This window comes from Bradyrhizobium sp. 613_E4_N2_2 (assembly GCF_052075995.1).
In the GTDB taxonomy this organism is placed as follows: domain Bacteria; phylum Pseudomonadota; class Alphaproteobacteria; order Rhizobiales; family Xanthobacteraceae; genus Bradyrhizobium; species Bradyrhizobium barranii.
This window is the reverse complement of record NZ_CP197234.1, coordinates 2,775,866-3,006,551: the sequence shown is the minus strand read 5'-3', so window position 1 is coordinate 3,006,551 and position 230,686 is coordinate 2,775,866. Positions and strand designations below refer to the sequence as shown.

Here is a 230,686-nt window from a genome sequence, read left to right as displayed (position 1 = left end):
TCGGCCCCTCCGTCGCGATGTGGATGCTGTCGGGGCGCGCCTCTTCGATCAGCTTCGCGATTCGCGCCGGGCGCGGCATGGCGAGCCGCACGTCGCGATAGCTCGGCATCGCGAAGGTGCGGAACGATTGCGGCGTCAGGAACGTGAACTCGACGCCGAGCCCCTTGGCGGCGTCTGCGAGCTTGGTCAGCGTCCGAACCACACCGTTGACTTGCGGGTGCCAGGCGTCGGTCGCGACCAGGATGCGCATCAAGGGGCCCTTGTTATGCAGCTCTGGCTGCGACCTGCGGGACCTGTGCCGGCTTCCGCGCCTGGTCCGCCCAGGTGATGATCTCGAAATGACCGTCGTCATGCTCGACCAGCGCCGTGCAGCTCTCGACCCAATCGCCGCAGTTCATGTAGCGGATGCCGCCCTCGTCGCGGATCACAGCGTAGTGGATGTGGCCGCAGATCACGCCGTCGGCGTCGTGGCGCCGCGCCTCGGCGGCGAGCGCCTGCTCGAACGCGCCGATATAGTTGACGGCGTTCTTGACCTTCTGCTTGGCCCATTGCGACAGCGACCAATAGGGCACTTTGAACATGCGCCGGAAGAAGTTGACGAAGCGGTTCATCTGGATCGCGAAGTCGTAGGCCTTGTCGCCGAGATGAGCGAGCCAGCGCGCGTTCTGCACCACGAGATCGAAGATGTCGCCGTGGATGACGAGATAGCGCTTGCCGTCCACGCCGGTGTGGACGGTGTTCTCGACGACGTCGATGCCGCCGAAATGCGTGCCGTAATAGTTGCGCAGGAATTCGTCGTGATTGCCGGGGATGTAGATGACCTTGGCACCCTTGCGCGCCTTGCGCAGCAGCTTCTGGACCAGATCGTTATGCGATTGCGGCCAGTGCCAGCTCGATTTCAGCGCCCAGCCGTCGACGATGTCTCCGACGAGATAGATCGTGTCGGCATCGTGGTATCGCAGGAAGTCGAGCAGCAGGTCGGCTTGAGAACCGCGGGCTCCGAGATGAACGTCGGAGATGAACAACGTGCGAAAGCGCCTTTCAGGGCTCTCGTCACTCACATCGTAACTTCCCATGCGACAGCCTGTAACAATATCCCGTGACAGGGGGATGACCAATGAACCTTTGAGGCACCCTCGGATACGAATCAAACCTCGCCTCGCCCGTCCCGCGAATATCAGTCGCATGCGACAATCAGGCGACATGACGCCGCAACGGCCTCCGCAAGACCCCGGAACCGATGGCTGATCAGGTTAACGGCAGCGGTCCCGCGCGCCGCTGGCGGCGCGGATCAGTAAAATTTGTGGAAATGATGGATCGGCCCGTGGCCGTGGCCGACGCTGAAGCGGTCGGCGGCCGCGATCGCTGCGCTGATCCAGGCCTTGGCGCTCCGCACGGCCCGCTCGAGATCCTCGCCCCTGGCAAGCCCCGCCGCGACGGCCGAGGACAGCGAGCACCCCGTGCCGTGGGTGTTGCGGGTGGCGACGCGCGGCGCCGCAAGCGCGATCGTGCTGTCGGCATCGACGAGATAGTCGATGCTTTCGGCGCCCTCGCCGTGCCCGCCCTTGATCAGGACCGCACGGCAGCCCAGCGCCAGCAGCCGGCGCCCCTGGCTCTCGATCTCGGCCTCGCGCGTGGCGACGGGCTCGTCGAGCAGAGCCGCGGCCTCGGGCATATTCGGCGTGATCACCGACGCCAGCGGCATCAGTTTCTTGCGCAGGGCTTCCACCGCCTCCGCGGCGAGCAGGCGATCGCCGGAGGTTGCGACCATCACGGGATCGAGCACGATATGGCGAGGCTTCCAGCGCGACAGCGCCGCTGCGATCGCATCGATGCTGGCGGCCTGCGCCACCATGCCGATCTTCACCGCGCCGACCTCGAGATCGGAAAACACGGCGTCGATCTGCGCGGTGACGAATTCAGCGGGCACCGCGTGGATGCCGGTGACGCCGCGCGTGTTCTGCGCGGTCAGGGCCGTGATCGCGGAGGCGCCATAGACGCCGAGCGCGGCAAAGGTCTTCAGGTCGGCCTGGATGCCGGCGCCGCCGCTCGAATCGGAGCCGGCGATGGTGAGCGCCACGGGCGTCGTCATGGGGCGATTTTCCGCGTTTTTGAGACCATCACCCGTCCTAGCGCGCACCCCGGTGGCCCGCAAGTTCGCTTGCTAAATCCGGCCGATTTTGGCCTATTAGCCGCCAGATATGCTTCGGAGTGACTGCAATGGTTCCTTTTTTCGTCCAGATCAAATGCAAGCTCGGCCAGTCCTACACGGTCGCCAACGCGCTTGCCGAAGCCGAGATCGCCTCCGAGATCTACTCCACGGCCGGCCATTACGATTTGCTGGTGAAGTTCTACGTCGACAAGGACACCGACATCGGCCACTTCATCAACGAGAAGGTGCAGGTGCTGCCGGGCATCCAGGACACCCTCACCATCATCACCTTCAAGGCGTTTGGCGCAAGCTAGGGTTTGCACTCACAGAGGGCCGGATGGGAAGTCCGCTTCCGAGACAGCGCAGCGGACCAATTGTGCTCAAAGTGAGTTCTTCGGATTTTAGCCATCGCACACATCATCCAGCGCTCGACACCCTATCGCGCTGGCAAGGCTCAACGCGCTTCATCGATGACGGCCGCGTCGACATCGCGCCAATATCCGGTCAAAAAACGGATAGTCTCCAAGTGGTTGGGGCCTTTGCATCGTAGCCCACGCGCTTAGGTCCGCGGAGGAACAATTCGGCGGCCCGATCGCGTGCACCTATGCCGCGCGCAAAGTGTGAAATATTTCATTGAACATACAACCCTGGAATGCTCTTTTCGCACGGATCGTGAGCGCCGGGGGCCGGCAATGCCCAAAGGACCGCTTGTTTCGATGGCAGTTGCTGTCTGGGTGCTTTGCACAGGCGGCTTAGCCTGGGCGGTTCGCCCAGCGGCGATAGACCCCGCTGCCATCCTCCGTAACCAAGTCGACAAGATTGGTCCGGGTTCAGTTGTCTTTAATCCTCCGACGGAAATGACGGTCGGCTATCACGAGCCAATAACCGTCCAGCCGCTCCAACGTCATGGCGTGGCTCAAACTGAACAGATCGAGGTTGGCAGCTTCATGCGGGCTCGCCTATTCGGTGAAGGATTCACGGCAACAACGAGTAGCGATGACGCGCAAGCCGAGCGGCTTTATGCTGAGCTTCCAGCGAAGTCGGGCGACCAGACCGGTGCACCGCGCGACAAAATGTATCTCTTCGTTTCGCGAGTTCTGGGCAGCACGGAGGAGGTCTGGCAGGCAATCTTCGCATCCGATCGCCTAACTTATCGGCCACCCCGTCTCGTCCTGTACACAAGCGCCACCTACGCAGCCTGCGGATTAGCCGAGAAAATCATGGGACCGTTCTATTGTCCTGATGATCAGAAAGTCTACCTCGACCTTTCGTTCTTCCAAGAGATGCAGACTGAACTTCACGCCTGCGATTCGAGCGGTGCCGACTGTCAACTTCCTCAGGCCTATGTGATAGCCCACGAAATCGGACACCACGTTCAGAACTTGCTGGGAATCATGCCAAAAGTGCGCGAGCTTCAAGGGAGCTTGGAAACGGAGGCGGAGAGAAACCGGTTACAAGTTCTTCTCGAGTTGCAGGCCGATTGTCTCGCCGGCATTTGGGCGCGTAAAATTAAAGAGAAAGCGAAGATCAACGCGAGCGACATAGCAGCGGCAATTCGAACGACAGAAGCACTAGGCAACGACACCCTGCAGAAAAGTGCCTTGGGGTACGTAGTGCCTGACTCGTTCACTCATGGCAGCGCTGCGCAGCGCCATCATTGGTTCGATGTCGGTTACGCAACTGGATTGGTGAAGAGCTGCAACACCTTTGCTGGAGCGCGGCAATGAGACCCGACCTTCCCGACTCTCAACAGCCGATGTCCGACGACGACTGCATACTTCCGAGCGGGACCGCTGGCGGTACGGGAGCCCCCACCGAACGAAGAGAAACTCTGCGACGAACGCCTGCCCGGTCTCTTGCATTTTCATTTTGAGGGGAGTGCCGTGCCCCAGCATTGGTTAAAATACTTGGCTGTTTGGTCAATTGCTTTCGCAACGGGCTTCGGGAGCAGCTACGCGCAACCGATCGTCGCCGAGCGAGACGTCCTTCAGATCTGCGAAGCGTTTTCGCGGAAGGCCCCAGAGCGAATGCCGGCAATTGTTCAGCCGGAAGCTGCCAAAAATTTCGTTGGGAGATACGCTCGCTTTTCGGACCGGCTACGAGGCTGCCTATCGGCATCGGAGCGCGAGCGCGAGCCAAATAGCGTGACTTTTTTGATTCAGAACACACAGTATGAGAGTTACTGGAAGTTCCTCACTGATTCCAACTCAGTTCAATGGATTTCTATCGAGAGGTTTAGGCCCGTCACGCTGGCAGATGATGAGCCATGGCGCGCGCCTTTTGATGTGACAGCAGCCCCGATCAGGCCAACGATTAAACCCGGCGGCACCAAAATAGACCCGGATATCCAAGGCGGCGCGATTCAAGACTCCAGCGTCGACACACGTATCGTTGAGTTTTTCTATGCAACGAACCGCAAACAGTCGGACACTCCCCCCGATGTCGAAGGCCATCCCCAGCCCGCATTCACAAGCGATGGACCTCCTGTCTACAGCTTAAACGGCTGGACTGCTGTCAGCGGCTACACAGGCGAGCGCAACCCTGATCTGAGTGTCGGGATCGTTCGCGTCCGGGTGCCTGAAGGACACCACATCGGAAACATAGAATTGCCCTCGAGCCTTAAGCTCTTCGGATTTAGGTTGAGAAGAGACACACTTGACCCGACGAAGCATTTTACTATTCGCAGCATCGAGAAAACAGACGAAGCGAAATGGATAAAAACGCTAGCGTCAACGAAGAAGAAAAAGGCTCTCGTGTTTGTCCATGGTTTCAATACCAAATTCCGCGACGCCGTCTTCCGGGCAGCGCAGATAACTTGGGATCTTCAGTTCAGAGGCACCACAATCTTATTCTCATGGCCGTCTCGCGGGGATATCGCGGACTATCTCTATGACAAAGAAAGCGCGTTGGGTTCGCGCACGGCCTTTCTTCGCGTGATCGACGATCTTTACAAAGCCGGATATGACAACATCGATGTGATAGCTCACAGTATGGGGAACTTGATCGCAGTTGAGGCCCTATCAAATAGCGCCGCGACACGATCGCCCACGGCTATCGCGCAGTTGATTATGGTCGCCCCCGATGTGGACCGAGACATGTTTGTTCAAGACATTTCCGGCGTTGCAAAGGTCACTAAGGGGCTTACACTTTACGCATCCAGGAACGATAAGGCCTTGCAGCTATCGAAGCGTATTGCCGGAGGTATCCCGCGCGCAGGAGATGTACCTGATGCCGGGCCAGTTGTTTTGCCTGGACTTTGGACGATTGATGTCAGTCTAATTGGAGATGAACTGTTCGGACTAAATCACAACACGTTCGCCACAACACGAAATGTGCTTAACGATCTTGCGATACTACTTATGGAAGGCAGGCCTCCACCACGGCTAATTGAAATCCGGGGCTTCCCTGAGCCTCCCCAAAAAGCCGCGTACTTCCGCTACATACCCTAGACTAGGGCGCGTTTTCATAAATCGCGACGCGTAGATCAGTCCCCTTCGATGTCCGCTATGGCTCGGCAGCGGCGCAAAGGCGGATTCACTTATGGTCCGAGTTGGGGCCATTTAGCTGACATCGGTCCGAACCGCGGCCGAGCCCGTTAGCGGCCATGAGCACTCGCTTGCTATCGTTGCAGGATGTCTCCCAAAATTCCGACAGCTACTGACGCGCGGCCGACAGCGGTGACGAATGGTGGTGCGCGATCATCCATCGACCGTCGCGCTTCACAAGCACGAAAGTAAAGCGTGATGGCCGGGGTGTATCGTTCTCTGCAGCTCGAGCAAAATTGTAAAATCCGATTCCCAAGACGGATGTCTCGCTGAGGACGAGCGTTCGTATCTCGACAATCGAGTTCTTGCGACCGCTTCCCGGCAATTCCTGAAAATATTTCCGTATCCCCTCTGCTCCTTCGGAAATTACCGGGCTTGTCGTTCCAAGCAAAACCGCGTCGGGGGCGTATAGACCGACGAGCGCGTCGCGGTCGTTTGCACTATACGTCGCTGACCATTGATCGATCACAGCGTTGGCCTCGTCTGCAGGCCCCGCAAACGCAACCGTTCCAGAAGCGCCAAACAAGAAACAAAACGCCAGCGCCAGAAATTTCATCATAGCCTCCAGGTTTCATCGAGTTCTGTAACATACTTGAACAACGTTCGCCTTGCACACAGGTATGGAGGGTCAGTAGCGGTCGTAAGCCGTTGCCCTGTCCGACGACAGCTTTGGGTCGTCAGATTCGGAAGTGCGTTAGCGTTTGAAGCTGGTCAGCCTGTTCTCCAATAGCGGACATGATTACGGCACTCGGCGGTTGCGGCCAAATGGGCGATATTTATCGCCTTATGAATACCCCCCTAGCTGCCTTCCTTGCGTTTCGGCCGCGGCGGCCCGTCCACCGGCGGCAGCGATTTGATGTAATCCGCCATCGCCGCGAGATCCTCGTCCGGCAATTGCGAGGTGTTCTTGATCACGCGCGTCATCGCGCTGCCGACACTGTCGCCGTCGGGCAATTCGCCGGTCTTGAGGAAATAGGCAATATCCTTCGCGCTCCACTCGCCGAGACGCTTCTGTGTGATGTTGGGCACCCAGCCCTCGCCTTCCGGATTGGGGCCGCCGGCAAAGCGTTCTCCGGAGATAATGCCGCCAAGCGCATTGCGCGGGCTGTGGCATTCGGCGCAATGGCCGAAACTGTTGACGAGATAGGCGCCGCGATTCCATTGCGGCGACTTCGTGCCGTCGGCGACGAAGGGCTTTCCGTCCATAAACAAGAATTTCCAGATCCCGATGTTACGCCGGATGTCGAACGGAAAGCGCACGTCGTGGTCACGCACCTTGCCTGCAACGGGCGGCAACGTTTTCAGATAGGCGAAGAGGTCGAGCACGTCCTCGCGCCTGGCGTGCTGATAGGACGTGTAGGGAAAGGCCGGGAAATAATGCTGTCCGTCCGGCGAGACCCCATGCATGACCGCGTTGACGAAATCGGCGTCGGTCCATTTGCCGATGCCGTAGGTCGGATCGGAGGAGATGTTCGGCGCGTAGAACGTTCCGAACGGCGACTTGATCGCGACGCCGCCGCCGAGCCGGGTGCGATCGGGCTGGTCGGGGACGGCATGGCAGGACGCGCATCCGCCGGCGTTAAACATCACCTCGCCATTGGCGAGATTGGGGACATGGGCAGGCGCGGCGGCACCGGCCGCCACCACCGGCGCGCTGAGCCACCAATAGACGCCCGCAGCAGCGACCGCGGCAAGCAGCGCCACGACAATTGTTCGTTGCAACATGCAGATCCATTCATTGCTTGCCGCGAACTTATGGCCGATGTCCGCGCGGCTCCAGCCACGAAGAATTTAGCCCGCCCCGGCCGGATTCGGGAATAAACTGAAACGGCCAATGTTGGAAGGTTGGCAGGGCCAACGAGGCCTCAGGGAGAATGTCATGAACAAGACCGTCATCGCCATGGTCGCGCTGGGCGCCGCAGCTTTTGCAGCCCCCGCCGGCGCCGAAAAGCTGAAAGCAACGCTCGACGGCAAGTCCGAGGTGCCAGCAACCACCACCAGCGGCACCGGAACCGCCGATCTGGACTATGATGCCGCCAGCAAGAAGCTGTCCTGGAAGGTCACCTATTCCGGTCTGTCCGGCCCGGCAACAGCCGCCCACTTCCACGGGCCGGCCGAGGCCGGCAAGAACGCCGGCGTCGCGGTCGCGATCCCGAATGCAACCTCCAGCCCGGTCGAGGGCTCGGCGACGCTGACCGATGCGCAGGCCGCCGATCTGCTCGCCGGCAAGCTCTACGTCAACATCCACACCGCGGCCAATCCGGGCGGCGAGATCCGCGGCCAGGTGACGAAGTAACCTCAAGGCTGCTTCGTACGCGAAGGCCGGGCGCCGGAGGGAGCGTCCGGCCTTTTCGATTCCGCACGCCGCGAGGTGGCCGCGCACGCTCATTCCGGCATGCCGGCAACCCGGAGCGCTTGCGTCAGCTTTTCGACATCTTCCCGTCGGCGGTATCGCCGTGTGTACGCATCGATACGCTTATTGGGACATAGTTGCATCGCACGGTCGCAAATCCGCCGGGCTTCCCCAACCCGGTCTGACGCCGCATGGCATGCCGCCAGAATGAATTGCGCAGGCGGAAAGATCGGTATCAGCCTGATGGCGGCTGCCGCGCAAGCCAAGGCGTCATCATGACGGTCAGCAAGAAAATGAGCGTAAGCCAAGCCCGTCTGGGCATTGGCGCCCCCATGCGGATGAAGCGGGTTCAAACGCAATGCGGTGTTGAATTGCTCGATTGCGGCATCACCACGACCAAGCCAGAGTTGGCTCCAACCGTTCCAATGTCGTGCGATGACGAGGTTTGGGTCCAGCTTTATCGCGCGCACGAGAAGAGCATCGCCTTCCTCGACCTCGCCTGCCACCTGGGAGAGCGCGTGTCCGGCCATCGCAAGCACCGACGGATCATTCGGGTCAAGCTCGACCGCCCGCCTCGCCAGCCGCGCGGCTTCACTGTGTTCATGGGCTTCATCAGTGATCCAGTCGAAAACATTCCTCAGGACATAGCAACGGGCGCCGAGCGCGTATGCACGCGCGAATTCGGGATCGATCTCGCGGGCAGTTTTTGCGAGCTCGATAGCCTCGATGCTTGCTTCCTCGGTGAATTTGAAGAAGGAGGCAAATGCCCGAAGATAATAGTCGTAAGCCTGAAGGTTGTCGGTCGGCTGGCGTTGGGCGCGCTCGATTTCGGCGCGCTCCAGTCGCGGGGAGATTGCGCCGATGACGCTGCTCGTCAGCCGATCCTGCAGGTCGAAAAGATCTTCGATCTCACTGTCAAACCGGTCCGTCCAGAGATTCAGGCCGGTCGCCGCGTCGATCAACTGACCGGCGATTCGGACTCGATTGCCGGCTTTGCGCACACTGCCTTCGAGCACGTAGCGAACGCCCAGCTCCTGACCGATCTGTTTTACGTCGATCGCCCTGCCCTTGTAGGCCAGAGTCGAATGTCGCGCGATGACGAAAAGAGACTTCGAACGCGACAGTCCCGAAATGATGTCCTCGACCATACCGTCGGCAAAATAGTCCTGCTCCGGATCCGGGCACAGGTTGGCGAATGGAAGGACCGCGATCGAGGGTTTGTCGGGAAGCGAGAGCGCAGGTTTCGGCGTCTCGGCTCCGCCGTCGGCGGCCGCTGCGCCCTCGGCGGCAAGCGTTTCCCGGACCTGACCCACGAAGCGGAAGCCTCTGCGTGGCAGTGTTCTTATCAGCCGCTGCTCTTCGCCAGAGTCCCCGATCGCGCATCGCGCACTGTTGAGGCGGGTCGTCAGCGCAGCATCGGACACGCAGCGCCCCTGCCAAATGGCATCGATGAGTTCATCCTTGCCTACGACGCGCTCCCGGTTGCGGATCAGGTAATCGAGGAGATCGAACACCAGTGGCGTAACTGAGATCCGATCCGCTCCGCGATGCAGCTCTCGCCGACCGGCGTCGAATGCATACTCCTCAAAGAGATAGCGCACGGTGCGAATCCCTTGGGTGAGCCCTCCGGGGCGACCGGGGTGGGCTTTTGGGCCCGCTGGACGTCGCAAGAATAAGCTGCCGGTAGGAAAAATGTAAGCTGTCGGTCAAGCACGCGCGTCGGTCTTCGGGCACCTTCTCGGGGTGAAAAACACCCTCCGAAGGCACCGCAATGACCCTGATCCAAGGTACAATGTGGCCGGAACGGGCGTCCATATCGTCCCGGCATGTCCGCAGCCTGATCCGGAAGTACTGGGATGTCTTTCAGGCACGTCGCGATCGCCAGAGATTGCGCGGCACGTTGTCCGGCTTGAGTGACCGGGAGTTGATGGACATCGGCACGACGCGCGGCGAGATCGACTACGTTGCCTCCAGCCGCGATATCGACCCGCGAGACATCGTGAGCCATTCGCGCGGAGCGTAAGTCCGGAGCCATTCGGCCTGCCAGGGGACACCAGCCTGACCAACGGCTTGGCACCTTGGCTCGCGCGAGCGGCGGCATGGCCGACCTCATTGCGTTGCTTGGGGACGCTTCGGCAATGTCGGGGCTACGCCCTCAAGCCGCGTTCAGCGCCTGTGTGAGGTCCGCGATCAGGTCCGACGGGTTTTCGATGCCGATCGACAGCCGGATCGTGGAATCAAGCACACCGATTTTGCGGCGGATGTCGGCGGGAACGCCGGAATGGGTCATGGTTGCAGGCAGGCTCGCAAGCGACTCCGTTCCGCCAAGACTCACCGCCAGCTTGAGGATTTGCAGCGCGTTGAGGAATTTCACCGCCGCGTCCTTGCCGCCGACGATGTCGAACGAGAAGGTGGAGCCCGCCCCCAGGCACTGCCGCGCGAACACCATTCCGGCCGGCGAAGCCTTCTCGAGATGGCCGAGATAGTGGACCTTGGCCACCTTGGGGTGATCGCGCAAATAGTCCGCCACGAGGCGCGCGTTGCTGTCGGCCTTTTCCATGCGCAGGCTCAGCGTCTCGAGCGAGCGGTTGATCATCCAGCAGGAATGCGGATCGAGCTGGGTGCCGATCGCGCCGCGGAGCGCTTTGATGCCCTTCACGATCGCCTTCGCGCCGAGCGCGGCACCCGCGATCAGGTCCGAATGACCGCCGACATATTTCGTAAGCGAGTACAGGGAAATGTCCGCACCATGCTCGATCGGCCGCTGAAACACCGGACCGAGCAGCGTATTGTCGCAGGCGATGATTGGAATGTGCCCCTGGGTCTTTCCGATGGCTTCGGCGACACGGCGCATCATCGCGACGTCGACCAGCCCGTTGGTCGGGTTGGCCGGAGTTTCGATCAGAATCATCGAGACCCGGCCCTTGCGCATGGCCTCCTCCGAGGCCTGGCTGACCGCCGCTTCATCAACGCCATCGGCGAAGCCGACGGCGCCGATCGACAGGCGCGCAAGCGTGTTCGTCAGCAGGGTTTCCGTCCCGCCATAGAGCGGCTGGGAGTGCAGGATGACATCGCCGGGGCGGACGAACGCCAGGATCGTGGTTGCAATCGCCGCCATGCCGGATGAGAACAGCGCGCAGCTCTCGGTGCGCTCGTAGATCGCGAGCCTGTCCTCGACGATTTCGCTGTTGGGGTGATTGAAGCGCGAATAGACCAGCCCCGCGCCCATCCCTTCCGGCGGCTCGCGCCGGCCGGCGACGAAATCGAAGAAGTCCTGCCCGTCGTCGGCCGTCTTGAACACGAAGGTGGACGTCAGGAACACCGGCGGCTTGATGGCGCCTTCCGACAATTGCGGATCATAGCCATAGGTCAGCATCAGCGTTTCAGGATGCAGCATATGGTTGCCGATGTGCGTCTTCGACGGGAACGGTTTGACCATGGCCTGCCTCGCTGTTTTGATTCAGATTCTCGCTGCGAATTGGAACTCTGCGATCGAAGCACACGACTCGGATGCGCCTGCATCCAACAACTCTCGTCAACGTCGCAGCGGCTGCGGTTGAAGATAAGCTCATACGTGGCGCCCCGACAGCGATCAGCCAGGCCTCGCAAACAAATTTTGCCTTTGGTGTGGTTCGACGAATCGATGCCTCGGTAACCGAGGCACCTCAACGCAATGGTCCAAGCCTCCCCCGCTGCTGCCCTACCTTTGACGGGCCGCCCGCAAACATCCCCGATTCCGTCCATCCATTTTCGTGTTGCCGCCACAAACTGCACTCACGAAGGCGTGACCGCGTATGAGGAGAAAAAAAAAGTGCGCGCAATGAGACCATGGAAAGTCGTGGGGGCCAAACATCACCACTCAAGTGTCGAGCAACTTCAGCTCGATCTGGCGGCGATCAACCGGTGCATACACGTGCTGGAAAAGGCGGACGTCGACCCTCAGGACATTGAGGTACTGACCGTTCATGCGCTGACGCTCGCCGAACAGATCGATGAGGTGCGCTGGTTGAACCCAGCGAAGGCTTTGGGGTGGTTACTCGAAAAAGAGACTCGCAAGCCTGCCGCTCGAAAAGCATCGGGAGCCGGCTGAGCAATACGCTCGCCTTCGATCCGCCCAGATGCGCGTCCGACCGAAAAGGCGTACGAGTCAACCGAGGCGCCCGCGCACAACGCAAAAAGGGCGGATGCCGTGCGCATCCGCCCTCACTTTTTGCCGACTCCGCGTCAGCTGTTCTTCACACGAAAGGTCTCGTGGCAGCCGCCGCATTCCTTGCCGACCGCGGGAAAAGTCGCCTTGAGCGAATCGAGGTCCTTGATCTTGCCCTTGGCCTCGCCGACGACCTTGGCGAAGCTTGCGATCTTGGCGTCGAAGCCGGCCTTGTCCTCCCAGATCTTCGGCGAGGCGCTGTAGTCGCCCTCGGGCTTCTGGCCCTTTGCGCTCGCCGGGAACAGGTTTGGCAGCTTCTTGGCCGTATCCGCGAACTGCGCCAGTGCGCTGTCCACCGTGGCCTGGTCGTAAGGCTTCTCGCCCTTGACGATCGCCGCAACCGCGCCGGCGTTCTTGCCGTTGCCCTTCATGAGGGTCTGGACCTCCTTGACGGAGTCCTGCTGCGCCCAAACCGCGCCCATGCCGAGCAGCAGCGCGCCCCCAACAACCAACACTCGCTTCATTCGCAAAATCCCTTTCCCTGAGACAGGATCGTGCTGACCCCACATTGGGCCAACACCGATTGGCAGAGTTCATTCCATCCAAAGCGCGGCGATAGATCGTCGCACTATGGATTATTTGGTCGAGCTCGAGATTAAAGGCTGTGACGGCGGTGGTGCTCGTTGACGGCGATCCACACCCGCTCCGGGGTGGCCGGCATGTCGATGTGGTCGATCTTGTATTCGCGCCAGAGCCCGTCGACGATGGCGTTGACGACGGCCGGACAGGAGCCGATCGCGCCGGCCTCGCCCGCCCCCTTCACGCCCAGCGGGTTGGTCGTGCAGGGAACGTTGCTGGTCTCGAATACGAAGTCCGGACCATCAGCCGCGCGCGGCAGCGCGTAGTCCATGAAGGTCGCGGTGATCAGTTGCCCGTCAGTGGCGCCGTAGACCACCTGCTCCATCAGCGCCTGGCCGATACCCTGCATGGCGCCGCCATGCACCTGGCCCGCCAAAAGCAGCGGATTGAGCGTCTTCCCGAAATCGTCGACGATCACGTAGTTGACGATCTTGATGATGCCGGTGGCCGGATCGATCTCGACTTCCGCCAGATGCGTGCCGTTCGGATAGGTGCCGTCGGCGCTGGCAAAGGTCGCGCTGCCGTTAAGCTTCGATGGATCGGCGCTCCCGCGCTTGGCGAGATCGGCGAACGACATCGAACGGTCGGTGCCGGCGATCCGCACGACGCCGTCGGAGAGCTCGAGGTCGCCGGCACTGGCTTCCATCGCCTGCGCCGCGATCTCCTTCAGCTTCTGCCCAAGCTCGCGCGTGGCGCGCTCGACGCTGACGCCTCCTGACGGGATCGAGGCCGAGCCGCCGGTGCCGAGCCCCGTGGCGATCTCGTCGGTGTCGCCCTGGCGCACGTGCACGCGCTCCGGCGGCAGGCCGAACTGCTCGGCGACGATCTGCGCATAAGCCGTCTGGTGGCCCTGCCCGCTCGACTGTGTGCCGATCAGGACGGTGACGTCGCCGCTGGGATCGAGCCGCACATTGGCGGTCTCCTCGCCCATCACGCCGCAGATCTCGACATAGCTCGCAAGGCCAATGCCGCGGATCAGGCCATTCTTCTTGGCTGCCTTGGCGCGCTTCGGAAATTCCTTCCACTCGCCGATATCCATCGCGCGCTTGAGATGCGCGGCGAAATCGCCGGAATCATAGACCTTGCCCGTGGCCGTCTTGTAGGGCAGCGCCTTCGGCGGAATGAAATTCTTGCGGCGGATGGCGTCCGGCGTCATGTCGAGTTTTCGCGCACAGGCGTCCACGAGGCGTTCGATGACGTAAGCGGCCTCGGGGCGGCCCGCGCCGCGATAGGCATCGACCGGCACGCTGTTGGTGAAGATGGTGCGCACCCGGCAGTGGAAGGCCTGGATGTCGTAGAGGCCCGGCAGCATGCCGGCGCCGCCATGCGGAATGTAGGGGCCGAAGGTCGACAGATACGCGCCCATGTCGCCCATCAGGTCGCAATCCATCGCGAGGAATTTGCCGTCCTCGGCCAGCGCCATCTTGGCGGTGGTGACGTTGTCGCGGCCCTGCGCATCGCCCATGAAATGCTCGGTGCGGTCGGCCGCCCATTTCACGGCTTTCTTGAGCTGCCGCGCGGCGACCGCCATCAAGGCGTATTCGCGGTACGGAAACAGCTTGGTGCCGAAACCGCCGCCGACGTCGGGGCAGATCACCCGCATCTTCTCGGTCGGGATGTTGAGCACGTTCTGGCAGAGGATGTCGCGCAGGCGATGGCTGCCCTGGCTGCCGACGGTCAGCGTCAGGTGGTCGCGCTTGGCGTCGTATTCGCAAACGGCCGCGCGCGCTTCCATGAAGCTCGCGACCACGCGCGGATTGACGATGGAGATTTCGGCCACCGCATGCGCCTTCGCAAAGGCAGCCTCGGTCGCCGCCTTGTCGCCGATCGAGACGTCGAACAGCACGTTGCCGGCCTTGTCCGGCCAGACCTGCGGGGCGCCCTTCTTGACCGCGTTGACGACGCCGGTCACCGCCGGCAGCGGGCTCCATTTGACCTCGATCGCCTCGATCGCGTCGCGGGCCTGGTCGATGGTCTCGGCGACCACGAAGGCGATGGAATCGCCGACATGGCGCACCTCGTCCTTGGCGAGGATCGGGTAAGGCGGGCCGGTGAACGGATCGGTCTCGAGATTGAACAGGCAGGGCAGATTGCCGAGATCCTTCACATCATCGGCGGTCAGGATCAGCGCAACGCCCGGCAGCGTGCGAGCCCGGCTCGCATCGATGGTGTATTTGGCATGCGCGTGCGGCGAGCGCAGCATCAGGCAGCGAAGCGCGGCCTGCGGCGCATAATCGTCGGTATATCGGCCCTTGCCGCGGATGAGCGCGTCATCCTCCTTGCGCAGCACGCTTTGGCCAACGCCGAACTTGATGGGAGCCGCCATTTTCTTATCCCGTCCTCATGGTTGTTTTGCGGGCATATTGCCGTGGAAAAAGTGGCAAGGCAAACGGCTTTAGGCGGGCACAGGCCGCGCAGGCTCGCCCGGTGCCTCGCCTGTCAGAGCGGGATGCGCCGAAAACGCCGCAGCCCGGTCATTTCCCTGTGAGGAACGGTTCGGTTGATGGCACGATAGTTGCCGAACTCGTCCCGCGGTGCACTCCTAAGAAGTAGTCGTGCTGACTGCCGCTTGTTCGCAATGCGTATCTCCGCTTCTGACGGTTGATCACCTATATCACGCCCCGCCTCCAAAGATCCGTGGCGCGATCTCTCAGCGTATCGATAGCGCGTTCAGGCGTGATGTAGTCGATCTCGCTACGCGTCAAGCCGATATCCATCAGCTCCCTGTCACTCAGGTCCTGCAATGCGACCTGCGGGCGCTGCCGCCGCTCCTGAAACGCACGCCAGTATCGCTTGATCAGTCCCAAGACGATGGAGAGGTCGAGGCGAAGCCTCGCGGCATCGCGCTCAATCTCGGATGAGATGTTCGTCTGTTGGGGTGGCATCGGATGCTCCTGCTGTTGTGCCGGCAGGGAGCGAGGCCAAACAAAAGGCCCCGTCCGATGCCGGCGGGGCCTGGTGGAAAAGATGTCGTCGTCGAATTCCTAGCGCGCGACTCCTTCCACGGCCCAGCCGAAGCGGGTCATGTGGTTGCGGTTGAAATGGCGCAACGATTTGATCATGCGGCGCCAATACCACGGCAATCGTGCAAAATCAAGGGATGTGCGGAGGTCGGTTACACCTTGGAGGCGAGTCCCTCGCTCCGACGAATTCGCTCATTCGACGCGACGGTTCATGTCCCCTACGCGAGGGGCATTCCAAAGCGGACGTTTACGACCGCTCCGAGAGGGCGGCCATTGCCCCCTGGGACATTCTCAACAGCCGGCCGACCTGGACGAGCCGACAGGCTGCGCGCATCAACGGACGTGCGTCGCTTAGGGACGAACGCGGATAATCGTATTTCCCTTACGTCGCTCGGTCGAATTTAAGGCGGCGACGGCATCGTCGAGGCTCGAGACGTTGCCGATGTTAGTCCGCAGTCGTCCGTCCCGCACCCGCTGGACGATCTCACTCAGTTGGGCACGATCAGCCTCGACGACGAAGTCGATCGCCAGCCCGTTGGAAGGCCGCGCCTCCGTCGGCCCGACGATGGACACAAGTGTTCCCCCGGCTCGAATGAGTGCTGTGGACCGCTTCTGGATGTCACCACCGATGACATCGAACACCAGATCGACTTCGCCGATGTCCTCCAGTGCGTCGTTGTCGAGGTCGACGAACTCCTTCGCACCGAGGTCGAGCACTGTCTGACGATCGGCGGCACGTCCGGAGCCGATGACGTAAGCTCCAGCCGCTCGTGCGAGTTGCGTCACCATAGACCCGACTGCGCCCGCCGCCCCGTGTGCCAGCACGCTCTGCCCCGCCTGAAGGCAACCGTGCTGGAACAGCCCTTGCCACGCGGTGAGGCCCGAGATCGGCAGGCTCGCGCCCACGGTAAAGTCGACGTCGCCAGGCAGCGGCGCAAGGTTGCGCGCCTCGATCGCCACGTACTCGGCCAGCGTGCCGTCGCGATACCAGTCCGCGAGGCCGAACACCCGTTGTCCCACCGACAGCCCCGTCGTTCCATATCCAAGGGCAGAGACCACTCCGGCCAGCTCGTGCCCAGGGATCGACGGCGTTCGGTCGCGATCAAGGCGATCGGCCCAGCTCGAGGGCCACGCAAGCTCAGTCGGGATAAATCTCGACGCATGAACCTGGACGACGACATCGTTTATCGCTGCCTGCGGCTCGGGCCGGTGCACCAGTTTCATACCGGCCGTTCCCGCGGCTTGCTCCGTTACAACGATCGCCTTCATGAGATTTTCTCCTTGGTCATTTGTCTCTTCGGTGGAAATGTGAGGGAGCGCGCACGCGCCGGCTTTCCACAAAATGCCAGCCAGTGTGGAACTCCTGTCTCCGTGTCGGCGATTGAGTTGTCTGCACCGATCGGAACTCCCGCCAAGCCCGATGGATCGGGCTCGCTCCGATCCACGGTCGTAGCGAGTAGATGCGTCGCGCCTGGCCATAAAAAAGTACCAAGATTGACGATTCTGGCTGTACCAACCGATGCCGTGATGTCGGCCTTGAGACTGTGAGCCGACGAGAATCGCAAGACTGGGCTTGGCAAGTTGCTGCCGAGACCAACCGACTGGACTTATTCAGTCACCGGGGCATTGCGCGAGAACGTCGCAATCATAAGTTCGGGATCAATCAAAACGTAGCAAGCGGCGACGGTGTCGCCGCCTGCTCTTCAAAGGCTAGATCAAGGCGCGAGATGTGCCTTGATCTCCGCCGACATCTGCCGAATCGCGGCCTTGGGCTCGGGGTCGCTCTGGATGCCGTTCAGCAGGACGAAGTCGTGGATCATCCCGTTGTAGCGGGTCGCGATCACGGACACTCCGGCCTCCTTGAGCTTGCGCGCGTAAGCCTCGCCTTCGTCGCGCAGCGGATCGTTCTCTGCGGTGATGACAAGAGCCGGGGGAAGCCCCTTCAATTGCTGCAGGCTGGCGCGCAGCGGCGAGACGTAGGGGTTGTTGCGCGTCACTGCGTCCGGCGCGTACAGATCCCAGCCGTATTTCATGAAGGCGCGGGCGAGAAATCGTCCCGTGCCATATTCGTGGTAGGATGCGGTGTCGACGCTGGCGTCGGTCGCCGGGATCATCATGACCTGATAGCTGATCTTGGGTCCGCTGCGGTCTTTGGCCATCAGCGACAATGCCGCGGTCATGTTGCCGCCAACCGAATTGCCGGCCACTGCGATCCGGCTACCGTCCGCGCCGAACTCTTCGGCGTGGCCCGCCACCCATTTCAGCACCGCATAGGACTGGTCGAGCTGCGTGGGGAAGCGCGCCTTCGGCAGGGACGTGTACTCAACGAAAACACCGATCTGGCCGGAGCCGACCACCAGGTCGCGCAACAGACGCTGATGGTTCTGGAAATTGCCGACGATCCAGACGCCGCCGTGAATGAACAGCAGTACGCCGGGCTTTCCGGTCACGTGCTCGGGCTTCATGATGTAGATTTTCACGGACTGACCATCCTGGGTGATGGTCTGCTCGGTCGTGTTCACCCCCGACATGTCGACTGGCGTCTTGTTCTGAAGCTCCGTCAGGATGTCCTGCGGCTTGGGCTGGGGCAGCTCCCAGAACGGGCTCGGATCCTTGTTGATCTCGCGCAGGAAGGCGCGAACCTGGGGATCGATCCGGGGGTCGGTCCCGGCGTCTGGGGCCGCATCGGCGGCTTGGGTCATGAGGATTGCTCCGAGGCTGAGGATTGCGAGTGAAGAGAACAGTTTCATGGTCAACTTTTGCTTGGGGGTAGACGCACTCGCACAGCTAGCCCGCGCGGAGGGGCTGCCGCTTCTGTCAAATGACCAGTCCGATGACGGGACGGCGATCAGTCCGCGGGGCGGCTGATGCTTGCGAGAACGGGGCGTAGCCCGGACCGCGAGGTAATTCCGGCCTTCGAAAAGATCCGGTGCAGGTGGTACCCGACGGTTCTGTGGGACAGATACAGTCTGGCGCCGATCTCCTTGTTCGAGAGACCTTCGGCGGCGAGTTGCGCGATGTGAAGCTCCTGCGGGGTCAGCGTGTCCCACACCTGTTCGGTTCGCCGGCGGCTGGTTTCGCCCGACGCGCGCAGTTCCTCGCGGGCCCGATCGCTCCAGGGCGAAGCGCCGAGCGCATCGAACATGTCGCGTGCCTCGCGCAACGGAGCCCTCGCATTGGCGGATCTGCGCTGGCGGCGCAGCCATCCGCCATAGGCCAGGAGAAAACGGGCTCGCAGGAACGGCCATTTCTTCGCGGCCGGCCCAGGATCTTGCAGTCCAAGACCTTGCAGTCCAAGACCTTGCAGGAAGAACGGCTCGGCGTCTTCCGGCGCAGCGAGGAACGCCTTGCCATATTGCAGCATCGTCCCGACCCACGGCACCGGCGTCGGAGCCGAGGCGCGCTCGATCTCATCGAGCACGCGGCTCGCCTCGTCCGCATTGCCGGACGACACGGCGGCCTCCACGAAGTCCGCGAGGCCAAAGAACTGAAGGCCGAAATTGAAAGCGGGATCGGCCGGCGTGAACAGGCGTCGCAGATGCTCAAAGGCCTCCCAATGACGGCCCGCGCCGATTGCGGATACGCCTCGTGCGATCTGCAACATGGCCAGCAGGAAACTCGCGCCGATGGACAGGGCCAGGGCTTCCGCCTGCGCCGCATACGCTTCGGATTGCTCCAGATTGCCTTGCATTCCTGCGAGCCTGGCTTTCAGGATCGTGGCTGCGGCAATCCACGGAAGCCCGCCGGTCTCTTCGGCAAGCCGGGCGGATTCCTCGGCCTCCCTCATGGCGCCCCGCCAGTCACCGACTTCCATTTCCGCCCACCCTTGGGCGAAAAGCACCCGGGCGAGATCGCTGAGCCGTCCCTGCATGCGCAGCACGGCACTGGACTCGGCGAGAAAGTTCACGCCGATGTCGAAGGTCCCGATGACATTGGCGGTGCTGCCGAGGATGCTCGCAACGGTGGGGTCGCTGTGCGCCGTTCCCGCAAGCCCCTGAAGCTTGAGGTACAAGTCCGCCCCCCGCCGCAGCGGCTCGACGTAAGCGGATATCGCGATCAGGCGGGGGTCCCCGTCAGGCAATTCCAGCCGCGCAGCCGCATCGTGAACCCTTGCGCAGAGTTCATCGCTTGCGCTGCTCCACCAGCAGCGTTGCGCGGCTCGCCAAAGAAGATTGGCGGCCAGATCGATCGCGCCGGCGGCGTGGGCTTTCGCGGCGAACCCGATCAATGCGAGAATCTTCGCGGGATCGTTGACCGCCGGGGGCTGGCTGATCTCACGGCACCAGGCGATCCGGACCAGCGCCAACTGGTTCGTCTCGTCGATGTCGGCCTGCCGCAGCAGGCGCTCCATGAGCTCCGGCTGCCCCAGATCGGCGGCGAGTTCGGCCGCTCGCAACAGCCGGTCGCCTCTCGCCTTCGCCGTGCTGCTCAGCCGTGCCGCGCTTTCCAGAACCTCGATCGCCATCGCCACGGCGCCGCGCCGCAACGCGCGCGCCGCCATCAGGTCGTATTCGCCGGCGAGCTCGTCGTCAGGTCCGATCGTTGCTGCGGCACGATGCCACAATTGGCGGTCGAGCTGATCGTGAATCACGGCAGCAAGCGCGGCGTGGATCCTTTGGCGGGTCGCCGGGTCGGCGGCCTGGTGCATGGCGGAGCGAACGAGCGGATGCCGAAACCTCACCTCCGTCCCGTTGATCTCGATGAGCTTCGCGGCGACCGCGGGCGCGATGGCATCGATACCCACGCGCTCGCCCAACACGGCTTCGGCGGCGGAAAGGATTTCGTGGAGCGATGTCCCGTCGTTCTCCGCCGTCACGAACAACAGCAATTGCGCGATGTGCGGGAGGTCGGACAAGCGACTGGAGAAGGCGCGCTCGAGCCGGTCGGTCAGCGGAAGCCAGGGCGCATCTCCAGCGGCTCGTTCTCCGCGGGGCAGCTCCACAAGGGCCAGCGGATTGCCCGAGGCCTCCCGAAGGAAGCGGCTGCGCAGCTCCGCCGGAAGGCCCGGCGCGTTGGCGTCCAGCAAGCGCTCGGCGTCGGCTTGATCGAGCCCTGAAAGGCGCAGCCTCAGGGTGGAGGCGTCGCCAAGCGAACTCTTGAAGTCGTCGCGCATGGCGACCACGAGAACGATCGGGTCCGAGCTCAGTCTGCGCGAGACGAAGGCCAGCACCTCAAAGGTCGCCTGATCCAGCCATTGGGCATCGTCGGCAACAAGTAGCAGAGGCTCGCGCGTCGCCCTTTCGCTCAGAAGAGACAGCGTCGCGAGCGCGACCAGGAAGATATCGGGCGGCCCCGCGTCGTCATGCATGCCAAAAGCGGCCAGCAAGGCCGATCGCTGGCGAGGGACAAGGCCCTCGGCCCCTTTCATCAGCGGACGCAAGGCCTGTTCAAGTGCTGCAAACGGCAAATGGACTTCGGCGAGGACGCCGGTCATGCTCAAGACGGAGAAGCCGCGTTCACTGGCTCTGTGCCTGGCAACATCGAGGAGCGCAGATTTTCCGATGCCGGGCTCACCGCTGATAACAAGCGTGGAGCCACCTTGGTCGATCCGTTCGATCAGGTGATCGATCAGCGCAATGTCCTGCGCGCGACCCTGCAAACTGGGGGACGCAAGGGTAGCGCCAACCCGCCCTTTCCGCGGCGAGGTCGCCTTTTTCGCCCGTCTGGTCATCGCATAACCGTTGGTGAGACCGCACCCTTTCGAACTTGACCGAGGTTAAACGTTACCATGTACCGGGAACCAGAGGAGAGCCATATACGTGATGGCTGCTTCCGGCGTGTCTCGCCTGCTGCAGCAGGCTTTGGCCCGTCGGATTGATACAGGCCTAGCCGCGCACCAGCGAGACCAGCCAGCTGCGGCCGAACAAGATGAGGATCGCGAGCGCGTAGACGATGGTGCCTCCGACGGCCAGCAGCACCAGCATCAGCTCATCGCGGAAGTGCATCGAGCCCAGCATAGAACCGCTGAAGCGCGCGATCAGCCAGAACGTGGCGGCGAGGATCAGTCCGGTCAGCAGGAATTTGGCGAGCGACAACAGCCAGGCGCGGTCCAGCACGAGAAAGCCGCGCCGCACGGCGAAGAACAGCACCAGCAGCAGATTGGTCCAGACACCGACGGCGGTTGCGAGCGCCAGGCCGATCTGGGCGAGCGATCCCATCAAGGCCACCTTCAGGGCGACGTTGACCGCGATGCCGGTCAGCGAGGCGCGCACTGGCGTGGCGGTGTCCTTGCGGGCATAGAAGGTCGCGACTGCGCTGCGGATCAGCACGAAGGGGATCAGGCCGATGGCATAGGCCGCGAGCGTGGCGCCGGCGGCGGCGGCATCGGCCTTCGAGAACGCGCCACGGGCGAACAGCGCACGCATGATCGCGTCGGGCACGGTGATGAAGGCCGCCACGAACGGGATCGAGAACAGCAGCGTGAAATCGAAGGCGCGGCGCTGCGCCTTCATCGCACCGTCATGATCGTTGGCGGTGATCCGCCGCGACATCTCCGGCAGCAGAACCGTGCCTATCGCGATGCCGATCACACCGATCGGCAGCTGGTTGAGGCGGTCGGCATAATAGAGCGCGGACAGCGCGCCTGCCGGCAGGAAGGTCGCGATGATGGTGTCGGCGAACAGCGCAACCTGTGTGCCCATCGAACCCAGCGTCGCCGGGCCGAGCGCCTTGAAGAAGCCGCGGACGTCTTCGTCAAGCTTCAACGGCGCAAAGCGCGGCAGGCCGCCGTGGCGCGCGAGATCGCCCGCGAGCAGGAAATATTGCAGGAAGCCGGAGATCAGGACGCCCCAGGCGGCGGCGTGGCCCGCGCTGGGAAACCAGGCGGCGAGCGCCAGCGTCATCATCATGGAGATGTTGAGGAAGATCGATGCCGCCGCGGCGCTGGCAAAGCGCTGCATCACGTTGAGCATGCCGCCATAGAGCGTCACCAGCGTGATCAGCAGCAGATAGGGAAAGGTGATCCGTGTCAGCTCGATCGCGAGCTTGCGCTGCTCGGCATCCTCGGAAAAGCCCGGCGCCAGAATGCTCATGGCCTGCGGCATGAACAGCCAGGCGACGATCAGCAGCACCACCTGCGAGGCCAGCAGTAGCGTGAAGATGCGGTCGGCGAACAATTTTGCCGCCCCCTCCCCGCGCTCGCCATGGACATGCGCATAGGCGGGCACCCAGGCGGCGTTGAAGGCGCCCTCGGCGAAGATCGCGCGGAAATGATTGGGCAGCCGCAGCGCCACGAAAAAGGCGTCGGCCACGGGGCCGGCGCCCAGGATCGCCGCGAGCATGATGTCGCGGGCAAATCCCGTCAGCCGCGAGAGCAGCGTGTAACCACCGACCGTGAAGATGCGTCCGAGCATGCGTCTGTTTTAGAGACTTATCAGCCCAACGATAAGGCTTTGAAGTTTGACGTGATCAAAAAAGACGGGCGCTCGGCTTGCGATGTGCATTGCTGTGCCCTCTCCCCTTGTGGGAGAGGGCAGCGCCGCAGGTAGATACAAACTCAATCGGGTGAGGGGTCTCTCTCCCAGCTTTCCGTGCGGAGAGAGACCCCTCACCCGTCTCGCCGCCATCGCCATAGCCGATGCAAAGCATCGGCGTTCTTAAGGGACGGCGGCCGAAGGCCGCCTATGCCACCCTCTCCCACAGGGGGAGAGGGAAAGGAGGGCAAAACGGCGAAATCAGCCCGCGATCGCGCCGCGCACTGCGGCGATGATTCGCTCCTGGTCGGCTTCCGTCAGGTAGGCGTGCATCGGCAGGCTGATGACGTCCTGCGACAGGTTCTCGCAGCCCGGCAGGCCGCCGTCCGCGACCGGATACTGCCTGTAGGCGGTCTGCTGGTGCATCGACTTGCCGTAATAGATCGCGGTCGGCACGCCCTGGGCCTTCAGCGCGGCGGCAAAGCCGTCGCGGTCGGTGCCCTCAGGAAGACGGATCGTATACTGCGCCCAGACCGAGGTATTGCCCGGCGCAAGCCGCGGCACGGTGACGACGTTGGACAGGCCACGCGCGTAACGCTCCGCAACCTTGTTGCGGGCGGCGATCTCGTCGTCAAAAATCTTCAGCTTCTCGATCAGGATCGCGGCCTGCATGGTGTCGAGCCGGCCGGTCAGGCCGAGGCGGACGTTGTCGTATTTGTCGACGCCCTGCCCGTGCACGCGGATGCTGCGCAGCGTCGCGGCGAGCTCGTCGTCATCGGTGAAGATCGCGCCGCCGTCGCCGAAACAGCCGAGCGGTTTGGCCGGGAAGAAGCTGGTCGCGGTGGCGAGCCCGAAGGTGCCGAGCTTGCGGCCCTTGTAGCTCGCACCAAACCCCTGTGCGGCGTCGTCGAGCACGAACAGGCCTTCGGCCCTGGCGATCTCGGCGATGGCATCGTGGTCGGCGGGCTGCCCGAACAAATCGACCGGAATCACCGCGACCGGCTTCAGGCCGGCCTTGCGGGCGGTCGCGATGCCGCGCTTCAGCGACTCCGGGCTCATGTTGAAGGTGGCCTCATCGACATCGACGTAGACAGGCGTCGCGCCGGTGCGCGCCACCGGCGACGCGGTTGCGATGAAGGTGAAAGACGGGCACAGCACGGCATCGCCGGGGCCGACATTTTTCGCCATCATGACCATCAGGATCGCATCGGTGCCGCTGGCGCAGCCGATCACGTGCTTGGCGCCGCTATAGGCCGCAAGCTGCTTCTCGAGCTCGGCGACTTCAGGACCATTGACGAACTGGCAATGGTCGAGGACGCGCTTGACGGCGGCATCGAGCGAGGCGCCGAGCCGGCGGCGCTGCGAGGCGACGTCGACGAAGGGAATGGGTTCGGAACGCAGATGCTGGTTCATGGCGCCTTGCGGGTTTTGAGCGGTCGACATGGAGAAGAGATCAGCCCGCGACGCGGCGCGGGCCCTTGCGGGCGGACGACGTGGCTGCGGGCCGCGACGGTGTTTCCAGGCACTGCGTGGCGATCTCGAGACTGGCGACGCCCTCGTCGCCGGTGACCGCCGGCGTCTCGCCGTTGCGGACGGCCTTCAGGAACGCGATCAGCTCGGCGCGGAGCGGCTCGTCATGGCCGACCGGCAGATGCCGCATCGAATAGCTGCCGTCCGGCTTGAAGCCGAAGCACTCGGTGACCTGGCGCGTCAACAGATCGCCCATCACGTATTTGCCGCGGGTCGCGACCGTGACGCTGCGCGCCTTGAACGGCGTCAGCCAGTTGGTGTTGATGTGCGCGAGCACGCCGTTGGCGGTGCGGAACTGCAGGAGCGCGATGTCCTCGCGCTCGGCGACCGCGCTCGACAATTGCGGCTGCACCTCGACGATGTCGGATTCGGTGAACCAGCGGATCAGATCGATGTCGTGCACGGCGAGATCGATGACGACGCCGACATTGGACATGCGCGGCGGGAACGGACCGACACGGGTGATCGCGATGGAGAGAATATCCTCGCCAGCGATCGCCTGCTTGACGGCGGCGACCGCCGGATTGAAGCGCTCGACATGGCCGATCATCAGCGTCACGCCGGCCTTTTGCGCGGCGGCGACGATCTCGCGACCTTCCGCGACCGTGGAGGCGATCGGCTTCTCCACCAGCACATGAACGTTCCTGGCGATGCAGGCGAGCGCGACCTCGTGATGCAGATGGGTCGGCGCGGCGATGGTGACGGCGTCGACACCTTCGGCGAGGAGTTGGTCGAGCGTCTCGAAACCCTGGCAGCTGGCAAGCTCGGTGGTGCGCGTCAGATGCGCCGGCGACGGATCGACCACACCGACGAGGCTGACGCCTGGAAGACCCGCGAGCACGCGCGCATGGTTGCTGCCCATCACGCCCGCGCCAACGACGCCAACGCGCAAGCCGGCCTTTGCCGGTGCAAACCCTTTGGAACTCATCTGAGTAAACCCCGATTCAACGCAAATCCCCGGGCCGCTTCTAGCACGGGCGCCACATTTGTGGCGAATGTCAGCCGAATTGACCGGACACGATTTGATTCAAAAAGTTACACGTTCCCCGGGCCTTAGCGCCAAAAGCTTGCGCCTTCCGGCCCGGGTCGCGTGATTCGGAGCTTGCTGGTTACGACCTTTGATAGTCGTCTTCAATCCGGATGATGTCGTCTTCCCCGAGATAGCTCCCGGTCTGGACCTCGATGAGTTCCAGCATGATCTTGCCGGGGTTCTCCATCCGGTGCACCGCGCCCATCGGGATGTAGATGGACTCGTTCTCGTGCACCGTCTTGACGGTCTCGTTGACGGTCACCCGGGCGGCGCCGCGGACGACGATCCAGTGCTCGGCGCGATGATGGTGCTTCTGCAGCGACAGCCGCCCGCCCGGCTTGACGACGATGCGCTTGACCTGGTGGCGCTCGCCATTGTCGACGGACTGGTAGCTGCCCCAGGGCCGGTGCACTTTGAGATGCTCCTCGGTGACCTTCGGTGCGACCGCCTTCAGCTTCGTCACGAGGCGCTTCAGGCCGTTGGCATCCTTCTGGCGCGAGACCAGCACCGCATCCGCGGTGGCGACCACGACGAGATCGTCGACGCCTTCGAGCGCGACCAGCGCTGCATCTGTGGTGACGTTGCAGTTGCGCGAGTCTTCGAACACCGCGCTGCCGTGCGAAGCATTGCCTTGCGCGTCCTTCTCCGACAACTCCCACACCGCGTGCCAGGAGCCGACGTCGGACCAGCCGCAGGACACCGGCACGACCGCTGCGCGCGAGGTCTTCTCCATCACCGCATAGTCGATCGAGATCGCCTTCGCCGCGCCGAACGCCTCGGGCTCCAGCGTCACGAAGCCGAGATCGCGGCCGGCATTGCTCACCGCATTGGAGATCGCCTCGACGCTCGCCGCGTCGACCCTGCGGTATTCGTCGAGCAGGACAGTGGCCGGGAACATGAAGTTGCCGCTGTTCCAGAGATAGCCCGAACTGAGGTAGTCGGCCGCCTTCACGGCATCAGGCTTTTCGACGAAGCGCGCGACGGCGTGCACCTCGCCGGAGATCACCTCGCCCGGGCTGATATAGCCGTATTCAGTCGCCGGCCGCTCCGGCTTGACGCCGAAGGTGACGATGCGCCCGGCGCTCGCGGCGGTGAGGCCTTCACGGCACGCCGCGACGAAGGCCGCATTGTCCTGCACCACGTGGTCGGCGGCGAGCGCGAGCACGATCGCGTCACTGGTGCGGTTCTGCGCGAACACCGCGCCCGCGGCGATCGCAGGGCCGGAATCGCGCCGCATCGGCTCGAGGATCACGTCGGCCTCGATGCCGATCTCGGCAAGCTGCTCCAGCACCATGAAGCGATAGGACGCATTGGTGATAACGATCGGACGATCGAACAGCGAGGCATCCGACACGCGCAGCAGCGTGTCCTGGAAGGTCGAGCGCGTGCCGAACAGCGGCAGGAACTGCTTGGGGCGCACCTCGCGCGAAGCCGGCCACAGCCGCGTGCCGGCACCGCCGCACATGATCAGGGGGATAATGCGTTTGTCCATCGTCATTTCAAACCTTGAAGTAGTCCCGATACCAGGTGACAAAATTGCGGACCCCGAGCGCGATCGGCGTTGACGGTGCAAAGCCGGTGTCGCGCGTCAGATCCTCGACATCTGCGAACGTTTCCAAGACGTCTCCCGGCTGCATCGGCAGCAATTCTTTGATTGCCGTCCGACCCAGCTCCTGCTCCAGAAGCCCGACGACATGCATCAGCTCTTCCGGATGGTGGTTGCCGACATTGTAGACCTTAGACGGCGCATTTGCGGCAGCCGGGTTATCCGCGGGCACCTGATCGATCAGCTTGGATACTCCACGGGTGACGTCGTCAATATAGGTGAAGTCGCGACGCATTTTGCCATGGTTAAAGAGCCGGATCGGACGCTCCGCCATGATGGCGTTCACGAACAGAAACAGGGCCATGTCGGGCCGTCCCCACGGGCCGTAGATGGTGAAGAAGCGCAGGCCCGTGACCGGCAGCCGGTAGAGATGGCTGTAGGACTGCGCCATCAATTCGTTCGCCTTCTTGGTCGCGGCATAGAAGCTCACGGGATGGTCGGTCCGGTCCTGCACGGCAAATGGCAGTTTAGTGTTGGCGCCATAAACGGAGGATGACGAGGCGTAGACGAGATGACGACAAGAGTTGTTGCGGCAGCCCTCCAGCACGTTGAGAAAGCCCTGGAGGTTGGAATCGGCGTAAGTGTGCGGATGGTCGATCGAGTAGCGCACGCCGGCCTGGGCCGCGAGATGCACGACTTTGTCAAATCGATGTCGCGCAAACAGCGCCGCGATGGTGTCGCGGTCGGCAAGATCGGCCTCGACGAAGGCGAAGCGGGAATCGTTCCGAAGCAGCGCCAGGCGCGCCTGTTTCAGCGCCGGGTCGTAATAGCTGTTGAGATTGTCGAGCCCGACCACGGGCCGGCCCTCGGCCAGGAGTTGCCGGGCGACGTGAAAGCCGATGAACCCGGCGGCTCCCGTGACCAAAATCGCCTGATCCGTCATCCTGTTCCCAAGCGATCTGTTGCCACGCGGTCCCCAAGCCGGCCCCGCGGCGCCTCTTTAGCCGCGGTATCGAGGCCGTCGCAATAGCCCCGCGGCTATTCATCACCGCTCCGGATAAGCGCTATTGCAAGATCGGCGCCAAGACCATACCAAAGCGGCCGAATTCGACGCCTCGCGTCGGGTTGCCTCAAATCTTCGCAAACCCTGTTCATGCGGGCGAGATGCGCCGAATCCTGCTGTCGACGGCCAAAATCCTGATTTCCGGAGCGCTGCTCTACCTGGCGCTGCGCAAGGTCGATCTGTCCGAACTGTTTTCGCGCCTGACCGCGACCAGCCTGCTCTGGATCGCCATGGCGATCGCGGTCACGTTCCTGCAAATCTTCGTCGGCGTGGTCCGCTGGCGCGAGATCAGCGCCGAATGCGGCGCGCCGCTCGAGCTCGGCCGCGCCATGCGCTACAACGTGATCGGCGCGTTCTTCAACCAGACGCTGCCCTCCGCGATCGGCGGCGATGCGGTCCGGCTGTGGCTGGTCGCGCGCGCCGGCGCCGGATGGCGCGCGGCCACCTACTCGATCTTCGTCGACCGCGCGATCGGCCTCGTCGCGCTGGCGATCGTCGTCGTCGCGAGCCTGCCCTGGAGCTACGAGCTCATCACCGATCCGCATGGACGCTCGGCGCTGCTGCTCGTCGATTTCGCCGCGCTCGCGGGCGGCGTCGGTTTCCTGATCTTCGGCGCGCTGAAATGGTCGTGGCTGAAGACCTGGTGGGCCACCCATCACATCCATGCCTGCGCCGTGATTGCCAACCGCGTGATCTTCAACGCCAAGCGCGGACCGATCGTCGCAATTCTGTCGCTTCTCGTTCACGTGCTCGCCGTCGTCATTGCGTGGTGCGTGGTGCAGTCGATCGCCGCACCGGTCAGCTTCGGCCAGACATTCCTCCTCATTCCGCCGATCATGCTGATCACCCTGATGCCGATCTCGATCGCCGGCTGGGGCGTGCGCGAGGCGACGATGGGCCTGGCCTTCGGTTTCGCCGGACTTTCCGCCAACGAAGGCGTCAACGTCTCGCTGCTGTTCGGCGCCGTGCTCTTCATCGTCGGCGCGATCGGCGGCCTGGTCTGGATCCTCAGCGCGGAGAAGGCCGCGAAAGGGTCGGCGCCGCTCGGGGTGCCGGAGTGAGCCCAGCCATCGACGCTGTTGCCGCCATGTCCTCGCTGCTTGCCGTCGCGGTCGCCGCGCTGATGTCGGCGATCATCACCTGGACCAGCCGCCCCCTGCTCCAGCGCTATGCCCTGGCGCGACCGAATGCCCGTTCCTCGCATCGCATTCCGACCCCGCAGGGCGCCGGCATCGCGGTGATCACCGCCACGCTGCTGGTCGCATCGGCCTGGGCCGCCTGGGCGAACGTTGCGATCCCGCCGGCGCTGGTCATTGCAACGATCGTGATCGCCCTGGTCGGATTCGCCGACGACATCGTGTCGCTGCCGGTGTTGGCGCGGCTCGCGCTGCAAGCAGCCTGCGTCGGCGCGGTCGTGTTCACCGCGCCCGAGACCGCGCGCATCGTGCCGGCACTGCCGCTTCCGCTCGAGCGTGGCCTCATCCTGCTCGCCGGCGTCTGGTTCGTGAACCTCGTCAACTTCATGGACGGGCTGGACCTGATGACGGCCGCGGAAGTCGTGCCCGTCACCGCAGCACTGCTGCTGCTGGGACTGCTCGGTGACCTCTCGTGGCCCGCCGCGCTGATCGCCACGGCGCTGGGCGGCGCCATGCTCGGCTTTGCGCCGTTCAACCGTCCGGTCGCAAAAGTGTTTTTGGGCGATGTCGGCAGCCTGCCGATCGGCCTTTTGCTCGGCTGGTGCCTGCTGGAGCTCGCCTGGCACGGGCAGCCGGCCGCGGCGCTGCTGCTGCCGGCCTATTACCTCGTGGATTCCACCATCACGCTGTTTCGGCGCATCGCGCGGCGCGAACAATTCTGGTCGGCACACCGCTCGCACTTCTACCAGCGCGCCACCGATAACGGCTTCACGGTCCGCCGCGTGATCGGCGATGTGTTCGCGCTCAATCTATTGCTGGCGGTGCTTGCCATCATCACGGTTCGCGCAAGCTCGACCTCGGTCACATGGCTCGCGCTCGTCGCGGGCGCGATCGCGATCGGATTCGTGCTGCGCCGCTTCTCCCGCCCTCAGGCGTCCTGAGCCGACAGCGCGAGCCGCAGGCCCTCGTCGAGGGAGACCTCCGGCTGCCAGCCGGTCGCGATTGCCTTGGCGAGGTTGAGCTCGAGCGAGCCGATCAGGCTGTCATGGGTATCCTGCCGGCCCATCACGCTGAGCAGCGTTGAGAGCAGGTCCGGTGGCATGCCGAACAGCCGCGAGTTCTTGCCGGCAGCCTTTGCCAGCCGCTCGATGAATTCGGGCGTCGAGACCTGTTCCGTGTCGGCGACCAGGAAGATCTCGAAATTGCTCGTGGGATCGGGGTGAGCCAGCCGGCGCAGGATGAACGACGACAGATTCTGCACGGCCAGGAAGGCGCGCTGATTGCGGATCGCGCCAAAGGGCAGCGGCAGCCCCAGATTCACCGCGCGCGTCAGCAGCGCGAAATTGCCCTTGGCGCCCGCGCCATAGACCAGCGGCGGCCTGATCACCGAGATCTTCATGTCGCTGTCGCGCGCCAGCGTTCTCAAGCCCGCCTCTGCGGCGGCCTTGGACATGCCGTAGAGGCCGCGCGGCGTGAGGATGTCCTCTTCGCTGAACGGCGCGCGGCCTTCATTGCTGCGGCCGTGCACGAGAACGGTGCTGACGAAGATGAACTGGCGCACGCCCGCCGTCGCCGCGGAGCGCGCCAGGTGCAGCGTGCCGGCGATGTTGACGTTGCGGTAGAGCTGGACCGCGTGCTCCTCGTGCTTGTGATGCACGCGCGCGGCGAGATGGACCACGGCGTCGACGCCTTCGAGCGCCGCCTGCCAATCGGTATCGGGGCCGATCGATTCGATCACGACCTCGTCGTCGATCCCCTCCGGGCTGCGCACTGCGCGGCGGACCGACCATCCCTCGCGCGAGAGCTCAGGCGCAACATGACGGCCGACGAAGCCGCTCGCCCCTGTCACCAGCACGACCGGTTTTCGCTCGCTCATCGTTGCTCCGCCAGATCAGGGTTGCGCAACAATTCGTCGATCAGCCCGGCATAGGCGTTCATCGCGGTCGTCCGGTCGAATCTCGCTGCCGCCTTCACCGCGCGTTCGGCCATGGCGGCGGCGTCGCAACGGGATGCCGCGCGGATTGCGTCGGCGAGCTGATCGGCGCGGCCCGGCGTCACGACCCAGCCGAGCCCGTTCTCCACCACCGTCAACGCAGCCTCGGCCTCCGGCTCCGAGACCAGCGCCACGGGACGGCCGACCGCCAGCAGATTGTAGAACCGGCTCGGCACCGACACCCCCGCCACGTCCTTCCGGTACGGAATGATCCAGAGATTGGCAGCCGCCAGGAACGCCTCGAGCTCGGCATCCGCGACCCGCGCCACGAAGGACACATTGGGCAAGTTCGCTTCGGCCTGCAACTGCTTCAGCCGCTCGAAGCCGATACCCCAGCCGGACAGCAGGAAGTGGATGTCCGGCTCGTCTTTCAAAAGGCGTGCCGCCTCGAACACGATCTCCGGATCATGGGTGAAGCCGAGATTGCCCGACAGACCGACCATGAATCGCGCGGAAAGCGCTTTGCGGAACGGATTGTCCTGCGACAGGGGACGTGCCGCGGGAACGAGCGTCGCCCAGTTCGGGATGAAGCGGATCTTGTTCCGCGTCATGCCGGAATAGCTCAAGAGCGGCCGCTCCGCATCGCGGCCGATGGTGATGACGGCATTGAGCGCGCGGAACATCAGACTGTTGGCCGCGCGCATCGTCCGCGTCACCAACGAGCCGGGCTTCAGGATTTCCGCCATCACGAGAACATCGGGGAAGAGGTCGTGCATGATCAGCGCCGAGCGCGCGCCCTTGCATCTTGCCGCGGCCGCGACCGCGTAAGGCAGCATGAACGGCGCGGTGACGGTGACCACGACGTCACCTGCCCTAAGCTCCCGGATCAGCGCGAAGAAGGTGCGCGCCGCGAACAGCAGCTCGGACAATCCACGTCGCACCAGCGCGGCCTTTCCCGCCATCCGGTTCTTGATGGCAATTACGCGCGGCTTGCCCGGGCCGGTTTGCGAGGCCGGTAATTCACCGGGCGAGCCCGACAGTACGATGACCTCGTGGTCGACGGCGACGCGGCAAGCGATCTCTGCCATGATCGCCGCCGTCGTGCTCGGATCAGGCGGATAGTGCTGGCTCGCGACGACGATCTTGCCTTGAGACTGCATGGTCAGGCCGCGGTCGACCCGAATTCCGGAACCGCATCCTTCAGGATCGTCTTGATCGTGGCCCGATCGTCCCGCGCGATCGCCTGCTCCAGCGCCGCGACCCATTTGCGCAGCGTCTGCATCGGCGGCTCGTTCGGCTGTGCGGCCATGATGCCGGCGACACCGATCTCGCGGGTCGGCTCCTCGGAGGCGAACAGGATCTCGTGCAGGCGCTCGCCCGGCCGCATGCCGGTGAACACGATCTCGATGTCGTAGCCGGGCTGAAGGCCCGAGAGGCGGATCATGCGCTCGGCGAGATCGACGATCTTCACCGGCTGACCCATGTTGAGCACGTAGACCGAGACGTCGGGACGCTGCGTTCCGAGCGCATGCGTTGCCGCCGTGATGACGAGATCGCAGGCTTCGCGGATGGTCATGAAGTAGCGGACCATGTCGGGATGCGTGACCGTCACGGGGCCGCCGGCCTCGATCTGGGCCTTGAACTTCGGCACCACCGAGCCGTTCGACGCCAGCACGTTGCCGAACCGGACCGAGATCAACCGCATCGGCGGCCTGGCACTGCCGCTAGCTGCGGCAAGATCGTGGTCGAGCGCCTGGCAGTACATCTCGGCGAAGCGCTTGGTGAGGCCGAGCATCGACACCGGCTCGATCGCCTTGTCGGTCGAGATCATCACCATGGCTTCGGCGCCGGCGCCGTGCGCCGCATCGGCAACGTTGATCGAGCCGAAGATGTTGGTCTTGACGCCCTCGCTCCAGTCGCGCTCCAGGATCGGCACGTGCTTGAGCGCGGCGGCATGGAACACGATGTCCGGCTTGAACTCCGCCATCAGGCGGATGATGCGCTCGCGGTCGCGGATGTCGGCGATTCGCCCTTCGATCGCGGCCGCCGCGCCGTGCGCAGCGAGCGCTTCCGTGACCGCATAGAGCGCCGGCTCGGAATTTTCCACGATCAGGAGGCGCGCGGCGCCGAAGACGACGACGCGCTCGCAGATCTCGGACCCGATCGATCCGCCGCCGCCGGTGACGATGACAGCCTTGCCCTTGATCAGCGCTTCGAGCCGCGCGTAGTCGATCTTTTCGCTCGGCCGCAGCAGGAGATCCTCGACCGCGACGGCCGTGAGGCGCGGCGGGTCGCCGCTCTCCAGCGAGGGCATGCGGTTGACGATCACGCCCAGCTTGCGCGCGCGCATCAGGATCGATTCCGGATGAGCGTCCGGCTCGAACGCGGACGGCGTCATCACCAGGCGTGCGATCGGCTTGTCGCGTTTGGCGAAGTCGCCGACGACGTCCTCGATGTCGTCGAAGTCGCCCAGCACCGGCACGTTGCGGATGAACTGGCCGCGATCGGATCTCGACGGCGACAGCACGCCCACCGGCCAGATGCGCTTGATCGCCCCGCTCTCGATGCCGCGCAGCAGCACCTCGGCATCCGCGGCGCGGCCGATCAGCAGCGTCGGCGCGGCATCCTCGCCCCTCGCATGCCGCCGCACCCGCGTATAGCGGAAATAGCGATAGGCCATGCGCAGCGCGCTGAGGAAGGAGATCTCGAGGAACCAGTAGAGGACGATCGTTACCTTGCCGAGGAAGAAGGCGCCGCGGACGTTGGGGGCGACGAAGATGTAGTCGAGCGCCAGGAGGGCAACCGTCAGCACGGTCGCGACCCGGATGATGTTCAGCGCATCAGGCAGCGAGATGAAGCGCCATTTCGTCGTGGTCAGGTTGAAGAGGAAGAACACGACCACGCTGAAGGCGAGGAAGTAGGGCAGGATCTGGAACAGCAGCGGCAGGCGGTCGAAGAAGCCGTCGCCGCCCTCGAAACGCAGGTAGAAGGCTGCGAACAGCGCCGCCGTGGTCGCCAGCAGGTCGTGGAGCGCGATCAGGAAATTGCGCAAGGTGAGATGCGAAAGACGCGTCATCCGCCGACCGATGAAATCCCAGTTAGATGCAACCTGACCGCGCTGATAGCCCATCTCGTCAAGACTTGCCAGTACAAGGCTTGCCAGCCGCGCGGCCGTTCAGGAACCGGCTTCCCCCACCTTCGCCTCGGCGTGTCGGGCCCGGATCACCATGCCGCCCGCAACGCCGACGCCGATGACATACATCCAGCCCTCGTGGAAGTCGAACAGATGGGAGTTGAACAGCGAAGTGAAGACGTTCTGCACCACCACCAGCAGGCCAACCCAATGGGCCAGCCCGTCGCCGCGGAACAGCAGGAGATGCAGGATCCAGATCGCGTAGAGAACGACGATGCCGATGACGCCCCATTGCACGGCGACATTCAGCGTCTGGTTATGCGGATTCCCGATCACCTCGGCAGAGGCCTGGTAGTGGCCGCTGGGCGTCGCGACCGCTTCGAACAATCCGCGCGTCGAGCCGGTGCCGTGCCCCTTGATCGGCGCCTCCGCGAAGAAGCCGAGCGATTTCCGCCAGAATTCGAGCCGCAGGCCCAGCGAGGTCGGCTCGCCCTTTTCGACATAGCGCGTGTAGTCGCTGGCGAAGGTGTCCGCGGTCTTGCGCAATTGCGGCGAGGCCTGCCAGGCGAGAGCGGCGCCGGCGAGCAGAGCGGCCGAGATGATCGCGATGCTGCGCCAGCGCAGGTGCAGGAGTGCGAACACGCCGAACATGATCGGAACGGTGACCAGCGCGGTGCGCGACACCACCACGAAGGCCATGTTGACGAAGAAGCTCAGAGCCAGCGCGATCAATAGTCCCGCGAACCAATAGCGCTTCTCGCGCAGCAGCATCACGATGGGATAGGCGAGCGCGACCGCGCACAGCGCGAATTCCTGGCTCTGGTCGATGTAGTTCTTGACGAAGATGCCGCGCTCGAGGTGATCGGGCTTGAGCGTCAGGTTGGGATAGAAGGCCACCAGCCACGACATCACCGAGAGCAGCGCGCAGGACACCAGGAACGCGATGAACATCCAGTGCCCGCGCGACGAGCGCTCGAAATGATAGAGCAGCACGGGCAGCACGAGCAGCTTGACGGTCGGATTGACCGCATAAAGACGCGCACCCCAGGCCGCATCCGACCACAGCGTGCCCACCAGCGCGAGCAGGACCAGCGCGATCGGCGCGGCTGCGATCGGGCGCTTCAGCGATTGCAGGAATGCGCGCACGTCGAGAAACGGCACCATGCAGACCAGGAAAAGAGCGTTGAAGATCGCCGTGAGCGAGGTCGACCAGGGCAGCGAGGCCACGGTCAGGATCGCGAACAGGTCGGCCGTCTCGCACCACGCCGCCGGGCTGCGAAAGCGCCGCCACAGCATCTGGGCGGTCGTCTCCCGGGCGAGCGTCGTCGCTTGGTCCGTCACTTGCCCCCTCCCCGCGCGCGATGGACCAGCGCGGTCGTGCTGAAGCCCTGGAGGATGTCGACCAGCACGACGATTCCGCCGGCGGCTTCGACGACCTCGTGGCCGACCACCTGCTCGCGGGTGTAGTCGCCGCCCTTCACCAGCGCGCTCGGCTTGATCCGGGTGATCAAATCGATCGGCGTATCCTCCTCGAAGATGACGACGAGATCGACGGCTTCGAGCGCCGCGAGCACTTCCGCACGCGCCCGCTCGTCCTGAACCGGGCGATCGGCGCCCTTCAGCCGCCGCACCGAGGCATCGCTGTTGAGGCCGACGATCAGGCGATCGCAGGCTCCGCGCGCCGCGGTCAACACCTTGACGTGGCCGGGATGCAGGATGTCGAAGCAGCCATTGGTGAAGCCGACGCGCAGGTCCTGCCGGCGCCATTCCGCGAGCTGTGCGTCGAGCGTATCAGGCTCGAGCACGATCTTCTCCTCAGCCGCGAGATAAGCATGCGGCAGGATCTTCCGCCGCAGCTCGGCCGCGCTCACGCTGGCCGTGCCTTGCTTGCCGACGGCGACGGCAGCGGCCGCATTGGCCATCCGCAACGCCGTGTCCCAGTCCGCGCCTGCCGCGAGCGACACCGCAAGCGCGGCGGCGACGGTGTCACCGGCACCGGAGACGTCGCGCACCTTCACGGGGACAGCCGGAACGTGAACGGCCTCGCCATTGCGCGGCACCAGCGTCATGCCGTGCTCGCCTTGCGTGACCAGGATCGCCTCGCAATCGGCGAGCCGCATCACGTCCTCGCTGGCATCGACGATGCTCTGCGGCGTGTCGGCGCGGCTGCGCGTCGCCTCCGAAAATTCCTTGCGATTGGGCGTGAGCAGCGTGGCGCCGCGATAGATCGCCCAGTTCAGGCTCTTGGGATCGACGATCACGGGCTTGCCGAGCGTTCGCGCGGCGTCGATGGTGTGGCGGATCACCCGCGCGGTCAGCACGCCCTTGGCGTAGTCGGAGAGCAGCACGATGTCGGCGCGCGCGATCTGCGGCAGGATTGCGTCGATCAGCGTGGTCTCGATGTCGTCGGAGGCAGGCACCGCCTGCTCCCAATCCGCGCGCAGCATATGCGTGGAAAAATGCTCGGAGACGAAGCGGACTTTTCGCGTGGTCGGCCGCGACGGATCGCACACCAGCACGCTTTCGATGCCGGCATGCTCCGCAAGTGCCGCTTCGAGCCGCTTGCCCGCATCGTCCTCGCCGACGAGGCCGACGAAGATGCAGCGCGCCCCGAGGGAGGCGATATTGCGCGCGACATTGCCGGCGCCGCCGATATGGATCTCGCTGCGCTGGGCGGCGATGACAGGCGCCGGCGCTTCCGGCGAGATCCGCGACACCTCGCCATAGACGAACTCGTCCAGCATGATGTCGCCGATGCACAGCACCGTACGGCCTGAGATGGCTTGCGCGAGAGCGTCGAAATCGAGAATGGGGGTCGGCATGGTCCTTGAAGCCTCAGCGGAAGCGGTCTGGCCGGTCGAGATAATCGCCGACATAGGCTTTCACCGCATCCTCGAGCGTCGTGAAGCCGCCGTTATAGCCGGCGCGGCGCAGGCGATCGACCTCGCTCTGGGTGAAGTATTGATAGCTGCCGCGGATCTGCTCGGGCATGTCGACGTATTCGATGTTGGGCCTGGTGCCGAGCGCGGCATAGGCAGCTAGCATCAGATCCCTGAAGCTGCGCGCCTTGCCGGTGCCGACGTTGAAGAGACCGGACACCGACGGCGTCGCCAGCAGCCACATGACGACGCGGACGACGTCGTCGACATAGATGAAATCGCGGCGCTGATCGCCGTCGGCGATGCCCTCGCGGTGCGACTTGAACAGCTGCACGACGCGGCCCGCCCTCACATCATCGAAGCGGCGCGCCAGCACGCTCATCATCGAGCCCTTGTGGTATTCGTTGGGGCCGAACACGTTGAAGAATTTCAGTCCAGCCCATTGCGGCGGCAGCTTCTCGCCGCGCGCGACGCGCTCGGCGACGGCGAGATCGAACAGGTGCTTGCTCCAGCCGTAGAGATTCATCGGCCGCAGTTTCTTCAATGCGGGCAGTGAGGCGTCGTCGTCAAAGCCGTCGGCACCATCGCCATAGGTCGCGGCCGACGAGGCGTAGATCAACGGCACCGCATCCGCCGTGCACCAGTCCAACAGGCGCATCGACAGGCGAAAATTGGTCTCGATCACGAGGTCGCCGTCGGTCGCGGTGGTCTCGGAAATCGCCCCGAGATGGATCACGGCGTCGAGCTTGCGGCCCTTCAGCCAGTCGAGCAGCTCGGCCGGCGGGACGAGATCCACAAGCTGGCGCTTGGCGAGGTTTCGCCACTTGCCCTCGGTCCCGAGGAGATCGCAGACGACGACATCGCTGCGACCGACCTCGTTCAGCGCGGCGACGACATTCGATCCGATAAAACCGGCCCCACCGGTCACCAGCAACATTCCACCTACCCTGCCAGGTTTTGCCCTGCCCGATTTTCACGGCCCGGTCCTGCCCTAGCGCATGATCCGCCAAAGTGTAAGCGGTTTTGGGATCGGCGCTGTCCCGGCTTTACCTGCAGGTCCGGAGCGGGTAACCGAACCGCCACATCAGCACGTTCCCGGTCCTATTAACGAATGAATAAAGATTCGCAATTTGGTCAAGATGCAGATCGGAGCGACACACGCCCGATCCTGATCATCCCCTATATGTGGATCGGCGATTTCGTCCGGAATCACACCGTTGTCCGGGTCCTGAACGAGCGCTGGCCCAACCGGCCGGTCGATCTCCTCACCACCTCCCTCTGCGCCCCCCTGGTCGATTACATGCCCGGCGTGCGCGATGGCATCGTGTGGGACCTGCCGCGCAGCCGGCTCGCCGTAGGTCGCCAGCTCGGCCTGGCGAAGCTCCTGCGCGAGCGGAATTACGGGACAGCTCTGGTGCTGCCCCGGACCTGGAAGGCGGCCATCGCGCCCGCGCTGGCCGGGATTCCGGAAAGGGTCGGCTTCGTCGGCGAGTTCCGGTTCGGCCTGCTCAACCGCTGGCGCTGGGGCGAGAAGAAGCTGCCCCGCTTCATCGACAAGAACGCCGCCCTGGCCCAATCCGATGGCGCCCCCCTGCCCCCGGAATGGCCGGTGCCGCAATTGCGGGTCCCGGCCGAGGACATCGTCCGCTGGCGGCAGGCCAATGGCCTCAGCGCCGGGGCGGCGGTCGCGCTGGCTCCCGGCTCAGTCGGCGCCTCAAAGCGCTGGACCTATTATCCGGAGGCTGCCCGCTTGCTGGCCGAGCGCGGGCTGGAGGTCTGGGTGGTTGGCGGCCCCGCCGAAAAGGGCCTCGCCCAGGAGATCGTCGCCGCCGGCGGTCCGGGCGTGCGGGACCTCACCGGCACCGATCTGCGCAACGGCGTCCTTGCCATGGCCGCGGCCGGCGTCGCCATCTCCAACGATTCCGGCCTGATGCACATCGCAGCCGCGCTCGGCACGCCCACCATGGGCATTTTCGGCCCGACCAGCCCCTATCTCTGGGCTCCCCTCAACGGCCTCGCCGCGACCGTGGTCCAGGACAAGAGCGTGCTCTCATGCCAGCCCTGCCAGAGCACGATCTGCAAGATGAACGACCACCGCTGCATGCGGGATATCGCGGCTTCCGAGGTCGTGGCGATCGCGCAGCGGGTGCTCGGAGTGTGAACTCATTGACGCCATGCGTTGATCGGGCAACTGGCAGCGAATCCACCAGCAGGTCTTTCCGTCCGCCAGTTTTAGTCAGTGACGTTGTCAGTTCATTCGCGGGATAAGGCTGCGTCGCTGCCGCTTGTGAAGGCTGAACCAAGATCACGTCGACAAAGACGAATCTTCATCGAGATTCGAACAAGAGGTTCGCTCCTCAAACGTCGCTCGATACATGCCTCTTGAAAATTTTACACAGTTATGGAGGTAGCCCCATGCCGATCGTTCAATTCACTCGCTTCAAGACCGACAAGCCCGAGGAAATGATCAAGATCGTCAGGCAGGCGAAGAAAATCTTTGAGAAACACGGCGCCGAATTTCTTCGGCTCTCCCGCTTCCACACTGGCCAGTGGGCAGGAGAGTTGCTGGTTGCGACGCGCTATTCCAATTGGGAAGTTTACGGCAAAGTGCAGGAAGCCGTGGCAAACGACCCGGAGTTCGCGCAAGTGCAGGCTGACGGAATGAAGATTTCCCAACTACAGGGCCGCAACATCGCCGTTAGCATCGATCTCTAGCTGGGGCGCCGCCCCGCAAGCCACTCAAGCGCGGAGGCCGCCGGACAAATGCGGCGGCCTTTCCAGCGCTGACAGATCGCACTCGTCATCGCGCTACGCTGCGCTTTGCCTCAAGCAGACGAGCGCTCTGCAGAGCCTATTGACTTAGATCAACAACAGCTTCGCCAGTTCGCCGCACCCAAATACTGCTCAAGACCGATACAAAGGGGCGCGTCTTGCTGCGCCCCATCGGCGTCGAAGAGGCTGATTTGGCAGTATTGACCATTTAGTCGGAGAGTTTCATGAGGACCTTCAATCCTTTGGTGACGTTGGTACTTCTCGTGACGCAATCGGCCTCGATTCAGGCTGCGGATTTGAACGGAGCTTGGACAATCGACGCCTCGGCCTGTGGCCAAATATTCACCAAAGAGAACAACAGGCTTGCCTTCAAGAAAGATGCTGATCTACACGCGGGCGGTTTAATCGTCCAGGGAAGGCAAGTAACCGGCACATTTGAAAAATGCACGGTCAAATCGTTGCGCGATGACGGGCCGAATATGCGAATAATCGCGTCGTGCTCGGACGGCGTCGCGATTTCAGACGTCGCATTCGACCTGACATTCTCCGGAGAGAATAATATCACACTCAGCTCCAAGGAGCCGGTGCCAGTGCAAATGCCGTATGTGCGCTGCCCAATGTGAAGTCGACCGCGACGGTTTGAAGGAACCTGGATGGATGATCCGGGTATCGCAACTGCGGCCGATGATGACATCGTGCCGCTGTTTTGCCCGACGTGTCAAACGGCCTCGTAAAATCCGCAACGCATCGCACCGGCCGTCAACCCGTTGATTCCGCTGGCACCGGCTACTTTGCATGGGGTTGTTTTCGAGATTTTTGTTTGCGGTCGCGAAAGCGGCAGTTCAGAGCAGCGGACGATAAACGTCGCCGATCCGCGCCGCTTCGGCATCGAGGCTGAACTTCGCCAGCACCCGTGCCCGCCCCCGCGCGCCCATGGCGAGCGCGGCGTCCGGGTCGCGCATCAGCGGTTCGAGCGCGGCGGCCAACACATCAGCGTCACCAGTCGGGATCAGCACACCTGTCGAGCCGTCCTCGACCACGAGCGCGGCCGCACCGGCGCGCGCGGCGACGAGCGCGCTGCCGGCCGCCATCGCCTCGATCAGCGTCAAACCAAAACCTTCGTTGCGCGAGGTGAAGGCGTAGATCGTCAGCCGCTGATACCAGCGCTGCACCGCTTCGATCGGCAGCTCGCCGGTGATGACGATGCGGGACTGCAGGCCGGCGGCATCGATGCGTTTCTTCAGGTCGTTCGCGAAGGGCATTTGCTCCGGCGTGACCTGTCCGACGATGACTGCGGTGAAATCCGGATAGCGCGGCAGCAGGCGACACATCGCATCGACGAACACATCCGTGCCCTTCTGCGCGCGCACGCGGCCGAAGCAGCCGATCGCGTAGCGGCCCGGCAGCGCGGCTTCCGCAAAGGCCGCGGCGCGATCTGGCGGCGGCGCATAGACATCAGTGTCGACGCCGTGCGGGATCACCGTCGCCTTCACCTTCAGGAACGAGGCCGAGATGTCTGATGTCGCGATGATCGCGTCCATGCGCCGGATCAGCCAGCGCGTGATCCAGCTGTGATGCCGCTGCGCGGCCGACGTGAACACGAGTTTCAATGGCCAGCCGAGCGCGCGCAGCAGGACGCCCGCGATCATCTCGTTGTTGCGCCGCGCGTGCCAGATCAATGGCGTCTTGCGGCCCCATAGCCTGAGGAAATCGGCAGCGCTCAGCCGCGAAATCCCCTCCGGCGCATCCGAGCCGAACCATGCGGCGCGATAGAGCTTCGCCAGCCGCGGCGCCACCATCCGGTTGGTCGCGGTGACCCCGGAATAGCGCCTGTGCAGATTTGGCACGATCACTTCGAGATCGCCGGGGGAATTCGCCACGTCATGCTCCGTTACGGAAGCCCCCTATACGCAACATTAAGCATAGTGACCAGTTCAGGGCTGCCGAAACCCCCTCTTCACCGCGCAAACGTTAACGTGGCGCGTTGATCGAAGACGGGTGAGATCATGACTGTGCTAGTCACCGGCGGCGCCGGCTATATCGGAAGTCACACGGTCCTGGCGCTGGCGGAAGCCGGCGAGGACGTCGTCGTGATCGACGATCTCTCGACCGGTTTCTCGGCCTATCTGCCCGAGGGCGTGCCGCTGTTCATTGGCGACGCCGGCGACGAGAACCTGGTCGAAGGCGTGATCGCCCAGCACAACATCGAGAGCATCATCCATTTCGCGGGCTCCGTCGTCGTGCCGGAGTCGATGCGCGATCCGCTCGGCTACTACCGCAACAACTTCATGACCGCGCGCAACCTGCTCAACGTCGCCGTCAAGCGCGGCATCAGCCGTTTCATCTTCTCCTCGACCGCGGCCGTCTACGGCAATCCGGACCTGGTACCGGTGCCCGAGCACGCGCCGACGCGGCCGCTGTCGCCCTACGGCTCGTCGAAGCTGATGACCGAGATCATGCTGCACGACGTCGCCGCCGCCTACGGCATGCAATACGTGACCTTGCGCTATTTCAACGTCGCCGGCGCCGATCCGCAGGCGCGCATCGGGCTGGCCACCGTCGGCGCCACGCATCTGCTCAAGATCGCCGTCGAGGCCGCGACCGGCCAGCGCGCCAAGATCGACGTGTTCGGCACCGACTACCCGACCCAGGACGGCAGCTGCATCCGCGACTTCATCCATGTCTCGGACCTCTCGCAGGCCCATCGCTCGGCACTCGCTTACCTGCGCAATGGCGGCGCCTCGACGACGCTCAATTGCGGCTATGGCCGCGGCTATTCGGTGCTGGAGACCATCGACGCGGTGCGCCGGGTTTCGGGGCGCAGCTTCGCCGTGCAATACGCCCCGCGCCGGCCCGGCGACATCATGACCATGGTCGCCGACACCAGCCGCATCCGCGGCCTGCTCGACTGGAAGCCGCAATACGACGACCTCGAGACCATCGCGGCCCACGCGCTGGCCTGGGAGGACAAGCTGTTCCGCGAGCGCCATGGCGAGCTCCGCCACGCCGTCTCGGCCTAGATTCCATCCCAGCGCAAGCCCTTAATTGGGCTTGAAAAGCGCGGCTTTAGCGGGCACAGAGGCCCTTCGATCCCTGACGCGCGGGCAGGCTTTTCCTTGCCCCGTCAATGGACACCGGATGGCCCAGTTTCCAAAGAAAATCACCGACGATCCCTATACAGCGGCAGTCCTGATTCGCCGCCTGGTCACGGAACAGGGGATCATCTACTGGCGGCGTTACCTCGTCGCCTTCGCGCTGATGGCGCTTGCCGCCGGATCGACCGCGGGCGCGACCTACGTGCTCGGCCAGGTCATCAACCAGGCCTATGTCGACAAGAACATCCCGGGCATCGCGATGTTCTCGGGCATCACGGTGATCCTGCTCTTCATCAAGGGCGTGGCGACCTACGGCCACATGGTGATCCTGACCAAGATCAGCAACGCCATCCTCGCCACCAACCAGCGCCAGCTGTTCGCCAAGCTGATGCGCGAGAGCGTCGGCTTCTTCTCCGAACGGCATTCGTCTGAATTCCTGGCGCGGCTGACCGCCGGCGCCAAATCCATCACCGACGTGCTCAACATGCTGGTCAACGCTGTCGGACGCGACCTCATGATGCTGCTCGCGATGATCGGCGTGATGGTGTGGCAGGACCCGGTGATGTCGTTCATCGGCCTCGTCGTGGTGCCTCCGGCGATGCTGGTGCTGCGCAAGCTGGTCAAGCGCATCAAGGGCCTCGCCTTCAACCAGTTCACCGGCACCGCCGACATCTTGGAGACGATGCAGGAGTCGCTCCAGGGCATTCGCACGGTGAAGGCATTCACGCTCGAAGATACCATGCAGAAGCGCATCGACGAGAACATCGCGATCGTCGAGCGCAACGCCAACAAGATGGCCCGCGTCGCCAACCGTTCCAACCCGCTGATGGAGATGCTCGGGGGCTTCGCGGTCGCCGGCTGCCTGCTCTACGGCGGTTACAGCGTGGTCGCGCTCAACGCCACGCCCGGCGCGTTCTTCTCCTTCATGACCGCGTTCCTGATGGCAACCGAGCCGGCCAAGCGGCTGGCACGGCTCAACATCGATCTGAACAGTCAGCTAGTCGGCGCGCGCATGCTGCTCGAGGTCGTCGACAGCCCGGCGAGCGAGCATTCCGACGACGACAAGCCGGCGCTGAAGCTGTCTGAAGCGAAGATCGAGCTGCGCGACGTCAGCTTCTCCTACCGGACCGGCGAGACCGTCCTCAACCGCATGTCCTTCGTTGCCGAGCCCGGAAAAGTCACCGCGCTGGTCGGCCCCTCCGGCGGCGGCAAATCGACCGTGCTGGGGCTGCTGCTGCGCTTCTACGAGGTGACGCAAGGCGACATCGTGATCGACGGCCAGTCGATCGGCGCGGTCTCGCGCAAATCGCTGCGCGCGCAGACCGCCTATGTCGGCCAGGACGTGTATCTGTTCCGCGACACCATCCGCAGCAACATCGCCTTCGGCAAGCCCGGCGCGAGCGAAGAGCAAATCATTGATGCTGCGAAAGCCGCCTGCGCGCATGATTTCATCATGAGCTTCCCGCTCGGCTACGACACGCCGGTCGGCGAGCACGGCACGCAGCTCTCCGGTGGCCAGCGCCAGCGCATCGCGGTGGCGCGCGCGCTGATCAAGAACGCACCGATCATCCTGCTGGACGAAGCCACCGCCGCGCTCGATTCCGAGTCCGAGCGGCAGGTGCAGGAGGCGATCGAGCATCTCTGCCATAACCGCACCACCATCGTGATCGCACATCGGCTGCACACCATCATGCACGCCGACGCGATCCTGGTGGTCGAGGGCGGCGAGATCGTCGAACAGGGCCGGCATGACGAGCTCTTGCGCCGCTCGGGCCGCTACGCCTCGTTCTTCCGCCTGCAGCACCACGACGCCGGCGCTCTGGCGCCGATCAGCGCAACCGCATAGAGTTTCCTTCACCCCACCAAGAGCAGCGAGACCGCTCCATGAACGCCGCCTCCTACGTCATCCCGCTTCCGCCCCAGGCTTCGCTTCCCGTCGTCGGGGAGAGCGGCCGTTATCCCGTGCGCCGCATCTGGTGCGTCGGCCGCAACTATCTCGAGCACATCCGCGAGATGGGCAACGACGAGCGCGCCCCGCCGTTCTTCTTCGCCAAGCACGCCGACATGCTGGTGCCCGATGGCGCCACCATTCCCTATCCGCCGCTGACCAAGGATTTGCATCACGAGGTCGAGCTGATCGTCGCGATGAAGAGCGGCGGCCTCGCCATCCCCGCCGACAAGGCGCTCGACCATGTCTACGGCTATGCCGTCGGCATCGACCTCACCCGCCGCGACCTCCAGATCGCCTCGCGCAAGAAGGAGCGACCGTGGGAGATCGGCAAGTCGTTCGACGGCTCGGCCCCCTGCTCCGCGGTGCAGCCGGCCTCGAAGATCGGCCATCCCGCCAAGGGCAAGATCTGGCTGACGGTCAACGGCAAGGAAGCCCAGAAGGGCGATCTCACCGAGCTGATCTGGAACGTGCCCGAGATCATCTGGCAGCTCTCCCAGCAGGTGAAGCTCGCCGCCGGCGACATCATCATGACGGGCACGCCGGCCGGCGTGTCGCAGCTCCAGCCGGGCGACAAGCTCGAATGCGGCGTCGACGGTGTCGGCACGCTGAAGGTGAGCATCGGCCAGCCGGAGTAGGCTGAACGACATCTGGAAATCGAAAGGCCCCGGACATGTCCGGGGCCTTTTGCATTCTACCAGGCCTTCACCGGCCGATTGGCGTGGCTTGCCTGCGGCACACCGCGATTGAGCGACATGTGCGAATGCACGCACAGCCAGCCATCTCCATTTTTTGAAAACACCATCGTCGCCCGACCCGGCCGCGGAAACGAACTGCCATCGGGATGGTAGCCCGTGCTCGTCCACGGCGCGACCACCGTCGCCATCGTGCCGTCGGGGGATGCCAGGATCGAGACCTGGTCGAGGACGAAGCGGAAGTCGGTCGTCTTCGGCCAGACGTTATTCCATTGCGTCGTAACCCACTGGTCGAGCCCCGGGATGACGTCGTTATGCGTGCCGAAAGCGAGCACGTCCGGGTGAAACAGCGGCCGCGCCGAGGCGTAGTCGACCTCGCGGACATAGCCTGAGAAGGTATCCATCCACTCGCGGAAGAATTGCACGATCTCGGTGTTCGCAAGTGGCAACGGGGCCATTGCCTGCTCCATGTTTGGCCGCTAAATCGCGGCCACCTTGTTGCCATGGACTGAAGTGTGCGGCAAGATTCGCGGTCGAGGCTGAAGGGTCCGCCGCAGAGACTGCATCAGAAAACGAGAGGATGTCTCGGATGTCGAACACGATCACGGAGCTCGAGGGGCTGCTGATGCAGCGCTCGCTCACCGACCCACAGCTTGTGGCCGCAGCGGAGAAGGCAGCGGACTTCCGCATCCTCCCCGATGCAACCGTCATCAAGATCGGCGGCCAGAGCATGATCGATCGCGGCCGTGCCGCGGTCTATCCAATCGTCGAGGAGATCGTCGCCGCCCGCAAGGCGCACAAGCTCCTGATCGGAACCGGCGCCGGCACCCGTGCGCGGCATCTGTATTCGATCGCCGCCGGGCTCCGGCTGCCGGCCGGCGTGCTGTCGCAGCTCGGGGCTTCCGTCGCCGATCAGAACGCCGCGATGCTCGGGCAGCTGCTGGCCAAGTACGGTATCTCCGCCGTCTCCAGCGCCGGGCTGTCGTCCGTGCCGCTGTTCCTCGCCGAGGTGAGTGCGGTAATCTTCAGCGGCATGCCGCCCTATAGCCTGTGGATGCGGCCCGCGGCCGAGGGCGTGATCCCGCCCTATCGCACCGACGCCGGATGCTTCCTCGTCGCCGAGCAGTTCGGCTGCAAGGCGATGATCTATGTGAAGGACGAGAACGGCCTCTACACCGCGAACCCCAAGACGTCGAAGAACGCCACCTTCATCCCGAAGATCTCGGTGGCGGAGATGAAGGCCAAGGGCCTGCAGGATTCGATCCTCGAATTCCCGGTGCTCGATCTCCTCACCTCGGCGCGCCATGTCCGGCAGGTGCAGATCATCAACGGCCTCGTCCCCGGCAATCTCACCCGCGCGCTTGCGGGCGAGCATGTCGGCACCATCATCACCGCGAGCTGAAGAGAGCACCGTCATGGCTGATACCAACCAGATCAAGCACGTCGCCTCGCCGCTCGCGCGCCAGACTCTGCTCGACAGCGATCTCACCCGCCCCGTTGCCGGCAACCGCCCGATCAAGCTGCTGCCCTGGCTGCAGGTCATCAAGATCGGCGGCCGCATCATGGACCGCGGTCACGAAGCGATCCTCCCGCTCGTCGACGAGCTGCGGTCGCTCTTGCCGGAGCATCGCCTGCTCATCCTGACCGGCGCCGGCATCCGCGCCCGCCATCTCTACAGCGTCGGCCTCGATCTCGGCCTTCCCGTGGGTTCGCTCGCACCGCTCGCCGCCAGCGAGGCCGGCCAGAACGGCCACATCCTGGCAAGCCTGCTCGCACCGGAGGGTGTCTCCTATGTCGAGCACCCGACCATCGCGAGCCAGCTCGCCATTCACCTCCAGGCGGCGCGCGCTGTCGTCGGCAGCGCGTTCCCGCCCTACCACCATCATGAATTCCCGACCGCGCGCATCCCGCTGCATCGGGCCGATACCGGCGCCTTCCTGCTCGCCGACGCGCTCGGTGCGGCGGGCCTCACGATCGTTGAAGACGTCGATGGCGTCTACACAACCGATCCCAATGGCGCGGATGGCAAGAAGGCCGAGCTGCTGAAAGAGACGAGCTTTGCCGATCTTGCGAAGCTGAAGGGCACACTGCCGTTCGATCCCGCGCTGCTCGAGGTGATGGCCAACGCACGACACATCGCGCGCGTGCAGGTCGTCAACGGTCTCGTGCCGAGCCGGATCAGCGCGGCGCTGCGCGGCCAGCATGTGGGGTCGATCATCAACACTGGCGCGAAGCCGGTGTGAGGCCGCAGCAACGTCCGCAAAAACAAACCCCGGAGCGTTGCTCCGGGGTTTTTCGTAGGGCGGATTAGCGCAGCGCCGACATTACGATGAGGCCGAGGATCAGCGCCGTCAGCGAATATTTCAGCGTGTAGTAGACGTTGCGGTTCCACTCCTTGACCTTGCGGCTGCCGAGATGGATCTCATAGAGCTTGCCGAACACCTTGTTGAGCACGCCAACGCTCTCGCCGTCCACGTTCTGAGTCGCCGACGCCTTGACGATGTGATGGCTGACCCAGCGGTTGATCGCGGTCATGAAGCCGTACTTCATCGGGCGCTCGACGTCGCAGAACAGGATGATGCGGTTGACGTCGGTCGCATTCTCCGCGCTGTGGATGAAGGTCTCGTCGAACATGAAGGCCTCGCCGTCGCGCCAGACACATTCGACGCCGTCGACGAGGATGCGGCACTTGTTCGAGTTCGGCGTGACGAGGCCGAGGTGATAGCGCAGCGAGCCGGCGAACGGATCGCGGTGCGCGCCAAGCTTGCCGCCCGGCGGCAGCATCGCGAACATCGCGCCATGCACGCTCGGGATCGACTTGAGCAGCTCCACCGTCTTCGGGCACAGCGTGTTCGCCGACGGCAGGAAGTCGTCATACCATTTCAGGTAAAACCGCTTCCAGCCGCTCTTGAAGAACGAGTAGAAGCCCCAGTCGTTGTTCTTCGCGGCCGCGCGAATAAAACCTTCGTCGAACAGGCGCACCGCCTCGTCGCGAATGGTCTCCCAATTCTCGCTGAGTGGCTTCAACTCCGGAAACTGATCGACCGGGATCACCGGCTTATTCGGCACGGCCGAGCCCGCATACATCAGCACGTTGTAGGGCGCGAGATAGGTCGAGTGATCGCCGAGCTGGCGCGCGAAGCGCAGTCGCTGCTTGCCGCGGAAGTGAACGTAAATGGTCGAAGCCGCGAGCACATAGAGAATGACAAGTTGCGGCGCAAAAAGCTGTTTCAGCATTTCCCCAAATCCCGAGTGACCCAGCCGGGGACGTGATCTACTCCGACCCGGCCCGAGCTGCAAGATATTGGCGTGCATCCTGAGGCTGTTCCGCAGGTTGTGATTGGGACGTCCCGAGCCGTGCCGCGCACAATTTGAAATCGTAGCCGACCCGCCGCCAATCCCCGCGTTGCGGTCGGTTTGCGGCGTGCTATCCTGGTTCCAGGGTTGGAAAATCGGGGTGCGTCTTGGGGATGTGGCGGTCGTTGGCGGGCTCCGCGCTCGCGCTGGTTCTGCTTGGAATATTCGCACCCGTGAACGGCCAAGGCACTTCGCCGTCACCCCAAGGCGGCAAGCCTCCGGATCCGGAGCTGCGCGGCCAGTGGCTACGGGTCGGGCAGACATTCGCCTGCAAGGTCGAAGCCGGTAAGCGCATCACCCCGCCCGATCCCGACGTGCTTAGCTTTGCCTGCCAGCGCATGGGCGCGCTCGGCGTCGGCATCTCGGAGACCTCGCTCAAGGCCGTGCTCGGCGAGCCGCACCGCAAGCTGCCGCAACCGAACAACGCGACGGCCTATGTCTACTTCCTCGGCAAGACCGGCGAGTTTCCCTATCTTGCCGCCATCGTGAAAGCGAACCGCACCGTCGCGCTCCAGATCAGCGGCGAGGCACCGGTCGCCGCGTACAGCTTCAACCGGGTCAATCTCGGCGACAGCACCGACAAACTGATGGCGCAGTTCGGCGGCCCATTCCACGTCGGGCCCAGCGGGCTGGAGAAAACCGAGCTCTGGACGTACGAGCCATGGCCCTTCTCATTCGAGGTGCGGCAGGACCGCGTCACCTCGATCCGGATCAGCGATCCGACCAGCAAGTAGATTCGATTGCCGATCAAGCCCGGGACAGCGCCTGCAGGCCTTTGAACGTGAGGCGCTTGGGGTCGGTGACGCCGGCGAGATAGAGCCGGCGGATAAAGGCGATGACGGCGTCGCGGTCGCAATCGGTCAGCGCGACGACGGCGTCGACCGCAATCTTCTGGGCTTCCATTGGGCTCACCTCGGCCTTGCGAGTAACCCCGGCCGAGACAGGCTAGGACTCATCCGTTAAATCGGCGTTAACCGTTCTGGAACCATCGCCGATTCAGCCCGGCGGCCGTATACGCAAAACAACGCATTGGCAGTCGCCGCGCGGCCGCAATGTCTAGCGTGCACCGAGGCTCTTCTTGAGCTGCGCAAAGTGCTTCTTCAGCCGGGGCACTGCGAAGTCGGTGAAGGCCCGTACCTTGGGTACCGCGAGCCGGCCCTGCGGGCAGATCAAATGCGCGGGCATCTCCGGATCCTCGTCGCCGGCCAGCACGATCTCGAGCTCGCCGCGCGCGACCTGCTCGGCCACCTGGTACGAATACATCCGCGCCACGCCGCGCCCGGCAACCGCGGATGCCACCGCCGCATAGGTGCTGTTGACGACGAGTCGCGGTATGAACTGGACTGTCCTGGCTGCCGATGAGCCGGCCGGTGGCGCAAAGGTCCAGGAATTGGGCAGGTGCGCCATCGCCACGATCTGGTGCTTGGCGAGGTCGCCGGGTTCAGCGATGCGCGGGTGCTGCTTCAGGTAGCGCGGCGCTGCGACGACGACGCGGCTGATCTCGCCGACCCGCATCGCCACCATCGCCGAATCCGCGAGAGGCCCGATGCGAAGCGCGATGTCGACGCCCTCCTCGATCAGATTGACCGAACGGTCGAACAGCAGGAGCTTTGCCGACACCGTCGGATAGGCGTCGAGAAACGCATCGAGGATCGGCCGCAGCACCATCTCGCCCGAGACCACCGGCGCCGTGATCGTGAGCAGGCCGCGGGGCGCCGTGCGCGGTCCGGCCACGATGTCGTCGGCCTCCTCCAGCTCGGTGAGCACGCGGCGGCAGATCGCAACATAGCGCTCGCCCTCCTCGCTCAGCTTGATCGATCGTGTCGTCCGGTGCAGCAGTTCGGCGCCGACCCGCTCCTCCAGGAAGGCGATGGCGCGGCTGACCGCCGCCGGCGAGCGGCCGAGCTTGCGTCCTGCGGCGGCCAGGCTGCCCTCGTCCACCGCAAGGACGAACACCTTCATCGCATCCAGACGATCCATGCCTACCCGTCGCCCCATCAAATTCCAGTGACAAGCTAGGCGCTTGCCCCCGCCGCGACAACCGCCGCCAAAGGCCGGTCCGGCATTCGTTCGCACCACGTAACAGTGTCTGCCGGACAACGTGTATTCGCAGCCGGGCCGCCGCGGCGTACCTCGGTACGCGAGCCAGCCGCTGCTGGCGCAGGTTCTGAAAGCCAACAACAGGAGTCCGTCATGGGTATCGAGCAGAAGGTCGCCATCATCACCGGTGCATCGCAGGGCATCGGCGCCGCCCTGGTCCAGGGTTTTCGCGATCGCAACTATCGCGTCGTCGCAACGGCGCGTTCCATCAAGCCGTCGGGCGACGATGAGATCCTCGCCGTTCCCGGCGACATCGCCGACCGGGCCACCGCGGAACGCGTGGTCTCGCAGGCCGTCGCGCGCTTCGGCCGCGTCGACACGCTGGTCAACAATGCCGGCATCTTCGTCGCAAAGCCGTTCACGCAGTACACGGCCGAGGACTATGCGGCGGTGATGGGCACCAACGTTGCGGGCTTTTTCCACATCACGCAGCTCGCCATTGCGGAGATGGAGAAGCAGGGTTCGGGTCACGTCGTCCAGATCACGACCACCCTGGCCGATCAGGCCAATTCGAACGTACCGTCGGTGCTGGCCTCGCTGAGCAAGGGCGGGCTGAACGCCGCGACCAAGTCGCTCGCGATCGAATACGCCAGGCGCGGCATCCGCGTGAACGCGGTGGCGCCCGGCATCATCAAGTCGCCGATGCATCCCGTTGCGACGCATGCCCAGCTCGGCGCGCTGCATCCGGTCGGCCACATGGGTGAGATGTCCGACATCGTTGGCGCCGTGCTCTATCTCGAGCAGGCAAGCTTCGTCACCGGCGAGATCCTGCACGTCGACGGCGGCCAGAGCGCCGGCCACTGAGCGCGGAGAAACACCATGCCGATCGTCACCATTCAAGTGACCCGCGAAGGAACGACGCCGGGAGCGGCGTCGCTCACGGCGGAGGAGAAGGCTGCGCTGATCAGGGGATCGAGCCAGTTGCTGCTCGATGTGCTCGGCAAGCCGCTCGATTCCACCTTCGTCGTGATCGAGGAAGTCGACACCGACAATTGGGGCTGGGGCGGCCTGCCCGTGCAGGACTTCCGGCGCCGCCGCGCCGCAAAGACAGGATGATCCGCGCGCCATTGTGTGCGCAGGAGGATGACATGACTGAACTCAATGCAAACACTGGGCACCACGCCCGGCCGCATCAGCGGCCGGGATCGGAATCGCAATCGACTTCGCGGCAGGCTTGGCGGTACGCCGTGGCGGGATTGTCCGCATCACTGGTCGGGCTTGGCCTCGCCCGCTTTTCCTACACGCCGCTGATCCCGGCGCTGATCGCCGCAAAGTGGTTCAGCGCATCCGACGTCGTTTATCTCGGCGCTGCCAATCTTGCCGGTTACCTCGCCGGCGCGCTCGCGGCACGCGCCTTGGCCACTCGCATCGGCGCAGTCCGCGCGCTGCGGGCGATGATGCTGCTTGCCACCCTCTCCTTCTTCGCGAGCTCTAGCCCGGTGTCGTTCACCTGGTTCTTCGCCTGGCGCTTTCTGTCGGGCCTGACCGGCGGAATCATCATGGTGCTGGCGGCCTCCGTCATTCTGCCGCACGTATCGGCCACGAGGCGCGGCATCGGCGGCGGCGTGATCTTTGCCGGCGTCGGCCTTGGCGTCGCTACATCGGGCACGCTGGTGCCGCTGCTCTTGCAACAGGGCTTGCAGCAGAGCTGGTATGGCCTCGGCGTGCTCTCCGCCGTGCTCACGCTCGCGAGCTGGTGGAACTGGCCCGCGGAGGCCAGGAGCGATGCCGCGCCTTCGCACCACGCGAAGTCCCATCAGGCCTCGCCGGCCGTCCGCGCGCTTCTGGTCCAGTATGGCCTCAACGCGGTGGCCCTGGTGCCGCACATGGTCTTCATCGTCGACTTCGTGGCGCGTGGCCTCGGCCAGGGCATTGCCGCGGGCTCGCGCTACTGGGTGCTGTACGGTCTCGGCGCCATCGTCGGCCCGCTCGTCACCGGCCATCTCGGTGACCGCTCGGGATTCGGACCGGCCTTGCGCGCGGCCTTCCTGATCGAGGCAGCCGCCGTGCTGCTGCCCACCGTCAGCACCGCGCCTCTCTCGCTGATCGTATCGAGCGTGGTGGTCGGCGGCTTCACGCCCGGCATCGTGCCGCTGGTGCTCGGGCGCATCCACGAGCTCGTGCCGCACTCGACCGAGCAGCAGCGCGCGACATGGAGCCACGCCACCACGAGCTTCGCACTGTTCCAGGCAGCGGCAGCCTACGGTTTCTCCTGGATCTACGCGCAGACCGGTGGCGACTATCTGGTCCTGTTCGCACTTGGCGGCGCCGCCGTGGTGCTCGCGCTTGCGATCGATCTTGGGCTCGCGCTCACCACGCGCAGGGCATAAAGCGGGCGGCTGCGTGATCAGGAATACTGCATCACGCCGTCGTCGATTTTGCCGAAGCGCAAGGAGACGATGTCGAGCGCGTAGTTCTGGTACAGCCGCCATGGCTGCTTCGAGCCCTGCTTCGGCATCTTCGCGACCGAGCGCTGCACATAGCCCGAAGTGAAATCGAGCGACGGCTGCGCGGTGATTTCAGGGTCGTCATTGTGCGGCATGCACTGACGGAAATTGTGCCGGTCCATGTAGTTGATGAGCCGACAGACATATTCGCAGGTGAGATCGCACTTCAGCGTCCAGGACGCGTTGGTATAGCCGAAGGCCGACGCCATGTTCGGCACGTCGGCGTACATCATGCCCTTGTAGGTCAGCGTGTTGGCGAAATCGATGGCGCGGCCGTCGACGCTGATTTCGAGACCGCCGACGACCTGGAGCACCAGCCCCGTCGCGGTGACGATGATGTCGGCCGCAAGCTCGCGGCCGTCCTTCAGGCGAATGCCGTCGCGCGTAAAGGTGTCGATCTCGTTGGTGACGACGGCGGCGCGCTGCTCGCGGATCGCCTTGAACAGGTCGCCGTCCGGCACGAGGCACAGCCGCTGGTCCCAGGGATTGTAGCGCGGCGTGAAATGGGTCGCGACGTCGTAGTCGGGGCCGAGCGCCATCTGCACCCCCTTGAGCACCAGCTCCTTCACCTTGGCAGGCCGGCGCCGGCTGAGCTGGAAGAAGAACATCCCCCACATCACGTTGCGCCAGCGGATGACATGATAGGCAAGCCGCGTCGGCAGATTGCGGCGCAATTTGTTGGCCACGGGGTCCTGCGCAGGACGCGACACCACATAGGTCGGCGAGCGCTGCAGCATGGTGACCTGCGCCGCCTTCTTGGCGAGCTCAGGCACCAGCGTCACCGCGGTTGCGCCCGAGCCGATCACGACGACGCGTTTTCCTGCGTAGTCGATGTCCTCGGTCCATTTCTGCGGATGCACGATGCGGCCGGCGAAATCCGCCACGCCCGCGAACTCCGGCGTGTAGCCCGCTTCGTATTTGTAGTAGCCCGAGCACATGAACAGGAAATTGCAGGTGAAGCGCACGAGCTCTGTTGCGCCCTCGCCCGTGATGCGCTCGGCCTCGACGGTCCAGCGCGCATCCGGCGTCGACCAGGACGCGCGCTTGACGCGATGATTGAAGCGGATGTGCTTCTCGATGCCGTTCTCGGCCGCAGTCTCGCGCACATAGTCGAGGATCTGCGGGCCATCGGCGATCGCCTTCGGATCGGTCCACGGCTTGAAGGAATAGCCGAGCGTGAACATGTCGCTGTCGGAGCGGACGCCGGGATAGCGGAACAAGTCCCAGGTCCCACCGATGCAGTCGCGGCCTTCGAGGATGACGTAGCTCTTGCCTGGGCACTTGCCCTGAAGATGGTAGCCCGCGCCGATGCCGGACAGGCCGGCACCGACGATCAGCACGTCGAAATGTTCTGCGGCTTTGGCCATGGCGTTCTCCCCGGCACAGGATGGGCGACACCGTGCCGAATTGCAACCGTCAGGCGGTGGCAGCGCCGTAGACAAGGGCTGTGTCGAAATACTCGTAGAATTCCACTGCCTTCCCATCCTTGAAACGCCAGAAATCGACCTTCGGGGTCTCAGCGATCTTCCCGGTCCTTTTGTTGGTCCAGGCACATGAGCCGCGCGCGAAAACAGCGTCGCCCTGCGCGACGTATTCATTCATGGTGTAGTGCTGCATGCTCCAGTCAGCCAGCAGACCGTCGAAATAGCCACGCAGCTGCGCGCGGTCGTCATAACACTTGGCAAAGGGCACCGCCGGAGCCCCCTGCGGAAGCGAGTCGAATTTGATCTGCGGGCCGATGACGCTGTCGAACCAATAGTCGACGCTCCCGCCTTTGCTGTCGTTCCACCGACGATAGGCTTCTTTGAGCAACTGAACGTTGGCTTCGCTGGACATCGCATTCCCTCCATATGCATTTGACAATGAACGTGGGAAACGCGGCCACCCGCTTCAGAAGTGGCGGGCTTGTTTTGGCTCTACCTCCGAGCGTAGCACAATGAGTCTACAAAAAAAGGCCCCGGATCGCTCCGGGGCCTTCGTGTCGCAGCTGGATGCGATCTCAGTAGCGGTAGTGGTCCGACTTGTACGGACCTTCTTGCTTCACGCCGATGTAGTCGGCCTGGTCCTTGCGCAGCTCGGTGAGCTTGACGCCGATCTTGGCGAGGTGCAGACGCGCGACCTTTTCGTCCAGCGACTTCGGCAGCACGTAGACTTCCTTCGTGTACTTGCCGTCCTTGTTGTTGGCGAACAGCTCGATCTGCGCCAGCGTCTGGTTGGTGAAGGAGGCCGACATCACGAAGGACGGATGGCCCATCGCGTTGCCGAGGTTCACGAGGCGGCCTTCCGACAGCATGATGATGCGGTGCTTGTCGGGGAATTCGATCTCGTCGACCTGCGGCTTGATGTTGGTCCACTTCAGGTTACGCAGACCCGCGATCTGGATCTCGTTGTCGAAGTGGCCGATGTTGCAGACGATGGCGCGATCCTTCATCGCGCGCATGTGCTCGATCGTGATGATGTCCTTGTTGCCGGTCGCGGTGACGAAGATGTCGGCGCGCGGAGCGGCGTCTTCCATGGTCACGACCTCGTAGCCTTCCATCGCGGCCTGGAGCGCGCAGATCGGATCGACTTCCGACACCATCACGCGGCAGCCGGCCTGGCGCAGCGACGCGGCCGAGCCCTTGCCGACGTCGCCGAAGCCCGCGACCATCGCGACCTTGCCCGACATCATCACGTCGGTGCCGCGACGGATGCCGTCGACCAGCGATTCACGGCAGCCATAGAGGTTGTCGAACTTCGACTTGGTGACGCTGTCGTTGACGTTGATCGCCGGCCACAGCAGCGTGCCGGCCTTCTGCATGTCATAGAGACGATGCACGCCCGTGGTGGTCTCTTCGGAAACGCCTTTGATGCTCTTGGCGATCTCGGCGAAGTAGCCCTTCGGCTTTTCCTTGAGCTGCTTCTTGAGCAGCGCGAAGAAGACTTCTTCTTCCTCGGAGCCGGGCTTGTCGAGGAACGCGGTATCGCCGTTCTCGGCGCGCAGGCCGAGATGGACGTACATGGTGGCGTCGCCGCCGTCATCGAGGATCATGTTCGGGTGACCGCCGCCGTGCCAGTCGAACAGTTTTGCGGTGTAATCCCAGTATTCGGCCAGCGTCTCGCCCTTGACGGCGAAGACGGGAATGCCGGCGGCGGCGATCGCGGCGGCAGCGTGGTCCTGCGTCGAATAGATGTTGCAGGAGACCCAGCGAATGTCGGCGCCGAGGGCTGCCAGCGTCTCGATCAGCACGCCGGTCTGGATCGTCATGTGCAGCGAGCCGGCGATGCGCGCGCCCTTCAGCGGCTGCTTCGGGCCGAACTCCTCGCGGGTGGCCATCAGGCCGGGCATCTCGGTCTCGGCCAGCGAGAGTTCCTTGCGGCCGAAGTCGGCCAGCGAAATGTCCTTGACGATATAGTCGGTGAAGCCGGGCTTCGCATTCATAGCGGAGGTCCTGTTGTTGAATTGGTCGTCCCGGGTCGCCCTGGAGGGGCGACCCGAAATCTCGACATGATGGATAAGGATCCCGGGTTCGCCGCTGTCGCGGCGCCCCGGAATGACGTTGGTACTTAGACTGCGCGCTTGAGCGCTTCGACGAGATCGGTCTTCTCCCAGGAGAAGCCGCCCTCGTTGTCGGGCGTGCGGCCGAAATGACCGTAGGCCGAGGTGCGCGCGTAGATCGGGCGGTTGAGGTCGAGATGGCTGCGGATGCCGCGCGGGGTGAGATCCATCGCCTTGGCGGCGGCCTTCTCGAGCTGGTCCTCCGACACCTTACCGGTGCCGTGGGTGTCGATGTAGATCGACAGCGGACGCGCGACGCCGATGGCGTAGGCGAGCTGGAGGGTGCAGCGATCGGCGAGACCAGCGGCAACGATGTTCTTGGCGACATAGCGCGCTGCGTAAGCCGCCGAACGGTCGACCTTGGTCGGATCCTTGCCGGAGAACGCACCGCCGCCATGCGGGGCCGCGCCACCATAGGTGTCGACGATGATCTTGCGGCCGGTCAGGCCGGAATCGCCGTCCGGACCGCCGATGTAGAACTTGCCGGTCGGATTGATGTGCCAGATGGTCTTCGGCGTGATCCAGTCCTTCGGCAGCGCCTCGCGGACATAGGGCTCGACGATGTCGCGGATCTGCTTCGACGAGATATCCTCGACCAGATGCTGGTGCGACACGACGATCTCGCGCACGCCGACCGGCTTGCCGTTCTCGTACTGCACGGTGACCTGGCTCTTGGAGTCCGGACCCAGCACCTTCTCGCGGCCGGAGTGACGCGCTTCCGAGATGAGGCGCAGGATCTTGTGGGCGTAGAAGATCGGTGCCGGCATCAGATCAGGCGTCTCGTTGGTGGCGTAACCGAACATGATGCCCTGGTCGCCTGCGCCCTCTTCCTTGACCTCGCCCGGCTGCAGCGCATCGACGCCCTGCGCGATGTCGGCCGACTGCGGATGCAGCAGGATCTCGATGTCGGCCTTCTCCCAGTGGAAGCCGTCCTGCTCGTAGCCGATGTCCTTGATCGCGGCGCGCACGACGCCTTCGATCTGCTCGTTGGTGACGGATGCGGGACCTCGGGTCTCGCCGGCGATCACCACCTTGTTGGTGGTCGCGAGCGTCTCGCAGGCCGCACGGATCTGCCACGGATCGATGCCGGCTTTCGGCCCTTCGCGATAGAACAGATCGACGATTTCATCGGAGATCCGGTCACAGACCTTGTCGGGATGACCCTCGGACACGGATTCGCTGGTGAAGAGATAGGACGCGCGCATCAGTAACCCCTTGTTCCGCCGTTAACCTGGCGGGCGTTTGCGATGTTTAACCTTGGATTATGTCAATCACGCCGTCGCGAGATGACGTAGGACTCGTCGAGAAACCAGAGCCCGTTGTACTTCCGCAGCACGTCCCGGGCGGCATCCAGAGTGCGGCCGTTTTGAGTCATTTCTGTCAATCGGTCGTCCTCGATCTGCGCCACATACACCGCCGCATTCCACGCTGCAAAGGCCGTCGAGGTTCCGATGGTACCCGTCACCTCGTTGGGCAGCGCTTCCATATCATACCTGAAGATCGAACGGTTGTCCGCATAAGCATTAAAATTTAGGTCCCGGCCCAACGACCCAAGCTCGTACTTCACGGCGCGCAATAGCTCATGACGGCTGACCGCGAAAGGATTTTCTCCAGGCCAGATCGCCTGGATCATTTCCATGCCGGGATCGTGACCGTGGGAGTGGATTCCGATCAGCCGCCCGCCCGGCCGAAGCGCCCGCGCCAGCGGTGCAATGATCCGCTTTGCCCGGAAATTGACCGAGGACAGGGCGCGGTAGGGCTGGGATGCAATGACCAGGTCGAAATTGGCCTCGGTCTGGCCCGGCCGCGGAATGGTCGAATCCAGCAGGAACCTTTGGTCCTCGCGGTACAGCACCAGGACGACGGGCCGCTCGTAGAGCGGCATGGCCGTGCGCGGGCTGATCGCGGCGCGCCAGTTCTGTTCCAGGAACGGCCTCAACTCGGCGATCTGCTGCTCGAATTCGCCCGACGAGGCGCCCCGTAGCGGAACCTCGTGCCAGACGGTGGCCGCCGCCGCCGCAGGCGATGCCGGCGTGAGCCAGGGCGCCTCGGAGTAGAACATGTTGGTGAAGACGAACACCGACGCCGGATGCTCGAAAATGCGGTCCGGGACCCTCTCCAGCGTCAGCCGCAGGTCCTCGAGGCTGAGCTCCTTGCCGGCGACGTAGAACGGCATGTGCGGGTAGCGCTGGTGCGTTGCGCGCAGCACCCGGGCCAGCACCGTGCCGTCGCCGACGCCTGCGTCGAAGATGCGCAGCGCCGGCGGGCGCGGATGGATGCTGGCGAGCTCCAGCGCGACGCGCTCGGCGACCACCCGCTTCTCGCTGCAGGTATGGACGAACAGCAGGTATTTTTGCCGGTTCTCGAAGAAGCGGAAATTACCGCGCGGATCGCGTTTTTCCGGCGGCACCTGGAGTCCCCGCGGCGGCGGCAGGCCGCCCGTCGTCGATGCGGCGATATAGGCCTGGATCCGCTCCAGCGTGTCGATCGTGATGCGCTTTCCCTCGCGCAGGCGATGGACCAGCTTCCCATCGTTCACCGCGCGCCGGCCAAACGTCGATTCCGCCATGTCCGCCTTGCGGCAGAACTCGGTGATTTGGCTAAGGATTTCGTCGTTCTTCATGAGTGGGAAAGCGGTGGGCAGAACTGTTGGGACCAGCATCGTAGCAAAATCTGCCCACTGAGGGAATACCCTCTCTTGGCTTTACCCCACGTCCAATGACGAGCGCGTGAACCCCGGCGCACCGCCGGGCAACAAACAAGCGCTTCTCCTTCAAGGGACCATCGCCATGCGCCGCCTGCTCGTCGCGCTCTGCCTGCTCACAGCAACCCTGTGGGCCGCACCCGCCTTCGCGCAGGCGCGGAGCCAGCTCGGGCCGCTCTGCACCACCGACACCACGCCGCCAGACCAGATGATCGACGCCTGCAACAAGATCGTCGCGCTGAAGGTGTTCAAAGGCGAGCAGCTCGCGACGATCTATTTCTGGCGCGCGGTGGGCTGGAACAAGAAGGGCGACTATTCGAAGGTCATCGCCGACACCACCGAGGCGATCCGGCTCCAGCCGAGCCAGGCGGTCTACAATCTCAGGGGATCGGCCTATTACGACAAGGGCGACTACGACATCGCGATCGCCGATTTCGACGATGCGCTGAAGCTCGGCCCGCCTGATGGCACCATCTTCCACAATCGCGGCAACGCGTGGCGCAGCAAGGGCGACTACGCCAAGGCGATTGCCGACTACGACGCCACGATCAAACTGCAGCCCAAATCGACGTTCTCGTTCCAGAACCGCGGCATCGCGAAGGAGGCGCTCGGCGATCTCGACGGCGCGCTTGCCGACATCAACCAGGCGATCCGGCTCGACCCGACACTGCCGCAGCCGCTGATCAACCGCACCGCGATCTGGCGCATGCGGGGCGATCTCGATCGCGCCGTTGCCCATGGCAGCGAGGCGATCCGGCTTGCGAAGGAAAAACCGCCCGTCAATATCATGACGCCGCCGAACAGCGTGCTGATCTCCGGCTATATCCACCGCGCGCTGGCCTATGAGGCGAAGGGCGACTACGCGCATGCGCGCGACGACTACAAGGCGACGCTGGCGATCGTGGCGTCCGATGCCGGCAGCAAGGCCAACCAGGCGACCGCCAAGGTGCGGCTGTCGCTGGTGACGGATGCGCTCACTCCCATCCCGCGCGATGCGCCGTCACCGGTGACGCAGCCGGCCCCGCAGCAAACGGGCGCGGCACCTGCGCCCTCGCCTACCCCGGCGACGCCTGGCAAGCGCCTCGCACTGGTGATCGGCAATGGCGCCTACGCGCATGTCAAGGCGCTGCCCAATCCGGCCAACGATGCGCGCGCCGTCGCCAGGAGCCTGCGCGACATCGGCTTCACGGTGTCCGAGGGCATCGATCTCGACCGCGCAGCGATGCAGAAAGTGACGCGCGACTTCCTGCGCGAGGCGGCGCGGGCACAGGTCGCGTTGGTGTACTATGCCGGCCACGGCGTGCAGGTCGACGGCCGCAACTATCTCATCCCCGTCGACGTCGAGCTCAAGCCCGGCGCGGGCATGACGGAGGCGATGATCGACATGGACACGATCATGGCCGGCCTCGACGACCAGGTCCGCACCAACATTTTGATCTTCGATGCCTGCCGCAACAATCCGATGGCGCAGCAGGTCGCAGCCGCCGGCACCAACCGAGGCATCGAGGGCGCTTCGGGCCTCGCAGCGCCAACGAGCCTGGGCGCCGGTGCAACGCTAGGCGCGGGCACGCTGATCGCGTTCGCCACCGCGCCGGGCCAGGTCGCGCTCGACGGCGAAGGCGCCAACTCGCCGTTCTCCGCCGCCCTCTCCCGCCATCTCGGCACGCCGGGGCTGGAGGTGCAACAGATGCTGACGCGCGTGCGGGCGGAAGTGGTCTCGAGCACGAAGAACAAGCAGGTGCCGTGGTCGAACTCGTCGCTGCTGGGCGAGGTCTATCTGGCGGAGAAGTGAGGAGGGTGAGCGCACTGGTTTTCAAGGGTGCAACGCTGCCCGCCACTCACTCGGTGTCATCGCCCGGCTTGAATCGGGCGATCCAGTACGCCGAGACGTCCGTGATTCACCGAAAAGCCGCGGCGTACTGGATTCCCCGCTTTCGCGGGGAATGACAGCAGCCGCGTGGCAAACTTAGTTGCCCCACACTTCCTTGGCGATCTCGACCGCAAGGCCGAGCTTGGCCCACTGCTCTTCCTCGGAGAGGATGTTGCCTTCCTCGGTCGAGGCAAAGCCGCACTGCGGGGACAGCGCGAGCTGCTCCAGCGGCGCGAATTTGGCGGCCTCTTCGAGGCGACGCTTGATGTCGTCCTTTTTCTCGAGCTCACCGAACTTCGAGGTGATGACGCCGACCACGACGACCTTGTTGCCCTTGGGCAGGAAGCGCAGCGGCTCGAAGCCGCCGGCGCGGTCGCTGTCGTATTCGAGGAAGTAGCCATCGTAATTGGTGCCGGCCAGCATGGTCTCGGCCACGGGCTCGTAGCCGCCCGAAGAAATCCAGGTCGAGCGGAAATTGCCGCGGCAGACATGCGTCGTCACCACCATGTCGGCCGGCTTTTCGGCCAGCGCGTAATTGATGACGCGCGCATAGATCTGCTGGAGACCCTCGGGATTGTCGCCGCGCTCGCGCGCCTTCTTCAATTCGTCCTGCGAACAGAGATAGGCCCACACGGTGTCGTCGAACTGAAGATAGCGGCAGCCGGCATCGTAAAACGCCTTCACGGCCTTGCGGTAGGTCTTGCCGAGGTCTTCGTAGAACGCGTCGAGATCGGGATAGACGTCCTTGGAGATTGCCTTGCGGCCGCCGCGGAAGTGCAGCACGGCCGGCGAGGGGATCGTCATCTTGGCGGTGACGTGGGCCTGGTCGGCGGACTTCTTCAGGAAGCGGAAGTGATCCAGCATCGGATGGTCGTCGGGGAAATCGAGCTTGCCGATCACGCGGACCGCATCATGCCGCGTCTCGACGCCCGCGAACTGGATGCCCGTGTCCGGGTGAAACATTTCGCAGCCGGTGAGCTTGGCCAGGAAGTCAAAGTGCCACCAGGAGCGGCGGAATTCGCCGTCGGTCGCGAGCTTCAGGCCGATCGAGGCCTGCTTGTGCACGACCTTCTCGATCTCCATGTCCTCGATCTTGCGCAGATCGTCAGCCGAGATCTCGCCCTTCTCGAGCCTGACGCGGGCTTCCTTGATCTTGGCCGGACGCAGGAGGCTGCCGACCTCGTCGGCGCGGAAGGGGGCTTTGGTTCGCTGCATGTCTTGTCTCTCCCGAATTTCTAGTGGGCCGCCGCCCCTGCGACGCCGAGGTGGCGCTCGAGGACCGACGGGTCGGCCTTCAGCGCGGCGCTCGGGGCGTCGTGGACGATCGTTCCGCGCTCCAATATCACAACACGGTCGGCGAGCCCCAGAATCTTTTGCGCGTTCTGCTCGACGATGATCGAGCAGATGCCGCCCGCCCGGGTGATGGTGCCGATCGCCTTCAGAAGCTCCTCGACGATGATGGGGGCGAGGCCCTCCGTCGGCTCGTCCAGCAGCAGGACCTTCGGGTTGAGGGTCAACGCCCGGCCGATCGCCAGCATCTGCTGCTCGCCGCCGGAGAGCTGGTTGCCAAAATTGCTCCGCCGCTCCTTCAGCCGCGGGAACATCTCGTAGACCCGCTCGACCGTCCAAGGGCCGGGCTGCGCCACCGCGGTCATGTTCTCTTCCACCGTCAGCGAGCGGAAGATGTTGCGCTCCTGCGGCACCCAGCCGATGCCGGCCCGCGCCCGCTGATCGGGCCGCAAGCTCGTGACATCGGTGCCGGCGAGCGCGACCGAGCCGGAGAAGCGGCGGGTCACGCCGACGATGGAGTTGATCAGCGTGGTCTTGCCGGTCCCGTTGCGGCCCAGCAGCGCAAGCACCTGCCCCTCGGCGAGGCGCAGGGACATGTTGGACAGCACCACCGCCTCGCCATAGCCGGCGCGAAGTGCGTCGATCGCGAGCAGGTCAGACATTGACCGCCTCCTCGCCGAGATAGACGGCCTTGACCTGCGGGTCGCGCGCGACCACGTCGGGCGGCCCCTCGGTGAGCAGCGCGCCCGAGACCAATACCGAGATGCGGTCGGCGAAGGAAAAGACGAGGTCCATGTCGTGCTCGATCAGGAGCACGGTGACGTCGCGCGGCAGGCTGCCTACGACCGCGAGAATGTCGTGGCGTTCGCTCTCGGGCACGCCGGCGGCGGGCTCGTCGAGCAGCAGCACGCGCGGCTTGGCGGCGATCGCGACCGCGATCTCGAGCAGGCGTTGCTTGCCGTAAGGCAGCGTCACGGTCTCTTCGTTCATGACGTCGAGCAGATGGAAGCGCCTCAGGAGATCGGCGATCTCGCCGTTGACGTCGCTCCGCGTGCCCATCCGCCGCCACCAGTCGCCGCCATGGCCGAGGCGCTCGGAGACGGCGAGGCCGATGGTCTCGAGCGGGGTCAGGTCGGGATAGAGCTGGTTGATCTGGAAGGTGCGCGACAGGCCGCGCAGCACGCGCTTGTGCACCGGCAAATCCGTGATGTCCTGGCCTTCGAGCAGGATCCGGCCCGAGTTTGGCTTCAGCACGCCGGTGAGCTGGTTGATGACCGTGGTCTTGCCGGCGCCGTTCGGGCCGATCAGCGCGTGGCGGGCGCCCTGCTCGATCTTGAGCGACAGGTCCCGCGTCACGCGCAGGCCGCCGAACTGCTTTTCGAGATTTTGGGTTTCGAGCGCGATGGTCATGCGTCGCTCTCCGGCACGGCAACGACCGCCTTGCGTCCGGCAACCTGCTTGATGACCAGATTCGGCACGTACAGCACCCAGCGATGCAGGCGCTGGCGGCCGACCAGCACGATCACGACCAGCACGAGGCCGATCCAGAACTGCCAATATTGCGGGGTGATGGTGGAGAACACTTCCTGGAGCATGCGGAAGATCACCGCGCCGACCAGTCCGCCATAGAGATAGCCGGTCCCGCCGATCACGAGCACCAGCATCAAATCGGCCGAACGCTCGAAGGCGAATACGTCGAGGGAGGCGATCGCCGTGGTCTGGGTGAACAGCGCGCCCGCAATGCCGGCATAGAACGCCGCGAGGGTGTAGATCGCGATCAGGCGGCGGTTGACGGGGATGCCAATGGCGGCTGCGCGCAGCGGATTGTTCTTGATCGCGCGCAGCGACAGGCCGAACGGCGAATGCACGACGCGGCGGGCGAACAGGAACAACAGGAACAGCACCGCCAGCGAGTAGAAAAAGCCGGTCTTGCCGAACATGTCGAACGCAATCTCGCCGAAGATCGGCTGCATCTCGATGCCCTGAAGGCCGTCGGTGCCGCCGGTGATGTTGGAGAAGCGCTCGGCGAGCGCTTCCAGCAGCAGCGCGATGCCGAGCGTGACCATCAGCCGGGTCAGATCGACGCCGCGGATCACCAGGAAGCTGGTGGCAAAACCCAGCACCATAGCGGCAAGGCCGGCTACGATCAGCGCGAGCACGGGCTCGTTGATGATCCCATGCAAGGCGAGAAGCCCCGCGGCGTAGGCGCCGACGCCGAAGAAAGCGGCATGGCCGAGCGAGACGATGCCGGCATAACCGAGGATGAGATCGAGCGACATCGCAAACAGCGCCAGCCGCAGGATGTCGGTCATGATCAGATAGCGCGTGGGAAAAGCGAAGCCGCAGGCCAGCACGACGAGCCAGAAGGCGACTTCGCCATAGTGCCAGCGCGCCTGGCGCTGGGCGTGATAACCGACGTCGGAGGAAGCGCTCATCGGCGGCCTCAACGCGCGGCCGTGCGGCCGAACAGGCCGTTCGGGCGCCAGATCAGGATCACGATCATCATGGTGTAGATCACGAAGGGGCCCATCTTCGGCACATAATATTTGCCGGCGACGTCGCCGATGCCGAGCAGGAGCGAGGCCAGGAACGGCCCGGTGATCGAGGACGAACCGCCGACGGTGACCACGATCAGGAAGTAGATCATGAACTTCAGCGGGAAATACGGATCGAGGCCGAGGATCTCGGCGCTCAGTGCACCACCGAGACCGGCGAGCCCGCAGCCGAAAGCAAAGGTGAAGGCGAACACCTGCGGCACGTTGATGCCGAGCCCGCTCGCGGCACGGGGATCATCGACCGCGGCGCGCAGCCGGCTGCCGAACCGGGTCTTGGCCAGCACCATCTGGAGAGCAATGGTGAGCAGGCCGCAGATCACGATGATCATCAACCGGTAGCGGCCGATGCCGACGCCGAACACGTCGAACTGGCCCTGGAGCGCAGCCGGCAAATTGATGAAGACGCGCGATGAGCCCTGGATGTAATCGACGGCCGCGACCGACATGAACGTCAGACCGATCGTGAACAGCACCTGGTCGAGATGGCTGCGCGCATAGAGATGGCGGTAGAGCGTTCGTTCGAGCACGATGCCGATGGCTGCTGCGGAGACAAAGGCGAGCGGCAGTGCTGCGAAGAACGGCCAGCCCATCCGGTTGACCAGGACCATGCAGACATAGCCGCCGGCCATGGCAAAGGCGCCGTGGGCGAGGTTGACGAAGTTCATCAGGCCGAGCGTGACCGCAAGCCCGCAAGCGAGCACGAACAGCAGCATGCCGTAGGCAACGCCATCGAACAGGTTGGTGAGGATAGAGGTCATCGGAAGCGGGTGAACCCTGGTAATCACTCGTCATTCCGGGGCAGCGCGCAGCGCTGAACCCGGAATCCATTTCCATCACGTCGAGATCCCCGATGCGCGCTAAGCGCGCTCGGGGATGACGCGCTTTTCGCGCGTCACTTCTTCGTCTTACCGAGATCCTTGACGGCTTCGAAGGTCGCGAACTCGACATTGTAGAGCTCGCCGTCGACCTTCTCGACCTTGCGGATGTAGATGTTCTGCACGATGTCGCGGGTCTCGGGGTCGATCGAGATCGGGCCGCGCGGGCTTTCCCACTTCTGGCCCTTCATGGCTTCGACCAGCTTGGTGCCGTCGGTGTCGCCATTGGTCTTCTTCAGCGCCTCGTAGATGAGGTGGATGCCGTCATAGCCGCTCACGGCCATGAAGCCCGGACGGTTGCCGTAGGCCTTCTTGTAGGCCGCGACGAAATCCTTGTTCATCTGCGAGGGATGCGCCGCGGAATACAGATGCGCGGTGACCGTGCCGAGCACGGCGTCGCCCATGTTGTTGAGCAGGTCGTCGTCGGTGACGTCGCCCGGTCCGATTACCTTGATGCCGGCCTTGTCGAGGCCACGCTCGGCATACTGCTTCATGAAGTTGCCGCCCTGGCCGGCCGGCACGAACACGAAGATCGCGTCGGGCTTGGCATCCTTCATGCGCTGGAGGAACGGCGCGAAATCGGGATTGGCGAGCGGCGTCTTCACCTCTTCGACCACCTCACCGCCGCCGGCGGTGAAGTTCTGCTTGAAGAAGTTCAGTGCGTCGTTGCCCGGCGCGTAGTCGGAGGTGAGCGTCGCCACCTTCTTGATGCCGTTCTTCACCGCCCAGTCGGCGATGATGGTCGAGGACTGCGCCAGCGTGAAGCTGGTGCGCACGATGTAGGGCGAGCGCTCGGTGATGATGGAGGTGCCGGCCGCCATCACGACTTCCGGGATCTTGGCCTGGGTTGCGAGCGGCGCGGCCGCGAGCGCGGCCGGCGTCACGCCGAAGCCGGCGATGAAATTGACCTTGTCGTTGACGATCAGCTCCTGCGCGGCCGTCTTGGTCTTGTCCGGAATCGCGGCGTCGTCCTTGAGGATGATCTCGATCTTCTTGCCGGCGACGGTGTCGCCCTTCTGCTGCATATAGAGCTTGATCGCGTTCTCGATCTGCTTGCCGGTCGAGGCCTGGCCGCCGGTCATCGGCAGGATCAGGCCGACCTTGACGGTGTCCTCGGCCTTGGCCGGCACGATGGCCGCAAGGCCGGCGATGGCGGCCGCTGCCGCGGTCCAAGAGACCTTATAAGAAAACGTCTTCCGTTCGAACATCAGATGTCCCTCCCCTTCATTCCTGATCTCTTGTGCGCCGGACCGAGTGCCCGGTCCTTGGCTCAACCTTAGCTCACGCACGCGCGATGTCGCGCCACATGGCGTCTTTCGCGCCCTTATTGTCAATCGGACGTTTGGCGACCATTCGGCGCAAGCCGCGCGTCCCGATTGCCGACGACAGGGAGCGATGCCGTGGTTACGTCGGAGTAACCCGAGCATCCCCATCCTGGCCGCTCCTATTTGTACGATTGTACAAATAAAATGGACCTGTCAACAAAAAAGCCCTGCCGCCGACCAAGCCAGTTTGTCGCGTGCCCCTTGCCACAGTCTAGAAAGCGACCGGCCGCGTGGATGGAGGATTTCGTCTTTCTTTTGCAGAATTCGGACACCGCGGTTCACGGCAAATCGGTAGTTAATTACCTACCTCGAATAAGTCTATTTTACCTTGTTGAAGACTACTCTCCCCGCGCCAGCCTAACCCGGCGTCCAACACGACTGAATTCGCGCGCACAATGCTCAAGCTTTTCCGCTCCGTCCTCACCCTCGTTGCGCTCGCCGCGGGGCTGTCCGGCTGCGGCACCGTCAACGAAAAGCTCTCCGCCGGCATGGGCGACTACGTCCCGCAATGGGCCGGCGGCCTGCCGGCCGACGCACCGCCGCGGCCCGGCACGCCGCAATACGACGCCTACATGAAAGAGCGCGAACGCAAGCGGCTGCTGCCGGCGGCCGATCGCGAGAAGGAAGAGCAGGCGCAGAAGGGTGCGACCGGCTCGGCGTCCGGCAACGCGGTGCGCTGAGGGCGCTACTCGCCACTCACCATTCGCTAATCCATAAACACCACGGTCTTGCGGCCGTTGAGGATGACGCGGTCGTCGAGGTGGTAGCGGATCGCGCGGGCCAGCACGCGCCGCTCGATATCGCGGCCCTTGCGGACGAGATCCTCCGGGGTGTCGCGGTGGCTGATGCGCTCGACGTCCTGATCGACGATCGGACCTTCGTCGAGGTCGCGCGTGACGTAATGGGCGGTCGCACCGATCAGCTTGACGCCGCGCTCATGGGCCTGGTGATAGGGCTTTGCGCCCTTGAAGCCCGGCAGGAACGAGTGGTGGATGTTGATGCAGCGGCCGGAAAGCTTGGCAGACAGATCATCCGACAGGATCTGCATGTAGCGCGCGAGCACGACGAGATCGGTGCCGGTCTCGGCGACGAGATCGAGGATCTGCGCCTCCTGCTCGCGCTTGGTCTCCTTGGTAACAGGCAGATGGTGGAACGGGATGCCGCCGAAATCGAGCCCGGCATAGACCTCGCGCGGATGGTTGGAGACGATTGCGGTCGGGACCATCGGCAGCTCGCCGGTGCGCCAGCGATAGAGGATGTCGACCAGGCAATGGTCGGACTTCGACACCAGCAGCATCACCTTGCGATGCGCTGCACGGTCACGCATCTGCCACTCCATGCCGAAACGCTCCGCGATCGCGGCAAACCCGGTCTGGAGCGCCGACAGCTCCACGGCGAGATCGGCCGCGGTGAACACCACGCGCATGAAGAACTTCTTGGTCTCGACGTCGTCGAACTGCTGGGCATCGAGAATGTTCTGTCCGTTGTGGGCCAGAAAGGTCGACACCGCCGAAACGATGCCGGGACGATCCGGACAGGACAGGGTCAGGACATATTGATGATCAGGCATGGCTCTTGATGAAGGTTTGGGCAGCGACTGCGGAACGATCCGCGATTTGCGCCCTGCTCTATCACCGACCCCGCCCTCGCGCCAATCCCAAGACTTGATCGCAAGACTTGCGTCAGCATAAAGCGCGGAGTCAGGATGAACGGACCATTGCAATTTACCGCCGGAGCACACCCATGGCCGACCGCTTGAACGGCTACCGCATCCTGATCCTGGAGACGCGCGAGGAGGCCCAGTTTTCAAAGCTTCTGGCCGAGCAAGGTGCCGACGTCGTGCAGTGCCCGATGTTCACCATTCACGACGCGCCCGATCCCGCCCCGGTCGAGGCCTGGATTCGCCGCGCCATCGACCAGCCCCTTGACGACCTCGTGCTGATGACGGGCGAAGGCCTGCGGCGGATCATGAAGCTCGCGCGGACCCGTGGTCTCGACCAGGCTCTGGTCGCAGCCCTCGCCAAATCGCGAAAATTCACCCGCGGCCCGAAGCCCGGCAAGGCGTTGCGCGAGATCTCCCTCGATGCGCAGCAGAACACGGAGAAGCCGACCACCGAGGGCGTGATCGAAATGCTGGGCAGGCTCGATCTGAAGGGGCGACGCGTCGGCCTTCAGCTTTATCCGGACAAGGACCACAGCGCACTGACCGGCGCACTTGCCGCGCAAGGCGCCGATGTCGATACCGTGCTGCCTTATGCCTACGATTCCAAGGCAGCGGATGCCAACATCGTCGCCGCCATCGACGACATGACCGAGGGGCGGATCGATTCCATCGCGCTGACCAATCTTGGCCAGGTCCGCCGCCTCGTGGAAGCCGCGAAGGCACATGGCAGTGAGGCGAAGTTGCGCGCAGGGTTGGAGCGGACGCTGATTGCGTCGGTGGGTCCTGCGGTGTCGGGAGAGCTCGCCGCGCATGGCCTGCGCACGGACATCGCGCCGGCGGAAGACCACTATTTCATGCGCCCGCTGATCTCGGCGATGGCGGCGGCGCTCGCCGAGAAGCGGCCGAAGGTGGCGGGTTAGTCACCAGGCGCCGATGCCTAGCTTGCCACCTGCGATGCGGCCGACATCAACTCCTGCGGGCTCGGAGCCCCGAACATGCGATGGCCGCCTTCAGGAACCTCGGTAAAGGTCCAGCGCACGATCCCCTCGCGATCGAGCAGGAACTGGCCGAACAGCTGGCCCTGGCCGGTTGCCGCCATGCGCTGATCGGCCTCCATCATCTCGTAACCGTCCTTGTTGTTGAGGTACTCGGCAGCCGCCAACCGATTCATCGACCCCGACGTTTCGCCGGGCACATCCACCTGCATGCTCTTGACGACGTCCATACCCACCTTGCGCGGCCACTCGGTTTCGTTCTCCGTAAACTCGATAGTGGGCAGACCGAACGCGCGGTGCGAGACCCGCTCGGGGTCGGACGCGGCGAGCAGATTGGGCAATGGATGATAGCGGAAGTAGAGCCGCGCGCGCTCAATGGGCGTATTCACGACCGTGAGACTTTCGACGCCCTTGTCGCGCAGGGCTGCGTCAAGTTGCGCCTGTGCCGCGATATGTCGCCGACAGAACGGGCAGTGCAGCCCGCGAAACAAGCCGATCAATATCGGGCTGTGCCCGCGAAAATCCTGCAGCGCGATCGTTCCATCGCGTGTGATGGCGTCCAGCACGATGTTCGGCGCGCGATCGCCCGGTTGAAGCGGTCCGTCGACATGAAGTCCTGACATGGTTGAACTCCTTCATATGACCTAGTCAAGAAACGGCAGTACGATCAGCCCGGCGGGATCGAGACCGTGGCGAGCGCAGACATCATGCGCCAGCGCGAAATATCGGTCGGCCTCGGACATGTCGCCTCGATCAAGGCTCAGCGTGGCGAGACCATCATAGCATGGAAAGAGCTGCTGGGGTTCGCCGGTTTCGTTCGCCACCTCGATTGCCTCATTGTAGCAGAGGGCGGCCAGATCGGGGCGGAAGTGGCATTGATGGATTTGCCCGAGCACGATCAAGGGTACGGAGAGATGCTCGCGCTGATCGAGCGCACGGTCGATTTCGATCGCCTTCTCGGCAGCCGGTACCCCTTCCTCGGTACATCTGTCCGTGAAGGTGCAACAGGCAACGGCAAAATTGGCGAGAAGACGCGCCTGGAAGCCAAGATCCCCGATCCGACGCGCGACATCGAGTCCACGCCGGCAGACCTCCACGGCTTTCGCCGGGTCGACGATCGTGTAGAGCACACCGAGATTGGTGTAGCCGCGGCAGGCTACGTTGAGGAGGCCGGCCGCTTCGGCGGCTGCAACGCTTTGCTCCACCTCGCGCACCGCCTCCTCGTGTCGTCCAAGCCGCGCCAGCGCAACGCCCTTGGTGTTGAGGGCCTCCGCAATGGCACGTGCCGCCTCGAGACCGGCCTGCTCGTCCGCGTCCGCCGGTACGGACCGTGCATAGCCGAGCGCCTCGTCTGCCCATCTTGCGGCGGCGACGTGATCGCCGGTCCGAAACGCGAGACGGCCGCGCTCCTGCAGGAGATGCGCCCACTCGATGGGCGCGTCGGTCCCTCCAAGCAGGTTGGCCGCCTCGGCGTAATGCGTCTCTGCCTTGATCCGCTTGCCGGCGTCCCACAGCAATCGGCCAAGCCTGCGAAGAATTCGCGCTTCGCCGATCCGGTCCTGGATGGCGCGGTGCCCCTCCAACGCGCTCTGATAGTGCTCCTCGGCCGTGTTCCGGCGGCCAGCCGCGGCACAGAGGTCCGCAATCCGCTCGTACAGGACCAGACGTTCCGGCTCCCGTTCGCCGCCGGTCAACAGCACGGCGAGGGCCTGTTGGTAGAGACGGATGGCATCGTCATTGGCATAGCTGGCGCGTGCGCGATCGCCGGCTGCGCGCAGATAGCGCGCGCCTTTCGGCTTGCTCGCGCTCAGACTGAAGTGATGTCCGAGCAGGATGAGATCTTCGAGGCGCTCGGGCTCGTTGCCATAGAGCCTTTCGAGCGCCCCGCCAATCCGTCCATGAAGCTCGATCCGGCGCTGCAGAAGCAGGTTTTGATAGATCACGTCCTGAAGCATGGTTTGCGTGAAGCGGTAGGTCCGCAGCGAAATCGAGTTCGCGCCCGCGATCTCCTCGATGATCTCCGCGTCGCACAGAAGCTCGAGCCCTGCTTCAAGCCTTGCCGGCTCGGTTGCCGCCGCACCGAGAGCAGCCGCATCAAACCGCGGGCCGATCACGGCGGCTTCCTGTGCCAGGCGGCGCACCTGATGCGGCAACCGGTCGAGACGCGCCAGCAACAACGCCTGAATGCTTGCCGGAATATCGGCGGCGGCTTCATCCGATTTCATCCGCCACTGCGCGCCGTCGCGCTCCAGGGTGCCGGCTTCGATCAGGCCGCGTATGATCTCCTCGAGGAAAAGCGGATTGCCGCCGGCGCGATCGAGGATTCGACCGAACAGAGCTCCCGGCGGTTCACGCCAACCGTGACTGAAATAGGCCGCGAGCAGCCTTTGTCCGTCGGCGTCGCCAAGCGGGGGCAGCCGGAGGGTTGTGTGACTGATCCTGCTCGAGCCGAACTGGTCCAGCTCCAGCATCGGCCGATGCGTAAACAGCAGCATCAGCCGCGTCCGCTCCAGTCGGTCCATCAGGAACCGCAACGCTTCAAGCGACACCGCATCGGCCCAATGCAGATCCTCGACGATGATCAGCAGCGGCGACAGTGCCAGGCGGCGTTCGAAGACGGTGCGAATCGCGAAGAATATCTGCCGGCGGAGCTGTTCGGGCTCGACATGCCTGAGCGCGGCGTTGGGGTCGCCGAGGCCGAGGACGTGCAGATAGAGGGGCATCAGGCGGTCGGCCTCGTCGGTCGCGAGGCCAAGCTCCGACAGCGCTTCGGCGACCTTTGCCTCCGCCTCTGCGGCGCCCGCCTTCTGCGCAATGCCATAGGCGCTGCGCAGCACGGCGGCGAGAGTGCCGTAGGATTGTTCGCCAAGCGGCGAGCACGCCGCGTGCCGGATCGCCACGCCGGCGAATCGATCCTGGTCGCGGATGCGCGCGACGAATTCGCTGACCAGGCGCGTTTTCCCGATGCCGGCTTCACCGACCAGCCGCACCAGTTGAGCCGCGCCGCCGCACGCGCGATCAAGGCTGCCGATCAGGCGCGCAAGCTCGACGTCGCGCCCGATCAACGGCGCATTGAGGCCCAGCGTGTCGAGACCGCGCGCCGCACGGGGCGTGTCGAGCGGCTCCTTCAGACGGTGGACCAGCACGCTGCCCATCTTGCCCTTCAGCGAGACCTCGCCAAGCGAGTCATAGGAGAACGCATGCCGCGTCAGACGGTGGGTCAACGGCCCGACCAGCACCTCGCCCGGAGCCGCCATCGACTGTAGCCGCTGGGCGGTATTCACCGTGTCGCCGGTCACCGAATAGGATTTGGAAACACCCGCACCGAGCCCGCCCGCGACGACGTGCCCGGTGTTGATGCCGACATGGAGCAGCAGCGGTGAACCGGCATACGCCTCCGCGCGTTCGCTGAGGCGCGCCGTCCGGCCGATCATGTCGAGGGCAGCGCGCACCGCCCGCTCCGGGTCGTCCTCGTGCGCCGCCGGCGCACCAAACAGAGCCAGCAGCGCATCGCCGATGAATTTGTCCACGAAGCCGCCAAAGCTTTGCACCGCGGCCGTCAACTCCTCGAACAATTCGTTTTGAAGCGTCTGCATGACCTCGGGGTCGAGCCGCTCGCTCATCGCAGTGAAGCCGCTGAGGTCGGCAAACAGCACGGTGATGGTGCGGCGGTTCGCCTCGCTGTCGATCTTGTCTGACGGAGGTCGAAATGCGGCTTGAGCCTCCTCCGTCGGCACGAGCGGCGGAGAGGATGACCGGATCGGAAGCGTCGTCGGGCTCGTCCGCGCCGATGCCTGCCCGCCTGTGGGGACCTCAGCGACGAAGGCACCGCATTTCGGGCAATAGGCGAAATCCGGCGCGCATGGAAAGCCGCAGCCGGGGCACGCGTTCGGTTGCTTCGTGCCGCACTTCGGGCAGAAGGCAAAGCCGCTCTGGACCTCGAAACCACAGCAAGAGCAGTTCATGGGTCAGGACCTCGCGGAAGCCGCGATGGCGCGCGCTCCTGGACCTGCCGGATGGGCCCAGGAACCTGGCAAGCATGGGCTCGTCGCACGGCAAGAGCAAGCGGCGGTTGGTCAACCTCACCGTATCGGCTAGGCGACGAAGCGATGCTGCGGGCGCACTGGCGCACCGCAAATCGTCGGCAAGCATGGCGGCATGCGGTAGCGCCAATTGACAGAGGCATGGCCGGGGCTACCCTGCCAACAGAAGAACAAGAATAAGGGGGAATCGCCGTGAAACCCGTCATCGCATCTTGAGCACATCCGCACGACCTTCCGCACTCGCGCCATTCCGCATCCGCAATTATCGCTTCCAGTGGCCGTCCGATCTGCTCACCTCGTGGGCGTTCGAAGTGGAGACGCTGGTGCTCGGCTGGTACATCATGGTCGAGACGGGCTCCGTGCTGCTGCTCACCGTGCTTGCGTCGCTGCAGTTCGTCGGGACCCTGGTCGCGCCGGTGCTCGGCATGATCGGCGACCGGATGGGCCATCGCGATCTCCTGGTCGTGATGCGCCTTGCCTATACGGCGCTCTCGTCGACCATCATGGTTCTGGCACTGACCGGTCATTTGTCGCCGCTGAGCGTGATGATCATCGTCGCGCTCATGGGCCTGATCCGCCCCTCCGATCTCGGCGTCCGCGGCGCGCTGCTTGCCGAGATCATGCCGGCCGAGCAACTGGTGGGCGCCATCAGCGTTGCGCGCACGACCCAGGACAGCGCCCGCATCGCCGGAGCGCTGACGGGCGCAGGTCTGTTCGCCGTCCTCGGCATCGGCCTCGTTTATGTGGCGATCGCCTGTCTGTATCTCGCGGCCGCACTTCTCATGCTCTGCCTGACCCGGCCGAAAAGGACCATCACGACGAGCGATCTTCCGGCGAACAGCCACGCGGTCTCGCGATTGCTGGGCGACCTCAAGGAAGGGATCGTCTATGCCTGGAACGGCCCGGGAATGCGCGCGGCGCTGTGCGTCGCCTTCCTGGCCAATCTCACCGCCTTTCCTTTCACCGGCGGACTATTGCCCTACATCGCGCGGGACATCTTTCATACCGACCAGACCGGCCTCGGCTATCTCTCGGCGAGCTTCGCCGTGGGCTCGCTGATCGGCTCCATCACGCTCAGCCTAGTCAGCGGACTGCGCATTGCCCGGCTTCTCATCGGCGCGACGCTGGCCTGGTACGCCATGCTGCTGGTGTTCGTCGAGATCAGGACCATGCCGGTGGCGATGGCCTGCCTCGTTCTCGCCGGCATCGCCCAGAGCATGTCGATGATCTCAGCTGCCGTGATCCTGATGCGGACGGCGAGCGCACACCTGCGCGGCCGCGTCATGGGCGTGCGCATGATGGTGATCTACGGCCTGCCGCTCGGATTGCTCGCGGCCGGCAGCCTGATCGACATCATCGGCTATTCCGCGACGGGCTCGCTCTACGCCGCCGCAGGCTTCATCGCGATGCTGGCGATCGCGATCCGCTGGCGCGCCGACCTCTGGCCGGTCCACGCGCCGGCAAACGCGCGCTAGTCCCCGTAGCCGCGCAGCCGCTCGACATCCAAAATGGTGACGCCGCCATATTCGAGCCGCAGCAGCCCCTCCTTCTCCAGCCGGTTCAGCGCGCGGTTGGCGTTCTGCCGTGACATGCCCGAGAGCGCCCCGATCTCCTCCTGGGTGATTTCCAGATGCGCGGTCGACTCGGGATAGAGGATCGGATTGAACAGCGAGGCGATGCTGCGTGCGAGGCGTGCGGTGGCATCCAGCGTGCGGTTGACCTCAAGCATGCCGATGAACTGGCCGAGCCGCTCGTTGAGCTGACGCACCAGGAAGCGGTTGAAGCCGACGCTGTTCTCGAACAGCCACATGAAGGCGCTGCGTTCCATCAGCGCGACGCGGCTGTCGCGCAGCGCGACCACGTCGTAGCGGCGCGGCTCGTTCTTGAGCACGCTGCCCTCGCCGAACCAGGCCCCGGCCGTCAGCCCCGCAAGGCTCGTCTCCTTGCCGTCGCGCGAGACCCCGCCCATCCGTGCCAGGCCGCTCACCATGCCCGCCCAATAGCTGAACGTATCGCCGCGCATGAACACGGTCTCACCGGTGCGGTAGGACCGTTCCGTGATCCCGGTGCGGGCGACCTCGATCTCCGCGTCCGTGAGCTCGCGCGACCAGGCGGCGACCCGCTTCAGTTGATCCTCTGAAATCATGATGCCGAAGCCAGCCGCACCGTTCGCCACCCAATCTCTCTGCTGCACTGCAACACGATCGCTTCGACCACCATCCGACGAAAGATGAAGGCCACTCCCGCCTGAAAAAACTTTGTCGCAGAATTGTCAGGCGGGAGACATTTCAAAATAGCGCTTTCCCCTATTGAGGACCACCTTGGGCGATGCGGCTTTTGATCCCGATCGGGAGCAAGAGTGGCGCGGCGCCGGTCGAGACCAATAGCTGCATGGCCTCACCGGCACGGCCGTACTAGGATCGCCCGACAGGAACGGACGAAGAGCGCCGCTGAACGCGCCATCACCGGGAGGGATTTGTTTGGTGGCTACTAGTCTCGAAGTGCGCGGCGTGTCCTTGCGATTCGGCGGCGTCCGTGCGCTGACCGATGTCAGCTTTGCCATCAATGACGGCGAGCTGTTCTCGATCATCGGCCCCAACGGCGCCGGCAAGACCTCGATCGTGAATTGTATTTCCGGTCGCTACAAGCCGACCGAGGGCCAGCTGTTCTACCGCGGCCGCGACATCACAGGGCTGACGCCGAACGCGCGCCCCACGCTCGGCATCGGCCGCACCTTCCAGAATCTGGCCCTGTTCCACCACATGAGCGTGCTCGACAACATCATGGTCGGGCGCCATCACCTCCTGAAGAACAATTTCCTCACGGGATCGCTGTACTGGCTCACCGGCGCGCGCAAGGAGGAACTCGAGCACCGCCGCAAGGTTGAGGAGATCATCGACTTCCTCGATCTCCAGTCGGTGCGAAAGGCGCAAGCCGGCACCCTCTCCTACGGCCTGCGCAAACGCGTCGAGCTCGCCCGTGCCATGGCGCTGGAGCCGCGCCTCATTCTCCTCGACGAGCCGATGGCCGGCATGAACTTCGAGGAGAAGGAGGACATGGCCCGCTACATCGTCGACCTCAACGAGGAGTTCGGGATGACGGTGGTGATGATCGAGCACGACATGGGCGTGGTGATGGACATCTCCCACCGCGTCATGGTGCTGGATTTCGGCCGCAAGATCGCCGAGGGCGATCCCGCCGCCGTGCTCGCCGATCCCCACGTCAGGCGCGCCTATCTCGGCGAGGAGGACGAGGTGCTGGTCGATCCGGACGATGCTCCGCCAGCGCAGGAAAGTGCGGCATGATGGATTACGCGGGCCGCGTCGCGCAGGCCGACACCTATCCGAAGATGCTGCGGCTCAATGCCAGGGAGCACGGCAACGAGATCGCGTTGCGCGAAAAGGATCTCGGGCTCTGGCGCGTCTTCACCTGGAATGACTACCACATCCGCGCACGCGACTTTGCGCTCGGCCTCGTCGAATTGGGCGTGGGGCGCGAGGACGTCATCGGCATTATCGGCGACAACCGGCCGGACTGGGTCGCGGCGGAAGTGGCGACCCACGCCATCGGCGGCTTGAGCCTTGGGCTCTATCGCGACGTGCTGGACGAGGAAGCCTCCTACCTCCTCAACTATGGCGAGGCGCAGGTCGTTTTCGCCGAGGACGAAGAGCAGGTCGACAAGCTGCTCGCGCTTGCCGAGCGGGTACCGCGGCTGAAGCACATCATCTATTCCGATCCGCGTGGCATGCGGAAATATGACGATCCCAGACTGATGTCGGCGGAAGCGTTCGCCGAGCTCGGCCGCGGCCGCGCCACGCGTGAGCCGGAGCTCTACGACCGCCTCGTCGATGCCACCAAGGGCGAGGATGTCGCGATTCTCTGCACAACGTCGGGCACCACCTCGCACCCGAAGCTCGCCATGCTCGCCGCCGGCCGCGTGCTCGGCCATTGCGCGACCTATCTCGCCTTCGATCCAAAAGGGCCGGACGACGAATATGTCTCCGTGCTGCCGCTACCGTGGATCATGGAGCAGGTCTATGTGCTCGGCAAAGGCCTCTTGTGCCGGATGAAGATCAACTTCGTCGAAGAGCCTGATACGATGATGAACGATCTGCGCGAAATCGCGCCGACGTTCGTGCTGTTTGCGCCGCGCGTCTGGGAATCCATCGCCGCCGACGTCCGCGCCAAGGTGATGGACGCGACGCCTTTCAAGCAGCGCCTGTTCGACATCGGCATGAAAAGCGGCCTCGCCGCGCTCGCGGACGGCAAACGTTCGAACCTTGCCGACGCAATCCTGTTCCGCGCGCTCCGCGACCGCCTCGGCTTTACCCGCCTGCGTTCGGCCGCGACCGGCGGCGCGGCACTCGGCCCTGATACCTTCAAGTTCTTCCAGGCCATGGGCGTGCCGCTGCGCACGCTCTACGGCCAGACCGAACTGTTGGGGGCCTACACGCTGCATCCCGAGGGCAAGGTCGACCCCGACACGACGGGCGTGCCGATGGCCGACAGCGTCGAGATCCGCATCGACAATGCCGACGTCCACGGCGTCGGCGAGATCGTGGTGCGGCATCCCAACATGTTCCTCGGCTATTACAAGAACCCCGAGGCGAGCGTCGCCGACATCAAGGACGGCTGGATGCTGTCCGGTGACGCCGGCTACTTCAACGCGAACCGCCAGCTCGTCGTCATCGACCGCATCAAGGACCTCGCCGAGACCTCGCGCGGCGAGCGCTTCTCGCCCCAGTTCATCGAGAACAAGCTGAAGTTCTCGCCCTATATCGCGGAGGCCGTGGTGCTGGGGGCCGGCCGCGACGCGCTCGCGGCGATGATCTGCATCCGTTACTCCATCATCTCGAAATGGGCGGAGAAGAGCCGGCTCTCGTTCACGACCTACAGCGACCTCGCCTCGCGGCCCGAGGTCTATGCGCTGCTCAAGAAGGAAGTCGAGACCGTCAACGCCACATTGCCGCCGGCGCAGCGCATCTCGCGCTTCCTGCTGCTCTACAAGGAGCTGGACGCCGACGACGGCGAGCTCACCCGCACCCGAAAGGTGCGCCGCAGCGTCATCAACGAGAAGTACGAGGGTATCATCAACGCGATCTACCGCGGTGATGCCGACATCCCCGTCGACACCGTGATCCGCTTCCAGGACGGCACCACGCAGCGCGTGCGAACGACGCTGCGCGTGGTGGATCTCGGCGGGCATGGGCATATGGCGGAGGCCGCGGAGTGAGCCTGCTTCGAACCGAGACCGCGCTGCCAGCCGATGCGCCCTCTCCCCTTGTGGGAGAGGGCATCTCCGCCGCTGGCCACACCCTCGCCCGGGTGAGGGATCCCCTCTCAGCACCGTCGCTGCCGAGAGAACCCCTCACCCGGCTTCGCTTCACGAAGCCACCCTCTCCCACAAGGGGAGAGGGTGCACCGTCATCGCTTCTGCATTTTGCGCGGGCATCGACATGAACACCGCCTTCCTCATCCAGCTCCTGGTCAACGGCCTCGTGGTCGGCACGCTCTATGGCGTGGTCGCGATGTCGTTCGTGCTGATCTACAAGGCGACGCAGGTCGTCAACTTCGCGCAAGGCGAGCTGCTGCTGGTCGGCGCCTGGGTGTGCTGGGCGCTGCTTGCGAAGTACCAGGTGCCGTTCTGGATCGGCATGCCGATGACGCTGGTGTTCATGTTCGTATTCGGCATCGCGATCCAGGTCCTGATCCTGAGACCAATGATCGGCGAACCCATCATCTCGGTGATCATGGTGACAATCGGCCTCTCGACCGTGCTCCAGGCCACGCTGAAATGGATGTTCGGCGTCAATCCGCAACCGTTCCCGCGCGTGTTCGAGAGTCAGTCGGTCAGCCTGCTCGGGCTTCAGATCCAGACCGTCTATGTCATGAGCCTCGTGGTCTCGGTCGCGATGATGATCGGCATGGCCTGGTTCTTCCGCGCCTCCAAGTACGGCCTCGCCATGCGCGCCACCGCGTTCAACCAGCAGGTCGCGCAATCGCTCGGCATCTCCGTCAAGAGCGTGTTCGCGATGGCCTGGGCGATCTCCGCGACAGTGTCGGCGGTCGCAGGCGTGGTGGTCGCCGTCGTCAACGGCGTGTCTTCGGGACTTGCGGCCTACGGCATCAAGGTGTTCCCGGCGGCGATCCTCGGCGGGCTCGATTCCGTCGGCGGCGCCGTGCTTGGCGGCATCATCATCGGCTTGCTCGAGAACATCGCGCAATATGTCGACAGCGAGTATCTGCACTGGGGCAATCTCTACGAGATCGCACCGTTCTACGTCCTCATCATCGTGCTGATGATCAAGCCCTACGGCCTGTTCGGCACTCACGACATCGAGCGGATCTGATCCATGGCCGGCCCTGCCCTCATCCCTGCTGGTGATTTCCGCACCTCCTACGCGGCGGACACCACGATCTTCCCGACGATGACCAGCCGCAACTTTGCGATCATCGGCGTGCTGTTGCTCTGCCTCGTGCCGCAACTCCTTGGCGGGTACTGGCTCAGCATCCTGATCCAGATCGGCATCTTCTCGATCGCAGCGCTCGGCCTCAACATCCTGGTCGGCTTCACCGGCCAGATCTCGATCGGCCATGCCGCCTTTTTCCTGCTCGGCGCCTTCACCTCGGCCTACATCTCCAACAACGCGCCGATCCCGGTGTTCTTCGCGATCCCGCTCGCGGGCGTCGTCACCGCGCTGGTCGGGCTGATCTTCGGCATCCCGGCGGCGCGACTGAAGGGGCTCTACCTCGTCATCGCAACGTTGGCGGCGCAATATATCCTGCTCGACTTCTTCTCTCGCGCGGAGTGGTTCACCGGCGGCTCGGTGCCGGCCAGCGCCAATCCGTTCTCGATCTTCGGCTTCACGCTGCGCGGCGACAGGCAATATTTCTATGTCGTGCTGGCCTATGTGGTCGCGAGCTACGTCCTCGTCACCAATCTGATGCGCACACGCGACGGCCGCGCGCTGGTGGCGATCCGCGACCATTATCTCTCTGCCGAGATCATGGGCATCAACCTCACCAAATACCGCACGCTGTCGTTTGGGCTGGCCGCCTTCTTCGCCGGCATCGCCGGCGCGCTCTATGCGCATTACCAGCTCGTGGTCTCGCAGGAGGGTTTCGGCATCGAGCGCTCGATCCTGTTCCTCGCCATGATCATCATCGGCGGCACCGGTTCGATCATGGGCACGCTGATGGGCACGGCCTTCGTGGTGCTGCTGCCTGAGACGATGGAATTCATCAGCCTCTACCTGAAGGGCGGCGCGATCGACAAGGCGCTGTCCCTCAACACCAACATCACCTTCCTGCGCGAGATCGCGATCGGAGTGATCATCATCGCGTTCCTGATGTTCGAGCCGGACGGGCTCGCGCATCGCTGGCGACAGATCAAGGCGTACTGGAAACTCTACCCGTTCTCGCATTGAGCACGGGCAACTTTCTAACCAACGAAAAAACAGGAGGAGGCAACCAATGAAGACAAAATCCCTTTTGAGCACCGCATCGCTCGCGCTGGCGATCGCCGCATTCTCGGCCGGCGCGCAGGCGCAGATCGCGATCGGCCATCTCGCCGATTATTCCGGCGGCACCTCCGACGTCGGCACGCCCTACGGCCAGGCCGTCGCCGACACCTTCGCCTGGGTCAACAAGAACGGCGGCGTCGGCGGCAAGCAGCTCAACGTCGATACCAACGACTACGGCTACCAGGTGCCGCGCGCGATCGCGCTCTACAAGAAATGGTCGGCGCCGGACTCCAAGGTCGCCGCGATCATGGGCTGGGGCACCGCAGACACCGAAGCGCTGACCGGCTTCCTCGCCCAGGACAAGATTCCCGACCTCTCCGGCTCCTATGCCGCAGCCCTTACCGATCCCGAGGGCGTCAGCGGCAAGGCCAAGCCTGCGCCTTATAATTTCTTCTACGGCCCGAGCTATTCGGACTCGCTGCGCGCGATGCTGATGTGGGCGGCCGAGGACTGGAAGGCCAAGGGCAAGCCCGGCAAGCCGAAGTTCGTGCACATGGGCGCCAACCACCCCTATCCGAACGCGCCGAAGGCCGCAGGCGAAGCCATGGCGCAGGAGCTCGGCTTCGAGGTGCTGCCGCCGCTGGTGTTCGCGCTCACACCGGGTGACTACAGCGCGCAGTGCCTGAGCCTGAAATCCTCGGGTGCCAACTACGCCTATCTCGGCAACACCGCGGCTTCCAACATCTCCGTCCTGAAGGCTTGCAAGACCGCCGGCGTCGAGATTCAGTTCCTCGGCAATGTCTGGGGCATGGACGAGAACGCCGCCAAGACCGCCGGCGATGCCGCCAACGGCGTGATCTTCCCGCTGCGCACCGCAGTGAGCTGGGGCGGCGATGCGCCCGGCATGAAGACGGTGATGGAGATCTCCAAGATGTCCGACCCCACCGGCAAGGTCTACCGGCCCGTGCATTACATCGCGGCGGTCTGCTCGGCGCTCTACATGAGGGAGGCGCTCGACTGGGCTGCCAAGAACGGCGGGGCGACCGGCGAGAACGTCGCCAAGGGCTTCTACCAGAAGAAGGACTGGGTGCCGGCCGGAATGGACGGCGTCTGCAATGCCTCGACCTGGACCGACAAGGACCACCGCGGCACGCTGAAGGTCGACCTCTATCGCACCAAGATCGCGGGTGCGACCGACGGCGACCTCAATGATCTCATGGCCAAGGGCACGATCAAGCTCGAGAAGGTCAAGACCGTCGAGCTGCCGCGCAAGCCGGAATTGTTGGGGTGGTGAGCCCGGCGCTCACCCAAGGCACAACGGTCATCCCCCGCGAAAGCGGGGGATCCAGTACGCCGCGGCCTCTCGGGGAACGTCGAGCGTCTCTGGAATACTGGGTCACCCGCCTTCGCGGGCGACGACACCGAGAGAGTAACTGACCATGAGTGAACCGGCTCACATCGAGCGTCCCTCCCCCAGCGTCGTGCCCGCGCCGCCCCTCCTCGCCGTCCGTAACATCGAGGTCGTCTATGACGACGTCATCCTGGTGCTGCGAGGCCTCAGCCTCGACGTGCCCAAGGGCGCGATCGTGGCGTTGTTGGGGGCCAACGGCGCCGGCAAGTCGACGACGCTGAAGGCGATCTCGGGGCTGCTCAAGACCGAGGACGGCGAGGTCACACGCGGCGAGATCCTGTTCGAGGGCTCCGCTATCGCCGGCATCGATCCCGACAAGATCGTGCGTCGCGGCATCTTCCAGGTGATGGAGGGCCGGCGCATCGTCGCCGACATGACGTCGCTCGAAAACCTCAAGCTCGGCGCCTTCACCCGCAGGGATCGCGAGGTCGATGCCGATCTCGACATGGTCTTCAACTATTTCCCGCGCCTGAAGGAGCGCACCGGCCTTGCCGGTTATCTCTCAGGCGGCGAGCAGCAGATGCTTGCGATCGGCCGCGCTCTGATGGCGCGCCCGAAGATGATCTTGATGGACGAGCCCTCGATGGGCCTGTCGCCGCTGCTGGTGAAAGAGGTGTTCTCGATTATCCAGAAGATCAACCGCGACCTCGGCGTCACCATCCTGCTGGTCGAGCAGAACGCCCGCGCCGCGCTGTCGGTGGCGAGCCACGGCTACATCATGGAACAGGGCAAGGTGGTGCTCGACGGCACCGCGGACGAACTGCGCGACAACGAGGACGTCAAGGAGTTCTACCTCGGCGGCGCCGGCGATCAGCGCAAGAGCTTCAAGAACCTAAAGAGTTTCAAACGGCGCAAACGGTGGCTGTGAAACTCAGCTCAGCACCTGCTCCGCTTCCGTGACTGCGCAGAGAACATGATAGAACGACGACGCAGGAATGGTGTCGACCAGCGATTTGCCGTCGCGATCGAACTGATCGTACCAGCCGCCCTTCACGGGATGGCTGAGATAATGGCGTTCGAGCCGCACCAGCGCCGCGCGCGCCTCATCGGCCGCGCCGGCCTCGCCGGACTCGCCGGACTCGGCCTGCGCGATCCACGCCTTCGCCATCTCGGTCTGCGGCCACAGCCGGCGCGTGCTGCGACGGATGTTGCCGCTGGCATCGCCCTCGTCGACCAGACACCCCGTGGCCTCGTCGCGATAGCGCAGCGCGGTGGCGAGCAGCTCGGCGCGACGCTGTCCGGTCGGGCAACCCGTGATGCGTTCAAACCCTTTCAGCAGCCAGACCCACTCCGCCTGATGGCCGGGCTCGACGCTGACCGGCTCGATCTTGGACCAGTCCTCCTCGAAATACTCCGTCAGGATCCGCTTCTGCTTGTCGTAGAGATTGGCGAGGAACAGCGCGAAGAACTCGCCGGCGCGGTTCTGGAACGACAGATCGTGGGTCGCGTCGAAGCACGCGATCATCGCCTCGAACAGATGCATGTGCGGGTTCTGCCGGCGCGGCAGCGAGACCGGCAGGCCTTCATGCACGCCGCCATGCGGCGAGCGCAGATGGCTGTCGAGGAAGGCGAGCAGCGCGTCGATCTCGGCGCGAATTTGCGCATCCTGGTCGAGCCCGTAGACGGCCGCGAGCGCAAACAGGATGAAGGCGTGGTCGTAAGCATCGCGTCGGCCGTCCAGCACGGCGCCGTCCGGCGTCAGCCGGTGCACGTAGCCAGGCCGGCCGTCTGGCGCCTTCGCTTTGCTGAGCAGATGCTCCAGCCCCTTCAGCGCGACGGCGCGCCCCCCAGGGTACCAGCCCATCTGCGCCGCCTTGGCGTAACAATAGATCTGGCGCGCCTGCACGAGCACGCGCCGCGGTGCGGCCGCATCGGCCGTGCCGTCACGGTGCAGCCGGTCGACGAAACCGCCTGCCGCATCGTCCCAGCCGACGGACGACCACAGCGGCAGCGCCTCGTCGATCATGCGGCGCTTCAGGCGCGCGACGACGTCCGCCGCCTCGTCCGCCACAATGATGCCTTCGTCCGCCATCGCGTCCTCTCCACGCCTCGACACTGGCCGTCTGATACCCATGCCGGCGGCGGCGTGCAACGGATGCCAACCCGGAAAGACCAGCCATGACTGCCCATTACGACGCCCGCGAGACGCGCGAACCGGCCGTGCGCGAGGCGGAGCTGTTCTCCCGCCTGCCGAACGTGCTGCGCGGCGCAATGGCCGCACCCGCCTACGCCGAGCGGCTGAAGGGCATAGATCCGGCCGCCGTGACCTCCAGGGCGGCGCTGGCGGGCCTGCCGGTGCTGCGCAAGTCGGAGCTGCCCGCCCTGCACAAGGCCTCAGCGCCCTTCGGCGGCTTCGTGCCGGCAGCCCCGGGATCGTTCGCCCGCCTCTTCACCTCTCCCGGTCCGATCTTCGAGCCTGAAGGGCGGCAGGCCGATCCCTGGCGCGGTGCGCGGGCGCTGTTCGCGGCCGGGTTCCGCCCCAATGACATCGTGCTCAACACCTTCAGCTACCACCTCACCCCCGGCGGCTTTATCTTCGATGCCTCGGCCCGCGCGCTCGGCTGCGCAGTGATCCCGGCGGGCCCCGGCAATACCGAGCAGCAATTCGAGCTGATCGAGGCCTACCGTCCGGTCGGCTACAGCGGCACGCCGGACTTTCTGAAGATATTGCTCGATGCCGCAGCAAGCTCGGGGCGCGACGTCTCATCGATCAAGCGCGCGCTGGTCTCGGGTGCGGCCTTCCCGCCCTCGCTCCAAGCCGAAATCAAGGCACGCGGCATCGACGCCTACCAGGCCTTCGGCACCGCCGACCTCGGCCTCATCGCCTTCGAGACCGAGGCGCGCGAGGGCATGGTGGTGAACGAGGATCTGATCATGGAGATCGTCAAACCCGGCACCGGCGATCCCGTCGCGCCGGGCGACGTCGGCGAGATCGTGGTGACCTCGCTCGATCCGCACCATCCCTCGATCCGTCTGGCGCTCGGCGATCTCACGGCAGCGCTCCCCGGCCCAAGCAAATGCGGGCGCACCAACATGCGCATCAAGGGCTGGATGGGCCGCGCCGACCAGACCACCAAGGTCAAGGGCATGTTCGTCCGACCGGAGCAGGTCGCCGAGATCGGGAAGCGCCATGCCGCGCTTGGCCGCCTGCGCCTCGTCGTCATGCGCCAGGGCGAGGCCGATGCGATGACGCTGCGCGCGGAAACTGCGGCCGCGAGCGACGCCCTGCGCGAGGAAATTGCAGGCACCTTGCGCGCGGTAACGAAACTCGGCGGCAATGTCGAGCTGGTCAACCCGGGCGCGCTGCCGAACGACGGCAAGGTGATCGCGGACGAGCGGTAGCTTCAGCTCGACTTCGATAGTCGATAATTGCCGAGATACAGCACGTCCAGACCCGAGCAGAAATACGTATGCAGCGCCTCCAGCGGGGCGTTCACCGTCGGCTGCTCGTTGATGTTGAGGCTGGTGTTGATCAGGACCGGCAGCGAAGTGGCTTTCGCGAACTCGCCGATCAGACGGCTGTAGAGCGGATTGCTGTCCGCATGAACGCTCTGGATGCGCGCCGTGTTGTCGACATGGACCACCGCGGGCATGGTCTCGGCGACTTTCTCATTGACCGGAAACGTCACCACCATGAACGGCGCATCGAACGTGTCCTCGAAATATTCGGCCTGGCGCTCGTAGAGCACCGACGGACAGAACGGGCGAAATTCCTCGCGATATTTGATGGTGAGGTTGATGCGGTCCTTCATGCCCGCATGGCGCGGATCGGCCAGGATCGAGCGGTTGCCGAGCGCGCGCGGACCATACTCCATCCGCCCCTGGAACCAGCCGACGGTCTTCTGCTCCGTCAGGTCGGTGACGCAGCGCGACACGGGATCGTCGAGCAGCTCAAACCGCGCGCCGATCTTGTCCAGCGTCTCCTTGATCGTGTCGTTGGAAGATTCCGGTCCCCAATAGGCATGGGTCAGCGGTGCGATCGCGTGGCCAGCCTCCGCGCATTTCATCATCGCGGCGCCCAGCGCCACGCCCGCATCATGCGGCACCGGCGGAACGTAGAGACGCTTCACGGACGGCTCGGCCGCGATCTCCATGTTCATCTTGCAGTTCAGGCCGACGCCACCGGCGATGCAGACGTCGCCGCAACCGGTCTCGGCGATCGCGGAGCGGATCACCTCGGTGGCGACGATCTCGAGCTGCTTCTGGCCGCTCGCTGCGATGTTGGTCAGCCGCTGGTCGAGCGGCGCACCACGCAGCCGCCGCGGCCCCAGAATCTCCTCCATCTTCTCGGTGAAGATGCGCTCCTGCCGCGTCGAGAAATCGCTGGTGAAGATCTCGGCGTCGCGCCTGCGCTTGTCGAGCCCGGGATCGAGTTCGTAATCGATGCCGGCCGGGCGCAACAGCTTGGCAAACTTGTCGAGATATTCGGGGCTGCCATAGGACGATAGGCCCATGACCTTGTACTCGTCATTGGTCATCTGATAGCCGAGATACTGGGTCAGCATCCCGTAATAGAGCCCGAGACTGTTGTTGCGACCGAACCGCGTCAGCACGCGGAAGTCGTTGCCGCGGGCATGGGCAACGAGGCCGGAGCTGGAATCGCCGGAGAAGTCGAAGCAGGCGACGGTCGCCTCGGAAAAACCGGATCCGTAGAACGAGCTCGCGGCGTGACAGAGGTGATGGTCGTAGAGCTCGATCCTCGGGCTGTGCCCGAACTGGTACCTGAAATATTCGGTGAGGCGCTGCGTGTAGTTCGTGTAGGTCTTCAGCGGCGAGCAGATCCAGTCGACGTCGCGCATGGTGATGCCGGCCTGCTTCAGGCAGAAGCCGATCGCCCCACGCGGCAGCTCGCCGCGCGCGTGTTTGGCCAGCGTGAAACGTTCCTCTTCGGCCGCCGCGATCAACTCGCCGTCGCGCAGCAATACCGCCGCTCCGTCGTGGTGGCCGTGCTTGATGCCGGAGCTTATCCCAATCACATACATGTAGACCTCTTGGGAGCTTTCTATAGAAACTGAGGGGGATGTAAATCTGGCTGCCTTGGCAATTTTGCCTTGGGCTCCCGCTCTCGCCGGCGGCAGTCATGCGGCACAAACGCCCGAGAGTGACGGCGCCTCAGGCCGAGAGGCCTCGGTTCAAATGGCCACAGAAGTCCGAGCGCCGGATCGTTGCCATCGTTCGACGCAGCTTGTCGTCCTCGACATGGTCCGCTGGCCCCGCCATGTCGGCCGCGTCCAAGATCAGGCCCATGAGCTCTCGCCTCTCGTTCTCGGTGCGCGGCTCCTGGACGTCCAGAAGCGGCGCGATGTTGTCGATGACCCAAGCCGAAATATCCGGATCCCTCATCGAACCGCCGCGCGCAAGGCGCGCCGCTGCGGCCGCCGCCTCTGCCACAACCAATTGGGTCCGCACCGCTTCGGCCAATTCGACGGCTCCCATGCAACGGGATGCCGATCGGGGAGACGACCAGGCATCCTGACCCAGACTCACAATGTCCAGAAAGCCGGCTAGTTCGACGGCCAGCGGACCGATCCTGCCGTCCGTTTCGAGGCTCGGTTGCCGCGCTCCATCGAGGATGATTGCGCCGGGCTCATGCGTGAAGTCGAGCTCGGCACAACCTCCATCGCGAAAGGCAAGCCCGATGCGCCGCTTGCGCGCCGGCGCCCTTCGTCCGAACCGCAGGGTTGCGCGAGCTTCGCGCATGTCGACCTCCACCTCGACGACACCCTGCGCACATGGCTTCACCGTGCGCGTTTGCGGCTCCGCAGTGTCGTCGACCAGATGCAGCATCGACCAAAGATGGGGGACGATCTCGTCGACCTTGTGGGTCGTCAGGTTAGATGACTTGACGACGCCGTGCCGGATCTCCTGCTCCGGATCCAGCCACTCCAGTTCGATGGCAGATACTGCACGTCCCGCGGACAGGCGCAGGAAGTGAAGCAGGAACGGGGCCGTCAGCAGGTGGAGACCAACGAGAAGCGGGATACCGCGCTCGGCTGCCAGATCGACAAGCCGTCTTGCCTCGTCCACCCCAAGAGCCAGCGGCTTCTCGACCAGGGTCGGCACGCCGCCGCGAAGCAGGAGTTCGGCGGTCTCGGCGTGATTGCCGGCAGGAGTCGCGACAATGGCAGCGCCAGGATGCAAAGCCAGTGCCACATCAAGGCTGTCGACCACCGTGAATCGATCATCCGCTCCCGGAAGATCGGCCAGAAATGCCCCTAGCGCGCCCTTGTTGTGGCGCGACACCCACAGGATGCGTGCGGTCCGGTCGGAAAGCTGAGCCAAGACGGAGGCATGCGTTCGCCCCCACCGTCCGCCCCCCACCAAGGCGACCGTAACGCCGCTCATCAAAACTCCTTTCGCGTCCGCACGGTGCGAGCCGGTAGAAGCTCCTGTTCGGTCAGCGGCGTGACAATCGTCGCAAATCTGATCGAGCGCCAAAGGCAAGGACGTCGTCGTAAATCACGTCCAGCGCTTGGAGATTGCTCAATCCGGCAATATCCGGACTTCGGGCAAGGGCATGACCAATTTCGACTTCAATCCCCTGGCGCGCAATTGCTCGGCAATGGGCTGACCATAGTGCCAAGCAAGCAACACGACATAGTCCGGCTGCTCGCGGATCAACCGTTCGTTGTCGACGATGGGAATCTGCTTTCCGGGCAAATGCAGACCGAGCTTGAGCGAGGTCGGTTGCTCGCAAATGTACGGCATGAGCATGCGATCGATGCCGACGTAATTCAGCAAGGTGCTGCAGCGGCCAGGGCACGAATTGCCGACGAAGCTCAGCCCCTTCTTGTTGGCTTCGAGGGCGAGTTCGAGGAGGTCGAGCTTGACCTTTTCGGCTCGCGCACGGAAAGCCTCATAGCATTCGGGCCGTGAGAGACCGAAATCATCCTCGGCCTTCAACAGCTCCGCGATCGCGGGCTTGACCGGACGTCCCCGCCCCTTCGCCACATAGACGCGGATATTGCCGCCATAGCGGCTGACGCGCTGCGCGTCGACACAGGTGAAGTCGTAGAATTCGAACAGCTTGACGATCGACTTCAGCGAATAGGTGCGAAGGTGCTCATGGTAGATCGTGTCGAACTGCCCGCCCTCGATGACGTCGAGCAGATAGTGGTTTTCGAGAATGAAGACGCCGTCGGGCGCCAGCAAACGCTCGAGGCCGCGGATAAAGCCGCCGAGCTGTGCCACATGCGCAAAGACGTTGGTGGCAGTCGCCACCTTCGCGTGACCGTGCGTTTCGACCACCTTGCGGGCAGTTTCCTCGTTGAAGAACGCCTGCAACGTGTCGATGCCTTGCTCCTGCGCGATGCGCGCGATGTTGGTCGGCTCGATGCCCAGAACCCGCATGCCGCGCTGCTTGAAGCCGGAGAGCAGCGTTCCGTCGTTGGACCCGATGTCGACAACGAGTTGGTCCGGCTTCAGCCCGAGGTCCGCGACCGCATCCTGTACGAACGCATCCTGGTAGATCGCAAGCTCCTTGGTAATACCGGAGCGGTAGGGGTATTCCGGGTGAAAGACGACCTCGGGAGGAACGACATAATCGATCTGCGACAGGGAGCAATCACGGCACCAGACCTGACGCAACGGATAGCTCGTCTCGGGGCCATCGAGTTGCGCCTTCGAAGGCAGGGAATCGCAGAGCGGTTGATGGCCGAGGTCGATGACAAGCTCAAGCCGTTCGGAGCCGCAAACCTGGCAGCGTGTCAGCTTCCCGGTCGGGATGTCATGATGTGAGGCGTTGGGCATTCGGAACCTTAATTGCAACAACGAGATACTGCAAATTTCTGGGAGACGACCTTCCCGAGTGGGGGTACGACATCAAGCGCACCGGGCGACGCTTTACTGGAAAGCTCCCCATTAATCAAGCATATGCCCTTCGGAACGCTACGTAATTTGCCGCGGGCAGGTGAGGATGGCTTTGCGCGATGCGCCACATCTGTTACTAGCAACTTTTCGCCGGCATCAACCCTTGGCCGAATACCGATAGACACGGACAGGATAACGAACGAAATGCGCGGGACGTCTGCTGACACTGAACGCAAGCTCATTTCCATTTTGATTCCTGTCTTCAACGAGGAAGACAACATCCGCAGGGCTTATGGCGCCGTTCGCGATGTTTTCGAGCAAATGGATGATCGCTATGCGTTCGAAATAATCTTCACGGACAACCACAGCACCGACAATTCGAGTGCGATTGTCTCCGAGCTGGCGGCCAAAGATCCTCGCGTGCGCGCAGTACGATTTGCCAGAAACTTCGGATTCCAGAGGTCAGTGCTCACAGCCTATCGTCTGGCCTCCGGAGACGCCGCGATCCAGATCGACTGCGACCTCCAGGATCCACCGACGGTATTCCCCAGATTTCTTGAGCTGTGGGAGCTGGGCCACGACGTGGTCGTTGGCATCAGGCGGTTTCGACAGGAGAGCAAGCCGCTGCAATGGGCGCGGCAATTGTACTACCGGCTGCTGAAAAGGCTGTCCGACGACAATCTGATGCTGGACAGCGGTGACTTCAGGCTGATCGACCGTACCGTTCTGGATCAACTCCATCTGATCAATGACGTCGCGCCCTACACGCGCGGCCTGACCTCGCTGCTGGCCACCAAGCAGGTCGGCGTGCCCTACGACCGGCAAGCGCGGCAGGCGGGCGTAAGCAAGTTTCCTATTACCAAGCTGATCGCGCTCGCTGTCGACGGGATGATCACACACTCGATATTCCCGCTCCGCCTCGCGGCATTTGTCGGATTGGGCATCTCGATGCTGACGTGCCTTGGCAGCTTCTTCTACATCTTCGCGCGGCTGTTCTTTGGGGTCGACTGGCCCGCAGGCTTTGCAACCACAACCGTGCTGCTGCTGTTCGGCATCAGCCTCAATGCCATCTTCCTCGGGATCATCGGCGAGTATGTGGGGCGCATCTACAACCAGGTGCGGTCGCGGCCGACGACGGTGATCGAGTACAGTGTCAACGTGCCCAGCGCGTCGCTAGACCGTCTGGCGCTAGGGGCGGTATCGCCTGGGGACACCCGGGCGCCAGCCGAAATCCTCCGCCGAACCGGAACGGGGCAAGCTTGATGACGGAATTCGACCAATATCGCGATGGCTATAGCGCGCAGATCGACGATGCGATCGCCTTCAGCGGCCAGCCCCAGGATTTCTTCACGCGCGCCAAGGCCCGTTACCTGCTGGACACCTTCTCCAAGGTCCGGTCGCAGAACGATACCTCGTCAAAACCTCTCGATGTTCTGGATATCGGCTGCGGACACGGCCTCATTCATCCCCATCTGAGGCCTGCGCAATCCGGCATCAAGCTGACCGGAATCGACGTCGCTGGCACGGTCATCGAGGAAGCCAGGGCCGACAATCCGGACGTCCATTACGATGTCTATGAAGGCACACGGCTTCCCTACGATGCTCGCACCTTCGACATCGCCTTTGCCATTGCCGTCATGCATCATGTGCCGCCCGACGATTGGAAGTCCTTTCTCGTAGAAGCGGCTCGCGTGGTCCGGCCGGGAGGCCTCGTCATCATCATCGAGCACAATCCGCTCAATCCGCTGACGCAGAAGATCGTCAGGAGCTGTCCATTCGACCAGAACGCCGTGCTGCTCCGTTCGAACCGGCTCGCCAAGCTTTTCCGCGCCGCAGGCATGGTCGATATCGAGCGGCAGTTCATCATATTCACTCCGTTCGACACGCCCTTCTTTCACAAGCTGGACGCGAGCCTCGGCTGGCTGCCGCTCGGGGCGCAATACTGCATGAGTGCGCGCGTTCCATCCATCGACGGCGCTTAGCTGGGTACTGAGAGCGTGCGCGAGGGGACGAACAACCTACGTGCGCCTCGCTCGCCGTGAAACGGAGCCAGGAAATTTCGCATGGCAGTTGAAAACCTGGATCGTCGGAACTTTCCCGGTTTCTACGGTGGCGCAAACGATCGCCCATCGGCTCGCAGGAATTTGCTCAGTTCTCCGACAACGCTGCGATATGTTGCTCCGCTGGTTTCGATTGCCGCGCTTGCCGTGCTCGGATTTCTATGGCTCGTTGTGCTTATCGATGCCTCCGGACTGGCGCCCCGGCTCGGCAATCTCGTGCTGTTCGTCGCGAGCATTTCCATATTGCCCGCGGTTTGCGCCGCAATCCAGTACTGGATCGGCCGCGATAGCCGAGTGGTGATAAATAGAGTCCTCGAAAGCATCAACGTCTGGTGCACCGTGCTAGTGCTGCTGGCGCTCATCATCATCAGCGTCACGACTTGGAGCCAAGGAGAGCTGTCGTTCTGGCAGAAGAATGCCTTATGGGTAGCGCAAGCTACCTTGGAACTGCACCTTGCGCTCGTCGTAGCCGTGCTTGGATTTACATATGCAAGACCGACACTTCTGAAGCACATCGAAACAGCGGTTTTGCGTTACAGCCCGAGCTCGGTGCAAACGGTGGCGTTCGCTTATGCCTTCGCTGTAGGCTTCATCGCGCTGTTCCGCATCGCGCCTGGCAACGGGCATTTCAACGCCCTGTTCGATATCTTCTCTGCGCCCATACCGGGAGGCTTCCCCAACCCGCTGCAGATAGCGATTGCCGCGCTGTTCGCTATCTTGTCGATAATGATCGGCGCGTCTCTTCTGATCGCCGAACGACAACTCGATGAGCGCACTCCGGGCACGCTATTGCGCATTCGGAAGTTGGCATTGCCGCTGACTATCGTGGGGACGGCTTTCCTGTGCTTCGATTTTTCGCTCTCGGCCGAGCCCTTCCACTACATGACCAACGTAGGCCCCGCCCTGCATCTGATGAATGGCGGGACACTGATGGTGGATACCTTTTCCCAGTACGGACCTGGTCCAGTCCTCATCACATATCTGGCATTTCAACTCGGCCAGCCCTCGTTCGCGGTCGCTAACATCGCGATCCAATTTTGTAATATTTTATTCTATATCCTGCTCCTCATCGCGCTGTGGCACTCGACGCCCCACAAGCTGGCAGCTCTGTGGCTCGGGCTGATTGCTCTGACGTTCTGGCTGTCCGGGTGGGCCTATAATGGTGGCTGGTCCTATGCCGACGGCAACGTCAATGGAGCCCCCTCGGTATTGGGCGCGCGCTATCTGCCGTTGATGTTGATGGTCGTCGCGCTCGCCATCGGCGCACAAAATTCTCGCCACTCGGTCCTGACCTTTCTCGCATCGTTTCTCGCCGCTTTCTGGAGTGCCGAGGCAGTCGCCGGGGTGCTTGCCCTGCACTGCGGTTTCCTGACGCTGATCAATTGGCGCGATCGAAACTATCGCAGGCTCGTGGTTGATCTCGCATTAGCTTGTCTACCGGTCGCCATCGCTCTGATGGCGATGACACTGGGCATCTTTCTGACATCGGGAAAGTTACCGGCATTCGCCATCTATCTGGGTTACTTCGCCAGCTACAATCCGGTTGCGCTTTTCTGGTCCAAACCCTTCGAAGGATTGTTCTGGGGTTGGATTCCGTTTCTTCTGGCCGTGGTCGTGGCTGCTGGAATCAGCTGGCTAGCGGTCATCGGTGGGCGACAGAAAGGCTTCCTGTATTGTAGCGATCATTGCCTGCGAAGGTGTCTGCCCGCTGCACTATTGACCGCTTTGATGTCGGCTTATTTTGTTGGTCGCTCGGTGGATTTTGTGATCCTCATTGCGTTCTTGCCCCTGACTCTGTTGGTCATTCCGCCATTCCTTTGGCTTGCTAACGCCGCCGCAAGCCGGGACCGGGTTGCAATGAGCCTGTTGACCATTCCGTTGATCGCGCTTCTGTGGATGTCGATATTTTCGCTGCTGATCCTTTTTCGCGTCGGGTCGTCTTACTCGCTTATCGTGCACGAATGCCGCGATCACGGCCGTTGCACGCCTGCCGCGCTGGGCCGGGGTCTGTCCGAGAAACTTCGCCATGAGCTCGCGCTGGAACCCGAAAAAGGTGTTTGGGCGTTGAATCCTTATGATCGGAGCGTGGTCGTTGACGCGAACCGGCTCATGGCTCGTTTTGCCGACAGCAACGAGGTCACAATACTGCTCGGCGCCAGCGATTACGGTTACCACATGCTCAGTGAACTCGCTTTGATGTACGCTGGCAAATGGCACACCTGGCCGCGTTCCTTCGCATTCTCTGATGAGCTTGTGCCTCGGCTCCTCGAAAGCATCCTGGCCGCTCCCATTAACCTGCGATCGGGCAACATCGTCATCCTGCGTCGGAATGAAGCCGAAGAACTGGGCAGCCTGGAAGCCGGTGTGCTGAAGAAGATTCTATCGAACGGATATCTCTGCTCCCTCGAGGGGCCGTCTGACGAGGTGGTCGCTTACCGCTTCTACCGGCATGACGATCCGCTGCATTCGTCGAATGATTGCACCGGCCTTCTCTACAAGAAGCGATCGGCCGTTGCGAGCCCCGGCAAGCCTGACGAGATACTCCGGGATCTGCCGACCCTGATCAGGAATATCCAGGACGCTGCCGCAATGCTACCCGACGGGGCGATAGACCTCGCCACCTTGCGGCGGGCAAATGTACACGTGCCCAAGTTATTTGTCCGAGGCTTTCGCATGGTGACCCCCCCCTGGGCTGAGGCGAGTGTCACCAAATTCGAAAAATTCATCACGCTCGATCTTTTCGGAATTGACCCAACAGCCTGCACCGTCATGCTGGTCGAGGCCAGCCGGATTCCGGGGGTCGCGCGCATCGCCACGACCGGTGCATCGGTTGACGAACGATCCGCGCCCTTGACCGACGAGCAGGCCGCGCAAGCTTGCTTGCTGAATACAGGCTTCATACGGCTGATCCAGGATACGAGACCTTGATCGTGAACGGCCAATTGCGCAGAAGTTCGCTTTGCAAATCGGCCTGGCATCCAGGTCAGCTCAGAATCAGTTTGCCGCTACCCGACAGGGCTTTAGCGCCGAAATCCGGAGCGAGAAGGCATGGCTATATCCCGTATCGGGCAGCAGTTCATCATATTCCATCCGTTCGACACGCCCTTCTTTCACAAGCCGGACGCGAGCCTCGGCTGGCTGCCGCTTGGAGCGCAATACTACATGGCCGCTCGTGTGCCCTTGTAAGGCCCGTCGCCCGACACCGTACGGCCGCGCCCCTCTCCGATCATCGTTGCGGCAAGGCGCATCATGCGTCACCCCCTCCGCCTGAGGTTTTGGGAAAGGCTACATGAAGGCAGACGTGCAAGAGCCCTACCGGGAGGCCGCGCGGCATCGGTCGAGCGGCTGGCTCGACGACGTTGCTCCGCTGCTGTCGAGCGCGGCCCTGACGTTGCTTGGCATTCTCGTCGCGATCGTGCTCACCGATCTGCTGGCGATCGATTCGCGACAGCGGACGATGCTGATCTTTTTCGCCGGCATTCTGGTGCTGCCGGTATCTACGGTGACGCTGCAATATTGGCTTGATCGCCGCTGGCCCGGAGTGGGTCGTCCGTTCGAGGCCCTGAACGTGTGGTGTGCGGTCGCGGCGCTGACGAGCCTAGTTCTTGTCGTATTGGCGGCCTGGGCCGCCGGCAACGGTGTGATTTTCTGGTACAGGGCCGGAATGCATGCGGCCAGGATCGTGGTGTTCGTCTATGCCGCGCTGCTGCTCGCCGCCTGCTTGAGCGACATGGTGCTCGATCAGGCGCGTTCGATCATCGCGCGAGCGAGCTCGAGGGCTGTGCCATCGGTCGCGCTGGTGCTTGCTTTCGCGGCTGCCGTGATCGTCCTGTTCAGGATCGGGCCGGGACATCGACATTTCAGTCCCCTGTTCGACTTTGTGTTTCGCACCCTGCCCGGAGGATTTCCGGATCGGTCGAGCCTGCTGCTCGCGATATTCACTGCAGTCCTCCTCGTGACAGTCGGCGCATGCCTTCTGATGCTCGAACGACACCTTGCTGCGACCCAGCCCGCCCGACTCCGGTTGACCCAGCGGGTCGCCCTGGCCTGCGCGCTCCTTGCCAGCACCGTCCTGAGTTTCGACTTCTCGCTCGCCGGCGACCCGTTTCACTACATGACCGTGATGGGTCCCGCCTTGCATCTCCTGCATGGCGGCACGCTGATGGTCGACACCTTCTCCCAGTACGGACCGGGCCCCGTCCTCGTCACCTACCTTGCATTTCGGCTCGGGCCACCGTCCTTTGCCGTCGCCAACATCGCCATCCAGCTCTGCAACGTGCTCTTCTACGCTCTTTTCATCACGGCGCTTTGGCAATCCACCAGGGCCCGGATGAGCGCGACCTGGTTTGGGCTGGTGTTCATCCTGTTTTGGCTGTCTGCGTGGGACGGCGGCCAGGGCAACGTGAACGCCGCTCCGTCGGTGCTGGGAGCGCGCTATCTCCCCATCCTGCTCATGGCCGTTGGGATTGGCGCTCGAACCGGCGCCCGGCATTCCGCCCTCGTCTTCCTGGCCGGCTTTCTGTCCGGCCTGTGGAGCATTGAGGCCTTCGTCGGCACGTTTGCCCTTTATTCTGGCTCGCTCGCCTTGCGCAATCTCCGTGACCGGAGCTACGCCAGGCTGGCGAAGGACCTCGCCATCGCCACCGTGACCATGATGTCGGGACTTGCTGCGCTGTCGGTCGGCACACTGCTCGCGGCGGGCAGCTGGCCGGCCTTCGACGTCTATCTCGGCTTCCTGTCGAGCTACAACCCGATTGCGCAGTTCTGGTCCATACCGTTCGACGCGACATTCTGGGGCTGGATTCCAATCCTGGGCGGGGTCGTGATCGCGGTAGCCGGCTGTTGGCTGCTGGTGCTCGACAGCAAGCGCAGCGCGTTGCTGGCCACGAGCGACACCTGGCTGCGCCACGCACTGCCTGCCGCGATCCTGACGGCCATTACGGGTTCCTATTTCGCCGCCAGATCGGTCGACTACACCGTCGCCATCGCTCTCTTGCCGTTCGCGTTGCTGTTCATTCCCACCGCGCTCTGGTTGGCAGACCGTGCACTGGACGGAGATCGCGTGGCGGGCATATTGACCGCGTTGACGACCGTCGCCGTGCTCTGGGCCTCGATCTTCTCCTGCCTCTACATGTTTCGTATCGACTCACCGTACTCGCTGCTCCCCAGTGAGTGCAGGTATCATGATCGCTGTGCCCCCGCCGCCCTGTACACGGCCTTGCGCGGGAAAGTCGACCGCGAGCTTGCTCTACGTTCGACAGACAATCCCTGGTCCCTGGATGACTACGACCGTGCGATCGTTGCGGATGCAAAGCACCTGATCGAGCGGTACGCCGCGAACTCGCCGAAAGTCACCATGCTGCTCGGCGAAGGCGCGAATACTCAGCAGATGCTCAGCGACATCACACTGATGTATGCGAACAAGTGGCACACTTGGCCGCGATCCTTCACTTTTTCGGATGAACTGGTGCCGGCGATCTATGCACGCATCCTGGCGACCGACGTGACGCTCGCGACCGGAGATCTGGTTGTCAGGCGTCGCGACGAGGCGAGCCTCGGCTCGCTCGAAAAGGCCATTCTCGAGCGGCTCCAAGCCCGCGGCTCTCTCTGCGAACTTCGCGGATCGACGCCCGAAGTGATCGCTTACCGGTTCGAGAAGACGGGAGATCCGCAATCGCCGGAAGCGTGCCATGAGCACCAGATTGACGGTGAAGCCGCTGAGCGATCCACCGCACCGCTGCAGGATATTGCGTCCTTCATCAACGCCCTTCGAACCGCGGGGCACGCCCTCCCGGATGGGGTGCTGGATTATCCGGCCCTGGAACGCGCGGGGGTAGCAGTTCCTCCGAACCTGATCGCCGGGCGGCGGCTGGTCTCCTTCTCCGGATCCATGTCTCTACAAAAACGCCAATCGCTGCTGATCATCGATCTCTCTTTGTTTCCCAAGACCACATGCCAACAGCTCTTGCCGGCCATCAGCCAGCTCGCGGGCGTCGCGCGAATCGCGATCACCGCGACTTCGGCTGACGAGCAAGACGCTCCGATTTCGCAAGACCGGGCAAAGCTACTATGCGCTGCCGAAAGGCGATTTTTGCGGATCATCGCGGCCCTCTGAGATCCGCCTGCGTTCCAGGCGAGACAGTGGGGCCTCCCTGACATGGTCTTCGTCGGACCCGAAATCATGCCGAAGCAAACGCTCGCTACCACGCCCGCGCCCCGGACGTTGTTGCGCGCTCATGATCGCGGAACAGCACAGCTTAGCTTGCGACCGACTTGCGGGGTCGAAAGGACCAAAATATCGCCCAACCCCCATCGTGCCGCTCGAGCGCAAAGCTGATCATCGCTTGCAACGTCCGAGATCGCGTCTTCCGCGTTGTGTGCCCCCAGATAATATCTGTCCTTTGGACATCCGAATTCGGCGGGGTTGATCCCCTTGAGCATGGGCAAGCCGAGGACTGCAGGGATAAACAGCGGGTCGCCGCGACAGTCGATATAGGTCGTCCAGAATGGCCGATTGTCCGGCACCACGAACACGGCAGTCTGACGCGTCCGCCCTCCGCTCAAGGAAAGCAACGTCTCGATCGACTGCCCTCCGGGCGTGTGCCTCACATCATCGCCGATCTCTCCGCGAAGGCTGCCGCCAGGTGCAAGCAGCGCTGCCGTTGCGTGCAAGGTCGGCAACGGGGCCGCCTCGCCCCTGCCGGCGAGTGTGTGGGCCCGGGCGCGCAGTTCCTGGAACTGTCTCGCCAACTCGATGGGGCTGCATCTCTTCTCGTTCGTAGCGAGCACCACAACGGCGATGACCATCAGGATCACCGCGGGGCGAAATGCCCGAGGATTTCGCCTTTCGAGGATCGGACCGCCGTAGGCTGTCAAAAAGGCGATGCAGACGAAGGTCCCGACATTCGCGAAATAAAAGGCTGAGCCTCCGATGATATCGAGCAGGAGAGCCGGAGCAAGGCTCCCCAGCGCAAAGAGTGCCAACGCCTCCGCGAGCCGCATCTCAGCCGAAATGCCGCAGAGCCAGAGGCGCGCGGCGCCATACAACAGCACCAGATTGGCCACGATGTTCGGCAGCGACCCGCGCGGAAACTCTCGCACGAAAGCCAACGGTCTCAGTGCATGGACGTATTCGCCGGCTTCGGGAGAACCGATCGCGCTCGCTAGCCAGACCAGCGGCACGATTGGGGCGGCAACCTTGATGAAGTTCAGAAGAGTAAGTCCCAGGCGTCGCCACAGCAAAAATCCGACGGCGCCCCAGAAAATCACTCCGACCGAAATCTTTGAGAACAAAACCAACGTTCCAGCGACCGCAAGAGCTGTCAGAGGAGGTCCGAGCGGTGACCTCTCGTCGGCGATCTCCGGGAGCAGTGGTAACGCAAGCAAGAGCAGAAAAAGGGAGACGAAATAGCTTTCGGAAACCAGATATGAAGTCCATCCCCAGAGATCGGCGATCATCAGAAGCAGGAGCGGAACCAGCGTGACGAGCGCGCTGTCGCTCAATCCTTCCGCCGAGCGCCGCAGCAGCAAGCCCGCCATGATCAGGCTGAACAAGAGCAAGGGAATGGCGATGATTTGCGCCGTAAGATAGTAACTCTCGAGAGTGGTGACGCCGAGCCACAGGCCGACACATCCCATCCATATGTGGGACAACACGTGATACTTCATGGGCATGAAGCCGTCCAAGCCGGTGCTCAAATGTCCAAAGTTGATGAGCATGTTGGCAATGGACGCATGATATAGCGTGTCGAGGTGCTGCAGGCCCGTTGCCGCCTGTTCCGGCGTGAGTACGGTGGCATACCCCCTGGAGTTCACGACGAAGAAGTAGCCGATCCCGGCGCCGCAGCCGCAGACGACTGCCAGCATCGACGTCCGTGGCGCCATGTTGCGCACCACCCCGGCGGCACGCTGCAGGCCCAGGAACACCATCCCGAGCAAGACCGGGTAGGCGATGATGTCGGCCAAGGCCCGGCTGAACCAGGCAAGGCACGGCAGAAAGATGATCGCGATGACCGAGAGGACCACGCGGGCATGGCTTGTGCCGTGGTGACGCCGGGAACTCAGTGCAGGCAGGCAAGAGACGACCGCTGCCAACAGCAGAAACGCCTTCACGAACGCGGACCAGTGTGGGCTTCCCAGGGGCCAACGCACGATTGCGCATGCGATCGCCGATGTCGCCGACATCGCCCATGTGAAGATCGCTGCGAAGCAAATAGAGTTGGCTTCAACCGGTGCCCGGCTCACGCCGGAGGCTCGACCCAACACGTCCGGCGGGGGGGAATGCACGCAGGCTACGTCCTTCTAAAATCCGGTATCGCAGGCGCTTGAGCAATTCGTCGATACGGAACTGTCGAAATAGCCAATTCCGGGCCCTGCGACCAGTGTGTAAGGCGGCGGAATTCATGAAACCTACGGCGGCCCGAGTAGGCCGGTCTGCACGCCCCTCGGGCGGCCGTCCGCGAAACCGCGCTGCACGCCACCCGCGGCATGAGCGGACGGGCGTCGGGCCGGAATAGCGACGGTTGCCGGGGCAATAACCGGTTGAGTTGCAGTTGCGGAAATTCTATAGATTTGCGCGGGCGCAGCGGGCGCGCGAACGGACGAGGCAAGCCTTGTCCAAATTGTCGCGCCAGGGAGAATATTCTTTGAAGAGCGAGGAAAACGAGGACCTGGTCGCGATCCGATCGGACATGGATTATTCGAGAAAATTCCAGACGCTGCGGCCGGTCCTCGTTGATCGAGGCGGTCAGCGCTATCTGGATTTTCTGAAGACCCTGAAGCCCTCGTACGTTCGAGCATGGACCGACATCGCGCTTGGATACGCCGCGTTGCTAGCGACGGCGCTCGCTACCGCTATTGCTCCTCGTTATGGATGTCCCCCGTGGATCGCAACGCTGGGCGGTGCCCTGGCGATCGGATTCTGGGTCGCCTATCTGCAGTTGTTCATTCACGAAGGCGCCCACTTCAATCTGGCGCAAGGTAGAGAGAACAGCGACCTGCTTTGCGATCTTCTGATCGCGTGGATGGTTGGCACTTCCGTCCAGTCGTACAGGCCCTTTCACTTCCAGCACCACCGTGCGCTCGGCCAAAAAGACGATAGCGAGATGAGCTACTTCTTCCCGCTGAATCTGCTTTTCATCTTCAAGAGCCTGTTCGGGCTGCGGTCGATCGAGGTGCTTTCCAAGCGACGAACGAGCGCCGGAAAGGCCCGAACGACCCGAGAAACATTCTTGCTGTTGATCGGCCTTTCAATTCACGGCACGATCGTCGGCGCCAGCTTTTGGTTTGATTTCTACACGCTCGGCTTTGCATGGATCCTCGGCATCGGCATGATTTTTCCGTTTCTGGGGGCGTTACGGCAACTGCTGGAACACCGTGACCCCGACGCCGACTCGCACATCGACTATTTCGAGCAAGACCATGGCGCCTACACCCGGGTCTTTGGCCCAAGCGTCTTTTCCTCGTTATTCGGCGCCGCCGGGTTCGATCGACATCTCTTGCACCATTGGGAGCCCCAGGTCTCCTATACAAATCTCCATCAGCTCGAGGCCTATCTGCTCGATACCGATATCGCCCCGATCATCGAGATGCGTCGGTCCAGCTATATCAAAACATTCCTTGGCCTTCTTCGGGCTGACGTCATCGTCACGAGAAACAAAACACAATGAGCTCCCACCCGTGCTGCCCTCTGTGCACGCGAACCGATGTCAGCCACTTCGCGAATGCCAATGACGTTGAGTACTTTACAACGCCGGATACGTTTTCGTTTTACCGCTGCACCGGCTGCGACATCGTTTTCATTCACCCGATGCTTTTCGACCGGTTGAATGAAATTTACCCGTCCAACTACTATTCTTTCCATGCTTCGGAAGCAGACTCCATCGCGCTAAAGATCAAGAACTTCCTCGACGATAGAGCCTTCAGATCCATCACCCGTCAAATTCCTGGAAATGCCTTGTCCGCTCTAGACGTTGGCGGCGGCAGCGGGTGGCTTCTCGACGCACTCAAGCGAGCTGACCCCCGCGTAACCCACACCACAGTCGTCGACATCGATGCCGGTGCGGAGGACGCCGCCAGAGCAAAGGGACACGAATTTCACCTCACGCCGGTGGAGGGCTTCAAGACTGATCGTCAGTTCGATCTGATCCTTATGCTCAATCTGCTGGAGCACGTTCCCAATCCTGCAGCACTCCTCGAAAAGGCTCGCGGCCTGCTGAAACCCGGGGGACGGATTTGGATCAAAACGCCAAATTTCGATTCTCTTGATGCCCGGCTGTTTAGGAACCGCTCCTGGGGTGGATTTCACACGCCGCGTCATTTCGTCTTGTTCACAAGGGAAAGTCTCATTCGGCACTGTCAGGAGGCCGGCTTCGAAGTCCTGCAATGCAAATATACTCAGGGCGCGCCGTTCTGGACTGTCAGCGCCATCAACGAATTGAAGTTGCTGGGGCTCGCCGACGTTTCCGCGAACAGGCCATCTCTGAAAAATCCGCTAACGCCATTTTTCCATCTCGCGTTCGCCGCTTTCGACTTTGTGCGAATGCCGTTCTCAAAAACATCTCAGATGAATATTCATCTGACGCTACCGTCGAAATAGCGCCTGGTGCGCGTGTCCGGCCTCTCAACATTCGGGCCGCACCACCGAGCCGTCGGAAGAACCAATTCCGGGCTCTCGGACCGCCGTTTACCTTGCACGATCCCGCCCCGTGCCGTATCTAGCGACTGCTGATCGAGGTCGACCAAGCAGCGCGTCGCGGGAGATAAGAGCTGGAAATACCTCCGGTTTTTCGATTTTCGGACGGGCACGCACGACATTTTCGGAGGGGCGTGCCAACCGTCGCCGAGACTGCACCGCTTGCCGCGGTGATCCCACCTGGCATGGATGAACGTAGATTCAATGAACGCGTTGTCTAGCAAGCCGAGCTTTGCCGCCCTGGTTCCGCTGCGCGGTGGCTCGAAATCCATCCCCGGCAAGAATGTCAAACCGTTCTGCGGCCGGCCGCTCTGCGCCTGGACGCTGAGCGCGCTGCTCGACTGCGACGTGGTCTCGCGCGTCTTCGTGTCGACCGACAGCGAGGAGATCGCCGCCGTGGTCAGGTCGATCGATTCCCGGATCCTCGTGCATCCCCGCCCCACCCATCTGGCGGCCGATAACTCCACCACCGAAGAGGCGATCTACGACCTGATCGACGCCTGCGACATCTCGGAGCCCTATCTCATCACCGCGCAGGCGACGAGCCCGCAGACCACCCGCCGCGACGTCGCGGACGCCATTTCTCATTTCGTGTCGAGCAAAGCGGACTCGCTCGTCACCTGCGTCAGGACCCGACGGTTCTTCTGGAATGACGACGGCACGCCAATCAACTATGATCCGTCGAGCCGTCCACTGCGCCAGCAATGGAATGGCACGCTGATGGAGAACGGCGCGTTCTACATTTCGACCGTGGATCGGCTGCGCGGGCGCAGTGCGCGCCTTCACGGCAAGATCGTCGTCCACGAGATGGACGAAAGCAGCAGCATCGAACTCGACGAGCTCTCCGATTGGGAGACGCTTGAGGCCGCGTTCCGCAGGAACATCGCAGGATGATCATCGACAGAGACCTCCAGAGCTATCTGGTGCACGAGGACGCCTCCATCCGGGAGGCGGCGAGCAAGGTCGCGGCGAACCGGCGCGAGATCGTGTTCTGCGTCGATGGCAGCGGCCGGCTGCTCGGCAGCCTCTCGAACGGCGACATCATCCGCTGGATCGGCGCGGGCGCCGCCTCGGGCGTGCAGGCCGCGGTCGGCGACCTCTGCAACCGGCGCGTCCGCAGCGCGGTTGCCGGCGACCGCGAGACCGCCAACAGGCTGCTGCGCGATGTGCTCTACGTGCCGCTGGTCGACGCCGAGCGCCACGTCGTCGGCGTCGCCCGTCAGCGGCATCCCGGCGAGGGCATCAGGATCGGCAGCCGTACCATTGCCGAAGAGAATCCGACCTTCCTGATCGCGGAGATCGGCAACAACCACAATGGCAGCCTCGAGGCCGCCTTGGCCCTGATCAAGGCGGCGGCGGAGGCCGGCGCCGACGCCGCCAAATTCCAGATGCGCGACATGGCCGGCCTCTACGGCAAACGGGCGAAGGGACAGAGCGAGGATCTCGGCACCGAATACGTGCTCGACCTGCTCGACCGCTTCCAGCTCAGCGACGAGGACCTCTATCGCTGCTTCGACTACTCGGCCTCGCTCGGAATGGAGCCGCTCTGCACCGCCTTCGACGTCAACAGTGCGGACAAATGCCGCGCATACGGATTGAAGGCGATCAAGACGGCGTCCGCCGATCTCACCAATCACGAGCTGCTCCAGCACATCGTCGATCAGCGAATCCCGATCATCTGCTCGACCGGCATGTCGACCGAGGACGAGATTCGCGAGACGGTGAAGCTGCTCCAGACGTCGGGCGCGGAGTACGTCATGCTCCACTGCAACTCGACCTATCCGGCGCCGTTCCGCGACATCAACCTGAAATACATGCTGCGCCTCCAGGAGCTCTGCGAGAGCGTGGTCGGATATTCCGGGCACGAGCGCGACGTCTTCGTGTCGGTCGCGGCCGTGGCGATGGGCGGGCGCCTGATCGAGAAGCATTTTACGCTGGCGCGCGACCAGGAAGGCAACGACCACAAGGTCAGCCTGCTGCCGCATGAATTCAAGCGCATGGTCGAAGGTGTGCGCCAGGTCGAGGACTCCCTCGGCAGCGCCCTGCCCCGCATCCTCAGCCAGGGCGAGAAGGCCAACCGCATCAGCCTCGGCAAGTCGATCTTCGCCATCGACGCCATCGCGGCCGGCACCACGATCACGCGGGAGATGATCGAGATCCGCAGCCCGGGCCAGGGACTTTCGCCGAACCGTATCGACGAAGTGATCGGACGGAAGGCGCCGCGCGCGATCCCCGCGCAGACGCCGCTCTATCCATCTGACATCTCGGAGCTCGGAGAGCTCGCCGCCGGTGGACAAATCAGCTTCAGGCGCCCGTGGGGCGTTCCGGTGCGCCATCGCGACGCCGACAAGCTGATCGCGGCGGTCAATCCGGATTTCGTCGAGTTTCACCTGAGCTATCGCGACCTCGGCATCAACGATGCCGACTTCCTTGCCGAAAGCTATCCGTGCGGCTTGATCGTGCACGCGCCGGAGCTGTTCGAGGGCGACCACGTGCTCGACCTGACGATACCGGACGACGACTATCGCGCGCGCTCGATCGCGGAGATGAAGCGCGTTATCGCCAAGACCAAGGTGCTGGCGCAGCGTTTTCGCAACGACGGCCCAGTCGGCATCATCTGCAACGTCGGCGGCTTCTCATCCACGCGCTTTTTGACCGCCGAGGAACGAGCGGTTCGCGAAGCCCATTTGCGCGCCAGCGTCCGCGAGCTCGCCGATCCTGCGGTCGAGCTCTGGCCGCAGACCATGCCGCCCTATCCCTGGCATTTCGGCGGCCAGCGCTATCACAATCTGTTCGTCTCCAGCGACGACATAGCGCGCAGCTGCCGCGAGCTCGGGGTGCGCATCTGCTTCGACACCTCGCATTCCCAGCTCGCATGCACCGAGAACAGCTGGTCGTTCGACGAGTTCATGGAGGCGATCGGATCGTTCGTCGCCCATGTCCACATGGCCGACGCCCGTGGCGTCGACGGCGAGGGCCTCCAGATCGGCGAGGGCGAGATCGACTTCGGCAACGTGTTCCGGGTGCTGAACAGGCAGGCACCACAAGCCTCGTTCATCCCGGAGATCTGGCAGGGACACGAGAATGACGGCGAAGGCTTTCGCGTCGCGCTCCAGCGGCTGTCGAACTTCGAGGACCGCTAGAGCTCACTCAGGCTTCGGTCCAACCGGCTTGAAGTGGTAATAGCTCGAATAGCTCCAGAAGTCGCTGAACTTCATGCCCTTGCTGGTAATGAAGCCGGCTGCGGCTATATAGCCCTTTCCTTTGCGCACCTGTTTCAAACCGGCGCGATTGATAAGGGACTGCATCACCGAAGAAGGAAACAGCGAGATGTGGCCAAACTCGCCGGGACGTTCGGTGCGGTAACGGTAGCTGTTGCCCGTCAGCAGCCAGCTCACTCTTTGAAATATATTCGTGCAGTTCGGTACCGTGACGTAGAGTGAACCCGTATCGGTCAACAGCTCTCGCATCGACCTTATGACCTTGGCCGGGCGCTCGAGATGCTCCAGCGTGTCCGAGCACACGATGAGATCGAATTTCGTATCGACCACTTCCTCCAGCCTCTCTTCGTTGAGATCGACCTGCTGGTAGGAAGAAACGGAATTCGGAATAAGAGATGAAGGCCCACCCCAGTCGACGCCATGGACATCGGGGAACCCGGCCTCCCTCATCAGCTTGGCAAGATATCCGGGTCCGCAACCGACATCGAGAACCTTGCCGACGAATCCGGGCTGCTCTTCCTTGATGAAGTCGACGAGATCTTGATGCCGCCGAAGCTGCGGAAATGCATTCGGGCTGCTCTTTATGCGTTCAATCATGCTCGACCCGGCCGGTTAACGTCCCCAATATCTAGCCAAACTCTCCGCCGGTTGAAAGCTCGACTTGCCCGGCGCAAGATGGCCTGAACGGGCCACTTCTTCCCGCATGGCGATTCCAGCCTAGACGGCTACGAATGCCTATGGTAACAGCCGCCGTTCCCCCGACATCACCGCAAGCCGTTGTAAACGCCCATGTTTGACGAAAGATCTGTACTGATCACCGGAGGCACGGGCTCGTTCGGAAAGAAGTTCGTCGCCGGCCTCCTCAAGAACTTCAAGCCGCGTCGCGTCGTGGTCTATTCGCGCGACGAGCTGAAGCAATATGAGATGCAGCAGGACTTCGACCAGCCCGTGATGCGCTACTTCATCGGCGACGTGCGCGACGGCGAGCGCCTGCGCACCGCCATGAAGGGGATCGACTTCGTGATCCACGCTGCGGCGCTGAAGCAGGTTCCGGCCGCCGAATACAATCCCATGGAATGCATCAAGACCAACGTCCATGGCGCTGAGAACGTGATCCAGGCGGCGCTCGAGGCCAACGTCGAGAAGGTCATCGCGCTCTCGACCGACAAGGCCGCCCAGCCGATCAACCTCTACGGCGCGACCAAGCTCGCCTCCGACAAGCTGTTCATCGCCGCCAACAACATGGCCGGCGGCCATCGCACCGCGTTCAGCGTGGTTCGCTACGGCAACGTCGTCGGCTCGCGCGGCTCGATCGTCCCCCTGTTCAACAAGATGATCGCCGAGGGCACCGATCACCTGCCCATCACGGACCCGCGGATGACACGGTTCTGGATCTCCCTGCAACAGGGCGTCGATTTCGTGATCAAGAGCTTTGAGCGCATGTCGGGCGGCGAGATCTTCGTGCCGATGATTCCCTCGGTGCGCATTCCCGAGCTCGCGGCCGCGATGGCGCCGAACCTGCCGATCCGTGTGATCGGCATCCGGCCGGGTGAAAAGCTGCACGAAGTGATGTGTCCGACCGACGATTCGCACCTGACGCTGAAGTTCCACGACCACTTCGTGATCAAGCCGACGATCAAGTTCTTCCGCCGCGACGTCGACTATCTCACCAACCAGATCGGCGAGCACGGCGAGCCTGTGTCCGATGGTTTCGAGTATAATTCCGGCAGGAACGAGCACTTCCTCGACGTCGCCGAGATCAGAGAGTTCAACAAGATAGCGATCCAATGATCCCCTATGGGCGCCAGGATATCTCTGCTGAGGACATCGACGCGGTCAGGGATGTCCTGACGTCGGACTGGCTGACTCAGGGACAGGCCGGCCCTCGCTTCGAGCAGGGGCTGGCGAAATATTGCGGCGCCGCCCACGGCATCGCCGTTTCGAACGCAACCGCCGCACTTCACATTGCCTGTCTCGCGCTCGATCTCGGGCCCGGCGACATCCTGTGGACGGTGCCGAACACTTTCGTGGCGTCCGCCAATTGCGCGCTCTATTGCGGCGCGAGCGTCGATTTCGTCGACATCGATCCGCGCACCTACAACATGAGCGTTGCTGCATTGGCCGAAAAGCTCGCGCAGGCGGAGGCCGCGGGCCGTCTTCCGAAGGTGGTGGTGCCTGTGCATTTTGCTGGGCAGTCCTGCGAGATGGTGGAGATCCGCGCGCTCGCCGACCGCTACCGCTTCCACATCGTCGAAGACGCCTCGCACGCCGTCGGCGGCGAGTACCGCGGACGCAAGGTCGGCGATGGTGCCCTCAGCGACGTCACCGTGTTCAGCTTCCATCCGGTCAAGATCATCACGACCGGCGAAGGCGGGATGCTGATGACCAACGCGCCGAAGCTCGCCGAGCGGCTCTCCTATCTGCGCAGCCACGGCATCATTCGCCCGATGCAGTCGCCCCCGACGGCCGACGAGCGGCGCTCCAACGAGGACCGGCACGGCCCCTGGATGTATGAGCAGATCGAGCTCGGGCTCAACTACCGCATGACGGACATCCAGGCAGCGCTTGGCAGCAGCCAGCTCGCGCGGCTCGATGCGTTCGTCGAGCGCCGGCGTCAGCTCGCGGCGCGCTACGATGCCCTGCTCGCGAGACTGCCCGTAACCTGCCCGTGGCAGCATCCGGACACGAATTCGGCCTGGCATCTCTACGTGATCCGGCTTCGGCGCAACGAGATCAAGCTCAGCCGCCGCCAGGTGTTCGAGGCGCTGCGTGCCGCCGGCATCGGCGTCAACGTGCACTACATCCCCGTTCACACCCAGCCCTATTATCAGCGCCTGGGCTTCAAGGTCGGCATGTTCCCGGAGGCCGAGAGCTACTACCAGGACGCCATCACGCTGCCGCTGTTCTCGAAGATGACGGATGCCGAACAGGACACCGTCGTCGCGGCGCTTACGAAGATCCTCGCGTGAAGATCGCCGTCATCCCGGCGCGCGGCGGCAGCAAGCGCATCCCGCGCAAGAACATCCGTCCATTCTGCGGCAAGCCCATCATCGCCTATTCGATCGAGGCGGCGCAGGCGAGCGGCCTGTTCGACGAAATTATCGTCTCCACTGATGACGCTGAGATCGCCGAGGTGGCGCGCCAGTTCGGCGCGGCGGCGCCCTTTGTTCGGCCGAAGGAGATTGCCGACGATCACACCGGGACGGCCGCAGTCGTCAGGCACGCCGTCACCTGGTTCATCGAGCGCGGTGACGACGTCACTCATGTCTGCTGCATCTACGCGACTGCGCCGCTGATCGAGGCCCGCTTCCTGCGCGAGGCCTATGACGCCCTCACGAGCTCCGACGCCGCCTTCGCGTTTTCGGTGACAAGCTACGCCTTCGCGATCCAGCGCGCCTTGCGCATGACCCCGGCCGGCCGCGTCGATCCGTTTCATCCAGAGCATCGCCTCACCCGGTCGCAGGACCTCGAGCCGGCCTATCACGATGCAGGCCAATTCTACTGGGGTACAGCCGCCGGCTTCCTTGAAGACGTGCCGATCTTCTCGGAGCGCTCCGTCGGGGTCGTGCTGCCGCGGCACCTCGTCCAGGACATCGACACCGTCGAAGATTGGGAGCAGGCGGAATACATGTTCCGTGCGATCGGCCGGAGCTAGCTCCGGGCGGCGAGCAGCGGACGAAGGAATGCGGCCAGATCGCCTCCCGGGAACAGATGTCCGGGTATTCCCGCGGCTACGGCGGCCTCGATGTCGCGGGGATTGTCGCCGACGAGCAGACTGCCCTCAGCGCGGACCGGCCACGCCTTCATGCAATCCAATATCATGCCGGGGGCCGGCTTGCGCCGGTTGCTCGCGCGTCGATACGCCTCGACCGTGCCCTCCTCGTGGTAGGGACAGTACTGGAAGTCGTCGATATGGGCGCCGATTGCAGCGAGTTCGCTATTCATCCAGTCGTGCAGACGGTGAATATCATCCACGCCAAAGTAGCCGCGGGCGACGCCCGATTGATTGGTGACAACGAAGACGTAGTAGCCGAGATCGTTGCAGAGCTTGACGGCCTCGCGCGCTCCCTGCATCCACTCGAAGTCGTCGATCCTGTGCACATAGGCCTTGTCGACGTTGAGCACACCATCGCGATCGAAGAATACGGCCGGGCGTTTCAGCCGGTCCGTCAGTTCGCTTTCGAGATGCGCAAGATCAGTAGGATTTTGCATGTTGACGAAGGCTCCGCAACTATTTGGCCTGGAATTGCTCGATCCGCGGCCGACTCATCCCACATGCAGGCATCAACATCCCGCGAATGGATCGGCAGTCTAAGCTGATGCTGGCCTGCTCACCATGGCGTATACGAGCATGATCAGCAGAACGATCGCAGCGGCGAAAATTGCGTGCCGAAGCGGATTTGGGGAGACCTGCCGGACAGTCACATCGTCGCTGAGCGTCGCCGGGTAAGTCTTGGACGGCCCGATCCGCTCCGCCAGGGCCCGTCGATCGTTCGTCGCGACCACCAACTTTTCCTCGTTTCGCACAATCAGATCGAGCAACCACACTCGCCGCAGTATCATCGAGGCTGGATCGCTCGCAGCCGAAGGCCCGATCGAGCCAAGGGATGCCAGCTCCTCCCGAACCCTGATGAGACTGGCGATATTGGAATCAACCAAGGCGATCTGGGTGTTGACCTCCGAGAGCGCCAGCGCACGAATCTTCTCTTGATCGGCGTTCAGCGTCCGCACCGCGGCCTGGAGCGCTTCGGTGGCAGCCTGCTCGCTCGGAGCACCCACGAACAGCGCGAGCATTTCGGAAGTTGCAGGCCGCACATCGAAGCTGTCCAGAATCAATCTACGTGCCTTGGCGTCGCCAGCAGCCGATGAGTCCGCGGTACCGAAAGCCCGGCGCTTGAACGACGCCGAGTTCATCTGGAATACGATCGACGACATCGGCGCGAGCTCGGCTCCGTCAACCCGGCCGACCCGCACCACGGCTTGCGCCGCGTAACCGACGGGACGCATCCAGTCCCCGACGAACACAACCAGCGCCGCAACAAGCGGAATCAGGACGATGGACTTCAGCCGGAATCTAACCGAGCGGGCCAGGTAGTTGAACATCCCGCCGACATAGGAAGCAGCCGATATGGAAGCCGACGTATCTCTCATGGCGTGACTTCCCTCTCAAGTGCTGTCGCTTGCCCCACTCCAGGCGATGCCGATGCCATCAACCTCGCCCGCCATCTATCTTCCAGGACGTAAACGAAAATCACCACCACCAGCTTTGTCATAAAAGTCAGCTGGATAAACGAATTCATCATTCCCGACGCGAGGTAGACCTCAACCGCATACAATATCGGCGTGAGGAAAAAGCAAGTAGCATACCGCTCCTCAACAACACAGCGCGTCAACAAGAACAAGAACTCCGAAAACATGACTGCCGAGAGCACAACCAGAATGAATCCGTTAACCGGTCCACCAAGTTCGAACAAGACTTCCGGCCAACCGCCCGTATAGGCCACCCCCAAATCGAGCAAGGCATGCGCGCGCTCGATCGGCAGACCAAGCTCCATCAGCAGCTGCATTGTCGAATTGCGGTTGGGGTTGAAAGGATCCAGGAAAAGCTTGACGAAGGCCAGACGCGCGTTCCAGTCCCCGTGCAGAAAAACGCGTTCATACGTCATCCACCACATCTCGCCCTGCTGCACCAGAAGCCGCTGAGTGAGTTTGGTCTGAAGCAACTCCGATTCCGCACCACGCACGACGGTATAGGAATATGTGAGAGCCCCCAGAACGAGGACACCAAGTCCGGCCACCGGCAACCATAGAGCGCGCAGCATGCGATAGAATGCCAAATGGTCGAACGCTGCAGCTTTGCTGCGCCCCAAGACGATGCTGCCCAATGGCATAATGAAGAACGAGAAATACAGAAAGAACGACGAAAACCTGTGCCCGACAAAGAGCAGATAAACCATCAGGCCGCCGAACAGCGCTCCAAATCGGAAGTCGAAGCGCGCGCCACGCAGCACCGGGCTCGCGAAAAGCAATCCTAGCTGGAAAGCCAGCATCGGCCCCCAATCCATCAGGCGTCCGTGGAGAAAGCCTCCGAATTGCTGCGAATAGTCCAGCCGTTCGATCTTGCTGAAAAGCGGGATCGTCCCCCCGGTCAGCATCTCGATCCAGAGAGCAACCTCGAACAAGAGGACGACCCAGAACGCCAGATCGAACAAATCGAGACGTCCGGCCGGCATGAAACTCGATATTTTGAGATTGGATGCGGCCGCGAGAGCCTTCAAACGCTGCGGATGAAAGGAGACAAGCAACATCAGGAGGACAAGAGCCTGGCAGGCGCCTAGTGGCACCGCCGCAAGCCCAGGGCCTATGCTTCTTTCCAGCTGCTCGGAGACAATCGGTCCGAATACGTCAATGTAGAAGACTGAGGCGAGTCTCCAGGCACAATAAAAGAAGAAAAAGAAAGAGAGGAAAAGCAACCCGGGCTGGCTCAGCGAAATTCGTGTGATAAGCGCAAAGACCAAAAACGTAACGGTTACATTCAACAGCAATGCGAGCAGCGTTTCGGAATCCCACAGCATTGCGCCCACTTAATGTTCCCCCATCCACGCAACCCGGCGCGGCGAGGCGCGCCCTGGAAAGCCTCGAATTGGAAGCCTGGCTCGATCAACCGCTCAGCGGCTCCCATGCATACAAGAGACCGTCGTTGTGCAATGTGGGAGCGTAGGCCATCCGCTCGCGAGCAAGAATGCGAATCCGCCCTTTCCGCTCCAGCTCATCCAGCAAAGCGAAAAGGCGAGTCTGGTAATCCACCGATTTCAAGTAGAGCCGGCTGGCCAGATCGCGCGGATCGGACAAATTCAGCATATCGATCGCGGGCTCGATGTTCACGACACGGCTCGGCCGCGCCCGCAGAATGTTCTCGATCACCGCATCCACGGCGTAGGGGATTTGCTCAATGCAGAAGTGAGTGAAGATCGTTGCGCCTGCGAGTTGGATGAACTGGGGATCATGCGCGTCCGTCAGATCCATCCGGTCGAAGCTAACGCGCCCGTCCAGGCCGTAATGGCGAGCGATCTGTCGTCCCGCTTCAATGCCGTTCGGCGCGATGTCGAAGCCGCGAAGTTGCGTCCAGCGAGGATCCAAGCTGAGCGAAAACAGGTTATAACCAGTCCCAGATCCCAACTCGACCAGGGATGTCGCGTCGCCGACATGGCGCATCATCAGTTCCGACAGCGCGCGGATGCGATACTTGTAATAGTCCTTCGTGGCGATACGCACGAGCTGACCGTTCACTTTCGCCAGTCGAGGTGAGCGAGTCTGCCCCGCGAGAAACTCTTCCAGAGGCGCACCGAGCCAGGCGCGTTCGTTCAGCACCCTGTCCCAGGCGCCGCCATTGTATTCGGAATCGACGACGTCGCCCGTCCGTTTGACATTCTTGAATGCGAGGCGAAGGAGGCTCCGTGCAAAATCCGACGCATAGGCACGGGACAATTCCAGCGTCGATGCCGGTGCGATATCAGGCGACACTGTCAATCACGCCTCTAGATTGCTGATTCATGGAAATCTCGGTGGCCTCGCCGTTCGCGATAGCGGAAACGCCAAGGTTAACCAAGCCCCAGGATCATCTTGTCCCGTTCGGAGGTGCCCGGAGTTGCGCGGAACGGCCGGTTCTTGCCCCCGGGAAACATACGGGGAAAAGCAATGAAGGTCGCAGTGTACATCAGCCGGCCATGACCGGGGGCGATCCGGCTACCCATGTGCAGACAACGGCTGGTATCGATCATGAAGGAAACAAGACGAGGCGCCTTCATCACCTTCACGTCTTGACGCGGTACCTTCTCGAATACCTCGTCGTCGCTGAAATGACTTCCGAGCAGCGGATAGCCAAATCGATCGGTCGATTGCCGCGACAGGAACGTGAACGGACCGTCGGCGTCCTCCTGCACGTCGGTGAGATAGGTGTAGAATTTCACCACCCTGACATCGTCATGATCACGATGCCACAGTTGCGATGACGCAAGCGCTTGCCCGGTGTGCCTCGAATACGACAGCATGACGTAGTCGAGCCAGGGGACTTCTCCCAGCGCCGAGGCAACGACATTCACTACACCTGGCTGCAAGGCGTAGCGCACAAACAGATTATCGGCCGCGAGTTTGCCGTCGACCATTTCCGAGTCGAGCAAGTGGACCAGGAATTTTTTCCAGTATCCGGCCTGCTGCTTGTCGGCGGCCTCGATTTCCGAGAGCTTTGCCTCTCCCGACGCGGCAAGCTGCTTCAGCAAGGAGGGGTCGATCAGTTCGCTGACGATGGCATAACCGTCGCGGTTCAAACCGTTCGCCGCAGCCTCCTGCGCCGCGCTGACGTCCAAGCCGTTCAATTCTTGCTTGCGCTGCCGTTTGGCGCCGTAATGCCAGGTGCTGACGCCCGTTTTGACTGCCCATCGCAGCGGCGACCGATTCACCTGCCAAAGCGCCCTGGACATCAATCCCATCTTTGCCGTCCCCAACCTGCCGGAAAGAAATATCGTTCAGACCCCTTGACCGGCCCGGCCAAGCGATTTGCCCCTTAGCAAATCCATGCATTATGGGCAACCGAAGAGTACCCTTCTGGAACCGGACATCCTAGAAGATGTAGAAGCGGATCCCCTGTCGCCAGAGCGGGAATCGATCTCCGTACCCGATCGCTCAGTTCCGATGAACGACAATCATGGCCGTCATATCGTTGATCCAAAGTCGACCGATATTGCGCGCGACATTGATCTCCGGCGGTATGCGAATGCAATCGACACGGGACACGCCCGGCATGGATTCGTACTCCGCCACATAGTCCCGAACCCAGCGATCTGACAAGAAAGACGAACGCCAATTTCGTCCGTTTTGCAATTCCGCTGGAGTCCAAGCATTGTACTCCACGTGGATGATCGCCTTGCGGGCAAGCTTGAGAGCCTGTTGCTTCGCGGCTGCGAAGATATCGTCGTTCACGTGCATTGTGGCACCGCAGCTGAAGACCACGTCCGCGCCCTCGACGCCGTTACGCTCGAGCACGCCTTCCACATCGGCCATCGAACCGGTCAGCAGCTTCGCGCCGCAGCCCTCTGGCATGTGTTGCATGCCCCATTTGACAGCGTTGTCGTTCAGCTCGACGCCATAGAGCTTGATGTTGCGATCAGCCCGCCAGATCGCCTGAAGATTTGCCCCGACATTCGGGCCGAGTTCGACCACCGATTCCGGCCGCAGGCCGGCGCAATAGTTGGCAAGCCAATCTCGCAAGGGCGTATTCTTCGCATAGTCGAGAAAAGCCGCCTCGCTCCTCTCGGTCCGCCAGAAATCCTGCCATACGGCAGACTCCCGCGCCCTCACCAGCACCGGCAGAGGCCCGATATTGGTCCCAGCACGCCAGAGGAGGACCTTGGGGTGGAAACTAGGAAGCCTGAACACGAAATTCTCCCGCCTGTCTTAACGCAAATGCCGGCTATTCGTGTGCAGCGCCGGCCAATTCTGCAAGCTGCCGGCGGTTGGCCGCTTCAGCTCCTCAATTTTAGATGAAGACCGGGCCTGATCAAGGCCCCAACGTCGGATCCAGCAAGGACCAGCTGAATTCCGGAGCCGGCACTGCCCGACCGGGCCGAGGACGCCGACACTCTGACGCTGCCTCGGCCGGTCGCCGACGGCGGAATTGGATTGATGCGACGAGATCACCGCTGCGTCAGCGCGCGGGCGAATTTGCCGAACATGGCTCGATCGCTCTGTGAAAGGATCAGAGCGATGCTCAGCACCCATGCTGCGACGCAGGCGATCGCCCCGACTATGATCAGTGCCGGAAGGGTATACGGCGTCGAATAGGCCTTATACGCGATCGTCCCCGCGGCAAGCACAGCTGCCACTAATGTTTGCTTGCCCAGTTGCTCCCAGAACAACATCTTTGGCAAGTGCATGACCGAGAGCATGCGGTGCGCAATCAAAGGCGCAAATACGACATAAGACAGCAACCACCCCAATATGAAGGCGCGCTCGCGCAGCCAAGCCAGCGTCAGTGCCGTCACAATATACTGCGCCAGGACCTGCAGATAAAGCAGGCGCGTGTTGAGACGCAGGAAATCCGACCTGACCATCAAAGCGGTTTGCCCGGCCCCCAGCATGACAGTCACAGCCGGAACCAACAGCGACAGAGCCAACCACGGCCATTCGCTCGAATGCTCGGGCCCGACCCAGACGCGCAATATGTCTTGGGAAAACAATGCAACGACGACAAGGATCGGCACAACGATCGCGGCAGGTAGAACGAGGCCATTTCGTCCCAGCAATTGCAATCGTCTAACGTCGGTTCGTTCGTCGAGATGTGCCGAAATCGGAAGAATTGCCGAATAAAGCGGGCTCATTGTCGTCTTGAGAAAGCGGGGAAGGCGCGTCAGCACATCGTAGGTTCCGACTTCGACGGGGCTGTAAAGTGCACCGATAGCCAGCGGAACCAGCGTCTGCTGGAAAGTTCCTGCGATACGGTTGTTGAACATGAGCCAACACCGGTAGGCCACGTCGTTCCGGCTCGAGGGGGTCCATGACCTGAAACGGAGCGAGGAGTTGCGCGCAAAGAGCCAGACGACGAGCGCAAGCACCACGTATTTGGCAACAATCGTCGCGAGATACGCGTAGGCGATCCAGGCAAATGAAAGGTTGCTCCAGACAGCGATGAAGATTGATCCCACGTAAGCGACGCTTCCCGCCACCTCGGTCAATCGCAGCCAGCTGTACTGCTCAAATCCCTTGAGCGCTCCTTCTGCAGCCAGCCCCAGGAAGGCAATTGGCATGATCAGCGCGGTCACCTTCAAGATAGCAATGAAATCCGGGGACTGATCGGCGTGAACCTTGAAGATAGCGGCAAGGTCCGCCGCGAAAAGCCAAAGCAGCACGCCCGAGAGCAATCCGGTGACTAAGGCAAGCAAGGTCAGCAACGAAACCTTTTCACCGGCCGTGGACCAGTCCCCGAGCCGCCCCCGCGCAATCACCTGGGTCGTAATCTCGGAAACGCCGAGATCGATCACTGCGAGGAAGCCGCTGGGCAGGAATGAGCGCAAGAGCACGATAAGCCCCAGCACCGCAAGCCCATAGGACTTCGCAATCAGGCCTACCGCGAACAGGCCCAGCACCCCGGCAACGCCGTAGGCGACGGCCGAGATTGCGGTATTATGAAGAAACCGGCGCAGCACAGTTCAGTTCACTTCCGCAAGCTGCAGGCTGGCACCGCTGAACATGCCGCCCCGAATACTTGCGGGCGTCCGGGCGACAAACCGGCGCCGGTCCGCCGAAGCAGCATCGATACGCTGCAATATCGTGTTGACCAGTCCATCGCCGAATACCTTGCCCGCACGGCGACGCTCGCCCTCGGCCGAGCCGTAGAGGCGCCGCAAAGCCTTGCCTGCCCTGTGTCCCAAGGTACGACGGGCGGCCGCCGCAGCGAGCCCGCGAAGCGACGGCGAGCGCGACCCAGCCGCCGGACGGAGATGCTGCTCGCCCGCGGCCATCGTCGACAACACTGCCTCCGAAACCCGAACGGAGCTCGCGCCATCCATGGCAAGGTAGAGATCGCTGATGATCTCCCGGCGAAAGTCCACAATCTCGGAAGAGGGGTGCGCCAGCTTGCCCTCGAGGCCTTGCCGCACCAACTCGATCAGCTCCGCTTCGCCATGCGCCCGGCGGCTGACCCGCGTCGCCGCATCGAGGCGGAGGGCCGGCGTGTTGAACCACTCCATGCTCAGCGGCTCCACGTTCAGCATTGTGGCCTCGATGGCGGTGGAGCAATTCTGATGAACCAGCAGGCGCGCACCGCTGATCCATTCGAGCGAGGTTCCACTCTGGATCACGCTTGCATTCGGCAAATCGGCGAAGGCCCCGTATGAATCGAGATTTTCAAACGGATGCGGCCGCAACACAAACGGCACGTCGGAAAAATGCTTCGCGAGCTCGATCGCCATGCCCAGCGTATGGCGATAGGCCTCCCGGCCGTCTGCGATGAACTGGCGTGCGAACTCGCGGGTGAAACCAGCCTGCACCATAGCCCCCTCCTCGTCGGAGGAGCTGCCCGAAAACCGCGGGTTTACGGTCGGAAAGTTCGTGTTGATCAGAACATAACCCGACGCTACCGACGGTTCGGGCAAAGCCGCGCGCCAGGGAGGCGCGCAGAAATCGTACCGGGGGCAGCCGGTCGCGCGAAGGATCTCAGCGGGGACGGTGCCTTGCCGCAGGAAAGCGGCATATTGCGCCTGCCCCCAAACGCAATAGAGATCGACGAGGTCGGTGCAGCCGGTCCCCTTCACCATGCCGGCGAATTGATCGGCGTTCTTGCCGCCGATGCCTTCGGTATCGAGGACACCGACCAGAACTCCCGCGCGCTTGTAGGATTTGATCAGGTCAACATTGTTGGGCCGGATGTAGTTGACAAGCACCATATCGGGCCGCAGCGCCGGAACATCGAACCCCTGCTCGTACATCGGCACCAGCGTGGCCCGTGCGCCGCGCGTTGCCAGTTGGCGCGCCAGCAACACCAGCCCTTCGAGGTCGCGAAGCGGGTTGTCGACGATCAGGCAGACATGCGGCTGGTCAGCCACGCGCGCTCCTCGCCGTAGTCACCTGCTGCGCAGACGCCGCTTCTTCAGCGGATGACAGCAGATCCCAGCTCATCGGCGTACCGCGGCGGACCGCCTGGCCGATGCGCTTACCCATCAGAGTCTCGAAATATTTTGGCGGCAGACCGAGACCGGGGCGAATGATGCGCAGATTCTGCTCGGTCAGCACGTCGCCGGGCGCGAGATCTTCGGCCACATAGAGCGAACGGCGGAAGATCAGGGAGTCCCGCTCTTTCTCGGTCAAGCCGTAACGGACCTCGCCGAGCGCCATCCAGGCCCGCTCGGTCTCGACCACCAGGGCCGCCATCTCTGAAGGTTCCATGGAAAACGTCGAGTCGACGCCGCCGTCGGCCCGCGCAAGCGTAAAGTGCTTCTCGATCACGCTTGCGCCGAGCGCCACGCTCGCCACCGAAGCGCCGATCCCGAAAGTGTGGTCCGACAACCCCACCTCGCAATCGAACAGCGCGCGCAGGTGTGGAATCGTCATGAGGTTGGTATCCGAGGGCGTCGCCGGATAGGTGCTCGTACACTTCAGCAGCACGAGCTGCTTGCAGCCCGCCGCTCGCGCCGCACGGACCGTCTCGTCGAGATCGGCAACCGTTGCCATGCCGGTGGAGATGATCATCGGCTTTCCGGTCGCGGCAACCTTGCGGATGAGCGGCAGATCGGTGTTCTCGAAGGAGGCAATCTTATAGCAGGGAACGCCAAGGCTCTCGAGAAAATCGACTGCCGTTGCGTCGAAGGGCGTAGAGAACGGGATCATGCCGAGCGATCGCGCGCGCTCGAAGATCGGCGCGTGCCACTCCCACGGCGTGTAGGCCTCCTGATAGAGCTTGTGCAGCGACCGCCCCTTCCAGAGGCTGTTGGGATCGTCGATGAAGAACTCGTCGCTGCCAAGGTTGAGCGTCATCGTATCGGCGGTGTAGGTCTGAAGCTTGAGCGCATGCGCGCCCGATTTCGCTGCTGCGTCGACGATCGCCAACGCGCGCTCCAGCGACTGATTATGGTTGCCCGACATCTCCGCAATGATAAACGGCCGATGCGCCCGGCCGATCGACCGCCCGGCAATGGATATCGTGTCACTCATCGGTCGCTTCCACCTTCTCAATACGCACCACGTAGCGATGACCACGAAAGTCGAAGAACGCGGGGAAACGTTGCGGATCTACCACTCTCAGGAGCTCGAACTGCTCAGCGATCGGGCGGTTCGGATCCAGCCGCGAATCCTCGAGCCCGCGCCTTCGGTAGTAGGTCGGAGTGCGACCATCCTGGCGCATGGGCGCCCTTCGCCCCTCAACGGCCACCGCCTCGCTCATCAGCTCCATTTCGATGGCAAACAGCTTCGCGTTGATCTCGTCATAGAGCTCGTGGCCCTCGAGAGCCATGTGGCGCTGCGCCCAAATGGCGCCGGTATCCACCTGATCCTCCGCCTCGAGCAACGAAACGACGATATCATGCTTTCCTTCGAGAATCTGCCAAATATGGGGGGACCAGCCGCGCCCGAGCGGAAGGTCGCTGGCATGGATCACCAAGCTCGCACCGTATCTCGCCCGGTCCTGCGCCGAGATGATTTCATGACACGAGATCAGGAAAAGGATATCGCCGCCCGTCAGCTCGGCCTTCTTTTGCACGAATTCGACATCGTGCGAGGCGCGCGCGATCCTCGCCCACTGTTCCAGATGAGCGTAGACCGGGTGTGAGGCACTTGAGCAGAGAATCGAAATCTTCATTCTTTGATCACAAAGCGGAACACGGCTCCCCGAGACCGCGCCGCATTTAGCACAAAAACCGGCCCGTCTGCCAAATACCTGGCTTCGCCGCTCCTGCCTGCCCTAACCGGAAGTGGCCCGCATGCAGGCCACGACCCGGTCCGCCCCCTGCCCATCGACCAGGGCCAGCGCGGCTTCGCCCAGCGCCCTGGTCCGGGCAGCATCGTCCAGCAGTGCTCGAATCGCGTCGGCCAGAGCTGTTCCGGACACGTCACTGGCCGCCCCGAGATAGACCGCCGCATGTTCCGCAGCCAATGCCTCGAGCGCGCCGACCTGATTCGACGCGATATCGACGGCGATCACGGGCAGACCCAGGCAGCAACGCTCCCAGCTCATGACGCCGCCGGCCCCGATCGACAGATCCGCCCGCCGCATCAATTCGGCAATATTGTTCGCTCCCCGATGCAGCTCGGTGCCCGACAGTCCGTGACAGAGCTGTGCAACCGAGTCCGCATGCGGATTGCTCAAGCCGATGACGGCATCCACGGCGAGCGACGGATGGGCAAGCCTCGCAATCGCCGTCAGCGCTTTCGCGGTTTCGTTGGTCGGATCGGAGCCGCCAAAACAGATCAGAATGCGACCGATGTTTCCGTCACGCTGCGCAAGCAGACGACGCTGCGCGGCAAACTCCGGACGAAGCAGCGCATAGCCGGGCCCGAGCAGTTGCACGCAGGCGAACGGGACCCGGTCGCGATAGCGCGTCTCCATGTGCGATACGAGGTTCTGGTCGAGCAGGATCTCGCAGTCGTGCGCACGGTCGGCAAGGTCGTCGATGGCGAGGATGCGCGTGCCCTCGCGGCGGCAGGCGTGCTCCCATCTGGCATCGAGGGCGTAGTGATCGACGACGAGCCATTCGGCCGGACCGATCTCGTCCAGGGCGATGCGCGTCTGGTCTGCGTCCTGTTGCCACGTGGTGGGCAGCCAGTGTCGATGCGGTCCGCCACGATCATCGGTCTCGGGCCGCTTCGAGGGATCTGACAAAAGCCGCACCGCGTGTCCGTGGCTCTCGACAAGGTGTGCCAACCCGGCCGCATGGCTGCGCATGAGAAAGCACGACCGCGCTCCGCCCGAGGCGAGCGCGTCCGCAAGTGTGAGACACCGCGTGAGGTGCCCAAGCCCCATCTCGACCGAAGCATCGACGCGGAAGACGACCTGCTTATTCATCGCTTGCGCCCGCCTTCCTCTATCCCGCCCCGGGCCGCCTGCACCGGGTGCCCGCCACGGTTGGCCAGATAGGGCCGTCTCCTACCACACTTCGGTGGTGGAACCGGCCCCAATCCACCCCTTGAGCTATCGTGCAGGCTTCTATATGCGGAAACCGCAACCGAGCAACCCCGCCCCACATGTCGCCCGAAAAAACCCTTCTGATCACGACGCTGGCCGAATACCAGACCCGATTCTGGATTCCGGTGGCTCAGCGGCTGCGCGCGGCGGGATATTTGGTCGAACTGCTTGCCTTCGACGATCGCAGTGCCGAGATGTCCGAGGCCGCGGGCGTCCCGGTCGTGAACATGTACCGCGAAGGCCTCAAGACCGGGCCCTCGCCCGACGACCGGCAGGCTTTCGATGGCCGCATCGAGGCCTACGGCCTGGACGGCTCCAACTTCCTGTTCAGCCACGAGCGCTTCACCTTCGGCATCCGCGACACCGCCGCGCTGCGCCGTCGCTTCATGATCTACACCAACGCCATGGAGGCTGTGCTCGACCGGCTGGAGAGCCGCGGCAAACGCGCCGAGCTGGTACAGGAGCTCGGCGGCTTCCTCTCCGTGATCACGAGCTTCTACGCCGCGAAGCGCCGCGGCATCCGCAACTGGTTCATCGAGCCGTCGTTCTTTCGCGGACGGATGTATTTCACGCCTGACAGTTTTGGCGCGCCCGAGATGATGGCGAAGCCCGCCGACGACGTCTCGCCTGATGTGAAATCCTATCTCGATGCCACACTGAACCAACGCGCGATCGTGATCCCGAAGAAGGACGCGCATCATTACTCGGCGGCCTTCAAGAAGGTGGTGAACCTGCGCAACTCGCGCCGCCTCGCCGAAAAGCTGTGGGACCAGTTCGCGCTCGGCAAGCACCAGGAGTTCGGACACAATCTGCGGCACGCGAGGGTGCACGCGATGATGGCCGTCAACGCGGCGAGACTGCGCAAGCTCTATCGCCCGATTCCCGAGACGCCGTTCGTCTACTATCCCTTCCACGTGCCCGCCGACATGGCGCTGACGCTGCGCGCGCCTGATTATCTCGACCAGGTCGCGACCGTCGACTTCCTGCTGCGAACGATTCCGGATTCGCACCTGCTCGTCGTCAAGGAGCATCCCGCGCAGATCGGCGCGATCTCGGCGGATCGGCTCTTCGAGCTCGCACGGCGCTTCGACAATCTCGTCTTGTTGCCGCCGCAGACCAACAATTACGCTGTCCTCAATCGGGCCGATGCCGTCATCTCCGTCAACAGCAAGTCGGGCGCCGAAGCCCTGCTGCTCGGCAAGCCGGTCGTGGTGATGGGCGATGCGTTCTATCGCACCTGCCCGCTGGTCTATTCGACCGACCGTCTCGCCGACGTGCCGAAGCGCCTGCGCGAGGCGCTCCGGGCCGGACCGTTCGACCCCGCCAGCGGAGCGCCTTATTTCGAAGCCGCGTGGCGGCGCTCGTTTCCCGGCGAGCTCTACATCGGCGATCCCGGGCTGCTCGACACGTTCACGGCCTCGTTGCGGGCCGCGCTCGCCGAGCCCGCGGCTGCTCACTGAACGGATCACGCGATGCCTCTCGTCTCCATCATCATGCCGTCCTGGAACGTCGAGCGCTTCATCGAGGAAACCATCCATTCGGTGCAGGCCCAGACCTTCGACGACTGGGAACTGCTGATCGCCGATGACTGCTCGACGGATCGCACGCCCGCGATCATCGCGGAGATCGGCGAGCGTGACCCCCGCGTCAAGCTGATCCGGTTGCCGAAGAACGGCGGTCCGGCGCTGGCGCGTCAGGCCGCGATCGACCAGGCGCAGGGCCGCTATCTCGCCTTCCTCGACAGCGACGATCTGTGGCTTCCCGCGAAGCTCGAGCGCCAGCTCACCTTTGCCCGCGAGACCCGCGCCGCGCTGAGCTACACCGCGTTCCGCCGCATCGACGAGGCCAACACCAAGTCCGGCCGGCTGATCGAGGTGCCGGCGAAGCTCAGCTACAATCAGCTCCTGAAGAACACCTCGATCGCGACACTGACCGCGCTGGTCGATCGCGAGATTTCAGGCCCCGTCGCGATGACCAACGAGGGCTACGACGATTTCTGCCTGTGGCTTTCTATCCTCCGGCGCGGCCATATCGCGCACGGCCTCAACGAGGATCTGGCGCGCTACCGCGTCAGGGGCTCGTCCGTCTCCAGCCGCCCGATGCGCTCCGCCAAATGGGTCTGGAACGTCTACCGCAACGTCGAGCAGCTGCCGCTGCTCAAATCGGCCTGGTGCTTCGGCCATTGGAGCGCGCGCGCCTGGCTCAAGCGGCGGCAATTCTAGCGGCAGGCGAGGCTTGCCCGAAATGAACATTGCGAGCTGGATCGTCATCGGCCTGGTTGCCCGCAAGGATCTCCGGCGCATTCGCGTCACCGCGCGATCGATCGAGACGCGGCGGTCCGCTTTCTTCGGCCCCGGCCGCCGCGAGCCGTCACATCACGCGACCGTCCTCGACGAGGCGCCGACGACCTGATCGAGCTGGTCGAGCGAGAATTTGCGCAAGTCCCGGCCTTCGCGCAGCGCCTTGTACCAGTCGACGGTGAGGCGCAGGCCGTGGGCCAGATCAAGCCGCGGGGTCCAGCCGAGCTCGCCGCGCGCCTTGGCGCAGTCGAGCCTGAGATAGGCGGCTTCGTGCGGATGCGGGCCGGCATCGGCCGTCCAGCGCGCGCCGTCGCCCCACAGCGCGATCAGATGTTCGACCACGGTCCCGACCGGCACCTCGCTTGCCGCATCGGGCCCGAAATTCCAGCCGCCGATGAAGTGGTCGTCGCCCGCCAGCCGCTCGACCAGCTCGAGATAGCCGAGCACCGGATCGAGCGCGTGCTGCCACGGCCGCACCGAATTGGGATTGCGGATGCGCAGCGCCTCGCCCGCGAGGAAGGCCTGCATCGCGTCGGGCACCAGGCGGTCGCGCGCCCAGTCGCCGCCGCCGAAGACGTTGCCGGCGCGCGCAGTCGCGACACGCGCCGCGCCCTTCGCATTGAAGAAGCTGTAGCGATAGGAGTGCGTCACGAGCTCGGCGCAGGCCTTGCTGTTGCTGTAGGGATCGTCGCCGCCGAGACGGTCGCTCTCGCGGAAGGCCGCGCCCGTGCCGTTGTTCTCGTAGCATTTGTCGGTGGTGACGATCAGCATCGCCTGAAGCGAGCGCAACTGCCGTGCCGCCTCCAGCACGTGCACAGTGCCCATCACGTTGGTCGCAAACGTCTCGACCGGCTCCTCATAGGACGGGCGCACCAGCGCCTGCGCGGCCATGTGGATGACGATGTCGGGATCGGCCTCTGCCATTGCGCCGCGCAAGGCAGAGAGATCGCGGATGTCGGCCACGCGGTGCTTGATGTCGTCGGCGATGCGGGCCGTCACGAACAGCGCGGATTGATGCGTCGGCGGCAGTGCATAGCCGTAGACGCTGGCCCCGAGGCGACGCAGCAGCAGCGAGGCCCACGCGCCCTTGAAGCCGGTATGCCCGGTCAAAAAGACCTTCTTGCCGCGCCAGAATGCCGGATCCGTCACCAGACCCTCCATTTGGCGCGGTTGCCCGCCCACTCGGCCTCGAGGAAATTGCGATCGCGCAGCGAGTCCATCGGGTGCCAGAAGCCAGGATGCACATAGGCGCGCAGATCGTCGCCGCGCACGAGCTGCTCCATCGGCTCCCGCTCCCAGATCGTCTTGTCGCCCGCGATCAGTTCGCCAACCGACGGCGACAGCAGGAAGAAGCCGCCATTGATCCAGCCGCCGTCGTCATTGGGCTTCTCCTCGAAATTGACCACCCGGTCGCCTTCGATCGCGACCGCGCCGAACCGTTTCGCGGGCCGCACCACCGAGACGGTGGCCCTCCGCCCATGCGCCTTGTGGAAGGCGATCTCGGCGGCGAGATCGATGTCGGCGACGCCGTCGCCATAGGTCAGCGCAAAGAACGGCTCGTTCGCAACGTAAGGCAGCACCCGCTTCAGCCGACCGCCGGTCTGGGTGTCCTCGCCGGTGTCGACCAGCGTGACCCGCCAGGGCTCGGCGGTCTCGCGATGCACCTCCATCCGGTTCTCGGCGAGATGGAAGGTGACGTCGGACATGTGCAGGAAGTAGTTCGCGAAGTACTCCTTGATCATGTAGCCCCGGTAGCCGAGGCAGATCACGAAATCATTGAAGCCGTAATGGCTGTAGATCTTCATGATGTGCCACAGGATGGGCCGGCCGCCGATCTCGACCATCGGCTTCGGGCGCGTGCTGGTCTCTTCGGCAATTCGGGTTCCAAGACCACCCGCGAGAATGACAACTTTCATAAGCCGGCTCCGGACGGGAGGCGCTCTCCCTTTTTTTCGCTTTCCAGACGGCTTCTATACGAACCCGGGGCGGCTGGAAATCATTTGGTCTAGGGGCCGAATTGGCGAGATCGGCTGTCGGTCGACGCGGGATTGACGGGCGGTGAAGATTCGGCCAACTTTGGGTTGCAGATGGGATCGAGGGATTCCGGCCGAAAGTCGTTTAGTGTGCTCATAGAAAAAAAACGGGAGGGCAACTGGCGGCGCGGGGCTTGGGGGTTGATAGCGCTGCTGGCTCTAGCTTGGTTTATCGTTTACCAGCACAACACGGCGCGACTTCCATACTACGCGGTTTCGGACATGGATCAGCTGACCACGCTGGACGTGCTCCTTATCGCCGGAGGAAAGCTGCCGGATCACGTCACTCATCCGGCCGCCGGCATGTATCTGTTCTTGTCCTGGAGCCAGTGGTTCGGCCGACTGGTTGGGCTCCTGCACATGCAGGACTACACGGCAATCTATAGCTGGGCAAATCCTCTGCTCGGCATTGCAGAGCTGACCGAGTTTCTTCGCGCCCACCTCGCATTTCTCGCTGTCGGCTCAGCCCTGCTGCTTGTGGGCTCGCTTGCATTGCTTACCCGCGGCGGAGCCCTCTTCCTCGTGTTCCTGTTTGTTTGTTTCGCCGGCTCGCGATCGCTGGCGTACCATACGATTCTGTTCCGCACGGACATGTTCGCCCTCTTTTATGCAGCATGCAGCTTGTTCGCCGCCCTGCTCGCGGTCGAAGCCAACAGGAAGCCCCTCTCCTCCGCTATGACCATCGCTTCGGGTATCTTTGCTGGGCTCGCACTCTATTCGAAGATACAGATTTTTCCGACCATCGCGGCGACGCCGCTGTTTGCAATACTGATGATGCATCGGAACCCGGAGCTATCTGCCTGTTCGAACATTACGCAAAGTGGGAACCGAAGGATTGCAACGATTTCGATCGGCCTTTACGTCGCGCTGATCACAATCGCGCTGTTTGTCGAGCTGCCAACCACCTTCTACCACTATCGGGCGGCGTTCTCGATTACGCCGTTTTGCCTCGCTGTCGGCCTCGCGCTGGCCATTCCCGTCGCGTTGACGGAACGTTTTAGGCAGCAGCCGGATGGCCCAGCCTACCGCTTCGCTAGCTTCGCGAATCTGATGGGACTTGGTTTCGTGCTTTCGATTCCGACGCTGGCGCTGGCTTTCTCCGACCCGCCGACGGGTGGCTTCTATGCGCTGTCGATCGCCAAGATCGTATTTCTTGGTAAGTTCGACACCGGTCTGTTTGTCTGGCCAAGCTTATTGACCCAGTTCTCCTATGCTCCGATTCTGCTTCTTTCGCCGACCTTGATGCTCTGCCTGCTGGCTTTCGATCAGCGACGCACCTCGAATTATGTCGAACTCGCGCTTCTCGGACTGATTTTCCTGCTTTTCGTCATCTCGGTGCTCGTCTTCAATAGAGGAATTAACGGACAGGACATCATATACACAGAGCCGCTGGGCCTGCTGTTGTGTGGCGTCCTTCTGCAAGTGCTCTGGCAGCGACGTATCGTTGCGCAAATTGCGGCTGTGGGCTTCGGCATGTTGCTGGCAGTCCATGTCGTGATACAGGGTCATCCGGCATCGCGCATCAGCGCCGAAATCGCGAACTATTTCGAGGAGAGCCGGCAGCTCGTCACTTACTTTGGCCACGGGTCCCAAGGTCTATTCGAAGGGCAGCTGAAACGCATGTTCGTGCGCGAAGACAACGGGCGCGAGATACCGACACGATCGCGCGACGCGATCTTCGATCAGGCTGCCGACTATCGCACGATCATCTCGCAGATTCAGTTCAGCTTACCCAACCAGCGCCAGGACTGGAGCCGCATTGGTGTGATCGCCAATGGATTAGCACCCTACGGCCACGAACGTCCGGCAGACAGATTCGCGAACGTCACCGAAGATCTTGCCGGCGCGATATCTTTCGCCCCACATGACGCCCTGCCAAGGCGCAATGCGGATACGCTCGACAATGTGCTGAACCTGCTCGGCGTGTTCTCGGCGGAGCGGAACGCCATGCTTCGTCTGCGTCCGGGGATCATTCGGACACGGCGTGATCTGGCCGTGTTCGTCCTCGTCCCCACGGCGCTGAAGACTGAGTTCGATGGGACCGAGAATTTCGACGAGATCAAGGTCGGGGAGCAAAGCTACGCTACGGTGGCAATACCTGCCCAGCCGACCGACGCGCTCTTGGCCAAACTCGCTGCCATCCCGGATCGGATCATCGTGATCAAGAGAACGCATAGTTAGGCCTGTTCGCGAGAATCAGGGTTCGACGGCGGCCCTGCCAGGAACCGCACAAACCTCGCCACCTTGCACTTGAGACGAAAATAATTTTTCGGTGGGCCGCGCCGGATTGAGGTATCAAATTACCTCCCCGAAACAGGGTTGGCGATTCCATTCGATACCGATACCACTCTGCTCGCCCAGCCCGGCGAAGGCCTCCCGCTCAGCACGAGATCAACCTGGAACCGATAATGCCGTTTGACAGCTACAAGAACAGCCGCGTCCTCGTGACCGGAGGCGCCGGCTTCATCGGATCGCACCTTTGCGAGCGACTGCTCGACGCCGGAGCCGAGGTGGTGTCCGCGGACAATTATTTCACCGGCAGCCGGCGCAACATCGCCCATCTGATCGCAAATCCGCTGTTCGAGGCGGTCAGGCACGACGTCACCTTCCCGCTCTACATCGAGGTCGACGCGATCTTCAACCTGGCCTGCCCGGCCTCGCCGATCCACTACCAGCGCGACCCCGTGCAGACCACCAAGACCTCGGTGCACGGCGCCATCAACATGCTCGGCCTCGCCAAGCGACTCAAGGCGCGGATCTTCCAGGCTTCGACCAGCGAGGTCTATGGCGATCCGCTAATCCATCCGCAGACCGAGGATTATTGGGGCAACGTCAACCCGATCGGCATCCGCTCCTGCTACGACGAGGGCAAGCGCTGCGCCGAGACGCTGTTCTTCGACTACTGGCGCCAGCACGGCCTGCCGATCAAGGTCGCGCGCATCTTCAACACCTACGGCCCGCGCATGCAGCCCAATGACGGACGCGTGGTGTCGTCCTTCATCGTCCAGGCGCTCAACGGCGAGCCGATCACCGTGTTCGGCGACGGCGGACAGACCCGCTCGTTCTGCTATGTCGACGATCTCGTCGAAGCCATCCTGCGGCTGATGGTGACGAACGAAGACGTCACCGGCCCGATCAATCTCGGCAACAATTCCGAGTTCACGATCCGCGAGCTCGCCGAGAAAGTCATCGAACTCACGGGCTCGCGCTCGAAGCTGGTGTTCAAGCCACTGCCGCAGGACGACCCGCGACAGCGCCAGCCCGACCTCGCCAAGGCGAAGGGGGTGCTGAACTGGGAGCCGAAGGTTGCGCTCGAGGACGGCCTGAAGGAGACGATCGCCTATTTCAAGCACTCGCTCGAAATCGCCTGATCCAGCTCGCAGCTCACCTCGTCCGCAAGCGAGCCCGTCCGCAATGATCGCACTGTCCGGCATCATCAGCAACCTGCGAGCCCGGCTCGACACCAGGGCCGCTTTGACGACCCTGGTGCTGTTGCATAGCGCCCTCACCTGCCTGTCGCTGATCAGGGTTGCGACTTTCCAGTCCTATATCCACTTCAGCGGCGACCGCGTCTGGATCGCGGTCACCATCGCGTCCGTCTTCTCTATCGTCTCGCTGCTGTTCGCTGCCGCCCGGTTCAGCTTCGGCTATTTCGTCGGCTTCTATTTCTACACGATGATCCTCGGCTTCCTGTGGATCGACGTCTTCTCCGACTACAGCTATCCGCAATTGCTCGCGGGGTTTTCGGCGGGCTTGTCGCTGGTACTGGTGCTGTTGCCCATGCTGTTCGTGCGGGCGCCGTTCCGGCAGCTCGTCGTACTGTCGAATGCCCGCTTCGAGCATCTGTTGACGCTGATCCTAGCGATCTCCATCGGCACCATCGCCGTCGCCTCGACCTACAATTTCCGCCTGGTCGCTATCGCGAACATCTACGATTACCGCGGCGAGATCGCGTTTCCCGGCCCGGTGCGATATCTCATCGGCTGGGTCTCCAGCACACTGCTGCCGTTCGCCTTCGCCTGTTACTGGCTACTCGGCCATCGCTGGCGTGCCGTGCTGGTCGTGATCCTGCTCCTCTTCTTCTATCCGATCACACTGACGAAATTTACCTTCTTCACGCCCGCGTGGCTGTTCGCGCTGGCCGTGCTGTCACGCTTTGCGCCGGCGCGAACTTCGGTCATCCTTTCGATCTTCATTCCCATGCTGATCGGCCTCATCGGGAACGTCGCAACAGGCGCAAGCCTCAGCGGAATCGTCGGTCGATATTTCGACCTTGTCAACATCCGGATGATCGCGACGACATCGAGTGCGCTCGACATCTACAACGATTTCTTTGCGAGCCATCCGCTGACCTATTTCTGTCAGATCTCGCTGCTGAAAACCGTAATGCCTTGCGCCTACCAGGATCAACTGTCGGTAGTGATGCAGGATACGTACGGGTTCGGCATGATCAACGCCTCCCTGTTCGCGACGGAGGGTGTCGCCTCGGTCGGACTTTACTTTGCGCCACTGACAGCACTTGCGGCGGGTTTCATCCTGGCTCTGGGCAACCGAGCTTCGGCAGAACTGCCGCAGCGTTTCGTGTTGATCTCCAGTGGCACGCTACCGCACGTTCTGCTCAACACGCCGCTTTCCGTCGCCATGGTGACCCACGGCGCCGCGCTTCTCTTCCTGCTCTGGTATGTGACGCCGCGAGGCATCTTCGATGCGGACCGGAAACCCTGACTAGGGAACTTCCGGATTCTTTATCACATCCGCGGTCAGCCGGACGAAATCGGCAACGAAGGCTTTGACGCGCTCATCGAGATTGGGCAGGAGGTCGCGGACGATCTCAGGATCGGCCGATCGCGCGACCTGCGACATGTGATCGGCCAAGGCTTCGGCATCGTGGATGCCGAAATATCGCGCGCGGCCCTCGGTCTGCTCGCGATGCACCTCGAGGCCGGACAGCAGCATCGGGACACCAAACGACTTTGCTTCCTCGACGGTGGTGCTCCACCCCTCGCACTCCGAAGGATTGATGAGCGCCGCCGACGCGCGCAGGAGCGCGTAGACATGGTCGAGCGGGATCATTCCGAGGTGCCGAAAATTCATCTCCAGGCCGCGCGCCTTGATTTCCCGCATCATCGCCTCGAAGCGACCGGGCTCGCGGAAGTCCAGCGTACTTCCCGACGCCGCGACGACGACGTCGAGCCCCCTGCGTTTCAAGAGGTCGAGCGCATCGACGACGAGCTGGTGATTCTTGTGACGCCAGAACTGGTTCGGCAGATAGAAATAGCACGGCGGCAAGCCATAGCTTGCGATCACGTCGGACGGATTCGTGGCGAGGAGGCTGGCCGGCGGTTCGGTCGCAAACCGGACCACGGAGACGGCGTTCAACAGGCCCGGATAGAATTTCTTGAGATCACCAAGTGCGCTGGCGCTGCTCAACATGACGTGGCGGCCGGAGGCAAGCTGGATCCGAAAGCCGAGATCACGCCGCCAATAGGCGCTCCTCGAGAAAAGATGCGGGAGCAAACGGTGCTGGAAATCCGGGAACCAGGCGATCGCCGGGAACGGCAGACGCCAGCCAAAGAAGCGCGCGGATTCGAACACCATGTCGATCTTGCGAGTCTTGAACTCGGCGATGGCGGGACCGTCCAGACCAAAGGCAATCGCGCGGGCGAGATCCGTCGCACGGGCAAGGCCGGTCGCGGCATGATCGAACACCGGCGAGCGCACGACCTCGACGGCGGGAATGCCGGCCAGCGCCGCGATCTCCTCGGAATCATCAGCCGTTCCGGCAAACAGCACGGGCGTCACCGATCCCGGCGCGTGCCTGTTGAGCGCCTCGAACAGATTGCGTTGATAGTTGTGGCCTCCCGCCCATAGGCGGCGCGGAATGTTGGTGAAGGCGATCCGCAGCGGCGCGCGCTCAGGCACGGGCTTGGCCCCTGAACCATTCGACGTAGTCGGCCAGGCCGCGCTCCAGCGGGATGTGCCAATCGAAATTCATGTCGAGCACGCGCCCGTTATCGGCCAGCAGGCTCGTCGGATCGCCCGGCCGTGCGACGCCGGAAAACCGCACGACCGTGTTGCCGCCCCAATGCCCGATCAGGCCTTCGGCAATGCCGGCCACGCTCACACCGCGCCCGGAGCCGCCATTGATCACGCCAAAATCGTCCTGCCACGGCCCCTCTGCGACGCGCGCCAGCAGGCGGACAACGTCGCGAACGTCGGTCCAGTCCCTGATCTCGGCTCCTGTTCCACCGAGATTCAGCGTACGCTGCTCGTTCCGCAGCCGCGAGCAGATGTCCCACAGAAGCTGCTTGCGAAGATTGGGACCATAGACCGAGAACAATCGCACGACCCTGCAGCGAATGCCGAAGCCCTGGACGTAGCTTTGACACAGCTGCTCCATCATCAGCTTGTGATGGCCGTAGGGCGACATCGGCGTCAGCATCGCGCTTTCGGGGATCGGACCGGAGTGATCGGCACCGTAGACCGCGGCGCTCGACACGACGACCAGCCGGCTCATCGGCGCAAAGCTTCGAAGCCATTCCAGCAGGCGCGCCGTGCTGGCCACGGTCCGCGAAAAATCCTCGAACGGACGCTCTATCGACAGGCCGACGGACGATCCGCCGGCGAGATGGAAGACGTGCGACGGCAGTCCGTGCGCGGCAGCGAGCGCGTTCAGATTGGCCGCGTCGACTTCACCGTTGATCCAGGCCTGCAAGCCGAGCACGCGCGCATCGGCCGGATCGAGGGCGCCATGACCGACACCATGAACCACATGCCCGCCGCCCGCCAACTCGCGGACGAGATGGCGGCCGATGAATCCGTTCGCACCGGTAATCCACATCGGCATAACGTTACCTTGCGGGCCGATGAATGGCCTGTAAGCGCATTCCAGTCCTCGTTGTCACAGGTGCCCCTTCATCGCTCGTCCGGCGACAATTCCCTGATGATGGTGGCAGGATTACCCGCCACGATGGAATACGCTGGAACGTCCTTGGTGACCACTGCGCCCGCGGCGACGATCCCCCCCTCACCGATCGTCACGCCTCGCATGACCATCGCGCAAGCACCAATCCACGCATCGTCGCAGATCCTGATCGGGCGGTCATCGAGAGAGAGCTTCCGTGGGTGACCCAGAGTGAATATCTGCTTCGCCTGCTCGTGCCGCTCGCTAGCACGGATCGGATGCGAGAGATTATCGAATATGTTCACGGAATGCGAAATCAGGACGCGGTTTCCGATGTCGATCGAAGCTCCCGACCAGATCCGTGTGCCCACTCCGATATAGCACCATTCTCCGATCGTAATCCGACCGCCGTGACCGAGGACCATCAGCTCGCCCCTGACGTGAGAACGGTCGCCAATGACAATCCTGTCACTATCGCCGAACGCGTTCCTGATCCGCGCGGTATGAGCCAGGAATGCTTGTCCATGCAAGCGGCACGTCGCCCGTCCGATCAGACGCTGGACAACATAGTGAAAGTTAAGACCATCGATGGCATGCGCACAATGGCGAGCGAGCTTTGAAAGGGCGGACATCAGGCCCCCCTCTCACGCCGCAAGGCCGATCGTGTTCGGATTCTCAATTGACACCTCCGACGGAGCCCGGCTCCCGTCCTTTACTCGATCAGGTAGTTGAGATTCATGCAATCAATCGGAAAGACGCTGCGGCAAACGCTGTAGCACGGCTAAAGGCGCCCTATGAGGTCTCCGAATTCTTTCCATTGCGCGTCTTTGCTGTAAATGTCACGGATGCGGGCCCGCCCGAGCGCGGCGATTTCGGCCGACCGGGGCCAGTCCTGCAGACTTCGCGAGGTCACTTCGGCGGCGTGTTCCGGCGTTCCATAGGTTTCGATCGTGACGCCATCCTGTATGCCCTCCGGATATCTTCCGGCGTCGGACACGAGCAGAGCACCGCACCCCATCGCCTCGAAGCAGCGCATATTGCCGCGGTCTTCGCCGGCCATGTCGATCGAGCCATTCAGGACGATCTTCGACGAACCGATCAGCTCATAGAGGTCTCTCCCGAACACAGGCGGCCGGGCGATGGCTGCGATGGCAGCGGGACGCCTGTGCTGTCCCAGCGGCAGCAACCGTCCGATGGCGCTCTCGGCGAGCCTGGTCAGGCGCGATGCATCGAGACAAAGCACGACATTGTGGGCGTCCGCCAGGTGTGCGACCCGCTCCAGCGTCCTGGCACGCACGCGATGGTGCCGCGAGTAACCGCCGACGAAGAGGACGTCGATCGGACGCCCGCCGTGGCCATACTCGTCCATCACGGGATCATGCGCCGGAAAGAACGGTTCGCCCCGGCATCCCTTGCTGCGCCAGATGTCGAGGATCGAAGGAAAGTTTGCAAGCACGGCGCCATAGGCTGTGAAATCGGCATTTCCCGACGGCGCCGCGCGCCAGCACAGCGTCTTCTTCACGCAGCCCGGCAACTTGGCAACGAACGCGCTGGGATAGCGCACGGGGTCGAGATTGTAGAACACCTCGGTGGCGTGGTGCTCGATCTGCGCGAGCAGGATGGCCTCGAGCGTTGGCTCGCCCGACATGCCCTGCTCGCGCGCCCAGCGGCGCTGCAGGACCTCGTCGTCACCATTGGTAAAGAAGGCCTCCGGCGATCCATCAAGCACCGGCTTCAGGAAATGTGCCGCGCCGAAGCGGTCGTTGAGAAACACCTCGCGACGCTCTTCGAAGCTGACCGCCTTTGCCGCAAGCATGTTCAGCCGCGGCAGATAGGAAGGATAGAAGCAGCTATTTTGGAACAGACGCATCTTACGCGTACCTCGCCAACATCCATTTCATGTTCAGATACGGCCAGATCCGCCCGACCGCCTCCCAATCCCACGTCTTCGACGCGGTCAGGCGGCCGACCGCTTTGCGCAAGGCCGCTTCATCCACCAGTTCGGCAAACGCCGGCACCTCGCGAGCGAGCAGGTCTGCCGTCCAGCCGGCCAAAGCTCCGTTCAGCCATTCGGGCATCGGCGAGTTGAAGCCGACCTTGCGGCGCGCCGTGCGGATCGACTCCGGCATCAGCTTGGCCATCGCGCGCCGGGCAACAGCCTTGGTGTAGCCATCCGCCGACTTGCTACTTTCGGGAAGCGCCATCGTGTAGGTCACCAGGCGCCAGTCCATGAAGGGCATGCGGACCTCGACGCCGTGGGCCATCGAGAGACGATCGAAGTTGCGCAAGATGGTAGGCAGCACCGTGCTGTGAAACATGCGGTAGAGGCGCCGGTTCAGGCCGCCCCATTCACGCGGCAACACATCCTCCTCTGCGACCAGCGGAAGCGGAGCCGGAAGATCGCGCAGGCCACCACGCAGAAAATAGACGCCCTGACGCTTCAGGGCCAACATGCGCAGGAAGTCCACGCCGCGACGCGCCAGCGGCGATCGCGACGCCAGGTCTTCTGCCGCGTTCCGGATCCGAAACGCGAACGTCTGTCCTTCCTGCAAATAGGCGCCCATCAACTCGTCCGCTCCGTGGCCGTCAAGCGACACCGTCACGTCGTTTTGCCTCAATTGCCGATAGATCAGCCATACCGCGCTGGGCAGGCTGATATAGACGTCGTCGAGATCGTCAAGAATCCGGTCGAGATCCGTCAGCGCATCGGCCTGCCCGATTTCAAGAAACGTGGGCTCGACCTTGGCCCAGGCTGCAGCCTCCTCGGCCATCGGCCGCTCGTCATTCAATGCACCCGGGAACGTGGCGACGAAGGCGTGGCGCCACGCGGCACTGTCGCGCGGCCCCATCCCGGCCTGCTCGTGCGCCGCCATGGTGCAGATCACCGCCGATGAATCGAAGCCTCCGGACAAGCACGTCCCGATCGGCACATCGCTGCGCATCCGCAGGGCCACGGCATCCTGGAACAGCTCGCGGAAGCCGGCGACGCGCTCGGATTCCGTAGTCGGCACCGACGGCAAATGATCGACGGTCCGCCACCAGCGCCGGACGCTGACCTTGCCCTGGCGCAGCCACATGCAATGGCCGGCCTGCAGACGGCGAACCTGCCGAAACAAGGTCCGCTCGCTTCCCTCGATCCCGAAGGCGTCGAGCAACAGCCGGCGCGCCACCTCCAGATCGACCGAGGGATCGATCAGTCCGCTCCGCACCAGCGCCCGCTGCTCGGAGGCGAAGACAAATCGCTCCGGCGACATGGCATAAAGCAGCGGCTTGATTCCGAAGCGATCGCGCGCGAGGAACAATTCGCGCGTGCTCGTATCGAAGATCGCCAGGGCCCACATGCCGTTGAAGCGCGGCAGCATGTCTTCCCGCCAGGCTTCCCAGGCGGCCAGGATCACTTCGGTATCGGATTCGCTACGGAACACCGCGCCCTGCGCCTCGAGCTCGCGGCGCAGCTCGAGGAAGTTGTAGATCTCGCCGTTGAAGACAATGACGTGACGGCCGTCCGCGGACAGCATCGGCTGATAGCCGCCTTCGCCGGGATCGATGATCGCAAGGCGCCGGTGGCCGAATGCGAGAGTCCGGTCCGCGCTGAACCAGGTCCCTTCGCCAAACGGACCGCGGTGCGCGATCAGGCTGGTCAGTCGCGAGATGTCGGCCGGCTCGACCGCATTGCCGCGCAAATTGACGATTCCGGCGATTCCGCACATGTCCTAGATGACCTTGAGGGGCACGAAGCGACTGACTATGGCCCGCAAGTCCTGCCAGCAGGCGCTTCGATACGGCCCCAGCTGCGACGCGGCAACCCCGACGACGAAGATGATCGCAGCCGTCAGCGACGCGACTGCTCCCACCGACCACCAGGACGGCGCAAGCTGGAATGGTGCGCGGTCGAGACCGTAGCGCAACGCCAGCGCCGTCGCGATCCCGATGCCAAGCGGCATCAGCACGCAATGGACGACGCGCGGCCACATGCCGGCGAGGTCGAAACTGCGCCGCAACAGCATGACGATGGTCGCCATCTGCGCGATCATGCCGGCGCACGCGCTCCAGCCTGCGGCCTGCCAACCAAAGCTTGGCAAGACGATCGCGCTGGTGACGAGGGTGACGCCCCCCGTAATCAACGCAATGAGCGCGTTGAAACGCGACTGTCCCTGCGCCAGCAGGTAGAAGCCGAACACGTTCGCGCTCGATCCGAGGATGCCGGCAATCGACATTACGACGAGCACCCGCGCGGCCTCGGCCGCGACCTCGGCACCGGTCCAGACATGCAGCAGCGGACCGGCCACGGGGATCAATGCACCCAGGGCGCTTGCGGCAAGGACGTTCAAGATCCACGACGATCGGAACAGCAGGTCGACCTTGCGATCCTCGCTCTCCTTTTGCAGCGTGCTGAAGAACGGAAACAGGATCTCACCGACCTTGAGGATGCCGATATAGGTTGCCTCCTGCAGACGCTGCGCCACGCCATAGAAACCGACGAATTGTGGTTGCAGCAGCGCGCCAAGCAGATATCGATCGGCCTGCCCCGCAAGCAGCGCACCGCCCTGCGCGGCAACTTGCCAGCCTCCCAGCCGAACCAATTTGCCGAGCGCCTCGCGATGCAACGCCGGCGGCGCCAGCCATTGACCTATGCTGCGGGACCAGACCAGAGCCATCAGCAGGCCGGCCGCGAACCCAAGCGCCTGGCAGCCAAGGAAAGTCGAGGCGTATGGCGCGGCGGGAATGAACAGCAGCATCGAAAGGGTCGAGGTCACCGTGCTGCCAATGCCGATCGATGCGATCCGGCGATAGTCTTGCCGCGCGGTGAATAACGACACGAAGACCGCGGATACGCATTGGCACAACCAACCGGCACTAGCCAGTGTGAAGGCCAGTCCAAGATCGTCGGCCGCTGGACCTGCCAGATGAAAGCCAAGACGCGCAAGTGGAGCTCCGGCACCCCAAAAGAAAATGGTGATCAGGCCGCCCGCTCCGGCCGCGACTGTGATCGCCGTCGCGAACAGGCGCCGCGCATCCTCGCGGTCGGATGGCTCCAGCCGCTGCGCAAGCTCGCGAGCCGTCGACAGTCCGAGCGCGTTGCTGAACACCAGCGCAGGCGCAATGCATGCGGTCACAAGACCCGCGACACCGAATGCAGCGAGACCCAGGCGAGCGATCACGAAAGGCAGGATGGCCAGGTTCAGCACCACGGCCACAAGGAAGGCCATCGCATTCCACGCCGAGTTACCCAGCAGATCGGGCGGTCTTCTTTTCAACGCCATGCCAGCCACCCGGCCTTCACCCCATCACGCTTTTGCGACCTCGCAGATCAGAGTTCCCCCTAGGTATCGCGAAACCGGGCTAGCAGCCAGCACCCGGAATGTCGATAGCAACCGCCGGGTCGGCTCGAACCGCTGGCCTCGCCGGGCGCGTCAATTTGCGTGTCGGACAAGCCGCATTCTTTCCGGCAAGCGATCGGCCCCGCGCGCGCAAGCGCCTGGTGCCATCGGATTGGGCTTGCGAGAGGCGGCACCGGATCCAGACGGCAGCGCTCAGAGTCCGTCCGACTCGCCGCTCTTTGGCGTCGAACGGGGCACGAAAGGGGCGAACGACGCATCGCCAGTGGTCGGCGTGACCAGCTTACCCTCAACGCTTGCGGAATCGGCCGGGGGCGGAGGTGGGGTCCGGGGAGAGGCCGCTGGATCCGGCCGCTGCAGCGCCAGGACCTCGCTGCGATCGCCCTGCTTGAGCGTCACCTCGCGCGGTTGAACCTCGGTCAGCGACCAGCCGCCGAGCGATTCGCCCTGGCGCAGGCGCACGACCTTCTGATCGGTGCGGTTCACGAAGATCGCGATGGCGTCGCCCTCGCCCGTCGGTCTCAGCCCCCGGACATCGAAATTCCCTTGCGAATGGTTGTCACGCCAGCACGCGGCAAGCCCCGTCTACCAGACTAGTTCCGATGCGCTTCGCCATCAACCGGCACCGGTTTGATCCCAAGCCCGACTGCGGTCCATGAGCTTCCTGCCTCGCATGCTGCAACGTGTGAGAATGTTGCCCAACGGCCACGATCATTGAAATTGCACGCGGAACGGTGGGAACCCGGCGCAAATAGACCTCCATTCATTGCCGGCCGCTGCGACGCCATGAGACGATGATGCAGGCGCACGGCTCCACCACACGCTCGAGTTGCGTATATTTGGATGATTTCGTTTTCCGATCTGGGAATACCGATGGCTGGACCGACGATGGGGCGCAAGGGGGCCGGATACGGGCTGGGGTCCCTCCTTCGCCACGCGCTGGCGACCCTGCTCGCCACCACCGCGCTCGGCGTGGTCGCCGCGCATGCCGTCGATGGCACCTGGGCCGGCCCCACCACCGAATGGACCGACGGCACGAATTGGACGTCGAGCCCGGACGTACCGGACGGCACCGCCACCTTCACCAACACCGGCCCGAACACGGTCGTTAGCAATGGTGTCGTCAACATCGGCTCCGTGGTGTTCACCGCCGCACCCGATGCGCAAGCCTATACCGTCACCACCAACGACATTTTCGTGGTGAACGGCGCCGGCATCTCGAACAATTCGACCAATGTCCAGACGTTCAACGTCAGCTCCAGCATGGTGTTCACGAATTCGAGCAGCGCGAGCGGTGGCAGCAATGTCGTGACGTACAACGTCTCCGGCGGCGCGATGATCTTCAACGACACCAGCACCGCGGCCTCGGCCAGCATCACCAACAACGGCGATGTCGAGTTCAACGGCAGCAGCAACGCCGGCACTGCGACGATCACGAACAACATCGTGATGAACTTCAACGACGCGAGCTCGGCCAACAACGCCAACATCACCAATGCCGCCACCGGCTTCCTCTCGTTCAACACCTCGGCCACCGCGGGCACGTCGACGATCTCCAACAGCGGCTCGCTGAGCTTCGCCGGCTCCGCCTCCGCCGGCAGCGCCACCATCACCACCGAGAATTTTGCCACCACGAGCTTCACCGGCACGACGACCGGCGGCAACGCCCGCTTCATCACGAATGCCGGCGGCACCGTCGACATCTCCGGCCTCACCAGCACCGGCATGACCGCGGGCTCGATCGAAGGCGCCGGCAGCTACGTGCTCGGCGCCAAGACGCTGACCACGGGCGGCAACAACGCCTCGACCCAGGTCGACGGCGCGATCTCCGGCAACGGCGGCGGCCTGACCAAGGTCGGCACCGCCACGCTGACGCTGACCGGCGGCAACAGCTACACCGGCGCGACGACCGTCTCGGCCGGAACGCTGGCACTGTCGGGCTTCGGCATCATCTCCGGCTCCAGCCTCGTCACCGTCAACGCGACGCTCGACATTTCCGCGATCACCCCCTCATTTGCCGCCATCTCGACGCTGGGCGGCAATTCCAGCGGCGTCGTGAACCTTGGCAGCAAGGGGCTGTTCATCACCAACGGCTCGACCGAATTCGCGGGTGTCATTCAAGGCACTGGCGGACTCGAGGTCGGCGGCGGCACTCAGACGCTCTCGGGCGTGAACACTTACAGCAACGTCACCCAGATCGACGGCGGCGCAACGCTCGCGTTGAAGGGCAGTGGATCGATCGCGAATTCGCTCTACGTCGCGTTCTCGGGCCCGGGTGCAACGCTCGATATTTCCCAGACCACGTCCGGAGCATCGGTGACGCAGCTGTTCTCATTCGGCACCAATGGCGTCGTCGCGCTGGGGTCGAAGACGCTGACGATTACCGCCAACAGCGGCACTGCCTTCGGCGGCGTGATCCAGGACGGCGGCATCGGTGGCGGCACCGCTGGCAACCTCGCGATCGCAAACGGAGGACTGCAGCAGCTCTACGGCACCAATACCTATACCGGGACCACGACGATCGCGAGCGGCGGCGAGCTCGATCTGATCAATTTCGGCGGCATCGACGGCAGCATCGCGACGTCGAGCAACGTTATCGCCAACGGCATCTTTGACATCGCGAGCCTGAGCAGCGGCACCTCGATCAAGTCGCTGGCGGGCTCGGGCAACGTCAATCTCGGCGCCAACACGCTGACGATCACCAACGGCAACGGCACCTTCGCAGGCGTCATCGACGATGCCGGCTTCGGCGGCGGACTGACCGTCGCCGGCGGCACGCAGACGCTGTCTGGCAACAACACCTATACCGGCGCCACCACCGTGAATGGCGGCACGCTGGTGGTGGACGGCTCGATCCTGAGCGCGACCACCGTCAACACCGGCGGCACGCTTGCCGGCAGCGGCACGGTAGCCGGCGTCCAGGTCAGCGGTGGCACGCTGGCGCCGGGCAGCGCCACGAACCCGTTCGGCCCGCTGACGGTGAACGGATCGCTGATCTTCACGGCGGCCTCGACCTATCTGGTGCAGGTCGCCTCCAGCAATGCCAGCCTCACCAACGTCACGGGCGCGACTGACCTCGGCGGCGCGACGGTGCGAGCCAACTTCAGCTCGGGTACGGTCAAGAAGCAGTACAAGATCCTGAACGCGGCCGGCACCCTCGCCGGCACCAGCTTCAATTCGATCGTCGTCTCCAACATGCCGACGATCAACGCGACGCTGAGCTACGACCCCAGCAACGTGTTCCTCAACGTCAACGTCAATTTCGCGCAGGCGGGCGTCCTCAACGTCAACCAGCAGAACGTCGCGAACACGCTGACCAGCTTCTTCAACGCGACCGGCGGCATTCCCGCCACCTTCGCCGCGCTGTCGCCGGCGGGGCTGACGACCGCCTCGGGCGAGCTCGGCACCGGCATCATCCAGTCCGCGATCAACGCCGACAGCCAGTTCCTCAATTTGATGCTCGATCCGACCGTGATCGGACGCTCGGGCGGCTTTGCCAAGGCGGGCAGCGTCGCGCAATTCGCCGAGAGCGATGACGTGACCGCCTACGCCAAAATGCGTCCGGCCAATGCGCGCGAGCGCGAGGCTTACGCGATGGCGACCAAGGCGCCGCTGCTCTCGTCGCAGCCGAGCAGCCGCTGGAGCGTCTGGGCCGCGGGCTATGGCGGCTCGGCCGATGTCGGCGGCAATGCGCAGGTCGGCTCGCAAGACCTGACCGCGCGGGTCTGGGGCGGCGCGGCCGGTGCCGACTACAGGGTCTCGGTGGACACGCTGGTCGGCTTCGCGCTCGGCGGCGGCGGGCTGAACTACTCGGTCGCGAATGCGATGGGCTCGGGCTCGGCCGACCTGTTCCAGGCTGGCGTCTATGGCCGGCATAATTTCGGACCGGCCTACGTCTCGGCCGCGCTCGCCTATGGATGGCACGACGTCACCACCAACCGCACCGTGGCGCCCGGCGGCTTCGACCAGCTGCAGGGCCGCTTCAAGGCCGACACGTTCTCGGCCCGCTTCGAGGGCGGCTATCGCTTCACGACGCCGCTGGTCGGCATCACGCCCTATGCGGCGGCGCAGGTGACGAACTTCAACCTGCCCAACTACTCCGAAGTCAGTCTCAATGGCGGCGGCCTGTTCGCGCTGAACTACGCCTCGCAATCCGTCACCGACACCCGCTCCGAGCTCGGCCTGCGCACCGACAAGGCCTATGCGATGCAGAACGGCGTGCTGACGCTGCGCGGCCGCGCCGCATGGGCGCACGACTACAATCCGAGCCGCGCCGTCACCGCGCTGTTCCAGACCCTGCCCGGCACCAGCTTTGTCGTGAACGGCGCCAGGGTCGACGCCGACTTCGCGCTCCTCAGCGCCAGCGCCGAGATGAAATGGCTGAGTGGCTTCTCGATCGCCGGCACCTTCGACGGCGAATTCTCCGGCAACGTCACCAGCTATGCCGGCAAGGGCGTATTCAAGTACGCCTGGTGAAGAGATGCGTAGCAAGATGAATCAGCCGCCTGGTCGGGACCAGCAATCCCGTCGTCACCGTGAGCCCGCCCAGGGCGGCGCGTTAGCGGCGTGACGGATCAGGCTGCGCCCGAGGGGACGGGCCCTGCACTCGTACTCAGCATCGCCCTGCTGCTGGGTGTTTTCGCAAGTCTCGTCACGGCACCGGGCGCGGAAGGCCTGTACGGCGCCTACCTCGCCGCCCTGATGCTTGCGATCGCAGCGAACGATGCCCGCCACTACCTCATTCCGAATGAGCTGACGGCCGCGGCGTTCGCGCTCGCCTTGCTCCGCGCCGGCGCGTTCGTGCCTGATATCGGCGTCGAGGCCCTGCTGTGGCCAGTGGCCCGCGCGGCCGCCGTGGCGCTGCCGCTCCTGCTCCTGATGGCGTTCTACCGGCGCTGGCGCGGCCGCGACGGGCTCGGGCTCGGCGACGTCAAGCTCGCCGCGGTCTGCGGCGCCTGGCTCGATCTCGCGACCGTGGTCGCGGTGATCGAGCTCGCGGCGCTGGCCGCGATCGCCGCCTATCTCGCCAACGCTGCCCTGCGAAGGGAGCGGCTCCGCGGCACGGCCTTCCTGCCGTTCGGACTTTTCCTCGCCCCCGCAATCTGGGTCGGTTGGCTGGGCGAAAGCTGGTACACCAACTGGCTCGGCGGCTGGCCGGGCTAAGGCAATGCATGTGGGCAGGTTCACCGATCGGTGAAATGCGAAAATGTGTCGAACGCCTGACTGGTGCCGACAGGCCAAAGCCTCTTTCAGATCTAGCGATCGCTTGCTGGCCGATTGCGTCGCCGCCTGACGTCTGCTGGCCGCTCGCCGGCAGGCACTAGGCGTCGCAGCTCGCTTGTCGGGTTTACGACCCCGACAGCCCAAGGTGGCAGCCGTCGCAACGGCGTCGATTGCCGTTCTGCCAGAATGAACGGCGGAGAATCCAAAGGGGCGCGCCAATGAGGCATGCCCCTTTGAATCTGCTTCCGTTTGCCCGAGCGGATCCGCCTTGGCTTCGCTCTCAGCTTACGCCGCGTGCGAGATGGAAAGCTGGGCCTGGGGCTGATCCACCGGATTGGTGATGACCGAACCGCCATGGCCGTCCGCGGCGAGCGCGAAGTCCGCGGCGCTGTATTGGCCGAGCAAATGCAGCGAGGCCGTATGAGCGCCGTCGGTGATCGTCAGCGTGCCACCTGTGTTCTCGGCGTTTGCCGCATAGCCAAGCGAGGTGGTTTCGCCGAAGGCGATGTCACCGAGATCGAGCTCCACGCCATCCTGCCAGCCGGCGATCGTCCCGCTGAAGCCCGACGACTGCTCAAGCACCAGCCTCGCAGATCCCCCGCCGAAGGTGACGTCGGTGAGTGTGCCGCCGGTGTAGACGTATTCGAGACCGTGTGCGCCGATGGTGGTGCCGCTGGCGCTGCCACCGGCACCGACATGCTGCGTACCGGAGACGATCATGGTATCGCTCGCCGTGCCCCAGACGTACTGAATACCGCCGTTGATGATCGTGCCGCTGGCGTTGCCCCAGTCGATCTGCATGCTGCCGGCGTTCAGCGCGGTGCCAATGGCTGTTCCGCTCGCATAAACGCGCTGCTCGCCGCCATCGTTGACAGCGGAGTGCGAAGCCGTGCCGTGGACCATTTGCACGCCGCCGCTGCCGATCACGGTCTGGTCGACCGTGCCGTAGACGGCCTGCACCCCGCCTTGGACGGTGGTGCCGGTCGCCGTGCCACCGCCATAGATGTCCTGCTCGCCGCCTGCGACGATCAGCGTCGTGCTGGCCGTGCCGCCGGCGCCGATCACTTGCCGGCCGGCGATCGTCGAACCGGTGGCGCTGCCATAGACATATTCCAAAGCGCCGTGAGTCACGGCAGTGTCTTGCTCCGCACCCCAGTTGATCTGCATGCTGCCAGCGTTCAGGGTCGTACCGATCGCCGTTCCGCCCGCATAGACGTGCTGCTCCGCGCCGCTCCCGAGGACGTAGCCGGTCGCCGTTCCGTAGATGTATTGATGGCTGCCGGCGTCGAAGGTCCGGCCGCTGGCGGCACCGTACACGTAGTTCGACACGCCGGTGTTGCCGGCCGCGTCAGTGACGACGAGATCGATGGCGGTGTTGAACTGGTCCCACGACAAATCGGCGGTCCAGGCGCCGCTGCCGTCGACGGTCGTCGTCGTGCTCCAGCCCGCGCTTTGCGACGTGCCGTCGCGCAACGTGAGGGTCTGGCCGGCGGCGTCAATGTCGACCGAGCCGGAGAGCTTCGCGATCCACGGGCTTGTGGAGTTCACGGCCGACAGGACCGGCACCGGCTTCACGGTATCGACCGAGAAGACCTGCGCCTTGACGTCGGTACCGTTGGCATCCTGCCAGGTGACGACGAAGCGACCATCGGCATAAGCGGCGATCGAGGGGTGCAATTGGTTGGACGACGTGCTGGTGTTGACCAGCAATTCAGCCCCGACCTTCCGCCCATCCGCGGTGAACACCTGCAGCTTGATGCTGCTGCCGCTGGCGTCCCCGCCCGCGCCGCTCCAGTCCTGCCAGGCGATGGCGAAATCACCGTTGCTGAGCGCGGTCACCGTCGGCGTGAACTGGGAGTTGGCCGTCGTGGTGTTGACCCGGAATTCGCTGCCGACCTTGCTGCCGTCGGCCGCATAGATCTGAGCCTTGATGCTGCTGCCGCTGCTGTCGCCGCCGGCCTGGCTGAAATCGTACCAGGTCACGACGAAGCCGCCATTGGGCAGCGCCGAGATGGTCGGCTTGAGCTGGTCGGAGGCGGTGGCGGAATTGACCAGGAATTCCGGGCCGACCTTGCTGCCGTCGGCGGCAAACATCTGCGCCTTGACGCTGGTCGCATCGCTGTAGCCGAGCGTTCCGCTGAGGTCTTCCCAGGTCACGACAAACCCGCCATTGGCGAGCCCGGTGATGGTCGCGTTGTCCTGGCTGCCGCCGGTCGCGGTATTGACGAGGAATTCCGAGCCGACCTTGCTGCCGTCGGCCGCGAACACCTGCGCCTTGATGCTGGTGCCGTCTTCGTCGCCGCCCTCGCCGCTGTCGTCGGTCCAGGTGACGGCAAAGCCGCCATTGGAAAGACCCGTGACGGTCGGCGCGAACTGCGAATAGGACGTCGAGCTGTTGACGAGGGTTTCCGCCCCGACCGGCGTGCCGTCGGCCGAAAACACCTGTGCCTTGATGCTGGTGCCCTCGCTGTCGCCGAGCGTCTGGCTGTTGTCGAACCAGGTGACGACGAAGCCGCCGTTGGAAAGGCCCGTGATCACGGGAGCGAGCTGGCCGTCGGCGGTCTCTGTGTTGACGCGGAATTCCGAACCGACCTTGCTGCCGTCGGCCGCATAGACCTGTGCCTTGATGCTGGTGCCGCTGGCATCGCCCAGCGTTCCGCTGGTGTCATCCCAAGTGACCACGAAGCCGCCATTGGCGAGCCCGGTGACGGTCGGCGCTTCCTGGCTGCCGGTCGTATTGGTGTTCACGGAGAATTCGGAGCCGACTTTTACAACGGGAGCAGCCATAGTTCTGGATCGCTTTCATTCAGACTGTGCCGGCCACGGATGTCGTCCGCTGGCCCACGGCAAAAGGTTACGAGAGCGTCCGTATTGCATCGCATTATATCATAAATTTGATAGTATGTTATGCATTATGTGAATGACGCGATCATGGGGCCGGATTGCATCCGGGGGACAAAATATCGCGCAACAACGCTCAGACAACGACGGCGCGATCTGCCGCACGCGGACATGCGGCCCACAAAAATGTGGAGCGCGTCGAAACGAGCTCCACATTGTCTGGATCGGTGATCGCGTCGCCTGGACGCGGTCAGGTCAGGTTCGGCGCGCGGTCAGCCATTGGTCGCGACCGATCGGACGGTAGACCATGCGGATCTCTCCAACCGCACCGAAGAAGCCGTCGGCCAGCACACCATTCCACCAGCCGGCGCCGAGGATCCAGGGCTGAGGCGTGCTCTGCGAGCGCATGCCGATCGCCGCATTGCCGACGTTGCGCAATACCGGCGCGCCGTCGATGTACAGGGTGGTGGTGAGGGTCGCCGGATCGTTGACGATCGCGACGTGATACCAGCTGTCGCGGATGATCTCGCCCGACCAGTTGGTCTGTGCGAAGCGCGAAACGGAAGCCGGCACCACTTCCCACTGCACTTCGCGCAGGTTCGAGATGGCGAACAAGACGCTCGACGCCTCCGGATCGCCACCCTGATAGCCGCCGGGAACGTTGCCGCGGTTGCCCACGCGACCGAGGATATTGCCCCATTTGTGCAGGTTCGCGGTCCAGCCGGCCGGGATCTTCACAAAGGCCTCGACCGTGTAGCCGTTCCAGAAGCTGCGGCCGTTGAGCGAAGCGGCTGACGCCGTCAGGAAGGCGTTGAGGCGACCGACCGTATTGTCGGTGTTGAGAAACACCACGCTGCCCGCAGCGGAGGACAGACGGTGCTTGTCCGTGGTCCACACGACGTCGCCGAGCTGGGCGGATGCGACGAGCGCCGCCCGCATGAGATTGTTGCCGCCGGCGACGTCGGGCAGGATCCCGCCGATCGGAACGATCTGCCCCTCGACGAGCGCGGAGGGCGCGCGCCAGTGCGCCACGGTATCGGCGACGTGCGGGTAGTCCTCGGTATCCGCGGGCAGCGCGACTTCCGGCGTCGGCGGATCGACGTAACCGGCGAGCAGGTCGGCGCGCACGGTCGGAATGATCGCGGGTCCGGTCAACACCTTGCTCGGACTGAAACGCGTGAACCGGGCGAAGCGGTTCTTGAAATTGATCGGAATCGAGAAGCTGTTGTTCGGCGCCGTCAGTTCGGCGTGATCGAACTGGTTGAGCGTGTTCTTCGGCTTCTGCACCACCCAGGGCGAGAACGACATCACGTCGATCTTGTTGTTGGTGAAGTCGACTTCGTAGAGCCGCATCATGGCGTTGCCGCCTTGATAGTCCATCTGGTAGTCGACCACCATCTGATGGACCGGATTGCCGAAATTATTGGTCTTCGAAAGGTACGACGCGCCATGGTAATGGCCGTTCAGCGTCATGAAGATCTGATCCTTGTCGCGGATCAGCTTTTCCCACAGCATCTTGCCGTAATCGGTCTCCAGCGGCGACAGGCCGTCGCTGTCGATGTTGAGCAACTGGTGGTTGGAGAGAATGACGGGCAGCGCCGGGTTGCGATCGATCACGTCGCGGGCCCAGGCGATGGCGCCGTCCGAAATGCGCCAGGACAGCGAGAGCACCATGAACTTCACGCCATTAGCCTGGAAGATGTGGTACTCGTGGAAGCCGCTGCTGTCTCGCTCGCGGAATGTGGACTGCTGCGCCGCGCGGCTGCTCGGAAACCACTTCAAATAGGGCTCGGCGTTGAGGCTGCGCTGGGCGTCGGTGCCTGCATTCTGATCCCAGGGGTTATGGTAGTCGTTGTCGGTGACGACGTCATGATTGCCGGCAAGGATCGAATAGGGGACCTTGGCATCTTCCAGCCTCCTCATCGCCGCGTCGGCGACGGTCCACTGGTTCGGCTTGTTCTGCTGGTCAACCACGTCACCCAGATGGATGACGAAGCGGATGCCGTATTTCGCGGCGTTGTCGGCGATCCACTGAGTCTGCGCGTCGTACGGCGTAGAGCCATAGGCCTTCTGAAATTGCTGGCTTTCGTCGGTCGTCGCGTAACGCGAATAGAATTGCGTGTCGGGCAGCACCGCGATCGAGAAGCTGGTCAATGACGGACTGCTGGTCTGCGCCTTTGCCGCGCCCGCGCCGAGTGCCAGCACGGAAAGGCTGGCGGCGCCCTGAAGGACCGCGCGGCGATCGATCATTTGGCGCGTGGAATTGTTGCTGCGGGAACGATGGTTTCCAGCGCTGTCGATATCGTCATTGCTCATAGAAGATTGCCTGTTCCTACTCGGTCGCAGTTGCGACGGTAGGCGGGTCTCTAGCGATCGAAATTAACATTCGGATTAAAGAAATGTATCATGACTGATGTTATCAAACGATCGCACCGCGATCAGGCCGTGCAACGCCATCGGCTATCAACCGGCAACTTCCGATCGTGGTCGATTGGTCGGGCGCCCGCAGGTCTGTTGTTTCGCTCTCATCTCACCGAGGGGCCGACACTTCGAGGCGGGACTTCTGACGGTTTCGATCTGGAGATCGATTCTTCAGCCAAACTAAGGAGGCCGGTAATCGTCCCGAACAGAGCAGCGACCGCGCCGAGCATTCCATTCGTCGGGCGAAATAGACCAAGGCACGATGATATCAGGACAAATCGTCGTTCCGACGCAAGCGTGAGGCGCCGCGCCGGCGGTCCTCGTCTACTGTGCATGGGGTTGTTTTCGACCTTTTTGTTTTGCGGTCGCGGAGGGCGAGGCGCCAGAAGGTCAGTGCTCGCGGCTCGGCGCCCATTCCAGCGCCCGCAAGCGGGCCTGGGCGATCTCTCCACGCGTCATCTTGGTGGTGACGGCGTCACGGGATCCGGGCTCGCGCCTCGCGCGCCCGCGGCGGCGCGGCCGCCGTTGACAGGTTCAGCCATTTGGAGGCTTCCACGATGTTCTGCGGCACGGCCTGGCCGCGGTCGTAAAGCAGGCCCAGCGAATATTGCGCGCGGCTGTCGCCCTGCTCCGCCGCGCGGCGGTACCACATCGCGGCTTCCGTCTAGTTCTGCGGCACCCCGCGGCCGGTCTCGAACAGGAAGCCGAGATAGATCTGCGCCGGCGCATTGCCGCGCTCGGCGAGCGGAATGAAGATGCGAGAGGCCGTCCCATAATCCTGGCGCTAGAACGCGGCGACACCCTGGCGCAACGACTGGGCATGGGCGGGCGCGGCGAGCACAAGCACGGGCAATACCCAGTGTCCTCGTCGCGTCGAGCCTCGCATCCGTCCCCGCAAAACCGTCGGGCGAAGCCCCCGATCAAGGGCCTTCACCTCACCCGCTCACCCGCCTGGGTCGCCAGATTAGTGTACGGACGCTGGAGAATCCAGAGCTGCAGTTAGACCGCGTATCGATCAGATCAGGTGATAGTCGCCGACATGGTGCTGCGCCGTCTCGGACACGTGGTCGAACACGAAATGAGCGTCCGTCATGTCCGTCAGTTGCTGGGTCCTGGCCGCCAACTCCGAAACCAGCCGCGCGAGTTGGGAATGATCCGCCCAGAGGCCGCCTTGCGCGTTGTCCGTCTGCAATAGCGCGAAATTGTCCTGGACATTGGGATGTCCAGCAAGCAGAGCACCACCCGCGCCAGCGCCGCCATTCGTCGTTGCCTGCGCCGGCGACAGGGAAGCGGTCGGAGCTTGCGATGCCACCGGGCCGCTCGCGGCCGCCACGGTGATCTGCACCGCATTGTAGGTGTTGTTGGTCTCGTTGCTCTCGGTCAGGTGATTGTTGTAGTCGGAAATGCCGCCGACGTAATAGGTGCCGGGCGCCAGATTGCCGGGCAGTGTCACGGTGACCGTGTGAAGGTCGTAGTAGCCGGGTTGGCTGACGGTCGCCAGCGTCGACGATGTCGTCAACGTCGTGAGCAGCGTGTCCCCGGTCGTGATCGTTGCATCAGTGGAAAGATAGATTCCGGCCGTCGTCGGGCCGGCCACCGCATTGCCGATGTTCATATTGTAAGCATCGAACGTCAGGCCGCTCCCCGCAGCGACGGTCGCGTTGTTCACGACCAGATATTCGATCAGGTCCGGCTGCGCCGGCGCAGTCACCGTGACCTGCAGCGTGTTGTAGGTGTTGTTGGTCTCGTTGCTCTCGGTCAGCTGGTTGTTGTAGTCGGAAATGCCGCCGACGTAATAGGTGCCGGGCGCCAGGTTGCCGGGCAGCGTCAAGGTGACCGTATGAAGATCGTAATAGCCGGGTTGGCTGACGGTGGCCAGCGTCGAGCCTGTCGTCAGCGTCGTGAGCAGCGTGTCGGACGTCGTGATCGTTGCGTCGGTCGAAAGATAGATTGCAGCCGTCGTGGGGCCCGCCACGGCGTTACCGATGTTCATGTTGTAGGCATCGATCGTCAGGCCGCTACCGGCGGCAACGGTCGTCTTGGCCGCGACCAGATATTCGATCAGATCAGGCTGCGTCGGCGCAGTCACCGTGACCTGCACCACGTTATAGGTGTTGTTGGTCTCGTTGCTCTCGGTCAGCTGATTGTTGTAGTCGGAAATGCCGCCAATGTAGTAGGTGCCGGGTGCCAGATTGCCGGGCAGCGTCACACTGACCGCCTTTTGATCGTAGTAACCGGGCAGACTGACGGTGGACAGCGTCGACGATGTCGTCACCGTCGTGAGCAGCGTGTCCGACGCCGTGATCGTCGCGTCGGTCGAGATATAGATTGCAGCTGTCGTGGGACCTGCCACGGCGTTGCCGATATTCATGTTGTAGGCATCGACCGTCAGGCTGCTCCCGGCGGCAACGGTCGTCTTGTCCACGGCCACATATTCGATCAGGTCAGGATGGCCCGGCGCCGTCACGGTAATCTGGACCGCATTATAGGTGTTGTTGGTCTCGTCGCGCTCGCTGAGCTGGTTGTTGTAGTCGCCGATACCACCGATGTAGTAGGTGCCAGGCGCCAGATTGCCAGGGACTGCGACCAAGATCGTCTGATGGTCGTAATAGCCGGCCTGACTTACCGTCGCGAGGGTCATCGAGGTCGACACCGTCGCAAGCAGCGTATCCGATGTCGTGATTGTCGCGTCGGTGGAGAGATAGATGCCCGCGATGGACGGCCCCGCCACTGCGTCACCGAGATTCATGTTGTAGGCATCGACCGTCACATTGCCTCCGCCCGGTACGGAGCTCTGGCTGACAGCTACGAATTCGGACAGGTCGGCCTTAGGTGGCCCCATCAGGACGGAGCTTGCCACCACGCCATCGGCGAACTGGAACGATTCGACGCCAGTCACCGTGTCGGTGCCGTCGGGAGAACCGGAGCGCTGATCAACCACGGTAAGGGTCTGCGTCACCGCACTGTAGGTTATCGCGTAATTCGCCCTGTTGCCTGAATACACCGTCGTGTCGGTACCTGCGCCGCCAATAATAGCGTCGTTGCCGCCGCCGCCGGTGATCGTATCGTTGCCGCCGCCGCCGTTCAGCACGTTGGCGATGGCGTTGCCGATGATCGTGTCGTTGCCGGACCCGCCGGTGGCGTTGTCGATGTAGGAGCGCGCGTCGTTGTTGTAGAGATAGGCGTTGTAGACGTTGCCTGAGGCGTAATGGTCGTAGCCGAGCTTTTGGTTGTCGCCGAGATTGGCCCGTTGCACGGTGGAGAACAGCGACGTCGCGCCGGGATTGAGATTGATGCTCAGATTCGTCGTATAGTTGGACAGATCGTAGGTATCGATGCCGCCGCCGTCCCAGATCGTCTCGTAGATGCGGTTGGCCGAGTTGCCGGTGCCGCCGCCCGGCGCGAGTTGCCCCACACCGTTGATGAACTCCTGACCCGTGGTGGGATTCCAGGAGTACACGGTGTTCCCACCCTGGGTCGTGTAGTTCGCGCCGTACATCGTCTGGAGCGCGAGGATATCGTTGGCCATATAGGTCTGCGGATATCCGTAAGCCTCGTTGCTGTAGCCGGCGGTCGTCGAAGCGCCGACATAGCTGCGATAGCTCATGATGGTGTATTCGCTGTCGTCATGCGCACTCGGTACCGCGACATTGGCGGGGCCGCCGGTCTCCTGGCTGTGCTTGAGACCGAGAGCGTGGCCCAGTTCGTGCATCGCGGTCGTGAACTCGTAGTTGCCGAGCTTGGCCTGCGAGTAATTGTATTGGGTCCCGAACCAGACGTCGCCGCCGGCCGCATAGTCGCCGGGGTAGTAGGCGTAGGAGGTTGGGGGCTTCGACGACTGCGCGATCATGATGTTCGCGCCGTCGGTCCCCACGTACTGGATGCTGGCGTTGGTGTAGCCGAGGATCAGTCCGATCGCGTAGTTGATCGCCGCCTGCATCGCGCTTGGGGCCGCGGCGAAGCCAGACGAAGTCGGCTCACTGTTGCCGCCGTAATAAGGATTGGAGTAGTCGCTAGGCGAGTCGGGAAAGCTATAGGTGATCGTGCCGGTCCACTTGTAGCCCGACAGCAAGCCGTCAATATCGGCGCTGTTGGTGGCACCAACGGTGACAGAATTAGCCAATGGTCTCTCCGGAGCAACGGATCACGCGATTCGCGGACGAAGGCGCGTGAGTCTAGCTTGAGAGTTATACGTTTGGTTAAAATTCGGCAGCGGCCGCCGGCCCCCTTTCATAAGGCCGTATTAGCCATCAAATCAAGTAGCGGCACGAGCCAAGGGCAAGGATTCAGGTCCGCCTGCGGGTATGGTCTGTAGAGGAAATCATGAAACCAGGCCCATTTTCAGTCGGTCTCATCGGGGTCATGGCGGTGTTCGCCGGGCCGGATCGTCTGCCCATCGGAGAACAGCCCGCCATGGTCGGGAAAGCCAATGCAGACGACGGCGGCAAGGACAAAGGCAATGAAAGCGGTAAGGCGGGACGCGCCCCCTCCATGCCTATTGCCCGCGATCCCGCGGCGACGGTCACCCGGGAGTACGAGACCGCGCGTCAGAAGGGAACCCGGGAGGCGTTCGAGCTCTTCATTGCGCGCCACGGCGATGACCCGCTGGCCGAGCAGGCACGCGACGAGCTGAAGCGCCTGTCGCGCTGATCCCTTCATGTAGCGCAGCAAGCCGCACCAAGCACTGCATTTTGACAGGCGACATCCGCGCCGGCGCAGACTTGCCGCATGATGTTTCGGGACTATGGTGGCTCCGCAATCTGACCCGGAGCCTTTCACGATGCCCTTTCCGCATGCCTCGGAAGCCCTGTCGCGCTTCACCGTGCTCGATCTGACCCGGGTCCGGTCCGGGCCCACCTGCGTGCGGCAGCTTGCGGATTGGGGCGCCAATGTCGTCAAGATCGACGCGCTGACCGAGGATTCCGGCGGCGAGCAGCCGGGTGGGCCGCGGCGGGGATCCGACTTCCAGAATTTGCACCGCAACAAGCGGGCGATGACGCTGAACCTGAAGGACGAGCGCGGGCTTGCCGTGTTCAAGCGCCTCGCCGCCAAGGCCGACGTCGTGGTCGAGAATTTCCGTCCCGACGTGAAGAAGAAGCTCGGCATCGACTATGAGAGCCTGCGCGAGATCAATCCGCGCATCGTCTATGGCAGCATCTCCGGCTTCGGCCAGGACGGACCCTACCACAAGCGCCCCGGCTTCGATCAGATCGCGCAGGGCATGGGCGGACTGATGTCGATCACCGGCGCGCCGGGCGAAGGGCCGATGCGGGTCGGCATTCCCGTTGCCGACCTCACGGCCGGCCTGTTCTGCGCCATGGGCATCCTCACCGCGCTACTCGAGCGCGAGGTGTCCGGCAAGGGACAGTGGGTGCAGACCTCGCTGCTCCAGGCCCAGATCTTCATGCTCGACTTCCAGGCCGCGCGCTGGCTGATGGAGAAGGACGTCGCCAAGCAGGCCGGCAACAATCACCCGACCAGCATCCCGACCGGCGTGTTCAAGACCTCGGACGGCTACATCAACATCGCCACCACCGGCGGGCGGATCTGGGAACGTTGCGCGCAGGCGATCGGCGCGCCGGAGCTCTACAGCCACCCTGATTATGCGACCGCCCCTGCCCGCTCCAAAAACCGCGACGCGCTCAACGCCGAGATCGAAAAGCGCACGGTGACGAAGTCGACCGAGACCTGGGTCACGGAGCTCAACGACGCCGGCGTGCCCTGCGGACCGATCTACGCCATCGACCAGATGTTCGAGGACGCGCAGGTCAAACATCTCGGCATCGCGCAGGACGTGCCGAACGACCAGGACCGCCACATCCGACTGGTCGGCCAACCTGTCACGCTATCGCGCACGCCGAGCAAGATGGTGGCGCGGCCGCCGGAATTCGGCGAGCAGACCGACGAGGTCTTGAAGGAGTTCGGCTTCGGTGCAGACGAGATCGCGACGCTCCGGAACGCCAAGGTGGTGTGAGGAACGGCCGCGTCTCGACAGCCAGCCTTTCGGATCCGGAAGACAGCGGGCAGATCGCCGACGATCGCGTGCGTCCAGCGGTTTGCAGCAAGCTTGAAGGCGGCCTTCTGCTTCGGCGTCAGCCCGCCGAGGAACCGAACTTCGATCGTGTAGCCCCCGGCAGCTACAGCGGCGGACGCGTGTGAAATCTCCTCGCCCTTGCGGGCTCGATAATGCTCAACAGCCATGACGTCCTCCAAAAAGTACACAGCAATAGAGTTCTATCTAAGATTGTATTCTGTTTCTGATTACCGTCGCTGACAAGCGCGGGAAGCGTCACAGGCTCTGACCGTTTCACGTTGAAATAACGAAAGCCCGACGTCACCGCCGGGCTTTCGACTCACCGTCACCGCGATGAGGACCACCGCAGATACTGAGCGTCAGATCGGGGATGCGCTCAGCAAATTTTTCGCCAGCTTCGCTCTCCCGATGTGGACGGCGACAGCTTCGCTCAGGGCCTGATCGAGCCGGCTCAAGACGACGGCCCGCATCGCGCCAGAACGGAGAACGTCCCAAACACCAAAAGCCCCGGCGAGCCGAGGCTTTTGCATTTCACGTCATCGCTGAGCCGATGCGATTCTCGTTCCTACTGCAACCCGGTCGGATTGGTCGTGCTACCGATTGGCGCGATCGTTCCGCCGGCACCGTTGTTCGTGAAGCGATTGTTCGAATACGAGTTGACCGTGCCGGACACGCCGGTGCCGTTGAACGAAAGGTCGTTGTGGGACAAGTTGACCGATCCGCCGACTTGCTTGATGCCGATCGTGTTGAAGGAAATCGTCGTGGCGTCAATGTTGATGCCGCCGCCCGAAATGGCAATGCCGGCAACCGAGTTGCTTGACACGACCGAATTGCTGAGGTGAACGGCGGCGCCCGCACCCACGGCGACACCGCTGGCCGCATTGATCACCCTGACGTTGCTGAGCGTCGCCTTGATCAAGCCCGCAGCCGCGCTTGCAATCGTAAGGCCGCTGCCTCCCATATCCCGAATCGTGGTGTTCACGACGTTCAGCGTTCCATTGGTGCGCTGATCGCCAATGCCTGTGCCGGGCGAGCCGAAATTGCCGTTGATCAGGCAGTCCTCGATGTTGACGAAGCTCCCGGCCCCCGCACCAAAGATGCGAATCCCGGTAAGGCCGGAGTCAAATCCTTGCAGGTTGAGGTTGCGGAGGTTCACCGTCTTGCGGACGTCGGTTCCTGCGAAAGAATCGAACGCGACGTTGATGCCGTTCGTTAAGGCGTTGAGAATCGAACCGTACACCTCGTGGCAGTCAATGGTGATCGACTTCGTGATGGTCACGGCGCCGAAGCCGCCAGGATCAAGGCAATTGATCTCACCGTTCACCGCTGTCTTCGAAATCGCGCCTGCGAAGGTCTTGCAGGGCGCCGTACGGCTGCACGGATTGACGTCGTCGCCAACACCCGACACCCAAGTGCGGCTCGCTTGAGCGCTGGCGGGACTCGTCAGGAGCGAAAGTGCGATGATTGCCCCGGCGATTACAAAAGGCAGCCCACGTAGCCTCTTCATTTCCATCTCCAATCAAAAAATGATTGCAATAGACCGTTCGGCGTCATGAGCCGAAGATCGATTCCGATGTAACAGAGAACAACAACCTGCAATTGTTAACCATATCACACACTCGCGAGCGGCAATAGTCACGGAATGCACTATTCCCAACATCGCGATTGGTTCGGGGGAGAAACTGCACCCAGCGATACGGGCTTTGAACTTTATCGGACTTACGCGACACCTTTACCCAGGGGGTTTCTAATTCGCTCGGCTCAAGCGGCAGGCTTCGCCCGCCGCGGCCATCCGACGCAGCGCAGCAAGCGGTCGATCACAGGCCAAAACAACAGCACAATCGCCAAGGTTGTGATCGAGCCAACCAGTCCGTTCGACCAGAACACCTTGAGGTTGCCGCCGGCCCCGATCATCGACAGGCGGAAGGCATCCTCGGCGCGGTTGCCGAGCACGAGCGCTAGCGTGAACGGCGCGAGCGGGATGCCGATCTTCTTGAAAACGTAGCCGACGACGCCGAAGCCCAGCATCAGCCAGATATCAAACATCGCGTTCTGGATCGCATATGCGCCGATCGCACAGGACACCACGATCATCGGCGCCACCGCAGCGAACGGCACTCGCAGGATCGAGGCGAAGATCGGCACCGTCGTCAGCACCAGCACGAGGCCGACGACATTGCCGAGATACATCGAGGCAATCAGGCCCCAGACGAAGTCCTTGTGCTCGACGAACAGCAGCGGACCCGGATTGAGTCCCCACACCATCAACCCGCCGAGCAGGATCGCGGCCGTGCCGGAACCGGGAATGCCGAGCGCCAGCATCGGCAGCAGCGCCGAGGTGCCGGAGGCATGCGCTGCCGTCTCCGGCGCGAACACGCCCTCGATGCGGCCCTTGCCAAAGCTCTCGGGATCCTTGGCGAAGCGTTTTGCGAGGTTGTAACCCATGAAGGAGGCCGCGATCGCACCGCCCGGTGTGATGCCGAGCCAACAGCCGATGAAGGAGGAACGCAGCAGCGTCACCCAGTATTTCGGCAGGTCCTTCCAGACGCTCAGCACGACGCGAAGCGAAATGCTCGCCGCATGTCCACGCAGCGCCAACCGCTCCTCCATCGTCAGCAGGATCTCGCTGATGCCGAACAGGCCGATGACGGCAACGAGGAAGTTGATGCCGCGCAAGAGCTCGGCCGAGCCGAAGGTCATGCGCAGATTGCCTGACACCGTATCCATGCCGACGCCCGCGAGCAGGAGCCCCAGCGACATCGAAATGACCGTCTTGTGCTTGGCCTCGCGCCCCAATCCAACGAAGGAGCAGAAGGTCAGCAGATAAACAGCGAAGAACTCGGGCGGACCGAACTTCAACGCAAAGGACGAGATCATCGGCGCGAGGAAGGTGATCAGCAGCACCGCGACCAGCGAGCCGATGAAGGAGGACGTGAATGCCGCGGTCAGCGCCTCCGCCGCCCTGCCCTGCTGCGCCATCGGATAGCCGTCGAACGTGGTCGCGACCGACCATGCCTCGCCGGGGATGTTGAAGAGGATTGAGGTGATTGCGCCGCCGAATAACGCGCCCCAATAGATGCTGGACAGCATCACGATCGCCGAGGTCGGATCCATCGTGAAGGTGAGCGGCAGCAGGATCGCAACGCCGTTGGGGCCGCCGAGGCCGGGCAGCACGCCGACGAAGATGCCGAGCACCAGCCCGACCATCATCAGCACGAGCGTCTTCCACGTCAGCAGGACGGCGAAGCCATGAAGCAAGAGACCGAAAGCTTCCATCGTGAGCGCCTAGTAGCCGAAGGCCGCTTCGAGCGGCCCTTTCGGCATGATGACGTCGAAGGCGATGTCGAAGGTGACGAACATGATCGCCGTGAACAGGACGGCCGTGAGCAGCGACTTCCACAGCGCGATCTTGCCGACGAGCCGCATGAAGCCCGCGATCAGCAGGAAGCTCGCGACGTAGAGGCCGAGGAACTGCATCGCCAGGCAGAACAGCAGCGTCGGCGCGAACACAGCCATCACACGGCGCGCTTGCGCACGCGTGACGAAGCTTTCGGATGCCGCGCGGTGCGCCAAGTAGGCCGCAATCAGGCCATAGAGGCTGCCGCCACCGAGGATGACGGAGAGATAGAACGGGAAATAGCCCGGTTCCGGCCCGGTCGAATCCCAGGAGGCGCCGGTGCGCCAATTGTCGTAGCCAAGCGTTGCGGCCAACGCGAGCAACAGCAGACAGACGATTATCTCGATCGTGCCGGAGGAGACGACGGAGGGCGAGTCGTCTTCAGGCGCGGTCGGATCGTCGACGATGATTTCAAGATCGGTTTGGGACATGAACGAACAACAAACGCTGTGGCCAATCCCCACTCCCCGCTTGCGGGGGCGTGGGTCAGGGTGAAGGGGGAGTCTCCACGAGGGCGGTGAAAGTCGGACTCGTGGAGAGTCCCCCTCACCCGCAAGCGGGACGAGGTGAAGACGGCTACTTCGCGACGAATCCCGCTTCCGTCATCAGCGACTTGTTGGTGGCGTCGTCCTCCTCGAGGAATTGCACCATGTCCTTGCCGGTGAGGAAGATCGGCTTCAGCGCCTGCTTTTCCATGTAGTCCTTGTATTCCGCGGTCTGCGTCACCTTGTGGAACAGATCGACATAGAACGCCTGCTGCTCCGGCGTGACCTTGCCGGGCAGGAACATCGCGCGCAGCATCAGATACTGGACGTCGACGCCCTCCTCCTTGCAGGTCGGGATGTCGGCCCAGGATTGCGAGTCCGTCACCTTGCTGGTGTAGGAGATGCGCTCCTTGTCGAACACGCAGAGCGGGCGCACCTGGCCGGCACGCCAGACTTCGAGATTTTCGCTCGGGTTGTTGACGTTGGATTCGGTGTGGTTGCCGACGAGCTGGGTCGCAGCCTCGCCGCCGGATTTGTAGGGCAGATAGGAGAATTTCGCGCCGGTCTTCTGCTCGAGGAAGACGGTCAGCACGTGATCCTCGCGCTTGGAGCCGGTACCGCCCATCTTGAACGGCGAACTCGCCGTCTTCGCGGCCGCGACGAATTCCTTCACCGTCTTCGGACCTGCGCTGTTGTCCCACAGCACGAACTGGTCGAGCGCGATCACCGAGACCGGCGTCAGTTCGCGCCAGTTGAACGGGATCTTCGCCGACAGCGGCAGCATGTAGATCAGCGAATAGGCGATCAGCACCTTGTTCGGGTCGCCTTCGCTGGACTTCATGTACATCAGCGCTTCCGCGCCTGATGCACCGCCCTTGAGCGAGACGACGATCGGCTGCTTCATCAGATTGTTCTTCTGGATCGCGGCCTGCATCATCCGCGCCATCTGGTCGGAGGCGCCGCCCGCGCCGGCCGCCACCACGATCTCGACCGGTTTGGTCGGCTCCCAGCCGGCAAAGGCCGGCGCACTCAACAACAAGGCCGTCGCAGCTCCGACGGCTTTCACGGAAATTCGCACGAGTTTCGTCCCTTGGTTATTATTGGCTTTGTGATGCCGGGAAGTCTATCGATGCATTGTGCGGACCAAAGATCGCGAGTTCAAGCCGGCGGACATTCCGCCACATATGACTTTCGGCTGACGAAGCGCGGGCTACTTGCCCTTCCAGACCGGCGCGCGCTTGTTGAGGAAGGCGTCCATGCCCTCGCGGAAATCTTCGCTCATATAGGCCTTGAGGATCAGGTCCTCGCCCTCTTCGCGCGACAGCGTGCGGCGGATGCGGCGCACCGCCTCCTTGGTCGCTTCCAGCGTGAGCGGCGCGTGGCTCGCGACGAGCTTGGCGGTCTCATCGGCGCGGCGCTGCAGCGTCTCGACATCGGGCACGACCTCGTTGAGCAGGCCGAGCGACAGCGCTTCCTGCGCCTCGACGAGCCGCGCCTTGAAGATCAGATCCTTGGTGCGCGCGGGTCCAATCAGCGAGACGACGCGGCTGACGTTCGACATCGACAGGCAGTTGCCGAGCGTGCGCGCGATCGGAAAACCGATGCGGGTGGCTTCGGTGCCGATGCGGAGATCGCAGCAGGCCGCGATGCCGGCACCGCCGCCGGTGCAGGCGCCCGCGATCGCCGCGATCACCGGCACGCGGCACTGCTCGAGCGTGCCGAGCACGCGGTCGATGCGGGCCTCGTAGTCGAGCGCGTCCTGCGCGGTCTTGAACGCACGGAACTGAGAAATGTCCGTGCCGGAGGCGAACGCCTTGTCGCCGGCGCCGGTCAGGATCAGCGCCTTGATCGAGCGATCGGCGTTGATCTCCTGGCAAATCTCCGCCATGCGCTCATACATGGCGAAGGTCAGTGCGTTGCGCGCCTGGGGGCGGTTGAACGTGATCCGCGCGATGCCGTCCGTGACGGAGTAGAGCAGGTCTTCGTTAGCAGTCGCAGGTAGGTTCATCGCGCGCTCACTTCACTTTTCAAAAACCAGTTCAAGCCACCTGAGCCTTGGCCATCGGCACCGCGTCGCGTCCCTTCAGGACGTCCATGGCCGCCAATACGCCGCCGCTCCGGTGCGGAATCTTTGCAAGATCCAGGCCCATCTCGACGCCGGCGAGCGTGCCCATCAGCATCAGGTCGTTGAAATGGCCGATATGGCCGATGCGGAACACCTTGCCCTTGACCTTGTTCAGGCCCGTGCCGAGCGACATGTCGAAATTTTCGAGTACCACCTTGCGGAAGGCGTCGGCGTCGTGCCCATCGGGCACGCGCACGCCGGTCAGCGCCGGCGAGTGAGCAGCGGGATCGGCGCATTGCGTCTCCAGGCCCCAGACCTTGACCGCGGCGCGCGTCGCGGCGCTGTGGCGCTTGTGGCGGGTCCAGACATTCTCCAGCCCCTCCTCTTCCAGCATCTTGACTGCTTCACGCAGGCCGTAGAGCAGATTGGTCGCGGGCGTGTAGGGGAAGGTGCCGAGCTTGTTGAAGGAGATGACCTCCTGCCAATCCCAGTAGGAGCGCATGCCAGGGTTGGCCTTGGCGACCGCGAGCGCCTTCTCCGAGACGGCGTTGAAGCCGAGGCCCGGAGGCAGCATCAGGCCCTTCTGCGAGCCGGCGACCGAGACGTCGATGCCCCAGGCATCGTGCTCGTATTCCATCGAGCCGAGGCCGGAGATGGTGTCGACCATCAGCAGCGCCGGATGCTTGACGCGGTCGAGCAGCCTGCGCACGTCGAGCGGCGGCGTCACGCAGCCGGTCGAGGTCTCGTTGTGCACGACGCAGACCGCCTTGATCGTGTGCTGCTTGTCGGCGCTAAGGTGCTTCTCGATCTCGGCGAGGTCGGCGCCATGGCGCCAGTCGCTCGGGATGAAGTCGACGTCGAGCTTGAACTTGTCGGCGATGCCGCGCCACAGCACGGCGAACTGGCCGGTCTCGCACATCAAAACCTTGTCGCCGGGCGCGAACACGTTGACCATCGCCGCTTCCCAGGCACCGGTGCCGGACGAGGGGAAGATGATCACGGGCTGCTGGGTGCGGAACACCCGCTGCATCGAGGCGAGGACCGCAAAACCGAGCTCGGCGAACTCCGGACCGCGATGGTCGAGCGTCGGCATATCCATCGCCCGCAGCACCCGGTCGGGCACGTTGGTCGGTCCTGGAATCTGTAGGAAATGCCTTCCAGTGTGCACGGTCATCGGCGTCCTTCCCGGTCTAGCCTTGGTTTTGATGGCCGCCGAATAGCACCATTTGACCGGCTTGTCCCCTCTCCTAAAGGCGCCACCCATGCATAACCGGCGGCCCCCCGCCCGGCCGCGCTTCCCCTACTCCGGGCCACCACCTTTCGGGAAGGCAGGCGCCCCCGTGAACCCCGTGAACGGGCGCTCCGGATGCATCAGGAAGGCGGAGAAGCCACCGAGCAGCAGCAGCCCCATCGACATCAGGAACGGCAGGTACCAGTTGCCGGTCGCGTCGATCACGAAGCCGGCAACGAGCGGCGACACGATGGCGGCGAAGACCGAGCCGGTGTTCATGAGTCCCGAGGCGGTGCCGGAATATTTCGGGGCGATATCCATCGGGATCGACCACATCGGGCCGATCACCAGCTCGGCGCAGAAGAAGCCGGAGGCGAACAGCGCCGAGTTCTCGATGTCGAGATTGTAGTTGTTCTTGAAGAACAGCGGCAGCCAGTTGAGATAGAGCCTGCACCGCGCGGCTTAAGTGCCGACCACTTTCAGATGCGGCGAGGTATTGCCCTGCGGGCGCTGCTCCAGAAGCTTCATCGCAGCGTCGACGCCGCCGGAGCGGTGCGGCACGCCCGCAACCGACAGGCCCATCTCCACGCCGGTGAGCGCGCCGAGCAGCGTCAGTGCGTTGCACTCGCCGAGATGGCCGATGCGGAAGACTTTTCCGGCGACCTTGGACAGGCCCGAGCCGAGCGACATGTTGTAATTGTCGAGCACGATCTTGCGGAACTGATCGGCGTCGTGGCCCGGCGGCATCAATACCGCGGTGAGCACCGGCGAGAACTCTGAGGGCTCCTGGCAGAGGATCTCGAGGCCCCAGTGACTGACCGCGGCACGCGTCGCGGCAGCCAGCCGCTGATGGCGCGCGAACACGTTGTCGAGCCCCTCCTCGAGCAGCATCGCGATGGCCACGCGCAGGCCGTAGAGCAGATTGGTCGCCGGCGTGTAGGGGAAGAAGCCGTTTGCGTTGGGCTTGAGCATTTCCTCCCAGTCGAAATAGGAGCGCGGCATCTTGTTGGTCTTCGCAGCAGCGCGGGCCTTCTCCGAGATCGCGTTGAAGCCGAGACCGGGCGGCAGCATGAAACCCTTCTGCGAGCAGCTCACGCTGACATCGACCTTCCACTCGTCGTGGCGGTAGTCGACCGAGCCGAGCGAGGAGATGGTGTCCACCATCAGCAGCGCCGGATGCGCGGTGCGGTCGATCGCGGCGCGGATCTCGGCGATGCGGCTGGTCGCGCCGGTCGAGGTCTCGTTGTGCACGACCATGACGGCCTTGATCGCGCGCGCCTTGTCCTCGGCGAGCTTCACCTCGATCACGGCCGGATCGGCGCCGCGGCGCCAGTCGCCGGGCACGAAGTCGACCTCGATGCCGAACCGCCCCGCCATCTGCCGCCACAGGGTGGCGAAATGGCCGGTCTCGACCATCAACACCCGGTCACCAGGCGACATCGTGTTGACGATCGCGGCCTCCCAGGCGCCCGTCCCCGACGAGGGGAAGATCACGACCGGGCCTGCGGTCTGGAAAATCTTCTGGCTGCCTTCGAGCACGGCGCGGCCGAGCTCGCCGAACTCAGCGCTCCGGTGGTCGATGACCGGCATGTCCATGGCGCGCAGGACGCGCTCGGGGACCGGGCTCGGGCCCGGAATCTGAAGGAAATGGCGTCCTTGGTGCATGAAAACCTCCCTGTCGGCGGACTCTGGCCGGCTTTGGAGGTTATTTTGCATTCATTTTTTGTCACTTCAATCGAATTTTGGTATTCGATTGTGAACATCGACGCGATCAAACAGGCAAACTATTGTGCTGCAAATGAAATCCACGATTCCCGACACCGGGGTTCCGATCGCCCCACCCGCCGCAAATGGCGGCGACCGCCAGGAGGCCTCGCTTCACGGCGAGATCCTGCTGCGGCTGCGCGACTACGTGGTCGAGGGCAACATCCCCGACGGCGCGCGCGTTCCCGAGCGGCAGCTCTGCGCGATGCTCGGGATCTCCCGCACGCCGCTGCGCGAGGCCCTGAAAGTGCTCGCTTCCGAGGGCCTGATCGAGCTTCTGCCCAACCGCGGCGCGCGCGTCCGCCAGCTCAGCCAGCGCGACCTCGAGGAGCTGTTTGACGTCATGGCGGGGCTGGAGAGCCTTGCGGGGCGCCTCGCCTGCGAGGCCATTACGGATGAGGAAATCACCGCGATCGAGCAGCTGCATTACGAGATGTATGGCCACTATCTGCACCGCGACATGCACGGCTATTTCCAGACCAACCAGCGCATCCACGAAAGCATCGTCGCGGCCGCGCGCAACGAGACGCTGAAGAGCGCCTACGCCAACTTCGCAGGCCGCATCCGCCGGGTCCGCTACTCCGCCAATTTCGCCCGCAAGCGGCAGCGCTGGGCGGAAGCGATGCGCGAGCACGAGGCCATCCTCGACGCGCTGCGCCGCCGCGCCGCCAGCGAGCTCAGCGACATCCTGTTCCAGCACCTGCGCAACAAGCGGGCGGCCGCGATCGAGCACCTGACCGAACCCCAAGAGGACGCGCCGGCCTCACCCTGAGGGGCGGCCGACTTGCTCATTTTGAATTCATAATATAATCGATCGTGAGAAATAATGAATAAGTCAGCAAGGCTGTGCCTCGCTGGGTCAATCCGGGACCAGGGATGACAAACGCCTCCTCGCTCGAACGGCGCCTGCGCGCGGAAATGACCGGCGACGTCCTGTTCGACGGCTTCAGCCGCGGCCGCTACGCCACCGACGCCTCGTTCTATCAGATCATGCCGGCCGGCGTGGTCGTGCCCAGGACCATGGACGAGGCCTTGCGGGCGCTGGCGATCGCGCGTGACGAGGGCCTGAAGGTCACCCCGCGCGGCGGCGGCACCTCGCAATGCGGCCAGACCGTCAATGACGGGCTCGTGGTCGATCTCTCGAAGTACCTGAACCACATCCTGTCGCTCGACGTCGCGGGCCGCACCTGTGTGGTCGAGCCCGGCATCGTGCTCGACGACCTCAACCGCCAGCTCAAGAAGCACGGCCTGTGGTTTCCGGTCGACGTCTCCACGGCCTCGCGCGCCACCATCGGCGGCATGGCCGGCAACAATTCCTGTGGCGGCCGTAGCCTGCGCTACGGCACCATGCGCGACAACACGCTGTCGATGGAGGCGGCGCTCGCCGACGGCACGCTGGGCCGCTACGGCGAGGTGTCGCGCGATCTCTCAGATCTCGATTTGAACGACAGCGCGCGAGCCCTGTTCCGCGACATGCTCGATCTCGGCGCTCGCGAGGCCGACGAGATCGCCGCGCGCTTTCCCAAGGTGCAGCGCCGTGTCGGCGGCTACAATCTCGATGCGCTGACGCCGCGCAATGCGCGCAACAACATGGCGCATCTCCTGGTCGGCTCCGAAGGCACCCTCGCCTTCACCACCAAGGTCGAGCTGAAGCTGTGGCCTGTGATCCGCAACAAGGCGCTCGGCATCTGTCATTTCGGCAGTTTCTACGAGGCGATGGACGCCGCCCAGCACCTGGTCAAGCTCAAGCCGATCGCGGTCGAGCTGGTCGACCGCACCATGCTCGCGCTCGGCCGCGACATCGCGATGTTCAGACCGATCATCTCCGCCGCCATCAAGGACGATCCGGATGCCGTTCTGGTGGTCGAATTCGCCGAAGAGGACCAGGCGGACAATCTGGTGCGCCTGAAGCAGCTCGGCGAGCTGATGGGCGATCTCGGCTTCGGCTGGAACAACGACAAACGCAAATGGGGCGGCGTGGTGGAGATCACCGAGCCCGCGCTGCAAAGCGGCATCGCCGATTTCCGCGCCGCCGGCCTCAACGTCATGATGTCGATGAAGCAGGAGGGCAAGCCGGTCTCGTTCGTCGAGGATTGCGCCGTGCCGTTGCCGCATCTGGCCGACTACACCGCGCGCTTGAGCGAGGTTTTCGAAAAGCACGGCACCAGCGGCACGATGTATGCGCATGCCTCCGAGGGCTGCCTGCACGTACGGCCCGTGCTGAACCTGAAGCTGGAGAAGGACGTCAAGGCGATGCGGGCCATCGCCGAGGAAGCCTTCGCGCTGGTGCGCGAGTACAAGGGCTCGCATTCCGGCGAGCATGGCGATGGCCTGGTGCGCTCTGAATTCCACGAGACCATGTTCGGCGAGCGTCTTGTCGCCGATTTCAGGGAGGTGAAGAGCCGCTTCGATCCCGAAGGCGTGCTCAATCCCGGCAAGATCGTCGATGCGCCCCGGATGGACGATCGCTCGCTGTTTCGCTTCCGGCCCGACTATCGCGTCACCGAGCTGAAGACCAGGCTGGACTGGTCCGCGTATCCTGGCGCTGGCAGCGGATTCCAGGGCGCGGTCGAGATGTGCAACAACAACGGCGCCTGCCGCAAGCTCGAGGGCGGCGTGATGTGCCCGTCCTACCGCGCCACGCGCAACGAGAAGGACGTCACCCGCGGACGCGCCAACAGCTTGCGGCTCGCAATCTCCGGCCAGCTCGGTCCCGACGCGTTGTCCTCCGACGAGATGATGGAGACCCTAAAACTCTGCGTCTCCTGCAAGGCCTGCCGCCACGAATGTCCGACGGGCGTCGATATGGCCAAGATGAAGATCGAGGTGCTCGCCGCCCGCGCGGCGTCCCATGGCCTGACCCTGCGCGATCGCCTGGTCGGCTACCTCCCGCGCTATGCCGGTCTCGCATCGCGCTTCGCGCCACTCGCCAATTTGCGCAACCGCAGCCCGCTGCTGCGAAAGCTGTTCGAGCGCTTTGCCGGCATCAGCGCGCGCCGCGCCCTGCCCGCCTTCCGCAGCGACGTGTTCGTGCCGCCCGCGGAAGCGGTCGGGCCGGAGACCGGCCGCGAAGTCGTGTTGTTCACGGACACCTTCAATCGCATCTACGAGCGCGAAAATCTCGACGCCGCGCTCCGCGTGCTCGCGGCGGGCGGTTATCGCGTGCACCTCCCCAGGCCGGCGAGTGGCAGTCGCCCGCTCTGCTGCGGCCGTACATTCCTCTCAGCCGGTCTCGTCGACGAAGCCAGGGCCGAGCTCGACCGCCTGGTGGCTGCGTTCGCGCCCTTTGCCGCCCGCGGCGTGCCGATCGTCGGCCTCGAGCCGAGCTGTCTGCTGACACTGCGCGACGAGCTCGCCTCGCTGCGCAAGGACAACGATGCCAAGGCCGTCGGCGCCCACGCGCTGACTTTCGAGGAATTTTTGGTGCGCGAAGCGGAGGCCGGAAGGCTGCAACTGCCCCTCGGCACCGTCGCCGACAAGGCCATCGTGCACGGCCACTGCCACCAAAAATCCTTCGCCGCCTTCAAGCCGGTCGAGCAGGTGCTGCGCCTCGTTCCGGGCCTGAAGGTCGAGACCATCGAATCGAGCTGCTGCGGCATGGCCGGCGCGTTCGGTTACGGCGCTGACACCTATGGTGCCTCGATCGAGATGGCCGAGCTGTCGCTGCTGCCCGCCGTGCGGCGCGCCGACCAGAATACACTCGTCGTTGCCGACGGCACCTCCTGCCGGCATCAGATCCACGACGGCGCCCAGCGCGAAGCGCTTCACGTCGCGCGCGTGCTGGCGATGAGCCTCGACCGCGCCGCAGCAAATTCCACTTCTCACACCAAAAAAGGAAACCAGCCATGGCTGACCTCACGCTCGACACCGCCCGCAAGATCCTCGACGCCGCCTTCGCAAAGTCCACCGAGCTGAAGCTCAAGCCGCTGGTTGTCACCATCCTGGACGCACGCGGCGTGCTCAAGATCGCCGCGGCGCAGGACGGCACCAGCCTGATGCGCGCCGAGATCGCCCACGGCAAGGCCTATGGTGCGCTCGCCATGGGCATGGGCTCGCGCGCCTTGTACCAGCGCGCGCAGGAGCAGGCCTATTTCATCGACGCCGTAAATACGATCGCCAAGGGCGCGCTCGTACCGGTGCCGGGTGGTGTGCTAATCCACGACGGCACGACGCTGCTCGGCGCCGTCGGCGTCTCCGGCGACACCTCCGACAACGACGAAGCCTGCGCGGTTGCCGGCATAACGGCCGCCGAACTGAAAGCGAATGCAGGATGATGGCTGAGGCTCTTGGGTCCGGGACAAATTAGCGTATCGCAAGCGGGCAACCGTCTCGAGCAACGACAACCTTGCCTTTTCGTGGAGCTACTAAATTGTCGTAAGGTAAGCCAGCGCGCTCGCGCCAAAATTCGCGGAGCTCGCTCGCGTCAGTCGAGCCATCGCCAACAATGCTTCGCCCTCCATCCTAGCACAACGGAGCAGGCACTCGAGATCAAGTCCGATAGGAATGACCACGCGCCGCACTGATCGAACGTAGATACAACAACGCACCGAGCAGAATCCCGAACTTCTTACGGAAGTCGCCATTGCCTGACAGTGGCGTCAGACTGTCTGCCCACCAACTAGAAATGCTGGGTTGATAAGGGAGCACAAGATGCGTCTTGCAAGCAGCGCAATCGCCGGTCTCGAAATGAATGCGTTGGGCGCTGAAGGGAGCGGTTCGGATGGGTCCGCTCTCGATCATCAAATGCAGCCTGATAACGACAGCGCGTACACTAACGACGTCGGTGTTCCGTGGTGCCCAGCACAAAAGATCGAGGTGACGCGGTCCCGCGCTACAAGAAGACCAGGCTTGGTGGAACAGAAGAACGGCGCCGTGGTCCGGCGGCTCTCGCGACAGCAACAGACAGCGCATCGCCGGCTGATCCGCTGTCGTTTGCTCGATCGCTCGACACGACGGCCACGACTGCCGAAGTGCGAGTCACACATCGCCGACCGAAACGGCGATACAAGAAACGCATTCGCATGCCCTCGAAGCTCGATCCGTATCCAGCGACGATCGAGAACTGGTTTGCCGTCGAGCCGCAACTCACTGCGCTGACCATCGTGCGAAGGCTCGCCGCCATCGATCCTTCGATGACAAGTAGCATTCGACCGTTCAGCGCCTGCTTCGATCCTTCCGGCAGAAGGTGGTGGGGACAATCATCGCATCCATGTCAACGCAACCAATAGCCGCGCCGAGCATGCGGACCGGCCCCGTGGCAGGCGCTGCGTTTGGTGATCATTCCGCCCCGCCCACAGTCCCCCAGAGAGACGGCCACACCATTGTCGGTCCAGCGGCCAGTCTGCGGACCTTCATCCAGGGTGACATTCATGCGGCAATACGAGGAGTCAATATTCGGAGCCGAAACACACAAGCACAAGCATCTCTACGACGCGCGAGGCTCGACAACTAAAAGAGGAGCGTTGGGCTCCCGCTTCCGACTAAATGGGAGGCGGAAATCGCTTGGCACCCTCTTAGCTTGCGCCTGCCGCAGTACGCTTTGTTCCAGCCCGCGGGCTAGCGCCGATCGAGCCTCCGCACCACTTCGGCCGGATCGAAACCTAGGATTCGTCCCAGCTCGATCAGCTCAACCACATCGATCCGACGCTGGCCGGACTCTAAGTGGGTGACCCACGATTGATACACTCCGAGCTTCTCGGCGAGATCGACCTGGCGAAGCCCAGCGTCCTTCCTGAGCTCGACGAGAATGGCCGCGAGTTTCTTCTGAATCGGTGACGTGACCGTTTTTGGCATCCAGCCTCCCGGAGGGGGCTGGAGACATAAACCGACTTTACAGATACCTATAAAATCGGTATTTTCGACCCAATTAGCCAAGCATCGGGTGAATCATGCCGGGTCCAAGATTACAGCCTGAGGAAACTAGCAAAAATGGTGATCGGGTGCACACGGGGCGGAGTGCACAGTGAGGGTAGCTTACTCTTTGGATTGGCATCTCGGGGCTTTCCCAGAGCCTCCGGCTGCTGACTTTGACGTGTTGGTCTGCGCCGGCGACATCTGTGAGGTGGGCGAGCCTGAACGCGCGATCCAGAGCGTGGTCGAGTATGCCTGCGGCAAATCCGTTGTCGCTGTTGCGGGAAACCACGATCTTTACACGAGCAACCCGGAGGACAAGCGCACGAACAACGATTTCATCCGTCTGATGCGCGCGGAAGCGCGGCGGCAGGATGACGCCGCGGATGATGACATCGTACACGTGTTGACCGCCGACGAACCCGTCTGTTGGATCGGCAACGTACGGTTCGTCGGGCTCACGCTCTGGAGTGATCGGATGCTGATGCCTGCGGAAGTGTGGGCGGCGCACGCGCGCGCGATAGCTGGGCATTGGCGTAGCGGGCTGGAGGAGTATCGCAGGATCCGAACAGAGCGCGGCATTTGGACCCCGTACGACGCGGTCGCCGAACACGCGCGAGAGGGCGATCTTAATGGACGAGCTTGCCAGCCCGCACGATGGGCCGACTGTTGTGGTGACGCACCATCCGCCGATGCCGGAATTTGTCGATGCCTTTAGGGATGATTGGCACGCGGTGGTGGGCGCCCGCGTTTTACGGATCAGATGTTTTGCGAGCGATGCCGGAGCAACTTCGTCCGGATCTCTGGATCTGCGGCCACGTGCACGTGCCGTGCGACATCCAGTGCGGACGCACACGCGTCGTAAGTAATCCAGTTCTCGGCGGTAAATTTAATCCATATGCTATAGTGGAGGTATGACATGGCGATGCATGGTGTCCCAGAGCCGCGTGATTGGCGCGCGAGACTCGTTTGGAAGCACCACAGGCTCTTTGATCCACCCGCGGGAGACCCGGAACTAGCGACGGGACTACCGGACTGCGGTTCAGGTTGGGAAAAGATCATCGATCGCACCTGCAGCGATCTCGGCGCACCATTTCTTTTCGGCTTCCACATCTCTGGGGAAATTAAAGTCACGCAAGTCTATCAGGAATTAGGGACCCTGCGATTCCGCTGGGAGGAGGTTCAAAACAAAGGCAGTCGCACTTGGAAGCCCCTTTGCTTTTCCAGCAAGGTAACAATTCGCAACATTCTCCAACGTGCATATGCCGCATCGGCCTGCATTTGCGAATTCTGCGGGGCCCCTGGTCGGCCCCACAGCAATGGTAGCGCAGTCACAACCCTGTGCACCGAGCACGCTGACGGCCACCCTATGCTGATGCCAAGAGGGTTGGAAGATACGGACGTGCACATTGCAATAATAAACGGAATGATCCGAGTCTTGGAGTGCAAGCAGTACGATCATGGCGATGACTGCTTCACTGTACTTGCTGCAAGCGAATGCGGGCTCGACCAAATAGAAGGGCCCCTTTTCAGAGGGCAAAAGCAGGGGTAATTGACGTGCTGCGAGTCACTGTCGAAATCTGGCCCGGCGGAGAGCCGCGCCGCGCGCGGGTTCTTGCAACCGCGTTTATCGCAAATGTAAGCGATCTCGAGGACATCTCGAACTACACGATGCGGGTCTCCGAAGGCGTCAATCCCGTCGCCGGCACACCTGCGTGGAAAGCCGAAGGCGAGATGCGCGGTCACGACCGGCGTGCATCTGTGTGGAGTCTCGTCGCCAAGATCGCGGCTTGGGCGGCCGAGCAGCGGAAAGCCGTTATCCGACGAGGTACTCCGGAAGACTCTCTCGGCTACGATACGAGCGACCCGATGTCTTGTGCCAGAGCCATGGCAGAAGCCGCTCCATCCGCGAAGAACGAGGCGCATGTGGGCGCAGAATTCGCTGCCTTCGAGAAGCGTCTGATGAAGACGGTTCCGAAGGATGACGATAAAGCGACGGACAACAAGGCGCCGGGCGCGCCAGACGAGGGCAGGCAGGAGACATGACGACCGTCGAAATTTGGTCGAATGGCGATAGGACCTTTCACGAAGATGAATTGGCAGAACAAACTAGTGGACGCAAACCCGCGTCTCTTCGGTGCGCCTGCTTGGGCGTATCCCGAGTGTAACGACCGGTGGCGCAAACTTCTCAAACGCTGTTGCTCCCGGATCGAGAGTGCGCTGCAGCCGGATGAAACTTTGACGACCAAACAGATCAAAGAAAAATACGCAACCTTGCGATTCTATACGATGGCAAATTTTCGTAGGCGATCCGGCAGAAGATCGATAATGCGATACCTCTCGCGGGGCCCCGCAGCGCCGTCACCTGCGAAATTCGCGGGGCCGAGGGGCAGTCAGTGCGACGACCACCCGACCGACAACACCGGCGGACCCGGGAGACATAGCAAATGTTTACCCTGCTCACCAGTCGGAATGACAGAAACGACACCTTCGGTAGCGGGTGTTCTGCCGCTCGAAAAACGGCATCGTTTGCGAATTGCCATTCCGCCGCACACGTCGTGCAAAAAGGGATGCAGTGTTCCGGCACGAACACTTATCTCCCGACCGCCCAACAAATGGCGGCCGCAATAGGGGGGACAGGCCGACATGAGATCGGCCCTATAATTTCTCGGTCGGCGAGAAGCCAACGCCTGGAGGTGGCCGAGCGGTCTCGCGAAGCTCGGACGATCGATCGCGCATCCGGCGCATGATCTCGTCAACCTCCTCCAGCTCTTGCAGCTGCCGGTTGGCGTAGGCCTGCAGGTAGCGAGCAGTTTTCGCCAACTGCGGCGGATCGGATGCGATCTTCCAGGAATCGCCGTCCGGCAGACTTTCCAGATCGTCGACTGCTTCGGACGGTGAACCGGCGGTCTGCCTCGCATCCGAGCCAGCAGCCACAGCGCGACCGTCATTGCCGGACGTAGTAACCGTGGGTGCGAACGCAGAAGCCGGCCCGGCGGCCTTGACTGGCTGGGCCGGAACAGTGTTCGGGGGCACCCGGTCTGCCACCGATTGAAGATCGACTTGGCTGGCTGCTTGCACGAACGCCTCATCGACGGGCTCGTCCACGTGCGTGCAAGCCATGTTCTCCTCAAAGTCCGCAAGGAGTTTTGCCGCGAGCCCGAGCGGATCATGGTGCGCAATCGCGGCCTTCAGCTCGTCAAAAAAAGCGCGCGAAATGAGATTCCGGGCGGCGGCAGAGGGTGCTCGATTGACCATGAACACACCTTCGTTGGCGGCCGCGATCGCCATCAGGTCGGCAAGGCGCGGACCTCCCTCGACCACCAGAGCCGGCCAGTCAAGCTGGCGCACGAAGCGCGCGACGATCGCAGCATCTTCTGAGCCGCCCGTTCGCGCGATCAGGAACGCGCGACCGTCGAAGGCAACAGACGTCCCGCTCAACGAGAGCGTCGGCAAGCCTGATGCTGCGTCCAGGTTGCTTTTCAGCTCATAGCCCGCCTCCTCCGCCGCATCCGTGAATCGCTTCTTGAGTCCGGCGGCCTCATCATCATCGACACGATCCACGGCCGCGTTCGTCACGGTCGTGCTCGCGACCTCGGGCTGCGGAGCATGCTTGGGTGCCTTGCGATCACGCTTCAGCTGGCGGCTTGCCTTCAGCTGTTCGACCTCCTCGACATGCCCCCCCGCGTTGTGGATGTTAAACGCCTTCCGCGGCAGGCGCTGCTCCGGCGTGCCGGCTCCCCTTGCATCATTACGGCGCGGGTCCACGAAAGCGTCAACGTCGAGGATCGCGCAACCAAGCGTGATCTGCGCCGCGACAAGGCCGCGCACGTATCTCCCGCCATCCCGCCGGAACAGCGTGTTCCAGCTGCGCTCCTTGAGACCGAAGCCGTCCTGCTCCAATTTGCGTTGCGCGAGCCAGGCGTGAGCGTGCGGGTTCGGTTCACCGTCGCTCGCGGGCACGCACTCGACGTCGAGCCGCACCGCCATCCCGAGCCCGACAAAGGGCATGAGCGCAAAGGCCGCCAAGGGCAGCAGCAGATCGCGGGGGACCGCGCGCGGCAAGGCGAAATCGAGAATTCTCCCGTCCTGCGCGTTCCGGCTCGTTTCTCTGAATGCCGCCATCGCGTAAAAATTATCCCACTGTGCAAATTGCGCGGGCGCCCCTGCGGGCAGCAGCACGCCCCCTCCGACGTGAAAACCCGCATAGCAGCGATAGTCGACGCGCTGGAAGCGATCGGTGGCAAGCGCGCTTGTCTGGTAGGCTAAACGCGCGATAGCGGTGTAACGCTTGGTGTGCTGAACAACGCCGAAGTGGATAGAGCAGAACGACACGATGATCTCTAACGTATAAAGGACATGTCACGATTGCTAGCATCCCTTTCTGCAAGGACCGAGGCCCAACGTCTTCAGAGAAGCGAGGATCTCCGCGGCGGCCTTGGAAACCCCGGGGGCAGGCGCGCCGAAAAGCGCACACACAAAATCGCGCGGCCGAAGACGTCCGGCCGAGCCGACATGTCTTCAGCCGGCGCTTATCGGGCGAGAAAATACGAGCCTCAAGCAGCCGGCAGCCCGCGCGGCAGCAGCGGCGGCAGCGGCGGCAGGCGCATACGAGCATTGTTCTGACGCAGGTCTTCGGCGAGGCGCTCGCGAAGATATTTCATGAAGTGTCGATCGTGTGGCCCGGGCTTGTCCCCGAGAAACTTCCGCAGTTCCGTCTTCCTGGAGATGTCGAGCATGGCCACGACCAAAGCGGACATCTCTGCAGCGCCAACGGGCGCCGGCTCGCCCGCCTTGGCCTTAGCGCGGCGGATGCATTCCTTGACGAGTTCGACCGTCAGCCGTTCGCCGCCTCGTGCCCGCGCCAGGATTTCGACAACGGCCGCCTCATCAACCGACGGAGCAGCAAGATTCAGCGCAGCGCTGAGCGGCACGAGATACACATCCTCTCCGTAGTGCTCGAACAGAGCTGCGAGATTCATGTAGAGCTGAGCCGTGCGCGGCTCGAAGCCCACTTCCAGACTGCACCAATCCAAAAACAACCCACGACTGAGGCCAACCTTCGCCAGGATCAGGGACATGCCTATCTCCACGGCCGTCTTCGTGAGCACTTTCACACCTGAGCGTATCACGTCAGCAAGCTGGCGCAGCTCCTCCGCCTTCGCCGTCTCAATCTGATCGTAGTTGAACTGCTCCGCGTCCGTCACGATGAGTACTCCCAACCATCTCTCTCGCAGACCGTGCATCAATAAATGGGGCAGTTTCAAAATTTGTCAATGATATCAATCTAATGATGGCATCTTGCACCAGCCTTGCTGGACCGACAGCGCCGAATGCGAAAAATTTTCGCATTCGGCAGTGATGGTGACGTCCAGTACGAACGGCTGCGATATGTCATGACCATCGCTACCTCCAAGTTAAACGAGCAAATTATCAGCAATACCGCTCTTATATGCAGAACACCAAGGCGCGCGCCTGGCCATCTGCAACTCGCCCAAACCGTGCCCACCGGCGGCTCCGTAGCGCATGCTCGCACGAGCAAATGCCCCTTCCGAAACATGCATCGCTCGCATGGAGTCCAGATTGGATGTCGTCACCAGCGCAATGATCAAGGCTACGCGGACGGAAGCTGAAGCGTAGGCATTTACTTCCCCGTCCAGACCGGCTTCCGCTTCTCGCTGAACGCCTTCAGGCCCTCCTTGGCGTCCTCGGTCATGGCGAGTAACGCGATCTGGCTTTCGGTGTAGGCGATGCTCTCGTCGAACGACATCGAGGCGATGGCGCGCATGGCATATTTGCCGCGGCGGATCGCGGTCGGGGACTTGTCGACGATGCGGCCGATCAGCCAGTCGACCTTGGCATCGAGCTCGGCCGTGGGCACCACATAGTTGAGCAGGCCCGCAGCTTGCGCCGCTTTCGCGTCGAACGGCTCGCCGGTGAGCGCCCATTCGTTGACGAGGCGCGGCGGCGCGATGCTCTGCAACAGGCTAAGCACTTGCATCGGGAATACGCCGACCTTCACCTCCGGCAGGCCGAAGATGACGTGATCGGCCGCAATCGCCATGTCGGTCATGGACAAAAGCCCCATGCCGCCGGCCATGCAGACGCCGCCGACCCGCGCAATCGCCGGCTTCGTCGCGTTCTGCGACAGCCGCAGCAGATCGGCATAGTCGACATTCGGCTTGGAATGATCCATCGCGAACGCCGCGCCGGAATTCTGCAAGTCGGCGCCGGCGCAGAACGCCTTGTTGCCTGCCCCCGTCAGCACGATGACGCGGACGTCCTTGTCGTCATGCGCGTCGCGATAGCCTTTGGCGATGCCGGCGATGACCTCGCCGTTCAGCGCGTTGCGCTTCTCCGGCCGGTTGATGGTGATCCAGAACGCCTGCCCACGCTTTTCGGTGATGATTGCTGTGGTGTCGGTCATGGTACGCTCGCTTCCTTGCTCCCGTTTGCAGCCATTTGCGGCAGCTCGGGCGGCAGGCGCAAGGGCAATCTGTAGCGAGGCATTGCTTTAGCGCCTCGACACAAATTGGCGGGCGGGCGAAGCGTGCGCTCAGGCCGAGACCGTTTTCCTGATCCAGACCTTGTTGTCGTGAAATGCAGCTCCCCCGATCGGCGCGATCGTATCGGCTCCAGTCAGCACGTTGATGCCGCGGCCGCCGATATGATTCTTGTTCGGGTGAACGGATTCGGCGATCAGCACGCCGCGCCGCACGCCGCCGAACAGCGTTGCGAACAGCGTGGTCTCGCCGCGGGTGTTGCCGAGCGTCACGGCGTCGCCGTCGGCGATGTCGAGCGCGGCCGCATCCAGCGGATGGATCATCACGCTCGCTCTGCCTTCGCGCGCCTGCGAGGACGGCGTCTCGTTGAAGGTGGTGTTGAGGAAGCTGCGCGAGGGACTGGTCGCGAGCCGGAACGGATGGGCTTGATCGGTATGCTCGATCACCGCCCAATGGTCCGGCAGCGACGGCATCTTGTCGAAATCGCCCATCGTCTGGCCGAACGGCGGATGCGCCCAATCGGCCTTAAAATGGAATTTCTTGTCGGCATGGGCAAAGCCGTCGAGATAATGCGAGGTCCGGAAGTCCGGTTGCAAATCGCGCCAGATGTCGGCTTCGAGACCAGCGATGTCGCCGTGGTCGCTGAGCTTCAGCGTCGCGTCGATCAATTCGCGCGGCGTCATCTCGAAGCCCGGATGCTTCGCGCCAAGCCGCGGAGCCAGCGCCTGCATGACCTGATGGTTGGAGCGGCATTCGCCGGGCGGGTCGATCAGCTTCGGCCCGACCGAGATGTGCTGGTGGCCGCCGCCGTAATAGAGATCGTCATGCTCCATGAACATGGTCGCCGGCAGCACGATGTCGGCCATCTCGGCCGTCTCGGTCATGAACTGCTCGTGCACCGCCACGAACAGATCCTCGCGCGCAAACCCCTGACGCACCAGCGCCTGCTCCGGTGCCACCGTCATCGGATTGGTGTTCTGGATCAGCATCGCCTTGATCGGCCCCTTGCCGAGCAAGGCTTCGGCGTCGCCGGTGAGGATGCGGCCGACCTGCGACTGGTCGAGCGCCCGCGTGGTCTTATCGATCGCGTCGTGGCCCTCGATGAGGGATTCATTGAAGTGCCACAGCGCGTAATTGTTGAAAAAGGCGCCACCGCCTTCATATTGCCAGGCGCCGGTCACCGCGGGAACGCAGAGCGCTGCATGCATTTGCGCGGCGCCATTGCGCGAGCGGGTAAAGCCGTAACCGAGCCGGAAGAAGGTCCGCTTGGTCTCGCCGACCAGGTTCGCAAAGGCCTCGATCTCGGATACCGGCACGCCGCAGATCGCGGACGCCCACTCCGGCGTGCGCGTCTTCAGATGCGCCTCGAGCTCATCGGGGCAGTCCGTGTACTTGTCCATATAGGCGCGGTCGGCGTAGCCATCGCGGAACAGGACATGCATCACGCCACACGCGAAGGCGCCATCGGTGCCGGGCCGCAGGATGATCTTGATGTCAGCCTGCTTCATGGTCTCGTTGTCGTAGATGTCGACCGCTGCGATCTTCGCGCCGCGCTCCTTGCGGGCACGGGCAGCATGCGTCATCACGTTGACCTGCGTGTTGACCGGGTTGGTGCCCCAGATCACGACGAGATCGGAGAGCGCCATCTCGCGCGGATCGACGCCGGCAATCTTGCCGGTGCCGATCGCGAACCCGATGCGCCCGACATTGGCGCAGATGGTCTGATAGAAGCGCGAATATTTCTTCACATGCGTGAGGCGATTGAGGCCGTCGCGCATCACCAGTCCCATCGTGCCGGCGTAGTAATAAGGCCAGATCGATTCCGCGCCGTACTCGCGCTCGGCCTGGTTGAAGCGATCCGCGATCTCGTCCAGCGCCTCGTCCCAGGAGATCCGCGCGAACTGCCCGGAGCCCTTCGGCCCGGTGCGGCGCATCGGATACATCAGCCGCTCGGGGTGATGGATGCGCTCGGCGTAGCGGGCGACCTTGGCGCAGACGACGCCAGCCGTGTAGGTCTGCTTTTTCGAACCTCGGACGCGGCCAATGCTGCGGCCTTCGACCACCTCGATATCGAGCGCGCAGGCCGAAGGGCAGTCGTGCGGACAGGTCGAATGGCGGATTTCGATCTTGGCGTGCTGGTTCATGTCCATTTCGTAACATCAAAATAGCAGCCAGCCGAGGGCATTTATCCGGCAATGCCCATGCGAATTGCTCAAATCGCGCGCGCCCGCGGTTCCTGCCGCGCCTGCGAAATGCTGCGGGATCACACCGAAAACCGCCCGATATTCCCTGTTCGACCAGCTTTGTGAGGCGTCGACAGTCCACGTTCCGTGCCGCTACAGTGCCAGCCAACAAGAACGACATCAGGGAGGTGGGCATAATGGCCCGACGTTTTATGCTGGCGCTGGCCGTAAGCCTGTTCGCCGCACTCTCGGCATCCCCCTCATTGGCACAGGATTACCCCAACCACGCGGTCCGGATCGTGGTGCCCTTTGGCGCCGGCGGGCCGGCGGACGTCGCGGCACGGCTGATCGGCAACGTGCTCCAGGAGAGCTTTGGCCAGCCCTTCGTGGTCGAGAACCGCACCGGCGCGGGCGGCCTCATCGGCACCGTCGAAGCGGCAAAGTCGCCGGCCGACGGCTACACGCTTTTGATGATGTCCAACACCCAGACCGCGAATGAATCGCTCCTGACGCCGGACAAGCGCAAATACGAGCTGATGCGCGACCTCGCGCCGATCGCGCCGGTGAACTACTCCGACCTCGTCATCGTGGTGAACCCGCAGGTTCCGGCGAAGACTCTGCAGGAGTTCATCGCGCTCGCCAAATCGCAGCCGGGCAAGCTGAACTACGCCTCCTCCGGCCAGGGCACGCCCTATCACATGGCCGGCGAGCTGTTCAAAGCGATGGCCGGCATCGACGTGGTCCACGTGCCCTACCGCAACAGCGGCGAGGCGCGCAGCGGCGTGATCGGTGGACAGGTGCAGATGATGATCGACGCCGTGCCGGCGATGGCGCCGAATATCGGCGAGAACCAGGTCCGTGCGCTCGCGACCACCGGCAAGGAGCGCTCGGCCGTGCTGCCGAACGTACCGACCGCGGGCGAAGCCGGCGTCGCGGGCTATGAGGCCACGATCTGGCTTGGTCTGATGGCCCCGGCCGGTACGCCGAAGCCTGTCATCGACAAGCTCAATGCCGCCGTGAACGCAATGGTGAAGCGACCGGACATCGTAAAGCTCTGGACCGAGCAGGGTGCCGTACCCATGTCCATGACGCCGGAGGAATTCGAAAAATTCCTTCGCGGCGATATCGAGAAATGGGCCGATGTCGTCAAGAAGTTCGACAAGTCCTGAGGTCGCGGAGCGATCATGCCGACCATTCAATTTCAGCTCAACGGCGCGGCGATGGCCGTGGAGGCCGATCCCGACCAGACGCTGCTCGATGTGCTGCGCAGCCGGCTCGGCGTCACCGGTCCGCATTTCGGCTGCGGAGCCGGTGAGTGCGGGGCCTGTCACGTCATGGTCGATGGCCGCGCGATGGCCTCCTGCGACATGCCGATGTGGTCGGTGGCGGACAAGGACGTCGTCACGGTGGAAGGCCTCGGCACGGCCGAGCAGCCGCATCCGCTGCAACGCGCCTTCGTCTCCGAGCAGGCGATGCAATGCGGCTACTGCGTCTCGGGGATCCTCATTAGCGCGGCGGCGCTGCTGAAGCGCAATCCCTCGCCGACGGAGACTGAGGTCAGAGCCGCGCTCGATCGCAATCTGTGCCGCTGCGGATCGCATAATCGCATGGTCCGCGCCGTGCTGCGCGCGGCAGCGGAGACGGCGACGTCATGAGCATGCCGTCCCCCGTCCCGAAACTGCCGGTCAGCCTCGCGGCCAATCCAAAGCTGTCGTCCTGGGTACGGTTCAGCGGCGAAGGCGGTGTCGCAATTTCGCCCGGCAAGGTCGAGATCGGCCAGGGCATCGTCACGGCGCTGGCGCAGATCGCTGCGGACGAGCTCGACGTCGAGATCGGCAGGATCGAGCTGATCCGCGCCTCGACGGCGGCCAGCCCGAACGAGGGCGTCACCTCGGGCAGCCTCTCGGTCCAGCAATCCGGCCGCGCGCTGCGACAGGTCTGCGCCGAGGTCCGCCATCGCTTCCTCGCAGCCGCATCGGAGCGTCTCGGCGTCGATGCGGCGCTGCTCGATGTCGATGACGGCACAATCTCGGGTCCCGGCAATGTCAGGACCAGCTATTGGGAGCTGGCTGGCGACGTCTCGCTCGACCGCGACGCCACCGCGGGCGCCGTGGCGAAGCCTGCTGCCACACGTGGTGTCGCCGGACATTCGGTCCAGCGGGTCGACATTCCCGACAAGGTGTTTGCGCGACCGCGCTTCATTCACGATCGCGCACTGCCGGACCTGGCACACGGCCGCGTGCTGCGGCCTGACATCTCGGGTGCCAGGCTGATCGCGCTCGACGAGACGGCGGCGCGCGCCGTTCCCGGCCTCGTCGCGATCGTCCGCGACGGCGGCTTTGCCGGTGTGCTTGCCGATAGCGAGGCTGCGGCGGAAGCCGCACTGAAAGCCTTGCGCAAGGGCGCAACCTGGTCGGCCGGCGAGCCGTTGCCCGACGAAGACGATCTCGCGGGCTTCCTGAAGAGCCAGCCGGTCGAAACGACCGTCATCGACGCCAGAGCAGCGGCAACGACGAAGAGAGCTGCGCGCACCCTTCGCCGGCAATACACCCGTCCCTACATCGCACATGCCTCGATCGCGCCGTCCTGTGCGATGGCGCGATGGGACGGCGATCGTATCCATGTCTGGACACACAGCCAGGGCGTCTATCTGCTGCGCGCCGATCTTGCGATCGTGCTCGAGCTGCCGGCCGAAAACATCGTCGTCGAGCATATGGAGGGGGCCGGCTGCTACGGGCACAATGCGGCCGACGACGTCGCGCTCGATGCCGTGTTGCTGGCGAAAGCCGCCGGCGGCCGCCCGGTGCGGGTGCAGTGGTCGCGCCATGACGAGATGTCTCATGCGCCGTTTGGCGCAGCGATGGCCATCGAGATCGAGGCCGACCTCGATGCAGACAGCGAGATCGTCGGCTGGCGCCATGCGATCTGGAGCAACGGCCACGCCGCCCGGCCGGGACGCGCGGCGCAGCCGGCGCTGCTTGCGGCGACCGAGATCGCGAACCCCTACCCGCGCATGATCTCGACGAATCCACCGGCCGCCAATGGCGGGGGCGGCGACCGCAACTCCGTTCCACTCTACGACCTCCCGGCCTGGACCATCACGAGCCACCGGCTGCTGACGATGCCGGTGCGCACGTCGGCGCTGCGGACCCTGGGCGGGCAAGGCAATGTGTTCGCGATCGAATCCATACTCGACGAGATCGCGGTCCTGCGCGGCGAGGACCCGATCACATTCCGCCTGCGTTATCTCCGCGACGAGCGCGCCTGCGACGTCATTCGCGCCGCGGCACGCCGCGCGCAGTGGAAACCGCAAAAACAGTCTGGCATCGGCCACGGCGTCGGCTTCGCCCGCTACAAGAACACGGGCGCCTATTGCGCCGCGATCGCGGAGATAGAAGGCACCGACGACATCCGTGTCCGGCGGTTGACGCTTGCGGTCGACGTCGGCGAGACCATCAATCCGGACGGCGTCATCAACCAGATCGAGGGCGGTGCGATCCAGGCCACGAGCTGGGTGCTGAAGGAACGCGTCCGCTTCGACCGGACGCACATTACATCAACGTCCTGGACGGACTATCCGATCCTGACCTTCAGCGAGGTGCCGGCGGTGGATGTCGAGATCATCCAGCGGCCGGAGATCGAGCCGGTCGGCGCCGGCGAGGCCGCGCACGGTCCCGTGACGGCGGCGATCGCCAATGCGGTCTTCGACTGCCTCGGGGTGCGCGTGCGCGACCTGCCGATCACGCGCGACAGGATCATTGCAGCCATGGAGCTTGCATCGTGACGACAGTGACCATTTTGAGCGGCGGCGCGGCGCAAGGCCTGGTGCGCGGCCTCAGCGAGCCCTTCAAGACGCAGACCGGATTCGGCATCGATGGCGAGTTCGGTGCGGTTGGTCTCATGGCCGACAAGCTGCGCGCCAGCACGCCGGCGGATCTCGTGATCCTGACGCAGGCGCTCCTTGCGAAGCTCGCCGCGGAGAAGCTCGTCGTCCCCTCCTCGATCGCAGATATCGGCCGGGTCGAGACTGCGCTGGCGGTCCGTAACCGCGATCCGAAAGTCACGGTGAAGACTGAGGCCGATCTCCGCGAGGTGCTGCGATCCGCGGATGCCGTCTACGTTCCGGACACCAAAGCCTCGACCGCGGGACAGCATGCCGCAAAAGTGCTGGATCAGCTTGGGATCGCCTATGAGGTCGCATCGCGTCTCAAGATCTTTCCGAACGGCGCGACCGCGATGCGCGAGCTTGCTGCATCCACCGCAACTCGGCCGATCGGATGCACCCAGGCGACCGAGATCATCGCGACCGACGGCATCGCGCTGTCGGGGTCACTGCCGCCAGGCTGCGAACTGGTGACGATGTACACGGCCGGCGTCACGGCGCGGGCCGCACACCCGAAGGAGGCGGCCGCGCTGATCGCACTGCTGATCGGCGCAGACCGGAAGGAGCTGCGCCAGCGCGTCGGCTTTGCCGGCTAGATACTACGGATAGCCGCCCTATTTATGCAGCTGGGTAAGACCGGTCGGCGGCCCGTCGACCGCGGTCCAGCCGCCGTCGACGAACAGCGTGCTGCCGCTGACATAGCTCGCGGCATCCGAAGCAAGATAGGCGACCGCCGTCGCGACCTCGTCGGCGCTGCTCCAGCGGTTGAACACGGTGTGGCCGGCGTAGAGATTGTAGATGTCGGGCCGCTGCTTGAACGGGCCGGTCAGCGCGGTCTCGGCAATGCTCGGCGCGATCGCGTTGACGCGGACGCCAGCGTGGCCGACCTCTGAAGCAAAACCCTTCACCAGGAGGCCGATCGCCGCCTTGGTCGAGCCGTAGACGCCAAGGCCCGGCTCGATGGTCACCGCGCGCACCGAGGAGCAGGCGATGATGCTGCCGCCCTTCTGCTCGACCATGATGCGGCCGAAGGCCTGGAAGAACCAGACGGTGCCCTTGACGTTGAGGTTGAGGACGCGGTCGAGATCCTCCTCGGTGTAGTCGAGGATGGTCTTGCGGATGTTGAGCCCGGGCGTCGTCACGGCGATGTCGAGCCGCGAGAATTTCTGCATCACGATCTTGGCGAGCGCATTGACGTCCGTAGCGCTCGCGGCGTCGCAGCTGGCTGCTTCCGCCCAGCCGCCCTTGTCGCGAATTCCGGCTGCCGTCGCCTCGGCGGCGTCAAGCGCGCGATCTGCGCAAACGACGCGGGCGCCGAGCCCGGCCAGCGCCTCGGCCGACGATTTGCCGATGCCCGAGGCGGCGCCGAGCACCACGGCGGTCTTGCCGGTGAGATCGAAGAGCTTGCGATAGTCAGTCACGAACGGTTTCTCCCTGTTGCTGCTATCCCTTGTAGCCCATCAGCAGGCGGGGCAGCCACAGCGAGAACGCGGGGACGTAGGTCACGAACATCAGAGCTGCGATCAGGGCGGCATAGAACGGCAGGATGGTGCGCATCACCGCCCCCACCGAGATGCCGCCGATGGCGCAGCCGACGAACTGCGTCGTTCCGACCGGCGGGGTGTTCAGCCCCAGCGCGCAGTTGATCAGCATCAGCATGCCGAATTGCACCGGATCCATGCCCGCCTTCATCGCGATCGGCAGGAAGATCGGGGTGCAGATCAGGATAGTCGCCGCCATGTCCATGAACGTGCCGAGCACGAACAGGATGACGTTGATGAGCAGGAAGATGACCCAGGGTTGCGAGGACACCTTGCTCATCAAGTCGCCGGCGAAGTCGGCCACCTCGTAAAGTCCCATCAGATACTGGAACATGGTGGAGACACCGATCAGCAGCAGCACCACACCCGTCGTCTTCACGGCCTTGGCGGCAGCCCGCAGGAAGTTCGGCAAGGTCATGGTGCGGTAGATGAAGAACGTCAGCAGGATCGTGTAGGTGACCGCGACGGCTGCGGATTCAGTTGCCGTGAAGACGCCGGACAGGATGCCCGCCAGGATGATGCCGACGATCAGCAGGCCGGGCAGCGCGGCCGCGAACGAGCGGAAAACCTCGGCCCAGCCCGGGAACTTGCCGGCCGGATAGCCGCGCTTCACCGCGACCGCGTAGGCGGCGACCAGCATGCACACCATCAGCACGATCGCCGGCAGAAGTCCGGCGGCGATCAGCGCGCCGATCGAGACCTTGCCGCCGGCAGCGAGCGCATAGATGATCATGTTGTGGCTGGTCGGCATGAGCGCGCCCACCAGAGAGGCATGGGTGGTGACGTTGACGGCGTAGTCGGTGTCGAACCCTTCCTTTTTCATCATCGGGATCATCACCGCGCCCATAGCCGACACGTCGGCCACGGGCGAGCCGGAGACGCCGCCGAACAGCGTGCAGGCGACCACGTTCGACATGCCGAGCCCGCCGCGGATGTGTCCGACGAGGTTCTTGGCAAGCTGCACGATCTTGTCGGCGACGCCGCCATGCAGCATCAGCTCACCGCTGAAGACGAAGAACGGAATGGCGAGGAAGGAGAAGATGTTCATCCCCGACATCATCTGCTGAAAGATGACGGCGACCGGCAGGCCTTCGTAGAGGATGGTGCAGATCGCCGAGAGGCCGATCGCGAAGGCGACGGGTACGCCGAGGATCAGGAAGCCGAAGAAGGTCGCGCCGAGAATGATCAGTTCCATGAGGGGACGACCTCTTCGCCGCGCAGGAGCGCAATGATGTGCTCGATTGAAAAGGAGACGATCAGGACGCCGGAGGCGATCAGCGGGACGTAGCGGATGACCTCGGGGAGCCCGAGATTGGGGATCTTCACGGTTCCGACCGACGCTCCGAGGATCCAGCCGTTGTAGGCCATCGCAATGCCGAACACGGCCACCAGAACGTGGATCACGAGCTCGATCTTCTCTCGCAGATGATCCGGAAGCATCACCAGCAAACTGTCCATGCCGATGTGTCCGGCGTCGCGAACGCCGACGGCGGCGCCGATCAGCGTGACATACAGGATCAGGACCAGCGCAAGGTTCTCCGTCCAGGTCGGGCTCGAATTAAGCACGTAACGTCCGAACACCTGGTAGAACACGATGGTGACGATGACGAGCAGGCCGGTCACGGACAGATACATGCCGAGGCGAGCAACGACGGCATTGATCCGCGACAGCAAGCCGGTCGACGGTCGGCCGGTTACCTCCTGCTCGTGGCTTGCGACATGTGGGTCTGTCATCGGCGTCTCCTTGCGGGGGTCCGGCGCCGCCTCGCGGCGACGCCGGACCCGACGCTGTGGCCCTACTTCGTGTCCTGGATCCGCTTGACGAGGCCCTTCAGCTTCTCGTCGCCGGCGAACTTGTCGTACACCGGCTTCATCGCATCGACGAATTCCGCCTTGTTGGCGATCGTGACGACCTGCACGCCGGCCGCCTCGACGGTCTTGCGGGAGGCCTGCTCACGCTCGTCCCAGAGCTTGCGCATGACGGGCACCGATTCCTTGGCCGCCTTGCGGACCATCGCCTGATCCTCCTTGCTCAACGTGTCCCAGACCGTCTTGGACATCACGAGAACTTCCGGCGCGAGCGAGTGCTCGGTGACGTTGTAGAACTTGGCGGCCTCGAAGTGACGCGAGGATTCGTAGGACGGCCAGTTGTTCTCGGCGGCGTCCACGAGGCCGGTCTTGAGCGCGGTATAGACCTCGCCATACGGCATCGGTGTCGGGTTGGCGCCGAGGCTCTGGATCATGCCGACCCAGAGGTCGGACTGCTGGACGCGGATCTTCAGGCCCTTGAGGTCGGCGAGCGATTTGACCGGCGCCTTGACGGTGTAAATGGACCGGGCGCCGCTGTCGTAATAGGCAAGGCCGATCAGGCCCGCGGGCGCCATGGACGCCAGGATTTCGTCGCCGATCGGACCATCGAGAACCGTGCGCATGTGCTGCGTGTCCCGGAACACGAAGGGCAGGCACAACGCGATGGTTTCAGGCACGAAGTTGTTCAATGGCGATGCGTTGATCCGCATCATGTCGAGGGCGCCGATCTTCAGCTGCTCGATGGTGTCCTTCTCGGAGCCCAGGGCTCCGTTGGGAAACACCTTAACGCCGAGCTTGCCGCCGCTCGCCGTCGCGAGCTGCTTGCCCATGAACTTGACGGCTTCGACGGTCGGATAATCGGCGGGGTGGATGTCGGCCGAACGGAAATCGCGTGCGGTCGCCAGCGGCGCTGAGACCGCCAGTACGGCGGCTGCGATGATGCCGGTAAGTGTCTTCATCTGGGCTTCCTCCTGAGTTAATTATGTCGTTGTCGGGCCGATGCTGCAGGCCGCCTTGGGTCGCTCCACTTCAGGTGTAAAGTCAAGCGTTACAAACGCACCACCTTGGTAGGATTGCGCGGCGGAGTCGAGCGGATTTGACTGGTGGATGATCACGGCGAGGAAAGGTGCGAGCTTCATCGCGCCCTCTCCGGCAGGGACTTGCGCGGCAGGTGCCGGCTTCCCTTTAATCCCGCCTCGCCGTCGGCCAATGCCGGACGCAAGGTGACGATGCTCGTCATATCCATGGACGTTCCTCTGGTTTTAGAATCGACCGCTATTGGTTGCGGCTTGGAGGTGCAGACGTGACGGTCGCCCCATCCTTGTGCGATGCGCGCTGACCAGCGCGATGTCGCCAACGTCGTCCCTAGGGCGGGCGGCATTCTGAGTCCAAGCCAAATCCGGCATCGATCAATGCTGGAGTTGCATCGATCGATCATGCATCACTTCGAGGGCGCGACCGGCGAATGGCTCCGTTTTTCCGAAATCGACTGCACCTGGGCGTTACTTGACGCCACAGGGAGAGCCCGCCCAAGATGCACCGAAACGGAACATCGCGAGGAAATGCCCATGCCGCGGAAGCTGATCGATATTTCCGTGCCGCTCAGAAACGACGTGACGGCCGATCCGCCGGGCAATCACCCGACGATCCAGTATATTGATCACCAGCAGGGCCTGCCCCGCATGCTGCAGTTCTTCGACGGCCTCAAGGCGGAGGATTTGCCGGATGGCCAGGGCTGGGCGGTCGAGCAGGTCTCGCTGTCCACCCACAACGGCACGCATCTCGACGCGCCCTGGCACTTCCACCCGACCATGAATCGCGGCGAGCGGTCATGGACGATCGACGAGGTGCCGCTCGAATGGTGCCTGCAGCCCGGCGTGAAGCTCGACTTCCGCCACCTGCCCGATGGGTACGTGGTGACTGCCGACGATGTCGAGAAGGAGCTGAAACGGATCGGGCACACGCTGTCGCCGCTGGAGATCGTGGTCGTCAACACCAGCGCCGGCGCCAAATTCGGCCAGGCCGATTACGTCAACTCCGGCTGCGGCATGGGCTATGAGGCCACCATGTACCTGCTTGAACGCGGCGTGCGGCTGACCGGCACCGACGGCTGGAGCTGGGACGCGCCGTTCGTCTACACCGCGAAGAAATATGCCGAAACAAAAGATGCCGGCCTGATCTGGGAAGGTCACAAGGCGGGACGACACATCGGCTATTGCCATCTCGAGAAGCTGCACAATCTCGACAAGCTGCCGTCGACCGGATTCACGATCTCATGCTTCCCGGTAAAGATCGAGCGAGCGTCCGCAGGGTGGACCCGAGCGGTCGCCATCGTCGACAGTCAGGTCTGAGCTTCACTCGCCGTCGAGGCCGCTCTCGGCGAGGTCGCGCAGCGCATCGGTATCCAGCACGACGATGGCGCCGTGCTCGAGACGAACCCAGCTGCGGCCGGCCCAGGCGCGCAATTGCTTGTTGATGCTCTCGCGCGTCATCCCCACCATCTCGCTGATCTCCTGCTGCGTGATGGCGAGCGTGCCGCTGCCGGAGTCGAACTTGCGCTCTTCGGTGAGACCGAGCAGCGCGCTCGCAAGCCGGCCCGGCAGATTTTGCAGGATTACCTGCTCGACCTGCTGGCTGGTCCAGCGCAGGCGCGCGCAAAGCAGCTCGATGAATTTCATCGCCAGCGCCGGCTGGCTCTTCACGAATGGCAGGAAGTCGCGACGGTCGATGATGTAGAGTTCGCAATTGGTGTTGGCAGTCGCGTCGGCCGAGCGCGGCGCGCCGTCGAGAACCGCGATCTCGCCAAAGATTTCTCCAGGACCGATCAGATTGAGAATAGCGTTCCTTCCATCCGGCGAAGAAGAGGAAATCTTCACTGTTCCCGTGATCACCGCGAACAGGTTGTTGCCGGGATCGCCCTTGGCGGCGATCGTCGCACCGCGCTTCACCGTGGTGTGCTTGGCGTAGCGGCAGAGCTGATCGAGCGCATCTGGCTCCAGATCCGCGAAGATCGGGTGCTTGCGCAGGACCGATAATTTGTTGCCCGCCGCTTGTCGGGGGTCGCCGGTCTTGTCCTGAGGCACGCCGCTCGGCTCCTAAGACTGCGAGGCACTGGAGTTCCTGCGTAGTCAACGTTAGCAGGCTTTTCAACCGGAAAGCATGTGCACGGTTTGAGTCAAATACGGCGAAAATGCCGCGGTCGGGCGCCAAGGCGGCATCCGGGGGATGAGCCAATGTGTCCCGGTCGATGCAGGGTTGCAGCTATCGCGCGCACCATTGCGTTGAGGCGCTGCCGAACGGCCGCGAGCTGGCCGTGGAAGCCTCCGCGGCAAGCACGGTAAAACGCGATTGTGATCTCGGGACCGTCAGTGCTTGGCGTCCGAATCGGGCCGACCTGCGCTGGTTTGCCGGTCTGCCCATGCCAAGGCCCCGGCGAATGTGACAAAAACGACCACGACAGCGATCGTCACCAGCAGTGCGTCAGTCGGCATGATGCCCTCCCCTGTTATTTTGGGCATTATTGGCGGCGCACGACCGCCGTCATTGATTGGGATCAAATTTGGCGAGCGCCGGATCAGGCCGCAGCCAAGGCCTCGACCTTCGCCGGATCGAGCAGGCTGATGCCGCCATGAACGATCTCGATCACCCCATGTCGCTCCAGCTTGGTGAAGGTGCGACTGACGGTTTCGATGGTCAGGCCGAGATAATCGGCAATGTCCTGACGACTCATCGGCAGCTGAACCGTGTCCGACGCCCCCTTCAGCGAGAATAGCCGCTCGCGCCAGGCAAGCAGAAACGTCGCGACTTTCTCGTCCGCCGATCGGCGGCCGAGCAGGACCATGTGGTCGCGCGCCTGGCTCAACTCGCGAATCGCCAGCTCGTTGATCCGCCTGAGGAGATGCGGCCGGCTCTCGACGAAGCGGCCGAAGGGCGCCTTCGCGAACTGGCACACTGTGACGCCACCGATCGCATCGGCCGAAAAATTGTGACGGCCGGAAATATTCATCCCCAGGAAATCGCCTGGTAACGCGAATCCCACGATCTGCCGCCGACCGTCGGGCAATAGCTTGTAAAGCCGCATGACGCCGTCGAGGAGATTGTAGAACGAGGTCGTGCTGTCCTCCTCGGAGAAGACGGTCTCGCCCCCGTCAAAGTGGACGCGGCGCCCCAGATGCTCGAATTCCCTGAGCTCGGCCGGGTCCAGCGACGAGCACACCGCGAAGTCGCGGACCGCACAATCGCTACAGAAATGCCCATTCGGCTCGATCGTCACCACGGAAGCCTTCATCTACCGCTCCAAGCACCGGCTGCCCCGCATCAGGCCGAGCCCACCGCGCGGGGTGCATTTTACTGCACTGCGCCAAAGTCGATTGACCCAGATCAATTTTGGCGGGCATGGCCGTCTTGTGTTGTTGCTAGACCGCCTGCACCGTCCAGCCGATCAGCTCCTTTGCAATGCGGGCGAAGGCTGCGTCGAACGCTGCGACCGCTGCGGCCGGCTCGACCTTTTCAAGCGTCTCGCTGGTCTCGACGAGGCGCGACGCGACCACTTTGCCGTTCTTGTCGACGATGCGTGCCGACAGTCCGATCTCGACCCGAGCCTCGCCTTCCATGGCGATCCGGAAGCGCCTGATGTCGATCAGGAGCTGGTAGTCCGCTTGCCCGAGATCGCTCGTGCGCAAGGGCGCGTGGGCGATGTCGTAATTCTCAAAGCTGTCGATCAGCCGCGCCTGCACCAGTTTTGGAATGCTGTCGGCCCAGAGGAATTCCGCAAAGCCCGGATTATCCCCGCTGGGTGCAAACAACATCCGCTGGGTCTGAAGCATCGCGACCGCGGTCGGCTCGGGAATCGCCAGTGACGCCGAAAGCGTCTTGCCGGCCGGCCCAAGATTCTGCGGCGTGCGCAGGTCATAGGTGATCTTCTGCGCCGGCGTCCCGCCGCCGGTCATCTTTTCGAGGCCCGCCAGAATACCGTCGATCTTGCCGGTGTTGCGCGCGAGCCCGTCGGAGAATATCTTGAGGTTCGCGATAGTGTCCTTCAGCGGACCGGAATTGTCCTCCAGCACGGTATCGACTCGTCGCAGCGCATCGCGCGCAGCCTGCGTCATGCTCTGGCCTGCACCGGCCTCGGCGATCAGGGTCACGGGCTCGCCGGCCTTGGCAACGATCATGCCGCCCTCCAGCGTCACCACCGGCACGCCGGTCAGCCCCTGGAAATCGAGCCCGACCTTGGTGTCGGTACGCACGGGTGTCGTCGAGGCAACCGAGATCGTCGCATTGACGAAGCGCGGATTATCCGGCGCGAGGCCGATCTGCGTCACCTCGCCGACCCGGATGCCGTTGAACAGCACACCGGCACCGACCAGCAGGCCGGGCACCGGACCCTGGAATTGCACATGATAGTTCGCGCGCGGCCCGATGCCGCCCGTGTTGTTCAACCAATAGACGAAGCCGAACACCGCGAGGATAGCGGCCAGCACGAAGCTGCCGATCAGCACGTAGGGAGCGCGGGTTTCCATGTCTCATCTCATCTCGTGTTGCAGCATCTGCGAGCGCTTACCGTGGAAATAGGCGCGCACCCAGGGATGCTCGGATTGCAGCAATTCGTGCATCGGGCCGATCGCCACGATCTTGCCGTCGGCGAGCGCGGCGACGCGGTCGCAGACCGTGGTGAGGCTCGCAAGATCATGGGTGACCATGAACACGGTGAGGCCGAGGGTCTTCTGCAGCGTCCCGATCAGCGCGTCAAAATCGCCGGCGGCGATCGGGTCGAGACCGGAGGTCGGCTCGTCCAGGAACAGGATCGGCGGATCGAGCGCGAGTGCGCGGGCCAGCGCCACGCGTTTGGTCATGCCGCCCGAGAGCTCGGACGGATATTTGTCGGCGTCCTGCGCTCGCAACCCGACCATCTCGAGCTTGGCAATCGCGATCTCGTCCATCAGCTCCTGCGACAGCACGAGATTTTCGCGGAGCGGAAACTGCACGTTTTGACGTACCGTCAGCGAGGAGAACAGCGCACCTTGCTGGAACAAAATGCCCCACGTCGTGGCCGCGCCTTCGGTGCGGCCACCGATCGGCCGTCCCATGACTTCGATGCTCCCGCCCTGGCGCGGGATCAGGCCGATGATGGTGCGCATCAAGACCGACTTGCCGCCGCCGGAGGCACCGACGAGCCCGAGGATCTCGCCTCGGCGGACGTCGAGCGACAGATGGTCGAGCACGGTCTGGCGGCCGAAGCCGACCACGAGGTCGCGAACGCGGATCGCGAATACCTCTTGCGACTCGTCCATCGTCACATTCCGATCGAAGCGAAGAAGATCGCGAACAGGCCGTCGAGCACGATCACCAGGAAGATCGACTTCACCACCGACGTGGTCGTCTGCCGCCCGAGCGATTCCGCGCTGCCCTTCACGCGCAATCCTTCGCTACAGGCGACGATCCCAATCACCAGAGCCATGAAGGGCGCCTTAAGGATGCCAACCTCGAAATGGGTGACGGAGATGGCCTCATGCAGCCGCGCGATGTAGATCGCCGGTGCCATGCCGCCGTAGAATTGTGCGACCAGTCCTCCGCCATAGAGCGCCGCAACCGCCCCAATGAACGCGAGGATCGGCAGCGCGATGACGAGGGCTGCTACTCGCGGCAATATCAGGACATGGACGGGATCGAGGCCCATGGTCGAGAGCGCGTCGATCTCCTCGCGCATCTTCATCGAGCCGAGCTCGGCCGTGTACGCGCTCCCCGATCGGCCGGCGACCATGATGGCGACGATCAGCACACCCAGCTCGCGCAGCACCAGGATGCCGACCATGTCGACAGTGTAGGACTCCGCACCGAACCTGCGGAAATGAAAGAACCCCTGCTGGGCGATGATGGCACCGATCAGGAAGGTAATGAGAACGACAATCGGAATGGCCTGCCAGCCGATCCGGTAGAGCTGATAGACAAGCGATGTCAGCCGCAGCGAGCGTGGCCGGCGCAGCACGCCGATCACGGCGATGAACAATGCACCCAGCATTTGAAGAAAGATCGTGACGTCTTCGCGCGCGCCAACCGTGGATTTGCCGAGATCGCCGAGCCTGAGCAGAATCGGATTTGGCGCGGCCGCAACCGCCGGGGTGTGGCGGTTGACCTGACGCACCTCGTCCATCAGGCCGCTGAAATGATCGGCAACGCCGACGAATTCGGCCGATCTGCCGGAAGATGCGGCCCTGCGCGACAACTTCTCCAGGACCCAGGCTCCGAGCGTGTCGAGCGCGCTGACGCCGGACATGTCCAGCGTCACGGCACTGGATCGATCGACATCCGCTCCGACCGATCGGGACAGCGTTTCGAGCGCCGACACATTGGCTGCCGTCCACGGCCCTTCCGGGCGCAATTTCAGCACATCGCCGGAGGGCGTTGCCAGCAACAGCGGTTCGGAGTTCACGTTTCCACCTCATCGGGACAATTGGTCCCCATTCAGCCGCCACTTCTAGGCCAGCATGTGGCGGCCGGGTTGACCTGTCTCAACACCAGGGCCACGCGCCATCCCTTGACGCAAATCAAGGGCGCCGGGTCGCCGGGCCCTAGGGTTGTTTCCATTCAAGGGAGTTCTCAAATCCATGTTCAACAGCGACAGGATGAGCGAAGAACTGCGAGCGCTGAAGGTTGACGTCACGCGTCTGCTGAGCACCGCAGGCGAAGAGATGTTCGACAGCTCGAAAGACCGGGCCGAGGCTCTGGCCGATCAGATCAAGGCTGCGCTTGCCGAGCTCGGCGAGACCGTCAGTGACGAGCAGGAACAGCTTCAGGATCTCATTGCGGATCGCCCGATCACGTCGCTCGCCTCGGCCTTCGCGCTCGGCGTGGTCGTCGGCTTCATGCTGAGGAGACACTAGGTGAACACGGAGAATGTCGTCAAACATCTGCGCGTGCTGTGGCGCACCGACAGGATCATCGCGGACATCAGGCTGCGCCATCTGCTGATCGGTCTCGGTCTGCGGGCCTTCGCGGCGCTGATCGCAGCATTCGGGCTCCTGATGCTGGAGCTGTCGGCCTATTTCGCGCTGGTCCAGATCTGGAGCGCAATTGCGGCGGCTGCCATCCTCGGCGCCGTCAATTTCGCCATCGCGGCGGTTCTCTTCGTCGTTGCCGGCCGTCCTCCATCCGGCCGCGACATCGAGCTCGCCAATGAAATTCACGGCGCATCCATCGAAGCCTTGCAGCTCGAGGCGCGGGCGCTCCAGGCCCAGGTGTCAGGCGCGGTCCATCATCCGCTCAGCACGATTGTGCCGGTGCTGGTGCCGCTGATCGCGATCATCGTCAAGAGTCTGCGGAAAACGGCCACGGAATCCGCCGCATCGCGCGAAGCGCACTCGTGATCGGAATGCTCAGAGCTTGAGCCTGACGTCACAGAGGTCGGGCTCGGTCGAATCCGGCTTCACGTCGAAGCCGAGCTGGCGGCACATCTCGAGCATTGTGGTGTTCTCCCTGAGAACATCACCCGAGATGGTCTTCAGCCCCTCCGACCTCGCATAGTCGATGATCAACTGCATCAACGCCCATCCGAGCCCCCTGCCCTTGAGGTCGGAGCGCAGCAGGATCGCATATTCGCCGCTCTCATAGACCGAGTCCGAATGGAGCCGGACCACGCCGACCATCTCGCCGGTCGCTTCGTCGAATGCGATGAAGGCCATTGCGCGGGCATAATCGAGCTGGGTCAGCCGCGCGATGAACTCGTGGGTGAACTCCTTCATCGGCGCGAAGAAGCGCAGGCGGAGGTCGTGCGCCGTGACGTGACGCAGGAATTCGTTGATGGTCGGCTCGTCCTCCGGACGCAAGGGCCGTACGAAGATACGCCAGTCGTCCTTGAGCGCCAGGCGGCGCTCCCACTGCGATGGATAGGCCCGGACGGCGAAGTTGGCCGGGCCGGAGCCGGCGAATTTGCGCTGCGCCGGCCCCACCGCGACGCGGGCGTCGACCGCGGTCACACCGGTCTCGTCCGCAAGCAGTGGGTTGATGTCGAATTCACGGATCTCGGGAAGGTCGGCGGCCATCTGGGCGAGCTTGACCAACACCATCGCGACGGCGTCCTGCTCGACCGCGGGTACGTCGCGATAGGCCCTCAGCAGCCGTGATACGCGCGTACGGCCGATCAGGTCGCGGGCGAGTTGCAGATCGAGCGGCGGAAGCGCCAGTGCCTTGTCGTTGATGATCTCGACCGCCGTCCCGCCCCGGCCGAAGACGACGACGGTGCCAAAGGTGGGATCGTCGGCAAGACCCAGGATCAGCTCGCGCGCCTTCGCCCTGACAACCATCGCCTGCACGATGACGCCCTCGATGCGGGCTTCGGGACGGAGCTTCCTCGCCCGCGCGAGAATGTCGGTGGCAGCCGTGCGCACGGCCTCCGGCGTGGTCAGATTGAGGACGACGCCGCCGACGTCCGACTTGTGGACGATGTCGCGCGACATGATCTTCAGCACGACTGTGGCGCCCTGCGCGAACATCTCGCTGGCGCAGGCGACGGCCTGCTCGACATCGGTCGCAGCACGGGTCGGCACCATCGCGATGTCATAGGCCCCGAGCAGGTGCTTGATCTCGATGGGCTCGAGCCATTTGCGGCCATCCGCGATCGCAGCGGCGACGATCTGCCTGGCAGCCCGGGCGTCAGGCACGAACGTGTCGGGCATCGCGGGAGGAACCTGGCTCAGCTCCTCTACGACCTCGCGATGCCTCACGAGATGCATGAAGCCGCGCACCGCATCATCTTCGGTCGGATAATTCGGAATGCCCGCGCCGGAGAGCGCCTGAACGATGTTCTGATCGGCTCCGACCCAAGCCGCCAGCACCGGCTTCGCCCATCGACGCTGCTTCTCGCGATATTTGCCGACGAGCTCCGTCACGGTCGCGGCGATGTCGGCCGCCGGGGCGATCGCGGTCTGCACGTTGAGGACGAGGACGGCATCATTATCAGGATCTGCGAGCAGCACCTCCAGTGCGGCCGCGTAGCGCGATGCATCGGCATCACCGACGATGTCGACGGGATTTGCACCCGACCAGGTCGGTGGCAGCACTGCATCGAGGCTCTTGCGCGTCTCAGCCGAGATGGGCGCCGGGATTCCACCAAGGTCCACCAACCGATCCACGGCCAAGACGCCGATGCCGCCGCCATTGGTGAGGATGGCGAGACGCTTTCCCGCCGGCGGTTCGACGCGACCGAGCGTCTCGGCGCAATCGAATAGCTCGCGCAGATCGGAGACCCGCAGGACGCCCGCACGGCGGAACGCGGCGTCATAGACGGCGTCGGCGCCGGCGAGCGCGCCGGTATGGGTTGCCGCCGCTTTGGCACCCTGCGCCATGCGGCCGGACTTCACCACGACGACCGGCTTGACGCGCGCCGCGGCCCGTGCCGCCGACATGAACTTGCGCGCGTCCTTGATGGCTTCGATGTAAAGCAGGATCGCGCGGGTCTTGGGATCCATCGCGAAATGATCGAGCAGGTCGGCAATATCGACATCGATCTGATCGCCGATCGTGACAATGCCGGAGAACCCGACGCCGCGCTGCGCAGCCCAATCCACCATTCCGGCCGCGATCGCGCCGGATTGCGAGATCAGCGCGAGATTGCCCGCCCCCGGCATGTGCGCGGCAAAGCTGGCATTGAGGCTGACGCCCGGCATCATGATGCCGAGGCAGTTCGGCCCGATCAGCCGCATGCCGTATTTGCGTGCCGCAGCGATCGCGGCCTCGTGCAGGGATCCCGGTCCGTGACCGAGGCCCGCCGAGACGATCAGCGCGCCGGCCGAGCCGCGACGTCCGGCCTGGTCAATGATGCCGGGAACCTCTCGCGCCGGCGCGGTGATGACCACGAGCTCGGGCACGAAGTCCAGCCCGTCCATACTGCCCACCGCAGCGATGCCGCCGATCTCGGCATGGCGCGGATTGACGAGGCCGAACCGACCCTTGAACTCGGCCTTGTGAATGTTCTCGAGAACGGCGCGTCCGACCGAGACCGGGCGAGCGCTCGCGCCGACGAGCGCAACCGAACGCGGCGACAGCAGATTCTTCAAGCGATAGGTTGACATGGAAGCAAATGCGCCCGGTCGGTGGCGGTTCCGATGGTTGACGATCGGCCGATAAATTGGCGATGCGCCTAGTGCGAGATCATAACCCAGCACGGCGGCTGGCCAATGACAGTCTTTGTCACACCACCCCAGACGATCTCGTTCAGGCGTGAATGATGGTAGGCGCCCATCACGATCGCATCCATGGCATGGGAATTCGCCCAGCTTCCGAGCACCTTGCCGATCGAGCTGCCGCCGCCCTTCGTCGTTTCGAACGAGGCGTAGACCCCGTGTTCCCTCAGATGGTCGACGAGCGCGGTTCCGGATTGCACGATCGCATCGGTCTTGTCGTCCGCCACCGTGACCACCCGGACGGATGCCGCAGCCTGAAGAATGGGCAGCGCGTTGCCGACGGCCCGCGCGGCACGGGCGGAGTGATCCCAGGCGATCATGACGTTCTCGAACTCCGGTCGCAGCTCGTCCACATGCTGTTCCGGGCAGAGCAGCAGCGGCCGGCCGGATTCGAACAGGAGCGTTTCGATGATGCGTTCCGTTTGACTGTCATGCGGCCTCACGGGGACCAACGTCAGATCGCTGAAGCGCGCATGCTCGGCCAGGATCGACGCCATCTGGTCCGCCGGCACCTTACCCGATCGGCTTTGGGCACGAATGTTGGCGCGGGAGGCTGCATTGGTGAAGGCGTTGAGGAGTTGCTGCACGTCGCTTAGCTCACGCGAACCGCTCGCCTCCGGGGGATCCAAATCGCCAGGGATGATGACCTTCGGCCGCACGAAAACATCTTCCTCGAGCGCGAGCGCGGTGATCCTGGCGCCGAGGTCGGCGGCGACAGCCACGCATGTCGCGATCGCGGCGAGGGCCGGTCCGCGCGGTTGGCCGACAAGCGGCAGAAAGACATCCTTGATGGGCATCGGGATTCTCCTTACCGGCTAGGATAAGCCACCTTTCGCCGGGAAGCTTGATCCTCCTCAAGGCGGGAACACCGCGCAGCCAGCCGACGACAGGCTTTGACCGATGTCAAGGACTGGCCCCGATCCGCCTCTAAGGATTAGCCTGCTGCCTCACCGCTGACGCATCTGGAAATGCCTGCTGAGATGACAGACGATTCTGCAATCCAGGAACGGGTCTTCGAAGCTCTAAACGCGCGTCCTGGCGTAAAGCGGATCGACACCCACGCAGCGTCGGTGTTTCTCGACGGAACGCGCGCCCTGAAGATCAAGCGGGCTGTCAAGTTTCCGTTCCTCGACTATTCGACGCTCGAAAAGCGCGAGGCGGCCTGCGAAGAGGAGATCAGGATCAACCGGCCGCTCGCGCCGCAAATCTATCACCGCGTCGTGGCGGTCACGGAGGAGCCGGATGGATCGATCGAGATCGACGGTGGCGGCCGGCCGATCGAGTATGCGGTCGACATGTCCCGCTTCGACGAAAACCGTACGCTGGACCATGTGGCCAAAACCGGCCCGCTGGATGCAGAGCTCGCCCCGGCCATCGCGGATGCGATCGCAGCATCGCATGCGAGAGCGTCCGTCGCGGACGGCACCGCATGGATTGCCTCCATTCCCGTGCTGATCGATGGCAACAGCACCGGGCTGCGCAATGGCGATCATTTCGAAGCCGCCCAGATCGAGCAACTCTGCGAAGCCTCCCATCAGGCATTCCTGCGCGTCCGCGCTACACTGGAACAACGCGCGCGCCACGGTTTCGTGCGCCGCTGTCACGGCGACTTGCATCTTGCCAATATCGTGCTGATCGATCGGCAGCCTGTCCTGTTCGACGCGATCGAATTCGACGCGCAGATGGCGACTGTGGACGTGCTCTACGATCTTGCGTTCACGCTGATGGACCTGCTGCGCCATGACCGGCCGGTCGCGGCCAATGCCGTCCTGAACCAGTATCTGATGACGGCGCCCGGCGAAACGCTCGACGCCCTGGCTGCGCTGCCACTGTTCATGTCCATTCGCGCGGCGATCCGTGCGCAGGTGGCGCTGGCGCGGCTGAGGCGGCCTGATGCCGACGGCCCCGGCACTCTCGACGAGGCGCGCCGCTATTTCGAGCTCGCCCAGGCTTTGATTCATCCCCCCGCCCCTCGCCTGATCGCGGTTGGCGGACTGTCGGGCACCGGCAAATCCGTGCTCGCCCGCGCGCTGGCGCCCGCCGTGGCGCCACAGCCGGGCGCCGTCGTGCTGCGCAGCGACGTCATTCGCAAGCAGCTGTTTCAGGTGGGACACACCGAACGGCTACCGCCGTCCACGTACCGGCCTGACGTGACGGCGCAGGTCTACGAGGTGCTGATGCAGCGCGCCCGGCAGGTTCTGGCGCAAGGCCATTCGGCAATCGTCGACGCCGTCTTTGCGCGCGAGTCCGAGCGAGATGAGATGGCCGCCCTGGCCCACGAGTGCGGCGTACCGCTCAATGGATTATTCCTCGTCGCCGACCTCGCCACCCGCAAGGCGCGAATCGGCGGTCGCCGGGGCGACGCGTCCGACGCCACGCAAGAGGTTGCCGCGCAGCAAGAGCACTATAATATCGGCCATGTCGGTTGGGCGACCATCGATGCATCCGGGACACAAGCGCAGACGCTCCAGAATTGCCGGGACGTAATCGCTGAGGGCAAATAGGGCAATCTGATTGGCGCGGGCTAGGATGGCGCGACCCACCACGAGTTCGATGGCGACCGCTCGCGCCAAGCCTGCGGCGCGGCGCAATGTTTTGCCCGGCCGCCTCAGCCCCGGCATGGCCTGCGACACCGCGTTCCGGATCATCGCCCGCCGTCACCTCGATGCCGTCCTCGCCCAGCACGATGGCACCTGCCACGGCGATCCCGAGGCGCTGCATCAGATCCGGATCGCACTGACGCATCTGCGCACCGCCATCCGCTTCTTCTCGCCCATGGTCGACGATGCCCTGCGGCCGAATGTCTGGGCCGAATTGAAATGGCTGAACAGCCAGCTCGGCATGGTGCGCGACCTCGACGTGGCGATCGAGCGAGTTATCGCCGAGAGCGGAGGCGAGCTTGACGTGATCGCCGAGCTTCAGCATTGGGACGAGAAGCGCGCCGAGAGCCACCGCCTGCTGGCGCGCGCGCTGCAATCGGCGCGGTATCGCCGTCTTGTCGAGCAGACCTCGGCCTGGATCGAGAGCGGTCCTTGGTCGACCCGGCGCAGCAAGGAAGCCATCCGATTGCGCCGCTGCCCGCTTGCCGACCACGCGACGGCGCAGCTCACGGAATGGGAAACGACGCTGCTCAGGAAGGCGCGGAAACTGCGCAAGCTCGACGCCGGAAAACGGCACAAGCTGCGGCTCCTCAACAAGCGGCTGACCTATTCGATCGAATCGCTAGAGGATTTGTTTGTAGACGAATCGCTGACCAAACAGAAGTCGATCCTCAAGCAATTGCGCAAGGCGCAGAAGTCCCTCGGGCAATTGAACGACGATGCGCGAGGGCAAACCCTGGCAGCGTCGCTGAACGAGGCCGTCCCCGAGGCGGGCATCCGCTTCCTCAACCGGAAGCGGCAAAAGAAGCTTTTGCGGACCGCCTCGAACGCCTACCGGAAACTGGACAAGGCCAAGCCGTTCCGCTCCTCCGACCTCGCCCCGAATGCGGAGCCCGAAGATTAGGTGCGGACCAGCTTGACTTGGGTCAAATCAGCTTCCTGCCGGTGACCTAAGCTCCACACATCGATATTCGTGTGAACTTGCGGAGCTTCCCCATGCGCGCCCACCAGATCATGACCCGCTCGGTCATCTCGGTTGCCCCCCACACCAGCATCGTCGAGGCGGCAAACATCATGCTGAAGCGGCACGTCAGCGGCCTCACCGTGGTCGACGATGCCGGCAAGCTGGTCGGCGTGGTCTCCGAGGGGGATTTCGTCCGCCGCAGCGAAATCGGCACCGGGCGCAAGCGAGGCCGCTGGCTGCGGTTCATCCTCGGCCCCGGCAAATCCGCCAACGATTTCGTCCACGAACATGGCCGCAAGGTCTCGGAGGTGATGACCGACTCGGTCGTGACCATCACCGAGGATACGGCGCTCGCGGAGATCGTTGATCTCATGGAACGGAACAACGTAAAGCGGCTGCCGGTGGTGCGCGGCGACAAGGTCGTCGGCATCGTCTCGCGCGCGAATTTGTTGCAGGCGGTGGCGGGGCTCGCCCGCGAGGTACCGGATCCGACGGCCGACGACGATCACATTCGCGGCCGTATCATCGACACCATGGAGAAAAACGACTGGTGCCCGTTCGGACTGAACGTCATCGTCCGGGACGGCATCGTTCATCTCAGCGGCGTCATCACCGAGGAACGCGCGCGTCAGGCCGCCGTCGTTGCGGCGGAGAATGTCGAGGGCGTCAAGAAGGTGCACGACCATCTGTGCTGGGTCGACACCGTATCGGGCGTCTATCTGAATTCGCCCGAGGACGACGGTCTCGCCAGGGCAAGCTAGGCGCGAACCGAAGGCGGCTTAGCGGGGAATGACGGCGGTGGCTTCAATCTCGACGCGCGCCGCCTTCTCGACGAGGCGGACGACCTGCACCAGCGCCATCGCAGGATAGTGCGCACCGAAGGTGGCACGGTAGCTCTTGCCGAGCTCCCTCAGGTTCGCCAGGTATTCGTCCATGTCGACGACGTACCAGGTCAGGCGCACGAGGTGCTCGGGCCGCGCACCCGCCTCGGCTAATATCTCGGCGATGTTGCTCAGGGCTTGGCGCACCTGTGCGACAAAGCCGTCCGCGAGACGCTCCTCGGCGTCCCAGCCGATCACGCCGCCGGTGACGACGATGCGTCCCTCGGCGGCCATGCCGTTGGCATAGCCTTTCGGTAGCGGCCAGCCGGACGGTTGGAGCACCTGCGCCCTGGAGCCGGTTTCGCTCTCGGCTGCTGTCGGCAGCACCGCGAGGTGCGGGCCTTTCGGCGTCGTCACGGACAATTCTTCATCCTTCTCTTATTCCGCCGCAACGCCAGAGGACGTCGCTGCAGCCTGCGCCAACTGCCGCAGGGCAAATCGCTTCAACTTGCCGGTCTCGGTCTTCGGCAGTTGCACCACGAACTCGATCGCGCGCGGATATTTGTAAGGCGCAATCTCACGTTTGACATGCTCCTGCAACTCCGCTGCGAGTTGAGCGTCCGGCGTCACACCGGGGGCGGCGATGACATAGGCCTTCACGATCATACCACGCGCCTCGTCCGGCGCACCGACGACGCCGCACTCGGCTACGGATGGATGCGTCAGCAGCGCCGCCTCCACATCCGTGCCCGCGATGTTGTACCCGGCTGACACGATCATGTCGTCGGAGCGCGACTGGTACCAGAAGTAGCCGTCGCTATCCATCAGATAGGTATCGCCGGTGATGTTCCAGCCATTCTGGACGTATTTGCGCTGCCGCTCGTCGGCGAGATAGCGGCAGCCGGTCGGGCCGCGCACCGCGAGCCGCCCCATCGTGCCCGGCGGCAGGTCATTGCCGTCGTCATCGACGATTTTTGCTTCGTAACCCGGCACGGGTTTGCCGGTTGCGCCGGGACGGATCTCGTCCTCGGTCGCGCTGATGAAGATGTGCAGCAGCTCGGTCGAACCGATGCCGTCCATCAGCTTGATGCCGGTGGCCTTGAGCCAGGCATCGAATGTCGGCTTGGGAAGGGTCTCGCCGGCAGAAATGCACTTGCGCAGCGAGGAGATGTCGCGACCCGCGAGCTTGCCGATCATGGCGCGATAGGCGGTCGGCGCGGTGAAGCAGACCGAGGTCTTGTATTGCTCGATCGCCGTCAGCATGTCGTCCGGCGTCGTCTTCTCCAGCACGACGAAGGAAGCACCGATATGCATCGGAAACAGCACGCCGCCGAAGCCGAAGGTAAAGGCGAGCGGCGCGGAACCGACGAAGCGATCCTTCTGCTCCGCCCTCAAGATGTTGTGCGCATAACCGTCGCAGACCGCCAGCATATCCCGATGGAAATGCATGGTGCCCTTGGGATCGCCCGTCGTACCCGACGTGAAGGCAATCAGGCAGATGTCGTCGGCGGCGGTATCGACCGCCTTGAACTCCGGGCTCGCATCAGCAATCAGCGTCTCGAGCGAGTCCGACGCGCCGTTGCCCCAATAGACCACGTGCTTGAGACCGGGCGCCGCCGCTTTCGCCTTCTCCATCTCCTCCGAGAGTTTTCCATCGCAGAGCGCGAGTGCAATCTCCGCCTTCTGGATCGGATAAGATAGTTCCTTGGCGCGCAGCAGAGGCATGGTCGCCACGACGATGCCGCCAGCCTTGATCACCGCGAGATAGGTCGCGACCATCATCGGATTGTTGGCGGAGCGCAGCAGCACGCGTCCGCCGGTTACGAGACCAAGCTTGCGAACCAGCACGTCGGCGATGCGGTTCACGAGCGCTTGCAGCTCGCGATAGGTGTAGCTGACGGCCGGACTGATGACGCACGGCGCGTCGCCGTGGCCCTGCTCGACCCAGCGGTCGAGAAAATAGCTGACGCAGTTCAATCGCGGCGGATAGCGCAGCTCCGGCCGCGTGAAGATGAATTCGGGCCAGAACTCGCGCGGCGGCAGATGCTGCCGTGCGAATGTATCGACGTGGGCCGTCGCGGCGTTGCCGTCATACGAGCCCGACTCTTGAGCCTTAGCGGCGTTGGCCATCGCACGCTCCTTTCAGCATGGAAAGCACCCGGCAGCATCATCTAGAAAACATTTTAGGCTTAAAACAATTCGGCGCAATAGCGGATTTTGGGCATCCCATGCATTTTCCTGCGGCAAGGTGGGACTGGCGGGGTGCCCCGCTGGCGGACTACGGCCGGCGGCGACCGGCCGATTTCTGCGCCGACGCCTTTGTCTTGGCCAGGAGCCGCATCAATTCGCGGACATCCTTCGGGGTCAGGTCGGCGAACAGATCGGCGATCCAGGTCTCGTGTTCCGCAGCCATCCTGCGAAACTCGGCGCGACCCAGCTTTGTGAGGCGGATCACCTGGACGCGGCGGTCCGTCTCCGAGGTGCGCCGGTCGAGATGGCCCGATTCCACCAGCCGTTCGACGAGGCCGGTGACGTTGCCGTTGGACACCATCATGCGCTTGGAGACGTCGGACAGCGTCATGCCATCGGGCGCCTTGTCGAGCTGCGCCATCAGGTCGAACCGGGGCAGCGTGACGTCGAAGCGCTGTCGCAGGCGGCCACGGACTTCGCCTTCGATCAGGGTCGTGCAGGTGAGCAGACGCAGCCACAGCCGAAGCTCTTCGGCGTGGTCCTCCGGCGTCTCGACGGCCTTGGTCTCGGAATCGAGCATCTCGATGCAGTCACTCATGGCCGGCCCTGGCGCCAGCAGGGATTCCCCAACGTTTTGAGCTTCAAATAAATCGGCCCCGGCCGCAAGCCTAAAGCTGCAACAATCGACCGCACCGAATTTCTTTAGGCTTCAAATAACTGGCGCGCCGCTTGCATGCGCACTGCCCGCAGGATGGCCACGCCTTGAGCTTGCTTGCCGCGGCCGCCATCATCGGCATAAGCTTGGATTGGAGTACGCGGCTTGCTGCGCAAGCCCGATCGTCACGGGGACACATCATGAAGACGCAAACGACCTTGGCCGCTGCCGCCCTGCTGCTCGGCACCGCGGTGAGCCCTTCCCTCGCCCAGGAGAAGATCAAGCTGGGCGTGGTCGTGACCCTGTCGGGCCCCGCCGCCGCGCTTGGCCAGCAGGTCCGCGACGGCTTTGCGCTCGCCGTGAAGGATCTCGGCGGGAAGATGGGGGGCCGAGATGTCGAGGTGATCGTCGCCGATGACGAGTTGAAGCCCGACGCAGCGGTCACGAAGGTCAAGGGCCTTCTGGAGCGCGACAAGGTCGACTTCGTGGTGGGCCCGATCTTCTCCAACATCCTCCAGGCGATCCACCGCCCCATTACGGAGTCCAAGACGTTCCTGATCAGCCCCAACGCCGGCCCATCGACTTTCGCCGGTAAGGACTGCAACCCGTTCTTCTATGTGACGTCGTACCAGAACGATCAGGTCCACGAGATCCTCGGCAAGGTGGCACAGGATCGCGGCTACAAGCGCATGTATCTGATGGTGCCGAACTATCAGGCCGGCAAGGATTCGGTGGCGGGCTTCAAGCTCGACTACAAGGGCGAGATCGTCGAAGAATCCTACATGCCGCTGAACACGCTGGACTTCCAGCCGGAACTTTCCAAGATCTCGTCGCAGAAGCCCGATGCGCTGTTCACGTTCATGCCGGGCGGCCTCGGCGTCAATCTCGTCAAGCAATACCGGCAGGCCGGCCTTGCCGACAGCATTCCGGTGCTCTCGGCTTTCACGGTGGATGAATCGACCTTGCCGGCGCAGCAGGATGCGGCCGTCGGCATGTTTGGCGGCGCGAACTGGGCGCCCAATCTCGACAATCCCCAGAACAAGAAGTTCGTCGCGGCCTATGAAGCCGCCTACAACGTCGTGCCCGGCACCTACGCTTTTCAGGCCTATGACGCCGCGATGCTGATCGACAGCGCGGTCAAGGCCGTGAAAGGCGATCTCTCGAACAAGGATGCGGTTGGGGCTGCGCTGAAGAAGGCCGACTTCACCTCTCTGCGCGGCGCCTTCAAGTTCAACACCAACGGCTATCCGATCCAGGATTTCTATCTGACCAAGGTCGCCAAGCGTGCGGACGGCAAGTTCCAGACCGAGATCGTTCAGAAAGTCTTTGAGAACTATGGCGACCGCTATGCCAAGGACTGCAAGGCGGCAAACTAAGCCGCACCGCATTACGGGAGGACTACAATGAAGAGCGAAATCACCGGCATCACGCGGGCTAATGAAGGGATCCAGGGCATTTCCTGGAACATCCTCGGCCAGACCTATGTGCCGAAGAGCAATACCGAGCACAGCTTCTCCTGGCACGCGACATTGCCGCCGGGCACATTCGTGCCGCCGCACATCCATCCCGACCAGGATGAGTATCTCTACATGCTCGAGGGCAAGCTTGACTTCGTGCTCGGCAATTCGGAGTCGCAGGCGACCCCGGGCGATCTGATCCGCCTCGGCATGGGCGTGCCGCACGGCATCTTCAACAAGTCGGAGCAGACGGCAAAGGTGCTGTTCTGGGTGTCGCCGACCCGCAAGCTGTTCGACCTGTTCTGGGGCCTTCACAACATGAAGGAACAGAAGCCGGAGGACGTGGTGGCGATGGCCGCCGAGTTCAACATCCACTTCCTGCCGCCGCCGCCCGGCGGCTAGGAGCTAGTCTTAAGCGCGCACCGCCGCCAGACCCGGCACGGCGGCGAAGCCGGCCTTGGTGGCGTAGCCGCGGACGATCGCCTCGCGCTGGGAATAGCTCAGCACGTTGTCGACATTGTCGAAGCCATCGGGCGCAAGCTGCTCGACGGCGTCGATGACGCCCTCGGGGCCGCCGCGCCGGTTGGATCGGACGATGTCAGCGGTCATCGGCAGACGCTTCTTCTCATATTCAAGCAAAGCCTGGCGCGGATGCTCGGCGCGCACCAGCGCATCGGCAAGGCAGCGCGCGTCGAGGATCGCCTGAGATGCGCCGTTCGAGCCGACCGGATACATGGGATGCGCCGCGTCGCCGAGCAGTGTAACGCGCCCGGACGACCAGTAGGGCAAGGGATCGCGGTCGCAGGTCGGATATTCGTAGAATTCCGGCGTTGCCGAGATCAGGCTCTTGACGTCGATATAGGGCACCGAGAAGCGCGCGACATGCGGCATCAACTCCTCGCGCCGGCCGGGCCGCGACCAGTCTTCCTTCCGGGGCGGCGGGGCATTGCCCTCGCCGACCTTCACCAGCACCGCCCAGTTGGTGAGACGGCTCGCCGGACTCGATCCCTCTGCGATCGGATAGATCACCACCTTGGCGTTGAGGCCGCCGGCCACGATCATCGACTTGCCGGTGAGGAACAGCGGCCAATCGCGCGCACCGCGCCATAGCATCAGGCCGTTCCAGCACGGCGGTCCCTCGTTCGGGAACAGCGTATCGCGAACGCGTGAATGGATGCCGTCAGCGCCGATCAGGATATCGCCGCGCGCAGTATGAATGTGCGCGCCCGAGCGGTCGAAGAAATAAGCGGTGACGCCGCCCTCGTCCTGCGTGAAGGCGCCGAGGCGGCAGCCGGTGTGAATTGCCTCCGGCCCGAGCCGCTCCTCGACGGCGCGATGGATGACGCCCTGAAGGCGGCCGCGGTGAATCGAGAATTGCGGCACGTCATGGCCGGCGTCGATGCCGCGGGCCTCGCGCCATACCTCCTGGCCGTGGCGATTGAGGTAATAGAGCTGGTCGGTGCGGATCGCGACGTCGTCGAGCTGCTGGAGGAGACCGAGGCCGGCAAGCTCCCGCATCGCATGCGGCAGCGTGTTGATGCCGACACCGAGCTCGCGGATGGTGTCGGCCTGTTCGAAAATCTCGCACCCGATGCCGCGCGAGCGCAGCATCAATGCCGTGGTGAGACCACCGATACCGCCACCGACGATAATCGCCTTCATCGCCCTTACTCCACTCGAAAATACGCCAGGCAATGGGGCTAAAGTCGCACGGGCGGTCACTTCGCCGCAAGCGGCTTTGTCGCCTCCGCCTTGAGCTCGGCCCGGGTCTTGGGCTTAGCCTTAATTCTCAGCTCCTCGAGATCCCGCCGGTCGCGCACGTTGTTGCGGAAAATCTGATCTTTTCCGGGCAGGTATTGCGGCGCAAGTCACCGTTGCTGGCTTCCCGCAGCAAGTCCGGGGCTCAGTCGCCCCTGAAGACCGGCTTGACCTTGTTGGCGAATGCTTCAAAGGCGCGCTCGAAATCCGCCGTGGTCATGCACAGCGCCTGAGCAACCGCTTCCGCTTCGATCGCCTCTTCAATCGACATCGCCCATTCCATCGCCAGCATCCGCTTGGTCATGCTGTTGCCGAAGGTCGGGCCGTCCGCAACCTGCTTGGCCAGCAACTGCGCCTGGGGCAGCACCTGCTCGGGCGTGACGATGCGGCTGAAGAAGCCCCAGCGCTCGCCCTCCTCCGCCGTCATGAACCGGCCGGTGTAGAGCAGCTCGGAGGCGCGGGACTGTCCGATGATCCGCGGCAGGATCGCACAGGCGCCCATGTCGCAGCCGCCAAGGCCGACCTTGTTGAAGAGGAACGCGACCTTCGCGCCGCTCGCCGCGAGCCGCATATCCGATGCCATCGCAATGATCGCGCCGGCGCCGGCGCAGATGCCTTCGACCGCGGCCACAATGGGTTGAGGGCAGGCGCGCATCGCCTTGACGAGGTCGCCGGTCATCCGCGTGAAAGCGGTCAGCCCCTTGGTGTCCATCTTCACGAGCGGGCCGATGATCTCGAACACATCGCCGCCGGACGAGAAGTTACCGCCGGCGCCGGTGACGATGATGGCCTTGACTGCATCATCGAAAGCGCAGGCGCGGAAGAAATCCGTCAGTTCCCGATAGCTCTCGAAGGTCAGTGGATTCTTCCGCTCGGGACGGTTGAGCGTCACCGTGGCAACGCTGTCGACCACCGCCAGCAGGAAGTGCTGCGGCGAATAATCCGCGAGCGGCACGGTCACAGGATTGGCTGGTCTGCTCATGCGATCTCCTAACTATGTTTGTTCCGCGCTACTAGATTTCGCCGCCTGCGACTGCAATCGCCTGCCCGGTGATCGCACCAGCGCCTTCGCCGCACAACCAAAGCACTGCGTCAGCCACCTCTTGAGGCGTGATCAGCCGTCCCTGCGGATTGTGCTTCGCGAGCTCGGCGATCGCCTGCTCGCGGCTCCTGCCGGTCTTCCTCATGATGTTTTCAATGCTGCCGGCGACCAGATCGGTGTCGGTGAAGCCCGGACACACCGCATTCACAGTCACATTGCTTCCGGCCGTCTCGAGGGCAAGAGAGCGCACGAGACCGACGACGGCGTGCTTCGCCGCCGTATACGCGCTGACATAGGCGTAGCCCTTGAGCCCCGCCGTCGAGGCAATCGCGACGATGCGGCCATAGGGACGATCCTTCATGCCCGGCAGAACGCCCTGGATGGCATGGACAACGCCCATGAAATTGACGTCCATCATGCGCGCAAACAGGGCAGCGTCCGATTTCGCGAACGGCGCGGATTCTGCACTTCCCGCGTTGGCGATCAGGATGTCGATCGGCTTTCGCGCGCTCGCTTCAGCGATAGCGGCTTTCAGTGATAATTCGTTCGAGACGTCGGCGACCGCAGCAAAATGCGCGGCACCTGCGCTGACCGCCTCTTCTAGAACAGCCGCGTTCCGGCCGAGCACCGTCACGGTTGCACCTACCCCGACAAGAGAGGCTGCGATGGCGCGGCCAATGCCGCGACCGCCACCGGTCACGAGCGCGTGCGGCGAGTGCGGCAATCCGGACATGCGCTGGCTCCTTGGCTCTGCTGATCGTTCCTCGATATATTTTAACCTTCAAGTTTTTGCAACGAAGCTGCCGCAGCGCCGCGAACGCCTTCGCGCGAGAGACCGGCCCGAATATTGCTTTAAGTATAAAATTATCGCTTCCCATCCCCCACAGGCCTGTTAGCATCGCCCGGCCGAGCAAAAGGATGTCGCGTGTCGCAGCCTGCGCCAAAGATAACAAAAGACGGCCGCTTCGCCTATGAAGCCGCGGGCGATCCGGACGCGACGCCCCTGATCTTCCTGCATGGCATTGGCGGCGCGGCGCGGGCCTGGCGGCAGCAGCTTGCCAGATTCAGCACCCAGTTCCGCGCGATTGCGTGGGACATGCCGGGCTACGGCGGATCGGCGCCACTCGCCACCGTCAGCATCACGGCCCTTGCCGATGTGCTCCAGCAATTCATTGAGCAGCTTGGTGCAAGCAAGCCAATTCTGGTCGGCCATTCGATCGGTGGCATGATCGTGCAGAAATGGCTGGCGCAATTTCCGAAGCTGGCCCGCGCGGTCGTCCTCGCGCAGACCAGCCCGGCCTTCGGCAAGGCCGATGGCGATTGGCAGAAATCGTTCATCGCGGCGCGGCTTGGGCCGCTCGATCGCGGTGAGACCATGAAGTCGCTGGCTCCCTCCCTGGTGAAGGAGCTTGTCGGCGACGATCCCGATCCGAAGGGAATGGAGCTTGCGCGCGAGTGCATGGCAAGCGTGCCCGAGGCGAGCTATCGCGCCATGATGCTGGCTTTGATGGGCTTCGATCAGCGCAGCACACTCAAGGACATTTCCGTCCCGACGCTGTTGCTGTCCGGCTCCAAGGACAATAATGCGCCTGCCCCCATGATGGCAAAGACGGTAACATTCATTCCCTCTGCCGAATATGTCGAGCTGGCTGGGGTCGGCCATCTCGCCAATCTTGAACGCCCTGACGCGTTCGACGAAGCCCTCGGCCGGTTCCTGAATTCCGTCGCAACCAAAACGTAAGGTGGCTGCGCAATGACCATGCAAGTCAGCAAGAACATCGGCGTAACCGACAAGGTCGCACTGGATACGCCGATCTTCGATCCCGTCGCATTCCGCCTGAACGACGAGCAGGCCGGCATCATCGCGCGCGCCCGCGAGATCGGCCAAAGCGTGTTCGCTGGTCGCGCGGCGACTTACGATCGCGAGGCGATTTTCCCGACTGAGAACTATCGCGACCTGCATCGCGTCGGCCTGCTCGGCATCGCGGTGCCCAAGAAGCATGGCGGGCTCGGCGCGAACTATCAAACCTACGCACTGGCGGCAGCGGAAATCGGCCGCTATTGCGGCGCGACCGCCCTCACCTGGAACATGCACGTCTGCTCGACCCTGTGGTCAGGTCCGCTCGCCGACGATCTCGACATGGACGCGGAGACCCGCGCCGAGCACGAGCGGCGGCGCGCGGTGCATTACAAGCGTATCGTCGAGGATGGCGCGATCTACTCGCAGCCCTTTTCCGAGGGTGGAGCGGCCGCGGCCGGCGGCGTCGCGTTCGGCACGGAAGCAAAGCCCGTGAAGGGCGGTTGGATCGTCAACGGCAGGAAGATCTTTGCATCGCTGTCCGGTCATGCCGACTATTACGGCGTGCTCTGCACCGAGATCGAGGAGGGCGAAAAAGCCTCGCGCCGCAACACCCTTTACCTCGCGATCTCCGCGAAATCGGACGGTGTCTCGGTGGTCGGCGACTGGGATCCGCTCGGCATGCGCGGCACAGTCTCTCGCACGCTGCTGTTCAAGGATGTGTTCGTCCCTGAGGATTCCGCGCTGATGCCGCGCGGCGTCTATTTCCAGGCGGCGATGCGCTGGCCTCACATGTTCCTGACGCTGTCGCCGACCTATATGGGCCTGGCGCAAGCCGCCTATGATTTCACCGTGCGCTATCTTCGCGGCGAGGTACCGGGCATGCCGCCGGTCAAGCGCCGGATGTACCCGACCAAGCAAATCGCGGTCGCGCAGATGCAGATCAAGCTCGAGCAGATCAAGGCGATCTGGTTCCAGGCCGTCACCGAGGCCCGCGCCAATCCAAGCAAGGAGCAGGTGCTGCGCGCCTATGCCGCGCAATATTCGGTGATGGAGGGCGCCAATGAGCTCGCCGCGCTCGCGATCCGCACCTGCGGCGGTCAGGCCATGCTCCGTTCACTGCCGCTGGAGCGCATCTATCGCGACAGCCGCTGCGGCTCGCTCATGCTGCCCTGGACCGCCGAGCTCTGCCTCGACCGGATCGGGCGCGAGGCGCTGTACGAGGCCGGTGAAACGGACGACTGACCGTGGACCTCTGTAGTCTGATCGATCGCAACGCGGCGTTCGCGCCAGACAAGACGGCGATCGCCTTCGAGGGTGAGCGGCTGAGCTACGCCGCACTCGCCGCGCGCATCGAACGGACCGCCACGGCGTTGAAGCAGGAGCTCGGCGTCGGCCGAGGCGACCGCGTCGCAATCCTGAGCCTGAACCGGCCGGACTATCTGGTTCTGCTCTACGCATGCGCGCGACTTGGTGCGATGCTGGTGCCGCTGAACTGGCGGCTGGCGGTTGCCGAGCAGCGCTTCATTCTCACCGACGCGGGCGCAAAGGTCCTGGTACTCGAGCAGGCATTTGCCGGAGTTCTCCCGGAGCTTGCGCCGGGGACGGCCGTCATCGGCCTCGATTTCGCGCCGTCGCGGGGCGTAACATTCGAAGACCTGCTGGCTCGCAGCGAAGGCAGCGGCCGCAATCCGCACACTGATCTCTCCTGCCCGCTGCTCGTCGTCTACACGTCTGGAACGACGGGACGGCCGAAGGGCGCTGTTCTGCGGCAAGAAGCCTTGTTCTGGAACGGCGTCATGAGCCAGCACATGCAGAACATGACGTCAGATGATCACGTGCTGACGGTACTGCCGTTCTTCCATGTCGGTGGCCTCAACATCCAGACCACGCCGGCGCTGCAGCTTGGTGCGACGGTCACGATCCACGCCCGCTTCACGCCGGATACCGCGCTCGCGGCCATTGAACGGGAAAGACCGACCCTGACAGTGATGGTGCCTGCAATCCTCCAGGCCGTGAGCGAGCATCCCGCCTGGACAACGACCGATCTCTCGTCGCTCAAGGCCGTCTCGACCGGCTCGACCATCGTGCCACCGCACCTGATCGATCGCTTCGTGGCGCGCGATGTTCCGGTGCTTCAGGTCTATGGTTCGACGGAAACCTGCCCCATCGCAATCTACACCCGGCTTGGCGGCGATCTTTCGCGCGCGGGATCGACCGGACTTGCCGGCCTGTGCTGCGAAGCGAAGGTGATCGATCAGGCCGGCAAAGAGGTCCCTGCGGGTACGCCGGGCGAAATCGCCGTGCGAGGGCCCAACGTGTTCTTCGAATATTGGGGCAATGCGGATGCCACGCGCGATGCGCTGCACGACGGTTGGTATCGCACCGGCGATATCGGCCTGTGCGACGCCGACGGCTATTTCTGGGTCCGCGACCGCAAGAAGAATGTGATTATTTCCGGCGGCGAGAACGTCTATCCGGCCGAGATCGAGCGCGTCCTGCTCGAACATCCCGATGTCAGCGAATGCGCCGTGATCGGCCGGCCGGACCCGCGCTGGGACGAGGTGCCGATCGCCTATGTCATCGGGCGGTCCGGCTGCCGGCTCGAAGCGGAGGAGCTGAGAGCGCATCTTCAGACGCAGCTCGCCCGTTACAAGGTTCCGCGCGACATCGTCTTCGTCAACGACCTGCCGCGCACGGCGCTGGGCAAGGTCCAGCATTTCCTGCTGAAGCAGCTTGATGCGCAATCGCGCGCGCAAGGAGAAGCATCTTGAAGATTGCAGTTCTGGGTGGGGGAAACGGCTCTTTCGCGGCCGCGGGCGATTTTGCGCTGTCCGGGCATGAGGTCCAGCTCTGGCGCCGCGACGCTGATCAGGTGACGGCGCATCGCGCGGCCGGCTCGCGCATCCTGGTGAAGGATCATAATGGCCGGCACGATGTGAAGCTCGCGCTGGTGACGACCGACATCGCCGAAGCAATTGACGGCACCGAGCTGATTCTGTGCCCCGCCCCTGCCTTCGCGCAGCCGGACATTGCTCGTTTGCTCGCTCCGCATTTGCGGGACGGCCAGGTCGTGTTCCTGCCGCCCGCCACATTCGGCTCGATGATCTTCGCCCAAGCCGCGCGGGATGCCGGAAACCACGCCAAGGCAAGCTTTGCCGAGACCGGCACGCTGCCTTGGCTGACCCGCAAGCACGGGCCGTTCGAGGTCGCGATCACCATCCGTGCCAAGCGGCTGCCGGTCGGCGTGTTTCCGCTCGATCAGGCCGCGCATGCACTCGAAGTGATCGGACGCGCTTTCCCTGATGCGATCGAGCCCTGCGGCGATGCGCTCTCCGGCGCGCTGATGAATGCTGGGCCCATTATTCACCCGCCGCTGATCGTGATGAACGCGGGCGCGATCGAGCATTTCGAACGATGGGACATCCACAAGGAAGGAACGCAGGCCGCGATCCGCCGGGTGACGGACGCGTTCGACGCAGAACGGATCGCGGTGCGCGAAGCGCTTGGCTATGGCGCGCCGCATTTTCCGCTGGCCCACCACTACGCCAAAGAAGGCGAGATCTGGATGTATGGCCGTGGCTCGCACGACCGGCTGACCGATTCCGGCGACTGGCGTGAGCGGATCATGCTGACCGAGCACCGCTATATGCGTGAGGATCTGCGGCTTGGGCTGTCGCTGCTGGTCTCAGTCGCCGCCCTGGCGGGCACGCCCACGCCGTTGGCCAAGGCCTTTCTGGCCATCGGCGGCGCGATTTGCGGCGAGGATTTTGCACAGGGCGGCCGAACGCTCGAGACGCTGGGGCTTGGTAATCTCGGCAAGGCCGAGCTCCAGGCGCTTCTTCGCAGGGGATTTTGACCGATGACCAGCCGCACCAACATTGCCTGCCTCGGGGCCGGCCGCATGGGGCGCGGCATCGCCGTCGCGTTCGCCTACGCAGGGCATACGGTCACGATGATCGATATCAAGGGCCGTTCCGCGGAAGATTTAGCCAGGCTGGAGGCGGACGCGCTCGACGAAGTCAGGAAAACCTTTGCCAGCCTGTCGAAGCTGGGACTGCTGAGCGAGGCAGATGTCGATCCGCTTATCGCACGGGTCTCGGTGGTACCAGCCAGCCGAAGCGGCACAGCGCTGTCCGGCGCCGGAATGGTTTTCGAGGGCGTTCCTGAGGTCGTCGAGCTCAAGCGCGAGGTGCTGGGGGCGGCTTCAAAACAAGTCGGCCCGGATACGATCATCGCTTCGACCACGTCGACCATCCTCGTCGACGATCTCTCCGGTGCGATCGTGAACCCTCGCCGCTTCCTCAATGTGCACTGGCTCAATCCGGCCTATCTGATCCCGCTGGTCGAGGTTTCACCCGGCAAAGCCACCGATCCCGCCATCATCGATGAGGTCAAGGCGCTGCTCGAAGCCATCGGAAAGGTCCCCGTGGTCTGCGCGGCGACGCCCGGCTTCATCGTCCCGCGCATTCAGGCGCTTGCTATGAACGAGGCCGCACGCATGGTCGAGGAAGGCGTCGCCAGCGCCGAGGAGATCGACAAAGCGATCCGTTACGGCTTTGGCTTCCGCTATGCCGTGCTCGGACTGCTCGAGTTCATCGACTGGGGCGGCGGCGATATCTTGTACTACGCCAGCCGGTATCTCGAGGGCGCGCTCGGCAGCGACCGCTATCGCGCGCCGGACGTCATTGCCCGCAATATGCAAGAAGGCCGCATCGGCTTGCGAACGGGTGCCGGCTTCCTCGATTATTCAAGCATGGACGTCGACGCCTATCGCGTGAAGCGGCTTCAGGCCATGGTCGACCTGCTCCGGCATTTCGGCCTGGCGCGCCCACCGGTCCTCGACCGCAGCTAGCCGAAGACGTCCTGCAGCACGCCTTCACGAACGACCGCGACGCCGTCGAGTTCGATCGTCGTTCCCATCATCGGCAAATCAAAGTGGCCCGCGGTGTAGCGGCCGGCAAATTCGTTCGCGCCGGTCGAGAACAGGAAATTGCCGGAGACGGCACGAATTTCAGTGCCATTGGTGTCGCGCTGGTCATACATCGAGAGGGCTTCGTAGCGGGCTCCCGGATTCATGCCGAACCCGACATGCGAGACCGCATAGGCCTCGCGATCGCCCCACGCCGCGAGATAGGCGCGCATCATCGCCGCATCCGTGCCCTCGCCCTCCAGCTCGACGACATAATCGTCCTTCAGCGTCATTTTCACCGGGGACGCCAGGTAGCGCTTGAAGGTCAGATTGATGTCACCGGGCGCCATCACCAAGGTCCCGTTGATCGTTCCGCTCTTGGGAAAGCTAACCACAATGCCACCCGGCCAGTGCGCCAGCGTGCCGGGCTTGTCGGTCCAGCCCCACACGCCGACCGTGGACGCTCCGACCATGTCAACGTCGAGCGCCGTGCCGGCCCTCGATGTCACGCGCATCCGCTTCGTCCCACGCAACAATTTCGCGGCCGCGCGAACACGCTTCTCGAGGGCGGGATCCGGCACCATCCGCTCCAGCGCTTCCGGGTGTTCGTTGGAGATCACCAGTATCCGCGCACCGGCCTTGAGGATCTCCGGCGTTTCCACCGCATGCATCAGGCCCTCGATGGTGCAATCCACCACAAAGCCGGCCTGCTGGAGTGCGGTGATGACCGGACCAAGCCGCTGGATTGCCTCGCTTGCGCCGGTCGAGCGAACCGGCACGATATTCCGGTTACGTGGCGTCGGCATCACCACATGAAACGGCCGCGCGCCCATCCGCAGCAGGGCGAGCTCCGCCAAATGAACGTTCAGCGCGCGCGATTGGGTTTCCGAGAGGATTGCCGCGGTGTCGCCGGCCTTGACGGCGCAGCGCTCAAAGATCTCGCAAAACGCGTCGATCCATTTTGCCTCGATGCGATCCGCCAGCATGGTTCACTCCCGGTCTTCTGGTTTCTTTGTTCAGTCAGATCACGCTTCGGGGAAGCCCCGCAAGAGATACGATCGCAGGGCACCCAGCAAGCCGTTCAGGATCAACCCCAGCAGCGAAATCGTGATCAGCGGTACGAACATGTCGACGGCCTGAAAAGTTCGGGCCGCCGTCACCAGCACGTGCCCCAACCCGTCCGTCGACGTGATCATCTCGGCCAGAAACACCACGATGCAGGAAATGACAAGGCCGATCCGGCAGCCGGTCAGGATCGAGGGCATCGCTGCCGGCAAGACCACCTTGAACAAGATTTCATAGCGCGGCGTTCCCGCTGCCATCGCCGACCAGATCAGCTTCTGCTCGACGGCTGATGCGCCGTAATAAGTGGACAGCAGAATGGGAAAGAGTGCGTCCGCCGCCACCAGCGTGATCTTCGATCCGTGGCCGAAGCCGAGCAGAAGCAACAGCGCCGGATAGAGTGCGACTTTAGGCAACGGCGCCAATACGCGCACGATTGGCCGAACTACGGCATTGATCGCTTGATTGGCGGCCGCGGCGATGCCGATACTTACACCGAGCACGACCGCAATCGCAAAGCCGGCAAACAGCCGGATCAGGGTCGCCGCGATCTCCTGCTGAAACGTCCACGTCACGAGTTGCTGGAGCAACCTGCTGAAGACGTATCCCGGCGGCGGCAGCAAGACCGCAGGCGCAAAGCCGAACGATACGAGGCCTTGCCAAACCGCGATCACCAGCACAATTGGCGCAAGCCCGAGAACGACGTTTGCTGAGGGAAGACGCGATGTCATGAGAAGCTCAGCGGCATGTCGAACTGAGGCTCGGACCAGCGCACCAGCCGTGCGCGGACCCGCTCGAAAATCGCATCGAGGCAAATTCCCATCGCCCCCACGATGATGATCATGGCGAAGACGGTGTCGTATTGGCCCATGTCCAGCGCGTTGAACAGAATGTTGCCGGCGCCGGACTGGCGGGCGATCATCTCGCTGGTGATCATCGTGATCAGCGCCAGCACGAGACCGGTGCGACATCCGGTCAGGATTTCCGGCAGCGCCGCCGGCAGCACGATCCGCACCAGCCGTTGCAGCGGCGAAAGTCCCATCGCGGCGCCCGACCACAGCATCTTCTCTTCGACGGCTTGGGCGCCCTCAAAGCTGTGATAGATCACGGGGAGGCTGACGCCGAGGAAGATCACGAGCGTCTTCGTGATGTCGCCGACGCCCAGCCAAAGCATGATGATCGGCATCAGCGCCGCCTTCGGCACCGGATAGATCACCATTAGAAGCGGGTTGAAGAAGGCCGCGACGGCGCGGCTACGCCCCATCAACAGACCCAGCGGGATCGAAACCAGCACGGCTACACCGAACCCGATCGCCATGCGGCGAAGCGAGGCCAGGATGTTGATCAGGGACTCCTTGTCGCCAAGGATGTCCGGGATCGCGCGGATCGCCTCGATCGCCGTCGGAAAGCTGTCATTCTTCAGCGCGAGCGACGCGACCTGCCACACCGCCAGCAGCCCGATGCAAGCGAACACCGGGGCGGCACGTCTGGCGGCGGCAGCAGGCGATGTCATGACGGCGATCCGGTCTCGTCGACCTCGTCGAACATGCGCTCGATGTCGACGACATATTTCTGGTAGCGCGGATCGAGCAACAGCTCGTTGCGGCGACGCGGCCGAGGCAGATCGATATCGATCACCTGCCGAATGCGGCCGGGAGATTTCGACATCATCACGACCTTGTCCGACAGGAAGACGGCCTCGTCGACCGAATGGGTCACGAACAGCACCGTCTTGCGGTCACGCTCCCAGATGTTCAGGAGATCATTCTGGAGGCGTGTACGGGTGTGCGCGTCGAGCGCGCCGAACGGCTCGTCCATCAGCAGAACCTCAGGGTGGTAAGCCAATGTCCGGGCCAGCGCGACGCGCTGCTTCATGCCACCCGAGAGCTCCTTGGGATAAAAGTTCTCATAGCCTTTGAGGCCGACCATCTCGATCAAGGCCTGGCTCTGTGCTCCGGCCTCGGTGGCAGGCACACCTTGCTGGCGCGGGCCATACATCACATTGCCCAGCACGGTCTTCCAGGGAAACAGAGCGAACTCCTGGAACACTGGTCCGCGATCCGGACCCGGCCCCGTGATCGTCTGTCCCTTCATCCTCGCCACGCCGCTGGTCGGGCTGACGAAGCCGCCGACGATATAAAGAAGTGTCGACTTTCCGCAGCCGGACGGACCAAGGATGGAGACGAAGGCTCCTTCCCCGATCGTCAGCGAGATGTCCGATAGCGCCAGATGATCCTTGCGCGCCGAGGTCTGGAAAACCTGGGAGACGCGGTCGATCTCGATGATCGCAGAAGCCGGCCTTTGTGACGTCACCGGATTCACCCATTCGCTCGATCTCGAAGGCACTACCCTCATCCCGTCTCTCGCTTGACTCACGCGCGAACGTCACGCAACCGATCCGCTGATGTCCTCCATCAGCTGATCGAACTTAGCAAGAAACTTGCCAGACAGGCGGTCATTCTCGCACGGAAGCGACGCGTCATTCGAACCAAGGCCATTCTGCAGGGCCCTCATGTGTGACGGCTCCGCCCGGCGCCTGTCCGACCAGCCGCGCATACTTTGCGAGCGCACCTGCACGGTGACGGGCCGGCCTCGGCTTCCAATCGCGTCGGCGCGCCGTGAGTTCCTGCTCGTCGACCAGCATATCCATCCGCCGGTTTGCGGCATCGATCAGGATCCTGTCGCCGTCGCGAACAAGCGCCAACGGACCGCCGACAAACGCTTCGGGGGACACGTAGCCGATGCACATGCCGCGAGTAGCGCCGGAGAACCGTCCATCGGTGATCAGGGCCACTTTCTCGCCCATACCCTGGCCGTAGATCAGCGCGGTAACGCCGAGCATCTCGCGCATGCCCGGGCCGCCGACTGGCCCTTCATTGCGGATCACCAGCACCTCGCCCGCCGTGTAGGCGCGGTCACGGACCGCTTTGACACACGCCTCCTCATCTTCGAAGACGCGCGCAACGCCCTCGAAGTGCTGACTCTTCAAACCTGCGACCTTGATCACGGCACCGTCTGGACAGAGATTGCCCTTCAGGACCGCCACGCCACCATCAGGCATGATCGGCGCACGAGACGCGTAAACGACTTCACCGTCGGGAGCGTTGGCCGCGCCATATTCTTCGGCGAGCGTGCGCCCGGTGACGGACAAGCAGCTCCCATCGATGTGCCCGCTCTGGATCAACTCGCGGATCACGACGGCCGCGCCGCCGATGTCGTAGACATCCTTCGCAGTGTACTTGCCGCCCGGCCGCAAGTTTCCAATCAGCGGCGTCCTGGCAAAGACCTTGCCGACGTCATCAATCGTGAATGCGATCCCGGCCTCATTCGCGATCGCCGGCAGATGCAGCGCAGCGTTGGTCGAGCCGCCCGTGGCGGCAACAATCGCCGCACCGTTCTCGAGGGATTTCCGAGTCACGAGGTCGCGCGGCAGCGGGCCGCCACGTTCCAGCATCTCCATCACCAGCCGCCCGGCGCGGCGCGAGATCTGTGCACGTTCCGCATAGACACCGGGCACCATTGAGACGTTGGGAATGGTCAGCCCCATCGCCTCCGACACCATCCCCATCGTGTTCGCGGTAAACTGGCCGGCGCACGCGCCAATGGTCGGCAGGCAGGCGCGCTCGATCCGCTCGAGCGTGGCACCGTCGATCTCTCCGGTCATGAAGCTGCCGACAGCTTCATAGGAGTCGAGCACCGTGAGAGTCCGCCCATCCACCCGGCCAGGCAGCGAGCTGCCGCCGTAGATGAAAATGGACGGTACGTTGCAACGAACCATGCCCATCATCACGCCGGGAAGCGTCTTGTCGCATCCGCCGTACCCGATCAGCGCGTCATAGGCGAGACCATGAACGACGGCCTCGATCGAATCGGCAATCAGCTCGCGCGAAAAGAGAGAAAACTTCATTCCCTCGTGATTCATGCTGATGCCATCGGAGACCGACACGGTGGAGAATTCGCGCGGCGTGCCGCCAGCCTCCTCGATTCCCGTCTTTGCCGCGGCCACTTGGAAGTCGTGGGTCATATTGCAGGGCGTCTGCTCGCCCTTCATGCTGACGACGCCCACCATCGGCTTGGCGATCGCGGTGTCGTCGAGCCCCATTGCGCGCATGAAAGCGCGGTGCGGGGCCCGGTCGAGGCCGTCAGTCGTGACCCGTGATCGCAACTTCTTCATGCGCGCATCTGTTTCATGCAACGTCCGGGATGATCCGGGACGCCGCGCCCCCTCGTTCGGACAATTCGCCCGTCGCCTATTCCAGCGGCGCGACGATCGTCGCGTGCTTGAACTGCATGGCATCCAGCTTCGGCAGCATTCCGGTCTCCGCGTAGATGTCCAGCATCTTCTGGATCGCGGGGAAGTTCGGCGCCGCACCCGGATCGCGGCCGAAATCGTTGTCCTTGAGCAGATACGTCTCGAGCACCGGAATAGGCGCCTTGAGAACCTCATTGACGACCTTTAGCGTCTCTTCGCGGTTGGCCAGCGCTTTCTTCATACCTGAGGTAATGTCACGCACGTAGGCCTTCACCAAGTCGGGGTTCTTGTCGACGAAATCGGCGCGGCAGGCTTCCAGGATGTGCACGATGTTCGGCATCGCCTGCGACAATGAGAACAGCTTTCTTGTGCCCCCCTTCGCCTCCGCACGTGCGGCAAACGGCTGGTTCATGTTGACCGCGTCGACGCGGCCCTGGCGCAGCGCATCTTCGGAGACGGCAAAGCCGACCTCGACCAGCTTGATGTCCTTGGCCGGATCGACGCCATTCTGCTTGAGCAACAGGTTGAAGGGGCCTTGCGTGCCACCGCCGATCACGGAAATGCCGACCGTCTTGCCCTTGAGATCGGCGATCGTCTTGATCGGCGAGTCATCCATCACCGCCCAATAGACCGAGAAACCGCCGGGCTTCTCGAAGACGTGCTGCGCCACGATGTAGGCCTTGAGATTGCCGCCGACCACACCGTTGGCCAGCGAGAGCGGCGCTTGCGTCGCGCAATCCAGCGCGCCGGCCGCCAATGCCTGCGTCATCGGCGCGGTGCCCTGAAATTGGGTCCATTCGATGTTGTAGGCCTTGCCGATATTGGGAAACTCAGCTGGCCTGCGCATCATCCAGTACTTGGATTCCTCGGCCGGGATGGTCCAGCCGACGCGAATGGTCTGCTGTGCCCATGACGGGGCTGCCCCCGCGCTCGCAGCCGCGGCCGCTCCCAAAGCCAGGATCCACTTCGAAACGGTTCGCATCGTGCCCACTCCGCTGCTCCGGCGCCGACCGGCGCCGCCCAACCCGACGGCCTCAAATGTTTCATGGTTCAAACAATCAGGCAAGCCATGCGAGCCGGACCGTTTCGCTGTCCGACCTGCAATGTATGGTAAGGCGGCGTTTGCGCTGCGACAGAAGGAGGCAACCTATGGCTGATGCGAGCAAGACAAACCCGCAGGGCGTCGAGAGGCTCGGCTATCTCGGCCTTGGGCTGATGGGAACGCCGATGACCCGGCGCCTGCTCAAGGCCGGCCATCAGGTCGCTGTCTGGAATCGTTCGGAGGGCAAGGTCGCTCCGCTCGTCGCGGCCGGCGCCAGGCGCGCAACCACGCCCCGCGACATGTTGGCGAACGCGGATATCGTCTTCATGTGCGTGACCGATGCCGCCGCCGTCGAAGAGGTGATTTTCGGGCCCGACGGTCTTGCAGCGGCTTCCGGCGCAGGCAAGCTCGTCGTCGACTTCTCGTCGATCCATCCCGACGCCGCGCGCGATCTCGCAGCGCGGCTGAAAGACGCGAATGGCGCGGGCTGGATAGATGCGCCGGTGTCCGGCGGCACCAAGGGCGCAGAGGAAGGCACGCTCGCCATCATGGCCGGCGGAGAAGCTGCTGACATCGAGCGGGCACGGCCCTATGTGCTGCACATGGCACGCAGGTTCACCCACATGGGCCCGATCGGGGCTGGCCAAACCACAAAACTCTGCAACCAGGTGATCGTCGGATGCGCGATGGCCGTTCTGGCGGAAGCAACGCGCCTTGCCTCGAATGCAGGGATTGACGCAGGCCGGCTGCCCGAGGCGCTCGCCGGCGGCTTTGCGGATTCCATCCCGCTTCAGCTCTTCGTGCCGCGCATGGTCCGGGGCATCCACTCGCCGCCGCTTGGCCATATTGCGACAATGCTCAAGGATCTCGACACGGTCGCCGATGTCGCCCAGGCGACGTCAACGCCGGTGCCGATGGCGACCCTCGCGGGACAGATATTCAGGCTGGCCAAGGCTGCACGCGGCGCCGACGCGGACGCTTTGGAAATCTACAAGCTCTCGGCCACAGACCGCTGAGCCGACGAGCGTCCTTGAATCGCCTTATGGCGACTTCTTCCGTTCATCATCCGCCAGGAACCGGCCATACCCCCCGCGCGCAAACAGCAGGGGCTCCTTGGCACTGTAGGCATAGGCCTCGACCGCGCCGAGAAAGATCACGTGGTCACCCCCATAATAGCGATTGACCGATCGGCATTGAAAGTTGGCGACACTCTCGGCAAGCACCGGCGCGTTCCCGAGGCCCGGGGTCCAGTCGACCCCGGCGAACTTGTCCTCGGACGATTTTGCAAATTTGTTCGCAAGCGTTTGCTGCGACCTGCCGAGTATGTGAACGGCGAAATGGCTGGCGTTCTGAAACACGGGGAGGCTTGAGGAATAGAATCCGAGGCTCCAGAGGACCAGAGGGGGATTCAGCGAGACTGACGCGAACGAATTGCAGGTGATGCCATAGGGCTTTCCATCAGCGGCCATGGCCGTGATGATCGTTACGCCCGTTCCGTATGTGCCCAGCGCGTTGCGAAAATCACGAGGATCGATCGGCGAGCTGTCACTGGCGAGTTCGTTGGCTGGATCGGAAATGGCCGGCTGCTTCGGCAGATCATTCATCGGCCGGCCTCACAGCGTGAGATTCTCGGACGGCAGGCCCAGAGCCACCCGTCCGTAATTGGTTCCGGCCGCATCGAAGTTGAACGCAAGATGCGAGTTTATCGCGTGCGCATCGCGGAACTGCCGCTGCAACACGCCTGTCGTGAACAGACCGCGCGCTCCGCTCGCCGCAAACAGCATCGAGACCGCGTCGGTGCACAGATTCACGGAAAATGCGCCATCGCGACGATATCTGGTCTTGGTCGCCATATCGGGAATACGGCCGCGCCTTGCATCTTCCATTGCATTGACGCAGGCCGAACGCATGATCAGGCGCGCAGCGTCGATCTTGGCCGAAGCCTCCGCGATCTTGATCTGCGTGCTTTGAAAGTCGCTCAGCTTGGCACGGTTGTAGGTCGAGACGCGATGACGCGCGACCTCCGCATAATCGTCGAGGCATACTTGAGCGTTCCCCAACGCGACGCCGGAGAGGACGTAAGGAAACAGCGAGAACACAGGTAGCGCGTACAGCGGATTGGGATTGATCTTGCTTCCCGGCGTCGGGCCGCCGGCAAGATCGCCGACCGCGACCGTCATATAGTCGGCCACGAAAGCGTCCCTGACTTCGACGTCGCAAGACCCCGTCCCGCGCAAGCCCGCGACATTCCAGGTGTCCAACACCTCGTAATCGCCCTTCGGCAGCAGAAAGATTCGATACTCGATGCCGTCCGCCTCGTCGTCGGAGTAAACGACGCTTGCAAGCATGTTCCATTCGCAGGAGGCAACGCCGGAGGAAAACGGCCAGCTGCCGTGCAACCGGTAGCCGCCCTCGACCCTCGTGGCGCGTCCGGCAGGAAAAATGAACGATGACGCAATCAGCGCGTCCGGATCGCGGTCCCAGACCAGATCCTGCGCCTTTTGCGCGAACATGCCGAGCATCCAATGGTGGCTCGCCAGGTTAGCGAGATTCCACGCCACTGACGCATCCGCCATTCCCAGCAGTTCAGCGCAGTCGACAAGAGCGACATAGTCAAGCTCGGCACCGCCGATGCGCTTCGGCTGCAGCATGCGGAACAGGCCGGCGTCGTGGAGATCCTTCTCGGTTTCCGTCGGAAGATGCCGCAGTTCCTCCGTGCGGGCAGCCCGCTCTCGCAGCCGCGGCACGAGCGCCCGGGTCTTCGCGATCATTGCCGTATAGGCGCGTTCGCCGGCTTCCTGCCCCGTCGGCTGGCCCATGCTCGGCTCTTGACCAGGCGCCATTCGAGTCCCTCGCTTTCACATAGTTATGCGGCGGGAACTTCGCCAAATCAAGCTGGGCAGGGTTAACGTTGCGTGGGCGCCTTGGCCCTCGGCTGTCCGCAGGAATGCGATGTCGCGCAAACCGTCTTCTCAAAGCAGCATTCCGCAAGCTTTGCGATGCCTGGCTCCACGGAGCTGATCGCTCAGGCTTAGCCTGAGGTCGATGGCTTGCCTCCAAAGACGCCCTTCTGAGTGAACTCCGAAATCCGGCGCTCGTCGTAACCGAGCGTATCACGCAGGACGTCTTCGGTATGCTCGCCTAACAAGGGCGCAGCGACGGGATCAATCGCTCCCGTCAGGCTCATATTGATCGGAGGTTCGATATTGGGGACCCACTCTGCGGTACGGTGCGGAATCCTGTTCAGGCGATGGCGCAGGCGGGCCTCGGGCGCGTTGAACCCCTCCTCGACCGTTCGGAGATAGCCGACCGGGATATTGGCCAGCTTCATCTTTGCCATCCAGTTCTCGAGGGTATCGCTCGCGAAGACCTCTGCAATGGCTGCCCGCAGGAGCTCCTTGTTCTCAGAGCGCGCTTTGCGCGACGCGAACTGCGGATCTGTGATCAGATCGGGCCGGTTCAGCACCTCGACCACCAGCCGGCGATAGAGCCGGTCGTTGGCGCAGGCCATGTAAAGCGGCCCATCGGAAGCTTCATAGACACCGACAGTGGGGGACCCGTTCGGCGAATTGCCGAACCGGCCAGGGTTTTCGCCGTTGATCAGATAGGCCATGCCGTAGAAGCCGGTCATGCCCATGGCGACGTCGAACAGGGCGACCTCGACATGCTGCCCACGGCCGAGCCGATCGCGCGCCAAAAGCGCCAGCAAGATGGCGTTGCAGGCGGACATCCCCGTCGCCATGTCCACGATCGGCGGGCCGGTACGAACCGCAGGCCCATCGGCGAACCCATTGAGCGACATGAAGCCGCTTTCCGCCTGCGTGATGGGATCGAAGCCGGGCCGCGCGGCAAATGGTCCTGAGCGTCCGTAAGCCGAGATCGAGCAATAGACCAGCCGCGGGTTGAGCGGCGCGACCGCCTCATAGTCGAGGCCGAATTTCTTCATGACTCCACTTGAAAAATTCTCCACGACCACATCCGCCTTCCGGATCAGGTCCAGCGCGATCTCGCGAGCCTGCGGCACGGTCAGGTCGAGCGCGATACCGCGCTTGTTGCGGTTCAGGCTCAGATAAGCGGCGCTTTCGCCGCCGATTTCGGCGTGCTCGTAGGCGCGCGTATCGTCGCCGCCATCCGGATTCTCGATCTTGATGACGCGTGCACCGAAATCGGCAAGCGTCTGCGTGCAGGCCGGCCCCGCCACGACGCGCGTAAAATCGACGACCAAGAGACCGTCGAGCGCGGTAGGTGCGCCCGTCGCCCGCGACGAACGTTCCGGTAATTGAGGCTTGGTGGGCATCGACGGCGCTCCCTTACATCGGCTTATGGTTGCCGAATTTCCTGCAAGAGCAAACTTAAAGCCCGCCACCACCAACTTCGCAAGTGCTTCACCCGCATCGCTTCAATACGCAAAAGGGCCCGGCAGCCATCAAGCTGCCGGGCCCCCGAACATTTTGGGCGTACGAGGCCACGCCATGTCTCGCATTGGCCATCCTACGCCGAGAAAAGCACGTTCCGCATCACGGGAAACCCCGCTCAGCGAAGCCACTTCCGCCAATAGAGCGTGTGCGCCCAGGCCCAGGGCACCTCTGGCTCGAAGAGCCGATAGCCCGTCTGGATGAAGTTATTCGCAGAGACCGGATTGTCAGTCGTATCAGAGACAATGGCATCCCATCCGACACGCCGCCCCCTCGCCTCGATCACACGCATCAACCTGCGCTGGAGTCCCCGCCCCCAATGCCGCTGCAACACGCCGACCCTGGAGAAGTAGCCACCGTTTCGAACGTGCGTCGACGGTATGACGCCGGCAAATGCGACCGCCTCACCGCCATGATAGGCAAGCCACCACGCTCCCAACTCGAATTGCGGCATGGCCGCCGCATCGAAGAACGTCGACCGATGCAGATCGGCCAACGTGTCAAGGATGTCGTCATCGGACGCTTCGACGATACGAATTTTGTACATGAGACGGCCCGTTTGCGGAAAACTGCGTGAGTTAAGGTGCAGCGATGTTGCCGCCGTAGCGGCTCACTTGCTCAGCACGACCTTGACGCCTAGCCAAACGGCGCCCATCAGTCCGGTCGCGAACACCGTGATAACGGCCTTGAAGGTGTAGCTCTGCGCCTGCTCCACGCTCTTTCGCCACCTCCGCAGGTGCTGCAAATCAGCCCTTAGCTCCTTCCGGTCGTCATCTTCGATTCCGAAGGAAGCCAGCACCGATGCGACGGCCTTCAATACGATCGCATCGATGCTCTCCTGTTGCAGCCTGTGTTGCTCGGCCAGTGTCTCGGCTACGATCGCCCTGATTTCGTCATCTAGCATCTTCACCGCTTGATGATCCTTGCAACGTTCTCGAAACCACGCTTGGCGAAGTAGAAGGAGACGACCAGATTGGCCGTGATCGCTACAAATCCCGCCAGAGGATCCGTCGTTCCGAGGCCGAGAACCTTGTCGAAGATCAGGAGTTTCGCGAAATAGAGAGCGACGCAGTAACCCATCAGCTTGACCGATGCCGTTGTAGGTCTCGAGCGCCGTCAGCGCGGCCGCAATCGACCAATCCTTGTGACGCGCGAGGAAGGGCGGGCACTTGACCAGCGCGTCGATGGCCGCGTCCTCCCACGATTCGAATGGGCCTCGCCCCGCCGGCACGTGAACCGACACGCGGTTCCAGGGATCGCCCTGAGCCAGGGAAGCTCGCCAGTCCTGGGAGGATTCCCGCTCGTGAATGACCGCAATGACTGGCCAGGGGACACCGGTTTCCCGTGCGACAGCCCGATAGCGCTGCGTGGCCTTGTAGAGACGCAAGGCAACATTGCCGGATTCGGCTTTCCGGGTCGGCTTGGCATGCGCCCAGCGCTTCGCATTCGCCGCAGACAGGGCGTTCAGGTCTACCATGGGTTGACTCGGTTGGGGGGTGTAGTAGTAGCCTCAAGTCATGCTCGAGGATGTCCATTTTTTTGTTCGATGCTTGCGCTACAGGCTGAGAACCGAGAGTTTGCAGCTCAAGGCTCTTCTGCGCTTGCGGCTGACCGGCGCCACAGTTCTAGACATTGGGGCGAACAAAGGGATTTACTCGTATTGGCTAGCCAAAGCTGTTGGCCCCCGCGGTCGCGTGCTCGCAATCGAACCTCAGCCGGAGATGGCGGAGTATATTCGTCAGCGCGGCCTCGGACCAAATGTCGAGATTGTCAATCTTGCTTTGTCTGACGCCGGCGGCGTCTCTCAACTGTCCAGAAAACGCCCCGGGGATGGGAGTGCATCGCTCTCCAGAAACATCGGCGGGTCAATACCCGTTAAGCTCGCGAAGCTAGATGATATTGGACCAATCTCGAATTTGAAGTTCATCAAGTGCGACGTAGAAGGGCATGAACTAAAGGTTTTCCGCGGCGGAGAACATCTGATCCGTAAATTTTCTCCGGTTATCCAGTTCGAAAGTACGCCCGGAGAAATTACTCCGTTGCTGGAGTTCTTCAGTAGTCTCGGCTATTCGGGCATCATGTTTCTTGGAAAGACTTACGCGCAGATAAAAGATATCTCGACAATTCCTCATCCTAAATTTGGATTGAGTGGACATCGAGATTTTATCTTTTTTCCAAAGGAAGCTATCGGATCGATCATCCCGCAAGATCACGACATGATGCGATGGCATAAGGATCGCTAAATAATCCGCAACAACTTATTGGCGATGATCGTCGGTTGTGTATTGTTATGAGCATTGCCGCTGCCCGTTGCGACATTGTTGATCGTGACCCCGGTGGTAGCCGATCCTGTATTTTGCGAGGAATACGTGGCAAAGGGCGTATTGCCGCCCGACGCCGGCTTCTGCTCACCGTACTCCGCTCGCTGATACGAGTGCACGTGTCCTGGATCAGTCAACGTGTTCGGGTGCGTATGTGAGGCCAGTTGCGCTGTCGTTAGCGTATGACTTTCCGAGCCGCCCGTCGCACCAAGATTGGTTGCCGTATCGCCAAAATAAGACGACGTCAGGCGGCTAGCCGCAGAACCACCCATATCATCCTTGCCGGCAACGATCCGCCCGCGAAGATCAGGAACGTTAAAGGTAGTGGAACCGTCACCGGTGCCGTATGTCGTGCCGAACATCGAGAATAGTGTCGAATAGGCCGTTCGAGAGATTGCTTGGCCGTAAGCGAGTGCAAATGAACTGTTTGGGGCTGTTGCGCCAAAGAAGTCGATGCAGGAGCCGATAGGAACATTGTAAGGATCGTTGAAGAAGCCAGCCAAATAGAATGCGGCATCTCTATTGTTGTTGCGAGCGATATCAGATAGGCGGCCATCGTCTCTCCACGAAAAGAGAAAATGCGCGGCAGATCGCGTGACGAAGCCGCGATCGTTTCGGGCGCGAACCCTATCTCAGTGTCTCTGGAGACCGCAGCGGCGCGAGCAACAAGCCCAGCGCCGCGGGCCAGCACGTTCGCGCGTGCGCGGCCAGCAATGGTACGGACGGCGGCGCGCCGATCGGCGCCCCTTGAACGTGGTCTAGCGAGTGCGTGGCCGGATGCGCGGCCACCGTCCGATCTCGAAATCGAGACGAAAAAACCCGCGGCGGATGCTTCCGGCGCGGGTGAACCAAACTCGTCTCGATGATGTCATTCTGCCGGTGTTTTGCCCGACGTGTCAAACCTTGTGTTGAGTGAGATCGTCGTCGCACGAAGCAGAAACAAAAAAGCCCGCTGCGGATTCGCGCGGGCCGAACCAAACGTCTTTCGATGATGCCATTCTGCCAGTGTTTTGCCCGACGTGTCAAACATTCCTCGTTCGACCGCACCGTGCCGGAACTTACCCGAAGAGCGGCGCGTTGATTCCTTCAGTCAAAGGAACGTGCGCGCGATGAGCCACACTGTACTGGTTGTTGACGACGATCTCGGCGTCCTCGACGTCATCGTGGGCATGCTGGAAGATCTCGGCTGCGAGGTGACAAGCGCCCAAAGCGGCCTGGATGCGCTTGATCGGCTCAGGCAGAACGAGAACATCTCCATCCTCATCACGGACATCAATATGCCGGGCATGGATGGTCACGAACTGGCCGAACTGGCGAATCGGCTACGCCCGGAATTGAAGATCCTGCAATTATC

At 63.3% G+C, this 230,686-nt stretch carries 194 protein-coding genes and 2 pseudogenes (2 of these 196 cut by a window edge); 78 read left to right on the top strand and 118 right to left on the bottom strand.

Annotated features, from left to right (window positions below):
• The 3 genes from AB7290_RS14100 to thiD form a co-directional block, all read right to left on the bottom strand.
• A protein-coding gene (locus tag AB7290_RS14100) for a glycosyltransferase family 4 protein (protein WP_063982221.1) crosses the window boundary here: on the bottom strand, positions 1 to 250 show its 5' portion. It extends 794 nt beyond the left edge of the window; 250 of the gene's 1,044 nt are visible here — the first part of the coding sequence; the start codon lies at positions 248 to 250; its stop codon lies off the left edge, out of view.
• A gap of 13 nt (positions 251 to 263) precedes the next feature.
• Positions 264 to 1,076: a UDP-2,3-diacylglucosamine diphosphatase gene (locus AB7290_RS14095; protein ID WP_028153339.1), complete on the bottom strand. Its 813-nt coding sequence runs from the start codon at positions 1,074 to 1,076 to the stop codon at positions 264 to 266.
• A 215-nt stretch (positions 1,077 to 1,291) separates the two neighbouring features.
• Positions 1,292 to 2,092, bottom strand: a complete 801-nt coding sequence (gene thiD, locus AB7290_RS14090; protein ID WP_085405862.1) for a bifunctional hydroxymethylpyrimidine kinase/phosphomethylpyrimidine kinase — start codon at positions 2,090 to 2,092, stop codon at positions 1,292 to 1,294.
• A 128-nt stretch (positions 2,093 to 2,220) separates the two neighbouring features.
• Between thiD and AB7290_RS14085 the strand changes: the two genes are divergently transcribed.
• The 3 genes from AB7290_RS14085 to AB7290_RS14075 all read left to right on the top strand — a co-directional run bounded on the left by AB7290_RS14085 (position 2,221) and on the right by AB7290_RS14075 (position 5,601).
• Entirely contained in the window at positions 2,221 to 2,466 is a 246-nt protein-coding gene (locus tag AB7290_RS14085; RefSeq protein WP_014493934.1) for an Lrp/AsnC ligand binding domain-containing protein, read from the top strand.
• Between the two features lie 402 nt (positions 2,467 to 2,868).
• On the top strand, positions 2,869 to 3,879 hold the full coding sequence (gene ypfJ, locus AB7290_RS14080) for a KPN_02809 family neutral zinc metallopeptidase (protein WP_441253476.1): 1,011 nt from the start codon (positions 2,869 to 2,871) through the stop codon (positions 3,877 to 3,879).
• Positions 3,880 to 4,035: 156 nt separating this feature from the next.
• Entirely contained in the window at positions 4,036 to 5,601 is a 1,566-nt protein-coding gene (locus AB7290_RS14075) for an alpha/beta hydrolase (RefSeq protein ID WP_085405861.1), read from the top strand.
• A gap of 205 nt (positions 5,602 to 5,806) precedes the next feature.
• Here AB7290_RS14075 and AB7290_RS14070 read toward each other — a convergent pair whose 3' ends face one another.
• Positions 5,807 to 6,253: an SgcJ/EcaC family oxidoreductase gene (locus AB7290_RS14070; RefSeq protein WP_161495951.1), complete on the bottom strand. Its 447-nt coding sequence runs from the start codon at positions 6,251 to 6,253 to the stop codon at positions 5,807 to 5,809.
• A 242-nt stretch (positions 6,254 to 6,495) separates the two neighbouring features.
• Positions 6,496 to 7,422: a c-type cytochrome gene (locus AB7290_RS14065; protein ID WP_085405859.1), complete on the bottom strand. Its 927-nt coding sequence runs from the start codon at positions 7,420 to 7,422 to the stop codon at positions 6,496 to 6,498.
• Positions 7,423 to 7,576: 154 nt separating this feature from the next.
• Here AB7290_RS14065 and AB7290_RS14060 point away from each other — a divergent pair, with 154 nt between their 5' ends.
• Positions 7,577 to 7,993 (top strand): CHRD domain-containing protein, encoded by a 417-nt coding sequence (locus tag AB7290_RS14060; RefSeq protein ID WP_014493929.1) that lies wholly within the window; start codon positions 7,577 to 7,579, stop codon positions 7,991 to 7,993.
• Positions 7,994 to 8,082: 89 nt separating this feature from the next.
• Here the strand turns inward: AB7290_RS14060 and AB7290_RS14055 are convergent, their stop codons facing one another.
• Positions 8,083 to 9,651 carry a winged helix-turn-helix domain-containing tetratricopeptide repeat protein gene (locus tag AB7290_RS14055; RefSeq protein ID WP_085405858.1) on the bottom strand — a complete coding sequence of 523 codons (1,569 nt, stop codon included), beginning with the start codon at positions 9,649 to 9,651 and terminating at the stop codon, positions 8,083 to 8,085.
• A 170-nt stretch (positions 9,652 to 9,821) separates the two neighbouring features.
• Between AB7290_RS14055 and AB7290_RS14050 the strand changes: the two genes are divergently transcribed.
• Positions 9,822 to 10,073, top strand: a complete 252-nt coding sequence (locus tag AB7290_RS14050) for a DUF1127 domain-containing protein (protein WP_085405857.1) — start codon at positions 9,822 to 9,824, stop codon at positions 10,071 to 10,073.
• A gap of 132 nt (positions 10,074 to 10,205) precedes the next feature.
• Here AB7290_RS14050 and AB7290_RS14045 read toward each other — a convergent pair whose 3' ends face one another.
• On the bottom strand, positions 10,206 to 11,489 hold the full coding sequence (locus AB7290_RS14045; protein ID WP_063982215.1) for a cystathionine gamma-synthase family protein: 1,284 nt from the start codon (positions 11,487 to 11,489) through the stop codon (positions 10,206 to 10,208).
• Between the two features lie 234 nt (positions 11,490 to 11,723).
• Here AB7290_RS14045 and AB7290_RS14040 point away from each other — a divergent pair, with 234 nt between their 5' ends.
• Positions 11,724 to 12,140 (top strand): hypothetical protein, encoded by a 417-nt coding sequence (locus AB7290_RS14040; protein WP_144030893.1) that lies wholly within the window; start codon positions 11,724 to 11,726, stop codon positions 12,138 to 12,140.
• A gap of 134 nt (positions 12,141 to 12,274) precedes the next feature.
• Here the strand turns inward: AB7290_RS14040 and AB7290_RS14035 are convergent, their stop codons facing one another.
• From AB7290_RS14035 to AB7290_RS13985, 11 genes are all read right to left on the bottom strand, one after another.
• Positions 12,275 to 12,721 (bottom strand): c-type cytochrome, encoded by a 447-nt coding sequence (locus AB7290_RS14035; RefSeq protein ID WP_028153044.1) that lies wholly within the window; start codon positions 12,719 to 12,721, stop codon positions 12,275 to 12,277.
• 131 nt (positions 12,722 to 12,852) lie between these two features.
• A complete protein-coding gene (locus AB7290_RS14030; RefSeq protein ID WP_085405855.1) occupies positions 12,853 to 15,162 on the bottom strand; it encodes a xanthine dehydrogenase family protein molybdopterin-binding subunit in 2,310 nt (769 codons plus the stop codon).
• A 283-nt stretch (positions 15,163 to 15,445) separates the two neighbouring features.
• Positions 15,446 to 15,721 carry a DUF1127 domain-containing protein gene (locus tag AB7290_RS14025; protein ID WP_085405854.1) on the bottom strand — a complete coding sequence of 92 codons (276 nt, stop codon included), beginning with the start codon at positions 15,719 to 15,721 and terminating at the stop codon, positions 15,446 to 15,448.
• Between the two features lie 429 nt (positions 15,722 to 16,150).
• Positions 16,151 to 17,068, bottom strand: a complete 918-nt coding sequence (locus tag AB7290_RS14020; RefSeq protein ID WP_028153041.1) for an NADP-dependent oxidoreductase — start codon at positions 17,066 to 17,068, stop codon at positions 16,151 to 16,153.
• A gap of 446 nt (positions 17,069 to 17,514) precedes the next feature.
• Positions 17,515 to 18,501 carry an alpha/beta hydrolase gene (locus tag AB7290_RS14015; protein ID WP_245344299.1) on the bottom strand — a complete coding sequence of 329 codons (987 nt, stop codon included), beginning with the start codon at positions 18,499 to 18,501 and terminating at the stop codon, positions 17,515 to 17,517.
• A gap of 146 nt (positions 18,502 to 18,647) precedes the next feature.
• Positions 18,648 to 21,470, bottom strand: coding sequence for an ATP-binding protein (locus AB7290_RS14010; protein WP_201266285.1), 2,823 nt, complete (start codon positions 21,468 to 21,470; stop codon positions 18,648 to 18,650).
• A gap of 154 nt (positions 21,471 to 21,624) precedes the next feature.
• On the bottom strand, positions 21,625 to 23,151 hold the full coding sequence (gene murJ, locus AB7290_RS14005) for a murein biosynthesis integral membrane protein MurJ (RefSeq protein WP_028153040.1): 1,527 nt from the start codon (positions 23,149 to 23,151) through the stop codon (positions 21,625 to 21,627).
• A 321-nt stretch (positions 23,152 to 23,472) separates the two neighbouring features.
• Complete coding sequence (locus tag AB7290_RS14000) at positions 23,473 to 24,624, bottom strand: DegT/DnrJ/EryC1/StrS family aminotransferase (protein ID WP_049807879.1); 1,152 nt, start codon at positions 24,622 to 24,624, stop codon at positions 23,473 to 23,475.
• Positions 24,625 to 24,664: 40 nt separating this feature from the next.
• Positions 24,665 to 25,669, bottom strand: a complete 1,005-nt coding sequence (locus tag AB7290_RS13995) for a Gfo/Idh/MocA family protein (protein ID WP_028153038.1) — start codon at positions 25,667 to 25,669, stop codon at positions 24,665 to 24,667.
• A 181-nt stretch (positions 25,670 to 25,850) separates the two neighbouring features.
• Positions 25,851 to 27,263 (bottom strand): mannose-1-phosphate guanylyltransferase/mannose-6-phosphate isomerase, encoded by a 1,413-nt coding sequence (locus tag AB7290_RS13990; protein WP_028153037.1) that lies wholly within the window; start codon positions 27,261 to 27,263, stop codon positions 25,851 to 25,853.
• Between the two features lie 7 nt (positions 27,264 to 27,270).
• Positions 27,271 to 28,260: an SDR family NAD(P)-dependent oxidoreductase gene (locus tag AB7290_RS13985; RefSeq protein ID WP_085405851.1), complete on the bottom strand. Its 990-nt coding sequence runs from the start codon at positions 28,258 to 28,260 to the stop codon at positions 27,271 to 27,273.
• Positions 28,261 to 28,481: 221 nt separating this feature from the next.
• Between AB7290_RS13985 and AB7290_RS13980 the strand changes: the two genes are divergently transcribed.
• Complete coding sequence (locus AB7290_RS13980; RefSeq protein WP_028153035.1) at positions 28,482 to 29,441, top strand: lysylphosphatidylglycerol synthase transmembrane domain-containing protein; 960 nt, start codon at positions 28,482 to 28,484, stop codon at positions 29,439 to 29,441.
• Positions 29,438 to 30,457, top strand: coding sequence for an MraY family glycosyltransferase (locus AB7290_RS13975; RefSeq protein ID WP_028153034.1), 1,020 nt, complete (start codon positions 29,438 to 29,440; stop codon positions 30,455 to 30,457). Before AB7290_RS13980 ends, AB7290_RS13975 begins: the two co-directional genes overlap by 4 nt.
• On the opposite strand, the gene AB7290_RS13970 is transcribed toward AB7290_RS13975, so the two are convergent.
• From AB7290_RS13970 to rfaD, 6 genes are all read right to left on the bottom strand, one after another.
• Complete coding sequence (locus tag AB7290_RS13970; RefSeq protein WP_085405850.1) at positions 30,445 to 31,392, bottom strand: NAD-dependent epimerase/dehydratase family protein; 948 nt, start codon at positions 31,390 to 31,392, stop codon at positions 30,445 to 30,447. The genes AB7290_RS13975 and AB7290_RS13970 overlap by 13 nt on opposite strands.
• Positions 31,389 to 32,609, bottom strand: coding sequence for a glycosyltransferase family 4 protein (locus AB7290_RS13965; protein ID WP_085405849.1), 1,221 nt, complete (start codon positions 32,607 to 32,609; stop codon positions 31,389 to 31,391). The genes AB7290_RS13970 and AB7290_RS13965 overlap by 4 nt, the downstream gene beginning before the upstream one ends.
• A 2-nt stretch (positions 32,610 to 32,611) precedes the next feature.
• Complete coding sequence (locus AB7290_RS13960; protein ID WP_085405848.1) at positions 32,612 to 34,525, bottom strand: nucleoside-diphosphate sugar epimerase/dehydratase; 1,914 nt, start codon at positions 34,523 to 34,525, stop codon at positions 32,612 to 32,614.
• A gap of 99 nt (positions 34,526 to 34,624) precedes the next feature.
• Positions 34,625 to 35,878 carry an O-antigen ligase family protein gene (locus tag AB7290_RS13955; RefSeq protein WP_049831969.1) on the bottom strand — a complete coding sequence of 418 codons (1,254 nt, stop codon included), beginning with the start codon at positions 35,876 to 35,878 and terminating at the stop codon, positions 34,625 to 34,627.
• A 41-nt stretch (positions 35,879 to 35,919) separates the two neighbouring features.
• Positions 35,920 to 37,404 (bottom strand): D-glycero-beta-D-manno-heptose-7-phosphate kinase, encoded by a 1,485-nt coding sequence (rfaE1, locus tag AB7290_RS13950; protein WP_028153510.1) that lies wholly within the window; start codon positions 37,402 to 37,404, stop codon positions 35,920 to 35,922.
• Positions 37,405 to 37,417: 13 nt separating this feature from the next.
• The gene (gene rfaD / locus AB7290_RS13945) at positions 37,418 to 38,398 is read right to left on the bottom strand and encodes an ADP-glyceromanno-heptose 6-epimerase (RefSeq protein WP_028153511.1); all 981 of its coding nucleotides are present in this window, start codon (positions 38,396 to 38,398) and stop codon (positions 37,418 to 37,420) included.
• Between the two features lie 174 nt (positions 38,399 to 38,572).
• On the opposite strand from rfaD, the gene waaF reads away from it, so the two are divergent.
• From waaF to AB7290_RS13930, 3 genes are all read left to right on the top strand, one after another.
• The gene (waaF, locus tag AB7290_RS13940; RefSeq protein WP_028153512.1) at positions 38,573 to 39,622 is read left to right on the top strand and encodes a lipopolysaccharide heptosyltransferase II; all 1,050 of its coding nucleotides are present in this window, start codon (positions 38,573 to 38,575) and stop codon (positions 39,620 to 39,622) included.
• Between the two features lie 254 nt (positions 39,623 to 39,876).
• Complete coding sequence (locus AB7290_RS13935) at positions 39,877 to 40,176, top strand: hypothetical protein (protein ID WP_028153513.1); 300 nt, start codon at positions 39,877 to 39,879, stop codon at positions 40,174 to 40,176.
• A gap of 281 nt (positions 40,177 to 40,457) precedes the next feature.
• A complete protein-coding gene (locus tag AB7290_RS13930; RefSeq protein WP_028153514.1) occupies positions 40,458 to 40,856 on the top strand; it encodes a hypothetical protein in 399 nt (132 codons plus the stop codon).
• 219 nt (positions 40,857 to 41,075) lie between these two features.
• On the opposite strand, the gene AB7290_RS13925 is transcribed toward AB7290_RS13930, so the two are convergent.
• Positions 41,076 to 42,113, bottom strand: a complete 1,038-nt coding sequence (locus AB7290_RS13925) for a glycosyltransferase family 4 protein (RefSeq protein ID WP_085405847.1) — start codon at positions 42,111 to 42,113, stop codon at positions 41,076 to 41,078.
• Between the two features lie 126 nt (positions 42,114 to 42,239).
• On the opposite strand from AB7290_RS13925, the gene galE reads away from it, so the two are divergent.
• The 3 genes from galE (at position 42,240) to AB7290_RS13910 (ending at position 45,914) form a co-directional block, all read left to right on the top strand.
• Positions 42,240 to 43,253 (top strand): UDP-glucose 4-epimerase GalE, encoded by a 1,014-nt coding sequence (gene galE, locus AB7290_RS13920; RefSeq protein ID WP_028153516.1) that lies wholly within the window; start codon positions 42,240 to 42,242, stop codon positions 43,251 to 43,253.
• Between the two features lie 118 nt (positions 43,254 to 43,371).
• Positions 43,372 to 45,174, top strand: coding sequence for an ABC transporter ATP-binding protein (locus tag AB7290_RS13915; RefSeq protein ID WP_028153517.1), 1,803 nt, complete (start codon positions 43,372 to 43,374; stop codon positions 45,172 to 45,174).
• A gap of 38 nt (positions 45,175 to 45,212) precedes the next feature.
• Positions 45,213 to 45,914: a fumarylacetoacetate hydrolase family protein gene (locus AB7290_RS13910; RefSeq protein ID WP_028153518.1), complete on the top strand. Its 702-nt coding sequence runs from the start codon at positions 45,213 to 45,215 to the stop codon at positions 45,912 to 45,914.
• Positions 45,915 to 45,970: 56 nt separating this feature from the next.
• On the opposite strand, the gene AB7290_RS13905 is transcribed toward AB7290_RS13910, so the two are convergent.
• Positions 45,971 to 46,429, bottom strand: coding sequence for a YybH family protein (locus tag AB7290_RS13905; RefSeq protein ID WP_028153519.1), 459 nt, complete (start codon positions 46,427 to 46,429; stop codon positions 45,971 to 45,973).
• Between the two features lie 131 nt (positions 46,430 to 46,560).
• On the opposite strand from AB7290_RS13905, the gene AB7290_RS13900 reads away from it, so the two are divergent.
• Both AB7290_RS13900 and AB7290_RS13895 read left to right on the top strand, forming a co-directional pair.
• The gene (locus tag AB7290_RS13900) at positions 46,561 to 47,373 is read left to right on the top strand and encodes an amino acid kinase family protein (RefSeq protein WP_085405846.1); all 813 of its coding nucleotides are present in this window, start codon (positions 46,561 to 46,563) and stop codon (positions 47,371 to 47,373) included.
• A 13-nt stretch (positions 47,374 to 47,386) separates the two neighbouring features.
• The gene (locus tag AB7290_RS13895) at positions 47,387 to 48,214 is read left to right on the top strand and encodes an amino acid kinase family protein (protein WP_038943690.1); all 828 of its coding nucleotides are present in this window, start codon (positions 47,387 to 47,389) and stop codon (positions 48,212 to 48,214) included.
• A gap of 64 nt (positions 48,215 to 48,278) precedes the next feature.
• On the opposite strand, the gene AB7290_RS13890 is transcribed toward AB7290_RS13895, so the two are convergent.
• Positions 48,279 to 49,208 (bottom strand): aspartyl/asparaginyl beta-hydroxylase domain-containing protein, encoded by a 930-nt coding sequence (locus AB7290_RS13890; protein WP_028153521.1) that lies wholly within the window; start codon positions 49,206 to 49,208, stop codon positions 48,279 to 48,281.
• 233 nt (positions 49,209 to 49,441) lie between these two features.
• Here AB7290_RS13890 and AB7290_RS13885 point away from each other — a divergent pair, with 233 nt between their 5' ends.
• Entirely contained in the window at positions 49,442 to 50,062 is a 621-nt protein-coding gene (locus tag AB7290_RS13885; RefSeq protein ID WP_201266284.1) for a hypothetical protein, read from the top strand.
• 13 nt (positions 50,063 to 50,075) lie between these two features.
• Here AB7290_RS13885 and AB7290_RS13880 read toward each other — a convergent pair whose 3' ends face one another.
• A complete protein-coding gene (locus AB7290_RS13880; protein ID WP_014493894.1) occupies positions 50,076 to 50,231 on the bottom strand; it encodes a hypothetical protein in 156 nt (51 codons plus the stop codon).
• A gap of 153 nt (positions 50,232 to 50,384) precedes the next feature.
• Entirely contained in the window at positions 50,385 to 51,308 is a 924-nt protein-coding gene (locus AB7290_RS13875; protein WP_028154476.1) for a LysR family transcriptional regulator, read from the bottom strand.
• 213 nt (positions 51,309 to 51,521) lie between these two features.
• Between AB7290_RS13875 and AB7290_RS13870 the strand changes: the two genes are divergently transcribed.
• From AB7290_RS13870 to AB7290_RS13860, 3 genes are read left to right on the top strand one after another with little or no spacing between them, the layout of a single operon-like run.
• Positions 51,522 to 52,232: an SDR family NAD(P)-dependent oxidoreductase gene (locus tag AB7290_RS13870; protein WP_085405845.1), complete on the top strand. Its 711-nt coding sequence runs from the start codon at positions 51,522 to 51,524 to the stop codon at positions 52,230 to 52,232.
• Positions 52,233 to 52,247: 15 nt separating this feature from the next.
• Positions 52,248 to 52,484: a tautomerase family protein gene (locus AB7290_RS13865; protein WP_028154478.1), complete on the top strand. Its 237-nt coding sequence runs from the start codon at positions 52,248 to 52,250 to the stop codon at positions 52,482 to 52,484.
• 32 nt (positions 52,485 to 52,516) lie between these two features.
• Positions 52,517 to 53,758: a YbfB/YjiJ family MFS transporter gene (locus AB7290_RS13860; protein ID WP_085405844.1), complete on the top strand. Its 1,242-nt coding sequence runs from the start codon at positions 52,517 to 52,519 to the stop codon at positions 53,756 to 53,758.
• Positions 53,759 to 53,775: 17 nt separating this feature from the next.
• Here AB7290_RS13860 and AB7290_RS13855 read toward each other — a convergent pair whose 3' ends face one another.
• From AB7290_RS13855 to AB7290_RS13835, 5 genes are all read right to left on the bottom strand, one after another.
• A complete protein-coding gene (locus AB7290_RS13855; protein WP_028151993.1) occupies positions 53,776 to 55,242 on the bottom strand; it encodes a flavin-containing monooxygenase in 1,467 nt (488 codons plus the stop codon).
• A 49-nt stretch (positions 55,243 to 55,291) separates the two neighbouring features.
• Complete coding sequence (locus AB7290_RS13850) at positions 55,292 to 55,711, bottom strand: nuclear transport factor 2 family protein (RefSeq protein ID WP_028151994.1); 420 nt, start codon at positions 55,709 to 55,711, stop codon at positions 55,292 to 55,294.
• A 163-nt stretch (positions 55,712 to 55,874) separates the two neighbouring features.
• Complete coding sequence (ahcY, locus tag AB7290_RS13845) at positions 55,875 to 57,296, bottom strand: adenosylhomocysteinase (RefSeq protein WP_028151995.1); 1,422 nt, start codon at positions 57,294 to 57,296, stop codon at positions 55,875 to 55,877.
• A gap of 125 nt (positions 57,297 to 57,421) precedes the next feature.
• Complete coding sequence (gene metK / locus AB7290_RS13840) at positions 57,422 to 58,618, bottom strand: methionine adenosyltransferase (RefSeq protein WP_028151996.1); 1,197 nt, start codon at positions 58,616 to 58,618, stop codon at positions 57,422 to 57,424.
• Between the two features lie 62 nt (positions 58,619 to 58,680).
• Positions 58,681 to 60,036: a hypothetical protein gene (locus tag AB7290_RS13835; RefSeq protein ID WP_028151997.1), complete on the bottom strand. Its 1,356-nt coding sequence runs from the start codon at positions 60,034 to 60,036 to the stop codon at positions 58,681 to 58,683.
• 166 nt (positions 60,037 to 60,202) lie between these two features.
• Between AB7290_RS13835 and AB7290_RS13830 the strand changes: the two genes are divergently transcribed.
• Complete coding sequence (locus tag AB7290_RS13830; protein ID WP_085405932.1) at positions 60,203 to 61,909, top strand: caspase family protein; 1,707 nt, start codon at positions 60,203 to 60,205, stop codon at positions 61,907 to 61,909.
• 174 nt (positions 61,910 to 62,083) lie between these two features.
• On the opposite strand, the gene AB7290_RS13825 is transcribed toward AB7290_RS13830, so the two are convergent.
• From AB7290_RS13825 to AB7290_RS13800, 6 genes are all read right to left on the bottom strand, one after another.
• Entirely contained in the window at positions 62,084 to 63,202 is a 1,119-nt protein-coding gene (locus AB7290_RS13825; RefSeq protein WP_028151999.1) for a cobalamin-independent methionine synthase II family protein, read from the bottom strand.
• A 20-nt stretch (positions 63,203 to 63,222) separates the two neighbouring features.
• Entirely contained in the window at positions 63,223 to 63,939 is a 717-nt protein-coding gene (locus AB7290_RS13820; protein WP_028152000.1) for an ABC transporter ATP-binding protein, read from the bottom strand.
• A complete protein-coding gene (locus tag AB7290_RS13815) occupies positions 63,932 to 64,687 on the bottom strand; it encodes an ABC transporter ATP-binding protein (RefSeq protein ID WP_014493881.1) in 756 nt (251 codons plus the stop codon). Before AB7290_RS13815 ends, AB7290_RS13820 begins: the two co-directional genes overlap by 8 nt.
• Positions 64,684 to 65,712: a branched-chain amino acid ABC transporter permease gene (locus tag AB7290_RS13810; RefSeq protein WP_038943695.1), complete on the bottom strand. Its 1,029-nt coding sequence runs from the start codon at positions 65,710 to 65,712 to the stop codon at positions 64,684 to 64,686. The genes AB7290_RS13815 and AB7290_RS13810 overlap by 4 nt, the downstream gene beginning before the upstream one ends.
• 8 nt (positions 65,713 to 65,720) lie before the next feature.
• Positions 65,721 to 66,590: a branched-chain amino acid ABC transporter permease gene (locus AB7290_RS13805; RefSeq protein ID WP_028152003.1), complete on the bottom strand. Its 870-nt coding sequence runs from the start codon at positions 66,588 to 66,590 to the stop codon at positions 65,721 to 65,723.
• Positions 66,591 to 66,724: 134 nt separating this feature from the next.
• Positions 66,725 to 67,915: an ABC transporter substrate-binding protein gene (locus AB7290_RS13800; RefSeq protein WP_063982179.1), complete on the bottom strand. Its 1,191-nt coding sequence runs from the start codon at positions 67,913 to 67,915 to the stop codon at positions 66,725 to 66,727.
• A gap of 512 nt (positions 67,916 to 68,427) precedes the next feature.
• Here AB7290_RS13800 and AB7290_RS13795 point away from each other — a divergent pair.
• Complete coding sequence (locus AB7290_RS13795; protein WP_028152005.1) at positions 68,428 to 68,712, top strand: hypothetical protein; 285 nt, start codon at positions 68,428 to 68,430, stop codon at positions 68,710 to 68,712.
• A gap of 26 nt (positions 68,713 to 68,738) precedes the next feature.
• Here the strand turns inward: AB7290_RS13795 and purU are convergent, their stop codons facing one another.
• On the bottom strand, positions 68,739 to 69,602 hold the full coding sequence (gene purU, locus AB7290_RS13790; RefSeq protein ID WP_028152006.1) for a formyltetrahydrofolate deformylase: 864 nt from the start codon (positions 69,600 to 69,602) through the stop codon (positions 68,739 to 68,741).
• Between the two features lie 173 nt (positions 69,603 to 69,775).
• Between purU and AB7290_RS13785 the strand changes: the two genes are divergently transcribed.
• The gene (locus AB7290_RS13785) at positions 69,776 to 70,615 is read left to right on the top strand and encodes a uroporphyrinogen-III synthase (RefSeq protein ID WP_028152007.1); all 840 of its coding nucleotides are present in this window, start codon (positions 69,776 to 69,778) and stop codon (positions 70,613 to 70,615) included.
• Between the two features lie 17 nt (positions 70,616 to 70,632).
• Here AB7290_RS13785 and AB7290_RS13780 read toward each other — a convergent pair whose 3' ends face one another.
• Both AB7290_RS13780 and AB7290_RS13775 read right to left on the bottom strand, forming a co-directional pair.
• The gene (locus AB7290_RS13780; protein ID WP_028152008.1) at positions 70,633 to 71,313 is read right to left on the bottom strand and encodes a redoxin family protein; all 681 of its coding nucleotides are present in this window, start codon (positions 71,311 to 71,313) and stop codon (positions 70,633 to 70,635) included.
• 21 nt (positions 71,314 to 71,334) lie between these two features.
• Positions 71,335 to 74,655, bottom strand: a complete 3,321-nt coding sequence (locus tag AB7290_RS13775) for an adenylate/guanylate cyclase domain-containing protein (RefSeq protein WP_028152009.1) — start codon at positions 74,653 to 74,655, stop codon at positions 71,335 to 71,337.
• Between the two features lie 290 nt (positions 74,656 to 74,945).
• On the opposite strand from AB7290_RS13775, the gene AB7290_RS13770 reads away from it, so the two are divergent.
• The gene (locus AB7290_RS13770; protein WP_028152010.1) at positions 74,946 to 76,208 is read left to right on the top strand and encodes an MFS transporter; all 1,263 of its coding nucleotides are present in this window, start codon (positions 74,946 to 74,948) and stop codon (positions 76,206 to 76,208) included.
• Here the strand turns inward: AB7290_RS13770 and AB7290_RS13765 are convergent.
• Positions 76,205 to 76,879, bottom strand: coding sequence for a Crp/Fnr family transcriptional regulator (locus AB7290_RS13765; protein WP_028152011.1), 675 nt, complete (start codon positions 76,877 to 76,879; stop codon positions 76,205 to 76,207). The genes AB7290_RS13770 and AB7290_RS13765 overlap by 4 nt on opposite strands.
• 337 nt (positions 76,880 to 77,216) lie before the next feature.
• On the opposite strand from AB7290_RS13765, the gene AB7290_RS13760 reads away from it, so the two are divergent.
• The 6 genes from AB7290_RS13760 (at position 77,217) to AB7290_RS13735 (ending at position 84,475) form a co-directional block, all read left to right on the top strand.
• Positions 77,217 to 78,038 (top strand): ABC transporter ATP-binding protein, encoded by an 822-nt coding sequence (locus AB7290_RS13760; protein ID WP_014493868.1) that lies wholly within the window; start codon positions 77,217 to 77,219, stop codon positions 78,036 to 78,038.
• Entirely contained in the window at positions 78,035 to 79,966 is a 1,932-nt protein-coding gene (locus AB7290_RS13755; protein ID WP_028152012.1) for a long-chain fatty acid--CoA ligase, read from the top strand. The genes AB7290_RS13760 and AB7290_RS13755 overlap by 4 nt, the downstream gene beginning before the upstream one ends.
• A gap of 223 nt (positions 79,967 to 80,189) precedes the next feature.
• Complete coding sequence (locus AB7290_RS13750) at positions 80,190 to 81,083, top strand: branched-chain amino acid ABC transporter permease (protein ID WP_014493866.1); 894 nt, start codon at positions 80,190 to 80,192, stop codon at positions 81,081 to 81,083.
• A 3-nt stretch (positions 81,084 to 81,086) separates the two neighbouring features.
• Positions 81,087 to 82,160, top strand: a complete 1,074-nt coding sequence (locus tag AB7290_RS13745) for a branched-chain amino acid ABC transporter permease (RefSeq protein WP_028152013.1) — start codon at positions 81,087 to 81,089, stop codon at positions 82,158 to 82,160.
• A gap of 46 nt (positions 82,161 to 82,206) precedes the next feature.
• Positions 82,207 to 83,490 (top strand): ABC transporter substrate-binding protein, encoded by a 1,284-nt coding sequence (locus AB7290_RS13740; RefSeq protein ID WP_028152014.1) that lies wholly within the window; start codon positions 82,207 to 82,209, stop codon positions 83,488 to 83,490.
• Between the two features lie 145 nt (positions 83,491 to 83,635).
• Positions 83,636 to 84,475, top strand: a complete 840-nt coding sequence (locus AB7290_RS13735; RefSeq protein ID WP_028152015.1) for an ABC transporter ATP-binding protein — start codon at positions 83,636 to 83,638, stop codon at positions 84,473 to 84,475.
• A gap of 3 nt (positions 84,476 to 84,478) precedes the next feature.
• Here AB7290_RS13735 and AB7290_RS13730 read toward each other — a convergent pair whose 3' ends face one another.
• On the bottom strand, positions 84,479 to 85,639 hold the full coding sequence (locus AB7290_RS13730) for an AGE family epimerase/isomerase (RefSeq protein ID WP_028152016.1): 1,161 nt from the start codon (positions 85,637 to 85,639) through the stop codon (positions 84,479 to 84,481).
• Positions 85,640 to 85,725: 86 nt separating this feature from the next.
• Between AB7290_RS13730 and AB7290_RS13725 the strand changes: the two genes are divergently transcribed.
• A complete protein-coding gene (locus AB7290_RS13725) occupies positions 85,726 to 86,949 on the top strand; it encodes a phenylacetate--CoA ligase family protein (RefSeq protein WP_085405843.1) in 1,224 nt (407 codons plus the stop codon).
• A 2-nt stretch (positions 86,950 to 86,951) separates the two neighbouring features.
• Here AB7290_RS13725 and AB7290_RS13720 read toward each other — a convergent pair whose 3' ends face one another.
• From AB7290_RS13720 to AB7290_RS13710, 3 genes are all read right to left on the bottom strand, one after another.
• Positions 86,952 to 88,589: a carbamoyltransferase family protein gene (locus AB7290_RS13720; protein ID WP_085405842.1), complete on the bottom strand. Its 1,638-nt coding sequence runs from the start codon at positions 88,587 to 88,589 to the stop codon at positions 86,952 to 86,954.
• A 130-nt stretch (positions 88,590 to 88,719) separates the two neighbouring features.
• Positions 88,720 to 89,952 (bottom strand): Gfo/Idh/MocA family protein, encoded by a 1,233-nt coding sequence (locus AB7290_RS13715; protein WP_144030892.1) that lies wholly within the window; start codon positions 89,950 to 89,952, stop codon positions 88,720 to 88,722.
• A 138-nt stretch (positions 89,953 to 90,090) separates the two neighbouring features.
• Complete coding sequence (locus AB7290_RS13710; RefSeq protein ID WP_085405840.1) at positions 90,091 to 91,356, bottom strand: class I SAM-dependent methyltransferase; 1,266 nt, start codon at positions 91,354 to 91,356, stop codon at positions 90,091 to 90,093.
• Between the two features lie 264 nt (positions 91,357 to 91,620).
• Between AB7290_RS13710 and AB7290_RS13705 the strand changes: the two genes are divergently transcribed.
• The 5 genes from AB7290_RS13705 (at position 91,621) to AB7290_RS13685 (ending at position 99,591) form a co-directional block, all read left to right on the top strand.
• A complete protein-coding gene (locus AB7290_RS13705) occupies positions 91,621 to 92,679 on the top strand; it encodes a glycosyltransferase family 2 protein (RefSeq protein ID WP_085405839.1) in 1,059 nt (352 codons plus the stop codon).
• Positions 92,679 to 93,398: a class I SAM-dependent methyltransferase gene (locus AB7290_RS13700; RefSeq protein ID WP_085405838.1), complete on the top strand. Its 720-nt coding sequence runs from the start codon at positions 92,679 to 92,681 to the stop codon at positions 93,396 to 93,398. Before AB7290_RS13705 ends, AB7290_RS13700 begins: the two co-directional genes overlap by 1 nt.
• 81 nt (positions 93,399 to 93,479) lie before the next feature.
• The gene (locus AB7290_RS13695; protein WP_144030891.1) at positions 93,480 to 96,404 is read left to right on the top strand and encodes a hypothetical protein; all 2,925 of its coding nucleotides are present in this window, start codon (positions 93,480 to 93,482) and stop codon (positions 96,402 to 96,404) included.
• A gap of 120 nt (positions 96,405 to 96,524) precedes the next feature.
• Positions 96,525 to 96,662, top strand: a complete 138-nt coding sequence (locus tag AB7290_RS13690; protein ID WP_201266283.1) for a hypothetical protein — start codon at positions 96,525 to 96,527, stop codon at positions 96,660 to 96,662.
• A gap of 103 nt (positions 96,663 to 96,765) precedes the next feature.
• Positions 96,766 to 99,591, top strand: coding sequence for a hypothetical protein (locus AB7290_RS13685; RefSeq protein ID WP_441253475.1), 2,826 nt, complete (start codon positions 96,766 to 96,768; stop codon positions 99,589 to 99,591).
• A 119-nt stretch (positions 99,592 to 99,710) separates the two neighbouring features.
• On the opposite strand, the gene AB7290_RS13680 is transcribed toward AB7290_RS13685, so the two are convergent.
• On the bottom strand, positions 99,711 to 101,720 hold the full coding sequence (locus AB7290_RS13680; RefSeq protein WP_144030890.1) for a hypothetical protein: 2,010 nt from the start codon (positions 101,718 to 101,720) through the stop codon (positions 99,711 to 99,713).
• A gap of 368 nt (positions 101,721 to 102,088) precedes the next feature.
• Here AB7290_RS13680 and AB7290_RS13675 point away from each other — a divergent pair, with 368 nt between their 5' ends.
• The 4 genes from AB7290_RS13675 (at position 102,089) to AB7290_RS13660 (ending at position 107,312) form a co-directional block, all read left to right on the top strand.
• A complete protein-coding gene (locus AB7290_RS13675; RefSeq protein ID WP_245344298.1) occupies positions 102,089 to 103,144 on the top strand; it encodes a fatty acid desaturase in 1,056 nt (351 codons plus the stop codon).
• A complete protein-coding gene (locus AB7290_RS13670) occupies positions 103,141 to 104,073 on the top strand; it encodes a class I SAM-dependent methyltransferase (protein ID WP_085405833.1) in 933 nt (310 codons plus the stop codon). Before AB7290_RS13675 ends, AB7290_RS13670 begins: the two co-directional genes overlap by 4 nt.
• A gap of 300 nt (positions 104,074 to 104,373) precedes the next feature.
• Positions 104,374 to 105,063, top strand: coding sequence for an acylneuraminate cytidylyltransferase family protein (locus tag AB7290_RS13665; RefSeq protein ID WP_085405832.1), 690 nt, complete (start codon positions 104,374 to 104,376; stop codon positions 105,061 to 105,063).
• On the top strand, positions 105,060 to 107,312 hold the full coding sequence (locus tag AB7290_RS13660) for an N-acetylneuraminate synthase family protein (RefSeq protein ID WP_085405831.1): 2,253 nt from the start codon (positions 105,060 to 105,062) through the stop codon (positions 107,310 to 107,312). The genes AB7290_RS13665 and AB7290_RS13660 overlap by 4 nt, the downstream gene beginning before the upstream one ends.
• A gap of 3 nt (positions 107,313 to 107,315) precedes the next feature.
• Here AB7290_RS13660 and AB7290_RS13655 read toward each other — a convergent pair whose 3' ends face one another.
• Positions 107,316 to 107,987: a class I SAM-dependent methyltransferase gene (locus tag AB7290_RS13655; RefSeq protein ID WP_085405830.1), complete on the bottom strand. Its 672-nt coding sequence runs from the start codon at positions 107,985 to 107,987 to the stop codon at positions 107,316 to 107,318.
• A 192-nt stretch (positions 107,988 to 108,179) separates the two neighbouring features.
• Here AB7290_RS13655 and pseB point away from each other — a divergent pair, with 192 nt between their 5' ends.
• The 3 genes from pseB to pseF are packed head-to-tail and all read left to right on the top strand — an operon-like array spanning position 108,180 to position 111,045.
• Positions 108,180 to 109,181, top strand: a complete 1,002-nt coding sequence (gene pseB, locus AB7290_RS13650) for a UDP-N-acetylglucosamine 4,6-dehydratase (inverting) (protein WP_085405829.1) — start codon at positions 108,180 to 108,182, stop codon at positions 109,179 to 109,181.
• Positions 109,178 to 110,359 (top strand): UDP-4-amino-4,6-dideoxy-N-acetyl-beta-L-altrosamine transaminase, encoded by a 1,182-nt coding sequence (gene pseC, locus AB7290_RS13645; protein ID WP_085405828.1) that lies wholly within the window; start codon positions 109,178 to 109,180, stop codon positions 110,357 to 110,359. The genes pseB and pseC overlap by 4 nt, the downstream gene beginning before the upstream one ends.
• The gene (pseF, locus tag AB7290_RS13640; RefSeq protein ID WP_085405827.1) at positions 110,356 to 111,045 is read left to right on the top strand and encodes a pseudaminic acid cytidylyltransferase; all 690 of its coding nucleotides are present in this window, start codon (positions 110,356 to 110,358) and stop codon (positions 111,043 to 111,045) included. The genes pseC and pseF overlap by 4 nt, the downstream gene beginning before the upstream one ends.
• Here pseF and AB7290_RS13635 read toward each other — a convergent pair.
• The 11 genes from AB7290_RS13635 to pseG all read right to left on the bottom strand — a co-directional run bounded on the left by AB7290_RS13635 (position 111,042) and on the right by pseG (position 122,940).
• Entirely contained in the window at positions 111,042 to 111,602 is a 561-nt protein-coding gene (locus AB7290_RS13635) for a D-glycero-alpha-D-manno-heptose-1,7-bisphosphate 7-phosphatase (RefSeq protein WP_085405826.1), read from the bottom strand. The genes pseF and AB7290_RS13635 overlap by 4 nt on opposite strands.
• 99 nt (positions 111,603 to 111,701) lie before the next feature.
• The gene (locus tag AB7290_RS13630; RefSeq protein WP_144030889.1) at positions 111,702 to 112,541 is read right to left on the bottom strand and encodes a hypothetical protein; all 840 of its coding nucleotides are present in this window, start codon (positions 112,539 to 112,541) and stop codon (positions 111,702 to 111,704) included.
• Complete coding sequence (locus tag AB7290_RS13625) at positions 112,538 to 113,965, bottom strand: DUF6418 domain-containing protein (protein ID WP_085405824.1); 1,428 nt, start codon at positions 113,963 to 113,965, stop codon at positions 112,538 to 112,540. Before AB7290_RS13625 ends, AB7290_RS13630 begins: the two co-directional genes overlap by 4 nt.
• An 85-nt stretch (positions 113,966 to 114,050) precedes the next feature.
• Complete coding sequence (locus AB7290_RS13620; protein WP_245344306.1) at positions 114,051 to 114,914, bottom strand: class I SAM-dependent methyltransferase; 864 nt, start codon at positions 114,912 to 114,914, stop codon at positions 114,051 to 114,053.
• A gap of 77 nt (positions 114,915 to 114,991) precedes the next feature.
• Positions 114,992 to 115,879, bottom strand: coding sequence for a hypothetical protein (locus AB7290_RS13615; protein ID WP_085405822.1), 888 nt, complete (start codon positions 115,877 to 115,879; stop codon positions 114,992 to 114,994).
• 193 nt (positions 115,880 to 116,072) lie between these two features.
• Positions 116,073 to 116,825: a class I SAM-dependent methyltransferase gene (locus tag AB7290_RS13610; RefSeq protein ID WP_144030887.1), complete on the bottom strand. Its 753-nt coding sequence runs from the start codon at positions 116,823 to 116,825 to the stop codon at positions 116,073 to 116,075.
• A gap of 257 nt (positions 116,826 to 117,082) precedes the next feature.
• The gene (locus AB7290_RS13605; protein ID WP_085405820.1) at positions 117,083 to 118,591 is read right to left on the bottom strand and encodes a lipopolysaccharide biosynthesis protein; all 1,509 of its coding nucleotides are present in this window, start codon (positions 118,589 to 118,591) and stop codon (positions 117,083 to 117,085) included.
• Positions 118,592 to 118,594: 3 nt separating this feature from the next.
• Entirely contained in the window at positions 118,595 to 119,989 is a 1,395-nt protein-coding gene (locus AB7290_RS13600; RefSeq protein WP_085405819.1) for a surface carbohydrate biosynthesis protein, read from the bottom strand.
• Positions 119,982 to 121,094: a pseudaminic acid synthase gene (gene pseI / locus AB7290_RS13595; protein WP_441253474.1), complete on the bottom strand. Its 1,113-nt coding sequence runs from the start codon at positions 121,092 to 121,094 to the stop codon at positions 119,982 to 119,984. The genes AB7290_RS13600 and pseI overlap by 8 nt, the downstream gene beginning before the upstream one ends.
• Positions 121,087 to 121,737: a formyltransferase family protein gene (locus tag AB7290_RS13590; protein ID WP_085405817.1), complete on the bottom strand. Its 651-nt coding sequence runs from the start codon at positions 121,735 to 121,737 to the stop codon at positions 121,087 to 121,089. Before AB7290_RS13590 ends, pseI begins: the two co-directional genes overlap by 8 nt.
• A 102-nt stretch (positions 121,738 to 121,839) precedes the next feature.
• On the bottom strand, positions 121,840 to 122,940 hold the full coding sequence (pseG, locus tag AB7290_RS13585; RefSeq protein WP_085405816.1) for a UDP-2,4-diacetamido-2,4,6-trideoxy-beta-L-altropyranose hydrolase: 1,101 nt from the start codon (positions 122,938 to 122,940) through the stop codon (positions 121,840 to 121,842).
• Between the two features lie 179 nt (positions 122,941 to 123,119).
• Between pseG and AB7290_RS13580 the strand changes: the two genes are divergently transcribed.
• The 3 genes from AB7290_RS13580 to AB7290_RS13570 are packed head-to-tail and all read left to right on the top strand — an operon-like array spanning position 123,120 to position 125,472.
• On the top strand, positions 123,120 to 124,520 hold the full coding sequence (locus AB7290_RS13580) for a capsular polysaccharide export protein, LipB/KpsS family (protein ID WP_085405815.1): 1,401 nt from the start codon (positions 123,120 to 123,122) through the stop codon (positions 124,518 to 124,520).
• 12 nt (positions 124,521 to 124,532) lie between these two features.
• Complete coding sequence (locus tag AB7290_RS13575) at positions 124,533 to 125,282, top strand: glycosyltransferase family 2 protein (RefSeq protein WP_085405814.1); 750 nt, start codon at positions 124,533 to 124,535, stop codon at positions 125,280 to 125,282.
• Positions 125,283 to 125,304: 22 nt separating this feature from the next.
• A complete protein-coding gene (locus AB7290_RS13570) occupies positions 125,305 to 125,472 on the top strand; it encodes a hypothetical protein (protein ID WP_441253473.1) in 168 nt (55 codons plus the stop codon).
• Here the strand turns inward: AB7290_RS13570 and rfbG are convergent.
• Both rfbG and rfbF read right to left on the bottom strand, forming a co-directional pair.
• Positions 125,436 to 126,509, bottom strand: coding sequence for a CDP-glucose 4,6-dehydratase (gene rfbG, locus AB7290_RS13565; protein WP_085405931.1), 1,074 nt, complete (start codon positions 126,507 to 126,509; stop codon positions 125,436 to 125,438). The genes AB7290_RS13570 and rfbG overlap by 37 nt on opposite strands.
• Complete coding sequence (gene rfbF / locus AB7290_RS13560) at positions 126,506 to 127,276, bottom strand: glucose-1-phosphate cytidylyltransferase (protein ID WP_085405813.1); 771 nt, start codon at positions 127,274 to 127,276, stop codon at positions 126,506 to 126,508. The genes rfbG and rfbF overlap by 4 nt, the downstream gene beginning before the upstream one ends.
• Before the next feature lie 339 nt (positions 127,277 to 127,615).
• On the opposite strand from rfbF, the gene AB7290_RS13555 reads away from it, so the two are divergent.
• The 3 genes from AB7290_RS13555 (at position 127,616) to AB7290_RS13545 (ending at position 132,118) form a co-directional block, all read left to right on the top strand.
• Positions 127,616 to 129,574 (top strand): hypothetical protein, encoded by a 1,959-nt coding sequence (locus tag AB7290_RS13555; protein ID WP_085405812.1) that lies wholly within the window; start codon positions 127,616 to 127,618, stop codon positions 129,572 to 129,574.
• A gap of 227 nt (positions 129,575 to 129,801) precedes the next feature.
• On the top strand, positions 129,802 to 130,764 hold the full coding sequence (locus AB7290_RS13550) for a UDP-glucuronic acid decarboxylase family protein (protein ID WP_085405811.1): 963 nt from the start codon (positions 129,802 to 129,804) through the stop codon (positions 130,762 to 130,764).
• Positions 130,765 to 130,807: 43 nt separating this feature from the next.
• Entirely contained in the window at positions 130,808 to 132,118 is a 1,311-nt protein-coding gene (locus tag AB7290_RS13545; protein ID WP_085405810.1) for a hypothetical protein, read from the top strand.
• Here the strand turns inward: AB7290_RS13545 and AB7290_RS13540 are convergent, their stop codons facing one another.
• The 7 genes from AB7290_RS13540 to AB7290_RS13510 form a co-directional block, all read right to left on the bottom strand.
• The gene (locus tag AB7290_RS13540) at positions 132,119 to 133,315 is read right to left on the bottom strand and encodes a glycosyltransferase family 4 protein (protein ID WP_085405809.1); all 1,197 of its coding nucleotides are present in this window, start codon (positions 133,313 to 133,315) and stop codon (positions 132,119 to 132,121) included.
• Positions 133,308 to 134,240 (bottom strand): NAD-dependent epimerase/dehydratase family protein, encoded by a 933-nt coding sequence (locus tag AB7290_RS13535; RefSeq protein ID WP_085405808.1) that lies wholly within the window; start codon positions 134,238 to 134,240, stop codon positions 133,308 to 133,310. Before AB7290_RS13535 ends, AB7290_RS13540 begins: the two co-directional genes overlap by 8 nt.
• 68 nt (positions 134,241 to 134,308) lie before the next feature.
• Positions 134,309 to 134,929 (bottom strand): acyltransferase, encoded by a 621-nt coding sequence (locus AB7290_RS13530; protein WP_085405807.1) that lies wholly within the window; start codon positions 134,927 to 134,929, stop codon positions 134,309 to 134,311.
• Between the two features lie 149 nt (positions 134,930 to 135,078).
• Entirely contained in the window at positions 135,079 to 136,167 is a 1,089-nt protein-coding gene (locus tag AB7290_RS13525) for a glycosyltransferase family protein (protein WP_085405806.1), read from the bottom strand.
• Position 136,168: 1 nt separating this feature from the next.
• Complete coding sequence (asnB, locus tag AB7290_RS13520) at positions 136,169 to 138,007, bottom strand: asparagine synthase (glutamine-hydrolyzing) (protein ID WP_085405805.1); 1,839 nt, start codon at positions 138,005 to 138,007, stop codon at positions 136,169 to 136,171.
• Between the two features lie 3 nt (positions 138,008 to 138,010).
• The gene (locus AB7290_RS13515; RefSeq protein ID WP_245344297.1) at positions 138,011 to 139,561 is read right to left on the bottom strand and encodes an oligosaccharide flippase family protein; all 1,551 of its coding nucleotides are present in this window, start codon (positions 139,559 to 139,561) and stop codon (positions 138,011 to 138,013) included.
• A gap of 270 nt (positions 139,562 to 139,831) precedes the next feature.
• Positions 139,832 to 140,122 (bottom strand): hypothetical protein, encoded by a 291-nt coding sequence (locus tag AB7290_RS13510; RefSeq protein ID WP_245344296.1) that lies wholly within the window; start codon positions 140,120 to 140,122, stop codon positions 139,832 to 139,834.
• A gap of 387 nt (positions 140,123 to 140,509) precedes the next feature.
• Between AB7290_RS13510 and AB7290_RS13505 the strand changes: the two genes are divergently transcribed.
• Together AB7290_RS13505 and AB7290_RS13500 are read left to right on the top strand one after the other, a co-directional pair.
• Complete coding sequence (locus AB7290_RS13505; RefSeq protein ID WP_245344295.1) at positions 140,510 to 144,112, top strand: autotransporter domain-containing protein; 3,603 nt, start codon at positions 140,510 to 140,512, stop codon at positions 144,110 to 144,112.
• A gap of 90 nt (positions 144,113 to 144,202) precedes the next feature.
• Positions 144,203 to 144,799 (top strand): prepilin peptidase, encoded by a 597-nt coding sequence (locus tag AB7290_RS13500; protein ID WP_085405803.1) that lies wholly within the window; start codon positions 144,203 to 144,205, stop codon positions 144,797 to 144,799.
• Between the two features lie 345 nt (positions 144,800 to 145,144).
• Here AB7290_RS13500 and AB7290_RS13495 read toward each other — a convergent pair whose 3' ends face one another.
• The 4 genes from AB7290_RS13495 to AB7290_RS13480 all read right to left on the bottom strand — a co-directional run bounded on the left by AB7290_RS13495 (position 145,145) and on the right by AB7290_RS13480 (position 154,244).
• Positions 145,145 to 147,646: a beta strand repeat-containing protein gene (locus AB7290_RS13495; RefSeq protein ID WP_085405802.1), complete on the bottom strand. Its 2,502-nt coding sequence runs from the start codon at positions 147,644 to 147,646 to the stop codon at positions 145,145 to 145,147.
• A gap of 309 nt (positions 147,647 to 147,955) precedes the next feature.
• Positions 147,956 to 150,016: a LamG-like jellyroll fold domain-containing protein gene (locus tag AB7290_RS13490; protein WP_085405801.1), complete on the bottom strand. Its 2,061-nt coding sequence runs from the start codon at positions 150,014 to 150,016 to the stop codon at positions 147,956 to 147,958.
• A gap of 580 nt (positions 150,017 to 150,596) precedes the next feature.
• Positions 150,597 to 150,773: a hypothetical protein gene (locus AB7290_RS13485; RefSeq protein WP_245344294.1), complete on the bottom strand. Its 177-nt coding sequence runs from the start codon at positions 150,771 to 150,773 to the stop codon at positions 150,597 to 150,599.
• Positions 150,774 to 151,136: 363 nt separating this feature from the next.
• Positions 151,137 to 154,244 carry a CARDB domain-containing protein gene (locus AB7290_RS13480; RefSeq protein ID WP_085405800.1) on the bottom strand — a complete coding sequence of 1,036 codons (3,108 nt, stop codon included), beginning with the start codon at positions 154,242 to 154,244 and terminating at the stop codon, positions 151,137 to 151,139.
• Positions 154,245 to 154,444: 200 nt separating this feature from the next.
• On the opposite strand from AB7290_RS13480, the gene AB7290_RS13475 reads away from it, so the two are divergent.
• Entirely contained in the window at positions 154,445 to 154,771 is a 327-nt protein-coding gene (locus AB7290_RS13475; protein ID WP_245344293.1) for a hypothetical protein, read from the top strand.
• A gap of 130 nt (positions 154,772 to 154,901) precedes the next feature.
• Positions 154,902 to 156,095 (top strand): CaiB/BaiF CoA transferase family protein, encoded by a 1,194-nt coding sequence (locus AB7290_RS13470; protein WP_085405798.1) that lies wholly within the window; start codon positions 154,902 to 154,904, stop codon positions 156,093 to 156,095.
• A 625-nt stretch (positions 156,096 to 156,720) separates the two neighbouring features.
• On the opposite strand, the gene AB7290_RS13465 is transcribed toward AB7290_RS13470, so the two are convergent.
• The 8 genes and pseudogenes from AB7290_RS13465 to AB7290_RS13430 all read right to left on the bottom strand — a co-directional run bounded on the left by AB7290_RS13465 (position 156,721) and on the right by AB7290_RS13430 (position 164,998).
• Positions 156,721 to 157,668 carry a right-handed parallel beta-helix repeat-containing protein gene (locus tag AB7290_RS13465; protein ID WP_245344305.1) on the bottom strand — a complete coding sequence of 316 codons (948 nt, stop codon included), beginning with the start codon at positions 157,666 to 157,668 and terminating at the stop codon, positions 156,721 to 156,723.
• Between the two features lie 248 nt (positions 157,669 to 157,916).
• Positions 157,917 to 159,431, bottom strand: a complete 1,515-nt coding sequence (locus AB7290_RS13460) for a tripartite tricarboxylate transporter permease (RefSeq protein WP_085405797.1) — start codon at positions 159,429 to 159,431, stop codon at positions 157,917 to 157,919.
• A 9-nt stretch (positions 159,432 to 159,440) separates the two neighbouring features.
• Positions 159,441 to 159,983 (bottom strand): tripartite tricarboxylate transporter TctB family protein, encoded by a 543-nt coding sequence (locus tag AB7290_RS13455; RefSeq protein WP_085405796.1) that lies wholly within the window; start codon positions 159,981 to 159,983, stop codon positions 159,441 to 159,443.
• Positions 159,984 to 160,128: 145 nt separating this feature from the next.
• Positions 160,129 to 161,103 (bottom strand): Bug family tripartite tricarboxylate transporter substrate binding protein, encoded by a 975-nt coding sequence (locus AB7290_RS13450; protein ID WP_434057415.1) that lies wholly within the window; start codon positions 161,101 to 161,103, stop codon positions 160,129 to 160,131.
• Between the two features lie 144 nt (positions 161,104 to 161,247).
• Entirely contained in the window at positions 161,248 to 162,045 is a 798-nt protein-coding gene (locus tag AB7290_RS13445) for an enoyl-CoA hydratase/isomerase family protein (protein ID WP_085405794.1), read from the bottom strand.
• 31 nt (positions 162,046 to 162,076) lie between these two features.
• A complete protein-coding gene (locus AB7290_RS13440) occupies positions 162,077 to 163,276 on the bottom strand; it encodes a pyridoxal-phosphate-dependent aminotransferase family protein (RefSeq protein WP_028149696.1) in 1,200 nt (399 codons plus the stop codon).
• 126 nt (positions 163,277 to 163,402) lie between these two features.
• Positions 163,403 to 163,780, bottom strand: a pseudogene (locus tag AB7290_RS13435) (MFS transporter); the annotation flags it as partial.
• Positions 163,781 to 163,795: 15 nt separating this feature from the next.
• Positions 163,796 to 164,998, bottom strand: a complete 1,203-nt coding sequence (locus AB7290_RS13430; RefSeq protein WP_028149694.1) for a pyridoxal-phosphate-dependent aminotransferase family protein — start codon at positions 164,996 to 164,998, stop codon at positions 163,796 to 163,798.
• A 133-nt stretch (positions 164,999 to 165,131) separates the two neighbouring features.
• Here AB7290_RS13430 and AB7290_RS13425 point away from each other — a divergent pair, with 133 nt between their 5' ends.
• The 3 genes and pseudogenes from AB7290_RS13425 to AB7290_RS13415 all read left to right on the top strand — a co-directional run bounded on the left by AB7290_RS13425 (position 165,132) and on the right by AB7290_RS13415 (position 169,371).
• Positions 165,132 to 165,869, top strand: a complete 738-nt coding sequence (locus tag AB7290_RS13425) for a GntR family transcriptional regulator (RefSeq protein ID WP_028149693.1) — start codon at positions 165,132 to 165,134, stop codon at positions 165,867 to 165,869.
• Between the two features lie 104 nt (positions 165,870 to 165,973).
• Positions 165,974 to 168,950, top strand: a pseudogene (locus tag AB7290_RS13420) (FAD-binding and (Fe-S)-binding domain-containing protein).
• The gene (locus tag AB7290_RS13415; RefSeq protein ID WP_028149692.1) at positions 168,943 to 169,371 is read left to right on the top strand and encodes a GlcG/HbpS family heme-binding protein; all 429 of its coding nucleotides are present in this window, start codon (positions 168,943 to 168,945) and stop codon (positions 169,369 to 169,371) included. Before AB7290_RS13420 ends, AB7290_RS13415 begins: the two are co-directional and overlap by 8 nt.
• A 1,282-nt stretch (positions 169,372 to 170,653) precedes the next feature.
• On the opposite strand, the gene AB7290_RS13410 is transcribed toward AB7290_RS13415, so the two are convergent.
• Positions 170,654 to 170,890 carry a helix-turn-helix domain-containing protein gene (locus tag AB7290_RS13410; protein WP_038944151.1) on the bottom strand — a complete coding sequence of 79 codons (237 nt, stop codon included), beginning with the start codon at positions 170,888 to 170,890 and terminating at the stop codon, positions 170,654 to 170,656.
• Positions 170,891 to 171,077: 187 nt separating this feature from the next.
• On the opposite strand from AB7290_RS13410, the gene AB7290_RS13405 reads away from it, so the two are divergent.
• Positions 171,078 to 171,665: a metallophosphoesterase gene (locus tag AB7290_RS13405; RefSeq protein WP_161495949.1), complete on the top strand. Its 588-nt coding sequence runs from the start codon at positions 171,078 to 171,080 to the stop codon at positions 171,663 to 171,665.
• A 953-nt stretch (positions 171,666 to 172,618) separates the two neighbouring features.
• Positions 172,619 to 172,993, top strand: a complete 375-nt coding sequence (locus AB7290_RS13400) for a hypothetical protein (RefSeq protein WP_193375966.1) — start codon at positions 172,619 to 172,621, stop codon at positions 172,991 to 172,993.
• Positions 172,994 to 173,605: 612 nt separating this feature from the next.
• Here the strand turns inward: AB7290_RS13400 and AB7290_RS13395 are convergent.
• From AB7290_RS13395 to AB7290_RS13380, 4 genes are all read right to left on the bottom strand, one after another.
• Positions 173,606 to 175,282, bottom strand: a complete 1,677-nt coding sequence (locus AB7290_RS13395; RefSeq protein WP_161495948.1) for a MobA/MobL family protein — start codon at positions 175,280 to 175,282, stop codon at positions 173,606 to 173,608.
• A gap of 221 nt (positions 175,283 to 175,503) precedes the next feature.
• A complete protein-coding gene (locus AB7290_RS13390) occupies positions 175,504 to 176,154 on the bottom strand; it encodes a DUF3102 domain-containing protein (RefSeq protein ID WP_161495947.1) in 651 nt (216 codons plus the stop codon).
• A gap of 437 nt (positions 176,155 to 176,591) precedes the next feature.
• Positions 176,592 to 177,374: an enoyl-CoA hydratase/isomerase family protein gene (locus AB7290_RS13385; protein WP_028149688.1), complete on the bottom strand. Its 783-nt coding sequence runs from the start codon at positions 177,372 to 177,374 to the stop codon at positions 176,592 to 176,594.
• 129 nt (positions 177,375 to 177,503) lie between these two features.
• Positions 177,504 to 179,594, bottom strand: coding sequence for a molybdopterin-dependent oxidoreductase (locus AB7290_RS13380; RefSeq protein WP_085405928.1), 2,091 nt, complete (start codon positions 179,592 to 179,594; stop codon positions 177,504 to 177,506).
• Positions 179,595 to 179,830: 236 nt separating this feature from the next.
• Here AB7290_RS13380 and AB7290_RS13375 point away from each other — a divergent pair, with 236 nt between their 5' ends.
• The 4 genes from AB7290_RS13375 to AB7290_RS13360 are packed head-to-tail and all read left to right on the top strand — an operon-like array spanning position 179,831 to position 184,112.
• Positions 179,831 to 180,802 carry a Bug family tripartite tricarboxylate transporter substrate binding protein gene (locus AB7290_RS13375; protein ID WP_245344292.1) on the top strand — a complete coding sequence of 324 codons (972 nt, stop codon included), beginning with the start codon at positions 179,831 to 179,833 and terminating at the stop codon, positions 180,800 to 180,802.
• 15 nt (positions 180,803 to 180,817) lie between these two features.
• Positions 180,818 to 181,288 (top strand): (2Fe-2S)-binding protein, encoded by a 471-nt coding sequence (locus AB7290_RS13370; protein ID WP_071911875.1) that lies wholly within the window; start codon positions 180,818 to 180,820, stop codon positions 181,286 to 181,288.
• Positions 181,289 to 181,290: 2 nt separating this feature from the next.
• Positions 181,291 to 183,417 carry a xanthine dehydrogenase family protein molybdopterin-binding subunit gene (locus AB7290_RS13365; RefSeq protein ID WP_085405926.1) on the top strand — a complete coding sequence of 709 codons (2,127 nt, stop codon included), beginning with the start codon at positions 181,291 to 181,293 and terminating at the stop codon, positions 183,415 to 183,417.
• On the top strand, positions 183,414 to 184,112 hold the full coding sequence (locus AB7290_RS13360) for a molybdate ABC transporter substrate-binding protein (RefSeq protein WP_071911872.1): 699 nt from the start codon (positions 183,414 to 183,416) through the stop codon (positions 184,110 to 184,112). Before AB7290_RS13365 ends, AB7290_RS13360 begins: the two co-directional genes overlap by 4 nt.
• A gap of 18 nt (positions 184,113 to 184,130) precedes the next feature.
• Here the strand turns inward: AB7290_RS13360 and AB7290_RS13355 are convergent, their stop codons facing one another.
• From AB7290_RS13355 to AB7290_RS13335, 5 genes are all read right to left on the bottom strand, one after another.
• Positions 184,131 to 184,937, bottom strand: a complete 807-nt coding sequence (locus tag AB7290_RS13355; protein WP_028149683.1) for an SDR family NAD(P)-dependent oxidoreductase — start codon at positions 184,935 to 184,937, stop codon at positions 184,131 to 184,133.
• A 22-nt stretch (positions 184,938 to 184,959) separates the two neighbouring features.
• Complete coding sequence (locus AB7290_RS13350) at positions 184,960 to 186,252, bottom strand: TRAP transporter large permease (RefSeq protein WP_028149682.1); 1,293 nt, start codon at positions 186,250 to 186,252, stop codon at positions 184,960 to 184,962.
• Positions 186,243 to 186,791, bottom strand: coding sequence for a TRAP transporter small permease (locus AB7290_RS13345; protein WP_014493779.1), 549 nt, complete (start codon positions 186,789 to 186,791; stop codon positions 186,243 to 186,245). The genes AB7290_RS13350 and AB7290_RS13345 overlap by 10 nt, the downstream gene beginning before the upstream one ends.
• Positions 186,792 to 186,853: 62 nt before the next feature.
• Entirely contained in the window at positions 186,854 to 187,825 is a 972-nt protein-coding gene (locus AB7290_RS13340; RefSeq protein ID WP_028149681.1) for a TRAP transporter substrate-binding protein, read from the bottom strand.
• A gap of 21 nt (positions 187,826 to 187,846) precedes the next feature.
• Positions 187,847 to 188,005, bottom strand: a complete 159-nt coding sequence (locus AB7290_RS13335; RefSeq protein ID WP_161495946.1) for a hypothetical protein — start codon at positions 188,003 to 188,005, stop codon at positions 187,847 to 187,849.
• Positions 188,006 to 188,434: 429 nt separating this feature from the next.
• Between AB7290_RS13335 and AB7290_RS13330 the strand changes: the two genes are divergently transcribed.
• The gene (locus AB7290_RS13330; RefSeq protein ID WP_085405925.1) at positions 188,435 to 189,217 is read left to right on the top strand and encodes a cyclase family protein; all 783 of its coding nucleotides are present in this window, start codon (positions 188,435 to 188,437) and stop codon (positions 189,215 to 189,217) included.
• 3 nt (positions 189,218 to 189,220) lie between these two features.
• On the opposite strand, the gene AB7290_RS13325 is transcribed toward AB7290_RS13330, so the two are convergent.
• The 6 genes from AB7290_RS13325 to AB7290_RS13300 all read right to left on the bottom strand — a co-directional run bounded on the left by AB7290_RS13325 (position 189,221) and on the right by AB7290_RS13300 (position 194,295).
• Complete coding sequence (locus AB7290_RS13325; RefSeq protein WP_085405788.1) at positions 189,221 to 189,949, bottom strand: Crp/Fnr family transcriptional regulator; 729 nt, start codon at positions 189,947 to 189,949, stop codon at positions 189,221 to 189,223.
• 282 nt (positions 189,950 to 190,231) lie between these two features.
• Positions 190,232 to 190,357: a hypothetical protein gene (locus AB7290_RS13320; RefSeq protein WP_256461316.1), complete on the bottom strand. Its 126-nt coding sequence runs from the start codon at positions 190,355 to 190,357 to the stop codon at positions 190,232 to 190,234.
• An 83-nt stretch (positions 190,358 to 190,440) separates the two neighbouring features.
• Positions 190,441 to 191,154, bottom strand: coding sequence for a helix-turn-helix domain-containing protein (locus AB7290_RS13315; RefSeq protein WP_085405787.1), 714 nt, complete (start codon positions 191,152 to 191,154; stop codon positions 190,441 to 190,443).
• A gap of 127 nt (positions 191,155 to 191,281) precedes the next feature.
• Positions 191,282 to 192,385: an ABC-type transport auxiliary lipoprotein family protein gene (locus AB7290_RS13310; RefSeq protein WP_085405786.1), complete on the bottom strand. Its 1,104-nt coding sequence runs from the start codon at positions 192,383 to 192,385 to the stop codon at positions 191,282 to 191,284.
• 3 nt (positions 192,386 to 192,388) lie between these two features.
• Positions 192,389 to 193,156: an ABC transporter ATP-binding protein gene (locus tag AB7290_RS13305; RefSeq protein ID WP_085405785.1), complete on the bottom strand. Its 768-nt coding sequence runs from the start codon at positions 193,154 to 193,156 to the stop codon at positions 192,389 to 192,391.
• A gap of 2 nt (positions 193,157 to 193,158) precedes the next feature.
• A complete protein-coding gene (locus tag AB7290_RS13300; RefSeq protein WP_071911859.1) occupies positions 193,159 to 194,295 on the bottom strand; it encodes an ABC transporter permease in 1,137 nt (378 codons plus the stop codon).
• Positions 194,296 to 194,470: 175 nt separating this feature from the next.
• Here AB7290_RS13300 and AB7290_RS13295 point away from each other — a divergent pair, with 175 nt between their 5' ends.
• Together AB7290_RS13295 and AB7290_RS13290 are read left to right on the top strand one after the other, a co-directional pair.
• Complete coding sequence (locus AB7290_RS13295; RefSeq protein WP_028149673.1) at positions 194,471 to 194,746, top strand: hypothetical protein; 276 nt, start codon at positions 194,471 to 194,473, stop codon at positions 194,744 to 194,746.
• Complete coding sequence (locus AB7290_RS13290; protein WP_085405784.1) at positions 194,747 to 195,229, top strand: phage holin family protein; 483 nt, start codon at positions 194,747 to 194,749, stop codon at positions 195,227 to 195,229. It begins immediately after the preceding gene.
• A gap of 9 nt (positions 195,230 to 195,238) precedes the next feature.
• Here the strand turns inward: AB7290_RS13290 and AB7290_RS13285 are convergent, their stop codons facing one another.
• On the bottom strand, positions 195,239 to 197,932 hold the full coding sequence (locus AB7290_RS13285; protein ID WP_441253472.1) for a bifunctional acetate--CoA ligase family protein/GNAT family N-acetyltransferase: 2,694 nt from the start codon (positions 197,930 to 197,932) through the stop codon (positions 195,239 to 195,241).
• Positions 197,933 to 198,000: 68 nt separating this feature from the next.
• On the bottom strand, positions 198,001 to 198,840 hold the full coding sequence (locus tag AB7290_RS13280) for a universal stress protein (RefSeq protein ID WP_085405782.1): 840 nt from the start codon (positions 198,838 to 198,840) through the stop codon (positions 198,001 to 198,003).
• 183 nt (positions 198,841 to 199,023) lie between these two features.
• Here AB7290_RS13280 and AB7290_RS13275 point away from each other — a divergent pair, with 183 nt between their 5' ends.
• The 3 genes from AB7290_RS13275 (at position 199,024) to AB7290_RS13265 (ending at position 202,368) form a co-directional block, all read left to right on the top strand.
• Complete coding sequence (locus AB7290_RS13275) at positions 199,024 to 200,547, top strand: bifunctional aminoglycoside phosphotransferase/ATP-binding protein (RefSeq protein WP_085405781.1); 1,524 nt, start codon at positions 199,024 to 199,026, stop codon at positions 200,545 to 200,547.
• 25 nt (positions 200,548 to 200,572) lie between these two features.
• On the top strand, positions 200,573 to 201,547 hold the full coding sequence (locus AB7290_RS13270; RefSeq protein ID WP_085405780.1) for a CHAD domain-containing protein: 975 nt from the start codon (positions 200,573 to 200,575) through the stop codon (positions 201,545 to 201,547).
• Positions 201,548 to 201,639: 92 nt separating this feature from the next.
• Positions 201,640 to 202,368, top strand: a complete 729-nt coding sequence (locus AB7290_RS13265; protein WP_085405779.1) for a CBS domain-containing protein — start codon at positions 201,640 to 201,642, stop codon at positions 202,366 to 202,368.
• Positions 202,369 to 202,386: 18 nt separating this feature from the next.
• On the opposite strand, the gene AB7290_RS13260 is transcribed toward AB7290_RS13265, so the two are convergent.
• The 3 genes from AB7290_RS13260 to AB7290_RS13250 form a co-directional block, all read right to left on the bottom strand.
• Positions 202,387 to 202,845, bottom strand: coding sequence for a RidA family protein (locus tag AB7290_RS13260; RefSeq protein ID WP_085405778.1), 459 nt, complete (start codon positions 202,843 to 202,845; stop codon positions 202,387 to 202,389).
• Positions 202,846 to 202,866: 21 nt separating this feature from the next.
• A complete protein-coding gene (locus tag AB7290_RS13255) occupies positions 202,867 to 204,558 on the bottom strand; it encodes a benzoate-CoA ligase family protein (protein ID WP_085405777.1) in 1,692 nt (563 codons plus the stop codon).
• A gap of 148 nt (positions 204,559 to 204,706) precedes the next feature.
• Positions 204,707 to 205,216, bottom strand: a complete 510-nt coding sequence (locus tag AB7290_RS13250) for a MarR family winged helix-turn-helix transcriptional regulator (protein WP_014493760.1) — start codon at positions 205,214 to 205,216, stop codon at positions 204,707 to 204,709.
• Positions 205,217 to 205,473: 257 nt separating this feature from the next.
• Here AB7290_RS13250 and AB7290_RS13245 point away from each other — a divergent pair, with 257 nt between their 5' ends.
• The gene (locus AB7290_RS13245) at positions 205,474 to 206,649 is read left to right on the top strand and encodes an ABC transporter substrate-binding protein (protein WP_085405776.1); all 1,176 of its coding nucleotides are present in this window, start codon (positions 205,474 to 205,476) and stop codon (positions 206,647 to 206,649) included.
• Positions 206,650 to 206,676: 27 nt separating this feature from the next.
• Positions 206,677 to 207,132 (top strand): cupin domain-containing protein, encoded by a 456-nt coding sequence (locus tag AB7290_RS13240; protein WP_085405775.1) that lies wholly within the window; start codon positions 206,677 to 206,679, stop codon positions 207,130 to 207,132.
• Positions 207,133 to 207,141: 9 nt separating this feature from the next.
• On the opposite strand, the gene AB7290_RS13235 is transcribed toward AB7290_RS13240, so the two are convergent.
• From AB7290_RS13235 to AB7290_RS13225, 3 genes are all read right to left on the bottom strand, one after another.
• Positions 207,142 to 208,392 carry a flavin-dependent oxidoreductase gene (locus AB7290_RS13235; RefSeq protein ID WP_028156622.1) on the bottom strand — a complete coding sequence of 417 codons (1,251 nt, stop codon included), beginning with the start codon at positions 208,390 to 208,392 and terminating at the stop codon, positions 207,142 to 207,144.
• A gap of 241 nt (positions 208,393 to 208,633) precedes the next feature.
• On the bottom strand, positions 208,634 to 209,470 hold the full coding sequence (locus AB7290_RS13230) for an enoyl-CoA hydratase family protein (protein ID WP_085405774.1): 837 nt from the start codon (positions 209,468 to 209,470) through the stop codon (positions 208,634 to 208,636).
• Between the two features lie 31 nt (positions 209,471 to 209,501).
• On the bottom strand, positions 209,502 to 210,263 hold the full coding sequence (locus tag AB7290_RS13225) for an SDR family NAD(P)-dependent oxidoreductase (RefSeq protein WP_085405773.1): 762 nt from the start codon (positions 210,261 to 210,263) through the stop codon (positions 209,502 to 209,504).
• 192 nt (positions 210,264 to 210,455) lie between these two features.
• On the opposite strand from AB7290_RS13225, the gene AB7290_RS13220 reads away from it, so the two are divergent.
• From AB7290_RS13220 to AB7290_RS13200, 5 genes are read left to right on the top strand one after another with little or no spacing between them, the layout of a single operon-like run.
• Positions 210,456 to 211,271 carry an alpha/beta fold hydrolase gene (locus AB7290_RS13220; protein ID WP_085405772.1) on the top strand — a complete coding sequence of 272 codons (816 nt, stop codon included), beginning with the start codon at positions 210,456 to 210,458 and terminating at the stop codon, positions 211,269 to 211,271.
• A 12-nt stretch (positions 211,272 to 211,283) separates the two neighbouring features.
• Complete coding sequence (locus AB7290_RS13215) at positions 211,284 to 212,573, top strand: acyl-CoA dehydrogenase family protein (RefSeq protein ID WP_085405771.1); 1,290 nt, start codon at positions 211,284 to 211,286, stop codon at positions 212,571 to 212,573.
• A gap of 2 nt (positions 212,574 to 212,575) precedes the next feature.
• Complete coding sequence (locus AB7290_RS13210) at positions 212,576 to 214,102, top strand: class I adenylate-forming enzyme family protein (RefSeq protein ID WP_085405770.1); 1,527 nt, start codon at positions 212,576 to 212,578, stop codon at positions 214,100 to 214,102.
• Positions 214,099 to 215,187 carry an NAD/NADP-dependent octopine/nopaline dehydrogenase family protein gene (locus AB7290_RS13205; protein WP_085405769.1) on the top strand — a complete coding sequence of 363 codons (1,089 nt, stop codon included), beginning with the start codon at positions 214,099 to 214,101 and terminating at the stop codon, positions 215,185 to 215,187. Before AB7290_RS13210 ends, AB7290_RS13205 begins: the two co-directional genes overlap by 4 nt.
• A 3-nt stretch (positions 215,188 to 215,190) precedes the next feature.
• A complete protein-coding gene (locus tag AB7290_RS13200; protein ID WP_085405768.1) occupies positions 215,191 to 216,183 on the top strand; it encodes a 3-hydroxybutyryl-CoA dehydrogenase in 993 nt (330 codons plus the stop codon).
• Here the strand turns inward: AB7290_RS13200 and AB7290_RS13195 are convergent.
• From AB7290_RS13195 to AB7290_RS13170, 6 genes are all read right to left on the bottom strand, one after another.
• Positions 216,180 to 217,226, bottom strand: coding sequence for a peptidase M29 (locus tag AB7290_RS13195; protein WP_085405767.1), 1,047 nt, complete (start codon positions 217,224 to 217,226; stop codon positions 216,180 to 216,182). The two genes, AB7290_RS13200 and AB7290_RS13195, sit on opposite strands and share 4 nt — an antisense overlap.
• Positions 217,227 to 217,265: 39 nt before the next feature.
• Positions 217,266 to 218,033: an ABC transporter permease gene (locus AB7290_RS13190; protein ID WP_085405766.1), complete on the bottom strand. Its 768-nt coding sequence runs from the start codon at positions 218,031 to 218,033 to the stop codon at positions 217,266 to 217,268.
• On the bottom strand, positions 218,030 to 218,815 hold the full coding sequence (locus tag AB7290_RS13185; RefSeq protein WP_085405765.1) for an ABC transporter permease: 786 nt from the start codon (positions 218,813 to 218,815) through the stop codon (positions 218,030 to 218,032). Before AB7290_RS13185 ends, AB7290_RS13190 begins: the two co-directional genes overlap by 4 nt.
• Positions 218,812 to 219,657 (bottom strand): ABC transporter ATP-binding protein, encoded by an 846-nt coding sequence (locus tag AB7290_RS13180; RefSeq protein WP_085405764.1) that lies wholly within the window; start codon positions 219,655 to 219,657, stop codon positions 218,812 to 218,814. Before AB7290_RS13180 ends, AB7290_RS13185 begins: the two co-directional genes overlap by 4 nt.
• Positions 219,658 to 219,781: 124 nt before the next feature.
• Positions 219,782 to 221,476: a dihydroxy-acid dehydratase gene (gene ilvD / locus AB7290_RS13175; RefSeq protein WP_085405763.1), complete on the bottom strand. Its 1,695-nt coding sequence runs from the start codon at positions 221,474 to 221,476 to the stop codon at positions 219,782 to 219,784.
• A 76-nt stretch (positions 221,477 to 221,552) separates the two neighbouring features.
• Positions 221,553 to 222,536, bottom strand: a complete 984-nt coding sequence (locus AB7290_RS13170; RefSeq protein ID WP_085405924.1) for an ABC transporter substrate-binding protein — start codon at positions 222,534 to 222,536, stop codon at positions 221,553 to 221,555.
• Between the two features lie 167 nt (positions 222,537 to 222,703).
• Between AB7290_RS13170 and AB7290_RS13165 the strand changes: the two genes are divergently transcribed.
• Positions 222,704 to 223,612: an NAD(P)-dependent oxidoreductase gene (locus tag AB7290_RS13165; protein ID WP_085405762.1), complete on the top strand. Its 909-nt coding sequence runs from the start codon at positions 222,704 to 222,706 to the stop codon at positions 223,610 to 223,612.
• A gap of 24 nt (positions 223,613 to 223,636) precedes the next feature.
• Here AB7290_RS13165 and AB7290_RS13160 read toward each other — a convergent pair whose 3' ends face one another.
• The 5 genes from AB7290_RS13160 to AB7290_RS13140 all read right to left on the bottom strand — a co-directional run bounded on the left by AB7290_RS13160 (position 223,637) and on the right by AB7290_RS13140 (position 227,921).
• Entirely contained in the window at positions 223,637 to 224,200 is a 564-nt protein-coding gene (locus tag AB7290_RS13160) for a flavin reductase family protein (RefSeq protein WP_085405761.1), read from the bottom strand.
• Between the two features lie 9 nt (positions 224,201 to 224,209).
• Entirely contained in the window at positions 224,210 to 225,439 is a 1,230-nt protein-coding gene (locus AB7290_RS13155) for an acyl-CoA dehydrogenase family protein (protein WP_085405760.1), read from the bottom strand.
• A gap of 188 nt (positions 225,440 to 225,627) precedes the next feature.
• Positions 225,628 to 226,893: a CaiB/BaiF CoA transferase family protein gene (locus tag AB7290_RS13150; RefSeq protein ID WP_085405759.1), complete on the bottom strand. Its 1,266-nt coding sequence runs from the start codon at positions 226,891 to 226,893 to the stop codon at positions 225,628 to 225,630.
• Between the two features lie 236 nt (positions 226,894 to 227,129).
• The gene (locus tag AB7290_RS13145) at positions 227,130 to 227,558 is read right to left on the bottom strand and encodes a GNAT family N-acetyltransferase (protein WP_085405758.1); all 429 of its coding nucleotides are present in this window, start codon (positions 227,556 to 227,558) and stop codon (positions 227,130 to 227,132) included.
• Between the two features lie 63 nt (positions 227,559 to 227,621).
• Positions 227,622 to 227,921 (bottom strand): hypothetical protein, encoded by a 300-nt coding sequence (locus tag AB7290_RS13140; RefSeq protein WP_085405923.1) that lies wholly within the window; start codon positions 227,919 to 227,921, stop codon positions 227,622 to 227,624.
• Positions 227,922 to 228,528: 607 nt separating this feature from the next.
• On the opposite strand from AB7290_RS13140, the gene AB7290_RS13135 reads away from it, so the two are divergent.
• On the top strand, positions 228,529 to 229,254 hold the full coding sequence (locus AB7290_RS13135) for an FkbM family methyltransferase (RefSeq protein ID WP_245344290.1): 726 nt from the start codon (positions 228,529 to 228,531) through the stop codon (positions 229,252 to 229,254).
• Here the strand turns inward: AB7290_RS13135 and AB7290_RS13130 are convergent.
• The gene (locus AB7290_RS13130) at positions 229,251 to 229,835 is read right to left on the bottom strand and encodes a phage tail protein (RefSeq protein ID WP_245344289.1); all 585 of its coding nucleotides are present in this window, start codon (positions 229,833 to 229,835) and stop codon (positions 229,251 to 229,253) included. The genes AB7290_RS13135 and AB7290_RS13130 overlap by 4 nt on opposite strands.
• A 606-nt stretch (positions 229,836 to 230,441) precedes the next feature.
• On the opposite strand from AB7290_RS13130, the gene AB7290_RS13125 reads away from it, so the two are divergent.
• Positions 230,442 to 230,686, top strand: the 5' portion of a protein-coding gene (locus AB7290_RS13125; protein WP_085405756.1) for a response regulator. The gene runs 100 nt beyond the window's last position; only the first 245 of its 345 coding nucleotides appear in the window; it begins with the start codon at positions 230,442 to 230,444; its stop codon lies beyond the right edge, outside the window.

Excerpts from the sequence above, each read along its gene's own strand:
- AB7290_RS13440 (WP_028149696.1), bottom strand. The coding sequence starts at position 163,276 with ATGACCGTGCACACTGGAAGGCATTTCCTACAGATTCCAGGACCGACC.
- AB7290_RS13735 (WP_028152015.1), top strand. The coding sequence starts at position 83,636 with ATGAGTGAACCGGCTCACATCGAGCGTCCCTCCCCCAGCGTCGTGCCC.
- AB7290_RS13745 (WP_028152013.1), top strand. The coding sequence starts at position 81,087 with ATGGCCGGCCCTGCCCTCATCCCTGCTGGTGATTTCCGCACCTCCTAC.
- AB7290_RS13410 (WP_038944151.1), bottom strand. The coding sequence starts at position 170,890 with ATGCCAAAAACGGTCACGTCACCGATTCAGAAGAAACTCGCGGCCATT.
- AB7290_RS13740 (WP_028152014.1), top strand. The coding sequence starts at position 82,207 with ATGAAGACAAAATCCCTTTTGAGCACCGCATCGCTCGCGCTGGCGATC.
- AB7290_RS14070 (WP_161495951.1), bottom strand. The coding sequence starts at position 6,253 with ATGAAATTTCTGGCGCTGGCGTTTTGTTTCTTGTTTGGCGCTTCTGGA.
- AB7290_RS13750 (WP_014493866.1), top strand. The coding sequence starts at position 80,190 with ATGAACACCGCCTTCCTCATCCAGCTCCTGGTCAACGGCCTCGTGGTC.
- AB7290_RS13815 (WP_014493881.1), bottom strand. The coding sequence starts at position 64,687 with ATGACCATCGCGCTCGAAACCCAAAATCTCGAAAAGCAGTTCGGCGGC.
- AB7290_RS13800 (WP_063982179.1), bottom strand. The coding sequence starts at position 67,915 with ATGTTCGAACGGAAGACGTTTTCTTATAAGGTCTCTTGGACCGCGGCA.
- AB7290_RS13835 (WP_028151997.1), bottom strand. The coding sequence starts at position 60,036 with ATGAAGAACGACGAAATCCTTAGCCAAATCACCGAGTTCTGCCGCAAG.
- AB7290_RS14010 (WP_201266285.1), bottom strand. The coding sequence starts at position 21,470 with ATGACCAGACGGGCGAAAAAGGCGACCTCGCCGCGGAAAGGGCGGGTT.
- AB7290_RS13885 (WP_201266284.1), top strand. The coding sequence starts at position 49,442 with ATGTGGCGGTCGTTGGCGGGCTCCGCGCTCGCGCTGGTTCTGCTTGGA.
- AB7290_RS13415 (WP_028149692.1), top strand. The coding sequence starts at position 168,943 with ATGGCTGACCTCACGCTCGACACCGCCCGCAAGATCCTCGACGCCGCC.
- AB7290_RS13365 (WP_085405926.1), top strand. The coding sequence starts at position 181,291 with ATGCCGTCCCCCGTCCCGAAACTGCCGGTCAGCCTCGCGGCCAATCCA.
- AB7290_RS13225 (WP_085405773.1), bottom strand. The coding sequence starts at position 210,263 with ATGTCCGGATTGCCGCACTCGCCGCACGCGCTCGTGACCGGTGGCGGT.
- AB7290_RS14065 (WP_085405859.1), bottom strand. The coding sequence starts at position 7,422 with ATGTTGCAACGAACAATTGTCGTGGCGCTGCTTGCCGCGGTCGCTGCT.
- AB7290_RS13155 (WP_085405760.1), bottom strand. The coding sequence starts at position 225,439 with ATGGCGCCTGGTCAAGAGCCGAGCATGGGCCAGCCGACGGGGCAGGAA.
- AB7290_RS13150 (WP_085405759.1), bottom strand. The coding sequence starts at position 226,893 with ATGCCCACCAAGCCTCAATTACCGGAACGTTCGTCGCGGGCGACGGGC.
- AB7290_RS13575 (WP_085405814.1), top strand. The coding sequence starts at position 124,533 with ATGCCTCTCGTCTCCATCATCATGCCGTCCTGGAACGTCGAGCGCTTC.
- purU (WP_028152006.1), bottom strand. The coding sequence starts at position 69,602 with ATGCCTGATCATCAATATGTCCTGACCCTGTCCTGTCCGGATCGTCCC.
- AB7290_RS13865 (WP_028154478.1), top strand. The coding sequence starts at position 52,248 with ATGCCGATCGTCACCATTCAAGTGACCCGCGAAGGAACGACGCCGGGA.
- AB7290_RS13670 (WP_085405833.1), top strand. The coding sequence starts at position 103,141 with ATGAGCTCCCACCCGTGCTGCCCTCTGTGCACGCGAACCGATGTCAGC.
- AB7290_RS14050 (WP_085405857.1), top strand. The coding sequence starts at position 9,822 with ATGACCCTGATCCAAGGTACAATGTGGCCGGAACGGGCGTCCATATCG.
- pseG (WP_085405816.1), bottom strand. The coding sequence starts at position 122,940 with ATGAATAAGCAGGTCGTCTTCCGCGTCGATGCTTCGGTCGAGATGGGG.
- AB7290_RS14020 (WP_028153041.1), bottom strand. The coding sequence starts at position 17,068 with ATGAAGGCGATCGTTGTAACGGAGCAAGCCGCGGGAACGGCCGGTATG.
- AB7290_RS13485 (WP_245344294.1), bottom strand. The coding sequence starts at position 150,773 with ATGTGGTACCGCCGCGCGGCGGAGCAGGGCGACAGCCGCGCGCAATAT.
- AB7290_RS13900 (WP_085405846.1), top strand. The coding sequence starts at position 46,561 with ATGTCGAACACGATCACGGAGCTCGAGGGGCTGCTGATGCAGCGCTCG.
- AB7290_RS13515 (WP_245344297.1), bottom strand. The coding sequence starts at position 139,561 with ATGGCGTTGAAAAGAAGACCGCCCGATCTGCTGGGTAACTCGGCGTGG.
- AB7290_RS13465 (WP_245344305.1), bottom strand. The coding sequence starts at position 157,668 with ATGGAAATGAAGAGGCTACGTGGGCTGCCTTTTGTAATCGCCGGGGCA.
- AB7290_RS13970 (WP_085405850.1), bottom strand. The coding sequence starts at position 31,392 with ATGAGCGAGCGAAAACCGGTCGTGCTGGTGACAGGGGCGAGCGGCTTC.
- AB7290_RS13380 (WP_085405928.1), bottom strand. The coding sequence starts at position 179,594 with ATGAACCAGCACGCCAAGATCGAAATCCGCCATTCGACCTGTCCGCAC.
- AB7290_RS13755 (WP_028152012.1), top strand. The coding sequence starts at position 78,035 with ATGATGGATTACGCGGGCCGCGTCGCGCAGGCCGACACCTATCCGAAG.
- AB7290_RS13180 (WP_085405764.1), bottom strand. The coding sequence starts at position 219,657 with ATGAGGGTAGTGCCTTCGAGATCGAGCGAATGGGTGAATCCGGTGACG.
- AB7290_RS13295 (WP_028149673.1), top strand. The coding sequence starts at position 194,471 with ATGTTCAACAGCGACAGGATGAGCGAAGAACTGCGAGCGCTGAAGGTT.
- AB7290_RS13860 (WP_085405844.1), top strand. The coding sequence starts at position 52,517 with ATGACTGAACTCAATGCAAACACTGGGCACCACGCCCGGCCGCATCAG.
- AB7290_RS13625 (WP_085405824.1), bottom strand. The coding sequence starts at position 113,965 with ATGCTGTGGGATTCCGAAACGCTGCTCGCATTGCTGTTGAATGTAACC.
- waaF (WP_028153512.1), top strand. The coding sequence starts at position 38,573 with ATGAATAAAGATTCGCAATTTGGTCAAGATGCAGATCGGAGCGACACA.
- AB7290_RS13985 (WP_085405851.1), bottom strand. The coding sequence starts at position 28,260 with ATGACGGATCAGGCGATTTTGGTCACGGGAGCCGCCGGGTTCATCGGC.
- AB7290_RS13385 (WP_028149688.1), bottom strand. The coding sequence starts at position 177,374 with ATGACCGACACCACAGCAATCATCACCGAAAAGCGTGGGCAGGCGTTC.
- AB7290_RS13160 (WP_085405761.1), bottom strand. The coding sequence starts at position 224,200 with ATGAATGATCTGCCGAAGCAGCCGGCCATTTCCGATCCAGCCAACGAA.
- AB7290_RS13490 (WP_085405801.1), bottom strand. The coding sequence starts at position 150,016 with ATGAGCAATGACGATATCGACAGCGCTGGAAACCATCGTTCCCGCAGC.
- ypfJ (WP_441253476.1), top strand. The coding sequence starts at position 2,869 with ATGGCAGTTGCTGTCTGGGTGCTTTGCACAGGCGGCTTAGCCTGGGCG.
- metK (WP_028151996.1), bottom strand. The coding sequence starts at position 58,618 with ATGCGCGCGTCCTATCTCTTCACCAGCGAATCCGTGTCCGAGGGTCAT.
- AB7290_RS13880 (WP_014493894.1), bottom strand. The coding sequence starts at position 50,231 with ATGGAAGCCCAGAAGATTGCGGTCGACGCCGTCGTCGCGCTGACCGAT.
- AB7290_RS13370 (WP_071911875.1), top strand. The coding sequence starts at position 180,818 with ATGCCGACCATTCAATTTCAGCTCAACGGCGCGGCGATGGCCGTGGAG.
- AB7290_RS13825 (WP_028151999.1), bottom strand. The coding sequence starts at position 63,202 with ATGCAGCGAACCAAAGCCCCCTTCCGCGCCGACGAGGTCGGCAGCCTC.
- AB7290_RS13965 (WP_085405849.1), bottom strand. The coding sequence starts at position 32,609 with ATGCAGTCTCAAGGCAAGATCGTCGTCGCGAGCCAGCACTATCCGCCT.
- AB7290_RS13245 (WP_085405776.1), top strand. The coding sequence starts at position 205,474 with ATGAAGACGCAAACGACCTTGGCCGCTGCCGCCCTGCTGCTCGGCACC.
- pseC (WP_085405828.1), top strand. The coding sequence starts at position 109,178 with ATGATCCCCTATGGGCGCCAGGATATCTCTGCTGAGGACATCGACGCG.
- AB7290_RS13895 (WP_038943690.1), top strand. The coding sequence starts at position 47,387 with ATGGCTGATACCAACCAGATCAAGCACGTCGCCTCGCCGCTCGCGCGC.
- AB7290_RS13470 (WP_085405798.1), top strand. The coding sequence starts at position 154,902 with ATGCCCTTTCCGCATGCCTCGGAAGCCCTGTCGCGCTTCACCGTGCTC.
- AB7290_RS13795 (WP_028152005.1), top strand. The coding sequence starts at position 68,428 with ATGCTCAAGCTTTTCCGCTCCGTCCTCACCCTCGTTGCGCTCGCCGCG.
- AB7290_RS13810 (WP_038943695.1), bottom strand. The coding sequence starts at position 65,712 with ATGAGCGCTTCCTCCGACGTCGGTTATCACGCCCAGCGCCAGGCGCGC.
- AB7290_RS13995 (WP_028153038.1), bottom strand. The coding sequence starts at position 25,669 with ATGAGTTCCAAAGGGTTTGCACCGGCAAAGGCCGGCTTGCGCGTTGGC.
- AB7290_RS13495 (WP_085405802.1), bottom strand. The coding sequence starts at position 147,646 with ATGGCTGCTCCCGTTGTAAAAGTCGGCTCCGAATTCTCCGTGAACACC.
- AB7290_RS13805 (WP_028152003.1), bottom strand. The coding sequence starts at position 66,590 with ATGACCTCTATCCTCACCAACCTGTTCGATGGCGTTGCCTACGGCATG.
- murJ (WP_028153040.1), bottom strand. The coding sequence starts at position 23,151 with ATGCTCGGACGCATCTTCACGGTCGGTGGTTACACGCTGCTCTCGCGG.
- AB7290_RS13190 (WP_085405766.1), bottom strand. The coding sequence starts at position 218,033 with ATGACATCGCGTCTTCCCTCAGCAAACGTCGTTCTCGGGCTTGCGCCA.
- AB7290_RS13460 (WP_085405797.1), bottom strand. The coding sequence starts at position 159,431 with ATGGAAGCTTTCGGTCTCTTGCTTCATGGCTTCGCCGTCCTGCTGACG.
- AB7290_RS14085 (WP_014493934.1), top strand. The coding sequence starts at position 2,221 with ATGGTTCCTTTTTTCGTCCAGATCAAATGCAAGCTCGGCCAGTCCTAC.
- pseB (WP_085405829.1), top strand. The coding sequence starts at position 108,180 with ATGTTTGACGAAAGATCTGTACTGATCACCGGAGGCACGGGCTCGTTC.
- AB7290_RS13715 (WP_144030892.1), bottom strand. The coding sequence starts at position 89,952 with ATGAGCGGCGTTACGGTCGCCTTGGTGGGGGGCGGACGGTGGGGGCGA.
- AB7290_RS13820 (WP_028152000.1), bottom strand. The coding sequence starts at position 63,939 with ATGTCTGACCTGCTCGCGATCGACGCACTTCGCGCCGGCTATGGCGAG.
- rfaD (WP_028153511.1), bottom strand. The coding sequence starts at position 38,398 with ATGTTGCTGGTGACCGGTGGGGCCGGTTTTATCGGATCGAATGTCGTC.
- AB7290_RS13915 (WP_028153517.1), top strand. The coding sequence starts at position 43,372 with ATGGCCCAGTTTCCAAAGAAAATCACCGACGATCCCTATACAGCGGCA.
- AB7290_RS13980 (WP_028153035.1), top strand. The coding sequence starts at position 28,482 with ATGCGCCGAATCCTGCTGTCGACGGCCAAAATCCTGATTTCCGGAGCG.
- thiD (WP_085405862.1), bottom strand. The coding sequence starts at position 2,092 with ATGACGACGCCCGTGGCGCTCACCATCGCCGGCTCCGATTCGAGCGGC.
- AB7290_RS13535 (WP_085405808.1), bottom strand. The coding sequence starts at position 134,240 with ATGCCGATGTGGATTACCGGTGCGAACGGATTCATCGGCCGCCATCTC.
- AB7290_RS13170 (WP_085405924.1), bottom strand. The coding sequence starts at position 222,536 with ATGCGAACCGTTTCGAAGTGGATCCTGGCTTTGGGAGCGGCCGCGGCT.
- AB7290_RS13690 (WP_201266283.1), top strand. The coding sequence starts at position 96,525 with ATGGCTATATCCCGTATCGGGCAGCAGTTCATCATATTCCATCCGTTC.
- AB7290_RS13250 (WP_014493760.1), bottom strand. The coding sequence starts at position 205,216 with ATGAGTGACTGCATCGAGATGCTCGATTCCGAGACCAAGGCCGTCGAG.
- AB7290_RS13310 (WP_085405786.1), bottom strand. The coding sequence starts at position 192,385 with ATGGAAACCCGCGCTCCCTACGTGCTGATCGGCAGCTTCGTGCTGGCC.
- AB7290_RS13525 (WP_085405806.1), bottom strand. The coding sequence starts at position 136,167 with ATGCGTCTGTTCCAAAATAGCTGCTTCTATCCTTCCTATCTGCCGCGG.
- AB7290_RS13145 (WP_085405758.1), bottom strand. The coding sequence starts at position 227,558 with ATGTACAAAATTCGTATCGTCGAAGCGTCCGATGACGACATCCTTGAC.
- AB7290_RS13960 (WP_085405848.1), bottom strand. The coding sequence starts at position 34,525 with ATGACGCGTCTTTCGCATCTCACCTTGCGCAATTTCCTGATCGCGCTC.
- AB7290_RS13475 (WP_245344293.1), top strand. The coding sequence starts at position 154,445 with ATGAAACCAGGCCCATTTTCAGTCGGTCTCATCGGGGTCATGGCGGTG.
- AB7290_RS13185 (WP_085405765.1), bottom strand. The coding sequence starts at position 218,815 with ATGACATCGCCTGCTGCCGCCGCCAGACGTGCCGCCCCGGTGTTCGCT.
- AB7290_RS13275 (WP_085405781.1), top strand. The coding sequence starts at position 199,024 with ATGACAGACGATTCTGCAATCCAGGAACGGGTCTTCGAAGCTCTAAAC.
- AB7290_RS13345 (WP_014493779.1), bottom strand. The coding sequence starts at position 186,791 with ATGACAGACCCACATGTCGCAAGCCACGAGCAGGAGGTAACCGGCCGA.
- AB7290_RS14000 (WP_049807879.1), bottom strand. The coding sequence starts at position 24,624 with ATGAACCAGCATCTGCGTTCCGAACCCATTCCCTTCGTCGACGTCGCC.
- AB7290_RS13580 (WP_085405815.1), top strand. The coding sequence starts at position 123,120 with ATGTCGCCCGAAAAAACCCTTCTGATCACGACGCTGGCCGAATACCAG.
- AB7290_RS13340 (WP_028149681.1), bottom strand. The coding sequence starts at position 187,825 with ATGAAGACACTTACCGGCATCATCGCAGCCGCCGTACTGGCGGTCTCA.
- asnB (WP_085405805.1), bottom strand. The coding sequence starts at position 138,007 with ATGTGCGGAATCGCCGGAATCGTCAATTTGCGCGGCAATGCGGTCGAG.
- AB7290_RS13555 (WP_085405812.1), top strand. The coding sequence starts at position 127,616 with ATGGATCAGCTGACCACGCTGGACGTGCTCCTTATCGCCGGAGGAAAG.
- AB7290_RS14035 (WP_028153044.1), bottom strand. The coding sequence starts at position 12,721 with ATGAAGCGAGTGTTGGTTGTTGGGGGCGCGCTGCTGCTCGGCATGGGC.
- rfbF (WP_085405813.1), bottom strand. The coding sequence starts at position 127,276 with ATGAAAGTTGTCATTCTCGCGGGTGGTCTTGGAACCCGAATTGCCGAA.
- AB7290_RS13335 (WP_161495946.1), bottom strand. The coding sequence starts at position 188,005 with ATGAAGCTCGCACCTTTCCTCGCCGTGATCATCCACCAGTCAAATCCG.
- AB7290_RS13330 (WP_085405925.1), top strand. The coding sequence starts at position 188,435 with ATGCCGCGGAAGCTGATCGATATTTCCGTGCCGCTCAGAAACGACGTG.
- AB7290_RS13505 (WP_245344295.1), top strand. The coding sequence starts at position 140,510 with ATGGCTGGACCGACGATGGGGCGCAAGGGGGCCGGATACGGGCTGGGG.
- AB7290_RS13955 (WP_049831969.1), bottom strand. The coding sequence starts at position 35,878 with ATGCTGTGGCGGCGCTTTCGCAGCCCGGCGGCGTGGTGCGAGACGGCC.
- AB7290_RS13425 (WP_028149693.1), top strand. The coding sequence starts at position 165,132 with ATGAAATCCACGATTCCCGACACCGGGGTTCCGATCGCCCCACCCGCC.
- AB7290_RS13315 (WP_085405787.1), bottom strand. The coding sequence starts at position 191,154 with ATGAAGGCTTCCGTGGTGACGATCGAGCCGAATGGGCATTTCTGTAGC.
- AB7290_RS13570 (WP_441253473.1), top strand. The coding sequence starts at position 125,305 with ATGAACATTGCGAGCTGGATCGTCATCGGCCTGGTTGCCCGCAAGGAT.
- ilvD (WP_085405763.1), bottom strand. The coding sequence starts at position 221,476 with ATGAAGAAGTTGCGATCACGGGTCACGACTGACGGCCTCGACCGGGCC.
- AB7290_RS13875 (WP_028154476.1), bottom strand. The coding sequence starts at position 51,308 with ATGGATCGTCTGGATGCGATGAAGGTGTTCGTCCTTGCGGTGGACGAG.
- rfaE1 (WP_028153510.1), bottom strand. The coding sequence starts at position 37,404 with ATGCCGACCCCCATTCTCGATTTCGACGCTCTCGCGCAAGCCATCTCA.
- AB7290_RS13780 (WP_028152008.1), bottom strand. The coding sequence starts at position 71,313 with ATGTCAGGACTTCATGTCGACGGACCGCTTCAACCGGGCGATCGCGCG.
- AB7290_RS13430 (WP_028149694.1), bottom strand. The coding sequence starts at position 164,998 with ATGCACCAAGGACGCCATTTCCTTCAGATTCCGGGCCCGAGCCCGGTC.
- AB7290_RS13445 (WP_085405794.1), bottom strand. The coding sequence starts at position 162,045 with ATGAACCTACCTGCGACTGCTAACGAAGACCTGCTCTACTCCGTCACG.
- AB7290_RS13375 (WP_245344292.1), top strand. The coding sequence starts at position 179,831 with ATGGCCCGACGTTTTATGCTGGCGCTGGCCGTAAGCCTGTTCGCCGCA.
- AB7290_RS14030 (WP_085405855.1), bottom strand. The coding sequence starts at position 15,162 with ATGGCGGCTCCCATCAAGTTCGGCGTTGGCCAAAGCGTGCTGCGCAAG.
- AB7290_RS13400 (WP_193375966.1), top strand. The coding sequence starts at position 172,619 with ATGCGGGTCTCCGAAGGCGTCAATCCCGTCGCCGGCACACCTGCGTGG.
- AB7290_RS13765 (WP_028152011.1), bottom strand. The coding sequence starts at position 76,879 with ATGATTTCAGAGGATCAACTGAAGCGGGTCGCCGCCTGGTCGCGCGAG.
- AB7290_RS13265 (WP_085405779.1), top strand. The coding sequence starts at position 201,640 with ATGCGCGCCCACCAGATCATGACCCGCTCGGTCATCTCGGTTGCCCCC.
- AB7290_RS13905 (WP_028153519.1), bottom strand. The coding sequence starts at position 46,429 with ATGGCCCCGTTGCCACTTGCGAACACCGAGATCGTGCAATTCTTCCGC.
- AB7290_RS13320 (WP_256461316.1), bottom strand. The coding sequence starts at position 190,357 with ATGCCGACTGACGCACTGCTGGTGACGATCGCTGTCGTGGTCGTTTTT.
- AB7290_RS13280 (WP_085405782.1), bottom strand. The coding sequence starts at position 198,840 with ATGCCCATCAAGGATGTCTTTCTGCCGCTTGTCGGCCAACCGCGCGGA.
- AB7290_RS13655 (WP_085405830.1), bottom strand. The coding sequence starts at position 107,987 with ATGATTGAACGCATAAAGAGCAGCCCGAATGCATTTCCGCAGCTTCGG.
- AB7290_RS13990 (WP_028153037.1), bottom strand. The coding sequence starts at position 27,263 with ATGGACAAACGCATTATCCCCCTGATCATGTGCGGCGGTGCCGGCACG.
- pseI (WP_441253474.1), bottom strand. The coding sequence starts at position 121,094 with ATGAGTGACACGATATCCATTGCCGGGCGGTCGATCGGCCGGGCGCAT.
- AB7290_RS13545 (WP_085405810.1), top strand. The coding sequence starts at position 130,808 with ATGATCGCACTGTCCGGCATCATCAGCAACCTGCGAGCCCGGCTCGAC.
- AB7290_RS13855 (WP_028151993.1), bottom strand. The coding sequence starts at position 55,242 with ATGGCCAAAGCCGCAGAACATTTCGACGTGCTGATCGTCGGTGCCGGC.
- AB7290_RS13700 (WP_085405838.1), top strand. The coding sequence starts at position 92,679 with ATGACGGAATTCGACCAATATCGCGATGGCTATAGCGCGCAGATCGAC.
- AB7290_RS13200 (WP_085405768.1), top strand. The coding sequence starts at position 215,191 with ATGACCAGCCGCACCAACATTGCCTGCCTCGGGGCCGGCCGCATGGGG.
- AB7290_RS13255 (WP_085405777.1), bottom strand. The coding sequence starts at position 204,558 with ATGGCCAACGCCGCTAAGGCTCAAGAGTCGGGCTCGTATGACGGCAAC.
- AB7290_RS13685 (WP_441253475.1), top strand. The coding sequence starts at position 96,766 with ATGAAGGCAGACGTGCAAGAGCCCTACCGGGAGGCCGCGCGGCATCGG.
- AB7290_RS13165 (WP_085405762.1), top strand. The coding sequence starts at position 222,704 with ATGGCTGATGCGAGCAAGACAAACCCGCAGGGCGTCGAGAGGCTCGGC.
- AB7290_RS13870 (WP_085405845.1), top strand. The coding sequence starts at position 51,522 with ATGGGTATCGAGCAGAAGGTCGCCATCATCACCGGTGCATCGCAGGGC.
- AB7290_RS13935 (WP_028153513.1), top strand. The coding sequence starts at position 39,877 with ATGCCGATCGTTCAATTCACTCGCTTCAAGACCGACAAGCCCGAGGAA.
- AB7290_RS14015 (WP_245344299.1), bottom strand. The coding sequence starts at position 18,501 with ATGACCCAAGCCGCCGATGCGGCCCCAGACGCCGGGACCGACCCCCGG.
- AB7290_RS13270 (WP_085405780.1), top strand. The coding sequence starts at position 200,573 with ATGGCGCGACCCACCACGAGTTCGATGGCGACCGCTCGCGCCAAGCCT.
- AB7290_RS13850 (WP_028151994.1), bottom strand. The coding sequence starts at position 55,711 with ATGTCCAGCGAAGCCAACGTTCAGTTGCTCAAAGAAGCCTATCGTCGG.
- AB7290_RS13530 (WP_085405807.1), bottom strand. The coding sequence starts at position 134,929 with ATGTCCGCCCTTTCAAAGCTCGCTCGCCATTGTGCGCATGCCATCGAT.
- AB7290_RS13235 (WP_028156622.1), bottom strand. The coding sequence starts at position 208,392 with ATGAAGGCGATTATCGTCGGTGGCGGTATCGGTGGTCTCACCACGGCA.
- AB7290_RS13910 (WP_028153518.1), top strand. The coding sequence starts at position 45,213 with ATGAACGCCGCCTCCTACGTCATCCCGCTTCCGCCCCAGGCTTCGCTT.
- AB7290_RS13135 (WP_245344290.1), top strand. The coding sequence starts at position 228,529 with ATGCTCGAGGATGTCCATTTTTTTGTTCGATGCTTGCGCTACAGGCTG.
- ahcY (WP_028151995.1), bottom strand. The coding sequence starts at position 57,296 with ATGAATGCGAAGCCCGGCTTCACCGACTATATCGTCAAGGACATTTCG.
- AB7290_RS13305 (WP_085405785.1), bottom strand. The coding sequence starts at position 193,156 with ATGGACGAGTCGCAAGAGGTATTCGCGATCCGCGTTCGCGACCTCGTG.
- AB7290_RS13695 (WP_144030891.1), top strand. The coding sequence starts at position 93,480 with ATGGCAGTTGAAAACCTGGATCGTCGGAACTTTCCCGGTTTCTACGGT.
- AB7290_RS13830 (WP_085405932.1), top strand. The coding sequence starts at position 60,203 with ATGCGCCGCCTGCTCGTCGCGCTCTGCCTGCTCACAGCAACCCTGTGG.
- AB7290_RS13725 (WP_085405843.1), top strand. The coding sequence starts at position 85,726 with ATGACTGCCCATTACGACGCCCGCGAGACGCGCGAACCGGCCGTGCGC.
- AB7290_RS13705 (WP_085405839.1), top strand. The coding sequence starts at position 91,621 with ATGCGCGGGACGTCTGCTGACACTGAACGCAAGCTCATTTCCATTTTG.
- AB7290_RS13710 (WP_085405840.1), bottom strand. The coding sequence starts at position 91,356 with ATGCCCAACGCCTCACATCATGACATCCCGACCGGGAAGCTGACACGC.
- AB7290_RS14095 (WP_028153339.1), bottom strand. The coding sequence starts at position 1,076 with ATGGGAAGTTACGATGTGAGTGACGAGAGCCCTGAAAGGCGCTTTCGC.
- AB7290_RS13230 (WP_085405774.1), bottom strand. The coding sequence starts at position 209,470 with ATGAGCAGACCAGCCAATCCTGTGACCGTGCCGCTCGCGGATTATTCG.
- AB7290_RS14045 (WP_063982215.1), bottom strand. The coding sequence starts at position 11,489 with ATGGTCAAACCGTTCCCGTCGAAGACGCACATCGGCAACCATATGCTG.
- AB7290_RS13195 (WP_085405767.1), bottom strand. The coding sequence starts at position 217,226 with ATGCTGGCGGATCGCATCGAGGCAAAATGGATCGACGCGTTTTGCGAG.
- AB7290_RS13785 (WP_028152007.1), top strand. The coding sequence starts at position 69,776 with ATGGCCGACCGCTTGAACGGCTACCGCATCCTGATCCTGGAGACGCGC.
- AB7290_RS14040 (WP_144030893.1), top strand. The coding sequence starts at position 11,724 with ATGGTCCAAGCCTCCCCCGCTGCTGCCCTACCTTTGACGGGCCGCCCG.
- AB7290_RS13455 (WP_085405796.1), bottom strand. The coding sequence starts at position 159,983 with ATGTCCCAAACCGATCTTGAAATCATCGTCGACGATCCGACCGCGCCT.
- AB7290_RS13665 (WP_085405832.1), top strand. The coding sequence starts at position 104,374 with ATGAACGCGTTGTCTAGCAAGCCGAGCTTTGCCGCCCTGGTTCCGCTG.
- AB7290_RS13590 (WP_085405817.1), bottom strand. The coding sequence starts at position 121,737 with ATGAAGATTTCGATTCTCTGCTCAAGTGCCTCACACCCGGTCTACGCT.
- AB7290_RS13615 (WP_085405822.1), bottom strand. The coding sequence starts at position 115,879 with ATGGGATTGATGTCCAGGGCGCTTTGGCAGGTGAATCGGTCGCCGCTG.
- AB7290_RS13775 (WP_028152009.1), bottom strand. The coding sequence starts at position 74,655 with ATGAACTGCTCTTGCTGTGGTTTCGAGGTCCAGAGCGGCTTTGCCTTC.
- AB7290_RS13350 (WP_028149682.1), bottom strand. The coding sequence starts at position 186,252 with ATGGAACTGATCATTCTCGGCGCGACCTTCTTCGGCTTCCTGATCCTC.
- AB7290_RS13890 (WP_028153521.1), bottom strand. The coding sequence starts at position 49,208 with ATGCTGAAACAGCTTTTTGCGCCGCAACTTGTCATTCTCTATGTGCTC.
- AB7290_RS13215 (WP_085405771.1), top strand. The coding sequence starts at position 211,284 with ATGACCATGCAAGTCAGCAAGAACATCGGCGTAACCGACAAGGTCGCA.
- AB7290_RS13285 (WP_441253472.1), bottom strand. The coding sequence starts at position 197,932 with ATGTCAACCTATCGCTTGAAGAATCTGCTGTCGCCGCGTTCGGTTGCG.
- AB7290_RS13660 (WP_085405831.1), top strand. The coding sequence starts at position 105,060 with ATGATCATCGACAGAGACCTCCAGAGCTATCTGGTGCACGAGGACGCC.
- AB7290_RS14060 (WP_014493929.1), top strand. The coding sequence starts at position 7,577 with ATGAACAAGACCGTCATCGCCATGGTCGCGCTGGGCGCCGCAGCTTTT.
- AB7290_RS13730 (WP_028152016.1), bottom strand. The coding sequence starts at position 85,639 with ATGGCGGACGAAGGCATCATTGTGGCGGACGAGGCGGCGGACGTCGTC.
- AB7290_RS13550 (WP_085405811.1), top strand. The coding sequence starts at position 129,802 with ATGCCGTTTGACAGCTACAAGAACAGCCGCGTCCTCGTGACCGGAGGC.
- AB7290_RS13240 (WP_085405775.1), top strand. The coding sequence starts at position 206,677 with ATGAAGAGCGAAATCACCGGCATCACGCGGGCTAATGAAGGGATCCAG.
- AB7290_RS13635 (WP_085405826.1), bottom strand. The coding sequence starts at position 111,602 with ATGCAAAATCCTACTGATCTTGCGCATCTCGAAAGCGAACTGACGGAC.
- AB7290_RS13930 (WP_028153514.1), top strand. The coding sequence starts at position 40,458 with ATGAGGACCTTCAATCCTTTGGTGACGTTGGTACTTCTCGTGACGCAA.
- AB7290_RS13630 (WP_144030889.1), bottom strand. The coding sequence starts at position 112,541 with ATGAGAGATACGTCGGCTTCCATATCGGCTGCTTCCTATGTCGGCGGG.
- AB7290_RS13720 (WP_085405842.1), bottom strand. The coding sequence starts at position 88,589 with ATGTATGTGATTGGGATAAGCTCCGGCATCAAGCACGGCCACCACGAC.
- galE (WP_028153516.1), top strand. The coding sequence starts at position 42,240 with ATGACTGTGCTAGTCACCGGCGGCGCCGGCTATATCGGAAGTCACACG.
- AB7290_RS14025 (WP_085405854.1), bottom strand. The coding sequence starts at position 15,721 with ATGCCACCCCAACAGACGAACATCTCATCCGAGATTGAGCGCGATGCC.